This window comes from Microbacterium sp. SORGH_AS_0454, assembly GCF_031453395.1.
Taxonomy (GTDB): Bacteria; Actinomycetota; Actinomycetes; order Actinomycetales; family Microbacteriaceae; genus Microbacterium.
Map to the genome: position 1 here is coordinate 682,903 of NZ_JAVIYS010000001.1, position 230,686 is coordinate 913,588.

A 230,686-nucleotide genomic window follows, 5' to 3' on the forward strand; every position below is an offset into this window, starting at 1 on the left:
CGTGGGCTCGCTCATCGAGGCATCGGTGCTCATCACCGCCAACCTCGTCGACCTCAAGGTGCCGCAGATCTGGGCCAAGGCCGTCTCGCAGTCGCACGGCAAGATCCTCGCCCGCGTCGGTGCCAACCACGTCATCTACCCCGAGGCCGAGGCCGGCGAGCGCGTGGCCCATCTGGTCAGCGGTCGCATGCTCGATTTCATCCGCTTCGACGACGATTTCGTGCTCGCCAAGATGTACCCGCCCAAGCTCGTGCGCGGCGTGGGCCTCAACGAGTCCGGCGTGCGGTCGAAGTACAACGTCACCGTGGTGGGGGTGAAGAGCCCCGGCCGGCCGTTCCGCTACGCCGAGGCCAACACGGTCGTCACCAACCACGACCTCATCATCGTGTCGGGGACCAACTCCGACATCGAGCGGTTCGCCTCGCTCGATCGCTGAGCCGCGGCGCCCGCCTCAGGCGTCGATGTCGAGCGCGACCTCGACCTCGTCGTCGACGGCGAGCCCCTCGGCATCCTGGAGCGCTTTCTTGACCGGCACGACGTAACCGCCGTCCTTCGGCCAGAGCGAGGTGGTCGCGGTGGTGCGGCCGATCGTCACGGATGCCGGGATCATCCCCCACCCGTAAGTCACGACGGGGGCGATCTCGGCGATCATCGCGGCCTCGGCTTCGGGCACCGAGACGAAGTGGAACGGCGCGGGGCCACGCCAGTACCAGATCGTCCCGGTGAACCGCAGGTGCACGGTCAGCTCCCGGCGGCCAGTTCTTTCGCGCGGGCGAGGGCGGCTTCGGCGGCGGTGGTGAAGGCGTCGTCGAGTCGGGCGTCCTGCAGGACGGCCACAGCGCGCTCGGTGGTGCCCTTCGGGCTGGTGACGCGGCGGCGCAGCTCGGCGGGATCGACATCGGCGGATGCCATGAGAGCTGCGGCCCCGATGAAGGTCTGCTCCGCGAGCAGGCGCGCCTGGTCGTCGTCGAAGCCCATCCGCACGGCGGCCCGGGTGAAGTCCTCGACGAGGAGGAAGACGTAGGCGGGACCGGAGCCCGAGATGGTCGAGAGGGCATCGATCTGCGACTCGGGGACCTCCAGGACCGAGCCCACGGTCTCGAAGAGCGCCCGGACGACGGCGATGTCGGCGGCGGAGGCCGCGGGTCCGGCGGCGAGGCCGGTGACTCCCTTGCCGACCAGCGAGGGAGTGTTCGGCATCGAGCGCAGGGTGGCGACGCCCTCGCCGAGACGAGCGGCGAACGTGTCGAGGGTGACGCCCGCGGCGAGGCTCACCACGATCGCGCCGGGGCGCAGATGCGGGGCGATCTCGTCGAGCAGGTCGGACACCATCGCGGGCTTGACTCCCACCAGCACGATGTCGGCGGCGGCGACGGCGTCGGTGTTTCCCGCCGGATTCGCCTCGAGGGCGACGCTGGTCACCCCGTCGAGGTCGGCGAGCTCGGCGGCCTTCGCGATCGAACGGTTGGTCGCCGTCACCCCTCCCCCGGTGAGTCCGGCCGCGACGAGGCCGCGGAGGATCGCGCCTCCCATGGAACCGGCTCCGAGGATCGCGATCGGGGGCAGCGAGGTCGTGGCATCCGTCATGCGAGCCAGTCTACGAACCGGACTCTCGCGGCGGGGCAAGTCTGAGTGCGACCGAGAGGGGCGCGCGTTAGAGTCGGGAAACGGTGTGCCGGAGCACCGGCGAGCGATACGGAGGACTAGCGATGACTCTCTTCGACGGCATCACCGCGCGCCTGGTCGAGACCGACCGGCTGGGGGTGAACGTGCTCGAGCGCGTCGGCGACGACCCCGCCACCGCCCCCGAGCACACGGTCGTCTTCGTGCACGGCAACGTCGCCTCCTCGCTGCTCTGGCAGGAGATCATGCAGGACCTGCCGAGCGAGCTGCGCGTCGTCGCCGTCGACCTGCGCGGCTTCGGTCGCACCGAGCACAGCCCCATTGACGCCACCCGCGGCGTCCGCGACTTCAGCGACGATCTCCACGCGACGCTCGAAGCCCTCGGCATCGCCTCCGCTCATCTCGTCGGCTGGTCGATGGGCGGGGCCGTCGTGCTGCAGTACGCGCTCGATCACCCCGTTCTCTCTCTCACGCTGCAGTCGCCCATCTCCCCCTACGGCTTCGGCGGCACGCGGCGTGACGGATCTCGTCTGAACGATGAGGACGCCGGCGCCGGTGCGGGGGCGGCGAACCCCGACTTCGTCCAGCGACTCATCGACCACGACACCACCGACGAGGCCCCGACCTCGCCGCGCGCGGTGTTCCGCTCCGGCTACGTCGCCGCGGGCTACCGGAGCGAGCACGAGGACGTGTGGGTGGAGGCGATGCTGTCGACCTCCACGGCCACCGGCAACTACCCGGGCGACTCGGTCGTCACCTCGACCTGGCCGGGCTTCGCCCCCGGCACGACCGGCGTGCTCAACGCGCTGGCGCCGAAGTACTTCGACGTCTCGGGCATCGTCGACCTCGAAGACAAGCCCGCGATCCTGTGGATCTACGGCACCGCCGACGCGATCGTCTCGGACGCCTCGTTCTCGGACGTCAATCACCTGGGCGCGCTCGGAGTGGTCCCCGACTGGCCCGGCGCCGATGTCGCCCCCGCACAGCCGATGGTCTCCCAGACGCGCGACGTCCTCTCCGCTTATGCGGACAAGGGCGGCGAGGTCACCGAGGTCCCCGTCGAGGGGGCCGGACACTCCGTCCACCTCGAGCGCCCGGCGCAGTTCCGTCGAGCGCTGCTGACGCACATCGGCTACGTCGGTCGGCCCGCCGATCCGGCGCCGCCGACCGAGGCGATCATCCTGCGCTCGGCCGACTGACCCGTCCCCGACTCGCCCGTCCCCCGGAGGTCCCCGTGGAGTACTGCCTGTTCACCGAGCCCCAGCAGGGCTTCTCCTACGACGATCAACTCGCTTTCGCGCGCTCGGCGGAACAACACGGCCTCGACGGCTTCTTCCGCTCGGACCACTACCTGCGCATGGGCCCGGGCGATCCCCGACCGGGCCCCACCGACGCGTGGACGACCCTCGCCGGCCTCGCGCGCGAGACCTCGCGCATCCGCCTGGGCACGCTCGTGTCGTCGGTGACGTACCGCGTCCCCGCGATCCTCGCGATCCAGGTCGCACAGGTCGACGCCATGTCGGGCGGACGCGTCGAGCTGGGCCTCGGCACGGGCTGGTTCGAGCGCGAGCACGCGGCCTATGGCATCCCCTTCCCGGCGAAGCGCTTCGACCTGCTCGAAGAGCAGCTCCAGGTCGTCACGGGTCTGTGGTCGACTCCGGATGCCGACACCTTCTCGTTCCGCGGAGAGCACTACGCGCTCGACGAAGCGCCGGCGCTGCCGAAGCCGGTGCAGTCGCCGGTGCCGGTGATCGTGGGCGGCGGCGGCCCGAAGCGCACCCCCGCTCTCGCTGCGAAGTACGCCACGGAGTTCAACATCGGCTTCGTCGCGGAAGACGTCGTGGCCGAGAAGTTCGCCGTCGTCCGCGCCGCGTGCGAGACGATAGGCCGCGACCCGCAGACGCTGAAGCTCTCGGTCGCGCTGCCGACCATCGTCGGCTCGGACGAGGCCGCGATCGAGCGGCGCGCTCAGGCGATCGGCCGCACGCGCGCGGAGTTCGACGACGGTACGAACATCGTCGGCACACCCGAGCAGGTCGCCGAGAAGGTGGAAAGACTGCGGGCCCTCGGCGCGGAGCGGGTCTACTTCCAGCTCATGGACTTGCGCGACGTCGATCACGCCGATCAGATCGGCGCCGAGGTCCTGCCGCTCCTCCCGCGCTGAGCGCTCAGCGGCGGTTCTCGAAGAACGCTCGGAGCTGCGCGGCGGCCCGCTCCTCGTCGACCCCGCCGACCACCTCGACGCGGTGGGGAAGACGCCGATCGCGCAGGACGTCGTACATGGATCCCGCGGCTCCCGCCTTGGCATCCCACGACCCGAAGACGACGCGGTCGACGCGCGCCTGCAGGATCGCCCCCGCGCACATCACGCACGGCTCGAGAGTGACCACCAGCGTGCACTCCGCCAGGTGCCACGAACCCCGATTACGGGCGGCCTCGCGCAGCGCCACGACCTCGGCGTGCGCGGTGGGGTCGCCCGTGGCCTCGCGGAGGTTGCGACCCTCGCCGATGATCCGGCCGGTGGAGTCGACGACGACGGCTCCCACCGGGACGTCGCCGTCGACTTCGGCGGCGTCGGCGAGCTCGAAGGCCCGCCGTATCGCGGCGAGGTCTGCGGCGGTGGGCGTCACGGGAGCTCCGAGAATCGACGGCGGTGGGGCGCGGGGGAAACGGTTAGCCTTGAGCCTATGCGTGTCCACGTCGCCGACCACCCGCTCATCACCCACAAGCTCACGGTGCTGCGTGACGTGCAGACGTCGTCGCCGGTGTTCCGCCAGCTCACCGAGGAACTCGTGACGCTCCTCGCGTATGAGGCGACCCGCAACGTGCGCGTCGACCCGATCGAGATCCAGACCCCGGTCACCACGACGATGGGTGTGAGAATCAGTGAGCCCCGGCCGATCGTGGTGCCCATCCTGCGCGCCGGCCTCGGCATGCTCGAGGGCATGGTGAAGCTCCTGCCCACCGCCGAGGTCGGATTCCTCGGCATGGTCCGCGACGAAGAGACCTTCGAGCCGACGACCTACGCCGAGCGCCTGCCCGACGACCTCAGCGACCGCCAGTGCTTCGTGCTCGACCCGATGCTCGCCACCGGCGGCTCGCTCGGCGCGGCCATCAAGTTCCTGTTCGCGCGTGGCGCGCAGGACGTCACCGCGATCTGCCTGCTGGGCGCGCCCGAGGGCGTCGCGGCGATCGAGAAGCAGGTCGAGGGCCACGACGTCACTCTCGTGCTCGGCGCCGTCGACGAGCGCCTCAACGAGAAGGGCTACATCGTGCCCGGTCTCGGTGACGCCGGCGACCGCCTCTACGGCACGGCCTGAGCGCCCACCAATCGAGCGAACCCGCTGAGCCGCGCGACCCCTTCGGGGGTCCGCGGGAGATCGTCGAGCAGAGCGGGCGAGTACACCACATAGGCGGCCTGCATCGCGCGCGAGATCGCGACGTTGATGCGATTGCGCAGCAGCAGGAACTCCAAGCCGCGCGGAGCCTCCCGACCCGACGACGCGGCGAGGGTCAGGATCGCGACGACCGCTTCTTTGCCCTGGAAACGGTCGACCGTCCCGACCGGGACGTCGGCGAATCCCGCGGCGGCCAGGGCCTCTTCGACGGCGACCTGTTGCGCGTTGTAGGGGGTGATGACGATGATGTCGTCGGCCCGCAGCGAGCGGGGAGCGTGCACGACGGCGGAGTCCCCCGCTCCCCCCTCGGCGCCCGTCCACTCGCGCCCCACGAGTTCGGACACCAGGCGCGCGACCTCAGCGGCCTCTTCGTTCGAGAACGTCGAGTTGCCGCGGTGCCGCACGGGGCGAGGGTGGACGCCGGGGTCGACGCCGTCGAGACGGCGCAGAGCGGTGGAGGGGTGCGCGGCGAGACGCCCCTCGTACGACAGCCGTGAGACCGGCTCGGCGACGGCGGGGTGCATACGGCGCGTGCGCGCGAGGAAGTAGCCGAACTCGTCCGGCACCACCTCGGCACCGTCGATGATCCACCCCAGGGCCGAGGTGTCGACGGGTTCGGGGTGCGTGCCCTGGCTGACCTGCGGCAGCTGCTGCGGGTCGCCCAGCAGCAGGAGACGCTGCGCCGCGAGCGACACCGCGATGGTGGAGGCGAGCGAGAACTGCCCGGCCTCGTCGATCACGAGCAGGTCGAGGCTCCCGCGCGGGATACGAGCCTCGTGGCTGAAATCCCAGGCGGTTCCCCCGACGACGAAGCCGGTGGAGGCGTTCTCGGCGGTGAACGACGCCACGCCGTTCTTGGGCAGCACCGTGAAAGCGTGCGGGGCGCTCGGATCTTTCGGCGCCTTCCCGACCCGGGATGCCGGCACCCCGGCCGCGATGACCTGATCGAGCATGTGCTCGATGGTCGCGTGGGATTGCGCCACGACCCCGATGCGGTAGCCGCGCTCGGCGACGAGGCGCGCGATGATGTGCGAGCCCACGTAGGTCTTGCCCGTGCCGGGAGGGCCTTGAACGGGGCGAGATAGCTGTGGTCGAGGTCGGCGACGCTGCGCGCGATGGCGGTGACCTCGTCGTCACCGGTCACACCGTCGACGCTCGTGACCGGGGAGAGAGACCCCGACAGCGTGCGCGGCGGGACGCGACGCAGGATGTCGGCGGCCGCGCCGTCGGGGATCCCGGGGGCGGCGGCGAGGACTCCGTCGGCCCACGCGTCGATCGCTTTCTGCTGATTCCCGGCGCGCGGGGGTGCGGGCGGGGTGAGTGCGAGCGGCAGGTCGCGCCAGGTCGCGCCGTCGACGGCGGTCTCTTCGACGATCGCTCCGTCGTCGAGCACTTCGCGCACCGTCACTCGGCGCGCACCGTGGATCCATCGGGGGCGCGTCTCGAGCGGGAAGGGCGCGGGAAGGTCGTAGACCGCGAAGGGCTCGCCGTCCACGCTCACGCGCGTGCCGGGTGCGACCTCGCCGCGGAGCTCGACGAGACGGCGCTCCGATCCGCGGCCCGACTCGGGGAAGTGCCAATCGGCGACGACGCGCGAGCGTGCCGCGTCGACCACGACGACGTCACGGGTCTCTTCCCAAACCGAGAGCGGCTCGCGCAGACGCAGGAAGTGCGTGGCCCAGTAGGTCTTCTCTTCGCGCGGGTAGTAGTCGATCGCGGCCGCGGCGAGACGGAGCGCGGTCGCGTCGGGTTCTGCCGCATCGCCCGCCCAGCGCTGCAGGGCCGTCGCGCGGGGCGACGGCTCGTAGGCCTGCTCGTCGGGCTCGGCTCCGCGCGCGGGGACGGCGCCCGACTCGCGCGCGCGATCGACGAGCCAGTCGCGCAGGCGCCGCGTCGAGACGCAGTCGTAGCGGTTGTAGTCGGCCAGGTCGTCGAGCACGCGCTGCGCCGCGACCGCATCGCCGTCGGCAGCGAGCGCGCGGGCCTCGACGTACTTCACGATCGAGTCGTCGCCGCGCTGCACGTCGCTCGTGCGCACGTCGTCGCCCATGTACAGGGGCTCGAGCTTCTTGATCGAGTACGAGCGCGACCCCACCCGCAGCGCTCGACGCACGACCGGGTAGAGGTCGACGAAGACGCCGTCGCGCAGGAGCCGATCCACGTCGGCCTCGCGGACGCCGTAGCGGGCGGCCATCGTGAGCAGGTGTGTCGGCTCGTAGGGGGCGTAGTGGTAGATGTGCATGCCCGGGTGCCGCTGGCGTCGGAGCGCCACCATGTCGAGGAAACGCTCGAGGGCGGCTCGCTCTTCGTCGAAGGTGTGCGCCCAGAGCGCTCCGTAGACCTCGCGGGTGTCGACCCACCCGAAGAGGTAATCGATGCCCCAGTGCTCGCCGACGCCCTCGGTATACAGCGGGTCGCCCTCGAAATCGAAGAAGAGGTCGCCGTGGTCGGGCCGCGGGAGCACGCCCAGCGACTTGGGCGCGACGATCTCGAACGTGGGCACCGCGTGGGCGGGCTGGTCGGCGCTCGGGATACCGGCCGGGCTCTCGAGCTGCAGGCGCGCCTGCGTGCGCAACGAGACGAAGGTGTCAACGCTCATGGCCGCGGGCGGCGCGGGCGCGACCGCCAACTGATCGATCGTCTCGATGCCGGCCGCCCGCAACCGGTCGCGCTGGACGGGCCGCATGCCCGCGACGAGCAGAAGGTCGCGGTGGGCGACGACCTCGAGCTCGCACGTGGCGCATCGGCCGCACGCGATGACCCCGAGATCGCCGCGCGGGTCGCCCCAGGCGATCACGGGTCCGGCGGTACCGAGATCGACACGGCGGTCGGCGATCAGGGCGCGCAGGCGCTCGCGGCGGAGGCCGAAGACCGGGAGCAGATCGTCGACGCGATGCGTGCTCGTCGACCCGTCGCCGAGCAGCAACTGCACCTCGTCGGAGCGCGGCACGCCGAGACGATCGAGCTGATCGACATAGGCGGCGAGCTGCATGAGCGCCGTCACGCGCGCGCGGCGCGCCAGCTTGGTGTCTTGCACGATCCATCGGCGTGTTCCATCGGACGACGCCTCGGGCTCGCGCACGAGGAAGTCGGCGAACCCGACGAATTCCTCGGTGGCGAACGCGGCCTGATAGACCACCTCGACGGACGGGTCGGCGAGGGCCTCGTCGGTCAGGCGCACGGCTTCGGCGAGCGCCTCGGCGTCGGATGAGCGCGCCGCGGGGATCTCGCGCACCGCCGAGCCGAAGCGGGCGCGGTCGTCGTCGAGCATGCGCAGCTCGTGTGCCGTACCCAGCCTCGCCGCGCGCTCGAGGGTGGCGTCTTCGGGGTCGTCGACGGGGGCGGTGCGTCCGATCTTGGCGTCGATCGCGCGCAGCCACGCGAACTCGCACTCGGCCGCCGCCTTGAGGTCGCTGGCGCTCCAGACGATCCGCCCGTCTTGCTCGATGTACCGCATGGTGTTCACGCTAACCGGGGCCGCCGACATCGGCCGCCGCCCGTCCACGGGGAGGTCGCTCTCGCAACCGGACTGCCCACTGTCGGAGGGTGCTGACAGACTGAGGGGGTGATCACCGATCTGCCGTTCGAGAACGTGTACCGGCACGGGTTCGCGCGCGTCGCCGCGTGCACGATCCCCGTCGCGGTCGCCGACCCCGCCACGAACGCCGACGCCGTGCTCCAATCGGCGCGCGCCTGCGACGCCGAGGGGGTCGCCGTCGCGGTCTTCCCCGAGCTGTGCCTGACCGGCTATGCGATCGACGACCTCGTCATGCAGGATCCCCTGCTCGACGCCGTCGAGACCGCCCTCGAGCGCCTGGTCCTGGCATCCGCAGACCTCCTTCCGGTGCTGCTGGTCGGCGCGCCGCTGCGCCAGGGCAACCGCCTGTTCAATTGCGCGGTCGTGATCCACCGGGGCCGGGTGCTCGGCGTCGCCCCGAAGGCGTACCTGCCCACGTACCGCGAGTTCTACGAGCACCGCTGGTACGCCCGCGGCGACGACCAGGCGGGGCAGCACATCCGCGTCGCGGGCCAGACGGTGCCGTTCGGGCCCGACCTTCTGTTCGATGCGGTCGACGTGCCCGGTCTGACCCTGCACGCCGAGGTGTGCGAAGACGTCTGGGTTCCGATCCCGCCGTCATCGGGGGCGGCACTGGCCGGGGCCACGGTGCTCGCGAACCTCTCGGGCAGCCCCATCACGATCGGGCGCGCCGACGATCGCAACCTGCTCTCGCAATCGCAGTCGATGCGGTGCCTCGCCGTCTACGCCTACGCGGCCGCGGGCCAGGGCGAGTCGACCAACGACGTCTCTTGGGACGGCCAGACCATGATCTACGAGAGCGGCCAGCTGCTCGACACGACCGAGCGCTTCCCCGACGGGCCGCGGCGCAGCGTCGCCGACGTCGATCTCGACCGGCTCCGTCAGGATCGCCTGCGCCAGGGCACGTTCGACGACAACCGCCGCACCACGGCCCCCGCATTCCGCACGGTGCCGTTCGAGCTCGCTCCACCGGCGACCGATCTCGGTCTGCGCCGTGCCGTCGACCGCTTCCCGTTCGTCCCCGACGACCCCGCTCGCCTCGCGCAGGACTGCTACGAGGCCTTCAACATCCAGGTGTCGGGGCTCGTCCAGCGCCTGCAGGCCATCGGCAACCCGCGGCCGGTGCTCGGGGTGAGCGGCGGACTCGACTCCACGCACGCCCTTCTCGTCATCGCGCGCGCCATGGACCGGATGGGGCGTCCGCGTAGCGACATCCTCACCTACACGCTCCCCGGCTTCGCGACGAGCGAGAAGACCAAGCGCAACGCGATCGCCCTGGCGGAGGCCGTCGGCGCCTCGATCGAAGAGATCGACATCCGCCCCGCGGCGACCGAGATGCTCTCGCGCATGGGACACCCCTTCGCCGCGGGACGACCCGTGCACGACGTCACCTTCGAGAACGTGCAGGCGGGGCTGCGCACCGACTACCTCTTCCGTCTCGCGAACCAGAACGACGGGATCGTCGTCGGCACCGGCGACCTGTCCGAGATCGCGCTCGGGTGGTCCACCTACGGCGTGGGCGATCAGATGAGCCACTACTCGGTGAACCCCGGGGTGCCGAAGACCCTCATCCAGCACCTCATCCGCTGGGTGATCTCCTCGGGAGAGCTCAGCGACGACACCGTCCAGGTGCTGCAGGCCGTGCTCGACACCGAGATCAGTCCCGAGCTGGTGCCCGCGGGGCAGGACGGCCGCATGCAGTCCACCGAGGACCGCATCGGCCCCTACAACCTGCACGATTTCACGCTGTACCACGTCCTGCGCTTCGGGTTCCGGCCGTCGAAGATCGCCTTCCTCGCGGCGCACGCCTGGAATGATCCGGATGCCGGCGCCTGGCCGCCCGGCTACCCCGAGGAAGAACGCCCGGCGTACGACCTCGTCACCGTGGCGAGATGGCTCGAGGTGTTCCTGAAGCGCTTCTTCGGGTTCGCGCAGTTCAAGCGCACCGCGATCCCGAACGGGCCGAAGGTGTCGCCCGCCGGTTCGCTCTCTCCGCGCGGCGACTGGCGCGCCCCCTCCGACGGCAACGCTCGCGCGTGGCTCGCCGACCTGCACGCGGTGGTGCCGCAGGCCTTCCGCGGCGACTGAGCCACGGCATCCACTCGGGGCACGCCCCGGCCCTGGCGACGCGGGCTACCAGCCCATCGAACCGGGGACGCCCTTGAACGGCCCCGCGAGGTCGCTCGTGACCCAACCGCCGTAGAACCCGCCGGGCTGCGGTTGCACCGTCTCGCCACCGAGGACGACGCGGTCCATGGGGCCCGCGTAGACGGCCACGCGGTCCTCGAGCAGCTCGTACCCCGGCATGGGGTGCGGGTAGTTCCAGGCGGCGCGCGGTGCAACCGCTCCCCCTCCCCCGTGCACGTCGAAGTACCGGGCGCCGCCTTTGAACTCGCAGAACGAGGCGCCTTCTCCGAGGGTGAGGGCATCGCCGAACGCGGCGATCGGCACGTAGTACACGGGCGGATGACTGGTCTCGAGCACCCGGACGACGTCGTCGGTGTCGGCGATGCGCACGCCGCCGAAGTCGATCTGCACGCGCTTGCGGACGCGCTCCACCCGCGGGGGCCGAGGGTAGCCCCACACGGATTCCTGACCGGGGCGGACGGGGTCGGGTACGGGGCGCGGCATGCGCCCACGCTACGCCGCGATCTGGACACTCGGGCGATTCCCCGGATACCGGCTCAGGAAGCGCACAGGTTTTCGGTAGCCTGGACGTCGAGGGGGAACAGTGAGCGAACACAGGACGACGCCGGTCGGACGGCGCTATCGCGTCTATCAGATCGTCGGCATCGTACTGGCCGTGCTCTTCCTCGCCTTGGGCGTCGCCGCCTACCTCGCCGGCGGAGGGCCCGTCATCGCCGCCATCGCCGTCATCGGAGGTCTCGCCGTGCTCATCGTCTCGATCATCACGATGGTGCGCTCGTGAGCGCTCCCGAGACCCCGGGCGGCCCCGACGGGAAGAAGAAGTACCCCGCGGGCACCGTCGTCATCTGGATCGCCGGCGCCGGCATCGGCCTGTGGCTCCTCGTCAGCGGGCTGATCGGCATCCTTTCCGGAGGCAGCTGAACCCGCGCGTCGTGGGAATGCCCTCCGACGACGATCGTTGACTTTGACTGTCACCGATTTCGACAGGAAGGGCATCATGACGCGTATCGGACGCAGCGACCTCGACATCCTCCCCCTCTCACTGGGCGGCAACGTCTTCGGCTGGACCGCCGACCGAGACACCTCGTTCGCGGTGCTCGACTCCTTCCACGCCGGGGGTGGAGATTTCATCGACACCGCCGACGCCTACAGCGCCTGGGTGCCCGGCAACTCGGGCGGCGAGAGTGAGACCCTCATCGGCGAGTGGCTGGCCTCTCGCAAGCCCGAGAACGTCGTGGTGGCCACCAAGGTCAGCCAGCACCCCGAGTTTCGCGGACTGGGCGCGAAGAACATCCGCGCTGCGGCGGAAGCCTCGCTGAAGCGCCTCGGCGTCGACACCATCGACCTCTACTACGCCCACTTCGACGACGCCGAGACGCCCCTCGAAGAGACCGTCGCCGGCTTCGCCGACCTCGTCAGCGACGGGCTCGTGCGCTACGTGGCGGTGTCGAACTACACCGCGGCGCGCATCGGCGAGTGGATCTCGCTCGCCGAGGCCTCCGGAGCAGATCTCCCGGTCGCCGTCCAGCCGCACTACAACCTCGTGCACCGCACCGATGTCGAGAGCGAGATCGTGCCCGTGGCCGAGCGGTACGGCATGTCGCTCGTTCCGTACTACGCGCTCGCGAGCGGATTCCTCACCGGCAAGTACCGTTCGTCGGATGCCACCGGCGCCTCGCCCCGCGCGGAAGGCGCCGCGAAGCTGGCCACTCCGGCCGGACTCGCGCTGATCGACGCGCTCGAAGAGGTCGGCGATGCGCACGGCGCCTCCATCGCCACCACCGCCCTGGCCTGGCTGCGGGCCCAGCCGAGCGTCGCCGCTCCCATCGCGAGCGCCTCGAAGGTGGAGCAGGTCGCCGACCTCCTCGCCAGCGCCTCTCTCGAGCTGACGGCCGACGAGATCGCGCACCTCTCGGCCGTGTCCGAGCCCGCCCAGGACTGAGCAGGGCGGGATGCGCGGGCACAGCCCACGCCTTCGCCCCTCGGCCGAGGAACGCCCGCCGTACCGGGATCCGCGCACAGCGTGTCCCCCCCTACGGCGGGCGTTCCTCGCGGTGGGACTCGCTGCGTCGACACCCGCCGTGGGCGAGAATGAGGACGTGAAGCTCCTCGTCGCCGCCCATGCGTCCGAACTCACCGCCTTCGAGGCGGAGATCCCCGGTTTCGATCGTCTGCTCACCGGGGTGGGCAAGATTCCCGCGGCCTACGCGCTGACGCGTGCGCTCTGCGAGGGCGACTACGACGAGATCGTCGTCGTCGGCACGGCGGGAGCGATCGATGACGACGTCGAGGGCGGCATCTACGACATCGCGGCTGCGATCCAGCACGACGTGAAGGGCCTGGACGGCACCTTCGGTGAGCATGTGTCGCTGCCCTCCCGTGTCGAGACCGGGTCCGAGGGCGTCGTCATCGCGACCGGCGACCACTTCGTCGACGATGCGGAGGCCGTGCGCCTCATTCGCGGTCTCGGTGCCCGCCTGGTCGACATGGAGTCGTACGCGCTCATCTGGGTCGCCCGCCAGTTCGGCGTGCCCATCCGCATCCTGCGCGCCGTGTCGGATCGCGCGCAGGACGGCGCCACCGAGCTCTGGGACGACGTCGTGGAGCGGTGCAGTCACGAGCTGCGCGCGGAGGTCCGCGCCCGCTACGGCGTCTGATTCCGCCCCGGGGATCGCACGCGCCTAGGGCGTCTGCGACCCCGACCGCGCCCGCCCCGCGAGATCGGTGACGCCGACGACGAGCGCGAGCGCGAGGAAGATGCCCACCGTGATCATCCCCGACGCGTAGGCGTCGTGGTACAGCACCGCCGCGTCATCGACGCTGCCCTGCTCGCGGTAGACCGTCGCGTAGAACAGGGCGAGCGCGATCGCCGTGCCGACGGCCGTGCCGATGCGCTGGCCCAGTTGACCCACGGATCCCGCGACGCCGCCGCTCTTGACCGGGATGTCGGCGAGGGTGAGCGTCTGGTTGGGCGAGATGACGAGACCGCCGGCGAAGCCACCGAAGGTCATCACCGCCGCCATCGCCCAGGGTGTCCATCCGGGCGGCGTGAAGAGCGCGACGAGCACGAGCCCGCCCGCCGTGGCCACCATGCCCACGATTCCCCAGACCACGAGCGGACGCCCCAGGCGAGTGACGAGGTTGCCGCCGATCCACGAACTCCACGCGGATGCCACGGCGAAACCGATCGTGACCATACCGGCGAACACGGGCTCCAGGCCCAGACCTCCCTGGAGGAAGAGCGTTCCCAAGAGGAACATGGCGGGGATCGCGGAGAAGTAGGCGGTCGAGATGAGCACACCGTTGCGGTACGACGAGAGCGAGAAGATCGCGAAGGGTATGAGCGGCATCCGTCCCCGCTCCCCGTATCGACGTTCCCAGAACACGAACCCCGCGGCGAAGATCACGGACGCCACCAGGAACCACCAGCGGTGCGGGTTGTCGTCCGGGCTCCCGGTGGTGAACAGGAACGGCCACATCAACGACAGGATCGTCAACGCGAAGAGCACGACGCCGACCGGATCGAGATCGAGCTTGCGGTGGGACCTGGTTCGGGTGTCGGGCAGCAGCCACGCCGCCAGCGCGATGACGATCGCCACGAGCGGGACGTTGATCCAGAAGATGAGCCGCCAGCCGTCGGTGTCGCCGCCCAGGGCGATGAGCAGACCGCCCAGGGTGGGGCCGAAGGCCGTCGCGATGCCGATCGTCGCACCGAACAGGCCGAAGGCGCGGCCGCGCTCCTTGCCCTGGAACAGCTGCTGCACGAGACCGAGAACCTGAGGCATCTGGATGCCGGCCGCAACGCCCTGCAGCAAGCGGGCGACGAGGAGCACGGTCGTGTTCGGCGCGAGGGCGCACGCGAGGCTCGTGACAAGGAACAGCGAGAGGCCGACGAGGAAGAGCATGCGCCGCGACCGGAGGTCTCCCAGGCGCCCGGCCGGGACCAGCACCAGACCGAAGGTGAGGATGTAGCCCGACACCACGAGCTGCAGCTCGGTGGGTCCGGCGTTCAGCGCCGCTTCGATGGACGGGAGCGCGACGTTGACCTTCGTGAGGTCGAGGATCGTGAGCGCGGCGACAGCGACCGCCACCCAGTAGGCACGCCACCGGTGCTTCTGCGACAGCACGATGTCACGTGTGGGGGGATGGGCGGAATCCGTGGACGTGGAGGGAGGAGTCATCGCTGCCGACGGTACTCCGGGTCTCGGACACCGCCTCCGGGCTTGCGCCGCGGGGCGCCGCGGCTCCCGCGACCGAACGCGTCAGTCGACGTCTCTGCGGGCGAAGACCGCCCGCAGCACGAGGAACACGATAAATGCGACGACCGCGACGGCGATCAAGCGGAAGACGAACGCGATGAGCGAGAACAGGATGTTCACGAGCACCCACGCGATGATCACGGCGACGACGACGCCGAGGATGGTCCACAGGGTGCTCTTGCGCATGAGCCCAGCCTAGAGCGGGAGCCTGTTGAACCGCCCGGCGGGGCGCCGCGCCCCGCGATCCCGCACCATCCGAGCGGACGCGGGTTCGAGTCCCGATCTCGGCGTCAGCCGATCAGCGCCGGGGCGTCCTGCCGGATCACGCTCGGCCCACGCGGCGTGGCCGCGACGTGGAGCTGCGCGGGGAGCTGGTCTTTCATCGCCGCAACATGGCTGATCACCCCGACGGTCCTGCCGCCCTGCCGCAACTCGTCGAGGGTGCGCATGGCGAGATCGAGAGTGTCGTCGTCGAGCGAGCCGAAGCCTTCGTCGATGAAGAGCGTGTCGAGTCGGATGCCGCCCGCTCGCGCCGTCACGACCTCGGCGAGGCCGAGGGCCAGGGCCAAGGAGGTGAGGAACGTCTCGCCGCCCGACAGCGATTGCGGGGGTCGGCTCTGGCCCGTGAATGCGTCGACCACCTCGAGTCCCAGCCCGCTCGCCGCACCGCGGGCTGCCAGCGCGTCGCTGTGCTGCAGACGGTACCGACCGGATGACATGTGATCGAGGCGGAGATTCGCAGCGGCGACGATCTCTTCGAGCTCGGCGGCGAGCACGAAGGTCTCGAGGGTCATGCGACGTGTGTTCGGCGCACGCCCGGCGACGGTATCGGCAAGTCGAGCGATCACGGCGTGCTCGTCGGAAAGCGCCGCCACAGCCGCGTGCGCGTCGTCGGCGCGCTGGGCGAGCCCTCTCAGCCGCTCCGCAAGAGCTCGAGCGGACGCGTGCGCAGCGGTGGTGCGCTGGACGACCTCACGGGCCCGGGCGACGGCCTCGGCGTACGGAGCGGGGTCGACGGGCTCATCGGGGGCATCGACCAGAAGGAGCTCGAGCTCGAGCAGCCGCTGGCGAATCGAGGCACTCGCCGCATCGTGTTCGGCGATGGCGGTGTCGAGGCGACGGCGATCGGCTGCCGGCCGGAGCGCCCGGATCACGGCGTCGACGTCGGCGAAGGAGCTCTCGCCCACCCGCGACGCGACGGCGTCCGCCGCCTCGAGCTCGTGTGCGGTCGCCGCGTCGACCGCGTCTCTTGCCGCGACCAATTCGCGCACCGCATCTCGCCGGGAACGCAGGTCGCGCTGGCGCGCGGTCACGCTGTCGAAGTCTCCCCGCGCGGCGGCCACCTCGCTACGAAGACCCGTCACCCTCTGCTCGGCCAGAGCGAGATCCTGTTGCGTGCTCGCGAGCCTGCTCGCGAGAGCGTCGATACGCGAGGCGACCGCCGCATCGAGGTCGGCCACGCGCACCCGTTCCGCCTGGAGGCTCTCGCGCTCGGCGACCTCGGCCGAGGCCGCCGCGAGCGCCTCATCGGTCTGAGCGAACCTCTCCTCGAGGGCTTCGACGCTTTCTCCGCCCGCGAGGGCTGCGGCGAGAGCGTGAGCGTCACGCGCGACGCGAGCCGCGTCGGAGGCGAGTCGGTCCTGCTCGACCGCCGCGTTCTTGCGGTCCTCTGCGGCGGTGATCTCGTCATCGGTCACGGGCTCTTCGTCGCCGCGAGCGGGAGCGGGATGTTCCCGTGCACCGCACACGGCGCACGGCTCTCCGTCGACGAGGTCATGGGCCAGCTCGACGGCCGCGCCTTGGAGTCGGCGACGCAGGAGGCTGGTCCACGAGTCGACGGCGCGCTGTACCTCGTCGGCGCGCACCAGAGATGCGAGATCGGCCTGATCGCGTTCGTCTTGCAGCTGCGCCGCACGGCGCGCGGCCTGCACGCGGCGAACCAGGTCGTCACGCGCGCTCGTCGCGGTGGTCTTGCGGGTCTCGGCGCCGGCGAGCTGCTCGAGGCGCTCGTCGAGAGCACGCAGGGTCTCGGGAACCTCCGCTCGGCCCTCGACGAGGGCATCGTGATCGGCGGCGGTCCGGGCGACCAGGGTCGTGAGCCGATCGACCTCCGCCTCGAGGACGCCGAGTTCGGCTTCGGCGCTCAGAGCGGACTGTCCCCGCGCGAGCAGCGCGGTGAGCTCGTCGTCGCGGGCGACGAGTACGGCCCGATCGAGGGCGGCTCCGCCGGAAGGGACGGGGCCTGCCGTCGTGTCCGTCGAGGGTTCGACGGCGGCGTCCGCGCTGCGCGGTTCCGCGAGCCGACCCGCCTTCTCTTTCGCCGTGTCGGCGGCGTCCACGGCGGAGGCGAGCGCCTTCCGTGCGATCTCGGCCGCATCGATCGCGGCCCGCATCGTCTCGGCTTCGGCCGCGCAGCGCGACTCCTCGCGCGCAGCGGTGATGCGCGGCTCGTCCGCCTCGAGAACCGCCAGACGGTCCCGCAGTCGCGATCGGTCCTGCTGGCGTTCGTGGAGCGTGGCCGCTTCCCGCTGAGCGGCCAAGGCTCGATCGAGTCGCGCATCGCTGTCGTCGCGCTCTCGCGCGGCGGTCTCGACGCGATAGTCGGCGCGTTCCACGGCTCGAACGACGCGGGCGAGCCGTTCGCTCACGCTGACGGGTGCACCTGCCGGGGTCTCGACGATCTCGGCGGCGCCGAGGTCGTCTTCGGGCTCGAGTTCGCCGGCAAGACGCTCCGCCTCGTCAAGGAGCGTCGCCACCTCGACGCCCTCGGCAGCGAGACGTTGCGCCGCGCTCTTGCGACGCTCTTCGAGGTCCGCCGCGTACTGCTCGAAGGAGCGCGTACCGAAGAGCGTTCGCAGCAGGCTCAGGCGCTCGTCGTTCTTGGCGAGCAGGAATCGGGCGAACCGGTTCTGCGCCAGCAGGATGACCTGCAGGAACTGCTGCTGGGTCAGGCCCAGGATCTCGTCGAGGCGCGCGGCGACGTCGACGGGCCGTGCGGCCACTCCGGTCCAGCCCTCGGGGGCGAGGATCTCGAGGAGGGCGCGGTGCGGTTCTTTCGTCGTCCCCCCACCGCGCCGTTTCGGACGTTCGAACTCGGGCGAGCGGGTGATGCGCCACCGCTCCCCCTCCGCGCTGAACTCGAGCGTGACGCGCGTGGGGTCGTCGGGTTCGCAATGGTCGCTGCGCAACCGGCGGTCGGCGCCGTCGTATCGCGGCACGCCTCCGTAGAGGGCGTAGCAGACACCGTCGAGCACGCTCGATTTGCCGGCGCCCGTGCGCCCCGTGATGAGGAAGATGCCGTCTGGCGTGAACGCGTCGAAGTCGACCGTCTGCGCCTCGAGGAACGGACCGAACCCTTCGAGGACGAGGCTGTGGAGCTTCACGCGTTCGCCTCCGCGACGGACCGCGCGTCGAGCACGTCGCGGATGAGCGCACGTTCGGCTTCGGACGCCCCCTCTCCTTCACGGACGTGAGCGAGGAACGTCTCGACGATCTCCGCGTCGTCGCGTGCGGCGCGCACACGTCGCGCGTACCCGACGCCGTCGTCGGCTTGCGTCTCGGCGGGCAGATGGACCACCGTCGCGCACCACGGGAAGCGCGACTGCAGTCGCCGCATCGGATCGGGCTGAGGCGTGGAATCGGTGTACTCGGCGCGCACCCAGTGCTCGTCGTGGCCGGCGAAGCGCTCGTCGGTGAGCAGCTCGTCGAGGCGGGCGCGAAGCGTCACGAGCGGACGGGGCACCGGCAGATCGAGCCAGGTCACGTCGGCCAGCCCCTCGGCGTCGAGGTCGACGAGCCACGAACCACGGGGTTTTCCTGCCTCGCCGAAGCTGTAGTGCACCGGGGCACCAGCGTAACGGACGCGATCGGACAACTGCTGACGACCGTGGATGTGGCCGAGGGCGACGTAGTCGGGCCCGTCGAACGCGGGGAGCGGGACGACGTCGAGGCCGCCCTGTCGGATCTCTCGTTCGACTCCCGGGGTGGCATCGACCCCCGCGGCGAAGCAGTGCGCCGCGACCACCGAACGCCCGCCGCGTTCGCCGAGGTCGGCGCGGACGAGGTCGAGTGCGTGCTGCATCGTCTGCGCCTGGCTGCGTAGCTCGACGCCGTCCCAGAGGTGGCGCACGATGGCGGGCTCGAGGTACGGGATGCCGTAGATGTGCACGGGACCGTGCTCGTCGTCGACGGTCACCGGGGTGCCGACGGAACGGGGATCGGTGACGACCGTGATCTCCTTCCGAAGGAGAGCGGACTGGAAACCGAGGCGGGCGGCGGAATCGTGGTTGCCGCTCGTGACGACGACCCGTGCGCCGGCATCGGCGAGCGCCGCCAAGGTGGACGAGAGGACCGGGTAGCAGGCCGCGGAGGGGGCGGCGGAGTCGAAGACATCGCCCGCGACGATCACCACGTCGACCGCGTGCTCGCGGACCTGCGTGACGAGGGCTTCGAGGACGCTGCCCAGTGCGTCGAGCGTCGAGTGCCCGTGGAAGGAGCGCCCGATGTGCCAGTCGGAGGTGTGCAGGATCCGCATGCAGACACGGTACGTCGCCCCTCCGACATCGGCTCGCAGCAAACGCCCGGCCACTCTCCCCGCAGACGCGAAAACGCCTCACCGCCGGGTGTTCCCGGGGCGAGGCGCTACCGCTGGATCAGGAGCCGGCGACCTCGGCGGCCAGGGCCCGGATACGGTCGTCGCCCAGGTCGAGACCGATGTCGAGGAAGCGCTGGCGCAGCACGTCGGCGATCCGCTCCTCGCTCTTGTCTCCGACGTCGGCACGCGTCTGCACGACGACGCCCTGGATACGGGCGGTGTCGTCGGTCGCATGCATGTCCATCGCCGGTTCCGACTGCTCGTCGGGGTGCGAGAGCTTGCGGTCCTGGTGGACAGCGCCGCCCACCGAGTCCGCCGCGTCGGCGCCGCCGTCGGGGCCGCTGCTGGGCTGGGGCGCCTGGGTGTCATCCGACATGTCAGTCCTCCGTGCTCAGATCGGGGTCGATGCCCTGGCTGGCGGCATCCCCCTCGATGGGGTCCGAGGGCTCCGCGTCGTTCAGTCGCGGCGAGCCCTTCGCGTGCTCGTTCTGTTCTGCGGTCTCGCCGTCTGCGACGGCGCCGCTCTCCCAGCCACCGGCGGGGTCGGCGTCGATGACGCCCTCGGGTAGGTCGCGGTCGTCTGTCATGACTTCCCCTTTCTCCGGATACAGCTTCGTCTCACCGGCATCCGACCGGGCAGGGGTTGACGACCGCGCACGGGCTGCGTAGGCGCCGGATTCAGCCCGCGGGGCGCTGGTGCAGCAGGCCCGCGCGCTCGGGGTGCGACTCGAACCACTCCCCCACGTACCAGCAGACGGGCAGGATCTCACGGTCGCCCGCCGTCTCGATCGCATCGACCGCCCGCTCCGTGATCACGGCCGCGTACCCGTGGCCGCGGAAGGTGGGGATGGTGAACGCGCGCGTGAGAGCGACGGTGCGTCCGTCGTCGCGGTAGTCGAGCACGGAGACGAGGTCGTCCCCGTTGTGCAGGGTGTAGCGGGACGCGGTCTTATCGTCGGCGAAAAGCAGATCGGCCATGGTCGAGAGGCTACGCCGATGACGACCCGCTGGCTCCGTTAGCGCAGATTGCACGGTCCGAGGCCTCTGGAAGCCATCCGATCTGAGCAGGATGCTCCATACTCGAGCACCTCGTGCGATTTGACGAAGTCCGACGTCCTGCGTCATAATCCCCCCATGACTCTCAACGCGCGTTCTCTGTCCGCCCGGGAGGCGAACAGGACTGCCGGCATGATGATGCCCGGCCGCGTTGCGATGTGTTGTCGAATGTGCCGCTAACAGCGACCCTCGCCCGGATCACCTCGGTTTCTGAACACCGACGTCATCCCCCGGTCTCCTGACGTCCGCGTCGATCACGCGCACTCCGGTCACCGCGCTCCGGCCCCTCGGCCTCTACCTCCCGTCGAACCCCGCTGTGTCTGACGCCCGGGTTCACACTCTCAAGGACTTTCTCCTCATGTCGATCTCCGCTGTTCTCGACCGCCCCGCCGCCATCCGCCCCCTCGCCGCCCGCGCCGCAACCCCGGCCGCGGCCAGCCCGGCAGCACCCGCCCCGCGCCCCGCCGCTCCCGCGACGACCGCCCCGCGCGGATTCGCTCTGTACGTCGGCATCGACGAGGCGAAGGCCGCCGCCGCGGGTGTCAGCCTCGGAACCCTCGTCGAGGCCCTGCGTCGCACTCTCGGCGAGCTGGCCCCCGCCGCCGAGACCTACGCCACGGTCGCCCTCGCCCCCGTCGGCTCGGGCGGCCGCGATGTCGACGTCGTGCGCCTCGCGCTGCACGAGCCGTCCGCTGTCGCCCGTACGAAGGACGAGCCCGCCGAGGAGGATCGCGCGCCCGGCGGCGTCGTGGTCGACATCTCGCGCAAGCGCGTGCTCATCGACGGCGAGTCTGCCGCCTTCACGTTCAAGGAGTTCGAGCTGCTGCAGTACCTCGTGCTCCGCGAGGGCCGCACGATCGAGCGCACCGAGCTCGTGGCCTCGCTGTGGGAGGGCTCGACCGACGACGACGCCCCGGGCGAGCGCACCATCGACGTGCACGTGCGGCGTCTGCGCGCCAAGCTCGGCGTGTACGAGGACATCGTGCGCACCGTGCGCGGCGTCGGGTACCGCTTCGACCGTCACGCCGACGTGTCGATCCGCTACGGCCACGGAACGCCTTCGCCCGACCGCTTCTGAGCGACGGCCCGACCGGTCGCCCGGATGCCGCGATGTCGGTGGGGCGACGTAGGGTGACGGCATGAGATCGACCGGGGTGCGCACGCGGCACGCGTCGCGCGAGCTCGGCGGCCCGGTCGAGAAGCCGATCGAGTCGGAGTACCGGCCGGCAGTACCCACGGATGTGGGTCGTGCCGTCCTCGCACAGCGTCACGGACGAAACGACCCCACTTTCGCCGCATCGCTTCCCCTCTCGGCAGGAGGCATCGTCTGGAGGGCCAGCCGCACCCCGATGGGAGTCGCGACCGTCGCCCTGCGACAGACGGCGAACGGCACCGTTCGCGCCGCCGCGTGGGGAGCGGGATCCGAGTGGGCTCTCGACCAGCTGCCCGCCCTGTGCGGCCGCGACGACGATCCCGACGGGTTCGACGCGTCGCGGCATCCGTCCGTCTCCGAGTGGCATCGCCGGCACCCCGATCTGCGCATCGGCCGGACCGATCTCGTCTTCGACGCGCTCGTCAGCGCGATCATGGAGCAGAAGGTCACGAGCCTGCAGGCCTTCTCCGCCTGGCGGAGCATCGTCACCTGGTACGGCGAGCGCGCCCCCGGGCCGACCCCGCGCCCCATGTTCGCCCCGCCCGACATCGACGGCTGGCGACTCGTCCCCTCGTGGGCGTGGCATCGCGCCGGTCTCGAGCCGCCGCAGTCCCGCACCATCGTCGAGACGTCGCGTCGAGGCGCCTCGATCGTGCGCGCGGCGAGCGCGGCCTCCGACGGCGAGGCCCGCGACCGCGTCTTCATCAGCCTGCGCGGGGTGGGCATCTGGACGAGTGCCGAGACGCGCATCCGCGCTTTCGGTGATCCGGATGCCGTGAGCGTCGGCGACTACCATCTCGCGCACCAGGTGGGTTTCGCCCTCACGGGGCATCGCACCGACGACGACGGAATGCTCGAGTTGCTCGAACCCTTCGCGGGGCACCGTCAGCGCGTCATCCGTCTCATCTACGCCGGATCGGCGCTCGAGCCGCGCCGCGGCCCGCGCCTTCATCCCGAAGACCACCGCGACCGTTGAGGTCGCCGTCCACCGCGCCGGTGACTCTGGTCGATCGCTTCGGGATCGCCTGGATGGTCGCCGTCGGAGAGGGTGACGAAGCCCTCCCCTAGGCTGGGGCGCATGATGCAGACAGGAACGGGCTGGCCGCGCGGACGCACCTATTGGGTGCTCGGGAGTCTGCTGCTTCTCGGTCTGGGCGTACTGTTCGGCCTGGTCTGGCAGAACGTCTGGCTCGGCATCGTCATCGCCGCCGCGGTGTCGGTCGGGTGGCTGATCGCCTACGAATCGAGTCGCGGCCGCAATGTCGGCGTGAACGACGAAGACAACGGCATCCAGCTCTGAGGTCTCACCGGTAGGACACCGCCGGCGGATACGGTCCTCGACGGGGAGTCCCGAAGACGTCGTCGAGCGTCGGCGAGGTCCTCGGGCCGCTCGAGACCTGCTTCTCGACCGGCGGGAGGACGACCCTACACGCGCCCGTCCGAGACGTAGAGCTTGCACGTCGCGTCGTAGTAGTCCCGCGTCACGCCCTCGGCGCCCATACCGATGCGCTCGGCCACGCCGCCGGAGGCGATGTTCGCCGGGTTGGTCACCGCGATGACCCGATCGATCCCGTGCCGATGAGCCAGGGAGAGCACCGCTCCTGCCGACTCGGTCGCGTACCCGTGTCGCCACGCATCGGGATGGAGGTGCCAGCCGATCTCGATCTCCTCCTCGCGACCGCCCGCGACGGTCTTCGACCACGGAATGCGCTTCAGCAGCACCGAGCCGACCCGCTCACCGCCGGCGGTCTCGACGGCCCGCACGCCGAGGATCCCCTCGCCGAGCCCTTGCCAGCGGTCGAGCAGGCCGTCGACTTCGACCGGATCCGCCATGACCCGACCGTTGCCGAGGTACTGCCGCACCTCGGGCCGGCGGTACATGTCGAAGAGGAAGGCTCGATCGTCGTCGGAGCGCGTCCACTCCCGCAGGACCAGGCGCTCGGTGGCGAGGTGCGTGCGCCGCATGGGCACGTGCGGGATCCCGTCCTCGGCGAAGGGCGCTCCCGAGACGACGAAACCGAACCTCCCGTACCAGGATGCGAGGTGGGCCTGGGCATCGAGCAGGATCGGGATGCCGGGGGCCTCGGCATCCAGGAGTTCGATCGCCGCGCGCATGAGGTCGGCGGCGATGCCGCGGCCTCGAGCTTCGGGAGCGGTGGCGACGCGTCCGATGCGTGTATTGCCGGGCTCGCGGAGCACGCGGAGCGTGGCGAGGACGTCGTCGCCGTCCGCCGCCCAGAACAGCTCCGCACCGGGCTCGATGTCGCGCCCGTCGATCTCGGGGTACGCGGCCTCCTGCTCGACGACGAAGACAGCCACACGCATCCACAGGATGCGGTAGAGCGTCAGCGGGGCCATGTCGGCGACGGGCGAACGGTGCACGGTGACGGGCATCCCTCGACCGTACAACGCCGGCGCGGCGCTCGATCCCGGCCCGCGCCTAGTCCCCTGGCGCCCCGAAGCGTCGCGAGGCCGCGATCTGCTCGGCCGCGCGCCGCAGGGCGAGGATGAGTGGCTCGACGAGCGCCGTTCCCAGCACGACATAACGCACGGCATCCTCGAGCGAGGTGTCGGGAGTTGCGGCCAATTCGGCCTCGGCGAGGGCAGACAGGTGCTCGAGGTAGGCATCCATGACGGACGGCGGCACCGTGAAGCCCGCTCGCTCGAGAGCGGAGAGCGCGTGGGCGACGGCCGCGACCTGGTCGGGGAAACACGCTTGCGGCGATCCCCCCATCCGCGTCAGCAGCGCGTTCGCCTCGCGGAGATCCATGCCCTCCGGAAAGGCCGGCGTGACTGCGGCGTTGGCAGCGCCGAGCAGGTCGGAGGGGTTCTCGGGCGGGTCTTCGAGTACGGCGACGACCCTGCGCACCCCCGCGATGCCGACTCCTGCATCGACCAGGGCGCGGATGACCCCGAGACGCCGGAGGTGCGCCTCGCCGTACGACGCCTGCGTCGGCGACGACCGTTCCCCCTCGGGCAGGACCTTCTCGCGGAGGTAGTACTTGATCGTGGCGACGGGCACTCCGCTGCGTTCCGCCAGTTCCGAGATCCGCATGCACCCCCCTCTTGACTAGATAGTCACTTTATCTAACACTGGATAGTGACACTATCGATTGAGGACAAGCCATGCCAGCTATTCATCCCGGCCGAATGACCCATCAGTGGGACGACGAGCTCGTCGTCTTCCACATCGGCATGACCATCAACAAGTGGTGGAGACCGGACCAGTGGATGCCGCTGATGAGCGACATGCCCAAGATGCTGACCGAGCTGGCCACCGACCCCGAGTCGGGGCTGCTCGGGTTCACGATGCTGCTCGGCTCTCGCGGGCCCTACCTCGTGCAGTACTGGTCGTCGCTCGACAAGCTCTATGCCTACGCGTCGGCGCCGTCGCACGAGCACCGGCCGGCGTGGACGCGCTTCAACAAGCGTGCCCGCTCGGCGCCCGGCGCCGTCGGCATCTGGCACGAGACGCACGTCGTCGAACGCGCCGAGACCATCTACGTCGCCACCCCGCCCATGGGCCTTCCGAAGGCGACGACGATCGTCCCCGTGGCCTCGCGTCACGACCGGGCGCAGGCCCGAGTCGCCGACGGACGAACCCGGAGCGGCGCCACGGACGGCGAGACGGCAGACTGAACGCATGGCCGCGATCCTCACCACCGCCGAAGAGTTGCACGACGCCCTGGCCACCGGCCGCTACGACGACGGTGGACCCGTCCGCCTGCTCGACGTGCGGTGGCGCCTCGACCGCCCCGATGGCCGCCCGGACTACCGCTCGGGCCACATACCCGGGGCGCAGTACGTCGCCCTCAATCACGACCTGGCCGACCATGACGCTCCCGTCACCGAGGGGCGGCATCCGCTCCCCTCCATCGACGACCTGCAGGCGACGGCCCGCCGCTGGGGAATCGATCCCGGCGACACCGTCGTGGTCTACGACGACGCGAAGAACATGGCGAGCGCCCGGGCCTGGTGGCTCCTGCGCTACGCCGGGTTCGCCGACGTGCGTCTGCTCGACGGCGCCCTGCGCGCGTGGACCGATGCGGGCCATCGGTTGGAGGAAGGGGATGCCGAAGCCCCCGCGCCCGGATCCATCGAGCTCTCCTACGGGGCTCTGCCGTCGCTCTCACTCGAGGACGTCGCCGGATTCGCGGTCGACGGACTCCTTCTCGACGCGCGAGCCGGCGAGCGGTACCGCGGGGAGACCGAGCCGATCGATCCTCGGGCAGGACACGTCCCGGGAGCGGTGAGCGCGCCGACCACCGAGAACGTGAGCGACGACGGACGGTTCCGCTCGCCCGATGACCTGCGGTCGCGATTCCGCATGCTCGGTGCCCGGGAGGGCGCGAGCGTCGGCGTTTACTGCGGCTCGGGGGTGACGGCGGCGCACCAGGCCGTCGCGCTCAGCCTCGCGGGCTTCGAACCGCGGCTGTTCCCGGGCTCGTGGAGCCAGTGGTCGAACCATCCCGAGCTCCCGGTCGCGACGGGACCCGACCCGCGCTGACGGCCTCGGCCCAGAGGTCGCTGACGGGGATCTCGGCACCGAGCACGTTCTGCGCCGCCCGGTGCCCCGAGCGCAGCGCGCCGGGGACCGTCGCGGGGTCGTCGCCCCAGGTCGCCTCCCCGGCGAGGTGCAGGACGCCGTCGATGGGCTCGGCGAGATCGTCGTGGTCGGCTCCGACGGAACCGGGGAGCATGAACGCGTACGACCCGCGTGAGAAGGGATCGTCCTGCCAGCGCGTGACGACCGCGCTCTCGGGCTCGGGAACGGCATCGCCGTAGAGCCGGCGCAACTGGACCATCGTCGAGGCGACGATCTCGTCATCGGTCCAGGCGCGCGTGGCGACCGCGGCGGGACCGGCCGCGAAGGTCAGCAGAGCGGGCTCGTCGTGGAGTCGACCGAGGTCGTACCAGGAGTGCCACCACTCCCCCTCGTCGCCGAGCTGACGGATGCCGTAGACCCCGGCGTCCCAGAACCGCTCGGCGAAACGCAGCACGACCTTCTCGAACGCGTTCATGCGCAGCAGCCCGAGGGCTCGCCGATGCGCCCCGGGGAGAGGGGGCTCGATCGACAGATCGCCCGCGTGCAGGACCCCGACCGGGACCGTCACGACCACCTCGCGCGCCGAGAAGGCCCCGCGATCCGTCTCGACCACGACGCCGGCGCTCGAACGCTGGACGCGCGACACGACGTGCTCGAGGCGCACGTCGAGGCCCGCGGCGAGATGGGTCGCGAGTTCGTCGTAGCCGCGCGGAAAGACCACTTCGTCGCCGTTGACGGTGTCGTCGTCGAGGCCGTGCGCACCGAGCTCGCTCATGCCGACCGCCGTACTGCTCCTGGGCCCGGCGGTCGTTGTACTCGCGCACGCGTTCTTTGCGTTCGTCCGCCCAGTCCTGCGCGGCGAGAGCCCGCTCGACCGCCTCGGCGTAGGTCGCCTCGGGCTCCGCCCGGCCGATGACCTCGATCAGCGTCGCGTTGAGCGCGCGGATGTCGGCGGCGTACTGCCGCACCGCCTCGGAGCCAAGTCGCTTTCCGCGGGCGTCGAAGTAGGCGAGGGGCCGGGAATCGGGCTGGTACCCGCCGACGGTGAACTCGACCATCGGCATGCCGAAGGCTCGGGCGGCCTCGGCGACCGGGCTGTCGACGATGCCGTGGATCCACGAGGCGCCGCGGTCGGTGACGTGCCCGCCGGAGCGGTCGGTGAAGACGCGTCCGCCCACGCGGTCGCGGGCCTCGAGCACGACGACCCGGCGTCCACCCCGCGCGATCAGGCGAGCGGCGGCGAGCCCCGACACCCCCGCCCCGACCACGACGGTATCGACGGTTTCCATGGGCCCTCCCGCGTGCTCGGTGTTGCGGCGACGCTACTGCGGGCGGCGGGGTCCCGGCATCCGCCATTCCGGCGCTCGGGAGCGGGCGGACTAGACGCCGCGTACAGCCCGTCTCGACTCAGGCGAGGGGCGCCTCTTCGTCGCGGCGCGTGGGGGTGAGGCCCTTGCGTCCGTACCGCAGCCAGAAGAACAGGTAGCACAGGCCCACGAACGGGATGCCGAAGTACAGCGCCGCGACCTGGTTCGGGTCGAACGCGATCGCCACGATCGACGCGGTGAGCAGCACGAACGCGAGGATCGGCACCAGCGGGTACATCGGCGTGCGGTAGGCGAGGGTCGACAGGTCGCCGCCCTCGCGCAGGAACTGGCGCCGGTGGAAGAACTGCGCGGCGACGATCGCCATCCACACCGCCACCGCCGCGAAGCCGGCGATCGAGACGAGCACGATGTACACCGTCTCGGCGGCGACGACGCTCGTCACGAGCGACACCAGTCCGATCGCGAGGCTGACCAGCAGCGCCACCATCGGGATGCCACGGCGCGTGAGCTTCGTGAAGGCGCGCGGCGCGTACCCCTCCTCGGCGAGGGAGAACAGCATGCGCGCGCAGGAATACAGCCCGCTGTTGCCGACCGAGAGCAGGGCGGTGATGACGACGAAGTTCATGATGTCGGCGGCGTAGGGCACGCCCACGATGTCGAAGACCTCGACGAACGGGCTCTCGCTCACTCCCGCCTTGTCGTACGGAAGGAGCGCGGCGATGACGACGATCGAGCCGACGAACAGCACGAGCAAGCGCAGCACGGTCGAACGCAGGGCCCGGGGGATGTTGCGGGCCGGATCCTTGGTCTCCCCCGCCGCGACTCCGACGATCTCGGCGCCGCTGAAGGCGTAGAACACCGCGAGCGAGGTGATGAGCACCCCGCCGAGACCGGCGGGCAGCAGCCCCTCGGGCGTGACGAAGTTGCTCAGCAGCACCGCCTCGTGCGGCTCGGACGACAGCGGGGTGAAGCCGAAGATCGCCATGCCGCCGAGGACGATGAGCGCCACGATCGCGAGCACCTTGACGAGGGCGAACCAGAACTCCGTCTCGCCGAACACGCGGGCCGAGATCGCGTTGAGGGTGAACAGGATGGCGGCGAAGACGACGCACCACACCCACACGTCGATGTTCGGGAACCATCTCTGCATGAGGATCCCGGATGCCGTGAACTCCGAGCCGAGAGCGACCACCCAGCACAGCCAGTACAGCCATGCCGTGGCGAAGCCGGTCGCGGGTCCCATGGTGCGGGCCGCGTAGATATGGATCGAGCCCGAGACGGGATAGGTCACCGCGAGCTCACCCAGGCACACCATGACCAGCCACACGACGAACGCGCCGAGCAGGTACGCGAGCACGGCGCCCAGCGGACCCGCCTGCGCGATCGTGTATCCCGAGCTGAGGAACAGCCCCGACCCGATGACACCGCCGAGCGCGATCATGACGAGGTGCCGAGCGCTCATCGCCCGGCGGAGCTGCCGCGGCTCGGACGATCCGGCGGTCTCGACGGAGGGACCCGAGGGTCGATTCATGGGGCTTCTCGCATTCGTCGTCGAGCCCGCGTGTTTCGGGCGACCGCAGGTCAGAGTAGTTCATGACCGCTGGCGACGCTCATCGGGCACCTCCGCCCGCCGGTGGAGCTCGAAGACCCCGCCGAGACCCTCCCCGACCTCGCGACGGCGCGGAAGGCGCCGGGTGCCCGAGCGCTCAGGCGTCGGGGAAAAGCTCGTCGATCGTGGTGAGCACGCCGTGGTCGAGGTTCGAGGGAGCGCGGTAGCGGGCGCGGGCGACGACCTCGGGGTGGGCCTCGCGCATCGCGTACGACCAGTCCGCGGCATCCAGCATCTCGAGGTCGTTCAGGTAGTCGCCGAACGCGGCCGTCTGTGCCGGCGTCACGTCGAGCGCGTGCTGCAGGCGGCGCAGGGCCGCACCCTTGTCGACGTCGAGGTTCATGATGTCGACCCAGTGGCGCCCCGACACCACGACCCGGTGCGTGCGGGCGACCTCTTCGAGGGCGGGCGCGACGCTGTGCTCGGCGACGGCGAAATCGTAGATCGCGATCTTCAGAACGTCGTCGTCGACCGCGAGCACGTCATCGACGGCTTCGAGAGCCGCGTAGTACGTGTCGGCCTCGGCACGGAAGGCATCGTCTCTGCGCTCGATGTACGCCGAACGCTTTCCGCACAGCACGACGCCCAGGTCGAACCCCCGCTGAACGAGGTCGCGAAGGTGCCGGATGACGCGCTCGACGATCTCGCGATCGATGGTGTCGGATGACACCTCGACGCCCTTGCTCACGACGTAGGCACCGTTCTCGGCGATGAACGTCATCTCGCCGGCCGCGTCGCCGAACGAGCGCTGCAGTGTGGCGAGCTGCCGCCCCGAGGCGGGAACGAAGGCGACGCCGCGCTCCGCCAGCCGCGGCAGGAGCTCCCACAGGGGCGCGGGGACGTTCCCCTCGCCATCGAGCAGGGTGCCGTCCATGTCGACGGCGATGAGGCGGATGTCGTGGGTCACGGTCCCATCCTCCCAGGCGGGCGGCGCGCGGTTCGCGCTCGGCGGGAGGGCTGATTGACTCGGAGAATGAGCCTCGAACGGTGCCGACCGGATGACGTCGGAGCGTTGACGCACTTCCTCGGGGGCGTCGATCTCACCCTGAGCGGTCTCGATGCGGCGAGCGTCCGCCTGTGGGTCGAGCGCGACCCCGCCGGCGCCGTGGTCGGCAGCACCGGGTACGAGCTGAGCGGCGACGGCCGTCACGCCCTCATCCGCAGCGTGGCGGTCATCCCGGAAGGACGTTCTCGGGGGCGCGGCACCGACCTGGCACGCTTCGCTCTCGCGCGGGCCGCCGAGGAGGGCGCTTCGCGCGCATGGTTGTTCAGCCGTCGTTCGGGGCCCTTCTGGCAGAGCGTGGGATTTCACCCCGCCGATCGTGACGACCTGGCCGCGGTGCTGGCTGACACCCATCAGGTGCGCTTGTTTCGGAGCACGGGCCAGCTCGAGCGCGAGATGGCCTGGTCGCGCCCGCTGGCCCTGGGCGAGCTCGACGGCACTTCTCAAAACGGAGCCGGCTCGTCGTCGGGCGGCGAGGGATCGTCGGGCAGGAATCGCACGGCGGGCGCGTACGGCAGCGGTTCGTCCGCGTAGACACGACCGGACGGAGAGGTCCATTCCAGGATGCCGCCCGCTCTCTGCGTCACCTTCCAGCGGGTAAATTGCTTCTGAGAGTGATGCCGTTGGCAGAGGTGGGCGAGGTTGTCGACGCGAGTGGTTCCCCCCGACGCCCAATCGATGGTGTGATCGACCTCGCACCGCACGGCGGGAACGGCGCAACCGGGCCACCGGCAGCGCCGGTCGCGGGCGCGGAGGTGGCGGTCGATTGCCGAAGACCGCTGGTACGTGTCGGTGAAGAGCACGCATCCCGAGATCGGGTGGGTGATGACACGGTCCCACGGAACGGTCGTGGATGCGGCGAGGCTGCGGGCGGTCTCGGCATCGATGGGACCGTGACCGACGAGTTCCGCGGGGTCGAGGTTTTCCTCTTCGGGCCGCAGCATCGACAGGGCCGGCACGACGACCTGCACGCGGGCGCGGATCGCGCCGAGTACACCGGGGCCGTCCCCGGAGCGCGTGGGGTCGGCAACCGGAGCGGCGGCGAGGAGCAGATCGGCCAGGATGTCAGCGCGCAGCTGATCGGTCGTGCGTTCGTCGAGAGCGGATGCCGCGGCGGCGGGCCCGGAGGACGGCACGGCGGTCGCATCTGCGGCCGACCCGGCGGGCAGCCCGGCCGCCGCCGCGCAGCTCATACCCCGCAGCCCGCCGCTTTCTCGCGCGTCGATCATCGCGCGACTCTGCAGCGTCAGCCGGTCGTAGATCCCCACCGCGAGCACGGTAGGAAGGGTCGCGATGAGGTCGGACATGCCGTCCACGCCCGGCACCACGCGGACGCACCTTGTCTCGCGGCCCCGCTGGTGCCGCTCGGTCAGCGTCGTCGGGTTGAGCTTCTCGGCGAGCGCGGCCAACCGCGAGCGCAACCGCCCGGGGCTGAGCTCGGCGGCGAGCCTCGCGGCGAGCGCGTCGAACTCCGGCACACGATCTTCGGGGAGGGCGGCTCCGGCATCCGTCACGATCCGCACATGGGCTCGGGTGAGCGCACCCGCCTCCCAGGCGTCGACGACCGTCGGGTAGTCGTCGACGAGCTGCAGCGCTCGACCGATGTGCGTCTGCACCGTCCGGTCGGAGAGGTGCTTCATCGCGGCCACCTCCGACGCGATCTCTCTCATCGCCATGTCGGACGCCCGCACCGACGCCCTCTGCTCGGCGGCGCGCGTCAGACCGTATTGGCCGAGAGCGGCATATGCCCGCGTGCGCCGAGCCTCGGCCGCGGCGAGGGCGGCATCGGCGGCGAGGGCCTCGGCCACGAGTGCCTCGCGCACGCCCGAACCCGCGGATTCGGCGGGATCGGGCGTCGGCGAGTGCATGTGTGCATGCTAGCGAGCACCTCCGACATCCTCTGAGCCGGAAGGGGCTTTGTGGGGAGGGATCGCGAGACGCCGCAGCTGGGGAGGAAGGAGCCGCCACGAGCGCGACCTATGAAAGAGAAATGAACGCCGACGAACCCCTTCCACCCCGTTACCTCACCGTTATAGAGTGCTCGCACGGTAGTTGTTTTGCTGTGGCGACCACCGACATGTGATTGCAGGACACTCTGGTGCAGGAAAGGGCCGGTCGGGAATCTCCCGACCGGCCCTTCGTCCGTTCCGCGCCCGCGGATGCCCCGTGCGGACGCCCACGAGGCAGGATGAAGAGGTGAAGGACGACGATCTGACCGAACCCGACGGGCGCCTCGTGCTCGTCCGCCACGGCGAGACCGAGTGGAGCCGCACCGGCAAGCACACCGGCCTCACCGACATCCCCCTCACCGAGACGGGCGCCTACAAGGCCGAGCTCGCGGGCACCCTCCTGGCGACCCGCCGTTATGACCTCGTGCTCACGAGCCCCCTGCAGCGCGCCGTCGAGACCGCCCGTCGTGCGGGCTATCCCGACGCCCAGCCCGAGCCACGCCTCGTCGAGTGGGATTACGGCGCGTTCGAGGGACTGACCACGCCGGAGATCGTCGAGCAGCTGGGCCGCCCGTGGACGATCTGGCAGGCGGGCGCCCCCGCCGGCGCCACCCCGGGCGAGACGGTGGAACAGGTCACGGCTCGCGCCGAATCCCTCCTCGACGAACTGCGACCGCGCGTGCGCGCGGGAGAACAGGTGCTGGTGTTCTCGCACGCGCACTTCCTCCGCGCCCTCGCCGGCACGTGGCTGGGACTGACGGCCGCGGGCGGCCGGTACTTCGTGCTGGGAACCTCCGCCGTCAGCGAGCTCGGGTTCGAGCACGGCTCCGAGGTCATCACGCAGTGGAATCACGTGCGCGGCCGCTGAGTTCGGACCGCTCGAAAGTGATCACGAAAATATAACGACAGCCTCTTCCCCTCCGTTACCTCACCGTTATAGAGTGCATGCACGGTAGTTGTTTTGCTGTGGCAGCTACCGACATGTGATTGCAGGATACTCTTGGTGCAGGGACAAGGGCCGGTCGGAAGCCTCTCCGACCGGCCCTTACTCTTGCTCGGCACGCGCGGCGAAGGGGTCGCCGACGGCCCTACGCTGAACGTATGACCGATCGCCGTCTCGCCGTGCAGGCCTGGGAGAGCCTCTTTCGCGCTCAGCACGAAGTCTTCGAAGACATCCGGTCGGATTTCGACAGCACCGAACTGACCCAGGCCGAGTACGACGTGCTCCTCACCGTCACGCGGGCGCCCCGCATGACGGCGCGTTTGCGCGACGTGACCGGCAACATGCTCATCAGCCAGCCCAGCGTCTCGCGACTGGTCGAGCGCATGGTGTCACGGGGTCTGCTGACCAAGTGCGCCGACCCCGAGGACGGCCGCGGATCCCTGGTCACCGCCACCGAGGACGGGGCCGTCGCCTTCCGCCGCCTCGCCGCGGCGCACGGTCGCTCGATCGCCGAGCGCATGGCTCGCCTCGACAACGACGAGCTCGCTCAGCTGCACACCCTCACCGCGAAGCTGCGCGGGCGAGACTGACCCCGAGCCGGCGCCTCAGCACTCGATGACGTTCACCGCCAGGCCGCCCTCGCTGGTCTCCTTGTACTTCGTCGACATGTCGATGCCGGTCTGACGCATCGTCTCCACGACGGCGTCCAACGACACGTAATGCGACCCGTCGCCGCGCAGAGCGAGCCGCGCCGCCGTCACCGCCGTGGACGCCGCGATCGCGTTGCGCTCGATGCAGGGGATCTGCACGAGGCCGCCCACCGGATCGCACGTGAGCCCAAGGTGATGCTCCATCGCGATCTCGGCGGCGTTCTCGATCTGCCGGTTCGTCCCGCCCATCACCGCGGTGAGGCCCCCCGCGGCCATCGCGCAGGCTGAGCCGACCTCGGCCTGACACCCGCCCTCGGCGCCCGAGATCGAGGCGTTCGCCTTGAAAAGCGAACCCAGCGCCGTCGCGGTGAGCAGGAACCGACGGATGCCGCGCCGACGATTGGCCTCCGCCACGTCGCCGTCGTCCCACTCCGCCACCTCCCCGCGCGTCACCGCGTGCCCGTCGTAGCCGAGCAGCGCACTGCCCACGAGCTCGCCGTAGGGCGTGACCGCGTTGCCGGCACCGAGACCCGAGTCGGCCAAGAACCGCCACCAGTACATCGCCACCGCGGGCAGAATCCCCGCGGCACCGTTAGTGGGGGCCGTGACGACGCGCCCACCGGCCGCGTTCTCCTCGTTGACCGCGAGCGCGAAAGCGCCCAGCCACTCCCCCGGAAGCTCTCGGTGCCCCTCGGCCTCGATGGCATCAAGCTGGCCCCGGATGACCGCGGCTCGCCTCTTCACCTTCAGGATGCCGGGCAGCACACCATCGTTCTCGAGCCCGGCGTTCACGCACGCCGCCATGGCATCCCAGATGCGATCCAACCCGGCCGCGATCTCCTCGTCGGAGCGGAGCGCGGCTTCGTTCAGGCGTGCCGCCTCGGCGATCGTGATGCCGCGCTCGTCGCACAGTTCGATGAGGGTCGCCGCGTCGTCGAAGTCGAGCGGCACCGGTGTCGCGGCCACGCGCACGGGCTCGCCCTCGCGACGGATGAAGCCGCCGCCGATCGAGTAGAACGTGTCCTCCGAAACGACGGCGCCGTCCCCGTCGCGCGCGACGAGCGTCATCGCGTTCGGGTGGCCGGGCAGTCGGGTGCGCGGCTCGAGGGCGATGTCGGTCTTGCCGAACGGGATCTCGTGCCGGCCCGCGAGCGCCAGGCTCTGCCCCTCGGGCCAGTCCGACCACGCCCGCCGGACGGCATCCGGATCGACGGTCTCGGGATCCAGCCCCTGCAGGCCCGCGACGACCGCGTCGGGGGTGCCGTGGCCGATGCCGGTCGCTCCGAGCGAGCCGTACAGCGCGCACGAGACGGATGCCACCCGCTCGAGGACGCCGGCATCCTCGAGTCTCGCGACGAAATAGAGGGCGGCCTTCATGGGGCCGACGGTGTGGGAGCTCGAGGGTCCGATCCCGATGGAGAACAGCTCGAACGCGGAGGTGTATGCGCTCATGCGGCCAGCGTACGTCGCGCCCCGTCGCGACACCTGCTCGTCACCACTGCGCCACGCCCGGGATGCATGCCGTTCCGGGCCGATTAGACGTCTCCGATGGGTCCGGCTATGCTGGACCACGGCCTGCGCGCCGTTTCGCGCGGAGGCCCTGCGCCCGTAGCTCAATGGATAGAGCATCTGACTACGGATCAGAAGGTTAGGGGTTCGAGTCCCTTCGGGCGCACACTGTGTTGAGACAGTAAGAGAAGCCCCGGCGTGAAGAAATTCCGCCGGGGCTTTTTCTCTGCCCGGATGCCGACGACCCGGCCGGTCCGCAGGACCTCAGGCCGAGGCCGCCTCCTCCGCGTGAGCCGCATCCATCGCGGTCGAGTGCAGCTGAAGGATCGCGACGGCCTCGTGGAGGGAACCGAGCGGCGTCTCGATCTCGTCGTAGTGGTGCACGAAGCCGTTCGCGTCGCGTGCACTCACCGCGACCAGGGCGTACCCCGGCCGAGCGACGCGCTTCGCGCGTCCCGATCGTCGTCGTGCCATGGCATCCGCCTTCCGTTGGCGCCGAGGCTACCCCGGGCGCGCGCGGAACCGGGGTCAGCGCGCGGCGGACTTCTTCTTCTTGCCGCCCTTGTGCGTCTCGGGCTCGGGTGAATCTTTCGTCGCCCCCGCCTCGTCGGCAGCAGCCCGGTCCTTCGCTCGACGTTTCGCCTGCGAGGCGAGACGCGCGAGGTCGACCATGCGGAGCGCGTCCATGCGCGCCTTGCGCATTCGGGCGTAATCCGGATCGGCGTCCGCGGTCATGCCCTCGACGTCGAGACGCTGGCTGAGGTTCGCCTCGACGTCGCCCCACGCCGCGATACGGGCGTCGGCGACGAGGACTTTGACCCGCTCGGGATCGTCGGCGAGGGCGCGCAACTCCTTGGCGACACCGCGGGACTGCTTGGCACGACGACGCAGGTTGCGCGTGTCACGGTCGCGGTAATCGTGGGTGCCCGACGAATCCGAGAACCGGCCCCACGCGCGCTTGCGCTGATGGGTGACCCGCTCCGCCGCCTGGTCCTGCTCGTCGGCGAGGGAGCGCAGCGTCTCGCGGGCCAGCTCGGCGAAGACCTCGCCGTCGAAGTGGCCCCCGCGGGCGATGGTGTCGACGAGGATCCGGTTGCGCACGGCGAGCCGCGCCGCGGCTGTCGCGATCGACAGCCCCTCGGCGATGGCCTCCTTCGTGCGCCCCACGTGACCTCCCCGTCCAGGCTATCGTCCGGGGCGCGTCGATCGCTCAGGTGAGCTTCGCCACCACGGCTGCGATGCGACGGGCGCGGGTGTCGGCGGCCTTCGCTGCATCGACGCTCGTCACGTGCGCTTTGCGCGCGCTCGGCGAGAGGGCGTCGAATTTCGCGCGCATTCCCGCGTCGGAAAGGGCCGCAGCCAGGTCGTCGGGAATTTCCACCGTGCGGGGCGCGGTGTCGAGGGCGAGATCGACGGAGATGGCATCCCCTCCCGACAATCCCGTGGCGGCGCGCTTGTCCGCGGAGAACGGGATGAGGGATTTCCCGCCCATCGCACCGATCGTGCTGGAGAAGGTGAACCCGTTCACGTCCACGATGACCGCGGCGCGCCTTCCACCGCCCAGAGCGTCGACCACCTCGGGCGGCACCTCGATCCCCGTGTTGTTGCCCATTTGCCGAAGGGTCGTATCGAAACGCATGGCCGGAGTGTGTCAGACAGTCGACTAAGTGAACAACGGCCTAAATGCAATCCCCTCCATCGGCGCGGCGGGACTGCCTATGGTCGGTTTCGTTGCGGAGGGCCTCGGAGAGTACTCGGGGGCCTTCTGTCATTTCCGGATGCATACAGGAAACACCCAGGTGTGCGCAAAGCCCAATCCGAATCGAGCGTTGTCTCCGAAGATGTGATGAGGCGGCCGGACGGTCGCTGCCAACACTCTGGGAGGTTCATCATGAGCTCATCACCCAACCGTCTCGTGGCCACCGTCTTCGGCGCTGTCTACCTGCTCGTCGGTCTGCTCGGCTTCGCCGTCACCGGCGGGGTCGGTTTCATCGCCACACAGGGCGGACTGCTCCTCGGCATCTTCGAGGTCAACCCGCTCCACAACATCGCCCACCTCCTGATCGGTGCCGCACTGCTGGTCGCCGGTCTCGCCAACGCTCGCGCAGCGAAGGGCGTCAACACGACCGTCGGCGCCGTCTACCTGCTCCTCGGCATCGTGGGCTTCTTCCTCGTGGGCACCGCCGCGAACATCCTCGCGCTGAACGTGCCCGACCACTTCCTCCACCTCGCCAGCGCCGTCGTGCTGCTGGGTGTCGGCCTCGGCACCGAGCGCAACGTCCCGCGTACCGCGGCGGTCTGAGCATGACTGCTGCGACCTTCGTGAGGTCGTGGCCCTCCGTATCCGCGTGGGGGGCCGGTCTCATCACCGCCGCCCTCGGCGCGGGTGCCATCATCCGTCCCGATTCCGGGGCCGTCGCAAGCGGCCTCGGGATCGGGATGGTGGTCCTCGGCCTGGCCTGCCTCGCGTGGGGAGCGGCCACACTGTCGACGGGCCGTCTCGTCGTCCCCCGCATCGCGTTGGCGGGAGCGCTCGTCGCCCTCGCCCTCACGGCGGGCCTGATGTTCGCAGCTCCCGCGCACACGAGCATCCTCGGCGTCGCGGCTGCGTGCGCCCTGCTCGTCGTCGTGGGTGCCACCGCGGCCGTTCATCTTCGCCGAGTGAGCCGCGGTCCGAATCCGACGCGCACCGCCCAGCCGATGAGCGTCGTCGGACTGCTCGTCGCCGCCGCGGTCATCGCCGTGGTCGTCACCCCCGCTCTCGGGGCCACGCAGAACGCCGTCCTCTTGCGCGACGACGGCACCGTTCCCGTCATCTCGCACGAGGGACACTGATCCCTCTCACGGAGCCCACCCGCTCAGACGGTGGCACGCTGGAAGGGTGACGATCGACGCCTCCTCTTCCGTTCCCGGCTGGATCCAGTCGCTGCGCGGCAAGATCCTCGTCGCTCTCGCGGGAGATCCCACCGGCATGGCCCCCTACGTCCGCGCCATCGCCGACGGAGACGACACCGGCTACTTCGTCGAGAACGGCCCCGCGTGGACGGTGCACGCCGGGATGGGCACGCTCGTGGCCGGCATCCGGGCCCTTCTTCTCCAGGCCCTGCATCCGGGAGCGCTCGCCGGCGTGCACGACTGGTCGCGCTATCGCGAGGACCCGATCGGTCGTCTCACCGGCACCGTGCGCTGGGTCATCACGCTGACGTACGGATCGAGGACGCAAGCGGATGCCGAGACCGCACGCGTCGGAAGGTTTCACCGCCGCGTGAAGGGCGAGTACGTCGGCGGCGACGGAAGCGAACGCGCGTACACCGCCGAGGCGGGAGACCTCGTCCGATGGGTGCACCTCGCCTTCACCGACGCGTTCCTCGCCGGGCACGAGGTGTCGCGCACGCCCATTCCCGGCGGACCCGACGCGTACGTCTCCGATTGGGCCACCGCCGGTCGACTCATGCGGGTCGTCGACCCGCCCCTGACCAGACGAGATCTCCGCGCCGAGATCGACGGCTTCGCCGACCGTGGCGAGCTGCGCGGCGACGAACGCGTGGCCGACGTGGTGAGGTTCCTGCGCAAGCCGCCGTTCCCCGGGCTCATGGGTCTGTCCTACCGCGTGCTGTTCGCCGCAGCGGTGGCAACCATCCCCCGTCGTTACCGGAAGATGCTCGGGGTGCGGCGTTGGCCTCTTCCCGTGTTGACGCTGACTCGCGTGATCCTGCGTGTCACGGAGCGCGCGCTGGGCTCGGGCCCCCGCGCCCAGGACATGGCGCGTCTGCGACTGGCCCGGCTGGAGCGTGAGGGACGGGAGGCCGCGTGAGCGACGACGCCCGCCAGGCCGCGGAACGCTACCGGCTCGACCGGCAGCTGCGCGAGGCCGGTCTCGCGCCCGAATCCGCCGAACCCGAGGGACCCTCGCGGGGCTCGACCGCTGCCGAGCGCGCCGCCTTCGTCGAGACCTCGATCCAACAGGCGATCCGCCGCGGTGAGTTCGACAACCTCCCCGGCGCCGGCAAGCCTCTCCCCGACCTCGGCACCTCGCACGACCCCGACTGGTGGATCCGTCGCAAGATCGAGACCGAACAGCTCACCGGTCTCGGCCCTCCGGCGTTGACCCTGCGCGTCGAGCACGCCGAGTTGGCGGAGCGACTGGATGCCATCGCCCGCGAACCCGAGGTGCGCGAGGCGGTCGAAGACTTCAACCGCCGCGTGATCGAGGCTCGTCGGCAGCTCCAGGGCGGCCCGCCCGTGGTGACGCCGACGGTGGACGTCGAGGCCGAGGTGGCGGCCTGGGTCGAACGACGTCGCGCACGCGTGGAGGCGGCGGCACGGGCGGCGCCGGAACGACGGCGGCGCTGGTTCCGGCGATCCTGACCGGCGTCGCTTTCGCCCCGGCTGACGTCCGGATCACACGGTAGGCGCCTGCGCACCCGCTTCGGCATGCGCACGCCGCGTCGTCTCGGAGGACCCTGCGATGTCGCGGGGCGGTCGGGGGGGGGGGGAGAGCCGCGGACCCGCCGCGCCGTCAGAGCGCTGCCAGCGCCTCCGCGCGCTCGAGCAGCGCCCGGGCCCGAGCGAGTGCCGGCGCGTACGAGCCGTCGACGGGGCCATCGGGGGTCGTCGACAGCAGCGACCGGGCCGCTTCCACGTCGGCGGGTGCGGGTGTGAAGCCGGCGTGGGCGCCGGGGATGGCGGCATCCCTCAGCGCGAGCGTGCCGGTGAAGCCCATCGAGACGGCGTGGAGCGCGGCATCCCGAGCCTGCTCGACCGGGCCGCACGGGCCGTCGATGGGTCCCGCGATACCCGCCGCGGCCGAGGCGACAACGAGCTGGGCGCGCGGCCACGACAGCGCGATGCGGTCGGCGGTCATCCCGGTGTCGCGACGGAAGTCACCCGTGCCGAAAGCGAGGCGACGGGTCGCGGGGTGGGCGGCGATGGCCGGTGCCGCCAGCAGCGCCGCGGCCGACTCGACCATCGCGACGATCGGCGTGCCGGACGGAAGGGATGCCGCGACGTGAGCCACGTCGTCGGGACCGGCGCACATGGCCAGGACGACCCCGGCCAGGCGATCGTCGAGGTCACGGCCCAGCGCGAGATCGGCTTCTCCGTCGCGCGTTCCGGCGGCGCTGATGCGCAACCACACCGGGGCGTCGACAGCGGCCCGCCGAGCGCGGTCCCGACCCTCGGCCTTGCGCCCCGCGGGGAGACCGTCTTCGAGGTCGATCACGAGCACGTCGGCCGCGGTCTCGAGACCGCCCGCCAGCGGCGAGCGGAGCATCCAGGTGCGCGCGAGGTCGACACGCGCCGGGGCGGGGGCGGCCGAAGCCGTCCCCGCCGAGGTGTCGTGCGTCAGGGTCACGAGCGACCCCGTGCCGCCGTCTCCGCCTCCGCCTGAGCGCGGAAGGCGTCGAGCGACTGCGTGTCGACGGTGGCCGCGGGACCCGTGCCGGCCTCCGCCGACGCCTGCTCCTTGGCATCCGCCGCGGGGGTCGCCGAGTGGTCGTGGCCGGTCATCAGACTCTCGTCGAAGGGGATGTTGCCGGCGAGGACCTCGCGGACACGCTGGCCGTCGTACTCCTTGGTCCAGACACCGATGAGCATGGTGGCCACGGCGTTGCCGGTGAAGTTGGTCACGGCGCGGGCCTCGGACATGAAGCGGTCGATGCCGACGATGACGCCGACGCCGTCGACCAGGTCGGGGCGGTAGGCCGACAGACCACCGGCGAGGGTGGCGAGACCGGCGCCGGTGACGCCGGCCGCGCCCTTCGAGGCGATGATCATGAAGATCATGAGACCGATCTGCTCACCGATCGACATGGGCGAGCCCATCGCGGTGGCGATGAACAGCGAGGCCATCGTGAGGTAGATCGCCGTGCCGTCGAGGTTGAAGGAGTACCCGGTCGGGACGGTGATGCCCACGACGGGCTTCGAGACACCGAGGTGCTCCATCTTGGCGATGAGGCGGGGAAGAGCGGCCTCGGACGACGAGGTGCCGACGATGAGCAGGTACTCGCGGCCCAGGTACTTCATCAGCGTGAAGATGTTGACGCGGGTCACGACGTACAGCAGCGTGCCGAGCACCACGGCGATGAAGAGGAAGCACGTGATGTAGAACGCGCCCATCAGGATGCCGAGGCTGATCACGGCCTGGAACCCGGTCTTGCCGACGACGGCGGCGATGGCACCGAAGGCACCGATGGGGGCGAGCCACAGGATCATGCCGAGGATGCGGAAGACGAGCACCTGGAAGTTACGGATGCCCTCGACCATGCGCGCGCCGCGCTCGCCCATGCCCTGCAGGGCGAAGCCGACGAGAAGGGCGATGAACAGCACCTGGAGGATGCTGCCGCCGGTGAAGGCGGAGAAGAACGTGGTGGGGATGATACCCAGGATGAACTCCTGGGTGGAGGTCGCCTCGGCGGCGGGGGCGTCGTACTGGGCGCCCGCGATGTTCAGTCCCTCGCCCGGGTGGATGATGTTGCCGACGACGAGGCCGATGATCAGGGCGAACGACGACATGACGAGGAAGTAGACCATCGCCAGGCCGCCGATCTTGCCGACCGTGGAGGCCTTGGCGATCGAGCCGATTCCCACGACGATCGTGCAGAAGATGACCGGGGCGATCATCATCTTGATGAGGCTGACGAAGCCCTTGCCGATGGGCTCGAGGGCCGTGGCGAACTGCGGGGCGACCAGGCCCACGATGACACCGGCCACGACCGCGACGATGACGGAGATGTAGAGCCAGTGGTTGCGGTCGATCTTCTTACGCGGCCTGCCGTCGCGTGTGGTGCGGAGTGAGAGTGCCATGAGCGACTTCCCCTTTTCTAACGCCTTTGTTGAGTCCGGCGGGGGCGCCGGTCGATGTGACGACTTTGATCGACGCCGGACGCGTCGGCGATTTGTGGTCGTATTGTTCACGGCAAGCGCGAGAAGGGCGTGGTGATGAGACTGAGCGTGGGTGGACGCCTGGCATTGGTGTCCCTGGGCGTCGTCGTGCTCGTCGCCGGCGTGCTGGCGGCGCTGCTGTCGGTGCAGTTGAGCGACTCCGGTCAGCGCGAGGCCGAGAAGGTCACCCGCTCCGTCGCCGAGACCCTCGCGCACGAGCCCGACGTCGCCGCTCTGGTCGTGCGGCGCGACTCCGGCGCCCTGCAGCCGATGGTCGAGCAGATCCTCCCCGACGCCGACCTGTCGTTCGTCACGATCATGACGCCCGACGGCATCCGTCTCACCCACCGCAACAGGTCCGAGATCGGCGAGCAGTACCTCGGTTCGCGATCGGAGGCGCTTGCCGGCCAGACGCACACCGAGGTCTACGACGGAACCCTCGGGCCCTCGGTGCGCACCATCGTCCCGATCCGCGACGGGGGCGATGAGAGCGGCGACATCGTGGGCCTGGTCGCCGTCGGCGTCACCCTCGGCGCCGTGCAGCAGGACCTCGCCGCTCGCGCACCGCTGATCGTCCTGGCATCCGCCGCCATCGTCGGCATGGGGATACTGGGAGCCCTCTACGTCCGACAGAGCGCACGACGCGTGACCGGCTCGTACACGCCCGCCGAGTTGTCGCGTCTCGTCGAGAGCTACGAGACGGTGCTGCACTCACTGCGCGAGGGGCTCGTGGTCACCGACCGCGCCGGGCGCATCGTGCTCTACAACGACGAGGCCGCCGACCTGCTGGGCCTGCCCCCGGCCCGCTCGGGGCAGGTATCGCTCGACCCCCGCGAGATCGAGATGGACGCCGGTCTCGCCGAGGCCATCGCGAGCGGTCGACGCATGGTCGAAGAGACCGTCGTCAACGGGGAGCGGGTGCTGCTGGTCAACCAGGAGGAGGCGCGCGATCTGGCGGGCCGGCGCGCTCCGGAACGCGGTCGGGTCATGACCTTGCGCGACCGGTCGGAGCTGCAGGCGCTGCTCGGCGAGCTCGAGGGAGTCCGCACGCTCAGCGACACCCTGCGCTCGCAGACCCACGAACACGGCAACCGCCTGCACGCGCTGCTGGCCCTGCTCGAGCTCGGGCGCATCGACGAAGCCCGCCGTCTGATCGTGGCCTCGACCGGCGAACGCCAGGAGCTCGCCGACCGCCTGGTCTCGGACGACGAGGACGCCGTGGTGGTCGCCCTGCTGCTGGGCAAACTCGACGAGGCCGCCGAGCGCGGCGTGCACCTCGACCTCGACGTCGCCGAGCCGACGCCCGCGCTGCCGCTCCCCGCGGCCGAGGCGGTGACGGTGGTGGGAAACCTCGTCGATAACGCTCTGGATGCCGCGGCGGCCGGCGCCGAACCCCGCTGGGTGCACGCGGCGCTTCGCGCAGGCGGGGGCGACGTGGTGCTCGAGGTGTCCGACAGCGGCACCGGGTTCGACCCCGCGCTCGCCGATCCCTTCGCGTTCGGCGCGTCCACCAAGCCGGCGCACTCCCCCGGAGGCCGCGGTGTCGGTCTCGCCCTCGTGCGCGACATCGTCGCGGCGCACGGCGGCACGCTGCAGGTGGTGGAGGACCCCACGACCGTGCGCGTTTTCCTTCCCGCCGGCGCCGAGGAGGTGGCGCCGTGATCAGGGTGCTGGTCGTCGACGACGACGCGCTGGCGTTGGAGCTGCATTCCGCCTACGTCGCTCGAGTGCCCGGTTTCGAGGTCGCCGGTCATGCCGCGGGAGCCCGCGCGGCGCTCACCGCCCTGAGCGATCCCGAGCGCCGTATCGACCTCGTCCTTCTCGACATGACGATGCCTGACGGCACCGGTCTCGACGTCGCCCGACGCGTGCGCGCGATGGGGTCTCGCGTCGACATCATCGCCGTCACCGCGGTCCGAGATGCCGCGACCGTGCGCGCGGCGGTCTCGATCGGCGTCGTGCAGTACCTCATCAAGCCCTTCGCGTTCGCCGCGTTCCGCGAGCGTCTCGAGGCGTACCGGTCCTACGTCGAGGGCCTGGATCGCGCGGCGGGAGAGGCGACGCAGTCCGAGGTCGACGCGCTGCTGGGCACGCTTCGGACCATCGCCGCGCCGACCCTGCCGAAGGGCCTGAGCGACGAGACGCTGCAGGCCGTGGCGGAGCGCGTGCGCACGGCCTCCGGAGCGGTGTCGTCGACCGAGGTCGGCGAGAGCGAGGGCATGTCGCGCGTCACCGCCCGGCGCTACCTCGAGCACCTCGCCGACGTCGGTCGCGTCCGCCGCGAACCCCGCTACGGCGGCCAGGGCCGCCCCGAGATCACCTACGCCTGGCTCCGCGGCTAGCGGCGGCCCACCCTCGTCGAGTAACCACGACACGCCGCACGCCGGTGCGGGCCATCGGCGTGTCGTGGACACTCAACCGCGGGGACGCGGGTCAGAGGTCGAACGCCGCGCGTACGCCCTCGTTCACCACGACGCCGGCGCGCACGTTCAGGCCCTTGGCGAGGGCGGGATCGGCGGATGCCGCGGCCTCCCACCCCCGGTCGGCGATGCGCGTGATGTAGGGCAGGGTGGCGTTCGACAGGGCCCGGGTCGAGGTGTGCGGCACCGCGCCGGGCATGTTCGCGACGCAGTAGTACAGCGAATCGTGGACGCGAAAGGTCGGCTCGTCGTGCGTCGTGGGACGCGAGCCCTCGAAGCAGCCGCCCTGGTCGATCGCGATGTCGACGAGGACCGAGCCGGGCTTCATCGCCGCCACCATGTCGTCGGTGACGAGCTTGGGCGCGGCGGCCCCGGGGATGAGGACCGAGCCGATGACGAGGTCGGCGTCGGCCAGCTGCTCGGCGATCTCGAGGCGGGTCGAGGCGCGGGTCTCGATCGCGCCGCCGAAGCGCTCCTCGAGCTGACGCAGCTTGGGCAGCGAGATGTCGACGACCGTCACACGGGCACCGAGACCGAGAGCGTTCGCCGCGGCGTGCTCGCCGGCGACGCCGCCGCCGATGACGACCACCTTGGCCCGCGGGGTGCCGGGCACACCGCCGGGGAGCAGACCCCGACCACCCGAGGCGCGCAGCAGGTTGTGGGCGCCCTCGATGATCGACAGACGTCCGGCGACCTCGCTCATCGGCGCCAGCAACGGCAGGGCGCGATCGGCGGTCTGCACGGTCTCGTAGGCGACGGCCGTGGTCCCCGCGGCCATGAGCGCGTCGGTCAGCGGCCGGTCGGCGGCGAGGTGCAGGTAGGTGAAGAGGGTGAGATCAGCGCGCAGAAACCGGTATTCGGGGGCGATCGGCTCCTTGACCTTGACCAGGAGTTCGGCGCGTGCCCAGGTCTCGTCGGCGGTGGCGACGATCTCGGCGCCCGCGGCGCGGTACTGCTCGTCGGCGAAGCCGCTGCCCTCGCCCGCGCCCGCCTGGACGAGCACCTCGTGGCCGCGGTGGACGAGCGCATCGACTCCCGCGGGTGTCATCGCGACGCGGTTTTCGTTGTTCTTGATCTCGGTGGGCACGCAGACGCGCATGGGTTCCTCCTCGAGCGGATGAGCGTTGCGGAGAGAATCGCAGAAAAGCGTGTTTCCGTGGTGTTTCCCCGAAGAAGATTCGGTATCTACGGCGAGGACGGCGATATCATCGGATGCCGAGGGCTTCTTCGGTCCTCTGAAACGAAGGATCTGCGATGGCCGGGGACGATCTGCACCCGCTCGACGCCCTGATGATAGAGCTGCTGTCCGCCGACGCCCGCATGACGAACGCCGCGCTCGCCGAGGCGCTCGGGGTCGCGGCATCCACCGCTCATACCCGTCTGCGGGGGCTCATCGACCGCGGTCTGCTCACCGGCTTCCACGCCGCCGTCGACCAGAGCCGTCTCGGCCGGGGCCTGCAGGCGATCGTGGGCGTGACGCTACGACCGGGGCAGCGCCAGGAGAGCATTCGCGCGTTCGCGCACGAGATCCGCCGCCATCCGGACGTGATCCAGCTGTTCTTCCTGGGCGGGGCGGACGACTTCCTCGTGCACATCGCGGTCGACGATTCCTCGGCCGTGCGCCGCTTCGTCGTCGACCACCTCTCGGCCCGGCACAGCGTGGCCTCCACCCGCACGAGCATCATCTTCGAGTACCACCGCAACGCGCTGGCGGCGGATTTCGACTGACCCCGCCCGGGTCGATAGTCCCCGGCACGGTCGCCGTCAAGACGGCCGGCGTACCAGACGGCGCCGCCATGATGAGACCCGGGGGGGGGGTTTCATGGTGCTGTCGATCGGCGTAGCCGTCATGTGCGTGGTGTTGGCGATCGGCGTGGTCTGCGTGATCCTCCCGCGCATCGGCAGCGCGGGCGCTCTCGGTGTGTTCCTGAGGGTCGGAGCCCTCTCGGGAGCGGTCTCGGTCGGTGCGGCCGTGCTGGACATCATGGCGTCGAACGGAGCCGGAGACCTGACCCGGGTCGCCGCCGACACCACGATGATCCTCGCCCCCGCGCTGCTGTGCGCCGCCCTCGTCGTGACGCCCGATCGCCCCCTCACCCGATCCCTGCCGATCGCGGTGGCCGTCGCCGCCGTGGCCGCCCTGAGCTTCACCCTCGCGCCCGCCGCGGTCACGACGATCAAGGCGTTCACCCTCGCCCTCGCCTGCGGCCTCTGCGCCGTCCTGGCGTTCCGGGCGAGCGCGCTGCCCCGCCGATCCCGCTTCGTGCTCACCACCGCGATGGGCGCATACGCGCTGTACTCCACGGCTCGTGGCGTCCTCTCGCTCGAAAGCGACTCGTTCGACCCCGTGTTCTCGCCCACCGGTGTCATCGTGGCCGGCATCTCGGTGATGCTGTTGACCGGGGTCTCGATCGTCATCATCGGTCTGCCCTCCGCGGGCGCTGTCGCCGGGGGCCGCCGCCGGGGGGCCTCGATCTCGATCGGCGACTGGAATCTCGCCACCGCCGCCTTCGGCCGCGAACGCGTCCGCGTTCTGCTGCTCGATCTGCGCCGGGCCGCGCGAGACCTCGACCCCGCGACCGTCGACTCGCCGCACGGCGTGGAGACCTCTGTGCCGTCGGCGATATCCGCGCTGCGGGAGCGCTTGGCCGCCGACTACGGCTGGCGCCCCGAGGAGGTCGAGTTGCTCACCGACGCGACACCCCGGCGGCGGCCGCGGATCACCGTCTGAGCGCTCGCACCCGCACGCGCGTTGCCTCGGCAGCGTCATCGAGCGGTGCCGTCGCGCGGCTGCTCCGCAGCAGGTCTGAGAGCAACCGCGAGCCCCGAACCGTCGGGCTGCGCACCCGATCGCGGCCTCAGCGCACCGCGGCCGCGATCGCCGCGATGTCGGCGGGCGTCGAACGGCAGCACCCGCCCACCAGACGCGCGCCGGCGGCGACCCACGAAGGTGCCGCGTCGGCCAGGGGCGCCGTACCGCCATGCCAGGTGCGTGTGGCGGCGTCCCACCTCTCACCGGTGTTCGGATACGCCAGGAGCGGGATGCCGCCAGCCTCGGCGAGCGCGGGAAGCACCGTCTCGGGCGCGCAGCAGTTGACGCCCACGGCGAGCACGCTCGAGACAGATGCCGCGGTGCGCAGGGCCTCGGCGCGGGCGCCTCGGTGCGCGTAACCGGTGCTGTCGGCGGAGACGCTGACGAAGGCGGGGACACCGAGACCATCGAGTTCGAGGGCGAGCGCCTCCACCTCGAGAACGGAGGGGATGGTCTCGACGGCGAGGAGGTCGGCACCCGATTCGGCGAGAACGTGCAGGCGGCGGCGATGGGCGCTGCGCAGCTCGTCGAGACTCAGCCCGTAGGAGCCGGTGTACTCACTGCCGTCGGCGCGCAGGGCACCCACCGGACCGACGGAGGCCGCGACCGCCACATCGCCGGCCTCTCGCGCGAGAGACACCGAGCGGCGCAGGAGCGCCTCGACCTCGGCATCCGGGATCTCTCCCCCGAAACCCAGCTGGTACGAGGCGGTGATGACGACCTCGGCTCCCGCGGCGACGAACTCGGCGTGGGCCGCGCGCACCTCGTCGGGCTCGTCTCGCAGCACGCGGGCCGACCACAGCGCGGAGGTGACGTCGTTACCGCGCGCCTCGAGCAGGGTGCCCAGGCCGCCGTCGAGGACGACGGGGCGTCGGGTCACGGTGGTGATGAGGTCGATCACGCCTCGTGCGTCTCGCCCGCCGCGAGCACGCGCAGAGCACTCGCGAGCAGGGCCTGGTCGTGTCGGCTGACATCGCGGAGCGCGTCGGCTTCGAGGCGGACGAGCTCGGTCATCGCCGCGTCCACGCGCTCGATGCCCTCGGCGGTGATCGCGACGAGGATCGCTCGGCCGTCGGAGGGATTGGGGCGGCGATTGACGAGTCCGCGCTCGGCGAGCTTGTCGAGGCGGTTCGTCATGGCGGCGCTGCCGATCATGGTCGCTGTGATCAGGCGCGTTGCGCTGAGCTCGGTGCCGGCGCGGCGGAGCACGGCGAGAACGTCGAACTCCCAGACGGCGATGTCGGCGCTGGCGAAGGCTTTGGCGCGGAGCTTCGACAGGTGGAAGGCCGCGCGGCGCAGGCGCGACATCACGTCGAGGGGCGTCAGGTCGACGTCGGGCAGCAACTGCGACCAGGCGTCGATGAGGAGGTCGACCTCGTCGTCTTTACTGCTGGCAGTGGGCACACCTCGACGGTACCCGAGCCGCGGGGTGGTGCGGCGCGCGACGGGCGGAGCGGGCGTTTCGCGCGCCCCGGGAAGGAACTCGTCGAGTGTCCAGAACACGTCGCGTCGGCACGGTCCCGCGCGGCGTGTTCTGGGCACTCGACGCGGGCGGGCACCGGATGCCGGGGCCACGCGCGGCTCAGCGCGAGCGCGGCGGCGCGGTCGTCGCCCGCGCGACGAGGCGCGTCGGGAGCTCGATGTGCGTCTCGGGCAGGGTCTCCCCGGCCAGCAGCGCGAGCACCATCCGCACGGCCTCGGCGCCGAGGCGCTTCATCGGCTGGCGGACCGTGGTCAGGGCGGGTTGCGCGCGGGCGGCCTCGGGCACGTCGTCGAAACCGACCACCGACAGATCGCCGGGCACGCTCAACCCCCGCGCGGCGGCGACCTCGATGATCGACAGCGCCGAGAGATCGTTGGCGGCGAACACCGCCGTGGGCGGGTCGTCGAGCGAGAGCATGGCCTCGGCGGCTTCGCGCGCGACGTCCTGCTCGTAGCGTCCGACGCCGACCAGCGCGGAGTCGAACGGGATCCCCGCGGCGGCGAGCCCCGCGCGGTACCCCGAGGCGCGGGCGACCGCGGAGCGCAGATCGGGCCGCCCCGCGATGAAGCCGATGCGCCGGTGACCGAGCTGCACGAGATAGTGCACGGCCTGCTGCGCGCCGGTGTAGCTGTCGGACTCGACGGTCGGCAGGTCTCCCCGGCCCGTGTGCGGGTCGATGGCCACGATGGGCACCTCTCCCGAGACGTTGACGACCGTGGGCGTGACGATGATCGCCGCATCGATGAGCGTGCCGCTCAGCCGGCTCAGCGAGCGGCGCTCCCAGCCCTCGCCGTCGCGACGCGCGCCCGTGTAGGCCAAGAGGTCGTACCCGGTGTCGGACAGGGCTCCCCCGACGCCCTTGAGGATCTCGGCGGAGAACGGCTCGATGTCGGCCACGAGCACGCCGATCACCCCCGTCCGACGCGAGCGCATGCTGCTGGCGACGAGGCTCGACTCGTACCCGAGGGTCTTCACGGCGTCCAGGACCCGCCCCACGGTCTCGGGCGACACCCCGTAGCGCCCGTTCACCGCCTTCGACACCGTGGCCACCGAGACCCCGGCCGCCGCGGCGACGTCGTGGATGGTCGCGCGCCTCGTCATGGCATCCGACCATAGCGTGGAAAACATTTTCGAAAACGTTTGACGTTCGCGCGAGCCCCGGGCGACACTGCTCACACCTCGGCGGGCAGCAGACCCCGAGAAGCGCACGAACGGCGAAGCAGCCGAACACCGACGCGTCCCACGGCGCACCTCGACGAAGAGAAACGGGAATCACATGAACACGCGCAAAATCCTCGCCGGAGCGGCCCTCGCCGTCGCCGGAACACTCGCCCTCGGTGGCTGCGCCGCGGGCGGCGGCGGCCAGAACGCCGACGGTTCGGTCACGCTGACGCTGTGGCACAACTCCACCACGGGTGACGGCAAGAAGTACTGGGAGGACACGGCCGCGGCGTTCGAGGCGGCGAATCCCGGCGTCACGATCGAGATCCAGGCCCTGCAGAACGAAGAGATGGACGGCAAGCTCCAGACCGCCCTCAACTCGGGCGACGCCCCCGACCTGTTCATGGCGCGCGGCGGCGGCAAGCTCGCCGACATCGTCGCGGCCGGCCAGGCGATGGACCTCACCGACAAGATCACGCCCGAGGTCAAGACCGCTCTCGGCAACTCGCTCGGCGCCTTCGAGGTCGACGGCAAGAACTACGGCATGCCCGTCGCCGTGCTCCCCTCGGGCATCTTCACCTCGCAGGATCTCCTGTCCGCGGCGGGCGTCTCCGCCGCCCCCGAGACGATCGACGAGTTGCAGGCCGCCGACGCGAAGATCCGCGCCACGGGCGTCGCCCCGATCGCCGTGGGCGCGAAGGACGCCTGGCCCGCGGCCCACTGGTACTACAACTTCGCGCTGCGCGCCTGCTCGAAGGACGTCCTGGACACCGCGGCGCAGAGCCGCAGCTTCGACGACCCGTGCTGGCTGCAGGCGGGTGAGAACCTCGAGTCGTTCCTGAAGACCCAGCCCTTCAACGACGGCTTCCTCACCACGGCGGCCCAGCAGGGTGCCGGTTCGTCGGCGGGCCTGCTCGCCAACCACCAGGCCGCCATGGAGCTCATGGGTGCCTGGAACCCCGGCGTGATCGCCTCGCTCACGCCCGATGAGAAGCCCCTCGCCGACCTCGGTTGGTTCCCCTTCCCCGAGGTTCCCGGCGGCAAGGGCGAAGAGGGCGCGATCATGGGCGGCGTCGACGGCTACTCGTGCTGGGTCAACGCCCCGGCGCAGTGCACCGACTTCCTGAACTTCCTCGTCAACAAGGAGAACCAGGAGAAGTACGCCGCGGCCTTCCAGACCATCCCCGCCTCGAGCGAGGCGACGGATGCCGTCACCACCCCCGCCCTGCAGTCCGCGCTGAAGGCGTACACCGACGCCCCCTACGTCTCGGTCTGGCTCGACACCCTGTACGGACAGAACGTCGGCAACGCCCTGAACGTCGCCGTCGTCGACCTGTTCGCCGGCAAGGGCAGCCCGCAGGGCATCGTCGACGCCGTCAACGCCGCCGCTTCCCGCTGAGGACGCCGACCATGACCACCCAGCTCGCCACCTCGGCGACCGACGCCGGGTCAGGCCGCCCGGCCGGGGAGGGCGCCACACGCGCCCCCTCGGCCGGGCGGCCGACCGCGCGGCGGCGGCTCGAGAACTGGCGCATCCGCGGCGAACTCGCGATCCTCCTGGGCCCCGCCCTGGTGGTGTTCGTGTCGTTCGTCATCCTGCCCGTCGCCCTCGCCGCCTACTACGGCTTCTACAAGTGGTCGGGCTTCGGCGCTCCCGTCGACTTCGTGGGGCTGCGAAACTACATCACCATCCTCACCGACCCGGCCTTCCACGAGGCCCTCGGCCACAACGCGTTCATCGTCGTCGGATCCCTCGTGCTGCAGGGACCTCTCGCGCTGGGCCTCGCGCTGCTGCTGAATCGCAAGATGCGCGCGCAGTCGCTCATCCGCGTGCTGATCTTCGTGCCCTACGTCATCTCCGAGGTCGTCGTGGGTCTCGGTTGGGGCCTCATGCTGCAGTCGGGCGGCGCGCTCAACGGGGCTCTGGAGAAGATCGGGCTCGGCTCGCTCCGCGCGGACTGGATCTCCGATCCGGCGCTGGCGATCTGGACGCTGCTCATCATCATCACGTGGAAGTACATCGGCTTCGCCGTGATCCTCTTCCTCGCCGGTCTCCAGGGCATTCCCGAAGAGCTGAGCGAGGCCGCCGCGATCGACGGTGCCTCGTACTGGCAGATCCAGCGCCACATCGTCCTGCCCCTCATGGGACCGACGATCCGCATCTGGGCGTTCCTGTCGATCATCGGCTCCCTCCAGCTGTTCGACCTCGTCTGGATCGTCTGGGGTCAGTACGTCGCCTCCACGGCGGGGACCTCCACGATGGCCACCTACATGGTCGCCAACGGTCGCAATGCCGGCAGCTTCGGCTACGGCAGCGCCGTGGCCGTGGTGATGTTCCTCATCTCGCTCGCCGTCGCCCTCGTCTATCAGCGCTTCGTGCTGCGGCGCGACACGGCCGGCGCTCTCACGGGAGGTTCGAAATGACCGCCACCGCCACCCTCGTCACCCCTCGCGGCGGGAGGACCCCGCGCCGACGCCCCGCCGGAGCGAACCGCGGCAGCTCGGTGCTCGTCGGCTTCGTCGCCCTGCTGCTGATCGGGATGATGCTCGCCCCGGTGGTCTACATCATCCTCGGCGGCTTCCGCTCGAACGCCGAGATCACCGTGGATCCCTCGGGCTTTCCCACCACCTGGAACTGGCAGAACTACGCCGACGTGCTCGCGAGCCCCGCGTTCTGGGGCCAGGTCGGCAACTCCGCGATCGCCGCGATCGCGACGACGGCGTTCGTCGTCGCGCTGGGCATGATGGCGGCCTACGGTCTGGCCCGGTATCGCTTCCGCGGGCGCGGAGCCGTGTACGCCCTGTTCACCGCGGGCCTGATGTTCCCGATGACCGTCGCGATCACGCCCCTGTACATCCTGGTGCGCAATCTCGGCCTGACGAACTCGCTCGCGGGCGTCATCGTGCCGCAGATCGCCTTCGCCCTGCCCCTGACGATCATCATCCTGTCGCCGTTCCTCGCCGCCATTCCGAGCGAGCTGCAGGAGGCCGCCTCGATCGACGGGCTCGGCCGCCTCGGCTTCTTCTGGCGCATGGTGCTGCCTCTCGCGGTGCCCGCGGTGGTGACGGTCGGCATCCTGGCCTTCGTCAACAGCTGGAACTCGTACATGCTGCCTCTGTTCATCCTCAACAACGAGGCCGCCTACACGCTGCCGCTGGGCACCCAGGCGTTCGCCTCGCAGTACTCGGTCGACACCGCCCGAGTACTCGCTTTCACCTCTCTGTCGATGATCCCCGCTCTGCTGTTCTTCAGCGTGTTCGAGCGACGGATCGTGGGCGGACTCACCGGTGCCGTGAAGGGCTGATCCCACGATGACCATTCAGAACACCGACGTCGGCGCTGCCCGCACACGGGGGATCACCCCTCGGGTGAAGGCCCTCGTGGCCGACATGACCCTCGACGAGAAGCTCGCCCAGCTCGTCGGGTACTGGGTCGACCAGGGCGACGAGGTCGTCGCCCCGCTCTCGGGCGAGAAGGTCACCTCCACCGCCTACGTGGATGCCACCGCTCACGGGCTCGGCCACCTCACGCGCGTCTACGGCACGCGGCCCGTCGACCCCGTCGAGCGCGCCGCCTGGCTGTGGGGCGAACAGCGCCGCCTGCAGGACGAGACGCGCCTGGGCATCCCGGCGCTCGTCCACGAGGAGTGCCTGACCGGGTTCGCGGCGTGGAAGGCCGCGACCTTCCCCACCCCCCTCGCCTGGGGAGCCTCTTTCGATCCGGATGCCGTGGAACTCATGGCATCCGCGATCGGTCGCTCGATGCGCGAGGTGGGGGTTCACCAGGGCCTGGCGCCGGTGCTCGACGTCGTACGCGACGCCCGATGGGGCCGGGTCGACGAGTGCATCGCCGAGGACCCCTACGTCGTCGGGACCATCGGAACGGCCTACGTGCGCGGGCTGCAGGCGGCGGGCGTGCACGCGACGCTCAAGCACTTCGTGGGCTACTCCGCCTCACGCGCCGGCCGCAACCACGCACCCGTGTCGGCCGGCCGGCGCGAGCTGCAGGATGTCTTCCTCCCCCCGTTCGAGATGGCCGTGCGCGACGGCGGGGTGCGCAGCGTCATGAACTCGTACACCGAGATCGACGGCGTACCGGTGGCCTCGAACCCCGAGCTGTTGACGGATCTGCTGCGCCGACGCTGGGGCTTCGACGGCACGGTCGTCTCCGACTACTTCGCCGTCGAGTTCCTCCGATCGATGCACGGGATCGCGGCCGACCGCGGCGAGGCCGCGCAACTCGCCCTCGAGGCGGGGATCGACGTCGAACTCCCGGGGCCCGACGCGTATCCGCACCTGGCCGAGCGGGTGGCATCCGGAGCCCTCCCCGAAGCCGTGGTCGACCGTGCCGTCCTGCGCGTGCTGGCCGAGAAGGAGGATCTCGGGCTGCTGGATGCCGACTTCTCCTCGGCCCCGACCGCTGTCGACCTCGACGACGCCGAGCACCGCGCGCTCGCGCGCCGTCTGGCCGAGGAGTCCGTCGTACTCTTGCGCAACGAGGGCGTGCTGCCGCTCGCCTCAGCCGGACGGATCGCGCTGATCGGCCCGAACGCCGACAGTACCGACGCGCTGATGGGCTGCTACTCGTTCGCGAACCACGTGCTCGCTCACCACCCGAGCTTCCCGCTCGGCTTCTCACTGCCGACCGTGCGCGAGGCTCTCGTCGAGCGCTTCGGCGAGATCGCGTACGCCGAGGGGTGCACGGTCGAGGGGACCGATCTCTCGGGTCTGGATACGGCGGCCGCCCTCGCCCGCGACGCCGAGGTGGCGATCGTCGTCGTCGGCGACCGCGCCGGGCTCTTCGGGCGCGGAACCGTCGGCGAGGGCAACGACGCCGACTCCCTCGACCTGCCGGGCGTGCAACGCCAGCTCGTCGAGGCGGTCGTGGCGACGGGAACCCCTGTCGTACTCGTCCTGCTGACGGGCCGTCCGTACGCCCTGGACTGGGCGCTCGACACCGCGGGCGGTCCCGCCGCGGTGCTGCAGGCGTTCTTCCCCGGTGAGGAGGGCGCGCCGGCGCTGGCAGCGCTGTTGGCGGGGGATGCCACTCCCTCGGGCCGTCTGCCCGTCTCGCTCCCCCGTTCGGCAGGCGCGCAGCCGTACTCGTACCTGCACCCGCTGCTCGGCGGACCCTCGGGGGTGACCAGCACCGACCCGACTCCGGTGCGGCCGTTCGGGTTCGGGCTGTCTTACACGTCGTTCGCGCGCGGGGAGCTGCGGGCGGACGGGGTCGCGTCCGCCGGAGCGGTACCCGCCGAGGGCGTCGGCCTGAGCGTCGAGCGGGGCGCCGGTGTGCCGGCATCCGGAGCTTCTGCCGAGGTGCGCGCCGGTGACGCGTTCACCGTGTCGGCGCGCGTGACGAACACCGGAGACCGGCACGGGGCGGACGTCGTGCAGGTGTACGCGCACCGCGCGGTGGCCAGCGTCACACGCCCGGTGGCGCAGCTCGTGGCGTACGCGCGGGTCGAGCTCGCGCCCGGCGAAAGCGCCGAGGTGCGCTTCACCGTGCCCGCCTCGCGGCTGGCCTACAGCGACCGTTCGATGCGGCGCGTCGTCGAGGCGGGCGAGGTGGAGCTGCGGCTCGGGTCCTCGTGCGCCGACGTCGACGAGGCGGTGGCGCTGCGGATCGTCGGGCCGACGTACGAGCTGGGCGTCGAGGACGCGCGGATCGTCGAGGTCGAGGTGCGGCGGGGCTGACGGCGCGGGCGGGGTGCGAGACAGACCACCGCATCGGCTCTCGCACCGGTTTTTACACCTGCTCGGAACCGCGCGGCGAGCAGTGGCGGCCGGTGACGTACGCAGCCCCGCGCTTCAGCTGGTGCTGTCGAGGATGAGTCGTGTCGCTTCGTGGGGAACGTCCCACTGCGGAAAGTGGCCGCATCGTTCGAACCAGTGCAGCGAAGCGTCGGGGAACAGGTGGGTGGCGCGATCGGCCTGTTTGGGCACGGTCACCAGATCGCGCCGACCCCACCCGATCGTGACCCGGCCGGGTACCGTGCCCGCGGGGGCGCCCTGTTGCAGGGGGCCCTTGGTGAGGGCATTCATGGCGGCTCCGACCGAGGGGGAATCGGCCAGTCCGCGCACGTCCGGCAGCACCGTTTCCCGCGAAAGGACCCACGGTCGCGCTGACAATTGCGCCAGAAGAACCGTCCGTCCGACGGGGTTACTGAGCAAGGCGGGCAGAACGCCGCGCAATGCGCGAACCAGCACGATCGACGGCCGCAGCGTGGCGGCGAAGACCGCGCGCTCGCGGGGACTCCAGAACCCGCCAGGGTCCAAAGCGACGCTGTCCCCGCCTACTCCGCGCCGAGCAAGCTCGAGCACGATTCGGCCGCCCATCGATTGCCCGACGGTTGAGACCCCCTCCAGTCCCTGCTCGCGGATGAAGTCCGCGACGGAGTCGGCCAGCGTGGCAATCGAGACGTCACCGGGCAGCGGCGGTGTCTCACCGAATCCCGGCAGGTCGACGGCGATGACCTCACGGTGCCGGGCCAGCTCATCGAGGATCGGAGTCCAGGATCGCCAGCCTGCGCCCAGGCCGTGCACCAGCAGCAGTGGGCTGCCAGTCCCGCGTCGAACATGATTCAGCGTCATGTTCGCAACGCTAACCCGGGTACTTTTCGAGCGCTCGGCGACTCGGACGATTGCGTCGGGCAGCATCGAGGCGTATAAGAGGGAGCTGCGTTTTCTCAGCGAGCGCCACGGTCACTACGGTGCCGCCCGGCGTGGGCGCCGGGTTCGGGTTTTCACGGCCGGCGGGATGCCAGGAAGTCAGCCGTCGCGTTCAGGAGCCGGTCGGCGTCGTCCCGCGTGTTGTATGGCGCAAGCCCGACACGGAGAGCACCACCATCGCCGAGTCCGAGTCGTCGTGAGGCCTCGATGGCGTAGAAGTGACTGACCGGGGCATTGATGTCGCGGCTCGCGAGAAAACGGGCGAGTTCCTGATCGCGACCGCCGGCGACCGAGACGAACAGGGTCGGAGACCGACGCGCGGCACGCGAGTGCACGGTGAGGTCGCCGAAGGCGGCGAAGCCGGTCTCGATGACTTCTCGCAGGTCGGTCTCATGCTCGTCGATCGCCTCGACCGCTCGGACGAGGCGTTCGCGGCGGGTTCCCTCGGGGCCGCCGATCGCGGCGATGAAATCGACCGCGGCAGTCGTGCCGGCCATCAGCTCATAGGGCAGGGTGCCGAGCTCGTATCGTTCGGGATCGGTGTTCGGCGAGGTCGCCAGCTTGTCGGGCTGCAGCTGGCCGAGAAGATCCGATCGCATCGTGACGGCCGCACAGTGCGGGCCGAGGAACTTGTACGGCGAGCAGACGAAGAAGTCCGCACCGAGCGCGGGGACATCCACCAACGCGTGTGCGGCGTAATGCACGCCGTCGACGTACAACAGCGCTCCGACGCCATGGACCGCCTCGGCGATCCGGGGGATGTCCGGCATGGTGCCGAGGACGTTGGATGCGGCGGTGACCGCCACCAGCCTGGTGCGCTCCGAGAGCTGCTCGCGAACGGCATCCGTCGACAGCTCTCCGGTCGCCGGGTCGAAGTCCACCCATCGGACGGTCACTCCGGTGCGTTCGGCCGCGATCAGCCAGGGCTGCGCATTGGAGTTGTGGTCCAGCCGGGTGACGACCACCTCGTCACCGGCCTTCCACGTCCGCGAGATGGCACGAGAGAGATCGAACGTGAGCGCCGTCGCGCTTCGACCGAAGACGACCGTCTGGCTCGGGACGTTCAAGAAATCTCCGAGTGCGGACCGGCACGCCTCGACGATGCTCGTGGCGTTGCGCTCGGCTTGAGTGACGAGACCCCGGTTGGCGAGCGGCGCGAGAAGCGCCTCGCCGATGGCGGCAGCGACGCTGGTCGGAGTCTGCGTCCCGCCGGGGCTGTCGAAGAAGGCGGTGCCGCCACGAAGCGCGGGGAAGTGCGAACGGATGTCGTCGACATCCAGCGTCGAGGGGACCGTGGAGGGCTTCATGACTCTTCTTTCGCGGGTTGCGTGACCGGTGTGTCGAGGTGCGGGCTCTGTCCCCCGCCTGGGGCAACGAATGACGCTGTCGTCCATCGTGGCCGCTCGCCCCGTTCGCGTAAACTGATGCTTTCTAAAGGGAGAGTTCACTCTTTATGAATGACTCGATGAACCTCCGGTGGTTGCGCAGCTTCACGGCCGTCGTGGAACACGGTTCCATGGCGGCCGCAGCCGCGGAACTGGGATACGTGCCGTCGGCGATCACCCAGCACATCGCCGGACTCGAACGGGCGTTGGGGGTGGAACTGCTCGTCCGCCGACCCGGGAGTCGGATCGCCATCACGGCCGCCGGCCGCGCCCTCTTGGCGGCCACCGGTCCGCTGCTGATCGCCAACTCCGAATTCTCCGACAGCCTGCGTTCGATAAGCCGCTCCGAGGCCCCCGATCTCACGCTGGGAACGCACGGAACGGCACTGCAGTACTTGCTTCCGCGCGTCTTCTCGTCCCTGCAGAAGGACCCTTCCTGGCCGCGTGTGAACGTTCGCGAAATGGAGACGCCGGATGCCATCCCCCTTGTGCGATCCGGGGCGCTCGATCTGCTCGTCGGCTACCGGTACCTGCCCGCAGACTCGCCGCTGGCCGACGATCCGCTGACGGTGACGCTGGTGCACAGGGAGCCCATGCTGCTGGTGGCCGCGCCGGAGGCGGGTCTGACATTCGAGGAACTGGTCGACAAGGATTGGGCCCTCGGGCATCGCTCTCTGGGAGATCGACGTCTTCTGGGCTCCTGGTCGGAGCGCTTGCGCTTTCGTTTCCACGTGGCCTTCGAGAGCTCGGACCCGAATTGCCTGCTGACTCTTGCGAGCGAGGGCCTCGCGGTCAGTGTGGTGCCCGCCACCGTCGTCGCCGCGGGACTCGAGCGGGGCCTTCGCGTACAGATCGTGCCCCCTCCTGCCGGGATCGAGCCCTGGCATCGGGAGATCCTGGTGGTCACGCGCCCGTCGTTCCAGCCTCCCTTCCTTCCGGGGTTCATCGAGGGCCTGCGGGCCGGCCTGGATGCCGCGGAGAGGACGATCGAGACCTCCCGCCAGGGGTGACTCTCTGCGATTCGGCCCGCCGCGGGACTCCGCCTTCCACAACCCGACCGCAGCCCCCTGCCGAGCTGAAGGCCACCCCGCAAGAGACCGACGGGGTGCCGCGGGAGCGGCGACCGTCTCTCTCGCCCCACGCAGGAGAGCCCTCGCCGCCAGAACCACCGCCGTCAACGGGGAACGACACGGCCGAGACGGCGCGTTAGCGTGGATCCACGTCGTCGACGCCGCGAGAGGACCGCTTTGCTCCACAACGAGACCACTCCCCCGGCATTCGCCGCGCGCCCGGAGCACGTTAACGTCGACCAAGGCGCCGTCGTCGGCAACCCGGCATCCCGCGTGCATCCCGACCACGACGACGCTCGCGCCGACCCGTGGTCGATCGATCTGGAGCGCATTCAGTTCTCGCCGTACTTCTCTCGCCTGTCGGCCGTCACGCAGGTCGTGTCGCCGTCGATCGGCGGGGCACCCGTGCACAATCGACTGACCCACACGCTCAAGGTCAGCGCGATCGCACGCGTCGTCGCCCTGCAGCTCAACACGCGCTCGCGGCAGGCCGGCGAGGGCGACGTCTGCAACGCCACGGTCGTCGAGGCCGCGGCCTACGCCCACGACCTCGGGCACCCGCCCTTCGGCCACCTCGGCGAGACCACCCTCGACCGCCTCGCGCGCGAGGAACTGGGCCTGCCCGACGGCTTCGAGGGCAACGCGCAGACCTACCGCATCCTGACCGCTCTCGACGTCGTCGAGAACGCCCCCCGCGGACTCAACCTCACCGCGGCCGTGCGTACCGCCTCGGCGAAGTACCCGTGGGCGCCGTCGGTCGACGCGGCCGACGTCGAGCGGATCGGCCCGCCCCGCGGCATCCGTCGCTCTCCCGACGGCGCGTACCGGGTGCACAAGTACTCGGCGTACGACCTCGACCTCGAGGACCTCGTCGAGGCCCGGCACGGGGTCGATGCCGAGCCCTGCTGCGCCAGAGCATCGAGGGCGCCGTGATGGATCTCGCCGACGACATCGCGTACTCGGTGCACGACGTCGACGACTTCTACCGAGCGGGGATCCTCGACCACGCGCCCATCGCGGCGGAGTTCCGCGGCTGGCTCGACGACGTGCTCGAGTGGCGCGACCGCGACGACACCGAGGTGCGCGCCGAGCTCATGCCCGGGGCCGGTCTCGAGCGCCTGCGTCGGAAGATGCGCCGCGACGACCCGTGGATCGCCGACGACGAGGCCTTCCTCGCCGCCGTCAGCGACGTGGATGCCGAGATGGTCACCGACCTGCTCGCCCGCCCCTTCGACGGCTCTCTGACGGCCGAGCGCCGGCTCGCGGCCTTCACCGATCGGTGGATCCGCCGGTTCCAGGAGTCGGCGCGTCTGCGCCCCCTCGACACCCCGCGGGCCGGGCCCGTCGTGCTCTCGCCGTGGGCCTGGCACCACGTCGAGGTGCTGAAGTTCGTGCACAAGCGCTTCGTGCTGAGCCGCCCCGACCTGGCGATCCAGCAGCGCGGGATGAGTCGCATCCTCGCCCGCTCGGTGCGGGCGCTGGGCGAATGGCTCGACGACGACCTCGATCGCGCGCGCACCCCGCGGCGTCTGCGCGAACTCATCGCCCTGGCCCGCGAGCAGTACGCGACCCTGCCCGCGGAACGTCGCCCTTCGGATGCCGACGCCGAACGCCTCGCGCGCTCCCGCGGGATCGTCGACTACGTGGCATCGCTCACCGACTCTCAGGCCTTCGCGCTGTCGGAGGCGATCTCGGGGCGTGCCGACCGCCTGTGGGCGCTGGGGCAGCGACTGTAGGGCCGAGCGCCGGCGGATGCCAGGGCGTCTGCGACCTCAGGGGATCAGGCGGGCCGCACGATACCGCTCGAACAAGCGCGTGAACGAGTCGCGCGTGCGGTGATGCTCGGTGAAGCCCGCCAGGCGGCTCTTCGACATGTCGGTCATCACCTCGATGTCGCGTCCGAGATCGGCATCCGTGTGCCACCACGATGCGACGCGCTCCAGGTCGGGCTCGACGAGACCGTGCTGCGCGACGATCTCGGCCCACACCGGTGCCGCGTCGGCCATCTGCTGCGCGAACGGTCGGGGGGAGGTGTCGAAGCCCTCGGCCTCCACGCCGAGGTCTGCGGCGATGCGCGGCCACATCCAGCGCCAGCGGAACACGTCGCCGTTGGCCGTGTTGAACGCCTCGTCGGCACCCTCGGGATGAGTCGCCGCCCACACCATCTGATTCGCCAACAGATCGGCATCGGTCACATCGGTGAGGCCGTTCCACTGCGTCTCGCTGCCGGGGAAGACGAGCGGGCGACCCGTGTGACGGCTGATCGCCGCGGCCACGGCGATCGTGAGGCCCATGTTCATCGCGTTGCCGACCGCGTGCCCGAGCACGGTGTGCGAGCGGTGCACCGACCAGGTGAAGCCCTGGCGCTGTGCTGCGGCAAACAGCTCATCCTCTTGCGCGTAGTAGAAGTTGTCGACGTCGAGCCGCGGCTCGTCCTCGTGGAACGGCGTGTCGGGCATTTCGCCCTGGCCGTAGGCCGCGAAGGGCCCGAGGTAGTGCTTCAGTCCAGTCATCAGCGCGACGTGACGCACCGGCGCGTCGGCGAGCGCCGCGAGCAGATCGCGCACCATTCCGCCGTTGACGGCGATGTTCTCGGCCTCGGTGTCCTGCCGCGACCACGCGGTGAAGAAGACGTGCGTGAGAGGGACACCCCGCAGCGCCGACGTCAGCGCCTCGAGCGAGCGCAGATCCGCCGACCGCCAGGTCACTCCCGGTCGCGCCGCCCCGGCCCGTCGCGACAGCGCCGTCACCTCCCAGCCATCGTCGATCAGTCGATCCAGCAGGGCGCCGCCGGCGATACCGGTCGCGCCCACCACGAGGGCATGTGAGGAGTCAGTCAAAACGAGGGTTCCCATCGGTCGAGGTGAACGAGGGGCAACCGTGGTTGCTCGGCGGGTATTCCTCGCCTGCTCGTCGCTCCCCAGATCCGTGCCGCTTCGGCCGCCCACCGCGCGGCGCCGGCGTCCTACGCGCCGACGGCGTCGCCCCGCTCGGTCGGCTTACGCCGCGACCCCGGATGCCACGGCATCCATGTCCCGAAAAAGGCGGCTCGAGCACCCTGAAGGCCGCACGATCCGGGACACGACCCCACCGAGACCGGGACGGGGCGCTCACGCGCGGAGCGCGCACCCCGCGAACGAGATGTGCCCCGGATCCCGGGCAGCCCACCGCCACCAGGGATCCGGGGCACGGTCCGCTCGCCGAGGCGGTAAGGGGCACCTCGGCGAGCGGGGCGCGTTCCGAGCGAACGGAACGGGCACGTGCCGCACCGCCCCGGGGCTCGCGCTCCCGGGGCGGCGGGGATCAGAGGCCCTGGGCCAGGCGGTAGTACGCCTGGTTCCAGCGCAGCTCGCTCTGGAAGCCGCGGACCGTGGTGTCGTCGTCGATCACGACGAGCTCGGTCTTCGCGATCTCGGCGAAGTCGCGGAACACCTCGATGCCCACGGCCGTCGTCATGACGGTGTGGTGAGCGGCACCGGCGGCGAGCCAGCAGCCGGCCGAGGTCGCGAAGTCGGGGGCGGGCTTCCAGACCGCGCGGCCCACGGGCAGCTTCGGCAGGTCGGGCGCGTCGACGTTCTCGACGACGTTGGCCACCAGGCGGAAGCGGTCGCGCATGTCGCTCATCGCGACGACGAGCGCGGGACCCGCGTCGGCGGTGAAGACCAGGCGCACCGGGTCGTCCTTGCCGCCGATGCCGAGCTCGTGGATCTCGAGGCGAGGCTTCTTCGACGTCAGCGAGGGCGAGACCTCGAGCATGTGCGCGCCGAGGATGCGCTCCTGCCCGGGGACGAGGTCGTAGGTGTAGTCCTCCATGAGCGAGGCACCGCCGGGAAGGCCCGCGCCCATCACGTTCGCGACGCGCACGAGGATCGCCGTCTTCCAGTCGCCCTCGGCGCCGAAACCGTACCCCTCGGCCATGAGGCGCTGCACCGCGAGACCCGGCAGTTGCTTGAGCGCGCCGAGGTCTTCGAACGAGGTGGTGAAAGCGCCGAAGCCACCTTCCTCGAGGAACGAGCGCAGGCCCAGCTCGATCGCCGCACCGTCGCGCAGCGACTGGTGGCGCGCGCCCCCGGGGAGGAGCTCGTCGACGACGTCGTAGCTGTCGACGTACTCCTGCACGAGCGCGTCGACATCGGCATCCGACGCCGCCTCGACGGCCTCGACGAGCTCATTGACGCCCCACGTGTTGACCTGCACGCCGAAACGCAGCTCGGCCTCGGTCTTGTCGCCCTCGGTGACGGCGACGAAGCGCATGTTGTCGCCGAAGCGCGCGAGCTTGAGGGTGCGGGCGGCGGTCCAGCCGGCGGCGGCGCGCTCCCAGTCCTCGATCTGCTGGCGCACGGCCGGGTTGGAGACGTGACCGACGACGGTCTTGCGCGCGACTCCCAGACGCGTCTGGATGTACCCGAACTCGCGGTCGCCGTGGGCGGCCTGGTTGAGGTTCATGAAATCGAAGTCGATGTCGTTCCACGGCAGCTCGACGTTGGCCTGCGTGTGCAGGTGCAGCAGCGGCTTCTGGAGGGCGTCGAGCCCCGAGATCCACATCTTCGCGGGGCTGAAGGTGTGCATCCAGGCGATCACGCCGATGACGTCGTCGCGGCCGTTGATCTCCAGCGCCATGCGTCGGATGCTGTCGGAGTCCTTCAGCACGGGCTTCCAGACGACCTTCACGGGCAGGCCGTTCAGGCCCTCGACGACGGCCTGCGACTGCTCGGCGACCTGCTTCAGCGTCTCTTCGCCGTAGAGGTTCTGGCTGCCGGTGACGAACCAGACCTCGTAGCCGCCGAGGTCGTTCTTGAGGGGAGTGCGGGTCATGTCTTTTCCTTCGTGAGGGGTCTTCAAAGGGATGCCACGGCGGCGGCCTCGACGGCGAGCCCGGCGCGATAGCGGTCGAGGTAGGACGAGAAGCCGGCGACATCGGCGGGTTCGGGCTCGGCGGTGACGATCGGGGCGGTGGCGAACACCGTCTCGCGCAGCCACGTGTCGAGGTCGCGACCCGACTCGTCGGCGACATAGGCCGCGAGCACGGCCATGCCCCACGCGCCGCCCTCGGAGGCCGTCTCGGCGACGGCGACGGGTGCGTCGAGAGCCGCCGCGAGGAAGCGCTGGGCCACTCCCGCGGTGCGGAACATGCCGCCGTGCGCGTACATCTTGTCGAGCTGCACGCCTTCGCCGTGGAGCACGTCCATGCCGAGCGCGAGCGTGCCGAAGACGCCGTACAGCTGCGCGCGCATGAAGTTCGGCAAGGTCAGGCGGCTGTCGGGCGTGCGCACCACGAGCGGGCGCCCCTCGTCGAGGCCCGCGATGGGCTCTCCGGCGAGGTGGTTGTAGGCGAGGAGCCCGCCGGCGTCGGCCTCGCCGTTCAGCGCCGCCTCGAAGAGCGCCGTGTACGTGGCATCCGGCGTCACCGGGGTGCCGGCCGCGGCGGCGAACGCGGTGAACATGTCCGCCCAGGCGGCGAGCTCGCTCGCGCCGTTGTTGCAGTGGACCATGGCGACCGCATCGCCCGACGGCGTCGTGACGAGGTCGAGCTCGTGGTGCACCCGGCTCAACGGGCGTTCGAGCACGACCATCGCGAAGATGCTCGTGCCGGCACTGACGTTGCCCGTGCGGGGAGCGACGGCGCAGGTTGCGACCATGCCGGTGCCCGCGTCGCCCTCGGGAGGAGCGAACGGGATGCCGGGACGCAGGGTTCCGGTCGGGTCGAGGAGCTGGGCTCCCTCCGGCGTGAGGGCGCCCGCGGCCGTACCCGCGACGAGCACCTTCGGCAGCAGGGCTTCGAGGGCGGGGATCCGCCCGGCGGCGAGCGCGTCGTAGCGGGCGACGAGCTCGGCGTCGTAGTCGCGGGTCGCGGAGTCGATGGGGAACATGCCCGAGGCATCCCCCACGCCCAGCACCTTCTCGCCGGTGAGCTTCCCGTGCACGTAGCCGGCGAGGGTGGTGAGGAAGCGGATCTCGGGCACGTGGGGCTCGGCATCGACGACGGCCTGGTGCAGGTGCGCGATCGACCACCGCAGCGGGATGTTCACGCCCAGTAGCTCGGTGAGCTCGGCGGCCGCGACACCGGTGTTGGTGTTGCGCCACGTGCGGAAGGGGGCGAGCAGCTCGCCCTCGGCGTCGAACGCGAGGTAGCCGTGCATCATCGCCGACACACCCATCGCGGCGTAGCGCTCGGGAGTGACGCCGAAGCGCTGCTGCACGTCGGCGACCAGTGCGGCGTACGCGGCCTGCAGGCCCGACCACACGGCATCCAGCGAGTAGGTCCAGAGCTTGTCGGCGTAGACGTTCTCCCACTCGTGGGATCCGGTCGCCAGCACCTCGGCATCGGGGCCGATCAGGCACGCCTTGATGCGGGTGGAGCCGAGCTCGATGCCGAGGCTGGCCCGGCCGTCAGTGATGTGCGCGTTCATCGGCGGTCGTCCGTGCTCTGTCCGTAGACGTTCTGGTAGCGGTTGTAGAGGGCGTCGATCTTGTCCTGCGGGATCGGGATGAGCGGGCCCGCCTCGCGCGCGATGTGCACGGTACGGGCGACGTCTTCGAGCATGACGGCGGCCTTCACGGCATCCTTCGCGTTCGTGCCGATCGTGAAGGGGCCGTGGTTCTGCATGATGACGCCGCGCGAGCGGTGGCCGCGCAGGGTCTCGACGATGCCGCGACCGATCGAGTCGTCGCCGATGATCGCGAAGGGGCCGACCGGGATGGGACCGCCGAACTCGTCGGCCATCGCCGTGATGACGCAGGGGATCTCTTCGCCGCGGGCCGCCCACGCGACGCCGTAGGTCGAGTGCGTGTGCACGACGCCGCCGACCTCGGGCATGTGGCGGTACACGTAGGCGTGGGCCGCGGTGTCGCTCGAGGGGCTGCGCTCGGAACCGGGGGTGCCGGGGCTGGCGTTGCCGTCGAGGTCGCAGAGGATCATGTTCTCGGGAGCGAGGTCGTCGTACGAGACGCCGGACGGCTTGATCACGAAGAGGTCGGCACCGGGCACGCGACCCGAGACGTTGCCGCCGGTCCAGACGATGAGGTTGTAGCGCACGAGCTCGGCGTGCAGCTTGGCGACGTCGGCGCGCACGGCGTCGATCGCCTGCTGCACCTCGGGCGTGAACGGGGCGGCGTCGGACACGCGGTCTCCTTCGACGGTGGTTCGGGTGGCGGGGCGCGGCGCCCTCGCGTCGCAATGTTACCGGTAACATCGCCGCGGCGCGAGAGCTTCATGAGCCGAACTCCTGAGCGATCGACGAGCCCGCCCGCCCCACCCGACGATTTCGAGGCTTCCCCGCAGCCTCGACCCCGAAACTCAGGAGTTTCGCTCGGTCACCGACCCGTGTCGCGAGCGGAGACCACCCGCAGGGGCCGTGGAATCCCGCACCACCAACTCCGGCTCCGCCGGGAGCTCCGCCGCATGCCCGAGCACAGCGGCCACCGCGTACTCGGCCTCGCCCTCGACGTCGAGGCGCACCGTGGTGAGCGCGGGCGTGTAGAAAGCGGCATCCGGGTTGTCGTCGAACCCGGTCATCGAGACGTCCATGGGAACGCGCACCCCTCGCGCAGCGAGACCGGCGACGAGCCCCAACGCCATCTGGTCGTTGGCGACCGCCACAGCCGTGGCCCCCGCGGCGACCCGCGCGGCGACCTCAGCCGCAAGCGCCGAGCCCGAGGCCGCGCTCCAATCCCCCTCGACACGGCCGACGAGCGACAGCCCCCGACGGGTCACGGCGTCGGCGACCCCCGCGGTGCGGGCGAGGGCTTCGCGCCAGTCGGAGGGCCCGGCGAGCTCGACGATCGAGCGATGTCCGAGGTCGGCGAGATGATCCACGACGAGGGCAGCCGCATCGCGTTGGCGGGTGCCCGAGGCGCCGTACAGCGGCACGATCGGCACGTCGTACCCCTCGAGAGGAGTCACCCCGTGCGCTGCGACCAGCACGACCCCGTCGACTCCCTGGGCGAGCAGGTGCCGCACCGCGGCGTCGATGTCGGCGGGGTCGTCGGAGTCGGTGTACGCGGTCGAGATCCACCGCCCGCGCGCCCGCGCCGCCCGTTCGAGAGCGGCGATGCCCGCCGAGGGCCCGTGCAGGACGGCATCGGATGCCACGACCCCCACCGTGCGCGTCAGACTCGTGCCGAGCGCTCGCGCGGCATTGTTCACGCGGTAATCGAGGTCGGCCACCGCGGCGAGAACGCGCTCGCGCGTGCTGTCACGGATGCCGGCGTAGCCGTTGAGCACACGCGAGACGGTCTGCGTCGAGACCCCCGCGGCGGCCGCGACCTCGCGCACGCCGATGCGCTTGCCCCCGACCTCGCCGCTCATGGTCCCTCACAGTAGCGGCGCGCACCCCCCTCGGCTCACCGGCGCCGCTCGCTGTGCGATGGCGCGATGCCACCGCGCACCGGCATCCGCCATCGCGGGCGCAGGCAGACGAAGGCGGGTCATGGCGCGACGGTAGAAGCAGGACGACTCCGACAGGCGATCGAGAACGTCCACGCCACCCTCGATGAGACCGCTCCCGTAGACGGGGCGAACCCGCCGACGCCCCCCTTACAAGACGCCGACGGGCCCGCGTCTACTCTCGCGCACGAAGGGCGGCGATTGACTCGTAGTTGCGGCGGATCAGCTCGCGGTGGTTTGATTCGACCGCGCGTGTCGTCGCGACCGTCCATTCGATCGGACCACCCGCGAGAACGCCCGCGGCCTGTCTCGCCGCGCCGAGGGCGACATACTCCCCCGCGGCCGGCACGACGATGTCGGCGTCGAACACCTCGGCGGCGATCCGCGCGACACCCGCATTGGCTGCCGCCCCGCCGACGAGCAGGATCCGCCGCACCTCGACGCCCTGCGCCTGGATCGCCTCGAGTCCGGCCGCCAGCCCGCTGAGCATGCCCTCGATCGCGGCGCGAGCCAGGTTCGGTCGGTTCGTGGATGCCAGGGTCAGCCCGTTCAGGGAGGCTTTGGCGTTCGGGAGATTGGGCGTGCGTTCCCCTTCGAACCAGGGAACGAGCACGACACCGCCGGCGCCCGGCTCGGCCTGCAGAGCGAGGGCGCCGAGCTCCTCGTGGGTCACGCCGAGGAGACCCGCGATCGCGTCGAGCACGCGCGCCGCGTTCAGCGTCGCGACGAGCGGCAGGAAACGGCCGGTCGCATCTGCGAAACCGGCGACGGCGCCCGTCGTGTCACGCGTGGGGGCCTCGGCGACGGCGAACACCGTGCCCGACGTCCCCAGCGACACCACGACATCGCCCGGACCCGCCCCCAATCCCAGAGCGGCGCCGGCGTTGTCGCCCGCACCGGGACCGACCAGTGCGCCACCCGTCAACGTGCCGGCGCTGTCCCAGGGCCCCAACACGCGCGGCAGCAGCGCATCGTGGCCGAGAGCGCGACGGAAGAGGTCGAGGTCGTAGCCGTCGGCGCCCCAGTAGGCGGTGCCCGACGCATCGGAGCGGTCGGTGACCAGCTCCTCGAGAACGGCGTTCCCCGGGCCGAAGCCGCGCAGACGCCAGGTCAACCAGTCATGCGGGAGCGCGACGGCGGCGACGCGCGCGGCGTTGTCGGGCTCGGCGTCGCGCAACCAGCGCAGTTTGGTGCCGGTGAACGAGGCGACCGGCACGGCTCCCGTGCGCTCGGCGAACGCCTCCGCGCCCACCTCGTCGATGAGGTCGCGAGCGGCCTGCGCAGACCGGGTGTCGTTCCACAGCAGCGCGTCGCGGATCACCGCGCCCTCCGCATCCAGGACGACCATGCCGTGCTGCTGACCCGCGATCGACACGGCCGCGACGTCGTCGAGACCGCCGGCCTGGGCGATGGCATCCTGGAGCGCCCTCCACCAGGCCTCGGGGTCGACCGAGGTCCCGGCGGGGTGCGAGGCGCGCCCCTCGCGCACGAGCTTCCCGGTCTCGGCGTCGACGACGACGACCTTGCACGACTGCGTCGACGAGTCGACTCCCATGACGAGCGCCATGCTCTGCCCTTCTGTCCGCCACGCCTTCGTCGGCGCGGCTCGTGTGGTTTTGTCTCTGGGCCGCAGCCCGTAACGCGCCGGGCCGGGGCCGGGGCCCTGCCCGAGCCCCAACCCCTCCGTTGAGTGTCCAAAACACCCGGAGTGATTTCGAAATCGTCCGGGTGTTCTGGACACTCAACGCGGGTGCGCGGCGCCGGAACGGGCGTGATGCCCGCGCCGACGGCGAGCCGGGACGGGCCTGGATGCCGCGGCATCCAGGCCCGAGAGGCTCAGCGCGCGCCGAGCAGGTGCTCGGTGGCGAGCTGCTGCAGGCGGACGAAGCCGAAGCCCTTGCCGCCGAGGTAGGCGTCGGTGTCGAAGTCCTCGTAGGCCGAGCGATCGGCGAGGAAGTCGTCGTAGGTCTCGCCCTCGTTGAGCGTCGGCTGGGCGAGTTCGGCGACCTTGGCGGCCTCGAGCGCCTCCTGCACCTCGGGGTCCGCGCGGAAGGCCGCGGCGCGCTCCTTGAGCAGCAGGTAGGTGTTCATGTTGGCCGAGACGGAGTCCCAGACACCCGTCTCGTCCTCGGTACGCGAGGGCTTGTAGTCGAAGTGACGGGGGCCGTCGTAGGAGGGCACGCCACCGGGGCCGCCGTTCTCGAGCAGGTCGACCAGGGCGAAGGCGTTGTGCAGGTCGCCGTGGCCGAACACGAGGTCCTGGTCGTACTTGATGCCGCGCTGGCCGTTGAGGTCGATGTGGAAGAGCTTGCCGTGATACAGCGCCTGGGCGATGCCGGCGGCGAAGTTCAGGCCCGCCATCTGCTCGTGACCGACCTCGGGGTTCAGGCCCACCAGCTCGGGACGCTCGAGCGAGTCGATGAAGGCGATCGCGTGACCGAGCGTGGGCAGCAGGATGTCGCCGCGGGGCTCGTTCGGCTTGGGCTCGATCGCGAAGCGGATGTCGTAGCCCTTGTCGGTGACGTAGTCGCCGAGCAGGTTGACGGCCTCGCGGTAGCGCTCGAGCGCCTGGCGGATGTCCTTCGCCGAGTCGTACTCGGCGCCCTCGCGGCCACCCCACATGACGAACGTCTTGGCGCCCAGCTCGGCGGCGAGGTCGAGGTTGCGCAGCACCTTGCGCAGAGCGAAGCGGCGCACCTGGCGGTCGTTGGAGGTGAAGCCGCCGTCCTTGAAGACGGGGGCGGAGAAGAGGTTGGTGGTGACCATCGGCGTGATGATGCCGGTGTCCTTCATCGCGCCCTTGAGCCGGTCGATCTGCTTCTGGCGCTCGGCGTCGGTGGAGCCGAAGGCGAAGAGGTCATCGTCGTGGAAGGTCAGGCCGTAGGCGCCAAGTTCGGCGAGCTTCTCGACGACATGCACGACGTCGAGGGGCTCACGCGTGGGGCCGCCGAAGGGGTCGGTGCCGTTGTAGCCGACGGTCCAGAGTCCGAACGAGAACTTGTCATCGCGGGTGGGGGTGGGCATTCCTGCTCCTTCGCATGGACGCACGGGCACGCGGTGACGCACCTCGGGTTTGTTGGTGCTCACAACATATACCCCGGATGCCGTGGCGTCCAGCGCTCGGCTCAGATTCCCAGGGCCGAGTCCACGACGGCGAACACCGCGGGATCCCAGGTGAGGGCGCGCTCCCAGGGCAGCCCGAATCCGTCGGCGAAGAAGATGCTGTGAACGTGGTCGGGGAACGAGTGCCGGTCGATGACGGGCGCCACCTCGAGGGGGACGTCGTCGGCCCGGCCGCTTCGCAGCGAGACCAGCCCGTCGTGCGGCCAGAGCTGCGCGGGCTCGGTCGCGGCCGCGAAGTGACCCGCGCCGATCGCGGTGGCGGGGATGCCGTCGAGCACACCCGCCTGCGTCTGATTCCACCCCCGCAGGAAACGGCGCGACACCTGCTCGGCCGCCCCTTGCGAGTTGGCCGCCGCGTACGCGAGCGCCTGCTCGAGGATCGCCGTCGTCGCGGGGTCGCCGTGGGCATCGGCCGGGGTGAGGTCTCCCGCCACGGCGTCGCCGAGGACGGCACCGTCCCACGGCGTTCCCAGCGTCACGAGCCGATCGATGCGCGGTCCGTCGGTTCGGAGCTCGCGGATCGCCGCCCGAGAGAACAGTCCGCCCATCGAGTGGCCGACGAGATCGACGCTCCCGAGCCCGTGCTCGTCGCGGAGCCAGCGGACGAACGCGGCGAGCGCGACACCCGCGTCGTCGACGGCCCCGACCGCGTTGACCGTCACCTCGGCCGGCAGGACGAGGGGCACGTCGTCGAAGCCCTGCCACCCGGCATCCCGCTCGACCGTCCCCACGCCCATCCGGGCGGGAGCGGTGAAGACCGCGACGCCGGCGGAGACGAAGTGATCGCGCAGAGCGGTGAGCGTGTTGCCCGCGGCCAGGCCCGTCGCCGCGGCGCGTTCCGGGTCGGTGTATGGCGTGACGGCGGCGCCGCCGGAGACGAGGACGACGGCATCTGCCACGGAGACTCCTTCGCGGTTCGGATCCCGCTCAGCGCGGGAGCGCGTCTTCGATCGCGGCGACGACCTCGGGGGCGTCGGGCTGCGTACGCGGGCTGAAGCGGGTCACTCGCCCGTCGGGGGCGACGACGAACTTCTCGAAGTTCCACGAGATGCGGCCGGTCTTGCCCTCGGCATCCGGGGTCGAGGTCAGCTCTTTGTAGAGCGGATGGGCGTTGCGCCCGTTGATCTTCACCTTCTCTGACATCGGGAACGTCACGCCCCACGTCGCGGAGCAGTACTCGGCGATCTTGTCGTCGTCGCTGAGCTCCTGCAGGAACTGGTTGCTGGGGAAGCCGATGACCGTGAAGCCGCGGTCACCGTACTGCTTGTGCAGCGCCTCGAGGGTTTCGTACTGACCCGCGAGACCACAGCGCGAAGCGACGTTCACCACCAGGGCGGCCTTGCCGTCGGTCAACGCGCCGAAGGTCGTCTGCTCGCCGCGGATGGTCGTGATCGGGATGCCGGAGAGGTCCATGCTCCGATCCTGGCACCGTCCGCTTTGCCCGGGGTGGAAATCCCGGCGCCCGGCGCGCCGATCCGGGGCGGCGCCCCGCACCAGGCCGCGCCCCGCGCCGGGCCCGCGCCCCGCGCCAGGCAGCGCCCCGCGCCAGGCGGTGCCCCGCACCAGGCCGCGCCCCACCCAGGCCGCGCCCCACCCAGGCCGCGCCCAGCACCAGGCCGCGCCCCGCCCCGTGCAGCGCCCCGCGCATAAACGCGATCCGCGCGCGGAAACACGTGGACACCGCGTTTTTGCGGGCGGATCGCGTTTCTGCCGAATCAGCGCGGAGCCGAGGCTCGGCCGGAGCGGCGCGCAGCCGCGCCGCGGCGTTCGCCCGTGGCACAGTGGTCCCATGGTGATCGCGGGCAGCCGGGGCGACGGCATGCGCCGCGCCAACCTCGCGCTCGTGCTGCGCACGGTGCATCGCGAGGGCCCCCGCTCCCGCGCCGCCCTCACCGAGGCGACGGGACTCAACCGCTCGACCATCGCCGACCTCGTGGGCGAATTGCAGCGCGCGGGACTCGTCGTCGAGCGCGCGTCCGACGCCCAGGGCCGGGTCGGCCGACCGTCGCCCATCGTGGCGCCGGACCCCCGTGTCGTCGCCCTCGCGGTCAACCCCGAGGTCGACGCGCTCGACGTCGGCGCGATCAGCCTGGACGGCACCGTCGTCGTGCGGGAACGCATCGAGCAGACTGCCCTGCTGACCCCGAGGCGCGTCGCCGAACTCGTCGCCGATCGTCTGTCGGCGTGGCACCGCGGACCGCTCGCGGACACCCGGATCGTCGGGGTGGGCGCCGCCGTCCCCGGGCCGGTCCGCGCGTCGGACGGCGTCGTCCGCGAGGCGCCCCACCTCGGCTGGATCGAGGCGCGGATCGGCGTCATGCTCGCCGACGCCACCGGCTTCCGCGCCCACGTCGGCAACGACGCGGCCCTCGGCGCCCTCGCCGAGTACCTCTTCGGGGCCGCGCGTGGCGCGCACGACGTCGTCTACCTCAACGGCGGAGCGAGCGGCATCGGCGGCGCGGTGATCGTCGGCGGCGTCCCGCTCGGCGGCGAGGGCGGGTACGCCGGGGAGTTCGGCCAGAACCGGCCCGGCATCGCCGACACGGCCGACCGGCGCGCACCCGACGGCGTGCTCGAAGACGAGGTCAGCCGCGCCTTCCTGCTCGCGGCCGTGGGCCTCGAGGGCGGTGACGATGCGGCCCTCGCTGCCGCCCTGGCATCCACCACCGACCCCGCCGCTCATGCTGAAGTCGCCCGGCAGCGGCGCATCCTCGCGACGGCGCTCGCGAACGCCGCCAACGTGTTGAACCCGGCGGTGATCGTGCTGGGCGGGTTCCTCGCGGTCCTGGCCGCTCGCGACCTCGACGCCCTCGACGCCGCCGTGCGCGCCCAGACCGTCCCGGCCTGCGCCGAGGGTCTGCGCCTCGCCGTCGCCGAGCTGGGTGAGGACCGCCTGCTCGTGGGCGCGGCCGAGGCGGTGTTCGAGGCGCAGCTCTTCCCGGGACGCTGAGCGCCGCGGCGAACACGTCGGCGTACCGGCCCCGATGTCGGCGGCGCGGTGCAAGATGGAGGCGTGACCCAACGACGTGACGCCGGCACCACCTGGTCGGGCAACCACCGCTACCGCGCGACCGAAGTGCTGCTGCCCGGCGACGTCGACGAGCTCGCCGAGGTGGTGGCATCCGCCCCCACTCTGCGCGTCCAGGCCACGCGGCACACCTTCAACGACGTGGCCGACTCCGACGCGTCCCTGGTGTCGCTCGAACGCCTCCCGGCGCGGGTCGAGATGGTGGGCGACCGCGTGCGCGTCGAGGGACTCGTCACTTTCGCGCAACTCGCGCCTGTCATCGAGGCCGAGGGGCGGGCGCTGCACAACCTCGGCTCGCTCCCCCACATCTCGATCGTGGGGGCCACCGCCACCGGTACCCACGGCTCGGGCGTGCGCAACGGAAACCTCTCCAGCGCCCTCCGCGCCGTCGAGATCATGGATGCCGACGGCCGCACGCACCGTATCGATCACACGCACGAGTGGTTCGGCGCCGCCGCCCTCAGCCTCGGCGCCCTCGGCGTCGTCACCGCCGTCGAGCTGCGGACCGAACCCACGTACGAGGTCACGCAGCAGGCCTACACCGGCGTCGCCTGGGAAGACATCGTCGGAGACATCGAGGGGGTGTTCGGCGGCTCGCGCAGCGTGAGCGTCTTCACGACCTGGGGCAATCCCGAGCACGACCTCGTGTGGGCGAAGAGCGACGATGGCGCACCGTCGTGGGTCGAGGAGATCGGCGGCCGAGCAGTCGGCGACGACATCCACCTCGGCCGCATCCGCACGGTCGACAACACCACCCCGCGCGGCACGCCCGGCCCGTGGCACACGCGCCTTCCGCACTTCCGTGCCGACGCCCTGCCGAGCGATGGCGACGAGATCCAGAGCGAGTACTTCGTGCCCCTCGCCTCCGCGCGCGAGGCCCTGGCAGCCGTGCGAACCCTCGCCTCGGCGTTCGACGATCAGCTGCTCGTGACCGAGCTGCGCACGGTCGCGGCCGACGAACTGTGGCTGAGCCCGGCGTACCAGCGCAATGTCATGGTCATCCACTTCACGTGGCGCAACGACACCGACGGCGTCCTGGCGGTGCTCCCCGCGATCGAGCAGGCGCTCGCACCCTTCGACGCCCGCCCGCACTGGGGCAAGGCGTTCACGATGCCCGGCGAGCGGATCCTGTCGACCCTCCCCCGCTCGGACGACTTCCTCGCCGTGGCGCGAGAGATCGACCCGCGCGGTGTCTTCCGCAACGACTACCTGCGACGGACCCTGGGCTTGTAGCCCGGGACGGGCCCGCGCAAGCTCAGCAATCCGCACAAAATCAGCCCCAAGGCCCGAACCCGACTGAGCTTGCGCAAATCCCAGAGGATGCGCAACGCCCGCACTCGGTGCCCGCGCACACTCAGCAATCCGCACAAAGTCAGCCGCAAGGCCCGAACCCGGAGTGAGCTCGCGCAAATCCCAGAGGATGCGCGACGCCTACACTCGGCGCCCGCACACACTCAGCAACCCACACAAAATCAGCCCCAAGGCCCGAAACCCGACTGAGTTTGCGCAAATCCCGGAGGATCCGCGACGCCCACACTCGGCGCCCGCACACACTCAGCAATCCGCACAAAGTCAGCCGCAAGGCCCGAATCCGGAGTGAGCTTGCGCAAATCCCGCAGGATGCGTGACGCGCCCGCCCAGAACCGCGAAGGCGACGCCGCCCACCGCGGCGCCGCCTGCGTGGCATCCGGGATCAGCGGCTGGAGTAGCCGCCGTCGATGGGGAGCGAGACGCCCGAGATCATGCCGGCACCGTCGCCGAGCAAGAAGACGATGGGGGCGGCGATGTCGTCCTCGGTGGCCCACTTGTGCAGCGGCATGGCCTCGAGGAAGGGGCCCTCGATGTCGGGGCGCCCCCAGTACCAGGCCGACATCGGCGTCATCACGACCGTCGGGTTCACGCTGTTCACACGGATGCCGTAGCCGCCGAGCTCGAGTGCCGAGACGCGCGTGATGTTGTCGAGCGCCGCCTTCGACGACCCGTACGAGATGTGGCCGGTCAGGGCGACTAGGCTCGCCTGGCTCGAGACGTTGACGATCGCACCCCCCTTGCCGACGCGGATCATCTCGCGCGAGGCGTACTTGGTGACCAGCAGCGAGCCGCGCGCGTTGATGCTCATGACCTTGTCGAAGACATCGATGTCGGTCTCCATCGGTGTGGCGATCTCGCCTCCCCAGCCTCCGCAGTTGACGACGCCGTACAGGTCTCGTCCCTCGATCGCGGTGCGGATCTGCTCCTCCGACTCGAGGTCGAAGACGACGGGCTCGGCTCCGGTCTCGGCGGAGATCGCGGCGACGCTGTCGGCGTCGCGACCGGCGGCGAGCACCGTCGCTCCGGCGGCGACGAGATGGCGGACGGTCGCTCCGCCGATGCCGCCGCCGGCTCCGGTGACGAGGATGGTGCGATCGGTGAATTCGGTCATGGAGGGCTCTTTCGAAGGTCCTGGAGGCGAGGACGACGGCGATGTCGTCGCGGCCCATGATAACCACAGAATCACGCGGATGACTTCGGTGTCATGACGAATTGATCACGGGTGTTGACACCGGTGTCACGGTGGGCTTAGCGTAACCGGAGTTCGACCGGCGATCGCTCGCCGGAACCGCTTCATGGACGCAGCACACTCGACGTGCGGCGTCCCCGGAAGGACCACACCGCCGTGACCCCCACCTCGGAGAACGCCGCGCCGATCACGGCCGCAGCCGCGCACCTCGACGACCTCGTCGAGCGTGCACGGCAGCTGGTGGCCACCGGCGAGCGTCGCGTGCTGGGTCTGTGCGGAACGCCCGGCGCGGGCAAGTCCACCGTGAGCGACGCCCTCCTCGCCGCTCTCGGCGACGACGCTGTCCTGGTCGGCATGGACGGCTTTCACCTCGCCAACGAGGAACTCCTCCGGCTCGGCCGACGCGACCGCAAGGGTGCGCCCGACACCTTCGACGTCGACGGCTACGTCGCCCTGCTCGATCGCATCCGCGCCGGTCACGCCGTGTACGCCCCGCGCTTCGACCGCCGACTCGAGGAGTCCATCGGCTCGGCGGTCCTCGTGCCCGCCGACGTGCCGCTCGTCATCACCGAGGGCAACTACCTCCTGCACGACGAGTTCGGGTGGGATGCCGTGGCTCCCCGCCTCGACGAGGTGTGGTTCCTCGACATCGAGGCGCACGCCCGCCGCGAACGACTCATCGCACGCCGCCTCTCCCACGACCATCCCCACGACGAGGCCGTCGCCTGGGTCCGCGAGGTCGACGAGCGCAACGCGCTCGTCGTCGAACGCGGCCGCCACCGCGCCGATCTCGTCGTCACCGTCTCCGATGCCCCCGTCGGTCCCCACGAAGGAGCTTCCTCATGAGCACCACCACGACCGTGCCCGTGCTGCAGGCGCGCGGCCTGTCGCGTCAGTTCGGATCCGTCCGCGCCCTCAACGACGTGGACTTCGAGGTCTACCCCGGTGAGGTCACCGCGTTGATCGGCGACAACGGCGCCGGCAAATCGACCCTGGTGAAGGCCCTCTCGGGCAACCTCGCGGTCGATGAGGGCGAGATCCTCTTCGACGGCAAGCCGATCGACATGTCGAACCCTCAGATCGCATCGTCGCTCGGGATCGAGACGGTCTACCAAGACCTCGCTCTCGCGCCCCACCTCGACCCGGTGCAGAACATGTACCTCGGCCGCGAGATCCGTCGCCCCGGTGTAGCGGGGGCCCTGGGCTTCATGAAGACCAAGGACATGGCGAAGGCCTCCCGCGCGGCGTTCGACGAGCTCGGCGCCACGGTGCGTTCCCTCACCTCGCCCGTCGGCGAGATGTCGGGCGGTCAGCGTCAGGCGATCGCGATCGCCCGCGCCGTGCACTGGGCGTCTCGCGTGGTGTTCCTCGACGAGCCGACCGCGGCCCTCGGCGTCCGCCAGACCAAGAACGTCCTCGAGACCATCCGGCGCGTCCGCGACAAGGGCATCGCCGTCGTCTTCATCTCGCACTCGATGCCGCACGTCATTGACGTGTCGGACCGCATCCAGGTGCTGCGCCTAGGCACCCGAGTCGCGAACGTCGACGCCAAGAACACCTCCATGGAAGAACTCGTCGGGCTCATGACCGGCGCCGTCACGAAGGACGACCAGAAGTGAGCCTCAAGACTCCCCCCACCGAGACCGTCGCGATCGGCACGTTCGACGACAACAAGAAGACGAACCCCGTCGTCGCGGCCCTGCGCACCCAGGCGTTCCAGATCCTCCTGGTGCTGCTGGCGATCATCATCGTCTTCAGCATCATCGCCCCCGACTCGTTCGCGCAGTGGTCGAACTTCCGCCTCATCATCCAGAACGCCTCGATCCTCGCCGTGCTCGCGGTGGGCATGACCTACGTGATCATCACCGCGGGCATCGACCTCTCGGTGGGGTCGGTGCTGGTGTTCTCCGGCGTCGTCTCGGCACTCGCCATGAGGGCGATGGGCGGAGAGGGCTGGGGCGTCGCGACCGTCGGAATCATCGTCGCCGTCCTCAGCGGCGTGTGCTGGGGCCTGTTCAACGGCTTCCTCATCGCCAAGGCCAAGATCCCGCCGCTCATCGTGACCCTCGGCTCGCTCGGCATGGCGCTCGGTCTCGCCCAGATCCTCACCGGCGGCGTCGACATCCGCGACGTCCCCACGGTCCTCACCGTCTCGATCGGCTACGGCAACGTGTTCGGGTCCGTCCCGATCATCAGCGTCATCGCGCTGGTCGTCGTTCTGATCGGCGCGGTCGTGCTGCACTTCACGCGCTTCGGTCTCTACACGCTGGCCGTGGGCTCGAGCGAGATCGCCGCCCGCCGGGTCGGCGTGAAGGTCGACGCGCAGTTGATCAAGATCTACACGATCTCCGGCGCCCTGGCCGGGCTCGGCGGCATCCTGTCGCTCTCACAGTTCTCGACCACCGCGATCGCGGGTCAGTCGCAGACCAACCTGAACGTGATCGCCGCCGTCGTCATCGGCGGAACCTCGCTCTTCGGCGGCGTCGGCACGATCATGGGCACCGTCGTCGGCCTGTTCATTCCCGCGGTGCTGCAGAACGGCTTCGTCATCACCGGCGTGCAGCCCTTCTGGCAGCAGGTCGCGGTGGGCGCCGTGCTGATCGCGGCGGTCTACGTCGACCAGGTCCGCCGGACGGCCGCGACCCGCGGTAATTCGCAAGGCCTCTGGCGCAAGTTCCTCAGCGGAGGCCGGCGCGGCTGAACCGCTGCGGCATCCCTTCCCTCTCAACCCCTTACCAACCCGAACAAAGAACGGTGAACACAATGAAGTGGAACAGCAAGGCGACCGCCCTGACGGTCTTCGGTGTGGCGGCGACCCTGACCCTCGCGGGCTGCTCAGGCGGCTCGGCTTCGGGCGGTGCGTCCGGCCGGTGCCGATGGCTACAAGATCGCGTTCGTGCAGGGCGTCGCCGGAGATGAGTTCTACATCTCCATGCAGTGCGGCATCCAGTCCGAAGCCGCCAAAGAAGGCGCCACCGTCACCACCCAGGGCCCCGAGAAGTTCGACCCCACCCTGCAGAAGCCGATCGTCGACGCCGTCGTCGCCTCCAAGCCCGACGCCCTCCTCATCGCCCCCACCGACGTCTCCGCCATGCAGGCGCCGATCGCCGCGGCCGAGGCCGCGGGCATCAAGGTCGTCCTCGTCGACACCACCCTCGAGGACCCCTCGGGAGCCGTGTCGCAGATCTCCTCCGACAACCAGGGCGGCGGAGCCGCGGCCTTCGAGGCCATCCAGAAGGCGAACCCCAACGGCGGCAAGGTGCTCGTCGTCTCCACCGACCCGGGTGTCTCCACCACCGACGCGCGCGCCCAGGGCTTCGAGGACGCGGTGAAGAAGGACTCGAAGTTCGAGTCGGTCGGGGTGCAGTACTCGCACAACGAGCCCTCCACAGCGGCCGAGATCGTCACGGCGGCGCTGCAGAAGGACCCCGACATCGTGGGCATCTTCGCCGCCAACCTGTTCGCCGCCGAGGGCTCCGCCACCGGCGTCCAGCAGGCCGGCAAGCAGGGCCAGGTCACCATCGTCGGCTTCGACGCCGGCCCCGCCCAGGTCAAGGCCCTCGAAGCCGGCACCGTCCAAGCCCTCGTCGCGCAAGAGCCCGCCACCATCGGCGAAGACGGCGTCAAGCAGGCCATCGCCGCCCTCAAGGGCGAAACCACCGAAGCCAAGATCCAGACCGGCTTCACCATCCTCACCAAAGACAACATCACCACCGACGGCAAGGACGCGGTCTACAAGTCCAGCTGCTGACGTCTGATCCCGGATGCCGGGACCCGGAGCGACTGCCCGGGTCCCGGCATCCACACTTCTCATCTCGGCCTGGGGCGGGTTCCGCACCAGACCCGCTCGCCCCTCCTCGACACACGGAGCCCCGCATGACCGACCTCACCGCCGCCGCCCTCCCCTCCCTCGCGGCGAACGTCTCCGTTCCGACGTACGACAGGTCGACCGTGCGCTCGCGCATCGTCCATTTCGGTGTGGGCGGCTTCCACCGGGCGCACGAGGCCATGTACCTCGACCGACTGCTCGAGGCCGGCCACACCGAGTGGGGTCTGTGCGGAGTCGGGGTCCTGTCGTTCGACGCGGCCATGCGCGACGCGCTGGCGACGCAAGACGACCTCTACACACTCGTCACCACCGCGCCCGACGGCACGTCTGCCGCGCGCGTGGTCGGCTCGATCATCGAATACCTCTTCGTCCCCGACGACCCCGAGGCCGTCGTCGCCAAACTCGCCGATCCCGACACCGCGATCGTCTCGCTCACCATCACCGAGGGCGGGTACGGCGTCGACGATGCGACGGGCGAGTACGCGCCGCGCGACGAGGCGACCCTCGCCGATCTCGACGGCGCCGTCCCTCCCCGCAGCGTCATGGGACTGCTCACCGAGGGTCTTCGTCGGCGCCGGGATGCCGGCATCCCGGCCTTCACCGTGATGTCGTGCGACAACATCCAGGGCAACGGACACGTGGCCCGTGCCGCCCTCCGCGGCTTCGCCGAGCGTCTCGACCCCGAGCTGGGTCGCTGGATCTCCAAGAACGTGTCATTCCCGAACTCGATGGTCGATCGCATCACCCCGGTCACCACCGACGAGACGCGCGCCGCGGTCGCCGAGGAGTTCGGCATCCGGGACCGCTGGCCCGTGAGAAGCGAGTCGTTCGAGCAGTGGGTGCTCGAAGACGACTTTCCCGCCGGCCGACCGCCGTTCGACGAGGTCGGTGTGCAACTCGTCGACGACGTCGAGCCCTACGAGCTGATGAAGCTGCGGCTGCTCAACGCCTCGCACCAGGCGATGAGCTATCTCGGGATCCTGTCGGGGGCGCGCTACGTGCACGAGGTGTGCACCGACCCGCTGTTCGTCGACTTCCTGCGGGGGTACATGCACGAGGAAGCGATCCCGACGCTCCGACCCGTGCCGGGCATCGACCTCGACGCGTATTGCGACCAGCTCCTCGCCCGCTTCGGCAGCGAGGCGATCCGCGACACCCTCGCGCGTCAGGTCGTGGACGGCTCCGACCGCCTGCCCAAGTTCCTGCTGCCCGTCGTCCGCGAACAGCTCGCCTCGGGCGGGAGCATCGATCACTGCGCCCTCGTGCTCGCGGGGTGGAGCGTGTTCCTCGAGGGCCGCACCGAGACGGGCGAGGAGACTCCCGCCGTCGACAGCCGCCTCGACGAGCTCCGCGCGATCGTCACCGATGATCCCGCTGCGCTCCTCGACTACGCCCCGGTGTTCGGTGACCTCGGTCGCGACGCCCGTCTGCGCGGGGCCTACCTGTCGGCCCGCGCATCGCTCGCCGAGCGCGGCGCCCGCGGCGCGATCGCCGCACTGACGGCCTGATCACCGCGCACGAGTCGCCGGGTCCCGCCCCTCAGTCGCGGGTGAGGCCCCGCAGGAATCCGGCGATCGCGTCGTGGAAGCGCGCGGGGTCCTGATTCGCCTCGTTGCAGTGACCGGTCGCGTCGAACGCGACGAGCTCGGCACCCGGATGCCGTTTCACGTAGGCGAGCGACCCGCTCACCGGCACCACCGGGTCGCGGAGGCTGTGCAGGATCAGCGTGGGCACCCGGGGTGCCGGACGCGGCCCGTCGACCCAGTTGAGCGCCGGAGCGTCCACCGCTTCGATCAGTCCCAGCGCCTTCGCGCCGAGGCTGCTGCCGAGGATGCGCATCGACGCGCCGGCGACCGAGCGCGGGAGGCGAGCACCCGCGACGGCGTTCTCGACGACGCGCGTCCAGTCGAGGGCGGGGGCGACGAGCACGAGGGCCGTGACCCGGTCGCGGTGCGCCGACTGCTCGAGCGCGAGCATCGCGATCGTCCCGCCCATCGACCACGCGACCAGCACGATCTCCCGCGCTCCCTGCTCGATCGCGTAAGAGATCGCATCGTCGACATCGCGCCACTCGCGCGTGCCGAGCGTCGAGGGGAGGGAGTCCGCGGGGGCGCACTCCTCGTCGCCGGCGTACGACACGACGAGCGACATCCAGCCCGCCTCCACGGCCGCCGGGGCGGAGCGCAGAGCGCCGTTGCGGCTCGAGCGCAGGCCGTGCACATGGATCGTCCATCGGCCGTCCGTGCTCTCGCGGTCGCCGATCTCCCAGGCCTCCGCGACACCGCCGCGGCGCAGGGGCACCGAGACATGGCGGGTGGGGCCGACCTCTTCGGGGGCGCCGATGCTCTGCGAGGTCCAGGTGGCGACGGCATCCCCGTCTTCGAGACCGTCCGGCCGCGACGCGAGCGCACGCATGACACGGTCCCTCTCGATGCGGAGCGGCTCGCCCACGACGACGTGCCGGCCGTCGTCGAGCCACAGACCGTAGGTTCCCGGCTCGCGGCTCTCCGGCGTGGCGGGCACGGTGACGGTGTCGCCCGCGAGCGTGATCGGGGCGTAGACCTTCGGCGCCTTGGGCGCGATGAGGCGGCGGGCGACGTAGCCGGCGAGGGCCGTGTGGGCGACGGCGACGGTCGCGGCGGCGACGCCGGTTCCGACGGCGAGGGAACGGATCATGAACGGGCTCCGGTGGTTCGGCGGGTTAGGTGGGCGTCGATGTCGTCGAGCAGGGCGCGCTGCGCGGGGGCGAGCGGCGTCGAGGTGGCGATCGCGTCGTCCTCGACGGCGACACGCAGGGCGTGCAGGCGCGTGTCGGTGACGGCGTCCGCGGGGAGCCCCGGGAACGAGTGCACACCGCGTTCGCGCGCGATCGGCTCGAGCCGCGCGAGCAGGTCCTCGCCCCGTCGACGGATCTTCGTCGTCGTGCGGGATGCCACGAAGATACCCACCACGAACGACACGACGCCGAGGTAGAACAGGGGGTCGAACAGTGCGCTGACCACGGCGTCGGGCTCGAAGAAACGCGTCAGCGTGAGATCGAGGATCTCGCTCAGACACCCGAGCACGATCCCGACGGCCCCGACGCGGAAGAACACGCGCGTTCTCGGCAGCGACCCGCGGGCCGAGCGCAACAGCAGCAGGCCGACGAGGGCGATGCCCGCCATGTGCAGCACCCCGTACGCCCAGGCCCCGGTGGAGGTCTCCGCCAAGTCCTCGAGGAAGCGGAACGAGGACGTCCCGCGCTCGGGCATCGCGACGAAGAAGACGACGGCGAAGAGGGCGGCGAGCAACCCGGGGAACCCCCACCGCAGCGTGCGGATGCGCGCCGTCACCGGAGCGGTTCCGGCCTGGATGCCGAGCCACAGCGCCATCATCGTGAGCACGTTCTGCACGAGCTTGAGGACGTTCGTGCCACCGAGCAGGCCGTCGAGAAGGCCGAGCGGGATGATCGTGCCCTGGGTGAGCAGGGCGATCGAGCCGACGAGTGCGGCAAGCCAGGCGATGCGCGCTCGGGGCTGACGCCAGGCGACCCGCGCCCGCAGCACGACCACGAGCAGCAGGCCTGCGAGCGCCGCGTCGATGAGCATCACGGTCACCACGACGACTCGGCCACCCTCGGCGAGGCGTACAGCAGACGGGCAATGCGGTGCGCGACGTGCTCGGCGACCAGCTCCGCCTCGTACTCGGGCGTGGTCAGTCGCGGGTTGTCGTGAGGCGAGACCGACGAGCGCTCGTGCAGGGCTCCCGAGCAGTGCGCGTCGTCGAGCAGGTGCCCCAGTTCGTGGGAGGCGGCGAACTGGCTGTAGATCACGGCATCCGAGGCTCGAACGTGGATGCTGCCCTCGCGCCGGTCGGCGAAATAGGTGAGGAAGCCGGTCAGCGTCCCCCACCCCGTGGTGTCGACCTCTCGCACGACGCGCAGGCGGATCTCCAGTGCCCGCTCCACCGCGTGGACGACCTCGTCGAAGGTCATTCCGGGGGTCAGGCCGGCGCGCTGAAGCGCGTGCTCCACGCGCGCGTGCACGCGATCGAGCGTCTTGTCCGTCTCCGTCATCTCCGTCCCCCCCTTACGGCCGATCATGTCGCGGGCGGCCTCCCGCGCAGGGAGTGGGCGATCGCGCGGAGGGCGTCGGGCGACATCTCGCCCAGGGCGCGGAACTGGATGCTGCTGGCTCCGGCTTCGCGCATGGCGTCGCGCAGCTCGAGCTCGGCATCGGTACGGTCGGTGACGGCGTCGTCGGTGTAGTCGGTGAGGTACTCGGTGGGGACGTCGGCCCACTGCGTGATGAGGCGAAGCACCTCCTCGTCGAGCACGACCGTGTTGGTGGCCGCGGCCAGCAGGGCACGGGCGCTCTCGGCCGACGCGGGATCGATCTCGTCGAGGTGATCGACGAGATCGCTCTCGCGGGCCGCCTGGCTGGCGACGAGCCGGCGGACTCGCGCGGCGAGCGGGCCCGCAGGAACCCGCATCTCGACCCGCGGAGCCGACTCGGGGTTCGCGACCTCTTCGGGGGACACTCCGAGGGCGGCGGCGAGCGCTTCGATGTCGTTGGTGTTGTAGGGCAGCGAGAAGCCGGCGCGCGACTGGTAGTAGCTCTTCGTCATTCCGGCGCGACTGATCAACTCACCCACCGTCAGGCCTTTCGCCCGACGCAGGCGGTCCACATTCGCCACCACTCGGCGGGAGTACCGCGAGGGTGGTCCGACGGCGCCGCGACCCACGTTTCGATCGTAGACGCCCTCGACCGCCACCGGATGATCGTATTTACGGCCCGGGTCCGGGTGCTATTTACGAAGCCCTGTGCTTGTATGGATGAGGACCGCACGCGAGGCGTCCGTGGGGGAAACCCTCGCGTGCGAGAGGTCGGAAGAGGCTTTCCGATCCGTCGGCGACGGGCGCGGCACCATTGGGGGGTGCCGCGCCCGTTCGCTCCCCGGTTCGGGGCAGAGCGTCGTCCGGCCGGGCGAGGCCCCGCGAGAGTCGCCGAGAGGTGTCGTCTCCGAGACCGTCCGGGTGGCGGTCACCGCACCTCTGAGTCGCGGGAGCGCCTCACAGCGCGCAGGACTCTCGTTCGATGAGCGACACGTCGATCACCGTCAGCTCATCGAGGCCGAGACCGGCGTCGGGCTGGAGGCGCGCGAAGACGCGCTCGGCCGCCAGCGCACCGATACGGCGCGGATCCTGGTCCACCACCGTGACCGAGGGGGTCAGGGTGTCGGCCATCGGGAAATCGCCGAAGCCGACGAACGGCATCGCCTGCCCGCGCAGCACGTGCACGAGGGCCATCGACGAGCGGGCGTTCGCGGAGAAGACGGCGGTGGGCGGGTCCGAGAGCGCGCGCAGGCGTTCGAGGGCGGATGCCGCGGACTCGCGGTCCGACACCTGCGAGGCGATGAGCTGCTCATCGACGTCGACCCCGGCTTCGCGCAGCGCTCGACGCCAGCCCTCGACGCGCTTGGTCTCGGTCGAGAGGTGCACCATGTCGCCGACGTAGGCGATGCGGCGGTGACCGTGCGAGAGCAGATGGGCCGTGGCCACGTGTGCGCCGGCTTCGTCGTTCTCGGTGAAGGTGTCGGTGTGAAGGCCCACCGGGGCGCGGTCGACGAACACGATCGGGGTGTGGCCGCGCCAGCGCTCGAGCCAGGAGTGGTCGGTGCCGACCGGCGCGATGACGAGGCCCGTGAGCTGACGGCCGAGGAGGGACTCGAGCGCGGGCCGCTCGTCGGCCGGGTCTTCGCCGAGGCTGGTCACGAGGGTCGAAAGCCCCCGGCGTCGCGCGGTGTCCTCGACGGAGCGCGCGATCGCGGCGAAGAACGGGTCGACGACATCGGGAACGGCCACCCCGATGACCGAGGCGCGCCCCGCGCGGAAGGTCGTCGCGAGGGCGTTGGGCACATAGTTGAGCTCGCGCATCGCGGCCTCGACGAGGGCGCGGGTGTCGGGCAGCACGTGGGGGTCGTCATTGAAGACGCGCGACACGGTCTTGGTGCTCACCCCGGCGCGCAGGGCGACATCGCGCATGGTGGTCACGAGGCACCTCCGGGATAGGGGTTCGGACGGGGGGCTGCTCCGACAGGCCACCCTATCCGGCGGCGGGTCGAACCCGCCCGCCCGGGCCCGCGACGACGCTCCCCCGCGTGCACCCGCGGGCAGCTCGCCGCGTCCCGGGCGGGCGTGGTCACGTCAGCGGCCGTCGACCGCGTCGGCGAGCTCGCGCAGGCGCGGCAGGGCACGACCGGTGAGCAGCTCCTCGCGACGGTCGGCGTCGATCGAGAGGCTGTCCTTCCACAGCGACCGGCCGGCCATCGCACCCGAGGCGCCGTTCGCGACGGCGGTGCGCACCTGCTCGATGAAGGTCTCGTGATCGACGCCGGCCGACAGCACCGCCCACGGCACCCCCTGGGCGACCTCGGTCACGCGGGCACTGGCTTCGGCCGAGCCGGGGTACTGCAGCTTGAGGATCTTCGCGCCGCAGGCGACGGCGAGCGCGGCGCCGTCGACGACGAGGTCGGCGAACTTCGCGCGGTACTCCTCGTCGCTCTCGCCCTCGAGCTGGTAGGTCAGCAGCTCGACGATGAGCAGCAGCCCCTCGGCCTCGCACGCGGCGACCAGGTCGCGGATCTCCTGCGCGACGCGGGAGTCGGCATCCTGCTTGTCGGGGCGCGTGTAGTAGAGCATCTTCGCCACGGTGCCGCCCATGTCACGGACGGTGCGGGGCGTCACACCCGGCACGAAGCGCGTGTACTTCAGCGCGTCCACGGTCTCGAATCCCGAGGCGTCGAGGCCGACGACGAGGCCGGTCTCGCGGTCGAGAACGCCGTCGTCGACGATCTGGGGCAGGGCGACCTCGGGGTCGAGCAGGATCGCGGGGGCGTGGTTGGCGAGGTGGCGTACGAGGTCGGCCTTCACCTCGGCGAGCTCCTCGCGCGTGATCGCTTCGGAGCCGTTCGGGGCGTCCTTGATGGCGGCCTTCATGCCGTTGCGCTGGTCGGCGGCGACGATGAGCATGTGACCGTCGGCGGTGCTGATCGACTGGAGCGCACGGCGCTCGAGCGTGGTGAGTTCGTTCATGATCTCTCTTCTCTGGGGTCTTCGCGCGCGGGTCCGCGCGGGGGTCTGTTCAGGAGGGGACGGATGCCGAGACGAGGCGCCGCGCCATGTCGGCGGCTCCCCACGCGACGTCCTGCTCGCGGGTGGACAGGGACGGTTTCGGCAGCACCTCGGCGCGGGCGCGGCGGACCGAAGCCATCCCCGCCCAACCGCCGGTCAGGGTGGAGTGGGTGGCAGGAGCGACTTCGCGGTCCATCGCGGCGATGAGCTGGGCGACCTCGTCGTTGCTGTGACGCAGCGCCGCCTGGAAGATCTCGGCGGGTGATGCCTCGGCGTGGAGGGTCAGGCGCAGCACGCCGTCGTCGTTTCGGGCGCCGGTGACCTCGACGGCCCCCGCGGGCAGCTCCCCCTCGAGGGGCAATGCCATGACCGCGGCGTCGAGGGCATCCCGGCCGGCGCGGTCGCTGATGCCGGCGGCGTGCAGGACCCGCCGCAGCAGCAGTCCGGTCTTCACCCCCGCGACGAGCACGTGCTGACCGGGCACGACGTGGCGCACCTCGTTGATGAGTGCGTCCGCCAGGCGCTGACGCGCCGCGAAGCCCAGGGGCGCGTCGAGCACCCGCAGCAGCACCTCGGCGGTGCCGAGCGAGACGTGGTAGCCGTCGGCATCCAGGGTCCCGTTGGCTTGCGCGGCGACGAGGTGGTCGTGGCCGGCGACCGTGAGGGCGGCCCCGGCGACACGGGAGCCGTAGGCACCGGATGCCGTGCCCCAGGGCAGTCCGCCCCCGCGCAGCGGCGGCAGGAGGTCGGCGGTGACGCCCAGCGCGTCGAGCATCGCGGGCCAGGCGGCGCCGGAGTCCTGGTCGATGAGGCCGGTGCGCGAGGCGAGCGAGAGCTCGAGGGCGGTGTCGCCCCCGAGTGCCGCGACGACGAACTCCGGAAGGTCGAGCCACCGCAGGCCCGTGAGGTCGGTGCCCTGATCGCGCACCCACGCGAGCTTGGCGACGCTCACCTGGGCACCGAGCGGCAGACCCGTCCGCCCCGCGAACTCCTCGCGCACCACGGAGGGGAATGCGGCGATCTGCGCGAGCCCGCGCGGGTCGAACCACGCGAAGCCGGGTGCGACGGCCCGGCCTTCGGCGTCGATGAGGATGCCGGTCTCGCCCATGCCCGCGACGGCGAGCGAGGCGAGCGGGGCGGAGGCGAGCGGAGCGAGTTGCGCATCGATCAGACCGATCAGCGTCCGGATCGCGCCGAGCAGGTCGTCCGCGACGATGTCGGTGGTCCCGCCCTCGCCGACGCGCCACGGCGTGGGCACCTGGGCGCCGGCGATCTCACTGCCGTCGTCGGCGATGACGAGCATCTTGATCGCGGTGCTGCCGAGGTCGAGTCCGCCGTGCAGGCGCGCCGACCTCGAAACCATGTCACCGGTGTCTCGCATGAGCGGCCGTCCTTTCCGGAACTTCTCCGAGTCCCGGAATTTCAAGCATGACACCGGTGACTTGCTACGTCTATGGTGGGGGTATGCCGTCGCCGTGTCAAATACCCGATCCGCTCGCCGTCGTCGTCGCCGGAACCGCCGGCAGCGGCAAGAGCACGCTCGGGCGGGCGATCGCCGAGACCCTGCGCGCGCCGCTCGTCGACCTCGACAGCGTGACCACGCCGCTGCTCGACGCGCTGCCCGAAGAGGTGCTGGGCGCGCACTGGCTCACCTCGCCGCACGCCCCCGCGATCCGCGCCGGGCGCTACGCCGCCCTCCGGGCCACCGCCGCCGACGCCCTGGCCACGGCCGGCCGCGTGGTGGTCGTCGCCCCCTTCACCGCGGAGCTTTCGGGCGGCACCGAGTGGGACGCGCTGGTCGCCGCCCTCGCCCCCGCCGATCCCCACGTCGTGCACGTCGACGGAGACCCCGCCGTGCTGGCATCCCGTCGCTCCTCGCGCGGGGCCTCTCGCGACGCGCACCGCCCCGACACCGCCCCCGTGGCCCCCTCGATCCCGGTCACCGCCGTCGATGCCGAGCTGTCGACGGCGCAGCAGCTGGCCCGCATCCTGCCGTCGCTGGGGATCCGGCGGCAGATCGATGCGGGCGCCGAGATCTTCACGCGCGAGTTCGACGCCGTGCTCTTCGACCTCGACGGCACGCTGGTGGACTCCACGGCATCCGTGGTGCGGTCATGGCGCCGTTTCGCCGAACACTTCGGTGTGTCCATGAAGGCCCTGCACGCCAATCACGGCCAGCCCGCGCGCACGCTCGTCGGCCTGTTGCTGCCCGCCGACCGCCACACCGAGGCGCTCGCCCACGTCACCGAGCTGGAGGTGACGGATGCCGTGGGCCTGGCGCCCGTCCGCGGCGCCGCCGTGTTCTTCGCGTCGGTGCCCGCCGAGCGCCGGGCGATCGTGACGTCGGGGTCGGTGCCGATCGCCACCGCCCGACTGGAAGCCGCCGGTTACGAGCGGCCCGCGGTGTTCGTCACGGTCGACGACGTCGAGAACGGCAAGCCTCACCCCGAGCCGTTCCTCACGGCCGCGACGCGCCTGGGTGTCGCCCCGGGGCGCTGCCTCGTCGTCGAGGACGCGCCCGCCGGCATCGCCGCCGCCCGCGCGGCAGGGTGCGCCGTCCTCGCCCTGACCGGCACGACGACCGAGGAGGAGCTGAGTGCCGACCTCGTGGTGGACGGACTGGATGCCGTGCGCCTCGAGGTCGCGGCATCCGGGGCGCTGCGACTGGCGCCGGCCTGAGCCGGTGCGAAGAGGCCGCCGTTACGACAGCGACGAGGGCCGGCGGATGACTCCGCCGACCCTCGGATAAGCCGCTGTCAGGAGGCGGCGACGATGATGTCGAACGTGGTGCGCTGTCCGTCGGCGCCGGCGATCCACCCCTTGGTGGTGCCGACCTTCTCGCCGGAGAACGCGGCGTTGAACGAGGCGTCGTCGTCGGTGGCGCCGGTGGTGGCCGCGTCGAACGTGGCCACGGCGTTGTCTTCGGTGCCGCCGGTGCCGGTGAACCTGCCGCCGTTCTCGCTGTCGAGCACGACGATCAGCGACTGACCCGGCGCCAGCGTCACGGGGCCCTTGGCGAGGTCGGCGGGGGCGAGGAACAGCGGGGCGGGCTGACCGTCGAGCACGATGCCCTGTTCGTTGTCGGGGGTCACGTCTTCATCCTGGCTCGGGGTGGGGACACCGTCGATGAAGGTGTCGTCCTGCGGGGCGGGGACGCCGTCGATGAAGGTGCTCTGATCGGAGGCGGGGGTTGCCTGGGCGGCGGCGTAGGCGGCGGCACCGGTGCTGATCAGGCCCACGGCGAGGATCGACGCGGTCACGGCGGTGAGGGTTCGAATGCGCATGAGCTGCACCTTTCGGTCGGTATGCCGCGCCCCGCCCCTGGTGGACGAGTGATGATCGCGGCCTGTACCGAGGGAATGGCCGTGACCGCGATCCGTCTTTCACGATCCGCGAGAAAACTTCCTGGAGGTTTCCTGGGAACGGTCGGCGAGAGCCGAGGGCGCCTGCGGGTGCGCTTCGTCCGCCGTGAAAGAAACCGCCGCGGCCGGACATGATGAAGGTGTGCAGCCTTTCTCTCCGGACCGCTCTCGTGCGTACGAGTCGCTCGTACGCACGCACGGCGACGCCGTTCTGCGATTTCTGCGACGACGCACCGAGCCGCAGACCGCCGAAGACGTCTTCTCCGAGACCATGCTCGTCCTCTGGCGGCGCTTCGACGATGTGCCCGATGAGCCCCTGCCCTGGCTGTACGTCACCGCGCGCAATTGTCTGCGCACCGCCGAACGGTCGACACGGCGGCAGTGGCGCGTCGTCGAGAAGATCACGACCATCGACCCACCCGCCGACGCCGTCGATGCCGGGCCCGAAGAAGATCCCCGAGCGGACTGCCTGCGAAACGCCCTGGCCCGACTCTCCACGACCGACGCGGAAGTGCTGCGCCTGTGGGCATGGGAAGAGCTCGCACCCCCCGAGATCGCGACGGTCCTCGACATCTCCGTCAACGCCGCCACCATCCGCCTGCATCGAGCCAAGAAGAAGCTCAGACAGGAAATGGACCGATCCCACCGACCCACCACCACGAAAGGAGGAGACCGATGAACGACGACGACCTGAGAGCACTGCTCCGCGACGCAGACCCCGGCCGCGGGCAGCAGCCCCTCGATGATGCACGTATCCGGCGCATCGTCGCCGCCGCGGAGCGCGACGGTCTCGGCGGCACCGGCGAACCGGCCCCCCGGCGTCGGCGTCGCCTGTTCGCCGGAGCCTCCATCGGAGCCGCCGCGACCGCTGCCGCCGGCCTGCTCATCGCCGGCCTCGTCGCCACGCCCGCCGTGCAAGCCCCCGGACCCTCCGAGACCTCTGCGTCCTGCGCGCCCACGAGCGTCGAGAGCCTGCGCGACTCCGACACCGCCTACGAGGCCACCGCGATCACCGTCGTCGGCGACGACGTCACCCTCGAGGTGACCCGGGTGTTCGCCGGATCCCCCGGACGCACGCTGACCGTTCCCCAGCAGCACGATCCCGCCAATCCCGACGGCGCAGGTCTGTTCGTGGCCGGAGAGTCGTACCTCATCGCCTCCGCCGATGAGTACATCTCCGACTGCGACAGCGGCCCGGCGACAGACGCGCTCCGCCAGATCTACGCCCGGGCATTCCCCTCGCCGACGACGAGGTGACCCGTGTCGCGTCGCGGCATGCCCTCTCACGTCCGTCGGGGGGCCCGGCCGGCCGCAATGCTACCGGTATCCGTCGTAAACACCAGGGGCCGTTTCTCGTCAGGGGCTTTTCCTACCGTGTGGGGACGCACTCGCCCCGACCTGAGGAAAATCATGTCCCGCAACATCGGCTACGCCACCCCTGACAAGAACACCCCCCTGGCGCCCTTCACCTTCGACCGCCGCGAGGTGGGCCCCGAAGACGTGCGCATCGACATCGCCTACTGCGGCGTCTGCCACTCCGACGTGCACCAGGCGCGCGACGAGTTCGGCGGCGCCCTCGCGACGCTCTGGCCCTGCCTCCCGGGGCACGAGATCGCCGGAACCGTCGCCGAGGTGGGCTCCGCGGTGACCCGTTACGCCGTCGGCGACCGCGTGGGCGTCGGCTGCCTCGTCTATTGGGGCGACGAGTCCCAGCGCGGCGTGGACGAGGAGCAGTACCAGAACCCGCCCGCGATCTTCACGTACAACGGCCAGGATCCCGACACCGGGAACGTCACCCTCGGCGGCTACTCCGACGAGATCGTCGTCAACGAGCACTTCGTGCTGCGCATCCCCGATGCCATCCCGCTCGAGCAGGCGGCTCCGCTGCTGTGCGCGGGGGTCACGACGTGGTCGCCGCTGGCGCACTGGAACATCGGTCCCGGCAGCGTCGTCGCCGTCGCCGGCCTCGGCGGGCTCGGCCACCTCGCCGTGCAGCTGGCGAAGGCGCGCGGCGCCGACCGCGTGATCGCGCTGACCACCAGCCCCGACAAGGCCGACGCCGTGCGGGCCCTCGGCGCCGACGACGTGATCGACATGACCGACGAGGATGCCGTCGAGGCCCACGCCTCGAGCATCGACTTCGTCCTGTCGACCATCCCGACGCCGTTCGACATGAAGCCCTACCTGTCGCTCATCCGCCACGACGGTGCGCTGGTGACGGTCGGCATGCTCGAGCCCATCCACGAGGAGGGCATCGACTTCGGCTTCGTCTCGATGAACCGCATCACGATCGCCGGCTCGCTGATCGGCAGCATCGCCGAGACGCAGGAAGTGCTCGACTTCGCCGCCGAGCACGGCATCGCCGCCGAGGTGAAGGTCATCCCCGTGCAGCAGGTGAACGAGGCCTTCGACGAGATGGTCGCCAACGACATCCGCTTCCGCTTCGTGATCGACAGCAGCACCCTGGATGCCGACCGCGACAGCGCCGCGGAGTTGCCCGCCTCGCAGTGAGCGACGAGAGGGGACGCGCCCGTTCGAGCGCGTCCCCTCACCGCGTCGCCTTCTCCAGCAGCTCCAGCACGTGCACGTACGACTCCCCTGTCGCCTTGGTCATGCCCAGCTCGCAGGTGCGGTTGCACGACGCGAAGGCGTCCGCGCCCCACGCGGCGACCTCCGACGCCTCGGGGGCGGTCGCGGCCTCCGTCAACTCGGGGTGCAGCATGCCGCGGTCCCCCGCGTAGGCACAGCAGCCCCACGCATCGGGCACACGCACCTCGGATGCCACCACCTCGCCGATCGCGCGGAGGGCGGGGTCGATGCCGAGTTGCTTCGAGGAGCACGTCGGGTGCAGCGCCAGGAGCTCCGCCACCGGGGTCGGCGACAGCACGGGCAGCAGCTCGGCGGCGGCGAAGGCCACGGCATCCACCACTCGGATGCCGTCCTCGCGCAGCGTCGCCGCGAACCCCTCGGTGCAGCTCGACGCGTCGCACACGACCGGCAGTGCACCGTCGCGGGTGGCCTCGCGGACGGCGGCACGCACGCGGGCCGACATGGTGGCGTGGCCCTTCGCATAGCCCTTGGACGACCACGGCGTCCCGCAGCACAACGCGTCGATGCCGTCGGGCACGACCGCCGCGACCCCGGCGCGCTCCAGAAGCCGGACGAAGGCCGCCGTCGCGCCGATGCCCTCGGCCGGACCGAACATGCTGCCCACGCACGCGGGGAGGAACACCGCCGCGGGCTCCACACCCACCGCGCCGACCCGCGCGCCCAGAGACCGCCGAGACGACCCGCCGGCGGGCAGCTCCGCCGCGTATCGCGGCACCGTGTCGGTGCCGAGCACCGCGCGGGCGGCATCCGTCGCCGTCCGGACGAGCGGGAGCGGCACCTTGTCGGCGACCGTGAGGGCGACAGACCCCGCCCGCGTCACCGCCCCCCATCCCGCCGCCGCGGCCGACCATCCGGCGGCGAGCACGGGATTGGCATCCTCCCGCCGGAAGCGCTTCATAAGCGTCCCGGTGTTGATGAGCACCGGGCACGCCGTCTGGCACATCCCGTCGACGGCGCAGGTCTGCACGCCGTCGTAGTCGTAGTCGTTCTCCAGCTCCGCGACGAGGGCGCCGTCACCGCGCTCGCGGGCCGCGGTCGAGGCGCGTCGCACCACGATGCGCTGGCGCGGCGTGAGGGTGAGCGATCGGCTCGGGCACACCGGCTCGCAGTACCCGCACTCCACGCACCGGTCGGCCTCGGGCTCGATCGACACCGGCGCCTTCAAGTGGCGCATGTGCGCGCCGGGGTCGTCGTCGACGATCACGCCCGGATTCAGGATGCCGCGCGGATCGAGCAGACGCTTCAGCCCCACGATCACCTCGTACAGCTCGTCGCCGTACTGCCGGCGCACATAGGGGGCCATCGCCCGACCCGTGCCGTGCTCGGCCTTGAGGTTGCCCCCCGCCTCCAGCACGAGGTCGACCATCGCGTCGGTGAAGCCCTCGAAACGGCCGAGAGCCTTGGCGCCCTCGAACCGGTCGGTGAGCATGAAGTGGATGTTGCCGTCCTTGGCGTGGCCGAAGATGACGCTGTCGGCATAGCCGAAACGCGCGAACAGCTCCTGCAGCAGCTCGCAGGTGTCGGCGAGACGTTCGACCGGCACGACCACGTCTTCGAGCAGAGCCGTCGTGCCGCTCGGCCGGGCACCGGCGACCGAGGCGTACAGGCCCTTGCGGAAGGTCCAGGCGGCGGCGCGTTGCACGGGGTCGCTCGAGAACACGGCCGCGTCGAGCAGGGGCTCCTCGGCGAGCACGCGCGCGCCCGCGCCGGCGAGCTCCCTCAGCGCGAGAGCATCGTCGGCGTGGTACTCCACCAGCAGGGCCGCCTGCGTGGTCGCCTCGAATCCGTGAATGGCGGCGGGCGTCCCGGCCAGGCGCTGTCCGACGCGGAGCGAAGTGGCATCCATCAGCTCCAACGTCGCCGCGCCCGTCGCCACCAGCGCCGGCAGGGACCGGGTCGCCGCGTCGAGAGTCGGGAACACCGCGAGGGTGGTGGCGATCGCGGGACGGATCGGCACGGTGCGGAAGGTCGCCTCGGCGACGAACGCGAGCGTCCCCTCCGACCCCACGACCAGATGCGCGAGCAGCGCCGCGGGCGTATCGAAGTCGAGGAAGGCGTTGAGGGCGTAGCCCATGGTGTTCTTCATCGCGAACTGCCGCTCGATGAGGGCGACGCTCGCCGGGTTGCTCACGACCCGCTCCCGCAGACGCATCAAGCCCTCGACGAGAGCCGGCTCACGCTCGCGCAGCAGGGCGTCGGCGTCGGGCTCGGCGGTGTCGACGACGGTCCCCGAGGCCAGCACGAGCACGAGCCCCTCGAGCGTGCGGTACGAGTTCTCGACGGTTCCGCACGCCATGCCGCTGGAGTTGTTCGCGACGACTCCGCCGATGGTGCACGCGGCCTCGCTCGCCGGGTCGGGACCGAGACGGTGGCCGTGCCGCAGCAGCCGCGCGTTGACCTGACGCACGGTCGCCCCGGGCTGCGAGCGCACGCGCCGGCCGCCGTCGAGCACGTCGATGCGCCCGAAGCCCTGGCGCACGTCGACGAGGAGCCCGGAACCCGACGACTGCCCCGACAGGCTCGTGCCGCCGGAGCGGAAGGTCACGGGGGTTCCCGACTCCGTGGCTGCGCGCAGCACCCTGGCGACCTCCGCCGCGTCGGCGGCGACGACGACGGCATCCGGGGTCAGCAGATAGTGCGAGGCGTCGTTGGCGTAGGCGACGCGGTCGATCGCGCGCGTGCGGATGCGCGAGACGTCGGCGACGGCCGCGGCGATCTCGGGAGCGATCTCGGGGGTGGCGAGGGTCATGCGTCGTCCTTCGAACGGTGCGACAGGGACATCACTCCTCGCCCTCCGGAGTGAGGACCCGCGTCAGGTCCGGATCGGTTTCGACGAGAGCCCGGATGCCGTGCGGCGGTCCCGCGACCAGGGTCGAGGCGTGCGCGACGGCGTGCGCTCCCCACTCGGCCGCCGACGCGGCGGCGACGGCGAGGGGGTCGTCTCCCGCGGCGGTGGCGGTGGCTTCGCGCGTCAGCCCGAGGAGGAAGCCGGCGAGGGCGGCATCGCCCGCTCCCGCGGTGTTGGCGACGAAGGGGGCATCGGCCCGCGCGAACACGGCGCGGTCGGCGGTCACGGCGACGAGGCCGTCGGCGCCGAGGCTCGCGAGCACCGTGGTGACACCGCGCTCGACGATCTCCCGGGCGGCGGCGATGACCTCGCCGAGTGTGGCGAGGGGGCGCCCCACCGCGGCGGACAGCTCTTCGGCGTTCGGGGTGAGCAGGTCGATGCCCGCGGGCTCGGCGAGGAGCGCGTCGAGCGCCGGCCCGCTCGTGTCGACCGCGACCCGCGCACCGTGTTCCTCAGCGGCCGCGCGGACGGCTGCCAGCTCGACCAGCTCTTCGGATCCCGAGAGCTTCGGCAGGCTCCCCGAGATCACGAGCCACGTGGCGGTGTGGAGGGCCAGCTCTTCGCGCAGCGCCGCGAGTGTGGCCGCCCAGGCCCCCGACGACAGCGGCGGAGTGGGCGCGTTGACCTTGGTGGTCGCGCCCTCGGCGTCGATGATCGAGGTGTTCACGCGGGTGGCGCCGGGCACTTCCACGATGCGCAGCAGCGGGGCGGTGAGTCCGCACCGGGCGAAGCGCACGTCGTCGGCACCGAGCACGACCACGGCGGCGGTGCGGGCTCCTCCCGCGGCGAGGGCGGCCGAAACGTTGACGCCCTTGCCGCTCACCTCACGGGTGTAGCTGTCGGCGCGGGTGAAAGCGCCGCGGCGCAGGGTGCCGACGCGGTAGGTGGCATCGATCGCCCCCGCGGCGGTCAGCGTGACGATGCCGCTCACGCGCGGATCCCCGCGGCGTCGAGACCGGTACCGTCGACGCCGGTCACGACGCGCCCGGTGATGACGTCGAGCAGGCGCCGCACCTCCGCGGCGACCGCCGCGCGCCCCGGGGCGAGCCAGCGGCGGGGGTCGATGGCATCCGGATCCCGCTCGAGCTCGTCGCGCACGGCCGCGGTCAGCACGGTGTTCAGGTGCGTGCCGATGTTGATCTTGCGCATGCCCGCGCGCACGGCGCCGTCAATCCCGGCGTCGGCGACCCCGCTGGAGCCGTGCAGGACGAGAGGCACGGGCAGGGCCGCGGCGAGTTCCGCGATGAGGGTCTCATCGAGCAGGGCGCTGCGTTCGCGCATCGCGTGCTCGCTGCCGACGGCCACGGCCAGGGCGTCGACCCCGGTGGCCTCGACGAATCGCGCGGCCTCGGCGACGTCGGTCCGTACGCCCGGGGCGTGGGCGCCCTTGCCGCCGATCTCGCCGAGCTCGGCCTCGACCCAGGCTCCCGCGGCGTGCGCACGGGCGGCGACGGCGGCGGTGCGCTCGAGGTTCTCGGCATCCGTCAGATGGGCGGCGTCGAACATCACCGACCGGATCCCGACCGCCAACGCCTCGTCGACGAGCGGCTCGTCGGTGGCGTGGTCGAGGTGCACGACGACCGGCACGGACGCGGCGTCTGCCAGTCGCAGAGCGGCGGCTCCCGCGGGAGCGATGCCGCCGTGGAACGCGATGGCGTTCTGCGAGAGCTGGAGGATCACGCCCGACCCGGCGGCCTCGGCCCCGGCGACGATGGCCTCGGCGACCTCGAGGGTGATGAAGTTGAAGGCTCCGACCGCGCGGTGCGCGGCGAGCAGTTCGGGCATGGCGGCCAGCGGCACGGCGGTCTCTCTCTCGGGTCGCCCCTCCGCGTGAGGGGTCGTTCTCTGTCGCCTGGTACATCCCGCGGCGACAGTTCTTGGCCCCTCACGACAGGACGAGGGGCCCGAACGTGAGTGTCTGGACAGCGAGGAGTCCTGACCCCCTGAGGCGTCTGACGGGGGGGTGGATGCCGGGACCCCCGCGTCGGCGTGAGGGCCCGGCATCCGGGTGGATCAGCAGCTGGACTTGTAGACCGCGTCCTTGCCGTCGGTGGTGATGTTGTCCTTCGTGAGGATGGTGAAGCCGGTCTGGATCTTGGCTTCGGTGGTTTCGCCCTTGAGGGCGGCGATGGCCTGCTTGACGCCGTCTTCGCCGATGGTGGCGGGCTCCTGGGCGACGAGGGCCTGGACGGTGCCGGCTTCGAGGGCCTTGACCTGGGCGGGACCGGCGTCGAAGCCGACGATGGTGACCGCACCCTGCTTGCCGGCCTGCTGGACGCCGGTGGCGGAGCCCTCGGCGGCGAACAGGTTGGCGGCGAAGATACCGACGATGTCGGGGTCCTTCTGCAGCGCCGCCGTCACGATCTCGGCGGCCGTCGACGGCTCGTTGTGCGAGTACTGCACACCCACCGACTCGAACTTGCTGTCCTTTGCGACGGCGTCTTCGAAGCCCTTCGCTCGGGCGTCCGTGGTCGAGATGCCGGGGTCGACCGACACGACGAGCACCTTGCCCCCGTTGGGGTTGGCATCCTGGATCGCCTTGAACGCGGCAGCCCCGCCGCCCTCGTTGTCGCTCGAGATCTGCGAGACCGCACCGGACGGGTCTTCCAGCGTCGTGTCGACGAGGACGACCTTGATCCCGGCGGCCTCGGCCGCAGCGATCGGCGCCTGCATGGCCGACACATCCGTGGGGGCGATCAGCAGCGCATCGGGCTTCGATGCGACCACGGCGTCGACGATCGGCTTCTGCAGGGTGGGGTCGAACTTCTCGGGGCCCTGGGTGGTGACGGTGGCGCCTTCCTTGGCGGCCTCGTCCTGAATGCCGCACTGCATCGAGATGTAGAACTCATCTCCGGCGACGCCCTGCACGAACGCGATCTTGTACCCGCCGTCTCCGCCCGAGGCGGAGCCCGACGAGGAGCCGCCGGAACACCCGGCGAGTACGAGGGTGGCTGCGGCGCCGAGGGTGGCGAACGCGAGAACCTTGTTGTTCCACTGCATTGTGATGACCGTTCTCTCTTGGTGGGATTCGGATGCCGGGCCTCAGCCGCGGCGTCCTCCGCTGACGAACTTGCGCCAGAGGCTCTGGGTGTTGCCGCGGGTCGCGGCGGTGCGGCGCACCTGGTCGACGTAGACGGCGGTGATGAGCACCGCGCCCACCGCGACCTGCTGCCAGAAGGGCTGCACGCCGGTGATGACGAAGCCGTTCTGCAGGACGGCGGGGATGAAGAGGCCGACCACGGTGCCGAAGATCGTGCCGACGCCGCCGAACAGCGAGGTGCCACCGATCACGACGGCCGCGATCACGTTGAGGTTGGTCTGCGACTGACCGGCGATGGCGGTCGTCGAGAACTGCGACAGCGCCAGGATGCCGGCGAGACCCGCGAGAGCGCCCGACAGCGTGTAGACCGAGATCAGGTGGCGGTCGACCTTCACGCCCACGCGGCGGGCGGCCAGTTCGCTCGAGCCGACGGCGTAGGTGTAGAGCCCGAACTTCGTGAAGTGCAGCACGACGGCGCCGATCACCACGACCACGAGCGCGATGACGCTGATGATCGGGAGCGACCCGAAGACATTGCCGTATCCGATCGAGACCGTCAGCACGGTCGGCACGTCGCGGATGTCGACGCCGCCGGTGAGGATCTGCGCGAGACCGAGCGCCATACCGAGCGAACCCAGCGTGACGATGAGCGGCGGGATCTTGGCCTTGGCGATGAGGAAGCCGTTCAACAGGCCCCAGCACACGCCGCTGAGGATCGAGACCAGGATGCCGATGGTCGCCACGCCCCAGCCCTCACCGCCGAGTGCGCGCATCGTCAGGGCCGAGACGACGCCCGAGAACACCAGCACCGAGCCGATGGAGAGATCGATGCCCGAGGTGATGATGATGTACGTCATCCCGACGCCCAGGACCGCGAGGATCGAGGCGTTCTGGATGATGAGGCGGAAGTTCGACCACTGCGCGAACGAGTCCGGCGCCAGGGCGCTGAAGATCAGCACGATGACGATGAGGATGATCAGGATCTGGAAGGCCTGCGCCTTGAGCAGTCCCGTGAAGAAGCGGGGCTTGTTCTCCTCGAACGTGCCGATGGCCACGGTCTCGGTAGGGGGTGTCCGAGTACTCATTTGGAGTCGTCCTTCGTGACGGCGCCGGTCATGAGCCCGACGAGTTCTTCCATGGAGGTGTTCTTCGCGTCGACGTTCGCGACGCGGGTGCCCAGGCGCAGCACCTGGATGCGATCGCAGACCTCCATCACGTGCGGCATGGAGTGCGAGATCAGGACCACCGCGATGCCCTTGTCGCGCACGCGCCGGATGGTCTCGAGGACGTTCTTGGTCTGACGCACACCGAGGGCCGCGGTCGGTTCGTCGAGGAAGACGAGGCGTCCGGCCCAGTGCACGGCGCGGGCGATCGCGATCGCCTGACGCTGACCGCCCGACATCTCCCCCACCGGCGAAGAGAGCGAGCGGACGGTGGCGCCGAGCTCGTCGAACGCGGCCCGCGAGGCCACGGCCATGTCCTTCGTCTTCATGAACCCGAGGGCTCCGGCGAGGCCGGGGCGGCGGATCTCGCGGCCGAGGTACATGTTCTGCACGGGGTCGAGGTGGGGAGCGAGAGCGAGGTCCTGATAGACCGTCTCGATTCCCAGTGACGATGCGATCTGCGGGTTGCTCATCTCGATCGGCTTGCCGTCGAAGAGGATCTCGCCCTCGTCGACCGCGAGGTTGCCCGAGAGGGCCTTCACGAGGGTGGATTTGCCGGCGCCGTTGTCGCCGATCAACGCGGTGACCTCACCGGGGTAGACCTCGAAGTCCACGTTGTTGAGGGCTCGGACGTGACCGAACTGACGCGAGAGACCGCGTGCTTGCAGCACCGGGACGGCCGTTGTGACTGACGACATCGTCAGCTCCTTTCGTTGGTGAGGATGAGGGACGAAGACAGGAAGGTCGAGGCGACCGTGTCGAACGATTCCGTCGAGGCGGCGAAGGCGGCGAACAGCGCCGCCCCGTAGGCCGTGCCCTCGTCGTGGGTCGAGACGGTGACCTCGGGCAGCAGCGCCGAACGCGAGCGGACGACGGATGCCATGGTCGACCAGCCCCCGGTCAGCACACCGTCGAGGTCGGCGGGGCCACCTCGCGGTCCATCGCCGCCATGCACTCGGCGAGCATGTCGTTGCCGTGGCGCAGGCTCGCCGCGAACAGTTCGGCGGGGCTGAGCCCGTCGCTCTGGGCGACGATCTTGAGAACACCGTCGTCGTTGCGAGCACCCGCAACCTCGAGGCCCCCATCGGCGAGCGTTCCGTCGACGGGAAGGGCGAGGGCGGCCTCATCGACGACCGCGCGGCCCGTGGCATCCGTGATCCCGAGCAGCTGGAGCACGCGACGCATGAGCAGGCCCGACTTCGTCCCCGCGAGCAGCACGTACTTGCCCGGGATGACGTGGCGCACGCAGTTGATGCCGGCGTGGGCGAGGCGCTCGCGCGCGGCGAAGGGGAGGGTGTCGTCGAGCACGCGCACGAGGGCCTCGGCCGTACCCATGGAGTCGTAGAGCTGGCCGGTGTGCGTGGCTCCGACGGCGACGGCGGACACCAGGTGGTCGTGGCCGGCGATGGTGAGGACCGCGCCTCGGAAGCCCGCCGGCATCGTGTCGTCGGTCAGCACGCCGACGGCCTCTCCGGCGCTCACGCGGGCACCGAGGATCGACTCGTCGACGCCCAGCACGTCGAGGGCGGCCTGCCACGGGGTGCTGTCGTCCTGGTCGATGAGACCGGTGCGCGAGACGAGCGAGTACTCGGCCACCCGCGGGCCGCCGAGGGCGTGCACGACGAACTCGGGGACGTTGAGGAACGTCGTCCCCGCGAGCTCGATCCCGCTGTCGCGCAGGTGCAGGAGTTTGGCGATGGAGGCCAGCGGCCCCACCGGCAAGCCGGTACGACCGGGAAACTCGGCGCGGAACTCCTCGGGCGTCGCGACGATCTGGGCGGCACCCCGAGGGTCGAACCAGGCCATGATCGGCGCGAGCGCGGTGCCTGCGGCATCCAGCAGCACCCCCGCCTCGGCCATGCCCGAGACGCCGAGCGCGAGGACGCGGTAGCCCTCGCCGAGACGGGCGTCGGCCTCGGCGGCGAGCTCGCGAACGAGGGCGATCGCGCGGTGGGCGGGCATCTCGGCCCGACCGTGGTCGAGGTTGGTCCAGGGCGAGGGGCGGCTCACCACGAGCACCTGGCGCCCCTCGGGGGTGGCGACGAGCAGCTTCGTGCTGGTGCTGCCCATGTCGACGCCGACGACGTAGTCGCTCATCGCACCTCACCTCCGCGGAGGGTGCCGGGCCAGCCGGCGCCGGGAGCGGCGATGAGGACCTCCGCCTCGCCGGACAGGCGCCAGGCGCCGAAGGCGTACGGCACGGCGTAGACCTGACCGCGCTCGATGTCAATCGATCCGGCGTCCGACACCAGCGCGCCGGATCCCTCGCGCACCAGCACCACCGCGAAACCGGCGTCGCGCACCGCGGTCTCCCCCGCCGCGTCGAAGAGGCGGAAGTAGGGGTCGGCGACCGCGGGCAGCAGCGAGCGGAAGTCCGCCCCCGCCGGCGTCGTGCCCGTCGTGCTGATCAGGGCATCGAGGGTCTCGGCATCCAGCTTCTCGGTCGAGACCGAGGGCATGACGGCGTCGAAGCCGAGGTCGAGGTGCGACTCCTCGCGCGTCGAGGTCGTGACCGACCACTCCAGCAGGATCGAGAAGTCGGTCGGCTCCTGCACCTCGGCGACGAAGATGCCTCCGTCGATCGCATGCACGGTGCCGGCGGGAACGAGCACGCCCATGCCGGGGCGCACGACCACGCGATTCATGCGCGAGAGCATCCACTCGCTGTCCTGCGCGTCGCGGCGACGGTCCAGTTCGTCGCGGTCGACGGCCTGGTTCCAGCCGACGTGCACGGCGCAGTCGTCCTCGGTCTCGAGCACGTACCAGGCCTCGGTCTTGCCGTACGGGCAGTCCAGGTGCGCGGTGGCGAACTCCCGACCCGGATGCACGTGGACGGGAAGCCGCTGCCGCGCGTCGAGGAGCTTGACCAGGATGCCGAGGTCGGCGGCATCCCGCCCCCCGCGCGCTCCCACCCACGAGGCGCGATCGGCGGTGACGAGGTCGCGCAGGAAGTCGCCGCCGTCGGTGACGGCGAGACCGACCGTGTCGGAGCCGAAGCGCGACACGGTCGATCCGAGCCACTCCTCGGGCTGCCGGTCGGTCTCGGGGACGATGCCCCGCAGCGCCGCGATGCGGTCGCCGCCGAGGTAGAAGTGCTGCACGGGGTTGGGGGGCAGCAGGACGGGCTTCATGAGGGGGCTCCCAGGGTGGCTGCGGCCGGGACGGCGACAGCGCCGGACGGCTCGGGGTGGACGAGGGCGGCCGCCGCGGGGGACGTGCACTCCGCGGCCACGGAATCGGACGGATGCAGCAGGAGCGGAGCGGATGCCGAGACGGATCCGATTCCGCTGCGCTCATCCGACTCGGCGAAGGGCACCTCGCCCGAGCCCCGGGGCACGAGGCGCGTGGGCACGACCGTGCGGGTCGGGGCGTCGTGGGCGTGCAGGGCCAGGTGACGCAGGCGCCGGAAGGCCGCCGCGCCGAGCAGGCGGGGGTCGTGGTCGACGTAGGTGATGCCGGGTTCGAGCACCTCGGCGAGGGTGAAGTCGCCGAACGAGATGAGCGCCGGCATCCGGAGTCCGCGCGCACGGATCGCCCGAACGGTCGCGATCGCGGCGAGGCTCGTCGCGCACAGCAGTGCGGTGGGAGCGTCGAGGCGCCCGAGCAGGAGCGAGGCTTCGGCGGCCTCTCCCGCACGGAATCGCTCGTCGGTGACGACGAGCGAGGGATCGAACGCCACGCCCGCCGCCTCGAGCGCCGAACGATACCCGGCGAGGCGGTCGCTGACCGTGGGGTACGGCACGTCCTCGCCCATGAAGGCGACGCGACGGTGGCCGTGCGAGAGCAGGGCGGCGGTGGCCTCGGCCGCGGCCCCGAAGTCGTCGATGACGATGGAGTCGATCCCGGAGCGCACGCGGTCGACGGTCACCACGGGGCAGCGGTGGCGCAGTCCCGCGAGGACCGCGGCGGGGACCGCGACCGGCGCCACGATGAGGCCGGCGAGACGGTGGCCGGTCAAGCGGTCGAGCTGGGCCGTCTCACGCGCCGCGTCGTAGCCGGTGCTGGCGAAGATCACGCTCAGGCCCTCGGCGATCGCGAGCTCTTCGACCACGCTCACGAAGGCGGCGAAGAACGGATCGCTGATCGCATCGATCAGGATGCCGATCGTGTCGGCCTCGCGACGCTTGAGCTCGCGGGCGCTGCGGTCGGGGACGAAGCCCAGATCGCGCACCATCTGCAGCACGCGGTCGCGGGTTCCGGGCAGGACTCCGGCTTCGTCGTTGATGACGCGCGACACGGTCTTGGGGCTCACGCCCGCTGCCGTCGCGACGTCGATGAGCCGAGCGCGCGGGCGGGCCGTCGCGGCCTCGGCGACCGCGGTCACGGTCCGTCGCTCATCGTGCGTCATCGCATCTCCGACATCGTTGTCATTCGGGAGGGAACCCTGGGGCGGGCCTCGATGGAGACAGCATGAGCCCGACGGGACAACGTTGTCAAGTCACGGATGGATCTCGATGACATCGATGTCGAGACCGAGCTCCCACGATGCGCCCGGCGCGAGCGGACGCAGCAGCCCGCGCGCTCGCGCATCACCTCGACCCAGGATCGTCGGCGCCGTGGCCGGCTCCACCCCGAGCACCACCCCGCCCTCCTGGGCGACCCGCCACTGGAACATCCCCGGCAACCGGGCGGTGTCGAACGAGATCCGGATGCCGAACCCCGACGCCGCGACCACCTCGGCGCTCACGCGGCGATCGGTCGGCAGTTCGTGCGCGAACACCTGCTCGGGATAGCGCGCCGACGGTTCGGGGAACTCCGCCCACGACGACAACCCCGCCTCCGCGGCGACGTCGCGCGCGCGCACGCTCTCCGCCGGCGAGCGCAGGACCGTGCCCGCGTCCACCAGCGGCCAGCCGAGGTTCACGTGGTACAGCACCATGGGTTCGACCTCGCGCGAGCCGCGGTTCACGATCTCGTCGCGCAGTTCGATGCGCCCCTCGCCGAGCGGCAGCCGCACGCTCCGCCGCAGCTCGAGGTGCGCGCCGAGAACGGTCGCCTCGACCACCACGGCCTCGACGACCACGGCGTCATGCCCCGCCTCGGCCCGGACGACGGATGCCGAGAGCCCGCTGTAACGACCGTGCTGCGGATGCTCCCCCTCGACGTCGACCGACGGCGGGCCGAACGAGAGCAGCCCGCAGGTGGTCACGAGACCGCCGCCGAACGCCGCGCCGAAACCGCTCGCCCCCGGGCGCGGCCAACCGGTGGGCGAGACCCACGCCAGAGGCACGCCGCGGTGTCGCACCTGGCCGAGATCGAGCCCGCGGTCGGGAAGCAGCTCGACGTCCAGATCGCCGGCGATGAGCCGCAGGCGCCGGGTTCCGGCATCCGGCCCATCCGTGCGCACCGACGCCTCCACGGCCGCCAGGGCCGTGGCAGAACCCACGCGCCGTCGCGCGCCTTCGATCGACCGCCCGTACAGCTCGCCCATGAGCCCCGCCTTCCTTGCCGTGACGCGGCTCACGCTAGCAGTGATTGACAACGTTGTCTTGCGCCCCGCATACTGACCGTCGAGCGCAGAGCCGCGCCCCGACACGACACTTCGGAGACCCACACCCCATGTCGAAACCCCGCCTCAACCGCCTCTTCAACGCGCGCTCCGGCCGCGCCCTCGACGTCGCCGTCGACCACGGCGCCTTCCACGAACACTCGTTCCTCACCGGCATCGAAGACATGGCGAAGACCGTCGCGACCCTCGTCGACGCCGGTCCCGACGCCGTGCAGCTCACGCTCGGCCAGGCGCCGCTGCTGCAGTCGGTCCCCGGCAAGCAGAAGCCCGGACTCGTGCTGCGCACCGACATCGCCAACGTCTACGGCGACCCGCTCGAGACGCCGCTGCACAGCATCCACGTCCCGGATGCCATCGAGGTCGCCGTCCGCCTCGACGCCGTCGCCGTGTGCGTGAACCTGCTCGATCTGCCCGGCGAACCGCAGGTGCGCGAGCAGTGCATCCGCTCGATCCTCGCCCTGCGCAGCGACGCCGAGAAGTACGGGATGCCGCTCATGATCGAGCCTCTCGTCATGCAGACCAAGCCCGGCACCGGCGGCTACGGCGTCGACGGCGACACCGCCAAGGTCGTCACCCTCGTCCGCCAGGCGCGCGAGCTCGGTGCCGACCTCATCAAGGCCGACCCCACCGACGACATCACCGAGTACCACCGGGTCATCCAGGCCGCCGGCGACACCCCCCTGCTGGTGCGCGGCGGGGGTCGGGTCGACGACCGCACGCTTCTCGAGCGCACGAAGGCGGTGCTCGAGCAGGGTGCTCGCGGCATCGTCTACGGTCGCAACGTCATCCAGCACCGCGACCCGGCCGGCATCACCGCGGCCCTCATGGCCGTGGTGCACGACGACGCCTCGGTCGACGAGGCCCTCGCCCTCATCGGCGGCACCGACGAAGGAGACCGCGCATGACCGGCAGGAAGATCGGCGTCGGCATCATCGGCGGCGGCCTCATGGGGCGCGAGATCGCCGCGGCGCTTCGCCGCTGGCCCGCTCTCATCGACCACCCCGCCGAGCCCGAGCTCGTCGCGGTCTGCGACATCAACCCGGCGGCGCTGTCGTTCTTCGAGCGCATCGACACGGTGCAGCTCACCACGACCGACCACCACGAGCTCCTCGCCGACCCGCGCGTCGACGTCGTGTACATCGCCGTGCGACACGATCTGCACGAGCGGCTCTACGTCGACACCGTCCGCGCGGGCAAGGCCCTGCTGGCCGAGAAGCCCTTTGGGATCGACCGCGCGGCCGCCGACGCGGTGGTCGCGGCGATCGACGAGACGCCCGGGTCGTTCGTCCGCGTCTCGAGCGAGATGCCGTTCTTCCCCGGCGCGCAGTGGGCGGTCGATTACGTCCGCTCGGGCGCGCTGGGCCGCATCGTCGAGGCGAAATGCACGTTCCTGCACTCGAGCGATATCGACGTGAACAAGCCCCTCAACTGGAAGCGGCAGAAGCAGTTCTGCGGCGACGCCGGTGTGCTCAACGACCTCGGCATGCACACGTGGCACGTGCCGCTGCGCCTGGGATGGACGCCCGAGAAGGTCGTCGGCATCCTGCAGGACATCGTCACCGAGCGCCCCGGCCCCGACGGCACGCTCCAGCCCTGCGACACCTGGGACAACGCGGTCATCCACTCGTGGGCGCGCCACGACGGCGCCCCGTTCCCCCTCACCACCGAGACCAAGCGCATCGCGCCCGGGCAGAAGAACACGTGGGAGTTCGAAGCCATCGGCATGTCGGGCGGCGTGCGCTTCAGCACCAAGAACCCCAAGCGCGTCGAGGTGTTCGCCTTCGTCGACGTTCCCGGGATCGGCCGCGAGCAGAGTTGGCAGAGCATCGACGCGGGCAGCCAGTCGGTGTGGCCGACGGTGACGGGCCCGAACTTCGAGTCGGGGTTCTCGGATGCCATCCTGCAGATGTGGGCGGCCTTCCTCGCCGAGTTCGTCGGTGAGCTCGACGACGGGTTCGGCTGCGTCCGCCCCGAAGAGGCCGCGTTGACCCACCGCCTCTTCGCCGCGGCGATCGCCTCGCACGAGACGGGTGCGCAGGTCACGCCCGAGGCGTGACGACGGAAAGAGGGGGTGCCCGCCGCGTGCGGACACCCCCTCTTCCGCGTTCTCCGGCGCCACCGGCGGTATCCGTATGCTCGAAGGGTGCCGACCCCGCGCGGCACCACCCGAGGAGACGCATGCGCAAGACCGGCCGGCCCACCATGATCGACGTCGCCGCCGACGCCGGGGTGAGCCTGAAGACCGTCTCGCGCGTGGTCAACGGGGAGCCGAACGTCGACCCCGCCATGATCGAGCGAGTGCTCGCATCGGTCGGCCGGCTCGGCTACCACCGCAACTCCCTCGCCGCCAGCCTGCGATCGGGCAACCGCGACACGATCGGTTTCGTCGCCGCCGACCTCTCGAACACGTTCTACATGGCGATCGCCGCCGCCGTCTCCGCGATCGCCACGCGCGAGCGCATGCACCTGGTCATGGCATCCAGCGAAGAAGACGCCGATCTCGAACGCACCCTCGCCCTCGATCTGTGCCAGCGCCAGATCGGCGGCCTCATCGTCGTCCCGACCGCGGCCGACCACTCCTACCTCTCCCGCGAGGTGGAGCTGGGAACGCCGGTGGTCTTCCTCGACCGTCCCGGCAGCGGCGTCCCCGCCGACGCGATCCTGCTCGACAACCGCGGCGGGTCTCGCTCAGCCGTCGCCGAGCTGCTCGAGAGCGGGCACCGCCGTGTCGCCGTCCTGCTCGACTCCGCCGAGATCTACACGATGGTCGAGCGCCTCGCCGGAGCACGCGAGGCCTTCGCCGCCGCGGGTCTCACGCTCGACCCCGCCCTGGTCGTCGACGGGTTGCACACCCCCGCCGTCACCCGTGACGCAGTGCACCGGCTCCTCGACTCCGCCGACCCGCCCACGGCGGTCTTCTGCGCGAACAACCGCGTCACGATCGGAGCCCTCGAGGCGATCCTGCCCCGCGGCGCCGAGGTCGCCATCGCCGGCTTCGACGACTTCGAGCTCTCCCGCCTGCTCCCCCGCCGCATCCGCATCGTCGACTACGACGTGACGGAGCTCGGCACGCGCGCCGCCGAGACGCTGCTGGCGCGGGGAGCCGACCCCGCGACGGGCTCTCACACGCACCTCGTGCCGACGCGTCTCGTCGACCGGGGCGGAGTGAGCTGAGCCTGGACGGCATCCACTCTCCCGTCAAGGCCGCGCACCGCGGAGCCCGTCCTGCATAGCGTCGACGCATGAGTTCCGATCGCGATCAGTTCACCTTCGACAATCCCGTCACTCGTTACGCGCGCGTCGAGCCGCCCGTGCAGCACCAGCCCGAGCCCGGCGTCCAAGCGGATATGACACCGGTGCCCGACCTGGGCGAGAAGACCTACCGCGGACTCGGCCGCCTGGTCGGCCGCAAGGCCCTCATCACCGGCGGCGACTCCGGCATCGGCGGCGCCGTGGCGATCGCGTTCGCCCGCGAGGGAGCCGACGTGGCGATCGTGCACCTGCCCGACGAGCAGCGCGACGCCGACCACATCCTCGAGCAGATCCGGGATGCCGGCCGCACCGGCGTCTCGATCGCGACCGACATCACCGATCCCGCCGCGTGCCGCGAGCTCGTCGCCCGCACCGCCGAGGCGCTCGGCGGCCTCGACATCGTCGTGAACAACGCGGGCAAGCAGGTGATGGTCGAGAAGGTCGACGACCTCTCCGACGAGCAGTTCGAGCAGACCTTCCGTACGAACGTCTTCGCTCCGTTCTGGATCACCAAGGCGGCGCTCGCCCACCTTCCCGAGGGCGGCACGATCATCAACACCGCCTCGCTCGAGGCCTACGTGCCCGCGCCCGACCGCCTCGACTACGCCGCGACGAAGGCCGCGATCAACAACCTGTCGAAGGGACTCGCGCAGCAGCTCGCCTCGCGCGGCATCCGGGTCAACGTCGTCGCACCCGGGCCCACCTGGTCGGCCCTGCAGGTGAGCCAGGGTGTCTCCGACGATCAGATGGAGCACTTCGACGACGAGAGCACCTACCAGCGCGCCGGTCAGCCCGCTGAGATCGCGCCGGCGTTCGTCTTCCTCGCCTCTGCGGAGTCGAGCTACGTCTCGGGCGAGACCCTGAACGTCAACGGCGGCATGGTCACGCCGTAACCCGCGCGCCCCGATCGCCCCGGCCCGCCGCGTGCGGACGGGGCGATCGTCGTGTGCGAATCTCCTGAGGTCCGCGCGGCCCGACCTCGCATACCGGGTGGCGGCCCCGCACCACGCGGCGAGGGCTGCCGCTTCTCAGGAGTTCGGTACGCGGTCCCCGCACCGCCGATCGTCCCGTCGCGGTGCTTGCGCAAATCGTGCCGTTGCGCAAGCGACCCTCCGCGGCCCCTCTCGTAAGCGAGCGTGAGTGCATGCCCACCGAATCCGCTCCCGCCACAGACGGGGCACCCCTCACCCTGTACCTGCTGCACGCGCTGGGGGCCAGCTCCGGATCCTTCGACCGTCTCGCCGACGAGCTCGCGGGCGACGTGCGCGTGCAGGGCATCGACCTGCCCGGTTTCGGCTCCGCCGCGAGCGCCCCTGACGCCACGCTCGACGAGACCGTCGACCACGTCATCCGGCACCTTTCCGAGCACGCGAACGGTCCGTGGATGCTCGGCGGCCATAGCATGGGCGGCAAGATCGCCGCTCTGGTCGCAGCCCGCGTGCTCCGCGGCGAGGCCCCTCTCTTCGGGCTGCGCGGCATGGTGCTGATGGCGCCCTCCCCGCCACGCCCCGAACCCATGGACGAGGAGCGTCGTGAGCGGATGCTCTCGTGGGTCGACGAAGGAGCCATCTCCGAGCACGACGCCGAGACCTTCATCGACCAGAACACGGCCGAACCCCTCGATGCCGGGGCGCACTCGCTCGCCTCTCGCAGACCTCCGCCGCACCTCGCCCACCGCGTGGCGCGCGTGGCTCGAGACGGGGAGCCGCGTCGACGCGACCGTCGAGGTGCAAACGCTCGACCTGCCCGTGCTCGTGCTCGCCGGCACCGACGACGCCGATCTCGGCGCGTCCGCCCAGCCCGAGCTGCTCGCCTCCGTCTACCCCCGCGCGCGGTTCACGGCCCTCCCCGACACGGGGCACATGATCCCGCTGGAGCGCCCGGCCGAGGCGGCCGAGGCGATCTCCCGCTTCATCGCCGACGAGGTGCGGGTCGGACCCGTGGTGCCGGAGGACTGGGCCCGTCTGATCGCGGGCGATCGCGTCGACGACCGGGTCCGCGGCATCCTGGCCCGCCGTGGCATGCCCGACGACCGCGGTTACGCTCCCGCGGCGCTGAACCTGGCGCAGCTGACCCTGCTGCGCGAGATCGCCGACCTCGTCGTTCCGCAGGACGGGCCGGCGATCGACATCGCCGGACGCGTCGACGCTCAGCTCGCCCGCGGCGAAGGGGACGGCTGGCGCAACGCCGACCTGCCCGTCGACGTCGAGGCGTACCGCACCGGGCTCGACCAGCTGGCCGCCACCTGGCCCACCGATCCCGCCGAGCGGGCCGAGACCTTCCGCGCCGCCGTCGAGGGCGAGTCGGATGCCGAGGGCACCTTCGACGCCGCCCAGCTCAAGGCCTGGCTCGAAGACGTGCGCAACGACCTCGTCCGACAGTGGCTCGCCCACCCGGCGAGCATGGCGCGCGTCGGGTACGACGGCTTCGCCACCGGCGGCAGACCCATCCGCGGATACGTGGAGCTGCGTCTCGGACGCCGCGAAGACTGGGAGCCGGCGAACGTCGGCGGCACGATCGCGACGGGAGACGCGGCATGAACCTCGAAGCGATGCGCACCTACACCGACGACGAGATCGTCGATGTCGTGGTGGTCGGAACCGGTGCCGGCGGCGCCCCCCTCACCGCCGAGCTGGCGCGCAAGGGACTCACCGTCGTGGCTCTGGAGGCGGGGCGGCACTTCTCGCTCGACGACCTCACCCCCGACGAGACCGAGGCCGTCGAGATCAACTGGATGTCGGAGCGACTCAGCGGCGGCGACGACCCCACGGCCTTCGGCCCGAACAACAGCGGACGCGGCGTCGGCGGCTCGATGCTGCACTGGGGCGCGTTCACCCCGCGCCCGGATCGCCGCGACCTCGCGCTGCGCACCGAGTCGGGTGTGGGCCGTGACTGGCCGGTCGACCCCGACGAACTGCTCTCCTACGTCGAGCGCGTCGAGGGGGACATCGGTGTGTCCGGACCGACCCCGTACCCCTGGGATCCGTCGCGCCGATACGCCTACGCCCCGGCGAAGCGCAACGCCCCGGCGAATCTCGTCGCGAAGGGCTGCGAGGCCCTCGGCGTCCGCTGGGCCGACGCGCCCGCGGCGGTGCTGACGCGGGCACGGCTGCAAGACCACCACGGCGAGCGCAGCGCCTGCGTGAACTGCGGCGAATGCCACCAGGGATGCCGGGTGGATGCCAAGGCCTCCACCGCGAACACGTATCTGCCCGCGGCGGTCGCGGCCGGTGCCGAGATCCGCAGCGAGTCGATGGTGCACGGGATCGAGCTCGACGCCCGCGGCCGTGTCGAGGCGGTCGTGTACCGCAAGGGCGGCGTCGATCGTCGCCAGCGCTGCCGCGCACTCGTCCTGGCCGGTGGGGGCGTCGAGACGCCGCGCCTGCTGCTGCACACGGGCCTGGCGAACGACAACGGCCAGGTCGGCCGCAACTTCCTCGCCCACGGCGCCACCCAGGTGTGGGGGCGGTTCGACGAGCCGGTGCGCGGGCACCGCGGATACCCCTCGTCGCTCATCAGCGAGGACATGATGCGTCCCGCCGATGCGGATTTCGCCGGCGGCTACCTCGTGCAGAGCCTCGGCGTCATGCCCCTGACCTTCTCGACCACGCTCGTGCGCGGCGGCGGCCTCTGGGGTCCCGAGCTCATGCAGCGGCTGGATCAGTCACGGTTCATGGCCGGTATCGGCATCAACGCCGATTGCCTGCCGTCGGACGACAACAGGCTCGAGCTGGTCGACGAGACCGACGAGTTCGGCATCCCCCGCGCTCGGGTGAGCTTCACCGCCGGTGAGAACGAGAAGGCGATCGACAAGCACGCCACCGCGTTCATGCTGCGGGTGATGGAGGCCGCCGGGGCTCGCGAGACCATGGTCCTCGCCCGCACCGCGCACACGATCGGCACGTGCCGCATGTCGAACGACCCGTCCGACGGAGTGGTGGACGCCGACGGGCGCTCGCACGAGATCCCGAACCTCTGGATCTGCGACAACTCGGTCTTCCCCTCCGCCATCGCGGCCAACCCCGCGCTGACGATCATGGCCCTGTCGCTGCGCACCGCCGACCGCTTCCTCGCCGCGGCCGCCGCCTGACCCGCGGCTCCGTCGTCCCCTCCCGTCGAGTGTCCAGGACACGCCGCCTCCGCCCCGCGCGAGGTGGCGTGTCCTGGACACTCAACGCCGCACCTCGCAACACGGGAGAATGGATGCCATGAAGCTCGAGCACCTCGTCCGGTTCGCCGCCCTCGCAGAGGAGCTGCACTTCCCGCGCGCGGCCGACAAGCTGCGTATCCCCCTCGCCTCGCTTTACACCACCGTCGACAAGCTCGAGGAGGAGGTCGGCCAACCCCTCGTGCAGCGCACGGCGCCCACGCGGCTGCTGCCGGCCGGTGAGCTGCTGCTCGAGGAGGCCCACCGTCGCATCGCCGATGCTCCTCCCGCGGCGCCCCGGCAGAAGGCTCCCGGCGGCGGCAAAGCGAAGGCGAACAAGGGCAAGGGCCGCGCCCCGATCGTGAAGGGCGAGCCCAAGCCCTACAAGAAGCGCCAAGGCCGCTGACTCGGCCCACTCCCCACGCATAAACGCGATCTCCGCCCAGAAACACGTGCTGCACGCGTTTCTGGGCGCGGAAAGCGTTTCCGCGCAAGTTCCGGGCGGGCTCGGCGGCGTCCCACCCGCGCCTCGGATCGTAGGCCGGGGCCGCTGCCCCAAGGCACGGTCGGCCCCGCCGGCCAAGCGCACCGGGGCCGGCGGCCGGCGCACGCTCGACGAGGCCGAACAGCGCACCGGGGCCGGGTGGCCCTGACCGCTCTACAGCTCCGTGACCTGCCCGGCCTCGACGCGCCAGCGACGGTCGGTCTGCACCGCCGAAAGCATGCGTCGGTCGTGCGTGACCAGCAGCAGCGTCCCCGTGTACGACTCCAACGCCTGCTCGAGCTGCTCGATCGCCGGCAGGTCGAGGTGGTTCGTCGGCTCGTCGAGCACGAGCACGTTCACCCCGCGCGCCTGCAGCAGAGCGAGCCCCGCGCGCGTGCGCTCTCCCGGCGACAGCCCGTCGACCGGACGCGTGACGTGATCGGCCTTGAGACCGAACTTGGCCAACAGCGTTCGCACCTCGCCGGCGTTCATCTCGGGCACGAACCCCTCGAACGTCTCCGCGAGCGCTCGCTCTCCCACGAACAGCGACCGGGCCTGGTCGATCTCGCCGATCTCGACGCTCGCGCCCAGGCTCGCCGACCCTTCGTCCGGCGTCTGACGGCCCAGGATGCCACGCAGCAGCGTCGACTTTCCGGCACCGTTCGGCCCCGTGATACCGATGCGCTCCCCCGCATTCACCTGCAGCGAGACGGGGCCGAGGGCGAAGTCGCCCTGGCGGAAGACCGCGCCCGACAGGGTCGAGACGACCGAGCTGGACCGCGGTGCCGAACCGATCGTGAACTCGAGCTGCCACTCCTTGCGCGGTTCCTCGACCTCGTCGAGACGGGCGATCCGGCTCTCCATCTGGCGCACCTTCTGCGCCTGCTTCTCGCTCGATTCCGTGGCGGCCTTGCGGCGGATCTTGTCGTTGTCGGGCGACTTCTTCATCGCGTTGCGGACGCCCTGACTGGACCACTCCCGCTGCGTGCGGGCGCGCGCGACCAGGTCGGCCTTGGTGTCGGCGTACTCCTCGTACTTCTCGCGCGCCTGACGCCGCAGCGTGGCGCGCTCCTCGAGGTACGCGTCGTACCCGCCGCCGTAGAACCGGTGGGAGTTCTGCGCGAGGTCGAGCTCCAGCACGCGCGTCACCGAACGGGCGAGGAACTCGCGGTCGTGGCTCACGAGCACGACGCCGCCGCGGAGCCCGCGCACGAACGTCTCGAGACGCTCCAGCCCGTCGAGGTCCAGGTCGTTGGTCGGCTCATCGAGCAGGGCGATGTCGAAACGCGACAGCAGCAGAGCTGCCAGACCCACGCGCGCGGCCTGGCCTCCGGACAGACCCGTCATCTCGGCATCCGCACCGACTTCCAGCCCCAGGTCGGCGAGCACCACCGGCATCCGCTCGTCGAGGTCGGCGGCGCCGCTCGCGAGCCATCGTTCGAGGGCTGTCGCGTAGGCATCGTCGGCTCCGACAGCCGCAGGATCGCCGAGCGCTGGCGCCGTGGCATCCATCTCGCGGGTCGCCTCGGCGGCGCCCGTCCGTCGGGCGATGTACTGCGCGACCGTCTCCCCGGCCACGCGCTCGTGTTCCTGCGGCAGCCAGCCGACGAACGCGTCGGCGGGAGCGAGGCTGACCGTTCCCGCCTGCGGCTCGTCGACGCCGGCGAGCAGGCGCAGCAGAGTCGACTTACCGGCCCCGTTCGCCCCGACTACACCGACGACGTCTCCCGGTGCGACCGTCAGGTCGACGCCGTCGAAGAGCGTGCGGTGTCCGTGGCCCCCGGCGAGGCCCTGTGCGACGAGGGTGGCGGTCATCCCTCTAGTGTCTCAGGGCGCCGTCGGGCCCCGTACCCGCACCGCCCCGGTCCCCTCACCCGCCGAAGGCCCTGGATGCCGTCCCTACCTTGCCCGAGGGTGAGACGTCGCGTACACGTCGCGGAGCGCGTCGACCGACACATGCGTGTAGATCTGCGTCGTCGACACCGAGGCATGACCGAGCAGTTCTTGCACGACCCGCACGTCGGCGCCGCCCTGCAACAAGTGGGTGGCGAAGGAGTGGCGCAGCGTGTGCGGCGACACGTGTGCCGTCAGTCCCGCGCGCTCCGCCGCGGCCTGGATGATGAGCCAGGCGCTCTGGCGCGACAGCGGGGCACCGCGCACGCCCAGGAACAGCCGAGGCGTCGCACGCGCCTTCGCCGCCCAGGCCGGGCGTACCCGGGTGAGGTAGGCCTCGATCGCGGCTTGCGCGTACGACCCCACCGGCACCACGCGCTCCTTGTCGCCTTTTCCGCGCACGCGCAGAAGGTCTCCGTGGGCGGTGTCGTCGACGTCGAGCTGGACGATCTCCGAGACCCGCGCCCCGGTCGCGTACAACAGCTCGAGCAGGGCCCGGTCGCGGACCGCCGACGGCTCCGCCGCGGACGCGTCCGCCGATCCCGGCGCGGGCCCCGCGGCATCCAGGAGCTCGTCTATCTGCGTGACGGTCAGCGCCTTCGGGAGCCGCCGCGGGGTTTTCGGGGGTCGAAGTCTGCCGCTCGGGTCCGCGTCGACCCGACCTTCCCGCACGAGGAACCGGTGCAATCCGCGCACCGACGACTGCAGACGAGCGAGCGACGACGACGCGGGCGGCGGTTCCGTCGAGGCCCGCTCCCCCGCGAAGTCCGCGACGAGGGCGGGAGTCACCTCTTCGACGGTGCCGAGGCCGCGCGCGCGGAGCCACTCGACGTACACCGCGAGGTCGCGGCGGTAGGCCGACACCGTGTGGTCGGAAAGACCGCGCTCGAGCGCGACGTGCCGGAGGTAGGCCTCGACCGCCCGCTCGAGTTCCACGTCAGCGGGTGGACGCCTCGCGGCGCAGCACTTCTGCGGCGGCAAAAGCGCCCGTGGCCAGGATGCCGTTACGCAGGCGTCCCGCGAGCACTCCGTCGATCACGTCCGCGAGAGGCACGCGTTCGACGCGCATGTCGGACTCCTCGTGCTCGCGCTCGTAGTCGGTCTCGACGCTGCGCAGGCCGCGGGCGAGGAAGAGGTGCACGACTTCGTCGTTTCCCCCGGGCGTGGTGTGCATCGACACGAGATGCTGCCAGCGGTCGGCCTCGAGGTCGACCTCCTCGGCCAGCTCGCGCTTCGCCGTCTCGAGAGGAGGCTCGCCGGCCACGTCGAGGAGACCGGCCGGGATCTCCCAGTCGCGTTCCTTGATGGGGTGGCGGTACTGCTGGATGAGCACGACGTTCTCGTCGTCGTCGAGCGCGACGACCGCGGCCGCACCCGGGTGCTCGACGTACTGGCGGGTCATCTCGCCGTCGCCGTACCGCACGGTGTCGGACCGCACGTCCCAGACGGCGCCTTCGTAGACGAGCTCCGTCGAGACCAGCTCGAGGTCGACCTTCTCGTCGCGCAGCTCCTCCACGTCAGTCCTCCTCGACGTCGAACAGCTCGCTCGAGCGGTGACGATCCAACGCCGCCGCGACGAGACCGCGGAAGAGCGGGTGCGGCTCGGTCGGCCGCGAGCGCAGTTCAGGGTGGGCCTGGGTGGCGATGTAGTACGGGTGCACGTCACGCGGCAGCTCGACGAACTCGACGAGGTCGAGATCGGGGTTCACGCCCGAGAACACCAGGCCCGCGTCGCTCAGCTGCTGGCGGTAGGCATTGTTGACCTCGTAGCGGTGGCGGTGGCGCTCCGAGATGGTGCTCGATCCGTAGACCTCCGCGGCGAGGGATCCCTCCGAGAGGGCTGCCGGGTAGAGCCCGAGGCGCATCGTGCCGCCCAGGTCGCCGCTCTGCAGGATGTCGACCTGCTCGGCCATCGTCGCCACGACCGGGTGCGCGGTGTCGGGATCGAACTCGCTCGACGACGCCCCGTCGAGACCGGCGACCGTGCGCGCGTACTCGATGACCATGCACTGCAGGCCCAGGCAGATGCCGAGCGTCGGGATGCCCTGCTCTCGCGCGAAGCGCAGGGCTCCGAGCTTGCCCTCGATGCCGCGGATGCCGAAGCCGCCCGGAACGATGATGCCGTCGACCGCGCCCAGTGCCTTGGCGGCGCCCTCGGGCGTCTCGCACTGGTCGGAGGGGATCCACGTGATCTTCACGTGGGTCTCCTGGCCGAAACCACCGGCCTTGATGGCCTCGGTGACCGAGAGGTAGGCGTCGGGCAGGTCGATGTACTTGCCGACGAGACCGATCGTGACCTCGTGCTTGGGATTGTGCACCGCCTGCAGGACGCGCTGCCAGCGCGACCAGTCGACGTCGCTCGCCTTGTCGAGGTCGAGGGCGTCGACGATGTGCCCGTCGAGGCCCTGGTCGTTCAGCATCGAGGGGATGTCGTAGATGCTCGGGACGTCGATCGCGTTGACCACGGCATCTTCGTCGACGTCGCACATGAGCGCGATCTTGCGCTTGTTCGACTCGGTGACCGGCCGGTCGCTGCGCAGTACGAGCGCGTCGGGCTGGATACCGATAGAACGAAGGGTGGCGACGGAGTGCTGGGTGGGCTTGGTCTTCTGCTCTCCCGAGGCTCCCATGAAGGGGACCAGCGAGACGTGCACGAAGAAGACGTTCTTTCGTCCGAGCTCGTGGCGGATCTGACGAGCCGACTCGATGAAGGGCTGCGACTCGATGTCGCCGACCGTGCCGCCGATCTCGGTGATGATGACATCGGGCTGCGGCTGCTCGCTCGCCTGAAGGCGCATGCGGCGTTTGATCTCGTCGGTGATGTGCGGGATGACCTGCACGGTGTCGCCCAGGTACTCGCCCCGACGCTCGCGCGCGATGACCTGCGAGTAGATCTGGCCGGTGGTGACGTTGGCCGCCTGGCTCAGCTCGATGTCGAGGAAGCGCTCGTAGTGGCCGATGTCGAGATCGGTCTCGGCGCCGTCATCGGTGACGAAGACCTCGCCGTGCTGGAACGGGTTCATCGTTCCGGGATCGACGTTCAGATACGGGTCGAGCTTCTGCATGACCACGCGGAGACCGCGAGCCGTGAGGAGGTTGCCGAGGCTTGCCGCCGTCAGGCCCTTTCCCAGGGAGGAGACGACACCTCCGGTGACGAAGATGTGCTTCGTCGTGAAAGTCGTGCCGTCTGATTGTCCCGCGTCCGAAGTCTGCATCACGGGCTTCGATCCTATCAGTCGCGTGTGGGGGTTCGACTCCGAGTGTCGCACCCCCCTCCGACATCCACGTCACGTTCGCGTGACGATGCCGCGTCGGCGTGTGCCGACCACAGCGGTGGAGACGAGCGCACAGTGGGCGAAAGCATCTGCTCGACGTCGCCGCCGAAGAGAACGGATCGGCGGCGAATGTCAGATCAGACCCGTCCGTCGACGACGAGGGCCACCGGCTGCCCGGCTCGTCCTCGTCGGTCGCCTCATCGGGATCGCCCGGTCTCCAGCAGCTCGCGGGCGTGGGTCAGAGCGGCATCCGAATCGCTGAGCCCCGACAACAGGCGGGCCATCTCGGCTTCGCGTTCCGCGCCGTCCAAGCGTCGGACACTGGATGCCGTGACCGCTCCGTCATTCCCCTTGACGACCGTCAGGTGGTTCCCGGCGAAGGCCGCGACCTGGGCGAGGTGCGTGACCGCGATCACCTGCGAAGACTCGGCGAGCCGGGCGAGACGACGGCCGACCTCGATCGCCGCTGCACCGCCGATACCGGCGTCGACCTCGTCGAAGACGAAGGTCGGAACGGGGTCGACACCCGCGATGACGACCTCGATCGCGAGCATGACACGGCTCAGCTCTCCACCCGACGCTCCCCGCGAGACGGGCCGAGGGTCGGCGCCCGGGTGCGGAGCGAGCAGGATCGCGACCTCGTCGCGGCCATGACCGGCCGGGGTCGCGGGCGCCACGTCGACGCTCAGACGGGCGTCGGGAAGAGCGAGCGCGTGCAGCTCCTCGGTGACGGCAGCGCTCAGCCGTTCGGCGGCCTCGCGTCGCGCGGCGGTCAACGCCTCCGCTGCGGCGTCGAGTTCGGCGGCGGCCGCGTCGCGCTGCGTCTCGAGCCGCTGCAGACGGTCGCCGTCGTCGTCGAGCTCGACCAGGCGGGCCGAGCCCGTCTCGAGCAACGAGATCGCCGCGTCCACGGAACCGTGCGCGCGGACGAGCCCCGCGATCACGCCACGCCGCTCGTCCACCACGGCCAGCTCGTGCGGGCCGGACTCATCGAGATCGGCGAGATAGCCCGACAGGGCGACGGAGGCATCGGTTGCGCGGTACCCGAGATCGGTGACGAGCGCGCCGATCTCCGCGAGCGCCTCATCGCTGCCCGAGATCCGCTCGAGGGCCCGGCGGGCCTCCGCCAGAAGCGTCACGACATCGGGTGAGCCGTCCTCGCTCGACAGAGCGGCGTGCGCCGTCACGGCGGCGACGCGCAGGTCCTCGGCGTTGGCGAGGCGCTCGGCTCGGCGAGCCAGCTCCTCCTCCTCGCCGGCGACGGGAGCCACGGCCTCGATCTCGGCGATGGCCGCGCGCAGTCGCTCCGCCTCGCGCGCCCGCTCATCGCGGTCCGCGGTGAGGTACAGGGTGGTCAGTTCGGCATCCAGCCTGCGCCAGACGTCCCAGGCGGCGCGGTACGCCGTCCGGGCGGCGCCGACGGGCTCACCGCCGAAGCGGTCGAGGGCGTCGCGCTGGGCCGACGAGGACTTCAGACGCAGTTGGTCGGACTGCCCGTGCACGACCACGAGGTCGTCGGCCAGGTCGGCGAGAACTCCCGCGGGGGCCGTACGGCCGCCGACGGTGGCACGGCCACGCCCCTCGCTCGAGACGGTGCGTCCGAGATAGAGCTCGGCGGACCCGCCGCCGACGGGCTCGACGTCGCCGCCGGCCTCGCGCACGCGCGCGGCGACCACCCCTTCTTCGGGGACGAGCCACACGCCTTCGACGGCAGCCTGAGCCGCCCCCTTGCGCACCGCGCCGGAATCCGCACGCTGGCCGAGCAGCAGTCCCAGGCCGGTCACCACCATCGTCTTTCCCGCGCCGGTCTCACCGGTGATGGCGGTGAAGCCCCGCCCGATCGGAAGCGTCGCGTCGGCGATGACCCCGAGGTCGCGCAGCCGCATCTCCTCGATCACGCCGCACCCCCCGGCATCCCACGCCACCCCGTGACCGGGAGTCGGAACTTGCGGACGAGGCGGTCGGTGAAGGCCGCGGGGTGAAGGCGCGCGAGGCGGACGGGGCGCGACGAACGGCGCACCATCACGCGGGCGCCCGGGGGCAGCTCGTGCGAGCGACGGCCGTCGCACCACAGGATGCCGCTGCCGCTGGTGCGCTCGAGCACCTCGACGGCCACCATGGCGTCGGGGCTGACCACCAGCGGGCGGGCGAACAGAGCATGCGCCGAGAGGGGGACGACGGCGATGGCCTCGACCGTCGGCCAGATGACGGGCCCCCCGGCCGAGAAGTTGTAGGCGGTCGAACCGGTCGGGGACGCCACGACGATGCCGTCGCACCCGAACGACGACAGCGGTCGTCCGTCGACCTCCATGACGACCTCGAGCATCCGCTCCCGGCTGGCCTTCTCGACCGTGGCCTCGTTCAGAGCCCAGGTCTCGAAGATGACCTCGTCGTCGGCGTCGAGGACACGCACGGCGAGAGCGAGACGTTCTTCCACGACATAGTCGCGATCGATCACCCGGCGCACGGCGTCGTCCATGTCGTCGCGTTCGATCTCGGCGAGGAAGCCGACGTGGCCCATGTTGATCCCGAGGATGGGGACCGTTCCGCCGCGGACGACCTCGGCCGCCCGCAGAATCGTGCCGTCGCCGCCCAGGACGATCGCCAGCTCGATCTCATCGATACCCACGTCGACGCCGAGGGTCTGCACGCCGTCGAGCGAAAGCCGCTCCGCCAGTTCGGGCCGGTCCTCCGCGGACACCACCGGTGTGGCACCGGCCGACCGCACGGCGGTCAGGATGCGCTCGGCAGCATGGACGGTGTCGTCACGGCGCGCGTGGACGACGAGGAGGATTCGGCGATCGCTGGGGGTCATCGGCTTCCGGTCAGTCGGGTCACGGTGCTCTCCCATTCTGAGGGGTCGCTGCCCCGAGTGGCCGAGAACCACGCGACGTACTCCTGGTTGCCATGCGTGCCGACGACGGGGGACGCGATCAGACCCGCGGTCTTCAGCCCCGCATCCCATGCCGCCCAGAGGACGCCGTGCACGGCATCCGACCGCAGTGCCGGGTCGGTCACGAGCCCGCCCTTCACCGACGTACGCCCCACTTCGAATTGCGGCTTCACAAGCAGCACGATGTCAGCGTCGGGCGCTGCCGTGGCGACCACGGCGGGCAGCACGTGCTCCAGCGAGATGAAAGAGAGATCCCCCGTCACCACGGTGGCGCGCTCGGCGACGCCGGTGGCGTGGGCGAGAGAGTCGGCGGTCATGAACCGCACGTTATACCCCTCGACCGACACCACGTCGGGGTCCGCCTCGATGACGGTGGATAACTGTCCGTGCCCGACATCCACGGCCATCACCGGTCGCGCCCCACGTTCGCGGAGGACCTGCGTGAAGCCGCCCGTCGATGCCCCCATGTCGAGGGCGACGCGATCCCGCACCTCCAGGCCGAAGGCATCGAGAGCCGCGAGCAGCTTGTGAGCGCCGCGGCTGACGTAGTGGTCTGCGCCGGCGACCTCGATGACGCTCTCGGCCTCGACCTGAGCCGCCGCTTTGACCACCGGGCGTCCGTTCACGGTCACGAGGCCGTCCGAGATCAGCTGCGCCGCGTGCGAGCGCGAGCGCGCGAGTCCCCGCGCGGCGAGTTCGGCATCGAGGCGCGAGGTCACGACGGCGAGGACGGATCGGCGGGTGCGGACTCGAGGCGTCGAGCCAGTTCCTCGTGCACGGCGGCGTAGGCGGCCGCGCGGGTGTCGAGGGGCTGCTCCTCAATGAGGCGCAGCCGATCGACGAGCCCGGCGGCATCCGGGGCGGAGCTGTCGGACATGGATGCCATGCTACCGACGTCAGCGCACGCGGAACGGGTCCGCGTAGAGCTGTTCAGGAACCCGGAAGCCGAAGATCGCCCGTCCGCTGTTCCAGATGGCTGCGGCCCCCGCGCGCAGGAGGTCGATCTGGCGACCTCCGTCGTTCACGATCCGCAGATCGACGCCGTCGATCTCGACGATCGCATCGCCCACGCGGGTACGTTCGCCCTTGACGACCGTGACGGGGTACGGCTCGAACAACTGCCGGAGGTCTTCGACGATGTAGTCCGGGCGCTGCGAGGGCGGTGCCGCGAGGATCTGCTTGGGACGGTCGATCCCCGTCAGCACCAGCAGGGACCGCATCTCCGCGGTGCGCGCACCCTGGATGTCGGTGTCGAGACGGTCACCGATGAACAGCGGCGTCTGCGCGCCCGTACGGGCGACGGCGACGTCGAAGATGGGTCGCTCGGGCTTGCCGGCGATCGTCGCCAGTCGGCCGACGGCCGTGTGCACGGCGGACACGAGCGTGCCGTTGCCCGGCGCGATGCCACGCGCCTGCGGAATGGTCCAGTCGGAGTTGGTCGCCACCCAGGGGATGCCCCCCTGTTCGACCGGTGTGGCCAGAGCGTAGGCCGCCTCCGCCAGATGGACCCACCCGACGTCCGGCGCGAACCCCTGGACGACGGCGGCCGGATCGTCGTCCGCACTGCGCGTCACGACGAATCCCGCCTTCTCGACCTCGACGACGAGGCCCTCTCCGCCGACGACCAGCAGGGTCGAACCCGCGGGAACCAGATCGCGCATGAGACGCATCGCCGCCTGGGGGCTGGTCGTGACGTCATCCGGAGCGACACGCAACCCGAGCGAGGTGAGGTGCTCCGCCACCGACGCATCGGTACGCGAAGCATTGTTGGTGATGTACCCGAGCCGGCGCCCCTCCTGCTGGGCGCGGTTCAGGCTGTCGACCGCGTGCGGGAGAGCACCAGGCCCGGCATACACGACACCGTCCAGGTCGGCCAGCACGACGTCGATGCCGTCGAGGGGCGTCGGCGGAGGGGTGCTGCGCCCGAAGATCATCGCGCGTCTTCCTCGTCACTCGACACGTCGTCGCCTCCGTCGGCATTCGCGTCGACGGAGGTGTTTTCTCCGTCGACGTCGACGACGTGCTCGTCGCCTCCGGACTCGACCGAGTCCTGGCGGTCCTCCTCGAGGGGGATGACTCCGGATGCCACATCCACACCGCCTTCGTCATCGATGAGCTCGATCTCCTCGACGACGATCACCTCGCGGTCGGCGACACCGGCAGCCGCGTCGAGCGCGTCGGCCGCGATCGACGCCCGACGTTCCCACTCTTCGGCTTCGTCCGCGCGTCCGAGCTCTTCGAGCACCGCAGCGCGAGCGGAGAAGAGCGCGGGGCTCCATTCGAACGCGCGGTCAGGGTCGGCCTCGGGGATCTCGAGCTCTTGCAGAGCGCGATCGGCCTGGCCGAGGTCGAGTCGCGCGCCGGACATGGCGATCGCCAGCTGCACGCGCACCGGGACCGACAGCGTCGACCGGTCGACCGCGCGGCCCTCCTCGAGCGCACGATCCGGGCGACCGACACCGCGCTCGCTATCGACGATGAGCGGGAGCTGGTCGTCGGAGCCCGTGATGCGGCGGTGCGTGCGCAGCTCGCGAAGCGCCAGGGCGAAGTCCCCCACCGCATAAGCGGTGATGGCGACCGTCTCCCGGACCACGCCAACGCGTCCCGCGCTTCGGGATGCCGCCAGCGCGTGCTGGTGGGCGAGCTCCGGGTCTTCGTCGATCACGCGAGCCGCCATCGCGAGGTGGCGGGCGACGTTGTCGGCGTTGTCCTTGCTGAGGGTCTTCAACTCGTTGCGCGCCGCGCCCGGCAGATCGTAGGCGGTGATCTCCTCGGGGATCTCGGGGCCGCGCTCGCGACGGTCCTGAGGCGGCCGCGTGGCCCGCGAGTCCTCGCGATCGAACCTGCGGGGCGCCCCGGCACCCGGACGACGGTCGCCCGTCGGACGACGGTCCGTGCCGGAGAAGCCGCGGGAATCCCCGTCACGACGGACGGGACGATCCCCGTCGCGACGCACCGGGCGGTCGCCGTCACGACGAACGGGCCGCTCGCCATCACGTCGGAACGGACGATCCCCGTCCCGACGCACGGGCCGGTCACCGTCACGACGAACCGGACGGTCGCCATCGCGACGGAACGGACGATCCCCGTCGCGACGAACCGGACGATCCCCGTCGCGACGAACCGGACGATCCCCGTCACCACGGAAGGGACGATCCCCATCCCGACGCACGGGCCGCTCGCCGTCGCGACGGAACGGACGATCACCGTCCCGACGAACAGGTCGGTCACCGTCCCGACGAACAGGCCGGTCACCGTCCCGACGAACAGGCCGGTCACCGTCCCGACGAACAGGCCGGTCGCCGTCGCGACGGAACGGACGATCCCCATCCCGACGAACCGGACGATCCCCGTCACCACGGAACGGACGATCCCCATCCCGACGAACGGGCCGATCTCCATCGCGACGAACCGGACGATCACCGTCACGCGCGGGGCGACCCGTGCCGCCACCGTCGCGACCGGAAGGGCGCGCGCCACCATCGTGTTCACGGCGGAACGGACGCAAGTCACCCTCACGACGCGCACGACCCGAACCTTCGCCGTCGCGACGGAACGGGCGGTCGCTCCGCGACGAAGAATCGTTGCCACGGGAGGACTGTCCACGCCCGGACGCGCGGTCGCCCGAGCGCCCTTCGTTGCTCCTGCGATCGTTCGCGTCGTCCGTAGACATGACTGTCCTTCCCGGGAAAAAGTGCCCGTAAATGCGAAATGGCCACCCAACGTTGGGTGGCCATTTCGACTGAAAAGAAGTCCGGCGGTGTCCTACTCTCCCACAGGGTCCCCCCTGCAGTACCATCGGCGCTGAGAGGCTTAGCTTCCGGGTTCGGAATGTAACCGGGCGTTTCCCTCTCGCTATGGCCGCCGAAACACTATTGATGTTTCACAAACCAACAACGACATGATCATTGTTGAGTTCCCGACCGTACATCGAGAACCACTCAGTGGACGCAAGCACCAAAAACAGGTGTGTTATCAAGTCATCGGCTTATTAGTACCGGTCAGCTTCACGTATTACTACGCTTCCACATCCGGCCTATCAACCCAGTAGTCTGGCTGGGAGCCTCTCACCATAAAGGTATGGAAGTCTCATCTTGAGGCCGGCTTCCCGCTTAGATGCTTTCAGCGGTTATCCATCCCGAACGTAGCTAATCAGCGGTGCTCCTGGCGGAACAACTGACACACCAGAGGTTCGTCCAACCCGGTCCTCTCGTACTAGGGTCAGATCCTCTCAAACTTCCTACGCGCGCAGCGGATAGGGACCGAACTGTCTCACGACGTTCTAAACCCAGCTCGCGTACCGCTTTAATGGGCGAACAGCCCAACCCTTGGGACCTACTCCAGCCCCAGGATGCGACGAGCCGACATCGAGGTGCCAAACCATGCCGTCGATATGGACTCTTGGGCAAGATCAGCCTGTTATCCCCGAGGTACCTTTTATCCGTTGAGCGACAGCGCTTCCACAAGCCACTGCCGGATCACTAGTCCCGACTTTCGTCCCTGCTCGACCTGTCAGTCTCACAGTCAAGCTCCCTTGTGCACTTACACTCGCCACCTGATTGCCAACCAGGTTGAGGGAACCTTTGGGCGCCTCCGTTACATTTTGGGAGGCAACCGCCCCAGTTAAACTACCCACCAGGCACTGTCCCTGAACCGGATCACGGTCCTAAGTTAGATATCCAGAGTGACCAGAGTGGTATTTCAACAATGACTCCACACTCACTGGCGTGAATGCTTCACCGTCTCCCACCTATCCTACACAAGCCACACCGAACACCAATACCAAGCTGTAGTAAAGGTCACGGGGTCTTTCCGTCCTGCTGCGCGTAACGAGCATCTTTACTCGTAATGCAATTTCGCCGAGTTCGCGGTTGAGACAGTTGGGAAGTCGTTACGCCATTCGTGCAGGTCGGAACTTACCCGACAAGGAATTTCGCTACCTTAGGATGGTTATAGTTACCACCGCCGTTTACTGGGGCTTAAATTCTCAGCTTCGCCTTACGGCTAACCGGTCCTCTTAACCTTCCAGCACCGGGCAGGCGTCAGTCCGTATACATCGTCTTGCGACTTGGCACGGACCTGTGTTTTTAGTAAACAGTCGCTACCCACTAGTCTCTGCGGCCACCACACCCTTTCGGAGCAAGTCCTAATAAGTGGATGGCCCCCCTTCTCCCGAAGTTACGGGGGCATTTTGCCGAGTTCCTTAACCACGATTCTCTCGATCTCCTTGGTATTCTCTACCTGACCACCTGAGTCGGTTTGGGGTACGGGCGGCTAGAACCTCGCGTCGATGCTTTTCTTGGCAGCATAGGATCACCCACTTTTTATCCGCATCGTGTCTCAGCCTCATGACTCCCGGATTTGCCTAAGAGTCGGCCTACGCACTTGCACCAGGACTACCATCGCCTGGCTTGGGCTACCTTCCTGCGTCACACCTGTTAATACGCTAGCCGCACCAGCATGGGGTCGAGCGTTCACACACACCCGCCTCACCCCGAAGGGATCCGCTAAAGCGTGAGCTAGGACTCTTAGCACCACTGGATTGACTGGGGCGGTTCTTCGCCGGTACGGGAATATCAACCCGTTGTCCATCGACTACGCCTGTCGGCCTCGCCTTAGGTCCCGACTTACCCAGGGAAGATTAGCTTGACCCTGGAACCCTTGGTCTTTCGGAGGACGTGTTTCTCACACGTCTTTCGCTACTCATGCCTGCATTCTCACTCGTGTAGCGTCCACGGCTGGGTCACCCCGCCGCTTCACTCGCCACACGACGCTCTCCTACCCATCAACACGGCTGGACCACGAAGGCCTACCAAAAATGTCAATGCCACAACTTCGGTGGCGTGCTTGAGCCCCGTTACATTGTCGGCGCGGAATCACTTGACCAGTGAGCTATTACGCACTCTTTCAAGGGTGGCTGCTTCTAAGCCAACCTCCTGGTTGTCAAAGCAACTCCACATCCTTTCCCACTTAGCACGCGCTTAGGGACCTTAGTTGGTGGTCTGGGTTGTTTCCCTCTCGACTATGAAGCTTATCCCCCACAGTCTCACTGCTGCGCTCTCACTTACCGGCATTCGGAGTTTGGCTGACGTCAGTAACCTTGTAGGGCCCATCGGCCATCCAGTAGCTCTACCTCCGGCAAGAAACACGCAACGCTGCACCTAAATGCATTTCGGAGAGAACCAGCTATCACGAAGTTTGATTGGCCTTTCACCCCTATCCACAGCTCATCCCCTCAGTTTTCAACCTAAGTGGGTTCGGTCCTCCACGACGTCTTACCGTCGCTTCAACCTGGCCATGGATAGATCACTTCGCTTCGGGTCTAGGACACGCGACTGAATCGCCCTATTCAGACTCGCTTTCGCTACGGCTACCCCACTCGGGTTAACCTCGCCACGTATCGCTAACTCGCAGGCTCATTCTTCAAAAGGCACGCTGTCACCCCTACTAAGGAGGCTCCAACGGTTTGTAAGCAAACGGTTTCAGGTACTATTTCACTCCCCTCCCGGGGTACTTTTCACCTTTCCCTCACGGTACTTGTCCGCTATCGGTCATCTGGGAGTATTTAGGCTTATCAGGTGGTCCTGACAGATTCACACGGGATTTCTCGGGCCCCGTGCTACTTGGGATACTTCTCACGCCAAGAACAGGCATTTCGACTACGGGGTTCGCACCCTCTATGACCGGCCATTCAAAACCGTTCGTCTATACCCTCTTGTCACGTCGATCATTCGGCAGAACAATCAGAAAAGTCCCGCAACCCCCAACATGCAACGCCTGCCGGCTATCACACACGCTAGGTTTAGCCTCTTCCGGTTTCGCTCGCCACTACTTACGGAATCGCTTTTGCTTTCTCTTCCTGTGGGTACTGAGATGTTTCACTTCCCCACGTTCCCTCTACCCGCCCTATATATTCAGGCGGGAGTCACCAGGTACGCACGCGCCCTGGCGGGGTTTCCCCATTCGGACATCCTCGGATCAAAACTCGCTTATCAGTTCCCCGAGGCTTATCGCAGATTGCTACGTCCTTCTTCGGCTCCAGATGCCAAGGCATCCACCGTTTGCTCTTAAAGACTTGAAATCACATGAGTTGAATCGTCAAAAAATTGACTAATGATCTTTAAGATCATCTTCACGACACAACCAAAAAGTCATGTCGAAGATGCTCGCGTCCACTGTGTAGTTCTCAAAGTACGGGCGGTACCCACCCCACACGCCACAACCGTGACAGCAGGGAAGGCCCACGAGGAACAGCCACCAACCACACCAGCCTTCCGACTAGCGCAACCAGCGCCCGGCCCCTCAGGACCCAACAGCGTGCATGTACCCACCCCACCAACCCGAACCGTTCCCACAGCAAGCTGCGTACTAGACCCGAACCATCGGCATGAGCACCCCATCAAATGTTCCACCCATGAGCTACCAGCAACACACATTCGGTGTTGAACTGGCGCCTGGACACTCGAACCGAAACCCGAGTGCCAGATGCTCCTTAGAAAGGAGGTGATCCAGCCGCACCTTCCGGTACGGCTACCTTGTTACGACTTAGTCCTAATTACCGATCCCACCTTCGACGGCTCCCTCCACAAGGGTTAGGCCACCGGCTTCAGGTGTTACCGACTTTCATGACTTGACGGGCGGTGTGTACAAGACCCGGGAACGTATTCACCGCAGCGTTGCTGATCTGCGATTACTAGCGACTCCGACTTCATGAGGTCGAGTTGCAGACCTCAATCCGAACTGGGACCGGCTTTTTGGGATTCGCTCCACCTCACGGTATTGCAGCCCTTTGTACCGGCCATTGTAGCATGCGTGAAGCCCAAGACATAAGGGGCATGATGATTTGACGTCATCCCCACCTTCCTCCGAGTTGACCCCGGCAGTATCCCATGAGTTCCCACCATTACGTGCTGGCAACATAGAACGAGGGTTGCGCTCGTTGCGGGACTTAACCCAACATCTCACGACACGAGCTGACGACAACCATGCACCACCTGTTTACGAGTGTCCAAAGAGTTGACCATTTCTGGCCCGTTCTCGTATATGTCAAGCCTTGGTAAGGTTCTTCGCGTTGCATCGAATTAATCCGCATGCTCCGCCGCTTGTGCGGGTCCCCGTCAATTCCTTTGAGTTTTAGCCTTGCGGCCGTACTCCCCAGGCGGGGAACTTAATGCGTTAGCTGCGTCACGGAAACCGTGGAATGGTCCCCACAACTAGTTCCCAACGTTTACGGGGTGGACTACCAGGGTATCTAAGCCTGTTTGCTCCCCACCCTTTCGCTCCTCAGCGTCAGTTACGGCCCAGAGATCTGCCTTCGCCATCGGTGTTCCTCCTGATATCTGCGCATTCCACCGCTACACCAGGAATTCCAATCTCCCCTACCGCACTCTAGTCTGCCCGTACCCACTGCAGGCCCGAGGTTGAGCCTCGGGATTTCACAGCAGACGCGACAAACCGCCTACGAGCTCTTTACGCCCAATAATTCCGGATAACGCTTGCGCCCTACGTATTACCGCGGCTGCTGGCACGTAGTTAGCCGGCGCTTTTTCTGCAGGTACCGTCACTTTCGCTTCTTCCCTGCTAAAAGAGGTTTACAACCCGAAGGCCGTCATCCCTCACGCGGCGTTGCTGCATCAGGCTTCCGCCCATTGTGCAATATTCCCCACTGCTGCCTCCCGTAGGAGTCTGGGCCGTGTCTCAGTCCCAGTGTGGCCGGTCACCCTCTCAGGCCGGCTACCCGTCGACGCCTTGGTGAGCCATTACCTCACCAACAAGCTGATAGGCCGCGAGCCCATCCCAGACCGAAAAATCTTTCCAAACACGACCATGCGATCACGTCTCATATCCAGTATTAGACGCCGTTTCCAGCGCTTATCCCAGAGTCCAGGGCAGGTTGCTCACGTGTTACTCACCCGTTCGCCACTGATCCACCAAGCAAGCTTGGCTTCACCGTTCGACTTGCATGTGTTAAGCACGCCGCCAGCGTTCATCCTGAGCCAGGATCAAACTCTCCGTAAAAAAGAAATGCATACAACCACCGGGAAAACGACAGTCATAGCGAGTTTGAAACTGACCAAAGAGAAAACATCAAAACTGACGAATTCATATGCCAACCCCCGGAAGGGCTGGTCTTTGATCCAAAAGAATTTCTCGCAATCCAACAAAAGTCAGACCGACGAGGAATAAATTGGCATTTGACAAGTGCACGCTGTTGAGTTCTCAAGGAACGGACGCACCCACAGAAACGATCTCTCGACCTACCCGTGAGGCGGTTCACTTCATTTGACCTGCGGACTCGACAACCAAACCAGCGCAATTGAGCTTCGCTAAGAAGCAGTCAGACTGAGTTTGTGTGCCGAGTGGCAGGATCCCAACTGTAGACCAAAGAGTCGAAACTCTCAAGTGTTGGTGTTGGGGGTGGTTCGCCGCTTGAGAGGACGCGGGGCCTTTCGGCCGCTCCGCTCTCCCCTGTGGGGCGAACATGTAAGAGCTTACGTGCGACCCCGGGTTCGGTCGAACTCATACGCTTCCCGGGCGTGTCGCGAAGCTCATTCCGCGAAATTCCGCGGAAGTCGGTGGGCTCAGAGGAACCGAGGCGCTCCGCCCCACCCGCCGAGCCACGCTTCGACCGACGGTTCCGCCCGCAGGACGTGCATGCCCTCGATGACGCGAGTGGTCTCTGCGTGCCCCGACCTCGTGCTCCACCGTCTGCTCCTGGCGCGGGCCCGGCGGCTCGTCGCCGACCCGAGCGGCACCCCCTCCGCAGACCGCAGATGCACTCGTCCCACGTCACCTTCGCCGAGGACGGCGAGGGCATCGCTCAGCGCATCGGGACGCAACACGACCACCGGGTGCTCCAGCTCCACCCTCACGCGCGGGTCCTCGGTGACGGTGGAGCGAACGCGGGGGTCAGCGCGCAGCGCGGCCGCCTCCGGAACGGGCGCCATCACGACAGCGGCTCGAGGCAGCGCCGCAAGGAGCGAGTCGGCGCACACGAACGCGGCCGCGGTCGTCGTCACCGGCACGCGTACCTCGACGTCGGGCGTCGCGGGAAGGAGACCTCGTGCCGCTGACCCATCGACGGGGATCTTCGTCACCAGCTGAATCGACTGTCGATTGCCCTCGGCCTCACGCTCGGAGTACCCCCGGCCCGCCCAGTCCGGGCCGTCGTGCCAGGCGACGGCATCCGGAACATGCGCGAGAACCGCGCCGGCTTGCCAGCACCGGTGCGCCCATTCCCAATCCTCTCCTCCGTACGACGAGAAGGTCTCGTCGAAACCGCCCACCTCGTCGAAGAATGATCGGGAGCAGGCGACGACGGCGCTGATGACATACCGATAGGACCGGTCGTCGGCGAGCAGGAGGTTCTGGCTGCGCTGGTACGCGTCTCGGAGCCAGGCCGGTTCGGCGAGTTCCCGTGCGGGACCGCATTCCTCGACCGGGATCTGGGCCGGGACGCCCGCGAAGTCCGCGTGTCGACGGCGCCCCACCGTCACCGCCTCGGACAGGAGTGCGGGAAGACGCGAGATCCGTCGCACGTACTCGGGTTCCGGGCTGGTGTCGGCATCCAGGAAGCAGAGAACGTCGCCCGACGCGGCCGCCGCTCCCAGGTTTCGAGCTGCGGCCGCGCGGAAACCGCGGTCCTCCTGACGCACCAGCAGGATGCCCTCGGGGACCGACGGCGCCTCGGGAGAGCCGTCGTCGGCGACGATGATCTCGAGACGGTTGCGCGGGTGATCCTGTCGGCGGAGAGCCTCGAGGGTGCGGGCGAGTTCCGCCGGCTGAGCGTAATGGGTGACGATGACGCTCACGCGCGGCGGTTGGGGCTCGAGGTGTGCGACCAGGTCCCAGCGGTTGCCCGGCACCCATGGCATCCGGTCGTTCCAGGGGGTGTCCCCCGTCATGACGTGACCTCGCTCCACCAGCGGAGGTACGCGCGGGCGGCGTCAGCGCGTCCGAAAGGCACAGGGTGCTGGCCGTGCCACGTGGAGGGTTCGTCGTCACGGGCGGCGGAGATCGCCGCCGCGAGGGCGTCCGGGTCGACGAGGGTCACGGTGCCGGGCCGGAGCGCGGCCATCTCGTCGTTGTAGCGGTTGCGGACGGCGAGAGGACGGCGTCCCCAGCCGATCCACGAGGCCAGAGATCCCGACGCCGAGACATGCCGGTGCGCGATCACCGGGACGGCGATGCGACGCACCCGGTCGGCCATCTCGGCGTCGTCGAGCCACCCGGTCACTTCCACCGAAACTCCCCGCGCGCCGGCGCGTCGCGCGAAGGCGTCGAGATCGCCCGCGTGGCCGTCGGAGGCGCGTCCGAGCACGGTCAGTCGCGTCAGCCCCGCGGTGGCAGCGGCTTCGAGCGCCTCGTCATGACCCTTGCCGGGGTAGAAGTATCCGAGGACGCCGACGGAGTCGTCGACCTCCGGCGTTGCGAGCGGCACGGCCACGGAATCGACCGGGAGAGGCACGACGGCGACCGGGCCGTCGAAGACGCCCTCTTCACGCAGCAGTTCGCGCTCATGGGCGCTGTTGACGACGACCCCGCGCGACGCCTCGGTCACGGCGCGATAGAAGGCTCGGCGCCGCGGGCGGTTGCGTTCGCCGTCGGATTCCTGCGGCACGTCGTGCAGCGTCACGGTGAGCGGATGCCGGGCGGCGAGGCCCGTGAGCGCGCGCGTCGCCTCCTCGGGCGATGCTCCCCACAGGCGGTCGGTGACGTGAGCGTGCACCGGCGTCCCCTCGGGGAGGGCGGCGAGAGCATCGACGGTCGTGATCCGCGCGTGCGGCTCCGCCGCCACGACTTCGGCCGCGATCTGCCGGGCGTAGACCGCGACGCCGTGCGGGCCGGGATGGACGAGGAGCACCGGGAGGGTGGCATCCGGGATCGAGGTCTTCGAACTCATGCGGCGGCGCTCCAGGTGCGCAGCAGCGGGGCCATACGGTCGACGACGGCTGCGAGGAGGGCGGGACGTTTCGCGTAATAGGCGAGGTGGGCGCGGCGCACGGCGTCGGCCGAGACGGTCTCGCCGGCCACGATCCATTCGGGGCGAGGTGCGGCGTCGAGGTTCCACGCGTCGACGACCCACGACTCGAGGGGCGCGCGCACCGAGGCGAGGATCGGCCGCCCCGGGTCGACGACGCGTCCGGGCGAGCCCAGTGCCTCGACGATGCGCTCCCCCAGGGGCAGGAAGAGGGCGTTGCCGGGGTGATTGACCGTGCGCGCGAGGTCCTCGACGACGGGAGAGAAGAGGTCGGATGCCGCGACGTCGAGGCCGAGGGCCTCGCGGCGACGCAGTTCCGCAACGGAGGCGTCGGCCAGAGCGCGAACCGCCGAGGCGGGAAGGTGCGCGGGCACGCTCAGCCCGGCCGCTTCGGCGACCGTGCGGACGTCGTGATAGGCCACCAGGGGCGGGTCCTCGGGGAACCCGGGGAGTCGGAGTACCGCTTGAAACGGGTGCAGACCCGCGAAGCGAACAGCGGGAACGAGCACCACGCGGGCGCCGAAAGGAAGCGAAGCACGCAACTGCGCGGTGCCGAGCGGGAGGCCGCGGTAGTCGTCGCGGATGGGCTGCGACACGAGGAAGGACGCCCCCGCGAGCAGAGCGTGCAGACGGGAAGCGTCGGCGGCGTCGAGCTCGTGCACGGCGGGGATCCGCACGGCCGGCAGCTGTTCGGAGGCGATGACGAGCCGCAGGGACTCGGCCTGGCAGTTGCCGACGACGACGCCGTAGCCGTCGGGGGCGGGTGCGTCGCCGAAGAACTCGGCGTAGTGGACACGACGCGCTATCACCGCGTCGCCGTGGTCCGCAAGGCTTGTCGCGCCTGCCCTCTCCGCACCCATGATGTGAACGTATCCGTCGGTGTCGTCGTCGTCCCAACCGCCCCGTTGCATTGCGATGTGCCTGGCGATGCGGTACGCGCACCGTCACGCACGCAATCACGAGGAGGAGAGAAGATCGTCGTCACCGTCGTCCCCCCGTTTCGGGTCGCCGCCGTTCCCTCAGCGCACCCCTATGTCACCGCCATCGCGGATCCCGAGGGCGTCCGGCTACTCGCCGACCCGCCTCCGCCGGGCGCTCCGGCCGGGCAGTGGTGGCCGCCGCAGGTGCTGCTGCCGGCGTGGCTCGAGGCGAATGCGGCGGACTTCGATCTGGTCCACGTGCATTTCGGGATCGAGTCGTACAGCCCGGCGGAACTCGAGGACACGGTCGCGATGCTCCGACGCCTGCGTCGGCCGCTGGTCTACACGGTCCACGACCTGGAGAACCCGCAGCTGAGCACGCAGGACGATCACCGCGCATCGCTCGCCGTGCTCGCGGCGGCCGCGGACGAACTGATCACCCTCACCGCCACGGCCGACGCCGAGGTGCGAGAGATGACCCACCGCGCCACGACCGTGATCGCCCACCCCACCCTGCTCGGCGACGACCCGCGTCCCACGGGATCGGCCCACGACGTCACCCTCGTCGGCGTCCACCTTCGCGATCTGCGGCCCAACATCGACGGGGTCGGCACCACCGCCACGCTCGTCCGCGCCGTCGCCGACCTGCGCGCCCAGGGCGCGCGCGTCGAGGCCGTCGTGCGGATGAACGACCGGGTCCGCGACGAGGAGGCCGCGGCATCCATCGATCTGCTCGCCTCGAGCACCGACGGAGTGCGCGTCGAGCGCGGAGCCCGACTCGACGACGACGAACTCGCCCGGTGGCTCGCGGACCTCGACGCGTGCGTCCTCCCGTACCGCCACGGCACCCAGTCGGGGTGGGCGGAGCTCTGCTACGACCTGGCCGTGCCGGTGATCGCCACGCGCATCGGGCACATCGCCGCGCAGCATCCCGGCGACTTCCACGCCTTCGACGTGGGCGAACCGGTGTCGCTCGCGCGGGCGATCGTGGATGCCACGGACGAGTCGTGGTCGCGGCCCGGTTCGCCCCGTCGTGAGGCCGAGGTCGAGCGCCGCCGGGCAGAGCGTACGGAGCAGCTCGCACAGGTCCGCGACGCGCACCTCGAGGTGTATCGCCGCGTCATCACCGCCGAGGTCGCCGCGTGATCCGCGGACAGCGACCGCTGCGGGTGCTCGTGGTCGCACCGTCGCGCTACCCGCTTCGACAGCCGCACGCGGGGGGCCTGGAGGCGACCGTCTGGGACCGCGTGCGCTGGCTGCGCGCCCGGGGGCACGACGTCACGCTGTGCGCGGCCGAGGGCTCCGACTTCCTCGACGAGGTGCCCGAGTTCCAGCTGCCGACGCCGGAGTGGACGCGCCCGGAGCACACCTCCGATACCGAGTACCCGCTGGGTTACGCGGCCGCCGTCGACGGCGCCTTCGACGCCGCCCGCGACCGATTGATCGCCGACCGCCACCTCTACGACGTCGTCGACAACCACAGCCTGCATCCGGCTCCCATCCGCTGGAGCCTCGAGGCGGACATCCCCGTCATCACGACTCTGCACACCCCGCCGCTCGAGCCCCTGCTCGAGGCGGCCGCCGACGTGGCCGAAGCCTCTCACCGCTTCCTCGCCGTGAGCCAGGCGACCGCGCGTGCCTGGTCGGTCGAGGGCGTGGACGCTTTCGTCTTCCCGAACGGCATCGACACCGATCAATGGACGCGCGGTGGCGGTGGCCCCTCGTGGGTCTGGTCCGGCCGGGTCGTTCCCGAGAAGGCGCCCCACCTCGCCATCGAGGCGGCGCGCGAGGCCGGGGCGCACATCGTCCTCGCCGGGCGCATCGGCGACGTCGATTACTTCGAGCAGGAGATCGTCCCCCGCCTGGGCGTGCACGCCCGCTACGTCGGGCCGCTGCGCCAGCCCGACCTCTGCCGCCTGGTCGGATCCTCGGCCGTCGCTCTGGTGACGCCGATGTGGGAGGAGCCCTTCGGGCTCGTCATCGCCGAGGCACTGGCCACGGGCACGCCGGTGGCGGCCTTCGACATCGGCGGGGTCTCCGAGGTACTGGCCGGCATGCCGGGTTCTGCCGTGGTCACGCCGGGAGACATCGTCGCCCTCGCGCGGGCCGCCTCGAGCCTCGCCGCCGACAGCACCCGCGACCCGCTCTCGCGCGCGCGGACGCGACAGGCGGCCGTGGACCAGCACTCCCTCGCCCAGCGCTACCGCGAGGTCGAACGCGTGCTCGCGCACGTCGCGCAGCCTGCGATCGCCCGGCGGGTGCCGGCGGTGTCGTGGTGATCGGCTGGTACGTCCACCATCACGGCTACGGCCACGTCGCACGGTTCCTCGCCGTGACCCCGCATCTGCGCACACCCGTCGTCGCCTTCTCGTCGATGCCGCGCCCGGCCGGGCTCGCCGCCGACGTGGACTGGATCCGACTCCCCCCGGATGCCGACGACTACACGCGACCGGACGGCTCCCCCGCCGATCCCCGCGACGCGGACCCCACCGTGCGCGGACACCTGCACTGGGCGCCGCTCGACCACCCGGGGCACCGCGCCCGGCTGGCATCCATCGCCTCGACCGCCGCGGAGCGCTCGCTGACCGCTTTCGTCGTCGACGTCAGCGTCGAGGTGGTCGTGTTCGCACGACTGCTGGGGCTTCGGACCCTCGCGATGACGCAGCCCGGGGCGCGCACCGACGCGCCGCACGCCCTGGCGTACGACCTCGCCGACGGCATCCTGGCCCCCTGGGCACGCGGCGCCGTCTCGGCCGAGGCCCTCGGAGCGCGCGCCGACCGCGTGGTCTGGACCGGCGGGATCTCCCGCTTCGACGGCCGGGAGCGCGTCGGGGCGCGGGACGAGCGCTCGGTGCTGCTGCTGGGGCGCGTCCTCGACGACGACGTCCGCGAGGACCTCGTGCGTCGCCTGCGGGCCCGCGGATGGGCTGTCACCTCGGCCGGACACGACGCGGCCTCTCGCATCGACGACCCGTGGCCGCTGCTGACCCGCAGCACGGTCGTGGTGAGCGCTGCCGGGCAGAACAGCGTCGCGGACCTCGCAGCCGCCGACGCCCGCGCCGTGGTCCTCGCCCAGGATCGACCGTTCGGCGAGCAGCACGACACGGCGGAGGCGCTCGAGCGTTGGGGGCTCGCCCGTCGCGCCGACAGCCGCACCGACGCCGCCACCCTGGTCGATCTCGTCGAGCGCGCCGCCCAGGACGCCCCCGAGTGGTCACGGTGGCAGACCGCAGGGGCGGCCGGTCGCATGGCCGCGGCCATCGACGCGGTGCACCCGTGAAGACCGCGGTCCTGACCGTCGCCTCGCGCGCCCGACGCGAGCATCTCGAACGCCAGCGACGGGTGCTCGCGGAGGTGGCCGACGACATCGTGCGCGTCGAGGTCTGGCTCGACGAGACGCCGCCGACGCCGACTCCGGATGCCGGCACCCTCGCGATGCACGTGCCGCCCGGGCCCCACGGACTCCGGGTCGGCGAAGGCCGCAACCGCGCTGCCGCTGCGGCGATCGACGCCGGTGCCGAACTGCTCGTCTTCCTCGACGTGGACTGCCTCCCCGGAGCCGACCTGCTCCGCGCCTATCGTGCGGCGGCCGCGCGCCATCCCGACGCCGTGCTCTCCGGGCCGGTCACCTACTTGAGCAGCGTGCAGCGACCGGAAACGGCATCCGATCTGCCCTTCCTCACCCGCCCCCACCGCGCCCGCCCGGCCCTGAAGCCCGGGACGACCCGCAGAGCCGCCCCGGGCGAGTTCGATCTCTTCTGGTCGCTGTCGTTCGCCGTCACGCCCGCGAGCTGGGGACGCATCGGGGGGTTCCACCCCGGCTACGAGGGCTACGGCGCAGAGGACACCGATCTCGCCTGGACCGCGCGCGCGAACGGCGTCGACATGTTCTGGGTGGGCGGCGCGGATGCCTACCACCAGTGGCATCCGGTGTCTTCTCCGCCGTGGCAGCACCTCGACGACATCCTCCGCAACGGGGCCACGTTCCACGATCGGTGGGGCGTCTGGCCGATGGGCGGGTGGCTCGAGGCGTTCGCGGCGGCGGGGGCGATCGAGCGCCGCGGACCCGACTGGGTCCGGGTGCGCTGACGGCGATATCGGGCGCGCACACGACGCCCGCAACCCCCCGGAGACCGACCACCCCCTCCGGATAGCGTCGGAGGGCCCGGTGCCGACCCGCCGGGCCGAGGAGAACCCATGCCCGCGTGGACCGAGCACGTCTTGTGGTGGCACCTCTACCCGCTGGGGTTCGTCGGCGCACCGATCCGCGACGGCGCGGATGTCGATGCCGCCCCGGTGCACCGCCTGGAGCGTCTCGAGCCGTGGCTCGACCACGTCATCGAGCTCGGCCTGAACGGTCTGCTGCTCGGACCCGTGTTCGCGTCGGAGACGCACGGCTACGACACCGTCGATCACTTCCGCATCGACCCGCGGCTCGGCGACGACGGCGACTTCGACCGACTCGTCTCGGCGGCACGGGAGCGCGGCATCCGGATCCTGCTCGACGGGGTCTTCCATCACGTCGGGCGCACGCACCCGGCGTTCCGCGACCAGACGCAGGACGGTGCGGGCCTGTTCCGTGGACGGTGGGTCGACGGCCGCTTCGAGGCCGAGGTCTTCGAGGGGCACGACGCGCTCGTGGCGCTCGATCACACCTCGCCCGCCGCGGCCGATCTCGTGGTCGAGGTCATGAACCATTGGCTCGAGCGCGGGATCGACGGGTGGAGGTTGGATGCCGCCTACGCGGTGCCGTCGTCGTTCTGGGCCCGAGTCCTGCCCCGCGTACGCGAACGGTTCCCCCAGGCGTGGTTCGTCGGCGAGGTCATCCACGGCGACGGGCCGGACATCGTCCGCGAGTCGAGCATGGATTCGCTCACGCAATACGAGCTGTGGCAGGGCATCTGGCACGGGATCTCGGACGGCAACCTCTTCGAGCTCAGCCATGCCATCGAGCGTCACGACGAGCTGCTGGCCACCTACGCGCCGCAGACCTTCGTCGGCAACCACGACGTCACGCGTATCGCCTCGGCGGTCGGCGCGGAGCTCGTGCCGCACGCTCTCGCGGTGCTCTTCACGGTCGCGGGCACGCCCTCGGTGTACGCCGGAGACGAGTTCGGGTGGACCGGGGTGAAGGAGCAGCGGCTCGGCGGCGACGACGCGGTGCGCCCGGAGTTCCCCGCTCGGCCCGCGGACGTGCAGCCCGACGAGCGCATCCTGCAGGCGCATCGGGCGCTGATCGCGCTGCGACGACGCAAGCCCTGGATGTGGCGCGCACACACCGACGTCATCGAGGTCTCCAACACCGCGCTCGCTCTGCGGACGGCGGTGGGCGATGACGCCGTGGTCGTCGCGCTGAACATCGGCGATGACGCCGTGACTCTGCCGATCGCGGACGGGCGGAGCGTGGTCGCCGGCGAGGGATCGCCGTCGGATGGGCGGATCGAGCTCGGGCCGCGCGGGTGGGCGGTGCTGGAGGCCTGAGCGCGTCGGCATCCGTTCGAACCGCGTCCCGATTCCGACGGGGCGTGTCCCGAAAAGGGTCGCTCGGGCGGCGCCCAGGCAGCCAGAAGTGGGACATGGTCGGGGGACGCGCGGTGACGCCTATCCCCCGGCCCGGAACCGGTGCTCGGGGCGGCCGGTCGAGCCGTAGCGCAGACTCACCTGCACCAGCCCCCGCTCGGCGAGGGCGGTGAGGTGACGTTGCGCCGTCGCGCGCGAGACGCCGATGCGCTCGGCCACCTCGGTCGCCGAGGCCTCGTCGGCCCCGAGGGCGGCGAGGACCGTCTGCTCGGTCGCCGACCGGGCGAGCGAGGCGCCCTCCCGCTCCCCGCGAAGGACGGATGCCGCGCGATCGATGTCGTCCTGCGTGAGGGGCCGGGAGCTCGAGAGCAGGTTGCGGTAGCGCGCGTACCGGTCGAGGCGCTCCGCGAGCACGCGCGTGTCGAAGGGCTTCACGAGGAAGGCGAGCGCACCCGCGGTGAATGCTCGGCGCACGGTCGTGGCATCCGTCGCCGCCGAGAGGACGAAGGCGTCGACGCCGGCCGACCGCACGAGCTCGATCCCGTCGCCGTCGGGAAGGTAGACGTCGGCGAGCAGGAGGTCGGGGGGATGCGCGGCCAGCGCGGCTCGAGCCTCGCCCACGGTGCGTGCGGGCTCGAGGGCCACGAAGCCCGGGCGCGCGGCGACGGCGTCACGGTGAAGTCCCGCGACGCGGAAGTCGTCGTCGACGACGAGGACGCGGATGTCGGTCATGCAGGGTCCTCTCGGATCACACCGGGCAGACGGGCGGCCACGACCGCACCACGGCCGTCGCCGCCCGGGTCGACGACCCACACCTCGCCGCCGCGGCGGCGGGCGAATTCGCGCGACAGGGGCAGTCCGATGCCGAGGCCGTGGACGGCGGCGGGGTCGTCGCCCCTGTCCCGCGGGAGAAAGACCGCCTCGGGGTCGGCGATCCCCGACCCCGTGTCGCTCACCGTCAAGACGACCGCGTCACCGTCGCCGAGCACCGCCACCTCGACCTCTCGCGGCGCGGGCGCGGCCGCCGCCGCCGTCACGGCGTTGTCGATCAGGTTGCCGAGCACGGCGACCACGTCTTCGACCTCGTCGATCGGATCCGCCAGGAACGAATCATCTGCGACGCGCAATGCGACCCCGCGCTCGCGGGCGGAGAGCGCCTTGGCACCGACGAACGACTGCAGCATCGCATCGGCCACGAGGTCGATCCCCGGCACCGCCCAGTCGACCGAGCCCCGGTCGACGAGATCGGCGAGGAAGGAGCGCGCCTCGTGGGTGCGCCCCGCGTCGAGCAGGCCCACCGCCGCGTGCAGCCGGTTGGCGTTCTCGTGCCGCTGCACGCGCAGGGCATCGCTCATCGCGCGGACGCTGTCGAGCCGCCCCGACAGGGCCATGACGTCGGTGCGATCGCGCAGCGTCGCCACGCGGCCGAAGGAGCGGGCCCCGCGCCGCACCGGTCGCACGTCGATGAACACGACGCGGTCGCCCAGGGGGAGCCCGGTCGAGGCCCCGGTGCCCGACAGCGCGGCGGCGACCGCCGGGGGCAGTCCGAGATCGCGCACCGGCCGACCCACGGCATCCCTCACTCCGAGAAGCCGTTCGGCGGCGGCCGTGCACACGCGCACGACGCCGGCGTCATCGAGGGCGACGACCCCCTCATCGGCGCTTTCGAGAACGGCGGTCTGGGTCTGGACGAGCGAGACGAGTTCTTCGGGCTGCACGCCGAGAGTGAGCCGCTCGAGGCGGCGACGCATGAACAGGGCGACCACGGCGCCGATCGCCACGGCGAGCGCCACGGCGACGGCGATCCCGCCGATCAGGGCCGGGAGGTCGTCGAAGACGCTCGCCCGCTCGAAGCCCACGCTCACCTCCCCCACCGGGGGTCCCCCGCCGGGCGCGTAGATCGGCACCTTCGCGCGGGCGGACTCGCCGAGCGTTCCCGTCTCCCACGTGACCACCTCTCGCCCCGCGAGCGCGTCCGCGAAGCTCGTGCTCACCACCTCGCCGAGGCGGTCGGGATCGGGGTGGGCGAGACGGATGCCGTGATCGTCGGTGATCACGACGAACAGGCCCTCCGTGCGGGTGGTGACGTCGGTGGCGTACCGCTGCAGCAGGCCGTCACGCAAGGCCGCGGCATCCGGGGTCCCGGGATCGGCGGAGTAGGTCTCGACGAGGTCGCGCACCTCGGGGGCTTCGGCGACGGACCGGGCGATGTTCAGCGCCGAGGAATCGGCCTCGGCCTTCAGCTGCTGCACGCCGAGCCAGGCGAAGACGGCGGTGCACACGGCGACGACGGCCACCTGCGTGGCGACCTGCACGACCAGCATGCGCGTGGCGAATCGCATCCGCACCTCCCGCCTCGACTCTCGTGCGCGAAATGCGCAGAACACACGGTACGCGCATAACCGTCCGCAATGCGAGCAAGCACGCGCCGGGAGGCTCGGCGTGCGTAACCTCGCCGGATCGAGTGCGAGAGCCGCGCCCGTCACGACGAAGGAGTCGCGATGACCCCCCTGATCCTTGCGGCCGACGCCGCCGAGTACCCGGTGGCCTACACGCCCGCCGACGGGGTGCTCGTGGCCCTGGGCTTCCTTATGGTCCTGTCGTTCATGGCCCTGATCATGACCCGACGCCTGACCCCGATGGTCGCTCTCATCGTCGTCCCCACCGTCTTCGGTCTCATCGCCGGGGCGGGTCTCGGCCTCGGCGACATGGTGATCGACGCGATCAGCAAGATGGCGCCCACCGCGGCACTGCTGATGTTCGCGATCATGTACTTCGGCATCATGATCGACGTCGGCCTGTTCGACCCGCTGATCCGCGTGATCACGCGCGTGCTGGGCAACGACCCGGCCAAGATCGTGCTGGGCACGGCCATCCTCGCCGGGGCGGTCTCGCTCGACGGCGACGGCTCGACGACCTTCATCATCACGACCTCGGCGATGCTGCCCCTGTACCTGCGTCTGGGTATGAGCCCCGTCGTGCTCACCTGCGTCGCGGGCCTGATGAACGGCACGATGAACATCGTCCCGTGGGGTGGGCCGACAGTCCGCGCCGCGACCGCCCTGGGCCTGCAGCCCACCGACGTCTTCGTGCCGATGATCCCCTCACTGCTGGCCGGCCTGGTCGTCTCGCTCGCTTTCGCCTGGTTCCTCGGGCTGTCCGAGCGCAAGCGTCTCGCCGGTACCGTCGACACCACCAGGATCGACGAGCCCGGCGGCTTCGGCCGACTCGGCGCCCCGAAGATCTTCCGCGGTGCCGAATCCAAGCCCGGCGCGGTCGCCTCTCTGCGCACCGGCAACATCGTCACCGTCCGCGGCGGTCGCGACGCCGTCGCCGCAGCGCAACTGGTCGACACCGCCGACACCGCGATGGCCGACACCATGCTCGACCCGAACCGCGCGACGCTGCGCCCGAAGCTCATCTGGTTCAACCTGGCCCTGACGGCCGCGGTCATGGTGCTGCTGGTCATGGACCTGTTCCCGCTGGCCTTCGTCTTCATGGTCGGCGCCGCGATCGCCCTCATCGTCAACTTCCCCAAGCTCCGCTCGCAGGCCGACGAGATCGTCGCTCACGCGCCCTCGATCGTCGGCGTCGTGTCGATGGTGCTGGCGGCCGGCGTCCTGGTCGGCGTCCTCAACGGCACCGGCATGGTCACGGCGATGGCGTCGTGGATCACCGAGGTCATCCCCTCGTCGATGGGCCCGTTCCTCGCCGTCATCACCGGAGTGCTGTCGATCCCGTTCACGTTCTTCATGTCGAACGATGCGTTCTACTTCGGCATCCTGCCCGTGCTCGCCGAGAGTGCGGCGAACTACGGCATCGCCCCGGTCGAGATGGCCCGCGCCTCGATCACCGGGCAGCCGGTGCACCTGCAGAGCCCGCTGGTGCCCGCGATCCTGCTGCTCGTCTCGCTCGCCGGCGTCAACCTCGGCGACCACCACAAGAAGGTGCTGTGGCGCGCCACGATCGTCTCACTGGTGATGCTCGCCGTGGGCGTTCTCGTGGGCGCGGTGCCGCTGCTGCGCTGACGCGACCTCGAACGACATGACCCCGGATGCCATGGCATCCGGGGTCATGTCGTTCACCGCCCCGACGACGGAAGCAGAGCGCGACGCACGGCCTCGAAGATCTCGGGGTGCGCTGCATCGCGGACGAACAGCGGGACGCGGTCGGCAGGAGCCTCGACCTCGACCTCTCCCCCGCCGAGGTGCACGGCGCCGGTCCACAGGTCGGTCCAGCCTGCCCCCTCGGGCAGCAGGACGCGGCGGGTGCGCGCGCCGGCCTCGAGAACGGGGGCCACGAGCAGGTCGGAGCCGAGGAGGTACTGGTCCTTCACGGTCCACGAGCGCTCGTCGGCGGGGAACTCGTGGAACAGCCCGCGCAGCACGGGCTGCCCGTCGCGGTGCGCGTCGTGCATCACCTCTCGCAGGTAGGGCCGCAACGCCTCCCGCGCGAACAGGTACCGCTCCAGGATCGGCGTGACCTGGTCGCCGAAGCTCCAGACCTCGTTCGGTCCGCCGCTCGGGGACCGCCGCGAGCCGTCGGCGGCGTGCACCGGGGTCGTCGGCAGGCGGTCGCCGTGCAGGCGCATCACCGGGCTGAACGCGCCGAACTGGAACCAGCGCACCAGGAGCTCGCGGAACCCCTCGTCGTCGGGGTCGCCGTGGTGGAAGCCGCCGATGTCGGTGGTGAACCACGGGATACCCGCCACCCCCATGTGGATCCCGGCGGTGATCTGCGCCCGCAACGCAGCGAAGGTCGAGGCGATGTCGCCCGACCAGACCAGGGCGCCGTAGCGCTGAGACCCCGCCCAGGCGGCGCGCAGGAGATTCACGACCTCGGTCTCGCCGTCGCCCCACTGCCCCTCGGCGAACGCGCGAGCGTAGTGCTGGGGGTAGAGATTTCCCACCTGCGGCACCGGACCGGCGTGATACCGGTAGTTGTCGTAGTCGTAGAGACCGAACTCGGGCTCCGCTTCGTCGAGCCAGAAGGTGCGGATGCCGTGGCGCGCATAGTTGTCGCGGCATTTCTGCCAGACGAAGTCGCGGGCGCGGGGGTTGGTGGCGTCGAGGAACGCACTCGGCCCCTCGAACGACATCTGCACGTCGAGCCCGCGCTCGGCGCGCACGAGCAGGTTCTCCTTCTTCATGAGCGCGTAGTTCTCGCTCTCGAGCGACACCTGCGGCCACACCGAGACCATGAGCTCGACGCCGAGCTCGCCGAGCTCGCGCACCATCGCCGCCGGATCCGGCCAGAACTCCTGCTCGAAGCGGAAGTCCCCCATCCTCGGCCAGTGGAAGAAGTCCGCGACGATGACGTCGAGGGGAAGACCGCGGCGCGTGTGCTCGCGCGCCACCGACAGCAGCTCCTCCTGCGAGGAGTACCGGAGCTTGCACTGCCAGAACCCCAGCCCGCGCTCCGGCATCATCGGCGCGTGCCCCGTGGCATCCGCGTAGGCCCGGGCGATCTCGCGCGGGGTCTGGCCGGCGGTCACCCAGTAGTCGAGCTGCTCGGTCGACTCGGCCTCCCACCGGGTGCCGTTGGTCGCGAACGTCGCGCGCCCGATCGCGGGGTTGTGCCACAGGAAGCCGTAGCCACGACTCGACATGACGAACGGCACGCTCGACTGCGAGTTGCGGTGGGCGAGCTCGAGGGAGCTGCCCTTCAGATCCAGCACGTCCTGCTGGTACTGCCCCATGCCGTACAGGTGCTCGTCCGCGGCGGTGTCGAAGGACGCCGTGAGCCTGACGTCGCCTCCCGCGATGGGGCGGTGCTCGCGCGCGACGAGCGCCAGCGAGCCTCCGGCATCCCTCTCGGCGAAGAGCAGGCGCCCCGAGGCGTCGAAGAAGGCGAGGTGGCAGAAGTTGCGGTAGTATCCGGTCTGCAGTTGGATGCCGCTGCGCGAGGTCGCGACCACGCGCAGCCGCCCGTTGCTCAGCGTCGCCCGTTCCCCCTCGATCTCGATCGTCGCGGATACGGGATCGGCGGCCAGGAGCGCCCAGTCGTGATCGAGCACGTCGTGCATGAGACGCGCGCGCACGCGCACGCTGTCTCGCCCCCACGGCTCGACCACCACGGTCTCGCCATCGCCCCGCCACACGAGGCGGTCGCCATCGATGGAGAAGTGCTCGGTGACGGTGCTCACGCCCGCGCCTCGATACCCTCGGCCTCCTCGGCTCGGCGCCGCTCCACGTGATCGTGGGCGAAGACGAGGTACACGCTCGCGGTCCAGGTGTAGGCCCGATCGCGCAGCCCCTCACCGGTGAGGGCGTCGAAGTTCTCGGCGAACCCGGACCGCTCGCACAGGGCCCGGAACCTCTCGCTGATCGTGTCGGCGAGGCCGATCCGGCCCCCGCGGCGGAGCCCCTCCTCGATCAGCATCGTCGAGGGGGCCCAGATGGGGCCCCTCCAGTAGCCGTCGCTCTCGTACTCCGCGGTGTCGACGAGCTGGGTCGCCGGCCCCCATTCGGTGAGATGCGCCTCGATTCCGGAGGCCAGGGCGTCGACGACGTCGCCCGGAAGACGCGGGGAGGCGAGCACGGGCAGCAAGGTGAGCAGGCTGGTGCGCTTGCTGCGGGTGCGGCTCAGGGAGCCGACGGCGAAGAAGCCGTCCTCGTCGCGCAGCTCGGCCAGCAGCGCCCGCTCGACCCGGTCGCGCTCGTCGCGCCAGTGGGCGCCCTCGTCGAGCCCGAGCTCGTCGGCGAGATCTGCCACGACGTCGAGCTGGACCGCGAGAAAAGCGGCGAGGTCGGGCGCCTCGACGACACGGTCGTGGTCGAAGGCGGTGGAGTTGTCCCAGCCGCTGTCGTTGCCGTGCTGGTAGTAGGGCAGCGAGCGACCCGGCGCCGTCCGGGAGTCCAGCCAGAACCGCGACCAGCGCGCGAGCCGCGCGTACACCGCTTCGAGCTCCGCCCGGTCGAGGGGACGGGGCAGCCGCTCACGGAGCCGCGTCAGCGCCCACCCGTGGATCGGGGGCTTGACGAAGTTGTAGAGCACCTCGGAGTGGGTGATCGAATCGGGCAGGGCACCCGCGGCATCCTGGTGGTCGAACGGGGCGTGGAACTGGTCGAGGGCGAGCTCCGGCGCACCGGGCGCGAGGGCCAGCGCGTTGAAGGTGTGGTCCCAGCTCCAGACCTTGTCCATCCAGTGCTTCGACATGAGCACCGACTCGCGCGTGACGAAGCCGGCGGGGACGACGGTCGCCGACCACAGCACGTAGGCGGCGAGCGCCGCGGCCGGTGTGTCCTCGCTCCGCCAGCCCGCCACTGCCTCGAGATACTCCTCGAACTCCTCGGCGACCCGCCGCTGCACCTCGGCGAAGGTCTCGAGAGAGGTGAACACCGGGGCCGCGCTCTCGATCTGCTCGATCGCGACCTCCCAACCGGCCACGCCGCCCACGGTGATCGAGCGGGCGTTCTGCCCGAGGGCTTCCTCCCCCTCTGCCGCCGCGGTCCCCGACAGCACGGTCACCCGGTAGCGCCTTCCCGTCTCGTACGAGGTGAAGACCCACGATCGGTCGCGGGGCTCTCGGAAGAAGTACGAGCCGCTGAAGGGGGTGAGCTCCTCTGCCGCGTCCGCCAGGACGAGGTCGACCCCGGTACCCGCCAGCCGCACCACGTCGTTCGACTCGAACACCGCCGAGGCCACGACCTCGCCCTCGACCAGCCACGACAGAGCCGAGGGGTCTGCCACGGTCTCGGCATCCACGAAGGAACCGTCCCGGCTCAGCGTCAGACGCAGCACCGCGTGCATGCCGGTGAGGTGGGAGACCAGATGGATGTCGCGCACGCGGCGGTGCAGCCCGATCACGGGAGACAGGTTCATCCACGAACCGCGACGGCTGAAGGGGATTTCGCGCACGTCGAACGACGGCAGAGAAGAGAGGGACACGAGGGGCCTTTCAGGGGTCAGTCTTTGACCGCGCCGGCGGTCACACCGGCCGCCACGTAGCGCTGGGCGAGGATCAGCAGGACGGCGGCGGGAATGGATGCCACGACGGCGGTCGCCATGATGGCGTTCCACTCCTGGTTGTTGTTGCCGATGTACCGGTAGATGCCGATCGTGATCGGCTGGAGCTTGCCGCCGCTGTTCAGTGTCGAGGCGAAGATGAAGTCGGACCACGACCACAGGAACGCGAACAGCGAGACCGTGACGATCGAGTTACGGCTGACCGGGAGGACGATCGACCGGAACGTGCGCCACGTGCCCGCCCCGTCGATGCGGGCGGCGGCGAGGAGCTCATCGGGGATACCGCGCATGAAGGCGGTGAAGATCAGCACCCCGAAGGGCACCGCCAGGGTGGAGTCGGCGAGGATCAGCCCGGGCACCGTGTTGAGGATCCCGGCATTGAGGTAGATGCCGTAGAACCCCATCGCCATGATGATCCCGGGGATCATCTGCGCGATGAGCAACGCGAAGCTGAGCACGTTGCCTCCCCGGGGACGGAGCTTGGCCAGGGCGTAGGCCGCCGGCGCCGACAGCACCAGCGTCAGCACCACGGTGCCGACACCGATCACGAAGCTGGTGCCGAGGTAGGGCAACTGGTCGGAGAGCACCCTCTGGTATCCCTCGAAGGTAGGGGCGAGGGGGAACAGATCCGGCGGCGACTTGCGCATATCGCCCTGGGGGGTGAGCGAGACGTTGATCATCCAGTAGATCGGGAACAGCATGATCCCGGTCAGGATCACACCCACGAGGGTGATCCACCACGGTCGACGCTTCATCAGACCTCCAGACGGCGCTGGGCGCGGATGTAGATCAGCCCGAAGACCAGGGCGATCACGATGAGAAGGTTGCCGACGGCCGCCGCGGGGCTGAGGTCGGGCAGGGCCGACCCGAAGCCGAGCCGGTACGACCAGATCGCGAAGGTGGTGGAGCTGGAGCCCGGGCCCCCTCGCGTCATGATCCAGATGATGTCGAACACCTTGAGCGTGTAGACCAGCCCCAGCAGGATCGTGATCGCCGAGACGGGGCGCAGCAGCGGGAAGGTGATGCGCCAGAACTTCTGCCACGCGTTCGCCCCGTCGATGGATGCCGCTTCGTAGATGTCGGTCGAGATGTTCTGCAGGCCGCTGTAGAGGATGACGAGGTTGAATGGCACCCCGATCCAGATGTTCGCGATCAGCACGGACACCAGTGCCCACTGCGGGGAGGTGAGCCAGTTCACCGGATCGATGCCCACCGCGCCGAGCGCGGCGTTGACCACTCCGGAGTCCGAGTTGAGCATCCACGACCACGCGGAGGCCGAGACCAGCAGCGGCAGCAGCCACGGCACGAGGAACAGCGCGCGCAGCGTGGCCGACAGCGGGAAACGTTGGAAGAAGAACACGGCCAGCGCCATGCCGATCGTGTACTGGAACGCGATGGAGACGAGCGTGAAGGTGGCCGTGTTCGCCAGCGCGGGCCAGAACGTGGCGTCTTGGAAGACGGCGACGTAGTTGGCGAACCAGACGAAGGGGGCGTTGCCGTCGATGAACGAGCGGACGGTGTAGTCGCGCAGGCTCAGGTCGAGGTTGCGATAGAGCGGATAGGCGTAGAAGACGACCAGATAGATGACGACGGGGGCGAGGAACGCCCACGCCGTCCACTGGCCCCGGCGCCGCGGGCGGCCGCCGGGGGTGGGGAGGACGGCGGACCGCGCCGCCGCCCTCCCGGCGTCGCCGGTGCCCGTCGAGGCAGTGATCTGCGTCGCGGTCATGTCGGCGTACCCCTTTCGATGGATGGGATTACTTGGACGAGGCGGCCTGCTGGGCGGCCTTCAAGGCGTCCTGCGGCGACTGCGCGCCGGTGAGGGAGTTCTGCACCGCGGTCCAGAGCTGCTCGGAGATGATCGGGTACTTCACACCGAGGTTGTCTCCGGTGCGGGCCTTGGCCGCGCCGACGGCTTCGACCCAGGGCTCGAGCGAGGGGTCCTTCGCCAGCTGCTCCTTCTGCGCCTCGGGCGTGGCCGCGATGTAGTTGAGCGTGTTATCGGTGCCGACCACGTTCGCCGTGCTGGTGAGGCACTCGACGATCTTGGCCGAGGTGGCGTAACGGGCCGAGTCCTTCTGGACCGGCAGGGTGAGGAACTCACCGCCGGTGGGAGCGGGGGCTGCGCCGCCCTTGGCCGACGGGATCGGGATGACCTGGTAACCGGCCTTCACCGCTCCCGCCTTCTGCCAGGTGCCGTTCTCGGCGAAGCCGAAGTCACCGGTCTCGAATTCCTGCCAGCTGGTGGTCTGGGTGTTGTTGATGACCGAGTTCGGCGCCCAGCCCTTCTTGACCCAGTCGGTCCACAGCTGCACGGCGGAGACCGCTTGCGAGGAGTCGAGCTGCGTCAGGTCCGCACCCGCACCCCAGAACCACGGCAGGAACTGGAAACTGCCCTCTTCCGTGCCGATACCCGAGAAGGTGATGCCCTTCTTGCCGGATGCCACGACCTTCTCGATCGCGCTGTTGAGGCTCGACCAATCCTTGATGGAGGAGGGATCGACGCCGGCGGCGCTGAGGACGGTGGGGTTGTAGTACAGGGCGAGGGTGTTCGCCCCGATCGGGACGCCGTACGTCTTCCCGTCGATGACCGACGCACCGAGGATGTTCTCGGCGACGTCGCCGACCTGCAGTCCGTTCTCGTCGGTTGCGGTGACGATGCCCGCCTCGACCAGCGTCGAGACCGCAGGGTTGTCGATGAGGAGGATGTCCGGAGAGTCGCCCTGCTGGCCGGCGAGAAGCGCCTTGCTGGTCAGATCGCTCGTGTCGAAGCCGGTGCGCTCGACGGTGACTCCGGCGTCGGCCGCGCACTTGTCGATGACCTTGGCCCAGTCCGAGGTGGCGTCGTACTGCGGGTACGGGTCCCAGAAGGTGTAGCTGCCGCCGGAGTCTCCGGATCCGCCGGAGCCTCCGCCGGAGCAACCGGCCAGGACACCGACGGCGACGGCGCCGATGGCGAGCGCTCCGAGAGCGCGGGTACGGGTGATTGTCGTGCTCACTTGCGATTTCCTCTCTGAAATGTGACTACGTTGTCGTTCAAGCGACGCGTTGAACCGGTTCGACGAGGGACCGACGGAACGGGGCGCGTCTTCCGCCCCGTCAGGCGGTGCTCCCCCGGTCGGTCAGCTCGGGCTCGATGAACCCGACGACGGGGGGCCCGTAGTCGGGGTCGGCGATGCGCCGGACCAGGTGCTGGACCGCCTTGCGTCCCAGACCGTCGGGGGAGGTCTCGACTGCCGTGTACGGCAGCAGGAAGGTGCGCCCGAAGTCTCTCGAGTAGAGGCTGACGACGGACAGGTCTCGGGGAACCACGGTGCCGCGCTCGCGCAGCACCCCGGGGAGCGCGGCGATCGAGGCATCGTTGTGCACGATGAGCGCCGTGGCATCGGTTCGGGTGTCGAGGATCGCGTTGAGACTGCGCTCGATCGCGGGCTGCTGCGACTCGCCGTAGTGGGCATGGATACGGATCCCGTAGCGCGCGGCCCGCTCGAGGGCGGCATCGCGGAACCGCCATGCGTAGGCGCCACCGCGCTCGAAGACGTGCCGTGGGGGCGAGACGAGCACGATGTCGTGATGGCCGAGCCCGTAGAGGTGATCGACGGTGAGGCGCGCGGCCTCGCCGAAGTCGAGGTCGAAGACGTCGAGCCCCTCCGTGTCGCGCGGCAGACCGACGAGCGCGCCGGGCTGGCGCGCCTGGCGGAGCGCGTCGAGGCGAGGATCGTCGTGCGTGACGTCCAGGAGCACGACGCCGTCGACCATGTTCGACGACGTGATGCGACGGATCGCCCCCGGACCGTCGCCATCGGTGACCATGAGGATGTCGTATCCGAGCTCGCGCGCCGCATCGGACACCGCCAGGATGTACTGCAGCATGGCCGGCGGGAACTCGTCCTCGTGGAATTGGAGCAGCAGCCCGAGGACCATGGTCTGCGAGGTGGCGAGAGCTCGCGCCCCCGCGTTCACGGTGAAGCCGAGCTCGGAGATGGCGGCATCGATGCGCTCCCGCGTCTCGCGCGAGATGGGACGATTGCCCGAGAGCGCGTACGAGACCGTGCTGCGTGAGACGCCCGCAGCTTTGGCCACGTCACCGATGGTGGTCATCTCTGCACCCCCTTCATCATCGAACCGGTTCGACTAGTGTAGCGCCGTAATCGGACCACAGCAAACAGTTTTGCAGTCGAACGCGGGGTATTTCACCCGCCTTCAGGTCACCGCTGCGGGCGCCCGCGCACGACGCGAGGACGCCCCGGGGCTCGGGTCCCCGGGGCGTCCTGCGATCGAGCCGTCAGCTGCTCGCACGTTCCCTTCGGCGGGCGATGAGCGCGGCACCCGCGGCGAGAGCCGCAGCCCCGACGAGCAGACCGCCGAAGCCGGCGAAGGTGGAGCCCGTCATGGCGAGCGATCCGGAGGCCGAGACGCCGGCGCCCGAGGGCGCCGCTCCCACCGACGACGCCCCGCCACCGGTCCCACCGGAGCCGGTACCACCCGTTCCGCCCCCACCCGAGCCGCCGGCGCTCGCGGCGGTCACCGCGAGAGACGTGGTCGCCGAGCGCTGCGAGATCGCCCCCCGTCGCGATGAGCCGGTGATCGCCGACGGGCGCCGATACGGGCACCGTCAAGGTCGCCGACACGGCACCCGCGGCATCCGCCGACGCCTCACCGAGCACGATCGGGTCGGAGTGCAGGACGAACTCGACCTTCTCTCCCGGGGTGAAGCCCGTGCCCGACGCGGTCACCGTCCCTCCCTGAGCGACCGAGGAAACCCCCGCCGAGAGGGTCGGGGCCGAAGCCGTATCGGGGTGGAGGGCCGTGAACGTCATCCGATCGAGGTTCGGCGCCCACTGGGAGCGCAGCCCCAGGGTCGGGTACCGCTCGGAGATGTAGGTGACGCCGTTGAAGTCCGGCTGCTCCTCCGATGCGAAGCGGATCGAGTTCTCCCCGGCCTGCAACTGCACCTCGACCGTCAGATCCCAGAACTGGTTGGCGTTGTAGCTCTGCGGGAACAGCACCTTCTGTACCGGGCCGCCGTTGACGGTGATGTCGGCGCGACGGGCCACGGGATCGGGGTTGTAGTGCGAGGACGGCGACTGCTCCTCGTTCGAGTAGCGCAGGGTCATCGCGTAGGTCCCCGCCTGGGCGACCGTCACCTTCTGGGTGAGGGTGTTGCCGTTGCCGGGGGCGCCGCCGATGCCGACGACCGCCTTGCCACCGCTGGCGAGCGAGAGGTCCTGAACCTTCGCCGAGCCCGCGAGAGTTCCGGCCTCCGCCTCGATGCTCTGCGAGGCCAGCTCGTTCTTCGAGGCCTGCACCGCCACGCGGTCCAGGGCGAGGGTCCCGGACGACCCGACGACCTCCACCTTGTTGATACCGCCGACGAGGAAGGCCGGGATCACCGCGGTGTCGGACACCGTACCGAGGTCCACACCGTTGACGCGCAGGGTCGCGGCGCCGCCTCCGAGGGTCTTCACCTCGAGGGACTTCTCGGAGTCGTCGGCGTTGTAGACCCAGAACGTGACCGATTCGCCGCTCGCGACGGGCACGTATCCCGATCCCGAGACGCCCGCCTTGTCGTACGCGGCCGCGGCGCCGTGCAGGACGGCGTTCTCGGCCTCGTAGATGGGCGTGTACCCGGGGTTGGGCTGGGTCAGGTCGATCTTGTCGATGATCGCCGTACCGACGGTCTGCTTGGTCCCGTCGAGACTCTTCGCCGCGATGGTGATGGTGTTCTTGCCTGCCTGCAGGTCGACCGTCGTGTCACTGTGATTCCAGACGACCCACTTGTATCCGAGCTCCGCGTAGATCTCCTGTTCGGCGCCGCCGTTCACGGTCACGAACATGTTCACCGGCCCCTGCGCGAGGTTGAGCTGGTCCTTGTTGTACGCGCTGGCGAGAACACTGAGGTCGTAGGAGCCGGCGGCGGGCACGTCGACGTCGAAGGAGATCTGCAGGTTCGATCCGCCGCGGATCCCCCCGACGTCCTTCGTCCCCGAGGTGTAGAAGCCGCCCACGTTGCTCGGCGTGCCTTCGGGACCGTTGATCTCGGGGGTTGCTCCGCTGAAGCGGGCGTCTCCTCCGCCTCGTAGACGCCGCGCCACGACACCGGCGACTGCGCCGGGCTCGAGGCGTTCTGGCCCGGGGTGACGATGATCTCGTACGCCGAGTCGGTGCCCAGCTGCGGGAGGCCGCCCTGACCGAACCGGAGGCCGAGCGAGCCGTTCGTCACCGGGGCGTCGAACTCGGCGACCGTCTGCGGCTCGCCCGAGTCGCCGATCTGACCGGTCCAGCGGATGTCGCGCACCTGGACGTGAGCGGTCCCCGACAGGTAGTCGGGCAGACGGTCGAAGTAGACGTTCTGATCGCCGGAGCTGCCGCCGAGGAGGGCATGCACCTTCTTGTCGGCGTCGTCCACGGTGGCCACCCCCTGCAGCGTGTAGCTCTCTCCGGGACGCGGCGGGTGCACGGTGACCGTGTCGCCGGTCATGTTGCCGTAGGCGTTGAGCAACCACCACTGGCCGTTGCCGCGGTTGGACTGGACGGCCGAGTCGCTGAGGTTGCCGTCGATGTTCCAATAGGCGATGTCCGCGTCGATCTTGGAGTCCTCGATCGCGGAGATCCACTGGATCATCTGCGCGGGAACCGACGTGTGGTAGTTGAACGCGTACTCGTTGACGTTGATCGGCAGGTGCTGACCGGCCCACTTCGTGCCGGCGAACAGCTCGTCTTCCCATCCGCGGTACTTCGCGACGGAGTCGCGGATCGTGGCGGGGTTGCTCAGCTCGTGCCAGGTGAACGCCTGCGGAACCGTGTCGTTGGCGATCGCGTGCTGCAGGAACCCGTAGTCCTGGTCGAACAGCACACTCGTGTTCGGCCCACCGATGCGCGCGTCGGGCATCTTGCTCTTGATGAGCCGATAGGCGCGATCCCACGCGCTGAAGAAGCGGTCGGGGTTGTCGAGCCAGCTCTGGCCCCAGAACGACTGAGCGCCGTTGCCGTACATATTGCCCTCGGGCTCGTTGAAGGGCACGAAGACGATGCGCTTGCGGTACTGCTCGGGCAGTTGCAGCACCTGGTCGACCTGCGCGCCGATCGAATCGAGGTACCAGGCCTCCTTCGCTGCGCCGTCGTCGCCGGGCACCTCGTACGGGAAGCCGCGGTTGATGTCGGTCATGTAGATGTAGACGTCACCGTTGGAGGAGTCGGCGAGCGGCTTGACCACCTCGAGCGCGTCGGCGCCGGGGTGCTGGGGGCCGTCCTGGGCCTTGGTGGAGACGGTGCGCAGCTGGATGCCGTCGATGAGGTTGTTCGAGGGCAGACCGGGACCGTACAGGCCGTAGAGCGTTCCCGACGCGCCTCCCATGAATGCGCCGGTGCGATCCCCGACGTCGATCGAGAACTCGTCGGGCGTCGTGACCCGGACGGTGGCCGTCACCGCGGTGTCGGTCCCGTCCACCGTGCCGGTGACGACGAAGACGCCGCGCTGAGCGTAGGAGGATGCCGGGACCTGGGCCCAGGTGACGGGAGCGAGTCGCTGCTGACCGTCGTCGAACTCGGCCTTCACCCCGGGAAGGTCGGGGGCTTTACCCACGTCGGTCTGCACGTCGACGCTCGTCTGCAGCACCTTGGTGGGCTTCGGTGCCGCGGTGCTGGCGAGCGCGCGTACCTGGGCCGCCGAGAGAGCGGTGTCGTAGACCTGGAAGTCGTCGATCGCCCCGGCGAAGAAGGGGTGGACCCCGGTCCAGAAGGGCTGACCGATGAAGCCCGAGTCGGGCGAAGACGCGTCGAAGAGAGCGGTCGACACATCGGCTCCGACCCGGGTGCGGCTGACCTCGAGGCCGTCGAGGTAGTACACGAGTGCCTCGGAGTCGATGGTCGTGGTCACCAGGTGCCACTCGCCGGACGGCAGAGCCGTCGATCCGGAAGCTCCCACCTCTCCCTGAGCAGTGGGTTTGATGCTCGAGCGCGCCTTGTCGTCGCCCTGGAAGCGAGGGGTGTAGAAGGCGGCGTTGTCCTTGTCTTTGCCGAGCGTGTACAGCCACTGGAAGGCGTCACCGCCATCCCACTTGAGCCACGTCGAGATGGTGGTCGAGCTGAGCCCCTGGAAGAGTCCCGAGGGAACCGTGATGAACGGCGCCGTGCTCGATCCGGCTGCGCCGCCGGAGAGATGCAAAGCCTTGCCTCCCGCCGGACCGTCGACCAGCTGCGCCGAGCCCGGGTTGGTCAGCACGCCGTCGCGTCCCTTGCCCGATTCGTCCTTCACGGTCGAGGAGACGGCTGTCTCTGCGTCGAAGTCGTAGTCGAGGATGACATGGCTGCCGGAATCGGCGGCGGGTGCCGCCTGAGCGACCTGGGGGTGGGCGGGGGAACCGATGGCAAGGGCGGCGACGGCCAGCCCTGCCGTGACGGTCGCGATGGGCGCGCGTACGGCACGCCGTCGAGTCGGCCTCATGGAAACTCTTCTCTCGTCGTTGAGGGGATCACCGCTTCATCTGTCGAACCGGTTCGACACACACGGTAGATCGGTATCGCCACACGGTCAAGAGGGGATTCGCCGCTGTCGTAGCCGTCGCCCGCGACGGGTGCTCTCGGACCGCACTCCCGCACGCGCCGCCCGGCGTCAGCGAAACACGAGAAGGGGCCCGGATGCCGCGGCATCCGGACCCCTTCTCGTCGTCCCTCTCGGGCGCTTACGACACCGTGCGCCGCGGTCGACGCATCGCCCAGACCGACGCTCCCCCGACCAGGAGGAAGACCGCGAGCAGCGATGCGCCCAACGGACCCTGCGCGCCGGTCGCGGCGAGCTGACCCCGCGGGACGACCGTGATCGGCACTCGCTGGATCACCGAGCCGTCCGCCGCGAACACCACGATCGAGTGCGCGCCCGCCTCGAGGTCCGCGGGGATGCGAACGTCGAAGCTGACCCGGCCCGCCGCATCGGCGACGGGGATCCCGGCGATGCGGATCGGCGTGCTGCGCAGCTCGGCGGTGATCTGCTCACCGGCTCCGAGGCCCGTGACCGTGACCCGTACCGTGCCACCGCGCTCGACCGTCGACGCCGATACCGAGACCGAGGGGGCCGCCGGAGCCGTCGAGGGCGGTGTCGTCGGCGAGGTGGTCGGCTGGGCCGTGGGCGTACCGGTCGGAGGCGGCGTGGGAGACGGGCTCGCCGTGGGCGGGCCGCTCGGCGACGGGCTCGGCTCGGGGCTCGGCTCGGTGGGGACCTCGCGCGCAGCGACGCTGGTCAGCGTCGGCTTCACGGTCTGGAACAGCCCATCGGCACCGATCGGGACCCGGTCGATCGTCGTCTCGCGGTTGGTTCCGCCTCCTCCGGGGATCGCGAAGCGGTGGTACGCGATGTACCACTCGTCGGTTCCCGGCACGTTGATGATCGAGCTGTGCGCAGGTCCGAGGATCCCCTGCGAGGGATCCTTCTGCAGCAGGATGCCGCGGTAGGTCCACGGTCCGTCGATGCTCGTCGACGTGGCGTAGCCGACGCGGTAGTCGGGCGACCCGGTGTCGTCGATCGAGTACGTCAGGTGGTAGGTGCCGTCCCGGAAGTTCATGAAGAGCCCCTCGCGGAAGTCGGGCAGGCCGCTGATCGGCTTGATCGTTCCCGCCTTGATGCTCTTCATGTCGTCGGACAGCTCTCCGTAGACCGGCCGGCCGTTGCCCCAGAACAGGTAGAACTTGCCCGTCTGGGGGTCCTTGAACGCCGCGGGGTCGATCGCCTGACCGCTATTGACGCTCTCGGCGTTGGTGATCATCGGCCGCGACTCCGCGGTGAACGGCCCCTCGGGGCTGTCCGCCACGGCGACGCCGATCTCCTTGCGGTTGTCGGTGGGCTCGTGACCGCTGAAGTAGAAGTAGTACTTCCCGCCCTTCTCGATGATCGTCGGAGCCCACGCGTTGCCGGTGGCCCACGGGACATTGCCCGCGGCGCCGTCGAGGGTCAGGAACGGCTTGTCCGACCGCGTCCAGTCCACGAGGTTCTTGGACTTCCAGACGTAGAAGGTGTTGCCGCCCCAGCCAGGGGTACCGTCGGTCGTCGCGTAGATGTAGTACGTGTCACCGAACACCGCGATGTTCGGATCGGCGTACAGCCCCGGCAGGACCGGGCTCTTCATCTCGACGGCCGTCAGCGTCCACGCCGTGTCGGCCTGGCCGGACGTCTTGAGCGTGACCGTCACCGGCGAGCTGAGGTTGCGCAGCGTCCCCGACGCCGGGGTCGCGGTCGTTCCCGTCGCGGTGGCGAAGGTCGGGCGCAGCGTGGTCAGGTCGGTGCCGGGCTTGACCGGGAACGTCACCGTCCGGGTGTCGGCGTCGACCATCGGCGCGACCTTCAGCACGCTGGGGTCCTGAAGGCTCACCGCCCCGAGGATCGATCCGTTGCCCGACTGCGCGACGATCTCGTCGGCCGACAGCGCGCGGTTGTAGAGCGCGAACTCGCGCACCTGGCCGCGGAGCAGGTTGTCGGCGTTGTAGACCGACTTCCCGATGTAGTTGGCGAGGGTACGACCGCCGCCGATGTCGCCGGGGCGCACCGTGACGTTGGTGTTCTCGGCGACCTGCTGGCCGTCGAGGTAGAGACGTGCCGTCGTGCCGCTGAGCGTGTAGGTCACGTTCACCCACCGGTCGCGCGGCAGAGCCGACGCCGATTGCGCGTTCTGCTCCCCCGACCAGTTGCCCGTCGTGAGCGCTCCGCGGAGCTGGTTGTCGCCCGTCGCGAACAGATAGCCGTTGCCGGTGCCGTCCTGAGCGGTGTTTCCGAACGCGTACAGGAAGTACGGGTTCTTCTGCGCCGCGTCGACCCGCATCTCCGCCTGGACCGTGATGTCGGTCGTCCCCGCCAGCACGTCGTCGGGGAGATCGACGTAGTCGTCGGTCCCGTCGAAGGTGAGGGCGGCGTCACCCCAGACGGCATTGCCCTTGATCTGCGCATCGCGCCCCGCACCGGAGCGGTCGTGCAGGGTGGAGCCGGAGCCGTCGGTGAAGTCGTAGCGCAGGAGCTCGCCCTTCTCGTTGGCCGCGAGCGGCTGCGGAAGGTTCGCACGGAGCGCCGAGAGCTCGGCCTGGGTGACGGGCATGACCGTTCCGTGACGGGGGCTGCCGGGCAGACGGTACGACGCCGGGACCTGCCAGTCCGGGTTGGCGATGTCGGTGGTCGCGAGCGGGATGTAGCCGCGTCCGCCGTACTCGTCGACGAACAGGTAGTACTTGTCGCCGTTGACGTCGCCGGGGTTCGACTTGAAGATGCTCGGCCCCTCGACGGCGCCGGTACCCGCGTTCTTGCCGATGCACGAGGTGACGGGCGTCCACTGGTCGAGCGGTGCCGTCAGCACCGACGAGCTCTCCTGGATGATGTCGCTGCAGCCGGTGGTGCCGGCGCCCTCATCCTTCGTGAAGCGCTGGTAGACCCCGTCGGCCTTGATGACGGTGGAGTCGATCCGCGACATACCGCCCTGCCAGACCTTGGTGTCGCTGAAGGTGACGAAGTCGCGGGTGGTGGCGTACAGCATGCTGTTGGCGACGTTCGAGGTGTGGTTCGGGTCGCTCTCGGGGTAGAGCTTCGACGCCCAGAAGACGACGTACTCACCCAGCGATTCATCCCAGTACGCCTCGGGCGCCCACGTGTTCCCCGCCGTGTCCGGCGAGACCTTGACGTGGCGCTGGGGGCTCCAGGTGACGAGGTCGTGCGACTCCCACACCTCGAGGTACTTCGACCCCGTGCGCTGCGCGCGATCCCAGTTTCCGTCGCGGCCGATCGAGAGGTCGGTGGCGATCAGGTAGAACGTGTCGCCCTCCGGAGAGCGGATGAGGAACGGATCGCGCAGGCCCTTCTCGCCGAACGTCGAGGTGAGCGTCGGCTGCCCGTTGTTGAGCTCGGTCCAGGACAGGGCGTTGTTTCCGTTGCTGGCGGCGAAGTAGATGTTCTCGCCCGCGACGGAGTTGCCCGTGAAGTACGCGAACGTGTACCCCTCGAACGGCCCGATCTGCGCCGCCTTACGGACGGTCGCGGAGAAGTCGCGCGTCTGGGTGACGGCGTTCTTCGTGACGGATGCCGTGAGCGTCACGGTCGCGTCGTCCGCGGGGCGCGTGACGACGCCGTCGGCGGTGACGATCTTCGCGTCCGAGGTCGTCCAGGTGACCGGGAGCCCCTGCGACGACCCGGGGAGGTTGAGGTTGCCGCGGACGTCGTCGACGTTCGTCACCGTCAGCGCGCTGAGCGCAGACTGTACCGCCGTGCTGTCCTCGGGCGTCTTCACGAGGGCTTTGACCTCGGCGGCGGAGAGGGCGCGGTCGTAGATACGGAAGTCGCGGAGGCTTCCGGCCAGGCGCTTGTCGGGGGTGTAGGTGGAGCGACCGAGGTAGTTCGCGGTCGTGGCACCGCCGCCGATCATGCTCGGGAGCGTGGTGGTGTTGGTGTTCTCGGCGATCTGCACGCCGTCGATGTACATACGCGACGTCTTCGACCCCGCATCGAGCGTGTACGTCAGCGTCTTCCAGACGCCGCGCTCGAGGGCAGCGCTGCTCTCGGACTTCTGCTCGGTCTCCCAGTTGCCCAGGGCGATTCCCGTGCGCGCCGGGTTGCCCGTGGCGAAGAGGTAGCCGTTGCCGTACCACTCCTTGGTATTGCCGAGGCCCCAGATGAAGTAGTTGCCGCTCTGCTCGGGGCGCACGATGACGTCGGTGCTGACAGTGATCGAATCGAGCCCCTCGAGGATGCCATCGGGCAGCTTGATGTCATCGTCGTCGCCGTCGAGACGGACGCCGTCGGCGCCCGTGAGCGTCGGCCCGCCCTCGAAGGCGGCGTCGCGTCCGTTGCCGGATGCGTCGTGGGCGACGGTGCCGGTGGTCTCGTCGAGGGGGTATGCCACCACGAGGCTCGCGTCGGCGGCGACCGCGCCGGCCATGGCGGGGACGGTGAGGGGTGCCGCGACCAGGGCGGCGATGACCGGGACGGCGAGCGTCCAACGGGAACGGCGGCGCGGGGTCGCCAATCGATCGTGAGGGGTCACGGGGGGTCCTCTCGGGGTGCGTCATTGCAGGAACCGTCGTCTTCGACGGTCCTTCGCATGTTAGCGCTCACACCACGCAATGACCAGCATGGTTACGTCAACAGCCCCACCCGCCGGCCGTGGGAGCGATGTCACGGCCTCGCGTTTCGCGGCCGAGACCTCCCTCTCGCCCATCGATCGCTCGAGCATCCGCGCCCGCGGGACGCGTCGGCGCGATCAGCGCGAGCGATGCGAGCCGGTGGGACGCACGGTCGGCGCCGAGTCGCGCACGATGAGTCGCGTGGGAAGGGGGGTGCTCTCGCTCACGGTGTCGGGGTCTTCGACGGCCAGCAGCACCTTCTGCATGAGGATCTCTCCGAGGGCCGCGAAGTCCTGCCGCACCGTCGTCAGGGACGGGTAGAGGAACGCCGCCTCCGGGACATCGTCGATGCCGACGACACCGACGTCCTCCGGCACGCGCAGCCCACGCTCGCGCAGAGCCGAGAGCACGCCGATCGCCATGTGGTCGTTGGCGACGAAGATGCCCTCGCCCGGGGCGATGTCGGCCTCGCCGGCGATGCGGTATCCGCTCTCGGCCGACCAGTCCCCGTGCACGAGGTCCATCGACTCGCTGCGCGAGGACGCGAGCTCTTCGCGCCACCCGCGGATGCGCTCGACGGCGTCGGGGTTTCGAGCGGGGCCGGCGATGTGGCGGATCGGGCCGTAGCCCGCCTCGCGCAGGTGTCGTACCGCGCTCCGGGCCGCTCGGTACTGGTCGATGGCGACCAGGCGCGGGTGCGGCCGACTCGTCGTCGCCGACGCCACGACCGGGATGTCGAGGTCGAGGGCCTGCACGGATGCCAGCACCTCGGTGTCCACGACGATGAGCACGATGGCATCCACTCGCTGTTTCAAGAGCCCGTCGATGGCCGCTCTCACCGCCACGGCGTCGCCCTGCGGGGAGCTGATCGCGTCGACGTTGTACCGCGCGGCGCGGGCCGCGAAGTTGAAGTTCATCGCGATCGACGAGGGGCCGTAGTCGACACTGCCCGGGGTGACGAGGCCGATGGTGCGGGTCCGGCGCGTGACGAGGGCCCGGGCGGCCGGCGACGGGCTGTACCGCAGCTGCGCGATGGCCTGCTCGACTCGCGCGCGCGTGGCCGGGCGCACGTTCGGCATGTTGTTCAGGACGCGCGAGACCGTCTGATGCGAGACGCCCGCCAGGCGGGCCACATCGAAGATGTTCGCCGTACGCGCCGCTTTGTCGTCAGCCATGGACCGCCTCACCGGGACTCTCGTGCCCCGCCACGAGAGCCAGGAGGGCATCGGGGGTGAGATCGACGGCGGGGACGATCTGCGCGAGGACTCCGTCTCGCATGACCGCCACCAGGTGCGCCACACGCAGCACCTCGTCGAGCTCGGCCGAGATGTAGATGATCGAGAGCCCGTTGTCGGACAGCTCACCGACGAGCCGCTGGATCTCCGCCTTGGCGCCCACGTCGATGCCCCGCGTGGGCTCGTCCAGGACGATCACGCGGGGTGAGAGAGCGAGCAGGCGCGCGAGAAGCACTTTCTGCTGGTTGCCGCCCGACAGCGTCGAGACCGGGCGATCGATGTCGGCGGGGCGGATGTGCAGAGCCTCGACCCAGCTGGTGGCCAGTTCGCGGCGCCGCGCCGTGCTCATCCTCCGCAGCACTCCTCGCTGAGCCTGCAGCGCGAGGCTGATGTTGTCGAGGACGCTCAGGTCGCCGATGACGCCCTCGGTGCGACGGTTCTCGGACGAATAGGCGATACGGCGGCTCATGGCCTCACGCGGCGAACGGAATCGCGCCGACACACCATCCACGAGCACCTCCCCCGATCCCGGCTGGTCCACGCCGGTCAGCGCCCGGGCCAGCTCGCTTCGGCCGGAACCGAGAAGACCCGCGACCCCGATCACCTCCCCCTCGGCGAGATCGAGATCGGCCTCGCGCAGTCGGGAGCCGGCACTCAGGCCGCGCGCGCTGACGACAGCGGGACCCTCGCTGTCATCGACGGTGCGCTGGCCCAGGGGCGCGAGAACGTCCGCGGCGGCACCGAGCATCTTCTCCACGAGATCGATGCGCAACAGCTCCCTCGTGGCGTACTCACCGACGAGGTGGCCCCCACGCAGGACCGTGACGCGGTCGCAGATCTCGTAGACCTGGTCGAGGAAGTGCGAGACGAACACGACCGCGATGCCGGTGTCCTTCAGCTCGCGGATGACCCGGAAGAGCTCGGCGACCTCGTCGGCGTCGAGGCTCGAGGTCGGCTCGTCGAGGACGAGCACCTTGACGTCGACCGAGACCGCGCGAGCGATGGCGACGAGTTGCTGGATCGCCAGCGGATGCGACGACAGGATCGAGGCCGGATCCACCTCGACACCCAGAGACGCCAGGGCGGATGTGGCCCGACGACGCATAGCGGCGTGGTCGATCATGCCCCACTTTCGGGGCTCGCGGCCGAGGGAGATGTTCTCGGCCACCGTGAGATTGGGGAGGAGATCGATCTCCTGGTAGACCGTCGAGATGCCGGCCGCCTGGGCCTCGGCGGGGGACGACAGTCGCACGGGCGCGCCCTCGATGAGGATCTGGCCGCTGTCGAGGCGGAGGGCTCCGGTGATCGCCTTGATCAGCGTCGACTTGCCGGCACCGTTCTCGCCCATGAGCGAGTGGACCTCGCCGGCCTGCAGCCGGAAGTCGACGCCCGAGAGCGCCGACTCGACGCCGAAACGCACCGACGCCCCGCGCACCTCAAGAAGGGGCGGGGCGACGGCGGCGGGCATGGGGTCAATCATGCCCGCGTCGGGGCGAGAGCGCTAACACCGAGGCGGAGCGTGTTTCGCGCCGCCCCGGCCGGAAGTCAACGGCTCAGGGCGGAGCGCGACACGATCACGCGCTGCACGACCACGAACAGCAGCAGCAGGGCGCCCACGGTGATGCGCGTCCAGGACTGTTCTGCTCCCGAGAAGGAGATGATCGTGCGGATCAGCCCGTAGACGAAGACGCCGATCATCGAGCCGAGGACGAACCCGCTGCCTCCGGTCAGCAGAGTGCCGCCGATGACCACCGCGGCGATGGTGTCCAGCTCGGTGCCCACGCCGTTCAGGGGGTAGCCGGCGCCCGAGTACGCGGTCAGGACGATACCGGCCAGGCCCGCGCACACACCGCTGATGACGTAGACCGACAGCTTGGCACGGACGACGGGAAGGCCCATCAGGCGAGCCGACTGCTCGTTGCCGCCCACCGCGTAGACCGCGCGCCCGAATCGCGTGTAGCGCAGGACGAACGCGGCGAGCGCGACGGTCAGCAGCGCGATGATGCCGGTCGGGGTGATGTACCAGCCCGCGAACGAGAAGCGCGTCGACTGCAGCCACAGCAGTCCTTCGTTGTCGACCTTGATCGATTCGAGGCTGACGACGAAGGCCAGGCCGCGAGCGAGGAACATCCCGATCAGCGACGCGATGAAGGGCTGCACGTCGAAGAACTGCACCAGTACGCCGATCAGCAGGCCGATCGCCGCGCCGATGAGCACCATCGCGGGGATGGCGACCGCGACCGGGACGCCGTCGCCGAGCATCTTCGCGCACAGGATGCCGGTGAACGCCATCACGGCTCCCACCGACAGATCGATGCCGCCGGTGAGGATGACGAAGGTCATGCCCACCGCGAGCACGAGCAGGTAGGCGTTGTCGAGCAGGATCGACGACATGATGCGGTTCAGCTGGAAGTTCGGGAAGTACCACATGGCCCCCGCGATCATCACGACGAGGATGATGACCGCGGCGAAGACGGGCACCCACGAGATGTGACGGCTGAGGAAGCGACGGTACGAGACCGCGGGCGACGACGTCGAGCGTCGTTCTTCGGTGAGAGTGGCCATCAGGACAGCACCTTTGCGTCAGGACGTCGGGTGATCGGACGGAGCGCGCTGCGCCCGGCCGTGTGGAAGTAGGCACGGAAGCGCTTCGACTGCAGCAGCACCACGATGAGCACCGCCGCGGCCATGAACACGGGGCTGACCGCGGGCGGAACACCGAGGAAGGTGATGGTGCTCTTCAGCGTCTGGATGGTGAAGACGCCCACGACGGTGCCGGCGAGGCTGAACTTTCCCCCCGCGAGCGAGGTACCGCCCAGAACGACCGCGAGGATGGCATCCAGTTCGATGTAGAGACCGGCGGCGTTGGCGTCGGCGGCCATGATGTTCGAGCTGTAGAGGATGCCCGCGATACCCGCGAGGGCGCCGCTGGCGATGTAGGCCCCCCAGATGATGCCGCGCGAGCGGACACCCGCCAGGCGGCTGGCCTCGGGGTTGATACCGACCGCCTCGGTCAGCATGCCGAGGGCCGTTCGCCGTTCGAGGATGCCGACGACGATCACCGCGAAGATCGCGACGAAGAACGCGAAGGGGAGGCCCAGAACGTACCCGCCGGCGATGAACTTGTAGGGATCACTGTTGATCGTGGTGATGAAGCCGCCCGTGATGAGCAGGGCGACCCCGCGTCCGGCGAGCATGAGCACCAGCGTCGCGATGATCGGCTGGATGCCGAGCACCGAGACGAGGAAGCCGTTCCAGACACCGAGGATCAGGGCGACGCCGACCGCCGCGGCGATCGCGGTGAAGACCACCCCGAGGTTGCCGGGGTCGGGCGAGGCCTCGATGACGGTGAGGGCGACGGCCCCCGAGACGGCCATGATCGCGCCGACCGAGAGGTCGATGCCGCGAGTGGCGATGACCAGGGTCATGCCGAGGGCGACGAGCATGAGGGGCGCGCTGTTGCGCAGGATGTCGATCAGCGACCCGTAGAACTGACCGTTCTGCACCGTGATGCTCAGGAAGGACGGCCGCGAGATCGTGTTGATGGCGATGAGCGCGAGCAGAGCCGCGATCGGCCACACGAGGCGGTGGGTGAGGAATTTCTTCATGCGATCTTCTCCCGATCGGACGACGGTGTCTCGGGTGCGGCGTGCGGCGTTTCGGCGGTCGCCGACTCGGATTGCCCCTCGGCGATGTAGGCCACGAGGGCGTCGAGGTCGACGTCGCGGGTGGCCAGTTCGCCGATCTTACGACGGTCGCGCAACACGGCCACGCGCTGCGCGAGGCGCAGGACCTCTTCTAGTTCGGACGAGATGAAGATGACCGCGAGGCCCTTCTCGGCGAGCTCGGCCACCTTGCGTTGGATATCGGCCTTCGCACCGACGTCGATGCCGCGGGTGGGTTCGTCGAGGATGAGCAATTCGGGGGCGGTGGCGAGCCATCGTGCCAGGAGCACCTTCTGCTGGTTGCCGCCCGAGAGGTTTCGGATGAGGGCGTTGGGATCGGCCGGGCGCACGCCGAGGGCGGTGATGTACTCCTCGACGACCGCCTGCTTCTCGGCCGCGCTGATCTTGCGCAGCGCTCCCCGGCGGGCCTGGATGCCGAGCACGATGTTCTCGGCGACGGTCAGGTCGCCGACGATGCCCTCGGCACGGCGGTCCTCGGACGAGAACGCGATGCCGCGGTCGAGAGCGTGACGGGGCGACCCGGTGCGCGCGCCCGAGCCGGACACCTGCACGGTGCCGTCGTCGGGCCGATCGGCGCCGGCGATGAGGCGGGCGAGTTCGGTGCGGCCGGAGCCCAGGAGCCCGGCCAGCCCCACGACCTCGCCCGGGTAGACGTCGAGGTCGACCGGCTCGAGGGCGTTCTTGCGCCCGAGCGACAGAGTGCGCAGCACCGGGGTTCCGGTGCGGTCGATCGGTCTCTCAGCACTGGCGGAGATCGCATCGAGCTCGCCGAGCTCACGGCCGATCATCTTCGCGACGAGCTGCTCGCGGCCGAGTTCGGCGACGGGGTACTCCCCCACCAGGGTGCCGTTGCGCAGCACCGTGAGACGGTCGGAGATCTCGTAGATCTGGTCGAGGAAGTGCGAGACGAAGAGGATGGCCACGCCGCGGTCGCGCAGATCCCGGATGACGCCGAACAGCTGCTCGACCTCACCGCGGTCGAGGCTCGAGGTGGGCTCGTCGAGTACGAGGACCTTGGTATCGACGACCATGGCGCGGCTGATCGCGACCAGCTGCTGCACGGCGATCGAGTGGCTGGCCAGGATCGATCGGGTATCGATGTGCACGCCCAGCTCGGCGAGGTAGGTGGCGGCCGCGGCGTGCGTGGCCTTCCAGTCGACCATGCCGGCGCGACGGATCTCGTTGCCGAGCATGACGTTCTCACCGACGGTGAGGTTCTGGCAGAGGTTGACCTCTTGATAGACGGTGGCGATGCCCGCGGCCTGGGCGTCGGCGGTGGCGCGGAACTGACGCTCGGTCCCGCCGACGCGGATGACGCCTTCGTCGATCCCGTACACGCCGGTCAGGGCCTTGATGAGGGTGGACTTTCCGGCGCCGTTCTCTCCCATGAGGGAGTGCACTTCGCCGGCGTAGAGGGTGAAGTCCACGCCGTCGAGCGCCTTCACCCCGGGGAACTGGATGCTGATGCCGCGCATCGCGACCACGGCTGCCCGTTCGGCTGTCTGCACGGCGACCCGTTCGAATGTCATTGTCGATCGCTTTCTCGGATCGGGAGCGTGCGGGGCCGGTGGATACCGACCCCGCACGCCGGGGAGGATGTTCCGTCGATGCCGGGGTGTCGTCGAGGGGAGTCGACGACGGATCCCTGCGGATCAGTAGGGGCGGCTGTCCAGGACCTTCTTGGCCTGCTCCTGGTCGAACGCCTGGTCCTCGACGATGTAGCTCTTGTCGACGGACTCGCCGGCCACGACCTTCTTCACGACCTCGGCGGTCTTCTCGCCGAGGAGCGGGTTGCACTCGACGATGTAGTTGAACTCGCCGTTGGACAGGGCGGTCATACCGTCCTTCACCGCGTCGATGGTGACGATCTTGATGTCGGTGCCGGGCTTGAGACCGGCCGCCTTGATCGCCTCGAGGGCGCCGAGGCCCATGTCGTCGTTGTGGGCGAAGAGCAGGTTGATCTGCGAGCCGTACTTCTGCAGGAAGCCCTCCATGACGGTCTTGCCGTCGGCGCGGGTGAAGTTACCGGTCTGCGAATCGAGGACCTTGATGTCGGTGCCCTTGATCGCGTCGTTGAAGCCGGTGGCGCGGTCGGTCGCGGCGGACGAACCCGTGGTGCCCTCGAGAACGACGAGGTTGGTGGGCGTCTTGCCGAAGTTGTCGGCGACCCACTTGCCCGCGGTCTCGCCCTCCTGCTTGAAGTCGAGGCCGATCCAGCTCGCGTAGAGGTCGTCGGATGCCGAGACCGTACGGTCTTCGAGGATGACGGGGATGTTGGCATCCTTCGCCTCTTTGAGGACGTCGTCCCAGCCGTCGCTCACGATGGGGGCGAGCACGATGGCGTCGACACCCTGGTTGATGAAGCTGCGGACGGCGGCGATCTGCGCCTCGGGCTTGTTGTCGGCGGCGTTGAAGACGAGGTTGAAGCCGTTGGCCTCGCTGAACGCCTCCTTCATCGACTCGGTGTTGGCGCTGCGCCATCCGCTCTCGGAACCGGTCTGGGCGAAGCCGACCGTGATCTTGTCGCCGGTGCCGCCACCGGCGTTTCCGCCACCGCCCGCACCGGCGCAGCCGGTGGCCGTGAACGCGATCGCGCCGACGAGCGCGATGCCCGCGATGATCTTGTTCGCCTTCATGATGAAACCTCCTCGTTTCGCCGGCTCCGATGCCGGTCATGTGATGCAGCCCCTCGGGTGGGCCGTGTGTGAATGTTAGCGCTCACAGAACGAGATGTGTCAAGCAATTACGTCGCACCAAAGGTCACGGATTGATAAATGTGAAGCCTCACACCGTGACGCGATCCCTCCGCGTGATCGCTGATAGCGTTTCGCCGTGTTGCGTCCGAAGGACCGGCCCCCGGCAGAAGCGCTTACCGTCGTAGACATGACTTCGCTTCCGCACGGCGCCCCCGAGGGCACCCCCGCCATCGGCACCTCGGTCTCGGCGGACGACTTCAAGAGGGCCTTCCGCGGTCACCCCGGCGGCATCGCCGTCATCACCGCTTACGGCGAGAACGGCCCCGTCGCCCTCACCGCCTCGTCGGTGTCGTCGGTGAGCGCTGACCCGCCCCTGCTCATCTTCTCGGTGTCGGCCCTGTCGTCGGCGACGCCGACGATCATCGCCGCCGACACGATCGTCGTGCACTTGCTCGACGCCGAGGACATCTCGCTCGCCCGCGCGGGAGCCACCAGCGGCCTCGACCGCTTCGCCGACACCTCCACCTGGTCGCGCCTGGCCACCGGCGAACCCGTGTATCACGGCGTGCGCGCCTGGCTGCGATGCAAGATCGTCAGCCGGATGGATGCCGGCGGCTCCACGGTCATCGCCGCTCAAGCCCTGCAGGTCGACGTCGAGCGCGACCTCGAACCGGGCGAGCCGGGGGCGGCGCTGGTCTACCACAACCGTGCGTGGCACCGCCTCGGCGAGCACTCGCGACTCGACGACTGACCGCGCCGGGCGGCGCGTACGGCGCCGGGAATGGAACTGTGCGGGGGCTGCTCGGCCGCCCGCGGGTGATCTTCAGTGCGCGGCTGCGCCGCGTCGCGTCAGTCGCGCGATGCCGGTCACGACGCCCACGATGACGAGCCCCAGGATCAGCCCGAAGACAGCCGACATCGCGGTCTCGACGATCCACACCACCACGGGCCCGGCGGCCTCGATCGCGTGCGTGACGAGATGGACCACGTCGTAGGGCCCCGACCACAGCGTCTCGGCGAGGTTCTGCAGCACGAGGTGGCCCCCGACCCACAGCATCGCGACGGTGCCGATGACGCTGATCACGCGGAAGACCGCGGGCATGGATGCCACGACCCGGGCGCCGAAGCGACGGACCCCGCGCGACGGGCTCTTCATGAACCGCAGACCGATGTCGTCGATCTTGACCAGCAGCGCGACCGCACCGTAGACGACCACCGTCATGGCCAGGCCGATGACGAGCAGCGCCCCCAGCGTCATCCAGATGCCGAAGTCGGGGTCGAGACTCGACAGGGCGATGAGCATGATCTCGGTGCTGAGGATGAGGTCGGTGCGGACGGCGCCGAGGACGAGCTTCTTCTCGTCGCGCGGTTCGTCGGCGCCGTGCTCGCCGTGGCTCACGCCGAACCACTCGAGCACCTTCTCGGCACCCTCGAAGCAGAGGAACCCACCGCCGATGATGAGCAGATACGGCAGCACCCACGGCGCGAAAGCCGTGAGCAGCAGCGCGATCGGGATGATGATCACGTACTTGTTGATGATGCTGCCGAGCGCGATCTTCCAGACCACGGGCAGCTCACGCGCGGGGGTGAGCCCCTGCACGTACTGCGGGGTCACGGCGGCGTCGTCGATCACGACGCCGGCCGTCTTCGCGCTCGCGCGCATGGCGGCGCTGAGGATGTCATCCACAACGGCGAGCAGACCGACCGACATGCGCTTCTCCCGGGGGTGCGAGGGCTACGGCGCACGCGCACCGCAGGCACGACCCTATCGGGCGGGGGCACCGCCTCGACCGGGGTGGCGCGCGGGGTCGCTTCGCGCGGGGGGATCGTGCGGGGGAGGACATTCCGCGGCGTCAGGTCCCCCGCTCGCCGATTCTCCTCCTGTCCAGGCGCTGTGTTCCGCGCACGCCCGTGGTTAGGGTGAGGCCAACACGAGCAGCAGGGGGTCGTATGTCGTTCATCACGCGAGGGTTCTCGGGCCGGCGACGGGAGCGCGATCCGCGGCTTCCGCCCGGGCAGACGCTCGTCGGCGACTGGCCCGTGCTCTCGGCCGGCCCGACCCCCGTCGTCACCGACGAGACGTGGGAGTTCGCGATCGGTACGGAGAACGGTGTGCACCGCTGGACCCGCGCCGAGCTCGAGGCGCTCGGGATGGAGGACATCACCGTCGACATCCACTGCGTCACGCATTGGACCAAACTCGACATGCCCTGGCGGGGCGTCTCCCTCGACCGCCTCTTCGCCGAGGTCGAGACCTCGCACCGCTACGCGATGGTGCACTCCTTCGGCGGCTACACGACGAACATCGCGCTCGACGACCTGCTCGGCGGCAAGAGCTGGATCGCCTTCGAAGCCGACGGGGCACCCCTCACCCCCGAGCACGGGGGACCCGCACGGTTGCTCGTGCCCCACCTGTACTTCTGGAAGAGCGCGAAGTGGGTGCAGGGGCTCATCACGATGCCCGCCGACAAGCCCGGGTTCTGGGAGCAGAACGGCTATCACCTGCACGGCGACCCGTGGCGGGAAGAGCGGTACGGGTGACCCGCCGCTCCCCCGCCTGGCACGTCGCGACCGTCATCGACTCGCGCCCCGAGACGCCGACGGCGCGCCGCATCGAGCTCGACGTGCCCACCTGGCCCGGCAACGACGCGGGCGCTCACATCGACGTCCGCCTCACCGCCCCCGACGGCTACCAGGCGTCGCGGTCGTACTCGCTCGCCTCGTCGGGCGCGGGCACGCGGCTCGTCCTCGCCGTTGACGAGGTACCCGACGGCGAGGTCTCGCCGTTCCTCGTCCACGATCTGCGCCCCGGAGACCAGATCGAGGTGCACGGCCCGCTGGGGGCGTTCTTCGTGTGGCATCCCTCCGACGACCCCGCGCCCGTGCAACTGATCGCGGGCGGCTCGGGGGTCGTCCCCCTCTTCGCGATGGCTTCGGCGCACGCGATGAGCAACGACCCCGCACCGTTCCGCCTGTTGTACTCGGTGCGTTCTCCCGCAGACGTGTTCTTCGCGGACGAGCTGACCGCCCTCACCGACGACCGCTTCCGTCGGGACATGGTCTACACCCGTCGCGCGCCGACCGGGTCGTCGGTACCGCCCGGCCGAGTGACACCCGAAAGCCTGCGCAGCGCCGCGTTTTCCCCACACGAGCGGCCGCGCATCTACGTCTGCGGCCCGACCCCCTTCGTCGAGGCCGTCGCGAGGTGGCTCATCGACGCCGGACATGATCCCGCCCACGTGCGAACGGAGAGGTTCGGAGGCGCCTGAACGACTCCGCTCGACGGTGATGACCCGGGGCGGTCTGACCGTCACGCTTCTCGAGGTGGGATGCCACGGCATCCGTCGTCCGCCGAGCCCATTGCGGAAAGCGGGGAGAGGTGGCCTCGGCCGTCGTGCACGCGAGCGCGATGGAACTCGTCGCCGCTGCCCCGGCTGAGCCCGTACCTGCATTCGACCGACGCGCCCTTTGGCAGACAGGGCGGACGACAGGAACGAGAAAAGCCCCGGCGCGCCGGGGCTTTTTCTGCGGAGACGGAGGGATTTGAACCCTCGGTCCCCTTACGGGGACTCCACCTTAGCAGGGTGGTGCACTAGGCCTGACTATGCGACGTCTCCAAGTGATCGACGCCTGACGGCGCGAGCACACCGGTCCATACTAACCGGATGCCGCCCGGCATTCGAACCACGTTCGAGATGCCGGGCGGCGAGACTCAGCCGCGGACGTTTCCGTTCGAGCAGGTGGACTGCGCGGCGGTCTGTCCGGCGATGCCGCTCGGCAGCTGGATCGCGTCCGACGTGGGCGCGGGCGAGGCCTGAGAGGTCGCGGTCGGCGTCGGGCTGGCGGTCTCGACCGGGGCGGGCGTCTGGGTGGGAGCCGGCGTCGCATTCTTGTCCACGACCACGCCGTTGCCGTCGCTGAGATTGCCCGACAGCTCGAGGGGCTGATTCGCCGAGAGAGCCGCCCACAGCGTGTCGGCGTCGGTGCGGTCGGGCACGACGCGGTTGGGGTTGGAGGGGTCGGTGTACGTCGGGTACTGGATGAACACGATCTCGTTGAACGGCACGTCCTTGACCGCGGAGGCGATCTGCACGAGCGTCAGCGGGTTCGTCAGCGAGGTCGAGGGGTCGACGTTGCGCAGCGCGGTCGAGGCGAGCTTGTAGAGCGTCGCGGGGTTCGACAGCACGTCCTGGCTCTTGAGCTTGTTCGCCAGACGCGACATGTACTGCTGCTGGTTCGAGATGCGGCCCAGGTCGCCGCCGTCGCCGACACCGTGCCGGGTACGGAGGAACTGCAGAGCGTCGAGGCCCTGCACCGTGCGCATGCCGGCGGGCCAGTCGATGCCGGTGTAGCGGTCCTTGATGCCGTTGGCGATGCAGACGTCGACGCCGCCGATCGCATCGGTGATGTTGATGACGCCGCCGAAGCTCACCTTCGCGGCGAAGGGGATCTCGAGACCGCTCAGCTCAGAGACGGTCTGCACGACGCACGAGAGTCCGCCGTACGAGAACGCGGAGTTGATCTGCTGCTTGCTCATCGCGGAGGTCTCGTTGCCGTCCTTGTCGGTGCACGAGGGGATCGGCACCATGAGGTCGCGAGGGAACGAGATGACCGTGACGCGGCGAGGCGCGTCAGAGATGTGCACGAGCATGTTGACGTCGTTGAGGCTGCCCTCGGAGTCGGCGCCGGTGCAACGGTCGCCGAAGAGCTGGGCGAAGCTCGGCTCGCATTCGTCGGTACCGACGAGGAGCATGTTCACGCCGCCCTTGAGCTCTCCGAGGTCCGGCGGAACGGCCGGCTGGCCCTTCAGCTCGACCGCGTCGGCGGTGAAGCTCTGGGTGAGGTCGACCGCGGCGTAAGCGAGGACGGCGCCGCCCGAGACCAAGAGGACGGCGAGGGCGATCGCCACACCGCGGAACAGCTGAGACAGAGGGCCCGGCGACGTGAGTCGCCCGTGACGCGCGACGGTTCGCTGACCGCGCGGGGTGGAGGTCTTGCTCACTCGGGTCCTTTCGAGACGGATGCCACCGGCCCGGCAGCACGTCGACCTCGACGAATCGGCGAGAGGTCGGGGTAATACTAGGGACCGCGATCTGTGAATGCCGTGAGGATCGGGCGTTTCGCCCGGGTGAGGTGGGCCGCGGGGCGATCTCGCGCGAACGTGCGCACGGCCCAGCAGGCGTCGGCGTCGCATGTCCCCCAAAGTTCCGACAGAGAAGCCTGACAGCGCGTCGATAGGTTCGTGACTGCAGCTGCGATCTCCCGCCATCCGCCCACGGGGTCATGTCCGTGGAAAGAGGGCTACTCGTCGATAAAAGAGGATGACGCATGGGCCAGACAATTCGAAGAAGGGCCGCGACTCTCGCGGCAGCGATGATGTTCGCAGCGGTCGGAGTGGTGACGCAGATCGCCAGCGCACCGCCGGCACATGCCGAGTTCGGGGCGATGATCTATCCCGTATCGGGAACCGTCACCGGGCTCGTCGAAGATCGGTGCGAAGGACGGCCATCGGATCACCAGGGCGTCGACATCGCGGGCAACGGCGGAACTCCCATCGTTGCCGCATTCGACGGCACCGTGACGCTGAGAGTCGTCAACTACGGCAGCACCAGCTATGGCAATTACGTCGTCATCACTCATACGAGCGGCTACACCACGCTCTATGCCCACATGAGGGACGCACCACCCGTCGCTCAGGGGCAGACGGTCTCTCGGGGTCAGCAGATCGGAATCGTCGGCAACACCGGAAACTCCTTCGGCGCCCACCTGCACTTCGAGCTCAAACGGAACGGCGCGAACGTCACCAACAATGCCTTCTCGTGCGGCAGAAACGTCTCACGGGGATCCGCCATGAGCATGGACTTCCCTGGGCTGGGAAGCAGCTCCACCCCGACGACACCGCCCCCGCCGGATCGCGACGGCGATGGCGTTCCAGACAGCTTCGATGTCTGCCCCGACTACCCCGGCTTCGCGCTATACGCGGGCTGTGGCCTGCCGAGATCCGCAAATTCGACGGACTTCGACGGCAACGGAAAAGCAGATGTCTTCTACGGCAACCCCAACGGCCAGTGGTGGGCATCCGACGGCGGCTCCGCCCCATGGCGAATCCTGAACACCGCGAACATCGATACGAAGCTGTTCCAGTTCGCCGACTTCAACGGCGACGGCAAAGACGATGTCTTCGCTCCGCAACCGAACGGCAACTGGCTCGTCTCGTATGGCGGCACCAGCGGCTGGACAGTCATGAACAGCGCTCCGAGCCTCGGCGGCCAGGAGTTGCAGTTGGGCGACTTCAACGGGGATGGAAAAGCTGACGTGTTCTACGCCAACCCCACCAACTCCGAATGGTGGGTCTCCTATAGCGGAAACACCGGATGGCAGATTCTGAACACGGGTGTTCCGGCAACGGATGTGCGAATCGCAGACTTCAACGGAGATGGCAAGAGCGACGTGTTCTACGCGCACCCGAACGGCGACTGGTGGGTCTCGTACGGCGGGAACACCGGGTGGCAGATCCTCAACTCTGCCAATGTGCCGGGGGCGGAACTGAAGTTCGGCGACCTCAATGGCGATGGGAAGGACGACGTCTTCTGGCCCAACGGACGCGACGGACGGTGGTGGGTCTCTTACGGCGGGAACACCGCATGGACCATCACGAACACCGCGAACGTACCGCTGCAAGACCTGCAGCTCGCAGACGTGACCGGAAACGGCACGGCAGACGTGTTCTTCCCGAACACGGGGGCGGGAGCGTGGTGGATCAGCGAGTCGGGCACGAGCGCATGGACATCCATCAGCGGCACGAGCGTCGACCCCCGATTGCTCGTCGTGAGCTGACCGGCGCATCTCTCGGCCGGGCCGACAGGTGCGGCCGAGAGATGCGTTCCGGGCGGCGCAGAACATGACGATCCCGATGCGAGAGCCTCGGGCGTGGACGGTCTCGTGCCGCTCAGCCAGGTGAAAAAACGAAGGCGGGCCCCCGCGGGCCTGCCTTCGTCGTCGCGGAGGGTGTGGGATTCTCCCCATCGCCCCTCCACCGTCCGCTTTGCGCCCGGCGGAGCCTCCGGCGGCGTGGGCCCAACTGTGTTCTCATCCCGCTCAGCCGGTCAGAACGCAAGAAGCGGACCCCACGGGGCCCGCTTCTCGCGTGGCGGAGGGTGTGGGATTCGAACCCACGGGACATTGCTGCCCACTGGTTTTCAAGACCAGGTCCATCGGCCGCTCGGACAACCCTCCTGAACGCACCGAGTCTACCGAGCCGCGAACGCGGCGCGACACGACGGGACGTGAGCGCGGCGGCCCCGGGCGAACGTGCACCCGGGGCCGCCGACCGAGCTCAGCCGAGCGGGCCGTACAGAGCCGGCGTCGTCCGGGCGTGGGTCGCCTGCTCGAAGCCGTAGGCGAAGCCGAGCAGCGGTCCCTCGGAGAAGTCGCGACCGAGGAACTCCAGGTTCACTCCACCGGCGGTTCCGCCACTTGTCAGGGCCTGTCCCATCGGCACCGTCACCGCCGGCAAGCCCGTATTAGGGCTGAAGCGCATGTTGGCGGTCGAGACGACGGTGTAGGCGTTCGCGCTGGGATAGATGATGGCATCCAGCTTCTGCTCGTTCATGAAATCGGTCATGATCTGCTTGCCCTTGGCGAGCTGCAGGGTGTGCGACCCCTGCGGACCCGCCCAGGCCTGGTAGGTCGACTCCGTCACGGCTGCGCGTTGACCGTAGGGGTTGCTCGCGCGAGTCGGAACGATGTTCGGTGACTGCGAGATCGCGAGCAGGCTCCGCGCGCTCACCGAGGGGTTGAGGTACGCGTTGATGTAGTTCTGCAGGTCGTGGTTGAACTCCGGACCACTGCCGCTGCCCCTCACCCACGATGGCATCGAACCCGGTGGGTGGAGTCAGCTCGACGACGGTCGCCCCCTTTGCTTCCAGCGCGTCTACCGCCTTCTCGAACGCCGCAACGGTCGATGTGTTCGTGCCCACCAGTCGGGGGAAGTACCCGAACTTCTTGCCATTCAGCGACCCGCTGTCGAGGTACGACGTGTAGGTCTCCGGCACCTTGCCGGCCTGCCGCGCGGTGACGGGGTCACCCGCGTCTTCGCCGACGACCGCGTCGAGGGCGATCGCGGCATCCTGGACCGAACGGGCGATCGGACCACCGGTGTCCTGCGAGAGCGCGAGGGGCACGATGCCGTCGCGGCTGGCGAGGCCGACGGTCGGACGCACGCCCACGAGCTGGTTGTACGTCGAGGGGATGCGGATCGACCCACCCGTGTCGGTGCCGAAGCCGATGCCGGCGAGGTTGGCCGCGATGGCCGCTCCCGTTCCTCCGCTCGAGCCGCCCGAGGTCTGCGTGGTGTCGTAGGGGCTCGAGACGGTCAGCGCCGTTCCGTTGGGCTGGAAGGCCGACCACTGCGACGACAGGTTGATGGCGAACTCGTCCATCGAGGCCTTGGCGACGATGACCGCCCCGTCGGCGCGGAGGCCCTTGACCATCGTGGCGTCGGTCGAGGTCTGGTTGCCGTTCCAGCAGCCGCAGCCGGCGGTGGTGGGCATGTCGACGGTGTTGTAGTTGTCCTTCAGGGCGACGGGGATGCCGAGGAGCATTCCGGTCATGCCCTTCTCGGCCCGGATCGCGTCGGCGGCCGCGGCAGCCTTCAGCGCGACCTCGCTCGTCGTGATGATCGAGTTGAGCGGGCGCACACCGGCGGGACGAACGGCCTTGTCGTACGCCGCGATGCGGTCGAGGTACTGCTGGGTGAGCGACACCGACGTGATGACACCGGCGTTCATCGCCGCCTGCATCGCCACCGCGTCGGCCTCGACGATCTCGAACGGGCCGTCGTCGTAGATGATGCGCTCCGAGAGAAGAGCGAGGTCGGATGCCGTCACGGCACCGTCGTCGTCGAGGTCGAAGCGCGCGGCATCCGTCCATCCGGCACCGCCCGAGGTCGCCCCCAGGTGCGGGGCGAGGGCCTCGAGGTCGGCCGTGGTCACCTGCTCATCGCCGGTGACGTCGAGCTCGGTGTAATACGGCGCCTGGAAGGGAGCCTCGACGGGAGCGGGAGCGGGAGCGGCGAGGGCAGCGGCCGGAGCGACGACGGCCCCGGCGACGACGACGCCGAGCGAGGCGGACACGGCCAGAACACGGCGGGCCAGGGGGGTCATGACGGATCCTTCACGAGAGGGGACGGACGAGCGGAACGCGGTCATTCGCGCACCGCCTGACGACGGCGGAGCACGATCAGCGCGCCTCCGGCGACGAGGGCGACACCGAGGGCGCCGGAGATCAACCACGGGGTCGCATCGATTCCTGTCGTCGCGAGGTCACCCGGGCCCTGGGCCGCGGGCGCCGGGGTGGCCGTGGCCGATGCGGAGGCCGAGGGAGACGACGGCTGCGACACCGAGGGCTGCGGCACGGGAGCGGGCACTGCCGCGATGACGACGGTTCCGGATGCCACGGCGGTCGCCGTCACCACCTCTCCGGTCGACGACACCAGACGCACCGACGACAGCTGGACGAGGGCGGACCCCGCCGCGAGAGAACGGAGAGGGACGGATGCCAGGACCACATCGCTCGCCCCCGAGAGTCCCGGAGAGGACCCGAGGCGCGTGTGCGAGACGGTGAGGGTGCCGGGTCCGGTGACTTGCGAGGTGAATCCGCCGGCGGGACCGGTGGGCGCGTCGGCGCCGGGCTCGACGAGCGCGGGGTCGTAGGTGAGCTACAGGTCGTACGAGTACAGGTCGCTCACCGCCGCCCCCGTGATGGTGGCCACGAACGACTCGCCCTCGGTGACGCTCGTCGGGCTCAGCGCGAGCGAGAGCGTCGCGGCGGGAGGCGCGGCGTGAGCCGCGGGCGCGGCAGCCAGAGGCCCGAAGAGGGCCAGGGCCGCCACGAGGACGACGCCGAGACGGCGTGACGCTCTCGGGCGTGGGACGGGGCTGTGTGAAGACATGGGGGGCAGGCTCCTCGGGTGATGGAACGAGCACGATCGCGGGCCGCGCGGGCCTGTCGGCATCCGGAGATCGTGAGGGGTGCCCCGACTCTGACAGGGCAGCATGTCGGACAAGTTGCCGCATATTTCCATCGCATATCCATAGGCGCATCAAACGGCGTTCTCAGGTGCGTAAAGGGTCTCGTCCAGCCCCCGCGTTCGAGAGGACGCGCCGGATAGCGTCGTCGTCATGGCGATGACGACCCGCGGCCCGCTGGCATCCTTCTTCCTCCGACTCGGAAGGCAGGTGTGGGTGCGCGCGGCGCTCTTCACGGTCATCGGCGTCGTCGTGGCCCTGGCCGCGGGTCTTCTCGGACCGCTCCTGCCGTTCCAGTTCGGTCTGGAGCTGGGCCAGGATGCCGTGGGCTCGCTGCTGCAGATCATCGCCACGGCGATGCTCACGGTGAGCACCTTCTCGGTGACGGCGATGGTCACGGCGTTCTCTTCGGCGACGACGACGGCGACCCCGCGCTCGACGCCCCTGCTGATCGCCGATACGACGTCGCAGAACGCCGTGTCGACCTTCGTCGGCGCCTTCACGTTCTCGCTCGTCGGGATCGTCGCCCTGTCGACGGGCTACTACCACCCGCAAGGGCGGGCGATCCTCTTCGTCAGCACACTGGTCGTCATCGGGATCGTCGTCTTCACCCTGCTGAGATGGATCTCGCACCTGTCGACCTTCGGGCGGATGGCCGACGTCATCGACCGCGTGGAGAAAGCCGCCACGGCCTCCCTCGAGTGGCACGTGGAACGGCCGACGCTGGGGGCTCGCACCTCGATCGCGCCGCCCTCGGGAGCCGTCGCCGTGCATGCCACTGAGGTGGGCTACGTCACTCATGTCGACGTCGCAGGACTCGACCGCGTCGCCCGCCAGCACGATCTCGAAGTGCACGTGCACGCCACACCCGGACGCATCGCCGACGCCCGCGTGCCCGTCGCCCTCGTCGCCGGCCGAGTCGACGACGCCGTCGAAGCGGCGGTGCGCCGGGCGTTCCGCATCGAGCACCACCGGACGTACGAACAGGACCCGCGGTTCGGGGTCATCGCCCTCACCGAGATCGGCAGCCGCGCGCTCTCGGCCGCGACCAATGATCCCGGAACGGCGATCGAGGTGATCGCCGCCCTGCAGCGAGTGTTCTCGCGAGCGTTCGCCGTCGAGATCGATCCGTCCGTCGCGTTCGAGCGGGTGTTCGTCCCCGCGCCACACCTCACGGACCTCGTCGACGACGCCTTCCGCCCTCTGGCGCGCGATGGAGCGGCCGACGTCGAGGTACAGGTGCGCCTGCAGAAGTGTCTCGCCTCGCTCGCGGCATCCGCTCCGGACCGGGCCGAGGTCTTCCGGGATGCCGCCCGCGCGGCCCTCGCGCGCAGTCGGAGGGCGTTGGACCGCTCCGACGCGCGCACCCTCCGTGCCGCCGCGCGAGAGGCGTGGGGCTCGCGCGGCGTCTGAGTGTCGCATACGCCGCAGTTATGGACTTGCTGCGCACGCGCGCGCAGAGATTGAACCCTCCCCGCGACCGGCGTAGACCGGGAACATCACCCCACGACCCGCCGGGCCGTTCGAGTTGAGGAGGTCATCATGGTCGTCACCACACTGTCCGCGCAGATCGTTCTCGCCGTCTTCGCGCTGGTCTACGCGGCATCCATCCTTGCCGCGATCGTCGTCATCCGTGACCCGCAGGCGTCCGTCGGCCTCAGAGCCGCCTGGGCGACCGCGCTGCTGCTGCTGCCCCCGATCGGTCTCGTCGCGTGGGAGGCGGCTCGCGTCGTCGACCACCGGGCGGCGAGCCGCCCCGCGACCGTCGTGGACCGCACCGCGTACCTCGCCGACCGCGCCGCGCACGTCGCGAGCGGCTCCGCGCGGGTCTGACCCCGCGGGGGGCCGGTCGGCGCACCGCCGGGCGTCGACCGATCAGAGAGCGCGCAGGATCGCGGCGACGCCGCCCTCGGTGACCGAGAGGCCCACCTCGCCGGCTGCGGCGTGCACCTCGGGCGGACCCTGGTGCATCGCGACCGCGCGGCCGCCGTTGCGGATCGCCCACTGCATCATCTCGATGTCGTTGCGGCCATCGCCCATCACCAGCACGCTTTCGGGCGCGATGCCGAGCCAGCCGCGCACGAGTTCGAGGGCGGTCGACTTGTCCACGCCCTGCGGGGCGATGTCGAGCCACGCGGTCCACCCGATCGCGTACGACACCTGGCTGAGGCCGATGCGCTCGACGAGCTCGAGAAAATCCTGGTCGGTCTGCTCGGGCGCCACCACGACCACTCGGCAGACCGGCTGAAGCGAGAGCTCGTCGAACGACACCTTGTTCGCGCCCTGGAGGTTCCAGTCGTCGAGGTAGTCGGTGAACAGTCGCGAGCCGTCGGGCAGTTCGACGAGGAAGTGCGCATCGGGCAGGTGCTCGCCGAGAAGTGTCAGCACCTCTGTGGGGTCGAACGTCTCGACGTGAGCACGCTCGTACACGGCGGCGTCGGCGTCTCCGACCCGGCGCATCACGATCGCACCGTTCGAGCAGACCGCATACTCGGGACGGATGCCGAGGCGATCCATGATGGGGCGGGTGCTGTCCCAGCTGCGACCGGTGGCGAGCATGACCTCGTGGCCGGCAGCCTGAGCTCCGGCCGCCGCCTCGACGACCCCGGGGCTCAGGGTGTCGTCTTCGAGCAGGACCGTGCCGTCGATGTCGAGGGCGATCAGCATGCGCCCCGCGGGCGCCTCGTCGGCCAGATCGGCGACCAGGTCGGCCGCCTCCTGCTTCGGCGCGCTCTCGACGACACCGGTATCGGGCAGGGCGGCCTCGTCGGTCACGCGATCGGCTCCATGACCTCGAGACCGCCGAGGTACGGTCGCAGCACCTCGGGCACCGTCACCGACCCGTCGGCGCGCTGGTGCGTCTCGAGCAGGGCCACGATCCAGCGGGTCGTGGCCAGGGTGCCGTTCAGGGTGGCGACCGGCTGCGTCTTGCCGCCGTCCGGGCGGAAACGCGTGTCGAGGCGACGGGCCTGATAAGTCGTGCAGTTCGAGGTGCTGGTGAGCTCGCGGTAGGCGCCCTGCGTGGGCACCCACGCCTCGATGTCGAATTTGCGCGCGGCGCTCGAGCCGAGGTCGCCGGCGGCGACGTCGATCAGCCGGTAGGCGAGACCGAGGTCCTGCAGCATCGCCTCTTGCAGGGCGACGAGGCGCTCGTGCTCGGTCTCGGCGTCGGCCGGGTCGGTGTAGACGAACATCTCGAGCTTGTTGAACTGGTGCACGCGGATGATGCCGCGGGTGTCCTTGCCGTACGAGCCCGCCTCGCTGCGGTAGCAGGTGGACCACCCGGCGTAGCGTTTGGCGCCGCGCTCCAGATCGAGGATCTCGTCCATGTGGTACCCGGCGAGGGGAACCTCGCTCGTTCCCACGAGGTAAAGGTCCTCTTTGTCGAGGTGGTACACCTCGTCGGCGTGCTGGCCGAGGAACCCGGTGCCGCGCATGACCTCGGGACGCACGAGCGTCGGAGGGATCATCGGGGTGAAACCGGCCTGCAACGCCCGGTCGAGAGCGAGGGTCATGAGCGCGAGCTCGAGACGCGCGCCGATCCCCGTAAGGAAGTAGAAGCGGCTGCCCGAGACCTTCGTGCCGCGCTCCATGTCGATCGCGCCGAGCTTCTCGCCGAGGGCGAGGTGGTCGAGCGGCTCGAAGTCGAAGGCGGGGATCTCGCCGTGGGTGCGGAGCGTGACGAAGTTCTCTTCGCCTCCGGAGGGCACTCCCTCGAGAACGATGTTCTCGATCTTGCCGAGGGCGTCGTCGGCGGCGGCCTCGGCCTCGCCGACGGCGTGCTGGGCGGCCTTGACGCGCTCGCTGAGCTCCTTCGCCTCGGCCACGAGCGCGGCCTTCTCGTCTTTGGGCGCTTGGGCGACGCGTTTGCCGTGCGCGTTCTGCGCGGCACGCAGCTCTTCGAACGCGGTGATGGCGGCGCGGCGGTCGCGGTCGGCGGCGAGGGCCTCGTCCACCGAATCCGGCGACTCCCCGCGGGCGATCTGGGAGCGCTTCACGAGCTCGGGATCTTCACGCAGCAGAGTCAGGTCGATCACGCGTCCATCCTATGGTCGCCGCCGGGGCGGATCCTGCGTCGTCCCGACCACGTGCTGCGGGTGCCGCAGCGCGTGACGACAGGCTCATCTCTGCGGCACATGGGTCTTCGGCATCCCTCCGTCAAGCCCGCCCGGCCGGGGGTGGCGGGACCGAGCACGCACCTATGGTGGATGCCATGGCCGCCCCTGACGAGCCGCGTGACGACGCGGACGCTCCCGAAACAGTCTCCGCCGATGCCCCCGCCGAGGTGAAGGCGGATGCCGCCGCGGCCGAGGGCTCCGACGACCACTTCCACGCCGCGCGCCTGGGCGACGACGTCGGCGACCGTCCACGCAAAGACGCCCCCCACCCGAAGGACGCGGCCGAACCGGACGACGTCATCCGCCAGCCCGAGGACGTCGCCCCCGACACCTCGGAAGAGACGCCGGGCAAGACCCAGCGCGTCGACGCCGAGGGCGACGAGGCACCCATGGATGCCGAGCCGACCCAGAAGAAGCGCGCCGCCCTCGTCTACAACCCCACCAAGGTCGAGCCCGAGACGCTGCGCGCGCGCGTCGCCGAGCTCGCGGTCGCCGCCGACTGGGCCGAGCCCCTGTTCTACGAGACGACGGTCGACGACCTCGGCGACGACGCGACCCGTGCTGCTCTCGACGAGAAGGTGGACGCCGTGCTCGTGGCCGGCGGCGACGGCACGGTGCGCGCGGTGGCCGAGGCTCTGACCTCGACGGGCGTCCCGCTCACGATCATCCCGAGCGGCACGGGGAACCTGCTCGCCCGCAACCTCAACCTCCCACTGACCGACACCGACGCGATGATCCGTGCGACGTTCGAGGGCGACATCCTCTCCATCGACACCGGCATCGCCCGCATCCGACGCGTCGACGGCGAGGTCGAAGAGCACGGGTTCTCGGTCATGGCCGGCATCGGCCTGGACGCCGCGATGATCCAGAACACGCGTGACGATCTGAAGAAGCAGGTCGGCTGGGTCGCTTATGTCGACGGAGCGGCGCGCTCGCTCGTCTCGGCGAAGCCCTTCCGCGTCATGTACCAGCTGGACGGACACCGCTTGCACTCGGCGAAAGTGCAGAGCGTGCTCTTCGCGAACTGCGGGGCCCTGCAGGGTGGCGTGGCGCTCATCCCCGATGCCTCCGTCGCAGACGGCCGACTCGACGTGGCGGTCCTCCAGCCGAGCGGTGTGCTGGGCTGGCTGGGCGTGTGGCGCAGCATCGTGTGGGACAACTCGGTGCTGCGCAAATTCCGCGCCGGCCGCCGCGTGCTCGAGCGTCGCAAGGACACCTCGGTGCGCTACCTCCGTGGCACCGGCATCGAACTGGCCACGGCCCCCGCGCAGCCGATCGAGCTGGACGGCGACGAGTTCGGTGAGGCGACGCGCATCTACACCCGCATCATCGCGGGCGGGCTCGTGGTCGCGCTGCCGAAGGGCCACGCCACCTCGACGCTCTGACCGGGCGGGGTTCGCGCCAGATCACGTGATCTGGCCGAACGCACGCGCCACGGCGCGTGGCGTCGGCGAGGTCACGTGATTTGGCCGGTTCAGCCGCGCGTCGGGGCGCGAGATCACGTGATCTCGTTGGTCCAGCCGAGCGGCGGGCGGCGCGATCGCACGGCGGGTGTCAAGCCCGAAGAGCCGGATGCCGCGATCGATAGCGTCGGGGAATGGCTTCGCCCTCGATCGTATGGTTCCGTGACGACCTGCGCCTGACCGACAACCCGGCGCTCCGCGCGGCCCTCGACCGCGACGAACCGATCATCGCGCTCTACGTGCTGGACGAGGAGTCCGATGGCGTTCGCGCTATCGGCGGGGCGGCGCGGTGGTGGTTGCACGGGTCGCTGACGTCGCTCGGCGAGCGCCTCGCGGAACGCGGGAGCATCCTCGTGCTTCGCCGGGGCAAGGCATCCGAGGTCCTCCCGGCCGTGGTCGAAGAGGTCGGAGCCGGCGCGGTGTTCTGGAACCGGCGCTATGGCGGGGTCGAGCGCGAGATCGATGCGGGCATCAAAGAGAGGCTCCGCGACGGCGGGGTCACCGTCGCCTCGTTCGCCGCCAACCTGCTGTACGAACCGTGGACGGTGCGTACGCAGTCGGACAAGCCCTATGGCGTCTACAGCCCGTTCGCCCGGGCGGTACAGAAGCTCGCGGCCCCGCGTCCGCCGATGCCCGAGGCACGCAAGGTGCCCGGGGTGTCGGCATCCGTCGACTCCGACGAGCTGTCGTCATGGGGCCTGCTGCCGTCGAAGCCCGACTGGGCCGGAGGTCTGCGCGAGACCTGGGAGCCCGGGGAACCGGCGGCGAAGGCGCGTCTCAAGGAGTTCCTCGACGACGACCTCGGCGACTACTCGAAGTATCGCGACGAGTTCGCGGGCGGCGCTACCTCGAACCTGTCCCCGCGCCTGCGCTGGGGCGAGCTCAGCCCGTACCAGGTGTGGCACGAGACCCTCGAGCACAAGGGATCGGGTGAGCATGCGAAAAGCGCGGGCGGCTTCCTGTCCGAGCTGGTGTGGCGGGAGTTCGCCTGGCACGTCACGTTCCACTCGCCCGACATCGCGACGGCGAACTGGCGTCGCAACTTCGATGCCTTCCCCTGGCCGAAGCTGAACCGCTCCCACCTCGAGACCTGGCAGCAGGGCAAGACGGGGGTGGCCGTGGTCGATGCCGGGATGCGCCAGCTCTGGCACACCGGCGTCATGCACAATCGCGTGCGCATGGTCACGGCATCCTTCCTCATCAAGAACCTGCTGATCGACTGGCGTCACGGCGAGCAGTGGTTCTGGGACTGCCTGGTCGACGCGGATGCCGCGAGCAACCCCTTCAACTGGCAGTGGGTCGCGGGAAGCGGAGCGGATGCCGCCCCGTACTTCCGCGTGTTCAACCCCGAGACGCAGCGCAAGAAGTTCGACGCGCACGATCAGTACGTGCGCGAGTGGGCACCCGAATACCTGGACGAGAACCCGCCGGAGCCGATGGTCGACCTCGGCGAAACGCGCAAACGCGCGCTCGACGCGTACGCCCAGGTGCGGCACGGGAGCTGACGCCCGGAGTCTCGTCTGGCCGGGCGCCGTTCCACGCGGCTCGCCACCGATGAGTGCCCGTGCGCCGACCGAGATCGAGTCGATCCGTGCCAGGTGAACCCCCCGCTCACCAGCCGAGGCAGACGCGGCACCGGTTTTCACGGATTGCCAGGGAACCGGCATCCGGGGACGCGAAAGGGGCGCCGCCTCTCGGCGACACCCCTTTCGGAACGACTGTCAGTTGACGCGCTGCTCGTCGGCCTGGTCCTCGTCGTCGTCGCCCGGGATGAAGACGTCGACCACGGTCACGTTGATCTCGGCGACCTTCATACCCACGAGCTCGGTGATGGCCTGGTGGACGGCCGCGCGCACGTCCGATGCCACGCGCTGCAGCTGCTCGGGGTAGTCGACCTGGATCGAAATGTCGGCGGCGACCTCGGTCTCGCCGACCTCGACGCTCACGCCCTGGGCGTGGTCTTTGGCGCCGACCGCCTGGCGGATGTTGCCGATGACGCGAGCGGCACCGCCGCCGAGGGCGTGGACGCCGGGAACCTGGGCCGCGGCGATGCCGGCGACCTTGGCGACGACGGCATCGACGATGACGGTCGAGCCGCCGTCCTTGTGGGCGGGGGTAGTCGTGGCGGTGGTGGTGTTCTCGGCCATGTTCGCTTCCTTCCGTCGTTCCGGGACCGTGTGTCCCGCGATGTCATAGATGAGACGCGGCGGGCCGCGCATTCGTCACGCCTTTTTTCTGGGAGACAGCTGAAGATGGATGCCCTCCCCCGGCCTTCATGACACGGCGCCTCTGCGCGGCTCGGCACTGACAGGGAGGAATATCGGATGCCGTCGCCGCGTTGCCGTGAAGGTGAACGACGCGATCCCCTCCCTCTCCGTTCTCGACCTCGTACCCGTGCGGCACGGGCAGACCAGTGCCCAAGCGGTGAGTGCGGCCCTCGACCTCGTCGAGCGCGCCGACCGTCTCGGCTACCGCCGGTACTGGTTCGCCGAGCACCACAACATGCCCTCCGTGGCATCGACCACTCCCCCGGTGCTGATCGCCGCGGCAGCCGCGCGCACCTCGCGCATCCGCGTCGGCTCGGGCGGCGTGATGCTGCCCAACCACTCGCCCCTCATCGTCGCGGAGCAGTTCGCCGCCCTCGAGGCCCTGGCCCCGGGCCGCATCGATCTCGGCATCGGCCGCGCCCCCGGCAGCGACCCCGTCATCACTCAGCTGCTGAACCGCTCGGGTACCACGAGCGACGTCTCGCGCTTCCCCGACCACGTCACCGACATCATGGCGCTCACCTCCCCCGAGGGCGCCACCGTTCGTTTCACCTCGGGCACCGAGTATCAGGTGAAGGCCACGCCCGCGGCATCCGGAATGCCCCAGGTCTGGCTGCTCGGGTCGAGCGACTACTCCGCGCAGCTCGCGGCGAGCTTCGGTCTGCCGTACGTGTTCGCCAACCACTTCGCGGGCGAGGGCCTCGAACACGCTCTGCGGCTCTACCGCGACCAGTTCGTGCCGAACGAGTCGGGTGAGGGCCCCCGCACCTTCGTCACCGCGAACGTCGTCGCCGCTCCCACCTCGGAGGAGGCCGAGGAGCGCGCGATCCCGCAGCTGCGCATGATGGCACGCCTGCGCACCAATCGCCCCCTCACGCCGCTCGAGACGATCGAGGCCGCCAAGGCCGACCCGTTCGACGCGATGACCGAGTCGATCATGGCCTCGACCCGGCAGAAGTGGTTCGTCGGCACGGGTGACGACGTGCGCTCGCAGCTCAGCGCCTTCGCCGCACAGCACGGGGTCGACGAGATCATGGTGTCGCCCGTGGCGGGCGCGTACGAGGGCGAGACGTCCGAGGGCCGCGCGCAGACGCTCGAGCTGATCGCGGCTCCCGCGACCGTCGCGGCCTGACCCGCGGCGGGACGAGCCGTCCGGCGGAGGTCGTTGACGACACCCCGAGTCACGGCATCCGGAAACGGCATGTCGAGAACGACATCCGCACGACGGCCCGGGGCGGCGGCCCGGCGGCGGCGTCCCGGCGGCGACTGCAGAACCGGCGTGGGCCCCGGCGGGACGAGCCGTCCGGCGGAAATCATCGACGACACCCCGAGTCACGGCATCCGGCAACGGCATGTCGAGAACGACATCCGCACGACGGCCCGCGGGCGACGGCCCGGCGGCGGCCGCAGAACCGGCGCGGGCGTCGGCGGGACGGGCCGTCCGGCGGAAATCATCGACGACACCCCGAGTCACGGCATCCGGCAACGGAGTGTCCAACAACAAGTCCGCACGACGGCCCGCGGGCGACGGCCCGGGGCGGCGTCCCGGCGGCGGCGTCAAAACCGGCGCGGGCCCCGGCGGGACGGGCCGTCCAGCGGAGGTCGCCGACGACACCCCGAGTCACGGCATCCGGAAACGGCATGTCGAACACGACATCCGCACGACCGCCCGCCGGCGGCGCCCGAACCGGCGGTCAGGCCTCGGGCTCGCCGCTCAGCAGGCCGCGCAGCCAGTCGCGCGCCTCGACGAACACGTCGTCGCTGTAGCGCTGCGGGTAGCGGACGATCGCCCGGTCGGCGCGGGCGTACGACCCGAGGAAGATCACCTTGGGGCTGAAACGGCGAAGACCCAGCAGCGCATCGGCCATGCGCTCGTCGAGCACGTGTCCATCGGCGTCGATCACGAAGCGGTAGCGGCCGAGGGCGTCGCCGATGGGGCGGGATGCCAACAGGCTCAGGTTGATCCCGCGCGTGGCGAACTGCTCGAGCAGTTCGAGCAGGGCACCCGGGTGGTCCTCGGGCAGCTCGACGATCAGCGACGTCTTGTCGGCGCCCGTGGGAGGCGCGGGGGCGACGGTGCGGCTCACGAGCACGAAGCGCGTCACCGCGTTCGGGTTGTCGCCGATGCTCTCGGCGAGCACCGTCACGTCGTGGTGGGCGACGATTCCGGGAGCGGCGATGGCCGCGTCGGCGGCGCTCGTGCCGTCGAGGACGCCGAGGGCGCTCGCGACGTTGCTCTCGGCCGGCAGGTGCGCGTGCGCGGGCACGTTCTCGCTCAGCCACTTGAGGCACTGCGCGTAGGCCACGGGATGCGCGGCGATCAGCGATACGTCGTCGAGAGTCGTTCCGGGGCGTGCGACGAGCACGAAGTTCACCGGCACGAGGTACTCGCCCACGATGCGCAGTCCGGGCACGGTGGCCAGGGCATCTTGCGCGGTGGAGACGCCGCCGTCGACGGAGTTCTCGATCGCGATCATCGCGGCATCCGAACGGCCCTCGACCACATCGGCGAGCGCTTCGCCGACGTTACGGACGGGCCGCCAGATCTGGTCGCGAGCCTCGGGAACCTGGGCGAGGGCGGCCTCGGTGAAGGTCCCGGCCGGCCCCAGGTAGCTGTAGGTACGTCGGGCGGGCGCGGAGTCTGTGTCGGGCAGCACCGGCTCAGCCTAGCCGCGTCACGCAGGCCACTCACCGACGGATTCGCTCGGAATGCGTCACGACGTGTGCGCATGTCGGATGCAGCGGGCAGACTGGACGTATGAGCAGTCGCGCAGGGCAGCCCGCAGAGGCATCCGATCTCATCGACATCGACGAACTGATCGCGGCGTACTACGACCGCAAGCCGGATGCCGCGGTGCCCGAGCAGCGAGTCGCCTTCGGCACCAGCGGTCACCGCGGGTCGTCGCTGAGCACGAGCTTCAACGAAGACCACATCCTCGCCACGACCCAGGCGATCGTCGACTACCGCGCCGCACAGGGCATCACCGGCCCGCTCTTCCTCGGCCGCGACACCCACGGGCTGTCGCTGCCCGCCGAACGCAGCGCCATCGAGGTGCTGGTCGCCAACGGCGTCGACGTGCGCGTCGACTCGCGCGATGCCTGGGTGCCGACGCCGGCTCTCAGCCACGCGATCCTCACGTACAACCGTGACCTGGCCGCCGACGACCCGGGCCGTTCCGACGGCATCGTCGTCACGCCCTCGCACAACCCGCCCCGCGACGGCGGCTTCAAGTACAACCCGCCGCACGGCGGCCCCGCCGACACCGACGCCACCGGCTGGATCGCCGACCGCGCGAACGAGCTCATCGCCGCGGGCCTCGAGGGCGTGAAGCGCACGCGTCACGCCGACATCGATCTCGACGGCTTGGGCCAGTACGACTTCCGGGACGCGTATGTGCGCGATCTGGCATCCATCATCGACGTCGATGCCATCAAGAACGCCGGGGTCCGTATCGGCGCCGACCCGCTGGGCGGCGCGTCAGTGGAGTACTGGGCACTCATCGCCGAGGTGTACGGACTCGACCTGACCGTGGTGAACCCCGAGGTCGACCCGACCTGGAAGTTCATGACCCTCGACTGGGACGAGAAGATCCGCATGGATCCCTCGTCTCCCTCGGCCATGGCGTCGCTGGTCGCCGCGCGCGACGAGTACGACATCCTCACGGGCAACGATGCCGATGCCGACCGCCACGGAATCGTCACCCCCGACGCGGGGCTCATGAACCCCAACCACTACCTCGCCGTCGCGATCGACTACCTGTTCTCGCACCGCCCGAACTGGCCGGCCGACGCCGCCGTGGGCAAGACGCTCGTGTCGTCGATGATCATCGACCGCGTCGCCGCCTCACTCGGCAAGACGCTGCTCGAGGTCCCGGTGGGCTTCAAGTGGTTCGTGCCCGGTCTGCTCGACGGTTCCGTCGCGTTCGGCGGCGAGGAATCGGCCGGAGCGTCGTTCCTGCGCAAGGACGGAACCGTCTGGACCACCGATAAGGACGGCATCCTGCTCTGCCTGCTGGCCGCCGAGATCCTCGCCGTCACCGGCAAGACTCCCTCGCAGCGCTACGCGGAGCTCGAGAGCGAGTTCGGCGCCTCGGCGTACCAGCGCGTCGACGCCCCCGCCTCGCCCGCGCAGAAGTCGGCTCTGTCGAAGCTGTCTCCGGATGCCGTGACCGCCACCGAGCTCGCGGGTGAGCCGATCACCGCGAAGCTCTCGCACGCGCCCGGCAACGGCGCGGCGATCGGCGGGCTCAAGGTGCAGACCGAATCGGCGTGGTTCGCCGCCCGCCCCTCGGGCACCGAAGACGTCTACAAGCTGTACGCCGAGTCGCTCCGCGGCGAGGAGCACCTGCGCGCGGTGCAGGAAGAGGCGCGGGCCGTCGTCTCGGCGGCACTCGGCCAGGCCTGAGTCGTTCGCAGCCGGAAGCGGCGTCGCCCCGACGGGTGGCGCCGCTTTCGCGTGTGGCGGGCCGCCGGGCGGGCCGCCGGGCGGAGTCGGTGGCGCCGTCGGGCGGAGCCGGTGGGGCCGTCGGGCGGAGTCGGTAGGTACCGTCGGGCGGAGCCGGTGGTGCCGTCGGGCGGAGTCGGCGGGGAAACGCCGGGATGCCGAGGCGCGTAGCCGGCGTGTCCGGCACGCACTCCGCACGACGGCACGTGCGGTGCCCGCCAGCGAACTGCGCCGTCGGGCGGAGCCGGAGTGAAAACGCCGGGATGCCGAAGCACGTAGCCGGCGTGTCCCACACGCACTCCGCACCACGGTACGCGCGGTGCCCGCCACCGGACTGCGCCGTCGGGCGGAGTCAGCCGGTACCGTCGGGCGGAGCCGGAGGGAAAACGCCGGGATGCCGAAGCTCGTAGCCGGCGTGTCCCACACGCACTCCGCACGACGGTACGCGCGGTGCCCGCCAGCGAACTGCGCCGTCCGGCCGAGCCGGTAGGTACCGTCGGGCGGATTCGGTAGGTACCGTCGGGCGGAGCCGGTCGGTACCTTCGGGCGGAGCCGGAGGGAAAACGCCGGGATGGCGGAGCACGTAGCCGGCGTGTCCGGCACGCACTCCGCACGACGGTACGCGCGCGCGGGCCGAACCGGGGCGACGAGACGACGAGCCGACGAGCCCAGGCGGAACGCCGGGAACGCCGCGGCCCCGACGCTCTCGAGAACGTCGGGGCCGTGGCATCTGGGGCCGAAGCCGGGGTCAGGCGGGCGCGAAGGTCTTCGCGTCGATGACGAAGCGGTAGCGCACGTCGCTGTTCAGCACGCGCTCGTAGGCCTCGTTGATCTGGTCGGCCGAGATGAGCTCGGTCTCGGGCGCGATGCCGTTCTCGGCGCAGAAGTCGAGCATCTCCTGGGTCTCGCGGATGCCGCCGATCGACGAACCGGCGAACGAACGGCGGTTGGTGAACAGGGTGAAGACCTGGATGGGCAGCGGCTCGGGCGGGGCGCCGACGTTGACCATCGTGCCGTTGAGGGCGAGAAGGCCCAGGTACTGCTTGAGGTCGAGCGGGGCGCTGACGGTGTTGATGATGAGGTCGAAGTTCTTCTTGAGCTTGTCGAAGGTCTCTTCGTCCTTCGTCGCGTAGTAGTGGTCGGCGCCCATCTTCAGGCCGTCGTCCTTCTTGCTGAGCGTCTGCGAGAGCACGGTGACCTCGGCGCCCATGGCGTGGGCGATCTTGACGGCCATGTGACCGAGACCGCCGAGACCGACGACGGCGACCTTCTTGCCGGGGCCCGCGTTCCAGTGGTTCAGGGGCGAGTAGGTCGTGATGCCGGCGCACAGCAGCGGGGCGGCCTTGTCGTAGGGGATCGACTCGGGAACGCGCAACACGAAGTGCTCGTCGACGACGATCTTCTCGCTGTAGCCGCCCTGGGTGATCGTGCCGTCGACGTCCTTGGCCCCGTAGGTGCCGATGTTGCCCTTCTCGCAGTACTGCTCCTCGCCCGCGAGGCAGTTCTCGCATTCGCGGCACGAGTTGACCATGCAGCCGACGCCGACGCGGTCGCCGACCTTGTGGCTGGTGACCTCGGAACCGACCTCGGCGACCGTGCCGACGATCTCGTGGCCCACGGTCAGCGGGTAGGGGACGTCGCCCCACTCGCCGCGGATGGTGTGGATGTCGGAGTGGCAGATGCCGGCGTAGGCGATGTCGATCAGGACGTCCTTCGGGCCGACGTCACGGCGCTCGATGGTCGTGGGCTCGAGGGGCGAGGTCGCGGACGACGCCGCGTAGGCATTGACGTGCATGGTTCTCCTCAGGAGGGTCGATGCGGATGCATCCATCCTCCCCCGGGTCGGGGCCGCACGGCTCGGGGTTGCACGGATGTGCGCGAAGGGGAAGGGATGCCGGCACCCCGGCCCCTCGGCGACGCCGAAGGCCGTGCCGGTCGCGGGGAGGCGACCGACACGGCCTTCGGTTTCAGAGAGTCACACGCGAGAGCGGCGACGCCTCAGCACGACCGCCCCGGCTCCGAGCAGGAGCAGGACGAGCGCGCCGATGCCCAGGACGAGCACGCCCTCGGTGTTCTGGCCGGTGGTGGCCAGGTCGCGCCCGTTCGCCGCAGAGCCCGCTCCGGTGTTCGCGGAGCCCGCCGGCGAGCCGTTGCCGGCTCCGGCACCCGGTCCGGTGGAGCCGGTACCGGCGCCCGGGGTTCCCGATCCGCCGTCCGTTCCGCCGCCCGTCCCCGGGTCGGACACCGCCGCTGTGGGGACGACCGCCGCCGATCGAGCGGTGCCGACCGCGAAGCCGGCCGCCGTCGCGGTCGCCTCGACGGTGATCTGACGCCCCTCGTCGGCCGCCGTCAGCGCGTAGCTGTCGCCGGTGGCGCCGTCGATGGCGACGCCGTCGCGCATCCACGAGTACGCCGCGGCCGCCTCGGCCGGATCGGTCACGACCGTCGCCCGCAGGGTGGAGCCCACGCGGGGCTCGCCCGTCACCGTGACGCTGGTGACGCCGACGGTCCGGTTCACGGTGACCGAGTAGGTGCGCGAGGTGCCGTCGGGGGCCGTGACCTGCACGGTTCCGACGCCGCCGGTCGCGGCGAGCGCCGCCACCCGTGCCGTGTCGGCCGACTCGGACGCGCCGGGCTGGGTGACGACGACGCTCGCGTCCTCGTCGACGGCCAGGGCGTGCAGGGTCGGCCATGCCGCCCCCGTGGACGAGACGGTGTAGTCGAGCACGTCAGGGGCGAACCCCTCGACCGCCGTGTCACCGACGGTGAGGCGGGCGAGATCGGCGATGCCCGCGGGAGCCGGGGCCGCCGCGAAGATCTCGACCTCGGAGACGATCATGTGCGTCTGCGAACGGGCGTTCATGACCACGCGGACCTCGTCGGCAGCGCCGGCGACCGGCACATCGACCTTCGGCGCACCGCTCGAGGGGGTGGGCACGGTCATCAGCTCGCCCTGGATCCAGTCCCCGCCGCTCACGCGACGGTCGACGCGCATGGTCGCCGGCCAGCTCATCGTGTTGCCGTCGCGGTAGAACTGCACGGCGACGTGCGTGAGGGTTTCGCGCTGCTTCAGCGCGTAGCTCAGCGTGTCCTGCTCGTTCTTCGTGCCCGAGCGCCAGTTCGACCAGCCCTTGTCGGTCGAACTGCCGTTGATGGTGTTCGCAACGCCGTACTGAGAGCTCTCGGTGAAGGTCGCCGACGGCTGGCTCTGCGGGGCGACGTTGCGCTCCGACGCCGCGGTGACGATCACCGTCAGGCGCGCGTCGAGCTTCTCGCCGCTGGGCCCGGTGGCGACACCCGTCACCCCGACGACCCCCGTCTGAGCGAAGGAGGCGTCGGTGAGTCCGTCCCAGCTCCACTGGACCGGCACCCAGAAGCCCGAGCCCGAGGGGCTCAGCTCCGCCTGCACGCTGCCGTCGGCCTGGCTCCGCACCACATCGAGCGCACTGCCGGCGGGAACGGTGACGGATGCCGGCCGGGTGGCGGTGTAGGGGCCCACCTCGACCGTGGCCGTGGCCTCGAAGGCGTTACCGAACAGGTCGGTGCCGGTCCCTCGCACCTGGACCGTTCCGACGCGCGAGAAGTCCACCCCATCGAGCTGCCAGCTCACCGCGGCGCTGCGAAGGGTCCGACCGGCGTAACGGAGGTCGACGGTGCTCGGGAGCGTCGGGCTCACGCCCACGGCGGTCGCCACCGTCACCGGCTCCGCCCCGACGACCGAGGTCCCGGCGATGCGCCACTGCTGGTTGCCGCCGCCGTTCGAGGTCCACAGTCCGACGGACGCGCCGGGGGTGGTGCTCGCTCCGTTGACGTCGAGGACGCGCTCGGCTGCGACGTTCAGTATCGAGTAGTACGTGCCGTCGGTCGTCGACGCCATCCACTGCAGAGTGGGGTTCGATGCGGCCGTGGCCGGATCGGCATCCACCAGGGCGGTACTGGTGCCGCTCGAGGCGAGGAACTTCCCCGTCCCGTTCTGCAGGGTGAACCGGTGTCGGTTGGTGCCCTCGCCGTCGATCGTGCGAACCGTCCACGACTGGGCGCGGGCGGCGTCGGTCGTGGTGGCGGGGGTCCGTACGGCGAGCGTAGAGCCGCCGTCGAGGGCGAGTCCGCTCTGCAGGCCCGAGAGCTGCACCGTCTGGCCGTCTCGGAACGCGGCGGCGTCGGGAGAGACCCCCGAGACGCCGTCGATCTCGAACGTCACGACCGACTTGGCGGGGATGGTGAGGGTCGCGGTCCGAGTCGCCGCGTCGACGGCGACCGGCTGACCCTTCTTCAGCGCGTTGACCGACGGCGCGTCGGCCGTCGACTGCGTCGTGACGATCGGGGTCACGGTCGCACCGGGGGCGACGGTGCCGAAGTCACGCAGGTCGATCTGCACGGTGCGCTCGGTCGCCTCGGCGTTGACGTGGACGATCGACGCGCCCTGACCGTCGGCGTCGATCGCGGCGGTCGACTGCGCGTTGTCGGTGGCCATGAGGTGGTCGCCGGGGGCGATGTAGTGCGTGAAGTTGCGCACGGTGTTGAACTTCTCGTTCGTCAGCACCTTGCAGGAGGGGTCGGCGTCGCCGTCCTTGAGGCGACGCTCGGACTGCCCCTGCGCGTTGCAGTCGAAGTCGATGAAGACGCTGCCCCAGTTGAGCTTCTCGACCTTCTCCATGTTGTAGAGGTCTTCGACGGGCTGCCAGAACACCCAGGCGTCGGGCTCGAGCTCGCGCAGGTCGCCCACGATGTGCTGGGCCATGCCGAGACCGTTCTCGATGTCGTCGGTGACGAAGCCCTTGTCCTGGGCGGTCCAGTTGCCCTCGACCTCGCTCATCCACAGCGGCTTGTCCGCGGCCTTGGCGATGTCGCGCACGACCTGTCGACCGTCGGTGCCGTAGGTGTGCACGTTCAGCTGGTCGACCTGGCTCTTGGACTGCGCCGACCAGGTGTTCCAGTTGGTCGCGAAGATCCCGGGGTTGGTCTCGTCCATCGCCGAGATGACGGCGTCGGTGGTGGTGCCCGACTGCCCGAGGCGGGCCGCGAGGGCCTTGACCATGGCATCCTGCGCCTGAGGCCCGATGTGGGCGCCCTCCTGGCGCCCACCGGTCGGCCAGGTCGCGCCGTCGGGGATCTGGGTCTGCCAGTAGTTCGTGTTCGGCTCGTTGAACGGGTCGATCGTGTCGAACGTGATGCCGTGGGCCTTTTCGAGCTCGTCCACGACGTTCACGAGGTAGCCGGCGAACTTGTCCATGTCGGCGGTGGCGAGCTGCTCGCTCGTGGCGTTGTTGATGCCGCCCGAGGCGTATCCGCTCTGCGTGAGGAAGTACGGCGGGGAGTTGCTGAAGGCCTCCCAGTGGGTGATCTTGCCTTTGAGGGCGTCGAGCCACCACCGCTGGGCGGAGTCCTTGGTGAAGTCGTAGGCGGCGGGGTCGTCGGGGTTCCAGGCCGCCTTGTAGCGCTCGCGATCGGCGTAGTTCGACGTGATCGCCCCCTCGGCATCGGTCGCCTTCAGGTCGGGGTTCCAGAAACCGGGAACCGCGCCGCCGGGGCGGAGGTACGACGGAACGTCGGAGGCGTTGCCGCCGCCGATGTTGTAGCGCGCGATGTTGAGGTTCAGCCCGTCGTCACCGAAGACGGCGTCGAAGAGCTTCTGGCGGACGTCGGCCGGGTAGTTGCCGGTGGCGTTGGCGAACCACACCAGGCTCGTGCCCCATCCTTCGAACGGCTTCTCGGAGGCCGTGGCGGGGTTGGGGGTGATGCGCACGGGGGTGGCGGCGGCCGCCTCTGCGGGCGGGGGCGCCGCGGCGGCCGTGGCTGTGATCGCGCCGGCGGCCAGTGCCACCGCACAGGTCATCGACAGCAGTCGAGCTGACTTCATCGTCATTCCGATCCGGCCGCAGCGGTGCGACCTCAGGTGGGGATGTTGACGTCAACATGTTGACGTCAACACCGAGCCTAAGGGAGCGCTATGGATCACCGCAACGGGTGCGCGGAATGTGTCGCCCGGCGCGGTCGCACCCGATCGCGCGAGTCAGGGGCGCGGGCCGGAACTGGCGCGAACCACCAGCGACGTGGGCACGAGGGTGCGGGTGTGCTCGCCCGCGTCGCCCTCGATATCGGCGATGAGGGCGCTCATCGCCTCTTCGCCGACGCGTTCGAAACGCTGGCGCACGGTCGTCAGGGGCGGCCAGAAGTTCGCCGATTCCGGCATGTCGTCGAAGCCGACCACGCTGACCTCGCGCGGCACGTCGCGTCCCGCTTCGTGCAGCGCGCGGATGACGCCGAGCGCCATCTGATCGTTCGCGGCGAAGACGGCGGTGACGGCCGGATCCTCCGCGAGCTCCCGCCCGATCCGATGCCCCGACTCGGCCGTCCAGTCGCCGATCTGCACCTCGGGCACCCGGCATCCGCGGTCCTCGAGGGCCGAGCGCCACGCGTCGCGGCGGCGTTCCGCGGCGAACGACTCGGGCGGTCCCGACACGTGCCACACGCTCTCATGCCCCAGATCGAGCAGGTGCTCGGTGGCCAGGCGCGCGCCCTGGGCCTGATCGTTGTCGACGACGGCGTAGGGGTAGTCGGCGCTCGAATCCACGACGACGACCGGCAGCCCCGTCGGCAACGAGAGCTCGTTCTCGCCGAGCCGATGGGTCTCGATCAAGATCACGATTCCGTCGACCGCGTGCTCGTGCAGACGCAGGAACGCCCCCGACACATCGGACTGGGACGCCGACTGCACGGTGATGAGGGTGATGGAGTATCCGGATGCCGCGGCCATCGACGCCAACGCGTCGAGGGTGCGCGTGTTGCCGTACGAGCTCAGCGAGAACATGATCACGCCGATGCTGCGGAAGCGCCCCGAACGCAGCGCGCGGGCGGCGCTGTTCGGGCGGTACCCCAGGGTCGACATCGCATCGAGCACGCGCTGGCGCGTCTCGGGGTCGACGTTGGTGCGACCATTGGCGACGCGCGAGACGGTCTGACCCGAGACCCCCGCGGCTGCCGCCACGTCGGCCATCGACACCTCGCGCCGCCGCTCGCGTGTCGGGATCGCGGTCGACGTCGTCGTCGTCTCGCTCATGCACGCTCCCTCGGAATGTTGACGTTGACACACTAGCGGTGCCGAGTTATGTTTACGTCAACATCTCGGCCACCCGACCGAAATGCGCACCAACGAAGAGGCACTGGACGATGACGACCACCGCGGCACCCCCGCCCGCCCTGCGCACCCCCCGGCGCAAGCGGCGCACCCGAATCGATGACCGCGGCTGGCTGTTCGTCCTCCCGTTCGCCCTGGTCTTCGCGCTCGTCTTTCTCGCGCCGCTGGCGTACTCGGTGTACCTCAGCCTGTTCCGCGATCAGCTGATCGGCGGCAACGCCTTCGTCGGCCTCGACAACTACGTCGCCGCGTTCGGCGACGCGAAGTTCTGGGACGGCTTCGGACGCGTCCTGCTCTTCCTCGTGGTGCAGGTGCCGATCATGCTGCTGCTCGCGCTCGGTGCGGCCCTCGCCATCGACAGCGCGCGCCTCCACGCCGCCGGCTTCTACCGCATGGTGATCTTCCTGCCCTACGCGGTGCCCGCCGTCGTGGCCGTGCTCATGTGGGGCTACATCTACGGCGACCAGTTCGGTCTGACCCGCAACCTGAACGACCTCCTCGGCGGACAGGTCGTGCAGCCGTTCCTGCCGGAGTGGATGCTGCTGTCGATCGGCAACATCGTCACCTGGCAGTTCGTCGGCTACAACATGCTCATCTTCTACTCCTCGTTGAAGACCATTCCGAACGAGCTGTACGAAGCGGCATCCATCGACGGAGCGGGTGCGTGGCGCACGATCTTCTCGATCAAGATCCCCGCCGTCCGCGGCGCCGTGGTGATCGCGACGATCTTCTCGATCATCGGCAGCTTCCAGCTCTTCAACGAGCCGAACATCCTCAAGCCCCTGGCACCCAACGTGATCTCGACGTTCTTCACGCCGAACATGTACGCCTACAACCTCTCGTTCGCCGGCCAGCAGTACAACTACGCGGCCACGATCGCCATCATCATGGGCGTCATCACCGCCGTCATCGCTTACGTCGTGCAGCTGCGCGGCTCCCGTCAGGAGGCGCGATGACCACCGCGACCGCACCCCGTACCGACACCGTGGCCGTGACCACTTCCCGCCAGGGCACGCGCCGCCGCTTCGCGCGCAGCTCCCCCACGCACAGCAAGAAGTCCGTGGTCCTCAGCATCGTCATGGCGCTGTACCTGCTGTACACGCTCGTGCCCCTGGCGTGGCTGCTCATCAACTCCACCAAGACCCAGCCCGAGCTCTTCTCGACGTTCGGCCTGTGGTTCGGCAGCGACTTCGCCCTCGGCGACAACATCGTGCAGACCCTGACCTACCGCGACGGCATCTTCCTGCGCTGGCTCGGCAACACGCTGCTCTACGTCGTCGTCGGCGCAGGTGGCGCGACCCTGCTCGCCACCCTCGCGGGCTACGGCCTGGCGAAGTACAACTTCCGCGGCCGCAAGGCGGTCTTCGCCGTCGTCCTGGGGGCGATCGCCGTTCCGGGTACCGCTCTGGCGGTGCCGACGTTCCTGCTGTTCAGCCAGCTGGGCATCACGAACACCCCGTGGGCCATCATCATCCCCTCGCTCATCAGCCCCTTCGGTCTCTACCTGATCTGGGTCTATGCGACGGATGCCATCCCCACCGAGCTGCTCGAAGCCGCCCGCATGGACGGGGCGGGCGAGTTCCGCACCTTCTTCACCATCTCGATCCGCCTGCTCACCCCGGGAATCGTCACGGTGCTGCTGTTCGCGGTCGTGGCGACGTGGAACAACTACTTCCTCCCGCTGATCATGCTGAGCGACCCCGCCTGGTACCCCCTCACGGTCGGCCTCAACCAGTGGAACGCGCAGGCGACCGGCGTCGCCGCGCAGCCCATCTACAACCTCGTGATCACCGGATCGCTGCTCTCGATCATCCCGATCGTCGCGGCCTTCCTGCTGCTCCAGCGCTTCTGGCAGTCGGGCCTGACCGCCGGCAGCGTCAAGGAGTGATCACCCCCAGCTCCCCCTAACCGGGGTATCCCCCCGGATGACCCGCAACACCACACCACCGGAGCGTCCTGCCCCGGAACACACAACACCCCCGGGGCCTCGGCCCCGAATCCACAACAACGAAGTGAAGGAACCGATGACATTCATGCGCAAGAGCACCGCCGCTCGGCGGGCCGTCTTCGCCGTCGCCGCCACCGCCCTGACGGTCGGCGCGCTGACCGCGTGCTCGGGCGGTAACGCCGGCGGTGCTGCCGGCGGATCGGCCGACGACATCGAGAAGGCCCTCGAGGCCGGCGGCGAGATCACGTACTGGTCCTGGACCCCCTCGGCAGAGGCGCAGGTCAAGGCCTTCGAGGCGAAGTACCCCAAGGTCAAGGTCAACTACGTCAACGCCGGCACGAACACCGAGGAGTACACCAAGCTCCAGAACGCCATCAAGGCGGGCTCCGGCGCTCCCGACGTCGTGCAGATCGAGTACTACGCCTTCCCGCAGTTCGCGCTCTCGGACTCGCTGGTCGACCTGTCGTCGTACGGCTTCGCCGACCTCAAGGACGACTACGCGACCGGCCCGTGGGGCTCGGTCAACTTCGACGGCAAGCTGTACGGCCTGCCGCAGGACTCGGGCCCCATGGCCCTCTTCTACAACAAGTCGGTCTTCGACCAGTACGGCATCGCCGTCCCCACCACGTGGGACGAGTACGTCGCCGCGGGCGAGAAGCTGCACGCCGCCGACCCGACGAAGTACATCACCGCCGACAACGGCGACTCGGGCTTCACGACCAGCATGATCTGGCAGGCCGGCGGCACCCCGTTCAAGACCTCGGGCACCGACGTCACCATCGATCTGCAGGACGAGGGCTCGAAGAAGTTCGCCGACAACTGGAACCGTCTCATCGAGGGCGGCCTGATCTCCAACACCCCCAGCTGGAGCGACGAGTGGTTCAAGGGCCTCGGTGACGGTTCGATCGCCTCTCTCGTGATCGGCGCCTGGATGCCCGGCGTCCTGGAGTCCTCGGTCAAGGACGGCTCGGGCAAGTGGGCCGTGGCCCCCATCCCCACCTACGACGGCAAGGCCGTGACGGCGGAGAACGGCGGCGGCGGCCAGGCCGTGACCAAGCAGAGCAAGAACCCCGCCCTGGCGGCCGGCTTCCTCAAGTGGCTCAACAACGACGACGAGAGCCTGAAGATCTTCGCCGAGTCGGGTGGCTTCCCCTCGACCACCGCGCAGCTGAGCGACCCCGCCTTCGTCGACAAGAAGTCGGACTACTTCGGCGGCCAGCAGATCAACCAGGTGCTGACGCAGGCCTCGAGCGAGGTCCGCGAGGGCTGGAGCTACCTGCCCTTCCAGGTGTACGCCAACAGCATCTACGGCGACACCGTGGGCCAGGCCTACTCGAAGAAGAGCGACCTGAACGCGGGCCTCACCGCGTGGCAGGACCAGCTCGTCCAGTACGGCAACGACCAGGGCTTCTCGGTCAACAAGTAAGCAGTTCCCCGGGGGCGGGTCCGCGTGCACGCATGCGGCCCGCCCCTTCCCTTCCCTCGCCAGGAGAGACCCGAATGACCTCCCCCACCCGTATCGTCGTGGACCGCACCGCCGTCGGAGCCGACGTCCCCCGCCGCCTGTTCGGCTCGTTCGTCGAGCACATGGGCCGTTGCGTGTACGACGGCATCCACTCCCCCGGGCACGACACCGCCGACGGCCAGGGCTTCCGCGCCGACGTGCTCGAGCTCGTGCGCGAGCTGGGCGCCACCGTCGCGCGCTACCCCGGCGGCAACTTCGTGTCGGGCTACCGCTGGGAGGACGGTGTGGGCCCGCGCGAGGAGCGTCCGGTTCGGCTGGATGCCGCGTGGCACAGCACCGAGACCAATCAGGTGGGCCTGCACGAGTTCGCCGAGTGGGCGGATGCCGCGGGCCTGGAGGTCATGGAGGCGGTCAACCTCGGCACGCGCGGCGTGGCCGAGGCCGCCGACCTGCTCGAGTACGCCAACCACCCCGCCGGCACCGCGCTGAGCGACCGCCGCCGCGACAACGGCCGCGAAGACCCGTTCGGCATCCGCCTGTGGTGCCTGGGCAACGAGATGGACGGCCCCTGGCAGATCGGCCACAAGACCGCCGACGAGTACGGCCGCCTGTCCGCCGAGACCGCACGCATGATGCGCTTCATCGACCCGACGGTCGAGCTCGTGGCCGCGGGCAGCTCGAACCACGAGATGCCGACGTTCGGCGAATGGGAGCGCACCGTGCTCCGCCACACCGCGGGACTGATCGATCACATCTCGGTCCACGCGTACTACGAAGAAGACCCCGCCGACCCCGCCAGCTTCCTCGCCAGCGGAGTCGCCCTGGACCGCTACATCGGCGAGGTCGCCGACATCATCGACGAGGTCGGGGCGACGACCCCCGACGGCCGCCCGATCGGCATCAGCGTCGACGAGTGGAACGTCTGGAACCAGACCCGCTGGAACGAGGTCGACAAGCCGCGCGTGTTCACGGGCGACTGGCCGATCGCGCCGCGCCTGATCGAAGACGACTACACCGTGACCGACGCCGTCGTCGTGGGCTCGCTCCTGATCACGCTCATCCGCCGCTCCGACCGCGTGTCGATGGCGAACCTCGCGCAGCTCGTGAACGTCATCGCCCCCATCCGCACCGAGCCCGACGGCGGCGCAGCCTGGCGGCAGACCACCTTCCACCCCTTCGCCCTCACGGCCAAGGCGGCATCCGGTCGCGTCGTCGTCCCGCGTGTCGACGGCGCCACCATCGACACCCCGCGACTCGGCCCGGTCGACGCCGTCGACACGGTCGCGACCGTAGACGACGACACCGTGTCGGTATTCCTCGTGCACCGCGACCTCGAGGCCCCGACCCCGGTCGAGCTCGACCTCGGCCGGGTCGACGCCGTCGAAGCCGTGGTCGTCACGATCCCCGAGGGCGGGGACCGCCACACCACCAATTCCGCCGACGGCGAGCCCGTCGCCCCCGTCGGACTCGACGTCGAGGTGGGCGACGACGGCATTCTGCGCTTCACCCTCCCCGCTCTGTCATGGGTGCGCCTGCGCGCGCGCCTCGTCGACTGATCCCCTGAGAACCCGAAAGACATCGTGACGACTTTCTCCATCGGCGAGACCGACTTCCTGCTCGACGGGAAGCCCCACCAGGTCATCTCCGGAACGCTGCATTACTTCCGCATCCACCCCGACCATTGGGCCGACCGCATCCGCACCGCCAAGGCCATGGGGCTCAACACCATCGAGACCTACGTGGCGTGGAACGCCCACGAGCCCGTTCGCGGGGAGTGGGATGCCACGGGGTGGAACGACCTCGGCCGCTTCCTCGACCTGATCGCCGAGGAAGGCCTGCACGCGATCGTGCGCCCGGGCCCGTACATCTGCGCGGAATGGCACAACGGCGGACTGCCGGTGTGGCTGACCTCGACGGCGGGCATCGGCATCCGTCGCTCGGAACCGCAGTTCATCGATGCGGTGTCGGAGTACCTGCGTCGGGTCTACGAGATCGTGGCACCCCGCCAGATCGATCGCGGCGGCAATGTGGTGCTCGTACAGATCGAAAACGAGTACGGCGCCTACGGGTCCGACAAGACGTACCTGCGCGAGCTGGTGCGCGTGACCGAGGACGCCGGCATCACGGTGCCGTTGACGACGGTCGACCAGCCGATGCCGTGGATGCTCGAGGCCGGGAGCCTGCCGGGCCTCCACCTGACCGGGTCGTTCGGCTCGCGGTCGGAGGAGCGCCTCGCGACCCTCCGCGAGCACCAGCCCACCGGCCCGCTCATGTGCAGCGAGTTCTGGGACGGCTGGTTCGACTGGTGGGGCAGCATCCACCACACGACCGACCCCGCGGCATCCGCCCACGACCTCGACGTGCTGCTCGCCGCCGGCGCCTCGGTGAACATCTACATGGTGCACGGCGGCACGAACTTCGGCACCACGAACGGCGCGAACGACAAGGGCCGCTTCGACCCCATCGTCACCTCGTACGACTACGACGCCCCCATCGACGAGTCGGGCCACCCGACGGCGAAGTTCCACGCGTTCCGCGAGGTCATCGCCAAGTACGCCCCCGTTCCCGATGCCGTGCCCGCACCCCGCCCAGAGGCCCCCGCCTTCGAGGTGGTCCTGTCGGGAGAGGGCGATTGGATGCCGGCCCTCAACCCCGCCGCGATCGCCGACGATCCGCCGAGCTTCGAGCAGATCGCCCACCTCGGCCCGCTCGTGCGGTACGACGTGGAGCTGCCCGCGTTCTCGGGACCGGCGGCGCTCGTGTTCGGCGAGGTGCGGGATCTGGCATGGGTGCACGTGGACGACACTCCCGTGGGTCGACTCTCGCGGACGCTGCACGAGCGCGCCCTCACGATCCCCGCGGGTGCTCGGCTCACGGTCCTCGTCGAGGACCAGGGCCGCGTGAACTACGCCGATCGCCTCGGCGAGGCCAAGGGGCTCATCGGCTCGGTCACTCTGAACGGCGAGCCGCTGACGGGCTGGACGGCGACGCCCGTCGCCCTGGAAGCCGCGGAAGGAACGGGAGCCGGTTCCGTGGGCCGCGCCCTGCTGCGCGGTTCGTTCGACCTGGACGCGCCCGCCGATCTGTTCCTCGACACCACCTCGTGGGGCAAGGGCTACGCCTTCGTCAACGGCTTCTTCCTCGGGCGGTACTGGAACAACGTGCCGCAGAACACGCTCTACATCCCGGGTCCCGCGACCCGTGCGGGTGCCAACGAGATCGTCGTCCTCGAGCTGGAGCACGCGATCGAGACCGTCGCCCGCTTCGTCGCCGAACCGTCGCTGGGGCAGCTCGAGGAGTAGTCCGTCACGAGAACAGGCGCGTGCGCCGAGAACAGGCCGATCCCGCGCGGATCGGCCTGTTCTCGTGGCATCCCCTGTTCTCGTCGCGCCTTTCGTGCCTGCTCGTGCGTGAGGCGCCGCCTTTGTCGCGTCCGCAGCGCCGGAAGCGCCGATTCTTGGAGCCTCACGCGGGGGAGGCGCGTGCCCGGGAGGAGCAGGATGGGGGCATGACGATGGCTGCGTGGCTCCGGTCGATCCCCTCCCTTACCGGGACTCCCCCCGGGCAGGATGCCGAGGCCCTCCCCGTCGCACCGGAGGCCCTGTTCGAGCGATGGATCCGGCAGGCCGTGGACGCCGGCGTCGCCGAGGCGCACGGCGCCACCCTCGCGACGGTCGATGCCGACGGCATCCCGGACGCCCGCACACTGATCCTCAAGGACCTGGGGCCGCAGGGGTGGGCCTTCGCCGGTCCGCGCGCCTCCGCCAAGGGTGCGCAACTCGCCACCCAGCCCGCTGCGGCGCTGAACTTCTGGTGGCCGGCGGTGCTGCGGGCCGTGCGCGTGCGCGGGCGGGTGGTCGAGGCCTCCGCCGAGGACAGCGCGGCCGACCTCGCCGCGCGATCCGCCGCCGCCCGCGACGGCATCGAGCCGGGAGGGTGGGTGCTCTGGCGACTCATCCCCGACCGGGTCGAGTTCTGGCAGGGCTCCTCCGACCGCCGGCACCTGCGCACGATCTACCGGCGCACCGCCGAGGGCTGGCAGCTGACCGAACCCGCGAACGAGAGCGAGAACCGATGAGCGACTACGAGGTCACCGAGATCGGCGGGCTGGACGACTGGCGCGACCACTTCGGGGGGTTCGCCCCGGCGCGCTCCCGCGACGGGCGGCGCGTCATCGACCAGGAGCTGACCATGCAGTTCATCGGGATGACGGCGAACGCTCTGCTGCCCGGAGAAGAGGCCGGCTACTGGCACACGCACACCCGGGTCGAGGAACTGTACGTCTTCCTCGAGGGGCGCGGCCAGATGGGCCTCGACGACGACGTGGTCGACGTCGGTCCCGGCAGCGTCGTGCGGGTCGGGCAGAACGTCTGGCGCACCTGGCGCGCGACCCCGGGCGGCGACAGCGAGCTGCGGTGGCTGTGCATCCGCGCGGGTGGCGAGGCGCTTCCGCCCCTGCCCGACGACAGCTCTCGCGATCCCGAACGACCGATGCCGTGGGGCGCCGAGGCCTGACGGCGGTCTCGCCTCAGACGCGCGATCTCGCGAGACGTCGGGGATGCCGTCGCGCTCCTCGTCCGGCTCAGGACATCGGAGACGGCAGGACAGGGCTGTTCGAGGTAAGACGCGCCAGTACCCGGTGCGCCAGCTTCATGAACTCGGTCGTCGCGGGTGACACCGCCCCGCCTCGACGCGTGACGAAGGCGTAGTGCTCGTTCACCGCGGGTGTCAGCGTCGTCCAGTGCAGTCCGCGCTCGGTGATGACCGAGCGCCCCACGTGGTACGACACGAGCGAGTCGCCGACCCCCTGGGCGGCGAGTTCGAGCGCGTGCGTCTGGAACTCGACCTCGATGATCGGGTGCAGGGTCAGGCCCGCCGCCTGCGCGCGCTGCAGGATCGAGACACGCAAAGGGTCATCCTGTGACCAACGCGCCTCCGAAAGGATGAGGGGGCGGGCTGCCAGGGTCTCGATCGTGACGGGCTGAGCGGTGTGCGCCGGAGTGCGTGAGACGTAGACGACCTGATCGGAGAAGACGCTCTGCGAGACGACGAGGTCGCGGTCGTCTACCGGGAGCTGCACGAGACCCGCCTCGAGCTCGCCGGCGCGCACGGCGTCGGCGACTTCCGCCGAGTTCAGACCCGTGACACGGATCCGCACGCCGGGGTGCTGCTCGTGGAACTCGCGAATGAGGTCGGTCAACAGGTACAGGTGTGCACTGTTGAAGGTGCCGAACGAGACGGTGCCCTCCTCGATACCCTTCACGCGACGGCCGAAGTCGGCCAGGGCCACCACGTCGTTGACGGCGCGCTCGGCCAGGGGAAGAAGCTGCCGCCCCGCGTCGGTGAGGGTCAGGCGCCGCGACGTGCGGCTGAACAGCCGCAGCCCCAGGTTCTGCTCGAGGACGGCGATCTGCTCCGACAGACTCGGCTGGGCGATGTGATGCTCGGCCGAGGCCGCGGCGAACGTGCCGACCCGCGCGGCCGTGACGAAGTACTCGAGCTGTCGGACGGTGGGAAGCGGCATCCATGGACTCCAAGGTTTTACCTGTGGTCACCATAGCAAAACAAGTCTGGCTCTGATCCCGCCCCGCTGATGCACTGGAACCAGTCATCAGCGAGTCGGACGGAGACACACATGCACGGAACGGCGGGGGTCGCCCTCATTACGGGCGCCGCGAGCGGAATGGGCGCCAGCGCCGTCGCTCTCTTCCTCGAGCGGGGCTACCGCGTGCTGGGAGTCGACATCGCCGCCACCTCCGCACCCCGGGGCTTCGAGGCGACATATGTCTCCGTCGTCGCCGACGTGCGATCCCGAGCCGCTCTCGAGGGCGCGATCGATGACGCTCTCGAGCTGGAGGATGCCATCGACGTGGTCGCCAACATCGCCGGTGTCTACCCGCCGACGACGCTCGACACCTACGACGACGACATCTTTCGCCGCGTCTTCGACATCAATGTCCTCGGCATCCTGAATGTCATCGCCGCCGCCCGCCCGCGCCTGGCGCGGGGCGCCTCGGTCGTCAACTTCGCCTCGGTCGACGCGTTCCAGGTCTCACCCGGCCAGCTGTTGTACGGCGCCTCGAAGGCAGCGGTGGTCATGCTCACCAAGTCGCTCGCGCTCGAGCTCGCCCCGCACGGCATCCGCGTCAACGGCATCGCCCCGGGGTGGGTCGCCACCCCCGGGAACGCCGCGACGGGACGAATGGATGCCGCCGCGGCATCCATTCCCCTGGGGCGCGTCGCGCAGCCCGAGGAGATCGCCGCCTGGGTGTGGCTCGTCTCGCAGCCCGACTACGGGGCGTTCCTCACGGGCGAGACCGTCGTCCTCTCCGGCGGGGATGTGATGCGGTGAGGGCTTGCGTCGTCGTCACGGGCGCCGCCCGCGGTCAGGGAGCGGCCCATGCGGAGCTCCTCGCCGAGCGCGGGTACGTCGTCATCGTCGCCGACATGCGCGATGACGACGGCGAGCGTACGGCGCAGCGCCTGCGTGATCGGGGAGCGGACGCGAGCTACCGCCACCTCGACGTCTCGTCCGAGGCCGAGTGGTCGACCCTCGCCGACGAGCTGCGCTCCGCGGACGCGCCCCTCTGGGCGCTGGTCAACAACGCCGGCATCCTGCGGCACCGGGCCCTCGTCGACACGCCACTCGCCGAGTGGGAGGGCCAGTTCGCGGTGAACGCGCGAAGCGCATTCCTCGGCATCCGGGCACTCGCTCCCGTGATGGTCGACGGCGGATCCATCGTCAATGTGTCGTCGACGGCGGCCCTCGTCGGCGCGGCCGGCTACTCCGCGTACTCCGCGTCGAAGGCGGCCCTGCTCGGTCTGACCCGCGCGGCCGCCGTCGAACTCGCGCCTCGCCTGCGCGTCAACGCCATCTGCCCCGGGGGTGTCGACACCGCGATGAACGACGACGAGCCCGCCGGCGGATCGAGCGCCGCTGCGCCCCTCGGTCGCCGCGCCCGGGTGCACGAGATCTCCCCGCTCGTGGCGTACCTCGTCGGTGAGGACGCCTCCTTCGTGACCGGTTCCGTCCTGACCATCGACGGCGGCTTGACCGCCGCGTGAGACCTGCACCACCCACCCGCACCCCACCCGAAGGAACAGCACCATGACCCCCATCACGCTCCGCCGATCCGCTCGCGTCCTCGCCCTGCTCACCGCCTCCGGCCTCGCCCTCGCCGGCTGCGCGAGTGCGGCCCCGGCCTCCTCCGTCGCGTCGGACTGCGCGCCGGCCGACGAGGGGCTGACGACGTTCACGCCCGGCACGCTGACCGTCGGCGTACCAGAGAACCCGCCGTACACCCAGACCGACGGCTCCGGCGGAGCCTCGGGCATCGAGATCGACGTCATCGAGAAGCTCGCCGCCGCCGAGTGCCTCGCTCTCAGCTACGTGCCGATCACCTATGCCAACGGCATCCCGATGATCACGGAGCAGAAGAAGACCGACATCATCACCGGCGGCTGGTACGTCACGCCCACGCGTGCCGAACAGGTCGGCTTCACCACCCCGACGATGTACGACACCATGGGCGTCGTCTCGAAGGACGGCATCGACACCGTCGACGCGCTCGAGAGCGTCGGCACCGTGGGCACCGGCACCGGCTTCTCGTGGAACGAAGAGCTCGCGCCCCTGCTCGGCAGCAAGCTTCAGCAGTACCCCGGCACGGTCGAGATGAAGCAGGACCTCGTCGCCGGTCGCATCCAGGCGGCGCTCGACGGCTACGCCGTCGCGGTGGCGGCCTACGCCGACACCGACTACAAGGTCGAGCCCATCCAGGCCGATCCCCGCGTCTCGATCACCCAGACGAAGCCCCTGATCGCCTTCCCCGTCTCGAAGGACAACACCGCGCTGTCCGACGCCCTCAGCGCCCTCATCGACCAGTACCGCACCGACGGAACGCTCGCCGACCTGCTGAAGCAGTACGACCTGCCCTCCGATCTGCTGGTGCCCGCCGACGTCGCGGCCACCTCCATTCGATGACCGACCGGGGCGCCCGCCCTGCGCGGGCGCCCCGATTCCTCCGAGAGGCCCCCATGCCCCAGCTGATCACCGAGGCCAACGAGCTCGCCACCGCGGGCGTCACGATCTCGCACCTGTCCAAGAGCTTCGGCACGAATCTCGTGCTCGATGACATCTCCATGACCGTCGCCGCCGGCAGCGTCACCGCGCTCATCGGACCGTCGGGCTCGGGCAAGAGCACGCTGCTGCGATGCGTCAACCTGCTCGAACAGCCCGATCGCGGCACCGTCACGGTGGGGACGACCACGATCGAGGCCGGGACGAGAGTCTCGGACCGCTCGCTCCTCGCGCTCCGCCGGCAGGTCGGGATGGTGTTCCAATCGTTCAACCTGTTCCCGCACATGACCGTCCTGCGCAACGTCGCCTACCCGCAGGAGAAGATCCTCGGCCGCTCCCGCGCCGAGGCGGAAGAGCGCGCTCTGACGCTCCTCGAGCGCGTGGGACTGCGCGACAAGGCGCAGCAGCACCCCGGCCGGTGCTCGGGCGGCCAACAGCAGCGCATCGCGATCGTGCGCGCGCTCGCGCTGAACCCCCGCGCGATGCTGTTCGACGAGCCCACCAGCGCCCTCGACCCGGAGGTGGGGGTGGAAGTGCTCGCCGTGATGCGGGAGCTGGCCGAGAGCGGCATGACGATGATCGTCGTCACCCACGAGATGCAGTTCGCGCGCGACGTGTCCGACCACCTCGTCGTGATGGCCGACGGTCGCATCATCGAGGAGGGCGACCCGCGCGCCATCATGGCCGCGCCGACCGAGGAGCGCACCCGCCGGTTCCTCTCGGCCGTCCTGGAGCGCTGACGTGGAGGCCGTCGTCGCCGTCCTGCTCGGACTGCCCATGACCCTCCTCGTGGCCGCCGCCGCGTTCGCGATCGGCCTCGTGGGTGGCATCCCGCTGCTGCTGGGGCTGCGGTCCCGGCATCGTGCCGTGCGGGTCATCGTGCGCTTCGTCATCGACCTCATCCGCGCCGTCCCGCCCATCGTGTGGCTCTTCGTGCTGTTCTTCGGGGTCTCGTTCGGCGCGCTACGCTTCAACGCCCTCGCCGCGGCGATCATCGGGCTCGGGGTCATCTCGGCGGCCTACCTGGCCGAGATCTACCGCGGAGGCTTCGCAACGCTCCCCGCCGGGCAGACGGAAGCCGCGCGGGCACTCGGCCTCGGTCGGCGGTCGACCTTCGTGCGGGTGCTGGCGCCGCAGGCGGTACGCACCGCGTTGCCCTCGATCGCCACGTTCCTGCTCGCGCTGGTGAAGGACTCGTCGATCGCCTCCACGATCGGGGTCACCGACATGGTGTTCGCGGCGAACACGTTCGTCCGACAGAACCCCATGACGGCGGGCCTCACGCCGTTCTTCGTCGCCGCCGCCGTGTACGTCGTGATCAGCATCCCGCTGGCGATCGTGGCGCGCCGGCTCGATGCGCGCCTGAGAAGGAGTGCCTGATGGATCTCTCGATGTACCTCCCGCGCCTCCTCGACGGACTCGGGGTCAGTCTGCAGCTCACAGCGCTCTCGATCGTCTTCGGCTACGCGATCGGACTCGTCTTCGCCCTCGGCGTGTCGTCCGTGCACCGGGGCCTGCGCTGGCCCGCCCTCGTCGTGGTCGAGATCGGCCGCGGTATCCCCGCTCTCGTCGTGCTGTACATCGTGTACTACGGACTGCCGGCGGTCGGAGTGCTCTTCAGCAACTTCTGGTCGGCGGCCGCCGGCCTGACGTTCACGGTCGCGGCGTACTCGTCGGAGATGATCCGCGCCGGCATCCAATCCGTTCCGCGCGGGCAGGGCGAAGCGGCGGCCGCTCTCGGCCTGTCGCGCCTGCCGACGTTCGCGCGGGTGATCCTGCCGCAGGGACTGCGGTCGTCCATCCCCGCCCTGATGGGGCTGGCGATCCAGTCGTTCCAGGGCACGTCGCTGGCGTACTCCATCTCGGTCAACGAGCTGATGAGTCAGGCGTACCAGGTCAGCTCGCTCACCTTCGCGTATCTCACCGTGTACGCCATCACCGGTCTCATCTACGCCGCGATCGCCGTGCCGGCCACCTGGGTGTCGGTCTGGGTGGAGCATCGTCTCGCGCGGGGGCACTCATGATGCGCCTCACGTGGATCGAGGCGACGGTGGGAGACCCCGCCCACGCCCCGTTGTGGGAACTCCTGCGCACGCACGTGAGACAGCTCGCGGCCGGGCGAGCCGAGGTGCGGGTGCGTCACGTCGACACCGACGCCGGTGGCATCCGGACCCCCGCCAACCGGCTGTTGAGCGATGCCGCCGTGCTGTCGACCGCCATCGACGCACACCCCGCGAGCGACGCGATCGTCGTGGGCTGCTGGGGCGCCCCGACGGTGGCCGTGCGCGACGCCGTGCCGGTGCCCGTGTCCACCCTGACGGATGCCGTGGCCCGAGCGACGGGCTCGCTCGCCCGACGCGCGGCCGTGGTCACCGTCGCGCCCGCTCTCGAGTCGCTGTTCGCCGACGACCTCCGCGCCCACGGCGCGAGCGGGTTCCTCCCGGGGCGGCCGGTGCGGGCGTACGCGCCCGAGTCGACCCTCGCCGATGTCGCCCGGGCGGTCACCGAACCCGACGACCTCCTCTCGCGCTTCGACGCCGCCGCGCGCGAGGCCGTCGAGGAGGGCGCGGATGCCGTGATCGTCGGATGCGGGTACCTCGGCGCTCTCTTCGCCTCCCACGGCTACACCTCGGTGGGCGGTGCCCCCGACGTACCGGTGTGGGATCCGAACCTGCTCGCGATGGAGCAGGTGCTCTCGCTGGTCCGTCTCGCCGACGCCGGCATCCGGCCGACCGACCGCGGCTACCCCCGACCCCACGGCGAACGGGCCATCGCGCTCGCCGCCGCCGCCCGACGCCTCTCCGACGGAGCTCCGTCACCCGAAAGGACACCCGCATGACCCGTTACTGCGTGATCGGAGCCGGCGCCGCCGGTATCTCGGCCCTCCAGCGCTTGCGCGCGGCCGGTTACGACGCCGACTGCTTCGAGAAGACCGACCGCGTCGGCGGCCACTGGCACACCGACTACGACGCGCTGCATCTCATCACCTCGCGCGACATGACCGGCTTCGAGGGCTTCCCGATGCCCGCGGACTACCCCCACTTCCCCCGGCGCGACCAGGTGCGCTCGTACCTCGAGTCGTACGCGCGCGAGCACGGCCTCTACGACGTGATCCGCTTCGAGACCGCGGTGGTCTCGGTCGTGCCGCGGGCGGGCGACGGACCCACGGGATCCGCCGGCTGGACGGTCACCCTCGACACCGGCGAGAGCATCGACTACGACGGCGTCTTCGTCGCGAACGGTCACTTGTGGGACCAGAAGCGTCCCGCCATCGCGGCGGATTTCACCGGGAAGCAGGTGCACTCCGGCTCGTACCGGAACACCGGCGACATCGAGGGAACGCGCGTGCTCGTCGTGGGGGCCGGGAACTCCGGATGCGACCTGGCCGCCGACGCCGCGCAGCACCGGCTCGACGTCGACATCGTCATCCGCGAGGGCATGTACTTCCAGCCGAAGAGCTACTTCGGCGTCCCCCGTCAGGAGATCCCGTGGATGGGGCAGTTCGCCCCGGACGAGCAGGACCTCATCGCTCGCTTGCTCGCCCGCGTCTCCATCGGCGAGGCGAAGGACTATCCCGGACTGCCCCAGCCGACGTATCGCACGCTCGCCGAGGGGCGGACGGTCGTCAACGAGCTGCTGCTGTACTGGCTTCAGCACGGCCGCATCGCCGTGCGGCCCGCGATCGAGCGCATCGAGGAGCGCACCGTGCACTTCGCCGACGGCGAGGCGCGCGAGTACGACACGATTCTGTGGGCGACCGGCTTCCACGCCACGCTGCCGTTCCTCGACGATGCCCTCGTGCCGCGGCGGAACGGCGTGCCCCTCCGCCTCGCGGCCGGCATCGTGCCCGTCGGGCTCGACAAGCTGTACTACATCGGGCTGTCGGCGCCGCGCGGACCGCAGATCCCTGTCTACGGCGTGCAGACCGCGCTGGCGCTGCGCATGCTGGCACTGCACGAGTCGGCCCGCACAGGGCATGTGCCCCTGGCGTCGTACCTCGCCGGTCTTCAAGATGCCGACGACCGCATCGACATCGTGCGCGCGGTGTGGACCGACCAGCTCGCCGACACCGAACGCCTTCTGGACGCGTTCGCGCTCGCCCAGGCCGAGCCGGTGTCCGGCGTCGCGTGACACGCGGACGCGCGTCGACGCAGGCAGACCACCGCCGCGCCCGTAGGCGCCGGCGCGGTCTCCCGCGCGGGCGCCTCGCTCTCGGGCGTGGTGGCTTTCGTCCTCCGGGTCGCGGCTGCGCCGTTCCGCATGCCCTGGGGGGCCGAGGCCTGACGGCGGTTTCCCTCAGGCGCGCGATCTCGCGTGGTGGCGCTTGACGCGGTTGCGGTTGCCGCAGCCGGCGGCGGTGCACCAGATGCGGTTGTGCCGGGGGGAGGTGTCGAGGTACACCCAGCCGCACGCGTCGTCGCCGCACTGGCGCGCCGCGCGTAGATCGGAGGTCAGCAGGTCGTGGGCGAGGAGGGCGATCGCCGCGCGCGGACCGGTCACATCGGCGGGCGGATGCCACTGCCACCGGTCGTCGCCGCGCTCCAGGCTTGAACGGCGCAGAGCGTCGACGTGCTCACGGGCGATGAGGGCCACGGCATCCGGAGAGTCCTCGAAGACGGCCTCGTAGACGGCTTCGCGCAGCGCGATGATCGCGGCGTGCTCCGCCGCAGCCGTTCGGGGTGTCGCGCGGACGATGCCCGGATCGGCGATCAGCCCGATCTCGGTGCACCATTCGAGCACCGCCCCGAAGTCCGGCAGCGTGTCGATCGCGCGGGCGTCGTCGAGTCGCCAGTGCACCGTGTCGACCAGGTCGAAGGCCGGGTGGCCCCCGACCCGCGGAAACGTCGTCGCGCCCATACCCGACAGCCTAATGTGCGAAAAGCTGTTGACGCGTTACTTCGCGACCGACATTGTTAACGGGTGATGACGGAAACACGCGTTAGTAAACGTCTGGGTCGCGACTTCGACCGCTTCTGGTTGGCGCAGACGACCTCGGCCGTGGGCAGCCAGATCGGCGACCTCGCCGTTCCCCTGCTGGCCGTGGTGGTGCTGCACGCGACGGCGGCGGAGGCCGGACTGGTGGGGGTCGCCCGGTGGCTGCCGTTCCTTCTGCTCGCGCTCCCCCTCGGTGTCATCGTCGATCGCCGGCGGCGGCGACCCGTCCTCATCGCCGCCGATGCCGCTCGAGCATCCCTCATCATCGTGCTCGTCGCCGTTGCCGTGAGCGGCTCTCTGACCCTTCCCGTGCTGCTCGGGCTCATCTTCGTGATCGGGGCCTTCACCGTCGCCTTCGAGGTGGCCTACCAATCGTTCCTGCCCACGGTCGCCGCCCGCGACCGACTCGAGGCGGCGAACGGCCGGTTACAGGCGACGGCCTCGGCCGCACAGGTCGGCGGGCCGGGTCTGGGCGGGTGGCTCGTGCAGACCCTCACCGCCCCGTGGGCCCTCCTCTCGCAGGCCGTCACCTACGCCGTCTCGGCCGTCGCGCTCATCGGCATCCGCGCCGGGGAGCCCGACCCCCTCCGCGAGCGGCGCAGCGCCCTCGCGGAACTGCGAGAGGGACTGAGCTTCGTGCGACGCGACCGCTACCTGGTCTCGCTCGTGGGCTTCTCGGCGATCTACAACCTGTTCGCCCAGTGGATCACCGTGCTGCTCCTCGTGCACGCCGTTCGCGAGCTCGGCCTGACGGCGGGGCATCTCGGCCTCGTCTTCAGCCTCGGCGCGGTGGGAGCCGTGGTGGGCGCTGCGGCCGCCCCCGCGAGCGTGCGGCGCTTCGGCGTCGGACCGGTGCTCATCGCCTGCGCGGGGGCGGAGAGCCTCGTGCTCGGCGCCCTACCGTTCGTGGATGCCGCGTGGTCGACGCCCGTGATCGTCTGCGTGCTCGTGGGCGTGTTCGCGGTCAACGGCGCGGGCACCTCGCTCTCGAGCGTGGTGGCCCTCACCCTGCGGCAGCTGCGAACGCCCGACCTCCTGCTCGGGCGGGTCAACGCGACCGTACGGTGGATCTCGTACGGCGTCGTCGCGATCGGTGCGGGCCTCGGCGGCCTCGTCGGCGAAGCGCTGGGCACCCGAGCCGGGATCGCCGCGGGCTGCGTCGGGGTGGCCCTCACCGTCGTGTGGGTGGCGGCCTCGCCGCTTCGCACCGTCCGCACCACCGCGAGCATCGCTCTGGGTTGACCGACGGCAGCGCCTCACGGCGTCGCGATCACGGGCTCCGCGGCATCCGGGAGTGCGTCCTCGCCCCGCAACGGACAGAGGGCCAGGCGCGCCGAGCAAGACGAGGGTCTCCGCGACGGTCAGCGGATGCAGGAGGAAGGGCCCCGCCTGTCGGGCGAAGAGAGCCTTCGCCCGGTCGTGGTGGGCATCGTCGGGGCTGAACAGGGCGATGACGACTCCGGCATCGAGAACGATCACTCGGGCCAGTCCCCGCGGAGCTCGTGGAGATACCCGTCGGGATAGATCCCCGCCAGCCGCTGGACCGCCGCGTCCACCGCGGCGCGACGATCGATCGCACGCTGCGACTGCTCATCCTGGATCGCCTGCCCACCCCGCACGACCAGGTGCATGAGCAGAGCGCTGGGCGACTCGTCGGGCCATCGAGAGCGCGCAATCTCCAAAGCCTGTTCGACCGCTCGCGTGTGCGTCACTGGCGTGCGCGGTCGGGTGGTCGGCATGCGGTCAGTGTGCCACCGAGGGAATGAGGTGTACCACTTCTGGCTCGTCACCTGCCCCCGCTGCTCGCACGCACCACGAGGGCCGCGGGCACCGTCTCGACGACGGGGGCTCCCCCCTCGATCGCTGCGACGAGAGCGGCTACGGCGCGGCGTCCGAGGGCGTCGAAGTCCTGGCGCACCGTGCTCAGCGGGGGACGGAACTCTGCGGCATCCACGATGTCGTCGAAGCCCACCACGGCGACGTCGGAGGGGATGCCCCGACCCCCGTCGGCGAAAGCCCGCAGAACGCCGAGCGCCATCTGGTCGTTGGCGACGAAGACGGCGGTGGCGGCGTCGAGCCCCGCGGCCGCACGATGACCGGATGCCGAGGTCCAGTCGCCCCGAACGGGTTCGACGATCGCGGCGCCGGCGCCGGCGAGGGCGTCGCGCCAGCCGCGCTCGCGCTCGGCCGCGGCGAAGGAGCGGGCGGGGCCGGCGACGTGATGAACGGTCGCGTGGCCGAGCGAGAGCAGGTGCGCGGTGGCGGCGCGGGCTCCCCCGGCGTGGTCGGTCTGCACGATCGAGAAGCGTTCGTCGGGCGGAGAGTCCACGACGACGAGGTGCAGGTCGGCGGGGGGTTCGGCGTCGCGCGCGAGCTCGGTCGCTTCGTTCAGCACGACGGCACCGTCGACGCCCTGAGAGCGGAGTCGGGCGAAAGCCTCGTGGATGCCTCGTTCTCCGACCGTGACCACGGCCAGGGCGTAGTCGCGAGCGGCGGCGGCCTCGGAGATGGCCTGCAGCATGCGGGAGTTTCCGACCGAGGCGAGGGTCGACACGACGAGTCCGATGGTGGAGGTCTGCCCCGTGCGCAGAGCACGCGCAGCCCGGTGCATGCGGTAGCCGAGGTCGGCCATGGCCCTCTCGACCCGGGCTCGGGTGGCGGGATCGACGCGGGGACTGCCGTTGGCCACGCGCGACACCGTCTGCGCCGAGACTCCGGCCTCAGCGGCCACGTCGGCCATGGATACGCGCATCACGCCCCCTCATGTTGACGATATCACGGCCCAGTTGTAGCGTGTTATCGTGAACACGGACAGCCCCTCCGCGCAGCCCCTGGGCGCCGGCGTCGTCAAGCGCTCGACCCGCCTCGCCGACGGCCGCGAGCTGATGTACTTCGACGACCCGGGCACGACGCTCGGCGCCGAGCGCTCGGTCGACGCCCGCACCCTCGACCCGCGCCCCACCACCGCCACCATGCGGCAGGACGTGCTGACCGGTGACTGGATCACCGTGGCATCCAATCGGCAGAACCGCGCGTTCCTCCCGCCCGCCCACCTCGACCCGCTCTCGCCACAGACGCCGACGAACCCGTCCGAGATTCCCTCGCTCTACGACGTCGCCGTCTTCGAGAACAAGTCGCCCTCGTTCGGGCCCGCCCTCGACACCGCGATCGGCGACGCCCCCGCGGCCGTCGATCCGCCCCGAAGCGACGACGACCTCGAGCACCTCGGTCTCGGCCGCACCCGCACCTCGGTGGGCCGGTGCGAGGTCGTGTGCTTCAGTCCGCAGCACGAGGGGTCGTTCGGCTCGCTCTCGCGGACGCGCGCCCGCACCGTCATCGAAGCGTGGGCCGACCGGACCGCGGCACTGTCGGCTCTGCCCGGCATCCGCCAGGTGTTCCCCTTCGAGAACCGCGGACAGGAGATCGGGGTCACCCTCCCCCACCCGCACGGGCAGATCTACGCCTACCCGTACGTGACCCCGCGCACCCAACGCCTGCTCGACACGATCTCGCGCACCTCCGACGACCTGTTCGCCCGCATCCTCGCCTTCGAGCAGGGCGGCGAGCGCGTCGTGCTGCGCGGAGAGCACTGGACGGCGTACGTGCCCTTCGCCGCCCGCTGGCCCATCGAGGTGCACGTGCTGCCGCACCGCCACGTGGCCGATCTGGCCGAGACGACCGACGACGAGCGCGACGAGCTCGCCCCCTTCTACCTGCGGCTGCTGCGCGGCATCGACGCGCTGTACGACACCCCCACGCCCTACATTGCGGCCTGGCACCAGGCGCCGGTCGGACGCGGCCGCGAGGCCGTGCGCCTCAACCTGCAGATCACCTCGCCCCGCCGCGCCGCCGACAAGCTGAAGTACCTCGCCGGAAGCGAGGCCGCCATGGGCGCCTGGATCGGCGACGTGACCCCCGAGTCGCAGGCCGAACGCCTGCGCGCCGCCATCGACACCGTTCCGGAGGTGACGGCATGACCGCCGTCGACGACGCCCGCGCCCTGCTCACCTCGCTGACGGATGCCCCGATCGTGGGGGTGTGGTCGGCCCCCGGTCGCGCCAACCTCATCGGCGAGCACACCGACTACAACGAAGGCTTCGTCTTCCCCTTCGCGATCGCCCAGCGCACCGCGGCCGCCGTCGCCCTGCGCGACGACGACGTGATCCGTGTGCGCTCGACCTTCTCCCCCGACGCCGTGGAGGTCTCGCTCGCCGGGCTCGACGCGGCGATCGCCGCCGGCGGCCTCGACTGGGCGGGCTACCCCCTGGGTGTCGCGTGGGCGTTGCGTCAGGCGGCTCCGGATGCCGAGACCCGGGGCGTCGACATCGCTCTGGCCTCGGATGTGCCGGTGGGCGCGGGACTGTCGTCGTCGGCCGCGATCGAGGGGGCCGTGGCATCCGCCCTCAACGACGTGTGGAACGCCGGTCTCGACAAGGTCGCCCTCGCCCGCGTCGGCCGCGTCGCCGAGAACGACGCCGTGGGCGCCCCGACCGGGATCATGGACCAGATGGCCTCGATGCTGGGCGTCGCGGATGCGGCCACCTTCCTCGACTGCCGATCGCTCGACACGCGTGCGGTGCCCCTCGGCTTCGCGGACGCCGGCCTGTCGATCCTCGTCACCGACACGCTCGTCGAGCACGCGCACTCCACCGGTGGGTACCGCGAGCGCCGCGAGGCCTGCGAGCGCGGAGCCGCAGCGTTCGGCGTCTCCTCTCTGCGCGATCTCACCGTCGACGACCTCCCGCGCGCCGAGCAGATCCTCGACGAGGTCACGTTCCGCCGCGTGCGCCACGTGATCACCGAGAACCAGCGCGTGCTCGACACGGTCGCAGCCCTCGACGCCGACGGCCCCACGGCGATCGGCGACCTGCTCGTCGCCTCGCACGTCTCGATGCGCGACGACTTCGAGATCTCTGTCCCCGAGCTCGACCTGGCCGTCGAGACGACACTCGCCTCGGGGGCGCTGGGGGCGCGCATGACCGGCGGCGGCTTCGGCGGAGCGGCGATCGCACTGATCCCCACCGAACTCGTTCCGGCGGCGACGGCCGCGCTGCGCGCCGCGTTCGCGGCATCCGACTTCCGTGCTCCGAACATCTTCACGGTGACGGCCTCCGAGGGCGCGCGCCGCGACGCCTGACCCTCCGGCGGTTCAGCCATGACGCCGGCTACTGCGCACGCGACGGGCCCACACCACCCGGGCCCCTCACGCAAAAACGCGATTCACACGCAAAAACGCGCTCTGCTCGCGTTTCTGCGCGCGGATCGCGTTTCTGCGTGGGTCGAAAGGTTTGCCAGGCACCAGCACCACCCGGTCGGGGACGGAACGGATTTCGACGGATGGCCCCCACCGGCGAACGGTCGCACTGGCGCGCTGCGCGGGTGGAGCACCACCGCTGCGCGAGGGCAGGATGAAGACATGGATGCCGCTGCGCTCGTTCACACCTCGAAGGGCGCCGTCCGCGGCTTCCGGCGCGGCACCACCGCCGTGTTCCTCGGCATCCCGTTCGCTCAGGCTCCCGTCGGAGCGCTGCGCTTCGCCGCTCCTGTGCCGATCGACGCGTGGGAGGGCGAGCGCGACGCCACCGTCTTCGGACCGACCGCTCAGCGGGGCGACACGGGCATCACGCTGATCCCCGAGCCGAGCGTCCCGGGAGAGGCGACACTGAACGTCAACGTGTTCGCTCCGGCGGACCGGGACCGGGATGCCGCCCTCCCGGTGCTCGTGTGGATCCACGGCGGTGGCTTCACCTCGGGCTCCCCCGCGAGCCGCTGGTACGACGGCGACGCCTTCGCGCGCGACGGGGTGATCACGGTGGTGATCTCGTACCGCATCGGCTTCGACGGGTTCGGGCTCATCGACGGCGCCCCCACCAACCGGGGCCTGCGCGACCAGATCGCCGCCCTCGAGTGGGTGCGCGACGAGATCCGCAGCTTCGGCGGCGACCCGGCCCGGGTCACGGTGGCGGGTCAGTCGGCCGGCGGCGGGTCGGTGCTGGCGCTGATGACCAGCCCCGCGGCAACCGGTCTCTTCTCGGGGGCGATGGCGATCTCACCCGCGATCGGCGCGGTGACGCTCGCCTCGGCGGAGCGCTTCGCCGCTCGTGTCGCCGACAGAGCGGGGGTCCGCCCCGACCGCCGGGGCTTCGCCTCCGTGCCCGAAGAGCGCGTCCTCGCGGCGCAGAGGAGCGTCCTCGCCCCGCACCTCGCCCGGGCAATCACGTCGCTGGCGACCCTGCTCGACGACGGTCTGCCGCTCGGGCCGGTCATCGACGGCGACGTGCTGCCCCGGCATCCGCTCGACGCTCTCTCCGACGGCGCCTGCGCCGACATACCGCTGGTGATCGGGTCGACCGACGACGAGTTCACGGCGCTCACCGCGCGCTACGCCGGCGCGCTCCGGGTGGTCCCGGTTCCGCTCGCCCTGGCCGTGCTCGGCCTGCGGCGCACGCGACGACGGGCCTACCTCGAGCGCACCCGGAGGCGCGGAACCGCGGCGGTACTCGGCGGTTTCTTCACCGACCGCGTCATCCGCTCGACCGTGCTCGGGACGGCTCGGGCGCGCGGTACGGCCCCGACCTGGCTGTATTGCTTCGCGTGGGCGTCGCCCGTGCCGACCATCGGCGTCGCGTGCCACTGCCTCGACGTCCCGTTCTGGTTCGACCACCTCGACGCCGACGGGGTCGCCACGATCGCGGGTACCCCTCCGGCCGACCTGGCCACGCTCATGCACGGGGCGGCGGTCTCGTTCGCGCGGGACCGCGACCCGGGGTGGCCGGCCTGGGATGCCGAGACCCGGCGGGCGCGGGTGTTCGGGGCCCCGGCATCCGCCCCCGCCGTCGAACCCGACGCCTACGCCGAGGTCGCCCCGCTGGTCTGAGCGCTCACCGGGGGTGGGCGCGCCGCAGAATCACCGACTCCACGAGCGAGCCGCGAGCGAGCCGCGAGCGACCACCGGCCACCACGCGCACCCCGTAGCGTGCGCCCCTCATCTCCGCGATACGCACAACCTCAGCCCCACGACAGCCACCACAACTGAAACTGCGCGAATCACCGACTCCATGAGCGAGCCGCGAGCGACCACCGGCCACCACGCGCACCACGGCGCGGGCGCCCCAACCTCCGCGATACGCACAACCTCAGCCCCACGACAGCCACCACAACTGAAACTGCGCGAATCAACGACTCCACGAGCGAGCCGCGAGCGACCACCGGCCACCACGCGCACCACGGCGCGGGCGCCCCAACCTCCGCGATACGCACAACCTCACCCCCACGACAGCCACCACAACTGAAACTGCGCGAATCACCGACTCCACGAGCGAGCCGCGAGCAACCACCGGCCACCACACGCACCACGGCGCGGGCGCGCCTCACCTCCGCGATACGCACAACCTCAGCCCCACGACAGCCACCGCGACTGAAGCTGCGCGAATCACCGACCCCACGAGCGAGCCGCGGGCGACGGGGCCTCAGCTCGCGTACGGCTCCAGGCGCTTGTGCATCACGGCCACCGCGTCGGCGTTGTCGTCGATCAGCACCGAGTGACGCCCGAGCGGCGCGGCGACGGCGCCGAGCGTGCCGCTGCCGGCGAACATGTCGAGCACCCTGTCGCCGGGGCGCGACGACGCCTGCACCATCCGGCGCAGGACACCCTCGGGTTTCTGCGTCGGGTACCCGGTCTTCTCGCGACCCGTGGTCGGCACGATCGTGTGCCACCACACGTCGGTGGGCATCTTGCCGCGCGCGGCCTTCTCGGCGGTGACGAGACCCGGGGCCATGTACGGCTCTCGGTCCACGGCATCCGAGTCGAAGAAATACTTCGCCGGGTTCTTCACGTAGACCAGGATCGTCTCGTGCTTGGTGGGCCAACGACGCTTGGTCTTCGCGCCGTAGTCATACGCCCAGATCAGCTCGTTGAGGAACTTGTCGCGCCCGAACAGCGCGTCGCACATGACCTTGGCGTAGTGCACCTCGCGGTAGTCGAGGTGCAGGTACAGGGTGCCGTCGTCGGCGAGCAACCGCCACGCCTCGACGAGCCGCGGTTCGAGGAAGCCCCAGTAGTCGTCGAAGCGGTCGTCGTAGGTGCGCAGGTCGCCGCGCAGGCGCGCGTACTCGCGGCCGTGGAAGCCGCGCTGCACGACCGGGGGCGGCGGCTCTTCCTCGGCGGGGAATTCGAGCATGTTGGGATCGGATGCCACGGGCTCGAGCCGCTCGGCATCCGGGGCCTCTTCGACCGGGGCCTTACGCGTCGCCGACTCGACCGCCTTCGAGCGCGTGCGCCCCGTGTTGAACGGCGGGTCGAGGTACACGAGCGCGAAAGAGCCGTCGGCATAGGCCGGGGTGACGCTGAGGTTGTCGGCGTGATGGATCTCGACGCCGCCCGGAGCGGGCGCGCCGGCGGGGATCTCGGCGCTCACGGGACGCGCTGCAGCCACGCGTCGGTGGCGAACTTCGAGTCGACGAGCGCCTGGGCCTCGGCGTACTCCTCGTCGCTGATGTGCCCCGGGGTCGCCCCGTACAGCGTGGTGAAGGTCTGGATGAAGCGCTCGATGACCTCGGCCCGGGGAAGACCGGTCTGGCTGCGCAGCGGGTCGACGCGCTTGGCGGCTGAGACGGTGCCCTTGTCGCTGAGCTTCTCGCGTCCGATGCGCAGCACCTCGGTGAGCACCTGGCCGTCCATGTCGTAGCTGAGGGTCGCGTGGTGCAGGACTCCGCCATTGGCGAGGCGCTTCTGCGCGGCCCCGCCGATCTTGCCGTGGGGGCCGGCGATGTCGTTGAGCGGCTGGTACACCGCGTCGATGCCGAGCGAGCGCAGCGCCTGGAGCACCCAGTCGTCGAGGAACGCGTATGAGTCGGCGAAGGTCATGCCCGCGACGAGGGATGCCGGCACGTACAGCGAGTACGTCACGATCGAGTTCGCCGCCATCATCATGGCGCCGCCGCCCGAGATGCGGCGCACGACGTCGAAGCCGTGCTTCTCGGCGCCCGCCGGGTCGACCTCGTTGCGCAGCGACTGGAACGAGCCGATGACGACGGCGCTCTCATCCCACTCCCACAGGCGCAGCGTGGGCTTTCGCAGCCCCGCGCCCACGCGGGTGGTGAGCACCTCGTCGAGGGCGAGGTTCATGCGCGGCGAGACGGGCTCGTCGTGCACGACCTCCCACTCGAAGTCCGCCCAGCCGGGAGCGGTCACCAGCGCGCGGCGGATCGCGGTCGCCACCGATTCGGGGGTGAAGCCCAGGAGCTGCGCCCCCTCGGGGAGAGCCGCGCGGATGGCCGCGGCGATGGTGGGGACGTCGGATTCCACCGGAAGACCGTTGACGGCCGCGTCGATGTCGTCGAGAGCGTCGTCGGGCTCGAGGAAGAAGTCGCCCGCGAGGTGGAAGCCGTGGATCCGCCCCTCGCGCTCTTCGAGGTCGACGACGACCAGCTTCCCGCCGGGGACCTTGTACTCGCCGTGCATGACTCCAGCCTACGGCGGTGCGACCGCACGCGCGGCGGACCGGGACCGCGGGGAACGCGAGACGGCATCCCGCCGACGAGACGGTGTCGACTCGACGCCGACATGTCAGCGGGATGCGGTCTCGAGGGTCGGAAGCGGCGCGGGCGGGGCGGGGACGGCCGGTCGCGTACCCGGCCACCAGTTGGCGCGCCCGAGGAGCGTCATCACGGCGGGCAGCAACAGCCCGCGCACGACGGTGACGTCGAGGACGACGGCCACGATCATCCCGACCCCGATCTCTTTCATCGCGACCAGCTCGCCGAACGCGAAGCCGAGGAAGACGAGGCAGATCGCCGCGGCGGCCAGCGTCACCACCGGACCCGTGCGCGTGATGCCATGGCGAACGGCCTCGGCGTTCGCGGAGCGCGGGTCGACGAGAAGATCGCGCGAACGCCAGCGCTCGGTGATGCGGGCCAGCAGGAACACCTCGTAGTCCATGGTCAACCCGAAGGCCAGGAGCCCGATGAGCAGGGGCGTGGTCACATCGAGCGCGCCCGTCGGCTCGAACCCGAGCAGGGGCGCGCCCCACCCCCACCCGAAGATCGCGGTGAGCACTCCCAGGGTCGAGGCCACGGTGAGGCCCGCCAGCACGAGGGACTTCACCGGAACGACGACCGAGCGGGTGAGGGCGAACAGCAGCGCGAAGCTCGCGGCGGCGACGATCGCGAGCGCCCACGGCAGGCGCGAGGCCAGGTGATCACGTGTGTCGATGAGGGAGGCGGCGGGCCCCGTGACCTCGAGGGGGACCGGGGAGTCGAGCTCGCGCACCGCTTCGACGAGGCTCTGCGCCGCCGGCCCCGTCGCGCTGTCGCCCGTCGGGGTGAAGGCGACCGCGGTGACCTCGGGCGGCAGCTGCTGCACCACGTCGGCGTCGGCGACCTCGGGCAGGGCGGCGATCCGATCGAGGACGCCGGTGACGGCGGCATCCTGGATCGATCCGTCGAGCACGACCGTGACGGGCTCGATCCCGATCCCGGTGAAGCCGGTCGTCGTCGCCTCGTACGCCCGTCGCTCCTCGGCGTCCGCGGGAAGGGACCGGATGTCGGAGTCGTCGAGGGCGAGGGATGCCACGGGGGCGGCGAGCAGCATCAGCAGGGCCGCGGCGGCGACGGCGACGAGGCCCGGGCGCCGCTGCGCGAGGCGCGTGGAACGGGCGAGCACCCCCTCGCGCGCGGTGCGACCGGCCCAGGGGCGTGCCCAGGTGCGCGCTCCGGCGGAAGGGAGGGCGCGGTGCAGGAGCGAGAGCACCGCGGGGACGAGGGTGAGACCCGCGAGGGTCGCCACGACCACGACCACGGCCCCGCCCAGCGCCATGCCCGACAGCAACGGGTCGCCGAGCACCAGGATGCCCAGAAGGGCCACCGTCACGGCGAGACCCGATACGAGCACCGCTCGACCGGCGCCCGAGACGGTACGGGCGATCAGGTCGTCGAGGGGGACGGCGGGGTCGGCCGCACGCTCCTCGCGCAGGCGCAGCACCACCAGCAGGCTGTAGTCGACCGCGAGGCCGAGCCCCAGGATCGTGACGACGTTGACCGCGAACTCGTTGACGTCGACGACGCGGGTGAGCAGGCCCAGGACCGCCAGCGTCGGGGCGATCGCCGCGAGGGCGGCGACCACGGGGATCATCGCGATGCGCAGCGACCCGAGCGCGAGGGTGAGCAGCACGACGAGGACGAGGATCGCGACGCTCTCGCCGAGGGCCGCGTCGGCGGTGGCGCGGTCGACGAAGGCCTCTTCGGCCAGGAGGGGGCCGCCGACGAGCACCTCGGGGGCGGCGATCCCCTTCAACAGGTCGGAGACAGCGGATGCCGTGGCGACGGCCTCGTCGCCGGTGAGGCCGCGCGCGAGTTCGACGACGACCAGCGACGAACGCCCGTCGTCGCCGATCGCCCCGCCGGCCGTGTAGGCATCGGTGACCTCGGCCACCCCGGGCACGGCGCGGATCGACGACATCACCGCGGTCGCGCTGTCGCGCAGCGTCGGGGAGAAGAAGTCCTCACCGCGGACGACGGCGGTGACGATCTCGCCCTCGGGATCGAGGGCGTCGAGGCGGTCGCTCGCGCGCAGCGACTCGCTGCCGGCGGGGGCGTCGGCGACCGAGACGGTGCGGTCGAAGACGTCACCCGCGAGGGCGCCGCCGACGATCACGAGCAGGGCCCACGCGAGAAGGACGATCAGGCGATGCCGGCTGATGCGGCGGCCGAGGGAGGAGAGCATGGGGACCTCTGGGACAGGGGGAGCGCCCTCGGCGACGGACGCGAGTCCGCCACCGAGGGCGCCGGGGGGATCAGCCGCAGCTCTTGGCCGCGTACGAGGCCGTGGCCTCGCCGGTGCGACCGTCGCCGGTCGCGGACACCGTCGCTTCACCGGCGGCGACCGACACGGCACGGGTGGTGAAGGTGTGGAACACCGTCTTCCCGGGCTGGACGGCGGGGATGACCCGCTCGCCCCACGCCGTCTCGAGGGTCACGTCGACGGGCACCGTGTCGGTGTTGGTCGCGCGCACCGTCAGCGTCGCCTTCTTCGCCATGCAACGGACCTCGGCCGAGGCCGTCACCGCGAGAGGTGCCGGCTCGTCGATCTCCATGACACGGACGTTGCGGTACGACACCGCTTCGCCGCCGCCGTGGTTCTGCAGGCCGATGAAGCCCTGCGACAGGTCGCGCGCGGGATCGGTGCTGGTGAAATCGTTCACCAGCGTGCCGTTGAGGAAGATCTTGATGCTCTGCCCCTTCACGACGATCTCGTACGCGTTCCACGACCCGACCGGCTTGAGCGAAGCCTCGACCGCCGCGGCATCCGCACCCTGGAAGGTGTAGATCGCACCGGTGGTGCGGTCGGCGGCGTCGGAGGCGTCGATCTGGATCTCGTAGCCCTGGTTGACCGCGATCCAGGGGTCGTTCTGCGGGTCGGGGAAGCCGACGAAGACGCCACCGTTGTGGTCGGCGATGAGCTTCCAGTCCAGCTTGAGGCTGTACTCGTTCAGCTCCTGCGCCTTGTGCCAGAGCAGCCCCATGCCACCCTCGCCGCGGATGCTGCAGTCGTTCTGACGACCGAAGCCCCCGGGGCCCGCCATGCGCCAGCCGGCGTTCAGGCTCTGGAGCGTGCCGTCGAACAGCGAGCGGTACCCGTCCTCGACCTGCGCCGGAGCGCAGATGTCGGCGGTGCCGATCGACAGGACGTCGACGTTGATGTTGCCCTTGTTGCCCGAGTCGTACTTCAGCGCGATCGTGTTCGTCCCGGCGACCAACGGCATGTCCCGCGTGATCGTGGCCCAGGTCTTCCAGTCACCCGTGGAGGGGAAGTCCCACCGGCCGAGATTCTGCCCGTTGACGTAGAGGTTCACGTCCTTGGAACCGGGGGCCGGGTTGGGGCCGTTGGAGTAGCGCACGTTGACCGGAACGGTGCCGGCGGCCTCGGCGTTCACCGTGAACTCGAACGCGGAACCGGCCTGCCACATGCCGCCGGCGAAACCGGCGCCCGAGTAGCCGCTGTGCTCGGCGTCGAACTTGGCGCCGCCGATCAGGCGGGCCTCCTCGGCCTCGTACCATCCCTGGTCAGCCGGCGAGACGTAGCCCGGCAGCGAGTTGAGTGTGTACCAGGCCTCGGTGCTCCACAGCTTGTCACCGCTGGCTGCGGCGAAGGGCTGCGGCGAGCGCAGGTGCACCACGCGCCCCTGCTTGAGGCCGTCGAACGCGACCGTGACCGTCTTGCGGTCGGCGGATGCCGTGGCGCTGGTCAGCGAGAGGATCTCCTCGTCGATCTTGGGACCGCCGTAGGTGGAGGTCGGCAGGTAGCGCCACTGCTCGGCGCGGTACGCCGAGGCGAGGTTCGCCACCGTCTCGTCGGACAGGGGCTGGGTGTACTCGATCTCGAACCCACCCTCGACGACCTTCATCGATTTCATGTCGAAGGTGTTCTGCGTGGAGTTCGGGACGAGCTTCTGCAGACCGTAGGTGAGCTTGCCCGCCTCACCCCAGTTGCCGCCCTCGCCCGTCCCGCCGATGTAGAGCGATTTGTCGGGACCCTCGATGACGCGGTTCACGCCGACCTCGAAGCCCGCGGAGTGGCGGAAGACCGCTCCCTGGAACTCGCCGTCGACCTTCTCGAGGAAGGCGCGCTGCAGGCCGCCGTAGGTGACGTCGCCGAACATCATCTGGCCGGCGAAGGGGCCGTCCTTCAGCATGATGGGCGTGCTCGGGGAGTTGCCGATCTCGTTCTGCGGGATCCACACCACCGGCGGGGTCACCGGGTTGGCGTCGAAGGGACCGGCGGGGTTCGTGTAGTGGTTGAAGAAGCGGTCCTGCTTGATGTTGACGAGCTTGTTCGCCGGCAGCCAGGCACCCTGGTTGTCCATCGCGAAGAGCTCGTTCTCGGGACCGAAGGCAACACCGTTGGGTGTGCGCAGACCCCCGGCCACGTAGCTGATCGCTCCGGTGGCGCGGTCGATCTTCACGGAGGTGCCGCGGTTCTTCGCGGGCTGCGGGTTGGTCGTGGCTCCGCCGTTGTCGATCGCGACGGAGAGGTTGACGTAGAAGTTGTCCTCGTCGTGGATCAGACCGAAGGCGAACTCGTGGAAGTTGTTGCCCGAGGGGTACTCCGCGACCTTGCGCTTCGTCTCGTACGAGCCGTCGCCGTTCGTGTCGCTGAGCTCCGTGAGCTGGTAGCGCTCCGAGACGTAGATCTTGTCGTCGATGACGTCGATGCCCATGGGGTTGAGCAGACCGCCGGCCGCCTCGACGACGGTGACGTCCTCGGGGCCGTCGGCCGCCTGGGCGCCCTTGAGCACGAAGACCTTTCCGGGGGTGGAGGTGTCCCAGCCACCGGAGTTGACCGAGCCGGTGGTCAGCACCGCGAGGTCGCCGTTGCCGAGGAAGGCCAGCCCCGAGACCTTGGGGTTGAAGCCCTCGGGGCGCAGGTTCACCAGCGTGTAGTCGGGATTCACGGCATCCAGGCGCAGACCGTCTCCGGCGGAGTCGGTGCTGCCCTCGCAGTACTTCGTCCCGGGGGCGGTGACGCGCACGACGCCCGCCTCGGTGCTGAGGACGTCGTTCGGGATGACGGTGAAGCTCGACGAGCCCGGGGTCTTCCACTCGACCGTGAGCTGCTGACCGTTGGTGGCCTCGAACATCTCGACGAAGAGGTCGTGGACGCCCACGTCGAGCGTGACGGTGCCCTCGACCGATTCCGCTCCGTGGAGGCCGTCGTTGTCGATCAGCTGCGTGCCGTCGAGAGTGAGGCGCGAACCGTCGTCGCTGGTCAGACGGAAGGCGTACGAGCCGGGAGTGCTGACGGTGAGGTTGGCCAGGGCGTGCGTGACGAAGTTGTCACCCGCACCGAACTGCTCGTCGGTACTCCAGTCGATCGTCGACATGAGCTTGTCGACGTTGGGGGTCTGTCCCGATTTGAGCGTGCAGAGCTCGGTGAGGGGCGGGGTGGAGTAGGTGCGAAGCGTCACCCCCGGTTCTTGCTTGGGCAGGTCCGCCGGGGTGTTGACGGCGGGGGCGACGGCGGCACCGGCGGGCAGGATCGCTCCTGTGGCCACGAGTGCTCCGCCCAGGAGACCGGCCACGAGGGTTCTCGCGACGCGGGTGCTGCGCCGGCGGGGGCCGGACAAGACAGCGGGTACGGGCATCATTGCTCCTTCGGATCAGCGGCGGGGGTGACGGCGTCCGCTCGGATCGCACAGGTCGCCCTCGACCTGGTCACTGTAGAAGTCTTTTGCTGGCGCGTCTACAAAACTTGACTAAATATCGTTAACAACTGCTGGAATTGACCCCCGCAGTCCCACTCACGGAAGGGCTCCTGCCCACCGCGGCCCTGATTTGCCCCGGAAAAGCGCATCTCTTAGAGCTTCCGAACGCCAGTCATCTTTTGCTTGACGCCGCACGTAAGCCGCACTACTGTCACAACGAACCCGCAGAACCGACCCGTGACAGCGCCGCCACGAGGCTCCCCGGAGTCCGCCGCGCCCGCCCGAAACGACGGCCCCCTCGTTCACCGACCGGCGGGACGCCGGTCGTCCCGACCACCCGTCGGCGCCCGCCGACGACTCCACCGCCTCGCGGTGGAAGAACGGAGCACCCATGTCCCCCACCTCGCGTCGCGGCCTGACGGCCCGCATCGGAGTCGCCGCTCTCGGCGTCGGCATCCTGGCAGCCGCGGGCGGCGGCAGCGCCTTCGCCGCCGATGAGGACACCGTCGACGTGCAGGTCGAGATCGCCCCCGCGGCCGAGCCCGGCGTCCTGGCCCTGACCGTCGCCGACGATGCCACCACCCTCACCGAGGGAGAGGCGTCGGGCACCGACCGCACCTTCACGGGCACGCTGCCGACGGTCACCGTCACCGACACCCGCCTTCCCGAGAATGTCGACCCGGAGGCGTACTGGTACGTCATGGGCGCCATCAGCGACTTCGCCGGCAACGCCGGCCAGCCCGCGATCTCGTCGGCCGACAGCTTCGGCTGGTACCCGACCATCGTCGCGGGCGACTCCGCGCTCGTCGCACCCGGCGACCCCGTCGACCCGGGCATCGGCGGCTTCGTCGACGCCGAACTG

Annotated in this window: 195 protein-coding genes, 3 tRNA genes, 3 rRNA genes and 3 pseudogenes (2 of these 204 running past the window's edge); 88 read left to right on the forward strand and 116 right to left on the reverse strand. The window is 70.1% G+C overall.

What is annotated here, in order from left to right; all coding sequences use genetic code 11:
• Positions 1-436 carry the 3' portion of a TrkA family potassium uptake protein gene (locus QE454_RS03200; RefSeq protein ID WP_056224009.1) on the forward strand. The gene continues 236 nt to the left of window position 1, outside the view, so the window shows 436 of its 672 coding nt (coding positions 237-672); the start codon falls outside the window, past its left edge; it ends in the stop codon at positions 434-436.
• A 15-nt stretch (positions 437-451) separates the two neighbouring features.
• Here the strand turns inward: QE454_RS03200 and QE454_RS03205 are convergent, their stop codons facing one another.
• The gene (locus QE454_RS03205) at positions 452-739 is read right to left on the reverse strand and encodes a DUF1905 domain-containing protein (protein WP_307458216.1); all 288 of its coding nucleotides are present in this window, start codon (positions 737-739) and stop codon (positions 452-454) included.
• A 2-nt stretch (positions 740-741) separates the two neighbouring features.
• Positions 742-1,587 carry a pyrroline-5-carboxylate reductase gene (gene proC, locus QE454_RS03210; protein WP_307458213.1) on the reverse strand — a complete coding sequence of 282 codons (846 nt, stop codon included), beginning with the start codon at positions 1,585-1,587 and terminating at the stop codon, positions 742-744.
• A 122-nt stretch (positions 1,588-1,709) separates the two neighbouring features.
• On the opposite strand from proC, the gene QE454_RS03215 reads away from it, so the two are divergent.
• Both QE454_RS03215 and QE454_RS03220 read left to right on the forward strand, forming a co-directional pair.
• Entirely contained in the window at positions 1,710-2,822 is a 1,113-nt protein-coding gene (locus QE454_RS03215) for an alpha/beta fold hydrolase (protein ID WP_210073090.1), read from the forward strand.
• Positions 2,823-2,857: 35 nt separating this feature from the next.
• Positions 2,858-3,787, forward strand: coding sequence for an LLM class F420-dependent oxidoreductase (locus QE454_RS03220; protein WP_210073087.1), 930 nt, complete (start codon positions 2,858-2,860; stop codon positions 3,785-3,787).
• Between the two features lie 4 nt (positions 3,788-3,791).
• On the opposite strand, the gene tadA is transcribed toward QE454_RS03220, so the two are convergent.
• The gene (tadA, locus tag QE454_RS03225; protein ID WP_373459399.1) at positions 3,792-4,253 is read right to left on the reverse strand and encodes a tRNA adenosine(34) deaminase TadA; all 462 of its coding nucleotides are present in this window, start codon (positions 4,251-4,253) and stop codon (positions 3,792-3,794) included.
• Positions 4,254-4,310: 57 nt separating this feature from the next.
• Between tadA and upp the strand changes: the two genes are divergently transcribed.
• Positions 4,311-4,943, forward strand: coding sequence for a uracil phosphoribosyltransferase (gene upp, locus QE454_RS03230; RefSeq protein ID WP_210073086.1), 633 nt, complete (start codon positions 4,311-4,313; stop codon positions 4,941-4,943).
• On the opposite strand, the pseudogene QE454_RS03235 reads toward upp, so the two are convergent.
• Positions 4,928-8,478, reverse strand: a pseudogene (locus tag QE454_RS03235) (TM0106 family RecB-like putative nuclease). The gene upp and the pseudogene QE454_RS03235 overlap by 16 nt on opposite strands.
• 108 nt (positions 8,479-8,586) lie before the next feature.
• Between QE454_RS03235 and QE454_RS03240 the strand changes: the two are divergent.
• A complete protein-coding gene (locus QE454_RS03240; protein ID WP_307458207.1) occupies positions 8,587-10,647 on the forward strand; it encodes an NAD(+) synthase in 2,061 nt (686 codons plus the stop codon).
• 45 nt (positions 10,648-10,692) lie between these two features.
• On the opposite strand, the gene QE454_RS03245 is transcribed toward QE454_RS03240, so the two are convergent.
• On the reverse strand, positions 10,693-11,190 hold the full coding sequence (locus QE454_RS03245) for a DUF427 domain-containing protein (protein ID WP_210073078.1): 498 nt from the start codon (positions 11,188-11,190) through the stop codon (positions 10,693-10,695).
• Positions 11,191-11,290: 100 nt separating this feature from the next.
• Here QE454_RS03245 and QE454_RS03250 point away from each other — a divergent pair, with 100 nt between their 5' ends.
• The 4 genes from QE454_RS03250 (at position 11,291) to QE454_RS03265 (ending at position 13,364) form a co-directional block, all read left to right on the forward strand.
• Entirely contained in the window at positions 11,291-11,488 is a 198-nt protein-coding gene (locus QE454_RS03250) for a hypothetical protein (protein ID WP_210073075.1), read from the forward strand.
• Positions 11,485-11,628 (forward strand): hypothetical protein, encoded by a 144-nt coding sequence (locus QE454_RS03255; RefSeq protein ID WP_210073073.1) that lies wholly within the window; start codon positions 11,485-11,487, stop codon positions 11,626-11,628. Before QE454_RS03250 ends, QE454_RS03255 begins: the two co-directional genes overlap by 4 nt.
• Before the next feature lie 76 nt (positions 11,629-11,704).
• A complete protein-coding gene (locus QE454_RS03260) occupies positions 11,705-12,649 on the forward strand; it encodes an aldo/keto reductase (RefSeq protein WP_307458203.1) in 945 nt (314 codons plus the stop codon).
• A 157-nt stretch (positions 12,650-12,806) separates the two neighbouring features.
• Positions 12,807-13,364 (forward strand): nucleosidase, encoded by a 558-nt coding sequence (locus QE454_RS03265; protein ID WP_307458198.1) that lies wholly within the window; start codon positions 12,807-12,809, stop codon positions 13,362-13,364.
• A 24-nt stretch (positions 13,365-13,388) separates the two neighbouring features.
• Here QE454_RS03265 and QE454_RS03270 read toward each other — a convergent pair whose 3' ends face one another.
• From QE454_RS03270 to QE454_RS03300, 7 genes are all read right to left on the reverse strand, one after another.
• A complete protein-coding gene (locus QE454_RS03270; protein WP_267788077.1) occupies positions 13,389-14,888 on the reverse strand; it encodes an MFS transporter in 1,500 nt (499 codons plus the stop codon).
• A gap of 81 nt (positions 14,889-14,969) precedes the next feature.
• Entirely contained in the window at positions 14,970-15,152 is a 183-nt protein-coding gene (locus tag QE454_RS03275) for a hypothetical protein (RefSeq protein ID WP_210073067.1), read from the reverse strand.
• A 104-nt stretch (positions 15,153-15,256) separates the two neighbouring features.
• Positions 15,257-18,349 (reverse strand): SMC family ATPase, encoded by a 3,093-nt coding sequence (locus QE454_RS03280; protein WP_307458190.1) that lies wholly within the window; start codon positions 18,347-18,349, stop codon positions 15,257-15,259.
• Positions 18,346-19,500: an exonuclease SbcCD subunit D gene (locus QE454_RS03285; protein ID WP_210073063.1), complete on the reverse strand. Its 1,155-nt coding sequence runs from the start codon at positions 19,498-19,500 to the stop codon at positions 18,346-18,348. The genes QE454_RS03280 and QE454_RS03285 overlap by 4 nt, the downstream gene beginning before the upstream one ends.
• 118 nt (positions 19,501-19,618) lie before the next feature.
• The gene (locus QE454_RS03290; protein WP_307458176.1) at positions 19,619-19,936 is read right to left on the reverse strand and encodes a hypothetical protein; all 318 of its coding nucleotides are present in this window, start codon (positions 19,934-19,936) and stop codon (positions 19,619-19,621) included.
• Position 19,937: 1 nt separating this feature from the next.
• On the reverse strand, positions 19,938-20,147 hold the full coding sequence (locus tag QE454_RS03295; protein WP_103205833.1) for a hypothetical protein: 210 nt from the start codon (positions 20,145-20,147) through the stop codon (positions 19,938-19,940).
• A 91-nt stretch (positions 20,148-20,238) separates the two neighbouring features.
• Positions 20,239-20,538: a GNAT family N-acetyltransferase gene (locus tag QE454_RS03300; RefSeq protein WP_307458172.1), complete on the reverse strand. Its 300-nt coding sequence runs from the start codon at positions 20,536-20,538 to the stop codon at positions 20,239-20,241.
• Between the two features lie 436 nt (positions 20,539-20,974).
• Between QE454_RS03300 and QE454_RS03305 the strand changes: the two genes are divergently transcribed.
• From QE454_RS03305 to QE454_RS03315, 3 genes are all read left to right on the forward strand, one after another.
• Positions 20,975-21,694, forward strand: a complete 720-nt coding sequence (locus QE454_RS03305) for a winged helix-turn-helix domain-containing protein (RefSeq protein ID WP_267788087.1) — start codon at positions 20,975-20,977, stop codon at positions 21,692-21,694.
• A 61-nt stretch (positions 21,695-21,755) separates the two neighbouring features.
• Complete coding sequence (locus QE454_RS03310; RefSeq protein WP_267788089.1) at positions 21,756-22,745, forward strand: DNA-3-methyladenine glycosylase; 990 nt, start codon at positions 21,756-21,758, stop codon at positions 22,743-22,745.
• Positions 22,746-22,847: 102 nt separating this feature from the next.
• On the forward strand, positions 22,848-23,069 hold the full coding sequence (locus tag QE454_RS03315) for a hypothetical protein (RefSeq protein WP_210073057.1): 222 nt from the start codon (positions 22,848-22,850) through the stop codon (positions 23,067-23,069).
• Positions 23,070-23,194: 125 nt separating this feature from the next.
• Here the strand turns inward: QE454_RS03315 and QE454_RS03320 are convergent, their stop codons facing one another.
• Both QE454_RS03320 and QE454_RS03325 read right to left on the reverse strand, forming a co-directional pair.
• Positions 23,195-24,163 carry a GNAT family N-acetyltransferase gene (locus tag QE454_RS03320; protein ID WP_307458169.1) on the reverse strand — a complete coding sequence of 323 codons (969 nt, stop codon included), beginning with the start codon at positions 24,161-24,163 and terminating at the stop codon, positions 23,195-23,197.
• A 46-nt stretch (positions 24,164-24,209) separates the two neighbouring features.
• Positions 24,210-24,824 (reverse strand): MerR family transcriptional regulator, encoded by a 615-nt coding sequence (locus QE454_RS03325; protein WP_307458166.1) that lies wholly within the window; start codon positions 24,822-24,824, stop codon positions 24,210-24,212.
• 95 nt (positions 24,825-24,919) lie between these two features.
• Between QE454_RS03325 and QE454_RS03330 the strand changes: the two genes are divergently transcribed.
• Entirely contained in the window at positions 24,920-25,408 is a 489-nt protein-coding gene (locus QE454_RS03330; protein WP_307458163.1) for a DUF4188 domain-containing protein, read from the forward strand.
• 4 nt (positions 25,409-25,412) lie between these two features.
• Positions 25,413-26,276 (forward strand): sulfurtransferase, encoded by an 864-nt coding sequence (locus QE454_RS03335; RefSeq protein ID WP_307458159.1) that lies wholly within the window; start codon positions 25,413-25,415, stop codon positions 26,274-26,276.
• Here the strand turns inward: QE454_RS03335 and QE454_RS03340 are convergent.
• The 4 genes and pseudogenes from QE454_RS03340 to QE454_RS03355 all read right to left on the reverse strand — a co-directional run bounded on the left by QE454_RS03340 (position 26,176) and on the right by QE454_RS03355 (position 30,159).
• Positions 26,176-27,090 carry an NAD(P)/FAD-dependent oxidoreductase gene (locus tag QE454_RS03340; protein ID WP_309668516.1) on the reverse strand — a complete coding sequence of 305 codons (915 nt, stop codon included), beginning with the start codon at positions 27,088-27,090 and terminating at the stop codon, positions 26,176-26,178. The two genes, QE454_RS03335 and QE454_RS03340, sit on opposite strands and share 101 nt — an antisense overlap.
• 46 nt (positions 27,091-27,136) lie before the next feature.
• Positions 27,137-27,604: pseudogene (locus QE454_RS03345) on the reverse strand (FAD-dependent oxidoreductase); the annotation flags it as partial.
• 118 nt (positions 27,605-27,722) lie between these two features.
• Positions 27,723-29,174, reverse strand: a complete 1,452-nt coding sequence (locus QE454_RS03350) for an amino acid permease (protein WP_210073044.1) — start codon at positions 29,172-29,174, stop codon at positions 27,723-27,725.
• A gap of 175 nt (positions 29,175-29,349) precedes the next feature.
• Positions 29,350-30,159, reverse strand: coding sequence for a Cof-type HAD-IIB family hydrolase (locus QE454_RS03355; RefSeq protein WP_307313144.1), 810 nt, complete (start codon positions 30,157-30,159; stop codon positions 29,350-29,352).
• A gap of 66 nt (positions 30,160-30,225) precedes the next feature.
• On the opposite strand from QE454_RS03355, the gene QE454_RS03360 reads away from it, so the two are divergent.
• Positions 30,226-30,789, forward strand: a complete 564-nt coding sequence (locus tag QE454_RS03360; protein WP_307458149.1) for a GNAT family N-acetyltransferase — start codon at positions 30,226-30,228, stop codon at positions 30,787-30,789.
• Here the strand turns inward: QE454_RS03360 and QE454_RS03365 are convergent.
• On the reverse strand, positions 30,699-32,123 hold the full coding sequence (locus QE454_RS03365; RefSeq protein ID WP_307458146.1) for an HNH endonuclease signature motif containing protein: 1,425 nt from the start codon (positions 32,121-32,123) through the stop codon (positions 30,699-30,701). The two genes, QE454_RS03360 and QE454_RS03365, sit on opposite strands and share 91 nt — an antisense overlap.
• A gap of 328 nt (positions 32,124-32,451) precedes the next feature.
• On the opposite strand from QE454_RS03365, the gene QE454_RS03370 reads away from it, so the two are divergent.
• Positions 32,452-33,072 carry a histidine phosphatase family protein gene (locus QE454_RS03370; protein ID WP_210073038.1) on the forward strand — a complete coding sequence of 207 codons (621 nt, stop codon included), beginning with the start codon at positions 32,452-32,454 and terminating at the stop codon, positions 33,070-33,072.
• Between the two features lie 233 nt (positions 33,073-33,305).
• Positions 33,306-33,737, forward strand: coding sequence for a MarR family winged helix-turn-helix transcriptional regulator (locus tag QE454_RS03375; protein ID WP_210073036.1), 432 nt, complete (start codon positions 33,306-33,308; stop codon positions 33,735-33,737).
• Between the two features lie 15 nt (positions 33,738-33,752).
• Here QE454_RS03375 and QE454_RS03380 read toward each other — a convergent pair whose 3' ends face one another.
• Positions 33,753-35,249, reverse strand: coding sequence for an L-serine ammonia-lyase, iron-sulfur-dependent, subunit alpha (locus QE454_RS03380; RefSeq protein ID WP_307458141.1), 1,497 nt, complete (start codon positions 35,247-35,249; stop codon positions 33,753-33,755).
• A 150-nt stretch (positions 35,250-35,399) separates the two neighbouring features.
• Here QE454_RS03380 and QE454_RS03385 point away from each other — a divergent pair.
• A tRNA-Arg gene (locus QE454_RS03385) sits at positions 35,400-35,472 on the forward strand.
• A gap of 98 nt (positions 35,473-35,570) precedes the next feature.
• Here QE454_RS03385 and QE454_RS03390 read toward each other — a convergent pair.
• Genes QE454_RS03390 through QE454_RS03400 form a run of 3 tightly spaced genes read right to left on the reverse strand, consistent with a single transcriptional unit; the run spans position 35,571 to position 36,945 of the window.
• Complete coding sequence (locus QE454_RS03390) at positions 35,571-35,780, reverse strand: hypothetical protein (RefSeq protein WP_307313154.1); 210 nt, start codon at positions 35,778-35,780, stop codon at positions 35,571-35,573.
• Positions 35,781-35,834: 54 nt separating this feature from the next.
• Positions 35,835-36,473, reverse strand: a complete 639-nt coding sequence (locus QE454_RS03395) for an asparagine synthase (protein WP_210072924.1) — start codon at positions 36,471-36,473, stop codon at positions 35,835-35,837.
• 43 nt (positions 36,474-36,516) lie between these two features.
• Positions 36,517-36,945, reverse strand: a complete 429-nt coding sequence (locus QE454_RS03400; protein WP_307458139.1) for a YdeI/OmpD-associated family protein — start codon at positions 36,943-36,945, stop codon at positions 36,517-36,519.
• Positions 36,946-37,197: 252 nt separating this feature from the next.
• Between QE454_RS03400 and QE454_RS03405 the strand changes: the two genes are divergently transcribed.
• From QE454_RS03405 to QE454_RS03420, 4 genes are all read left to right on the forward strand, one after another.
• A complete protein-coding gene (locus QE454_RS03405) occupies positions 37,198-37,608 on the forward strand; it encodes a DUF4383 domain-containing protein (RefSeq protein ID WP_103205818.1) in 411 nt (136 codons plus the stop codon).
• Between the two features lie 2 nt (positions 37,609-37,610).
• Positions 37,611-38,141, forward strand: coding sequence for a hypothetical protein (locus QE454_RS03410; RefSeq protein WP_307458136.1), 531 nt, complete (start codon positions 37,611-37,613; stop codon positions 38,139-38,141).
• 136 nt (positions 38,142-38,277) lie between these two features.
• The gene (locus tag QE454_RS03415) at positions 38,278-39,120 is read left to right on the forward strand and encodes an oxygenase MpaB family protein (protein WP_373459420.1); all 843 of its coding nucleotides are present in this window, start codon (positions 38,278-38,280) and stop codon (positions 39,118-39,120) included.
• Positions 39,117-39,674: a DUF1992 domain-containing protein gene (locus QE454_RS03420; protein WP_210072920.1), complete on the forward strand. Its 558-nt coding sequence runs from the start codon at positions 39,117-39,119 to the stop codon at positions 39,672-39,674. The genes QE454_RS03415 and QE454_RS03420 overlap by 4 nt, the downstream gene beginning before the upstream one ends.
• 151 nt (positions 39,675-39,825) lie before the next feature.
• Here QE454_RS03420 and QE454_RS03425 read toward each other — a convergent pair whose 3' ends face one another.
• Both QE454_RS03425 and QE454_RS03430 read right to left on the reverse strand, forming a co-directional pair.
• A complete protein-coding gene (locus QE454_RS03425) occupies positions 39,826-40,659 on the reverse strand; it encodes an aldolase/citrate lyase family protein (RefSeq protein WP_307458129.1) in 834 nt (277 codons plus the stop codon).
• Positions 40,656-42,110 carry a cation:dicarboxylate symporter family transporter gene (locus QE454_RS03430; RefSeq protein WP_210072916.1) on the reverse strand — a complete coding sequence of 485 codons (1,455 nt, stop codon included), beginning with the start codon at positions 42,108-42,110 and terminating at the stop codon, positions 40,656-40,658. The genes QE454_RS03425 and QE454_RS03430 overlap by 4 nt, the downstream gene beginning before the upstream one ends.
• A gap of 135 nt (positions 42,111-42,245) precedes the next feature.
• On the opposite strand from QE454_RS03430, the gene QE454_RS03435 reads away from it, so the two are divergent.
• Together QE454_RS03435 and QE454_RS03440 are read left to right on the forward strand one after the other, a co-directional pair.
• Positions 42,246-43,850, forward strand: coding sequence for an ATP-binding protein (locus QE454_RS03435; RefSeq protein ID WP_307461174.1), 1,605 nt, complete (start codon positions 42,246-42,248; stop codon positions 43,848-43,850).
• Positions 43,847-44,530: a response regulator gene (locus tag QE454_RS03440; RefSeq protein WP_210072912.1), complete on the forward strand. Its 684-nt coding sequence runs from the start codon at positions 43,847-43,849 to the stop codon at positions 44,528-44,530. The genes QE454_RS03435 and QE454_RS03440 overlap by 4 nt, the downstream gene beginning before the upstream one ends.
• Positions 44,531-44,621: 91 nt before the next feature.
• On the opposite strand, the gene ald is transcribed toward QE454_RS03440, so the two are convergent.
• A complete protein-coding gene (gene ald, locus QE454_RS03445) occupies positions 44,622-45,707 on the reverse strand; it encodes an alanine dehydrogenase (protein WP_307458124.1) in 1,086 nt (361 codons plus the stop codon).
• 155 nt (positions 45,708-45,862) lie between these two features.
• Between ald and QE454_RS03450 the strand changes: the two genes are divergently transcribed.
• Together QE454_RS03450 and QE454_RS03455 are read left to right on the forward strand one after the other, a co-directional pair.
• Positions 45,863-46,336 carry an Lrp/AsnC family transcriptional regulator gene (locus QE454_RS03450; protein WP_307458121.1) on the forward strand — a complete coding sequence of 158 codons (474 nt, stop codon included), beginning with the start codon at positions 45,863-45,865 and terminating at the stop codon, positions 46,334-46,336.
• A 94-nt stretch (positions 46,337-46,430) separates the two neighbouring features.
• On the forward strand, positions 46,431-47,339 hold the full coding sequence (locus tag QE454_RS03455) for a hypothetical protein (RefSeq protein ID WP_307458119.1): 909 nt from the start codon (positions 46,431-46,433) through the stop codon (positions 47,337-47,339).
• A 127-nt stretch (positions 47,340-47,466) separates the two neighbouring features.
• On the opposite strand, the gene mmuM is transcribed toward QE454_RS03455, so the two are convergent.
• The 3 genes from mmuM to QE454_RS03470 all read right to left on the reverse strand — a co-directional run bounded on the left by mmuM (position 47,467) and on the right by QE454_RS03470 (position 50,004).
• Entirely contained in the window at positions 47,467-48,321 is an 855-nt protein-coding gene (mmuM, locus tag QE454_RS03460; RefSeq protein WP_307458116.1) for a homocysteine S-methyltransferase, read from the reverse strand.
• On the reverse strand, positions 48,318-48,824 hold the full coding sequence (locus tag QE454_RS03465) for a MarR family winged helix-turn-helix transcriptional regulator (RefSeq protein WP_210072902.1): 507 nt from the start codon (positions 48,822-48,824) through the stop codon (positions 48,318-48,320). Before QE454_RS03465 ends, mmuM begins: the two co-directional genes overlap by 4 nt.
• Positions 48,825-49,002: 178 nt before the next feature.
• Positions 49,003-50,004, reverse strand: a complete 1,002-nt coding sequence (locus tag QE454_RS03470) for a LacI family DNA-binding transcriptional regulator (RefSeq protein WP_267788122.1) — start codon at positions 50,002-50,004, stop codon at positions 49,003-49,005.
• Positions 50,005-50,179: 175 nt separating this feature from the next.
• Between QE454_RS03470 and QE454_RS03475 the strand changes: the two genes are divergently transcribed.
• From QE454_RS03475 to QE454_RS03490, 4 genes are read left to right on the forward strand one after another with little or no spacing between them, the layout of a single operon-like run.
• The gene (locus QE454_RS03475; protein ID WP_210072900.1) at positions 50,180-51,463 is read left to right on the forward strand and encodes an extracellular solute-binding protein; all 1,284 of its coding nucleotides are present in this window, start codon (positions 50,180-50,182) and stop codon (positions 51,461-51,463) included.
• An 11-nt stretch (positions 51,464-51,474) separates the two neighbouring features.
• A complete protein-coding gene (locus QE454_RS03480; RefSeq protein WP_307313187.1) occupies positions 51,475-52,488 on the forward strand; it encodes a carbohydrate ABC transporter permease in 1,014 nt (337 codons plus the stop codon).
• Positions 52,485-53,369, forward strand: coding sequence for a carbohydrate ABC transporter permease (locus QE454_RS03485; protein ID WP_210072896.1), 885 nt, complete (start codon positions 52,485-52,487; stop codon positions 53,367-53,369). Before QE454_RS03480 ends, QE454_RS03485 begins: the two co-directional genes overlap by 4 nt.
• Before the next feature lie 7 nt (positions 53,370-53,376).
• The gene (locus QE454_RS03490) at positions 53,377-55,761 is read left to right on the forward strand and encodes a glycoside hydrolase family 3 N-terminal domain-containing protein (protein ID WP_307458112.1); all 2,385 of its coding nucleotides are present in this window, start codon (positions 53,377-53,379) and stop codon (positions 55,759-55,761) included.
• Between the two features lie 114 nt (positions 55,762-55,875).
• Here QE454_RS03490 and QE454_RS03495 read toward each other — a convergent pair whose 3' ends face one another.
• Complete coding sequence (locus QE454_RS03495; protein WP_307458109.1) at positions 55,876-56,658, reverse strand: alpha/beta fold hydrolase; 783 nt, start codon at positions 56,656-56,658, stop codon at positions 55,876-55,878.
• Positions 56,659-56,810: 152 nt separating this feature from the next.
• Positions 56,811-58,043, reverse strand: a complete 1,233-nt coding sequence (locus QE454_RS03500) for a cysteine desulfurase-like protein (protein WP_307458106.1) — start codon at positions 58,041-58,043, stop codon at positions 56,811-56,813.
• 146 nt (positions 58,044-58,189) lie between these two features.
• On the opposite strand from QE454_RS03500, the gene QE454_RS03505 reads away from it, so the two are divergent.
• The 3 genes from QE454_RS03505 to QE454_RS03515 all read left to right on the forward strand — a co-directional run bounded on the left by QE454_RS03505 (position 58,190) and on the right by QE454_RS03515 (position 60,927).
• Positions 58,190-59,131 carry a LysR family transcriptional regulator gene (locus tag QE454_RS03505; protein WP_307458103.1) on the forward strand — a complete coding sequence of 314 codons (942 nt, stop codon included), beginning with the start codon at positions 58,190-58,192 and terminating at the stop codon, positions 59,129-59,131.
• 237 nt (positions 59,132-59,368) lie between these two features.
• Entirely contained in the window at positions 59,369-60,124 is a 756-nt protein-coding gene (locus QE454_RS03510) for an HD domain-containing protein (RefSeq protein ID WP_309668517.1), read from the forward strand.
• Positions 60,124-60,927, forward strand: a complete 804-nt coding sequence (locus QE454_RS03515; protein WP_309668518.1) for a hypothetical protein — start codon at positions 60,124-60,126, stop codon at positions 60,925-60,927. Before QE454_RS03510 ends, QE454_RS03515 begins: the two co-directional genes overlap by 1 nt.
• A gap of 36 nt (positions 60,928-60,963) precedes the next feature.
• Here QE454_RS03515 and QE454_RS03520 read toward each other — a convergent pair whose 3' ends face one another.
• From QE454_RS03520 to QE454_RS03560, 9 genes are all read right to left on the reverse strand, one after another.
• On the reverse strand, positions 60,964-62,046 hold the full coding sequence (locus tag QE454_RS03520) for an SDR family oxidoreductase (protein WP_309668519.1): 1,083 nt from the start codon (positions 62,044-62,046) through the stop codon (positions 60,964-60,966).
• Positions 62,047-62,494: 448 nt separating this feature from the next.
• The gene (araA, locus tag QE454_RS03525) at positions 62,495-64,006 is read right to left on the reverse strand and encodes an L-arabinose isomerase (RefSeq protein ID WP_307458094.1); all 1,512 of its coding nucleotides are present in this window, start codon (positions 64,004-64,006) and stop codon (positions 62,495-62,497) included.
• Between the two features lie 23 nt (positions 64,007-64,029).
• Positions 64,030-65,601, reverse strand: a complete 1,572-nt coding sequence (locus QE454_RS03530) for a xylulokinase (protein ID WP_307313208.1) — start codon at positions 65,599-65,601, stop codon at positions 64,030-64,032.
• On the reverse strand, positions 65,598-66,314 hold the full coding sequence (locus tag QE454_RS03535) for an L-ribulose-5-phosphate 4-epimerase (protein ID WP_307458091.1): 717 nt from the start codon (positions 66,312-66,314) through the stop codon (positions 65,598-65,600). The genes QE454_RS03530 and QE454_RS03535 overlap by 4 nt, the downstream gene beginning before the upstream one ends.
• A 174-nt stretch (positions 66,315-66,488) precedes the next feature.
• Positions 66,489-67,499 (reverse strand): LacI family DNA-binding transcriptional regulator, encoded by a 1,011-nt coding sequence (locus QE454_RS03540; RefSeq protein ID WP_307458086.1) that lies wholly within the window; start codon positions 67,497-67,499, stop codon positions 66,489-66,491.
• Between the two features lie 253 nt (positions 67,500-67,752).
• The gene (xylB, locus tag QE454_RS03545; RefSeq protein WP_307458083.1) at positions 67,753-69,144 is read right to left on the reverse strand and encodes a xylulokinase; all 1,392 of its coding nucleotides are present in this window, start codon (positions 69,142-69,144) and stop codon (positions 67,753-67,755) included.
• A 269-nt stretch (positions 69,145-69,413) separates the two neighbouring features.
• Entirely contained in the window at positions 69,414-70,601 is a 1,188-nt protein-coding gene (xylA, locus tag QE454_RS03550; RefSeq protein WP_210072873.1) for a xylose isomerase, read from the reverse strand.
• Positions 70,602-70,702: 101 nt separating this feature from the next.
• A complete protein-coding gene (locus tag QE454_RS03555) occupies positions 70,703-71,599 on the reverse strand; it encodes an alpha/beta fold hydrolase (protein ID WP_307458080.1) in 897 nt (298 codons plus the stop codon).
• Between the two features lie 28 nt (positions 71,600-71,627).
• On the reverse strand, positions 71,628-72,113 hold the full coding sequence (locus QE454_RS03560) for a glutathione peroxidase (protein WP_210072869.1): 486 nt from the start codon (positions 72,111-72,113) through the stop codon (positions 71,628-71,630).
• 376 nt (positions 72,114-72,489) lie between these two features.
• Here QE454_RS03560 and QE454_RS03565 point away from each other — a divergent pair, with 376 nt between their 5' ends.
• Positions 72,490-73,650 carry an ROK family transcriptional regulator gene (locus QE454_RS03565; RefSeq protein ID WP_210072867.1) on the forward strand — a complete coding sequence of 387 codons (1,161 nt, stop codon included), beginning with the start codon at positions 72,490-72,492 and terminating at the stop codon, positions 73,648-73,650.
• 63 nt (positions 73,651-73,713) lie between these two features.
• Positions 73,714-74,961 carry a D-arabinono-1,4-lactone oxidase gene (locus tag QE454_RS03570; protein ID WP_307458076.1) on the forward strand — a complete coding sequence of 416 codons (1,248 nt, stop codon included), beginning with the start codon at positions 73,714-73,716 and terminating at the stop codon, positions 74,959-74,961.
• A gap of 460 nt (positions 74,962-75,421) precedes the next feature.
• Here the strand turns inward: QE454_RS03570 and QE454_RS03575 are convergent, their stop codons facing one another.
• Complete coding sequence (locus tag QE454_RS03575) at positions 75,422-76,150, reverse strand: SDR family oxidoreductase (RefSeq protein WP_307458072.1); 729 nt, start codon at positions 76,148-76,150, stop codon at positions 75,422-75,424.
• A gap of 234 nt (positions 76,151-76,384) precedes the next feature.
• Between QE454_RS03575 and QE454_RS03580 the strand changes: the two genes are divergently transcribed.
• The 5 genes from QE454_RS03580 (at position 76,385) to QE454_RS03600 (ending at position 81,565) form a co-directional block, all read left to right on the forward strand.
• On the forward strand, positions 76,385-77,074 hold the full coding sequence (locus tag QE454_RS03580) for a nucleoside/nucleotide kinase family protein (RefSeq protein ID WP_307458069.1): 690 nt from the start codon (positions 76,385-76,387) through the stop codon (positions 77,072-77,074).
• The gene (locus QE454_RS03585) at positions 77,071-77,847 is read left to right on the forward strand and encodes an ATP-binding cassette domain-containing protein (RefSeq protein ID WP_267788151.1); all 777 of its coding nucleotides are present in this window, start codon (positions 77,071-77,073) and stop codon (positions 77,845-77,847) included. The genes QE454_RS03580 and QE454_RS03585 overlap by 4 nt, the downstream gene beginning before the upstream one ends.
• Positions 77,844-78,929 (forward strand): ABC transporter permease, encoded by a 1,086-nt coding sequence (locus tag QE454_RS03590; RefSeq protein WP_210072861.1) that lies wholly within the window; start codon positions 77,844-77,846, stop codon positions 78,927-78,929. Before QE454_RS03585 ends, QE454_RS03590 begins: the two co-directional genes overlap by 4 nt.
• Positions 78,930-79,085: 156 nt before the next feature.
• Positions 79,086-79,979 carry an ABC transporter substrate-binding protein gene (locus QE454_RS03595; RefSeq protein ID WP_309668520.1) on the forward strand — a complete coding sequence of 298 codons (894 nt, stop codon included), beginning with the start codon at positions 79,086-79,088 and terminating at the stop codon, positions 79,977-79,979.
• A gap of 125 nt (positions 79,980-80,104) precedes the next feature.
• Complete coding sequence (locus QE454_RS03600; RefSeq protein ID WP_307458059.1) at positions 80,105-81,565, forward strand: mannitol dehydrogenase family protein; 1,461 nt, start codon at positions 80,105-80,107, stop codon at positions 81,563-81,565.
• A gap of 31 nt (positions 81,566-81,596) precedes the next feature.
• On the opposite strand, the gene QE454_RS03605 is transcribed toward QE454_RS03600, so the two are convergent.
• The 7 genes from QE454_RS03605 to QE454_RS03635 all read right to left on the reverse strand — a co-directional run bounded on the left by QE454_RS03605 (position 81,597) and on the right by QE454_RS03635 (position 88,531).
• Positions 81,597-82,733 carry an alpha/beta fold hydrolase gene (locus QE454_RS03605; RefSeq protein ID WP_210072855.1) on the reverse strand — a complete coding sequence of 379 codons (1,137 nt, stop codon included), beginning with the start codon at positions 82,731-82,733 and terminating at the stop codon, positions 81,597-81,599.
• Positions 82,730-83,653, reverse strand: a complete 924-nt coding sequence (locus tag QE454_RS03610; protein ID WP_309668521.1) for a hypothetical protein — start codon at positions 83,651-83,653, stop codon at positions 82,730-82,732. Before QE454_RS03610 ends, QE454_RS03605 begins: the two co-directional genes overlap by 4 nt.
• Complete coding sequence (locus QE454_RS03615) at positions 83,650-84,111, reverse strand: hypothetical protein (protein ID WP_307458051.1); 462 nt, start codon at positions 84,109-84,111, stop codon at positions 83,650-83,652. The genes QE454_RS03610 and QE454_RS03615 overlap by 4 nt, the downstream gene beginning before the upstream one ends.
• A 23-nt stretch (positions 84,112-84,134) precedes the next feature.
• The gene (locus QE454_RS03620) at positions 84,135-84,662 is read right to left on the reverse strand and encodes a hypothetical protein (protein ID WP_309668522.1); all 528 of its coding nucleotides are present in this window, start codon (positions 84,660-84,662) and stop codon (positions 84,135-84,137) included.
• A 445-nt stretch (positions 84,663-85,107) separates the two neighbouring features.
• The gene (locus QE454_RS03625) at positions 85,108-86,079 is read right to left on the reverse strand and encodes a LacI family DNA-binding transcriptional regulator (protein WP_307461171.1); all 972 of its coding nucleotides are present in this window, start codon (positions 86,077-86,079) and stop codon (positions 85,108-85,110) included.
• 162 nt (positions 86,080-86,241) lie between these two features.
• Positions 86,242-87,129, reverse strand: a complete 888-nt coding sequence (locus QE454_RS03630; protein WP_210072843.1) for a hypothetical protein — start codon at positions 87,127-87,129, stop codon at positions 86,242-86,244.
• Positions 87,130-87,178: 49 nt separating this feature from the next.
• Positions 87,179-88,531 (reverse strand): FGGY family carbohydrate kinase, encoded by a 1,353-nt coding sequence (locus QE454_RS03635; protein ID WP_210072841.1) that lies wholly within the window; start codon positions 88,529-88,531, stop codon positions 87,179-87,181.
• A gap of 101 nt (positions 88,532-88,632) precedes the next feature.
• Between QE454_RS03635 and QE454_RS03640 the strand changes: the two genes are divergently transcribed.
• The gene (locus QE454_RS03640; protein WP_210072839.1) at positions 88,633-89,847 is read left to right on the forward strand and encodes an HAD-IA family hydrolase; all 1,215 of its coding nucleotides are present in this window, start codon (positions 88,633-88,635) and stop codon (positions 89,845-89,847) included.
• 77 nt (positions 89,848-89,924) lie between these two features.
• Here the strand turns inward: QE454_RS03640 and QE454_RS03645 are convergent, their stop codons facing one another.
• Positions 89,925-90,452, reverse strand: coding sequence for a hypothetical protein (locus QE454_RS03645; protein WP_307458048.1), 528 nt, complete (start codon positions 90,450-90,452; stop codon positions 89,925-89,927).
• Positions 90,453-90,672: 220 nt separating this feature from the next.
• On the opposite strand from QE454_RS03645, the gene QE454_RS03650 reads away from it, so the two are divergent.
• From QE454_RS03650 to QE454_RS03660, 3 genes are all read left to right on the forward strand, one after another.
• Positions 90,673-91,209 carry an RNA polymerase sigma factor gene (locus QE454_RS03650; protein WP_210072836.1) on the forward strand — a complete coding sequence of 179 codons (537 nt, stop codon included), beginning with the start codon at positions 90,673-90,675 and terminating at the stop codon, positions 91,207-91,209.
• Complete coding sequence (locus QE454_RS03655) at positions 91,206-91,787, forward strand: hypothetical protein (protein ID WP_210072834.1); 582 nt, start codon at positions 91,206-91,208, stop codon at positions 91,785-91,787. Before QE454_RS03650 ends, QE454_RS03655 begins: the two co-directional genes overlap by 4 nt.
• Positions 91,788-91,940: 153 nt before the next feature.
• Positions 91,941-93,041: an NAD(P)-dependent alcohol dehydrogenase gene (locus QE454_RS03660; protein ID WP_210072832.1), complete on the forward strand. Its 1,101-nt coding sequence runs from the start codon at positions 91,941-91,943 to the stop codon at positions 93,039-93,041.
• 37 nt (positions 93,042-93,078) lie between these two features.
• Here the strand turns inward: QE454_RS03660 and QE454_RS03665 are convergent, their stop codons facing one another.
• The 11 genes from QE454_RS03665 to QE454_RS03715 form a co-directional block, all read right to left on the reverse strand.
• Complete coding sequence (locus QE454_RS03665; RefSeq protein WP_307458044.1) at positions 93,079-95,889, reverse strand: FAD-binding and (Fe-S)-binding domain-containing protein; 2,811 nt, start codon at positions 95,887-95,889, stop codon at positions 93,079-93,081.
• Between the two features lie 31 nt (positions 95,890-95,920).
• On the reverse strand, positions 95,921-96,919 hold the full coding sequence (locus tag QE454_RS03670) for a 1-phosphofructokinase family hexose kinase (RefSeq protein WP_307458042.1): 999 nt from the start codon (positions 96,917-96,919) through the stop codon (positions 95,921-95,923).
• Positions 96,916-97,788 (reverse strand): class II fructose-bisphosphate aldolase, encoded by an 873-nt coding sequence (locus tag QE454_RS03675; protein WP_307458039.1) that lies wholly within the window; start codon positions 97,786-97,788, stop codon positions 96,916-96,918. Before QE454_RS03675 ends, QE454_RS03670 begins: the two co-directional genes overlap by 4 nt.
• A 213-nt stretch (positions 97,789-98,001) precedes the next feature.
• Positions 98,002-98,988, reverse strand: coding sequence for an ABC transporter substrate-binding protein (locus tag QE454_RS03680; protein WP_307458035.1), 987 nt, complete (start codon positions 98,986-98,988; stop codon positions 98,002-98,004).
• Positions 98,989-99,030: 42 nt separating this feature from the next.
• Positions 99,031-100,113 (reverse strand): ABC transporter permease, encoded by a 1,083-nt coding sequence (locus QE454_RS03685; protein ID WP_267788172.1) that lies wholly within the window; start codon positions 100,111-100,113, stop codon positions 99,031-99,033.
• Positions 100,110-100,889 (reverse strand): ATP-binding cassette domain-containing protein, encoded by a 780-nt coding sequence (locus QE454_RS03690; RefSeq protein WP_210072821.1) that lies wholly within the window; start codon positions 100,887-100,889, stop codon positions 100,110-100,112. The genes QE454_RS03685 and QE454_RS03690 overlap by 4 nt, the downstream gene beginning before the upstream one ends.
• Positions 100,890-100,891: 2 nt before the next feature.
• Positions 100,892-101,074 carry a hypothetical protein gene (locus QE454_RS03695; RefSeq protein ID WP_309668523.1) on the reverse strand — a complete coding sequence of 61 codons (183 nt, stop codon included), beginning with the start codon at positions 101,072-101,074 and terminating at the stop codon, positions 100,892-100,894.
• A gap of 17 nt (positions 101,075-101,091) precedes the next feature.
• The gene (locus QE454_RS03700; protein ID WP_309668524.1) at positions 101,092-102,288 is read right to left on the reverse strand and encodes an FGGY family carbohydrate kinase; all 1,197 of its coding nucleotides are present in this window, start codon (positions 102,286-102,288) and stop codon (positions 101,092-101,094) included.
• On the reverse strand, positions 102,285-103,322 hold the full coding sequence (locus QE454_RS03705; protein WP_307458030.1) for a class I mannose-6-phosphate isomerase: 1,038 nt from the start codon (positions 103,320-103,322) through the stop codon (positions 102,285-102,287). The genes QE454_RS03700 and QE454_RS03705 overlap by 4 nt, the downstream gene beginning before the upstream one ends.
• Positions 103,319-104,539: a LacI family DNA-binding transcriptional regulator gene (locus QE454_RS03710; protein WP_307458027.1), complete on the reverse strand. Its 1,221-nt coding sequence runs from the start codon at positions 104,537-104,539 to the stop codon at positions 103,319-103,321. Before QE454_RS03710 ends, QE454_RS03705 begins: the two co-directional genes overlap by 4 nt.
• Positions 104,540-104,629: 90 nt before the next feature.
• Positions 104,630-105,655 (reverse strand): aldose 1-epimerase family protein, encoded by a 1,026-nt coding sequence (locus tag QE454_RS03715; protein WP_309668525.1) that lies wholly within the window; start codon positions 105,653-105,655, stop codon positions 104,630-104,632.
• A gap of 95 nt (positions 105,656-105,750) precedes the next feature.
• Here QE454_RS03715 and QE454_RS03720 point away from each other — a divergent pair, with 95 nt between their 5' ends.
• From QE454_RS03720 to QE454_RS03750, 8 genes and pseudogenes are all read left to right on the forward strand, one after another.
• Positions 105,751-106,605: a class I fructose-bisphosphate aldolase gene (locus QE454_RS03720; RefSeq protein WP_307458020.1), complete on the forward strand. Its 855-nt coding sequence runs from the start codon at positions 105,751-105,753 to the stop codon at positions 106,603-106,605.
• A complete protein-coding gene (locus QE454_RS03725; protein WP_307458017.1) occupies positions 106,602-107,756 on the forward strand; it encodes a Gfo/Idh/MocA family protein in 1,155 nt (384 codons plus the stop codon). Before QE454_RS03720 ends, QE454_RS03725 begins: the two co-directional genes overlap by 4 nt.
• A gap of 122 nt (positions 107,757-107,878) precedes the next feature.
• The gene (locus QE454_RS03730; RefSeq protein WP_307458013.1) at positions 107,879-108,874 is read left to right on the forward strand and encodes a LacI family DNA-binding transcriptional regulator; all 996 of its coding nucleotides are present in this window, start codon (positions 107,879-107,881) and stop codon (positions 108,872-108,874) included.
• Between the two features lie 68 nt (positions 108,875-108,942).
• A complete protein-coding gene (locus QE454_RS03735; RefSeq protein ID WP_307458008.1) occupies positions 108,943-109,845 on the forward strand; it encodes an SDR family oxidoreductase in 903 nt (300 codons plus the stop codon).
• Positions 109,846-110,096: 251 nt separating this feature from the next.
• Positions 110,097-110,489, forward strand: a pseudogene (locus tag QE454_RS17230) (alpha/beta fold hydrolase); the annotation flags it as partial.
• Between the two features lie 85 nt (positions 110,490-110,574).
• On the forward strand, positions 110,575-111,492 hold the full coding sequence (locus tag QE454_RS03740) for an alpha/beta hydrolase (RefSeq protein WP_309668526.1): 918 nt from the start codon (positions 110,575-110,577) through the stop codon (positions 111,490-111,492).
• The gene (locus QE454_RS03745; protein WP_307458003.1) at positions 111,489-113,042 is read left to right on the forward strand and encodes a GMC family oxidoreductase; all 1,554 of its coding nucleotides are present in this window, start codon (positions 111,489-111,491) and stop codon (positions 113,040-113,042) included. The genes QE454_RS03740 and QE454_RS03745 overlap by 4 nt, the downstream gene beginning before the upstream one ends.
• 118 nt (positions 113,043-113,160) lie before the next feature.
• The gene (locus QE454_RS03750) at positions 113,161-113,505 is read left to right on the forward strand and encodes a LysR family transcriptional regulator (protein WP_210072800.1); all 345 of its coding nucleotides are present in this window, start codon (positions 113,161-113,163) and stop codon (positions 113,503-113,505) included.
• Positions 113,506-113,757: 252 nt separating this feature from the next.
• Here the strand turns inward: QE454_RS03750 and QE454_RS03755 are convergent, their stop codons facing one another.
• The 16 genes from QE454_RS03755 to QE454_RS03830 form a co-directional block, all read right to left on the reverse strand.
• A complete protein-coding gene (locus tag QE454_RS03755; protein WP_309668527.1) occupies positions 113,758-115,398 on the reverse strand; it encodes an ABC-F family ATP-binding cassette domain-containing protein in 1,641 nt (546 codons plus the stop codon).
• An 84-nt stretch (positions 115,399-115,482) separates the two neighbouring features.
• Positions 115,483-116,412 (reverse strand): site-specific tyrosine recombinase XerD, encoded by a 930-nt coding sequence (gene xerD, locus QE454_RS03760; RefSeq protein ID WP_307458000.1) that lies wholly within the window; start codon positions 116,410-116,412, stop codon positions 115,483-115,485.
• 1 nt (position 116,413) lies between these two features.
• A complete protein-coding gene (locus QE454_RS03765; RefSeq protein ID WP_210072794.1) occupies positions 116,414-116,992 on the reverse strand; it encodes an NUDIX hydrolase in 579 nt (192 codons plus the stop codon).
• 1 nt (position 116,993) lies between these two features.
• Positions 116,994-118,691: a CTP synthase gene (locus tag QE454_RS03770; RefSeq protein ID WP_210074117.1), complete on the reverse strand. Its 1,698-nt coding sequence runs from the start codon at positions 118,689-118,691 to the stop codon at positions 116,994-116,996.
• A 257-nt stretch (positions 118,692-118,948) separates the two neighbouring features.
• Positions 118,949-120,649, reverse strand: coding sequence for a DNA repair protein RecN (gene recN, locus QE454_RS03775; protein ID WP_309668528.1), 1,701 nt, complete (start codon positions 120,647-120,649; stop codon positions 118,949-118,951).
• Positions 120,646-121,566, reverse strand: coding sequence for an NAD kinase (locus QE454_RS03780; RefSeq protein ID WP_210072790.1), 921 nt, complete (start codon positions 121,564-121,566; stop codon positions 120,646-120,648). The genes recN and QE454_RS03780 overlap by 4 nt, the downstream gene beginning before the upstream one ends.
• Positions 121,563-122,363 carry a TlyA family RNA methyltransferase gene (locus QE454_RS03785; protein ID WP_307457993.1) on the reverse strand — a complete coding sequence of 267 codons (801 nt, stop codon included), beginning with the start codon at positions 122,361-122,363 and terminating at the stop codon, positions 121,563-121,565. The genes QE454_RS03780 and QE454_RS03785 overlap by 4 nt, the downstream gene beginning before the upstream one ends.
• Positions 122,360-122,521 (reverse strand): hypothetical protein, encoded by a 162-nt coding sequence (locus QE454_RS03790; protein WP_307457991.1) that lies wholly within the window; start codon positions 122,519-122,521, stop codon positions 122,360-122,362. The genes QE454_RS03785 and QE454_RS03790 overlap by 4 nt, the downstream gene beginning before the upstream one ends.
• 19 nt (positions 122,522-122,540) lie before the next feature.
• Positions 122,541-123,578 carry an HAD-IIA family hydrolase gene (locus QE454_RS03795; RefSeq protein ID WP_307457987.1) on the reverse strand — a complete coding sequence of 346 codons (1,038 nt, stop codon included), beginning with the start codon at positions 123,576-123,578 and terminating at the stop codon, positions 122,541-122,543.
• Positions 123,575-124,600, reverse strand: a complete 1,026-nt coding sequence (locus QE454_RS03800) for a hypothetical protein (protein WP_307457985.1) — start codon at positions 124,598-124,600, stop codon at positions 123,575-123,577. Before QE454_RS03800 ends, QE454_RS03795 begins: the two co-directional genes overlap by 4 nt.
• A gap of 796 nt (positions 124,601-125,396) precedes the next feature.
• A 5S ribosomal RNA gene (gene rrf, locus QE454_RS03805) occupies positions 125,397-125,513 on the reverse strand.
• A gap of 102 nt (positions 125,514-125,615) precedes the next feature.
• A 23S ribosomal RNA gene (locus QE454_RS03810) occupies positions 125,616-128,725 on the reverse strand.
• A gap of 415 nt (positions 128,726-129,140) precedes the next feature.
• A 16S ribosomal RNA gene (locus QE454_RS03815) occupies positions 129,141-130,662 on the reverse strand.
• Together the 16S, 23S and 5S rRNA genes form the textbook arrangement of a ribosomal RNA operon.
• A gap of 563 nt (positions 130,663-131,225) precedes the next feature.
• The gene (locus QE454_RS03820) at positions 131,226-132,548 is read right to left on the reverse strand and encodes a glycosyltransferase (RefSeq protein WP_309668529.1); all 1,323 of its coding nucleotides are present in this window, start codon (positions 132,546-132,548) and stop codon (positions 131,226-131,228) included.
• The gene (locus QE454_RS03825) at positions 132,545-133,546 is read right to left on the reverse strand and encodes a glycosyltransferase (RefSeq protein ID WP_307457975.1); all 1,002 of its coding nucleotides are present in this window, start codon (positions 133,544-133,546) and stop codon (positions 132,545-132,547) included. The genes QE454_RS03820 and QE454_RS03825 overlap by 4 nt, the downstream gene beginning before the upstream one ends.
• Positions 133,543-134,433 carry a WcbI family polysaccharide biosynthesis putative acetyltransferase gene (locus QE454_RS03830; protein ID WP_309668530.1) on the reverse strand — a complete coding sequence of 297 codons (891 nt, stop codon included), beginning with the start codon at positions 134,431-134,433 and terminating at the stop codon, positions 133,543-133,545. The genes QE454_RS03825 and QE454_RS03830 overlap by 4 nt, the downstream gene beginning before the upstream one ends.
• A gap of 108 nt (positions 134,434-134,541) precedes the next feature.
• Here QE454_RS03830 and QE454_RS03835 point away from each other — a divergent pair, with 108 nt between their 5' ends.
• The 5 genes from QE454_RS03835 to QE454_RS03855 all read left to right on the forward strand — a co-directional run bounded on the left by QE454_RS03835 (position 134,542) and on the right by QE454_RS03855 (position 140,025).
• The gene (locus tag QE454_RS03835) at positions 134,542-135,690 is read left to right on the forward strand and encodes a glycosyltransferase (protein ID WP_307457969.1); all 1,149 of its coding nucleotides are present in this window, start codon (positions 134,542-134,544) and stop codon (positions 135,688-135,690) included.
• Positions 135,687-136,823, forward strand: coding sequence for a glycosyltransferase (locus QE454_RS03840; protein WP_307457966.1), 1,137 nt, complete (start codon positions 135,687-135,689; stop codon positions 136,821-136,823). The genes QE454_RS03835 and QE454_RS03840 overlap by 4 nt, the downstream gene beginning before the upstream one ends.
• Positions 136,820-137,824, forward strand: a complete 1,005-nt coding sequence (locus QE454_RS03845) for a hypothetical protein (protein ID WP_307457963.1) — start codon at positions 136,820-136,822, stop codon at positions 137,822-137,824. The genes QE454_RS03840 and QE454_RS03845 overlap by 4 nt, the downstream gene beginning before the upstream one ends.
• Positions 137,821-138,633: a glycosyltransferase family 2 protein gene (locus tag QE454_RS03850; protein WP_307457961.1), complete on the forward strand. Its 813-nt coding sequence runs from the start codon at positions 137,821-137,823 to the stop codon at positions 138,631-138,633. The genes QE454_RS03845 and QE454_RS03850 overlap by 4 nt, the downstream gene beginning before the upstream one ends.
• Before the next feature lie 108 nt (positions 138,634-138,741).
• Positions 138,742-140,025, forward strand: coding sequence for an alpha-amylase family glycosyl hydrolase (locus tag QE454_RS03855; RefSeq protein ID WP_309668531.1), 1,284 nt, complete (start codon positions 138,742-138,744; stop codon positions 140,023-140,025).
• Between the two features lie 120 nt (positions 140,026-140,145).
• Here the strand turns inward: QE454_RS03855 and QE454_RS03860 are convergent, their stop codons facing one another.
• Positions 140,146-140,796 (reverse strand): response regulator, encoded by a 651-nt coding sequence (locus QE454_RS03860; RefSeq protein ID WP_307457954.1) that lies wholly within the window; start codon positions 140,794-140,796, stop codon positions 140,146-140,148.
• Positions 140,793-142,406 (reverse strand): sensor histidine kinase, encoded by a 1,614-nt coding sequence (locus tag QE454_RS03865; RefSeq protein ID WP_309668532.1) that lies wholly within the window; start codon positions 142,404-142,406, stop codon positions 140,793-140,795. Before QE454_RS03865 ends, QE454_RS03860 begins: the two co-directional genes overlap by 4 nt.
• A gap of 159 nt (positions 142,407-142,565) precedes the next feature.
• Between QE454_RS03865 and QE454_RS03870 the strand changes: the two genes are divergently transcribed.
• Entirely contained in the window at positions 142,566-144,092 is a 1,527-nt protein-coding gene (locus QE454_RS03870) for a CitMHS family transporter (RefSeq protein ID WP_210076929.1), read from the forward strand.
• A 53-nt stretch (positions 144,093-144,145) separates the two neighbouring features.
• Here QE454_RS03870 and QE454_RS03875 read toward each other — a convergent pair whose 3' ends face one another.
• The 14 genes from QE454_RS03875 to QE454_RS03945 form a co-directional block, all read right to left on the reverse strand.
• Entirely contained in the window at positions 144,146-146,209 is a 2,064-nt protein-coding gene (locus tag QE454_RS03875) for a TIM-barrel domain-containing protein (RefSeq protein WP_307457944.1), read from the reverse strand.
• Positions 146,206-147,954, reverse strand: a complete 1,749-nt coding sequence (locus tag QE454_RS03880; protein WP_307457941.1) for an amylo-alpha-1,6-glucosidase — start codon at positions 147,952-147,954, stop codon at positions 146,206-146,208. Before QE454_RS03880 ends, QE454_RS03875 begins: the two co-directional genes overlap by 4 nt.
• Before the next feature lie 17 nt (positions 147,955-147,971).
• Positions 147,972-148,787 (reverse strand): carbohydrate ABC transporter permease, encoded by an 816-nt coding sequence (locus QE454_RS03885; protein WP_210076926.1) that lies wholly within the window; start codon positions 148,785-148,787, stop codon positions 147,972-147,974.
• On the reverse strand, positions 148,787-149,761 hold the full coding sequence (locus QE454_RS03890; RefSeq protein ID WP_210076925.1) for a carbohydrate ABC transporter permease: 975 nt from the start codon (positions 149,759-149,761) through the stop codon (positions 148,787-148,789). Before QE454_RS03890 ends, QE454_RS03885 begins: the two co-directional genes overlap by 1 nt.
• A 28-nt stretch (positions 149,762-149,789) precedes the next feature.
• A complete protein-coding gene (locus tag QE454_RS03895) occupies positions 149,790-151,031 on the reverse strand; it encodes an extracellular solute-binding protein (RefSeq protein WP_307457938.1) in 1,242 nt (413 codons plus the stop codon).
• Between the two features lie 100 nt (positions 151,032-151,131).
• Positions 151,132-152,133, reverse strand: coding sequence for a LacI family DNA-binding transcriptional regulator (locus QE454_RS03900; protein WP_210076923.1), 1,002 nt, complete (start codon positions 152,131-152,133; stop codon positions 151,132-151,134).
• A 1,738-nt stretch (positions 152,134-153,871) separates the two neighbouring features.
• Positions 153,872-156,478 (reverse strand): LamG-like jellyroll fold domain-containing protein, encoded by a 2,607-nt coding sequence (locus QE454_RS03910; RefSeq protein ID WP_309668533.1) that lies wholly within the window; start codon positions 156,476-156,478, stop codon positions 153,872-153,874.
• A gap of 238 nt (positions 156,479-156,716) precedes the next feature.
• Positions 156,717-161,045, reverse strand: a complete 4,329-nt coding sequence (locus QE454_RS03915; protein WP_307457931.1) for a family 43 glycosylhydrolase — start codon at positions 161,043-161,045, stop codon at positions 156,717-156,719.
• Positions 161,046-161,261: 216 nt separating this feature from the next.
• The gene (locus QE454_RS03920; protein ID WP_307457927.1) at positions 161,262-162,299 is read right to left on the reverse strand and encodes a LacI family DNA-binding transcriptional regulator; all 1,038 of its coding nucleotides are present in this window, start codon (positions 162,297-162,299) and stop codon (positions 161,262-161,264) included.
• Positions 162,292-163,827 carry a sugar ABC transporter ATP-binding protein gene (locus QE454_RS03925; RefSeq protein ID WP_267788249.1) on the reverse strand — a complete coding sequence of 512 codons (1,536 nt, stop codon included), beginning with the start codon at positions 163,825-163,827 and terminating at the stop codon, positions 162,292-162,294. Before QE454_RS03925 ends, QE454_RS03920 begins: the two co-directional genes overlap by 8 nt.
• A gap of 77 nt (positions 163,828-163,904) precedes the next feature.
• Positions 163,905-164,924, reverse strand: a complete 1,020-nt coding sequence (locus QE454_RS03930; protein ID WP_307457925.1) for an ABC transporter permease subunit — start codon at positions 164,922-164,924, stop codon at positions 163,905-163,907.
• Positions 164,924-165,967: an ABC transporter permease gene (locus QE454_RS03935; protein WP_210076918.1), complete on the reverse strand. Its 1,044-nt coding sequence runs from the start codon at positions 165,965-165,967 to the stop codon at positions 164,924-164,926. Before QE454_RS03935 ends, QE454_RS03930 begins: the two co-directional genes overlap by 1 nt.
• Positions 165,964-167,574: a sugar ABC transporter ATP-binding protein gene (locus tag QE454_RS03940; protein ID WP_210076917.1), complete on the reverse strand. Its 1,611-nt coding sequence runs from the start codon at positions 167,572-167,574 to the stop codon at positions 165,964-165,966. The genes QE454_RS03935 and QE454_RS03940 overlap by 4 nt, the downstream gene beginning before the upstream one ends.
• A gap of 123 nt (positions 167,575-167,697) precedes the next feature.
• Positions 167,698-168,681 (reverse strand): ABC transporter substrate-binding protein, encoded by a 984-nt coding sequence (locus QE454_RS03945; RefSeq protein WP_210076916.1) that lies wholly within the window; start codon positions 168,679-168,681, stop codon positions 167,698-167,700.
• Positions 168,682-168,928: 247 nt separating this feature from the next.
• Here QE454_RS03945 and QE454_RS03950 point away from each other — a divergent pair, with 247 nt between their 5' ends.
• Positions 168,929-169,492, forward strand: a complete 564-nt coding sequence (locus QE454_RS03950) for a flavin reductase family protein (RefSeq protein ID WP_210076915.1) — start codon at positions 168,929-168,931, stop codon at positions 169,490-169,492.
• Positions 169,493-169,564: 72 nt separating this feature from the next.
• Here the strand turns inward: QE454_RS03950 and QE454_RS03955 are convergent, their stop codons facing one another.
• Positions 169,565-170,452 (reverse strand): DUF808 domain-containing protein, encoded by an 888-nt coding sequence (locus tag QE454_RS03955; RefSeq protein WP_307457911.1) that lies wholly within the window; start codon positions 170,450-170,452, stop codon positions 169,565-169,567.
• A gap of 239 nt (positions 170,453-170,691) precedes the next feature.
• On the opposite strand from QE454_RS03955, the gene QE454_RS03960 reads away from it, so the two are divergent.
• The gene (locus QE454_RS03960) at positions 170,692-171,282 is read left to right on the forward strand and encodes a molybdopterin-dependent oxidoreductase (RefSeq protein ID WP_210076913.1); all 591 of its coding nucleotides are present in this window, start codon (positions 170,692-170,694) and stop codon (positions 171,280-171,282) included.
• Positions 171,279-172,010: an FAD-binding oxidoreductase gene (locus tag QE454_RS03965; RefSeq protein ID WP_307457907.1), complete on the forward strand. Its 732-nt coding sequence runs from the start codon at positions 171,279-171,281 to the stop codon at positions 172,008-172,010. Before QE454_RS03960 ends, QE454_RS03965 begins: the two co-directional genes overlap by 4 nt.
• 259 nt (positions 172,011-172,269) lie before the next feature.
• Here the strand turns inward: QE454_RS03965 and QE454_RS03970 are convergent.
• Together QE454_RS03970 and QE454_RS03975 are read right to left on the reverse strand one after the other, a co-directional pair.
• Positions 172,270-172,358 (reverse strand) — tRNA-Ser (locus QE454_RS03970).
• 95 nt (positions 172,359-172,453) lie between these two features.
• On the reverse strand, positions 172,454-173,743 hold the full coding sequence (locus tag QE454_RS03975) for an LCP family protein (protein ID WP_210076911.1): 1,290 nt from the start codon (positions 173,741-173,743) through the stop codon (positions 172,454-172,456).
• Positions 173,744-174,069: 326 nt separating this feature from the next.
• Here QE454_RS03975 and QE454_RS03980 point away from each other — a divergent pair, with 326 nt between their 5' ends.
• A complete protein-coding gene (locus tag QE454_RS03980; RefSeq protein WP_307457903.1) occupies positions 174,070-175,578 on the forward strand; it encodes a VCBS repeat domain-containing M23 family metallopeptidase in 1,509 nt (502 codons plus the stop codon).
• A gap of 311 nt (positions 175,579-175,889) precedes the next feature.
• On the opposite strand, the gene QE454_RS03985 is transcribed toward QE454_RS03980, so the two are convergent.
• From QE454_RS03985 to QE454_RS04005, 5 genes are all read right to left on the reverse strand, one after another.
• Positions 175,890-175,977 (reverse strand) — tRNA-Ser (locus tag QE454_RS03985).
• A gap of 100 nt (positions 175,978-176,077) precedes the next feature.
• Positions 176,078-176,353 (reverse strand): hypothetical protein, encoded by a 276-nt coding sequence (locus tag QE454_RS03990; protein ID WP_309668534.1) that lies wholly within the window; start codon positions 176,351-176,353, stop codon positions 176,078-176,080.
• Positions 176,265-177,905, reverse strand: a complete 1,641-nt coding sequence (locus QE454_RS03995; RefSeq protein ID WP_309668535.1) for an amidase family protein — start codon at positions 177,903-177,905, stop codon at positions 176,265-176,267. Before QE454_RS03995 ends, QE454_RS03990 begins: the two co-directional genes overlap by 89 nt.
• 41 nt (positions 177,906-177,946) lie before the next feature.
• Positions 177,947-178,309 (reverse strand): LPXTG cell wall anchor domain-containing protein, encoded by a 363-nt coding sequence (locus tag QE454_RS04000; protein WP_307457898.1) that lies wholly within the window; start codon positions 178,307-178,309, stop codon positions 177,947-177,949.
• A gap of 150 nt (positions 178,310-178,459) precedes the next feature.
• Positions 178,460-178,693, reverse strand: a complete 234-nt coding sequence (locus QE454_RS04005; protein WP_307457896.1) for a hypothetical protein — start codon at positions 178,691-178,693, stop codon at positions 178,460-178,462.
• 229 nt (positions 178,694-178,922) lie between these two features.
• Between QE454_RS04005 and QE454_RS04010 the strand changes: the two genes are divergently transcribed.
• Positions 178,923-180,182, forward strand: coding sequence for a DUF2254 domain-containing protein (locus tag QE454_RS04010; RefSeq protein ID WP_210076907.1), 1,260 nt, complete (start codon positions 178,923-178,925; stop codon positions 180,180-180,182).
• A gap of 129 nt (positions 180,183-180,311) precedes the next feature.
• Positions 180,312-180,602 carry a PLDc N-terminal domain-containing protein gene (locus QE454_RS04015; protein WP_210076906.1) on the forward strand — a complete coding sequence of 97 codons (291 nt, stop codon included), beginning with the start codon at positions 180,312-180,314 and terminating at the stop codon, positions 180,600-180,602.
• 42 nt (positions 180,603-180,644) lie between these two features.
• Here QE454_RS04015 and QE454_RS04020 read toward each other — a convergent pair whose 3' ends face one another.
• Both QE454_RS04020 and serS read right to left on the reverse strand, forming a co-directional pair.
• Positions 180,645-181,544 carry an HAD family hydrolase gene (locus QE454_RS04020; RefSeq protein WP_210076905.1) on the reverse strand — a complete coding sequence of 300 codons (900 nt, stop codon included), beginning with the start codon at positions 181,542-181,544 and terminating at the stop codon, positions 180,645-180,647.
• Complete coding sequence (gene serS, locus QE454_RS04025; protein WP_307457887.1) at positions 181,541-182,806, reverse strand: serine--tRNA ligase; 1,266 nt, start codon at positions 182,804-182,806, stop codon at positions 181,541-181,543. The genes QE454_RS04020 and serS overlap by 4 nt, the downstream gene beginning before the upstream one ends.
• Positions 182,807-182,982: 176 nt before the next feature.
• Here serS and QE454_RS04030 point away from each other — a divergent pair, with 176 nt between their 5' ends.
• Positions 182,983-184,272 carry a diacylglycerol kinase family protein gene (locus tag QE454_RS04030; protein ID WP_307457883.1) on the forward strand — a complete coding sequence of 430 codons (1,290 nt, stop codon included), beginning with the start codon at positions 182,983-182,985 and terminating at the stop codon, positions 184,270-184,272.
• A gap of 212 nt (positions 184,273-184,484) precedes the next feature.
• The gene (locus QE454_RS04035) at positions 184,485-185,855 is read left to right on the forward strand and encodes a deoxyribodipyrimidine photo-lyase (RefSeq protein WP_307457881.1); all 1,371 of its coding nucleotides are present in this window, start codon (positions 184,485-184,487) and stop codon (positions 185,853-185,855) included.
• Between the two features lie 216 nt (positions 185,856-186,071).
• Here QE454_RS04035 and QE454_RS04040 read toward each other — a convergent pair whose 3' ends face one another.
• Positions 186,072-186,497: an Asp23/Gls24 family envelope stress response protein gene (locus QE454_RS04040; protein WP_307313387.1), complete on the reverse strand. Its 426-nt coding sequence runs from the start codon at positions 186,495-186,497 to the stop codon at positions 186,072-186,074.
• Positions 186,498-186,699: 202 nt separating this feature from the next.
• On the opposite strand from QE454_RS04040, the gene QE454_RS04045 reads away from it, so the two are divergent.
• Positions 186,700-187,749: an LLM class flavin-dependent oxidoreductase gene (locus tag QE454_RS04045; RefSeq protein ID WP_307313388.1), complete on the forward strand. Its 1,050-nt coding sequence runs from the start codon at positions 186,700-186,702 to the stop codon at positions 187,747-187,749.
• Positions 187,750-188,311: 562 nt separating this feature from the next.
• Here the strand turns inward: QE454_RS04045 and pheA are convergent.
• The gene (gene pheA / locus QE454_RS04050; RefSeq protein ID WP_210076900.1) at positions 188,312-189,274 is read right to left on the reverse strand and encodes a prephenate dehydratase; all 963 of its coding nucleotides are present in this window, start codon (positions 189,272-189,274) and stop codon (positions 188,312-188,314) included.
• 101 nt (positions 189,275-189,375) lie between these two features.
• On the opposite strand from pheA, the gene pgm reads away from it, so the two are divergent.
• On the forward strand, positions 189,376-191,022 hold the full coding sequence (pgm, locus tag QE454_RS04055; protein WP_307457879.1) for a phosphoglucomutase (alpha-D-glucose-1,6-bisphosphate-dependent): 1,647 nt from the start codon (positions 189,376-189,378) through the stop codon (positions 191,020-191,022).
• A 787-nt stretch (positions 191,023-191,809) separates the two neighbouring features.
• On the opposite strand, the gene QE454_RS04060 is transcribed toward pgm, so the two are convergent.
• From QE454_RS04060 to QE454_RS04070, 3 genes are all read right to left on the reverse strand, one after another.
• On the reverse strand, positions 191,810-192,856 hold the full coding sequence (locus tag QE454_RS04060) for an NAD(P)-dependent alcohol dehydrogenase (RefSeq protein ID WP_307457877.1): 1,047 nt from the start codon (positions 192,854-192,856) through the stop codon (positions 191,810-191,812).
• Positions 192,857-193,036: 180 nt separating this feature from the next.
• The gene (locus QE454_RS04065; protein WP_307457875.1) at positions 193,037-196,927 is read right to left on the reverse strand and encodes an RICIN domain-containing protein; all 3,891 of its coding nucleotides are present in this window, start codon (positions 196,925-196,927) and stop codon (positions 193,037-193,039) included.
• A gap of 147 nt (positions 196,928-197,074) precedes the next feature.
• The gene (locus QE454_RS04070; protein ID WP_267788281.1) at positions 197,075-198,121 is read right to left on the reverse strand and encodes a LacI family DNA-binding transcriptional regulator; all 1,047 of its coding nucleotides are present in this window, start codon (positions 198,119-198,121) and stop codon (positions 197,075-197,077) included.
• Positions 198,122-198,231: 110 nt separating this feature from the next.
• Between QE454_RS04070 and QE454_RS04075 the strand changes: the two genes are divergently transcribed.
• The 7 genes from QE454_RS04075 to QE454_RS04105 all read left to right on the forward strand — a co-directional run bounded on the left by QE454_RS04075 (position 198,232) and on the right by QE454_RS04105 (position 206,127).
• Positions 198,232-199,155, forward strand: coding sequence for a carbohydrate ABC transporter permease (locus QE454_RS04075; RefSeq protein ID WP_115917144.1), 924 nt, complete (start codon positions 198,232-198,234; stop codon positions 199,153-199,155).
• The gene (locus QE454_RS04080) at positions 199,152-200,087 is read left to right on the forward strand and encodes a carbohydrate ABC transporter permease (protein ID WP_373458832.1); all 936 of its coding nucleotides are present in this window, start codon (positions 199,152-199,154) and stop codon (positions 200,085-200,087) included. Before QE454_RS04075 ends, QE454_RS04080 begins: the two co-directional genes overlap by 4 nt.
• A 145-nt stretch (positions 200,088-200,232) precedes the next feature.
• A complete protein-coding gene (locus tag QE454_RS04085; protein WP_210077022.1) occupies positions 200,233-201,573 on the forward strand; it encodes a sugar ABC transporter substrate-binding protein in 1,341 nt (446 codons plus the stop codon).
• A gap of 74 nt (positions 201,574-201,647) precedes the next feature.
• Positions 201,648-203,168 (forward strand): alpha-N-arabinofuranosidase, encoded by a 1,521-nt coding sequence (locus QE454_RS04090; protein WP_307457872.1) that lies wholly within the window; start codon positions 201,648-201,650, stop codon positions 203,166-203,168.
• Positions 203,169-203,192: 24 nt separating this feature from the next.
• The gene (locus QE454_RS04095) at positions 203,193-204,914 is read left to right on the forward strand and encodes a glycoside hydrolase family 35 protein (protein ID WP_307457868.1); all 1,722 of its coding nucleotides are present in this window, start codon (positions 203,193-203,195) and stop codon (positions 204,912-204,914) included.
• 206 nt (positions 204,915-205,120) lie between these two features.
• Positions 205,121-205,690, forward strand: coding sequence for a pyridoxamine 5'-phosphate oxidase family protein (locus tag QE454_RS04100; RefSeq protein WP_307457865.1), 570 nt, complete (start codon positions 205,121-205,123; stop codon positions 205,688-205,690).
• Positions 205,687-206,127: a cupin domain-containing protein gene (locus QE454_RS04105; protein ID WP_307457861.1), complete on the forward strand. Its 441-nt coding sequence runs from the start codon at positions 205,687-205,689 to the stop codon at positions 206,125-206,127. The genes QE454_RS04100 and QE454_RS04105 overlap by 4 nt, the downstream gene beginning before the upstream one ends.
• Positions 206,128-206,194: 67 nt before the next feature.
• Here the strand turns inward: QE454_RS04105 and QE454_RS04110 are convergent, their stop codons facing one another.
• The gene (locus tag QE454_RS04110; RefSeq protein WP_307457857.1) at positions 206,195-207,136 is read right to left on the reverse strand and encodes a LysR family transcriptional regulator; all 942 of its coding nucleotides are present in this window, start codon (positions 207,134-207,136) and stop codon (positions 206,195-206,197) included.
• 111 nt (positions 207,137-207,247) lie between these two features.
• On the opposite strand from QE454_RS04110, the gene QE454_RS04115 reads away from it, so the two are divergent.
• The 8 genes from QE454_RS04115 to QE454_RS04150 are packed head-to-tail and all read left to right on the forward strand — an operon-like array spanning position 207,248 to position 213,820.
• The gene (locus QE454_RS04115; protein ID WP_307457854.1) at positions 207,248-207,964 is read left to right on the forward strand and encodes an SDR family NAD(P)-dependent oxidoreductase; all 717 of its coding nucleotides are present in this window, start codon (positions 207,248-207,250) and stop codon (positions 207,962-207,964) included.
• The gene (locus QE454_RS04120) at positions 207,961-208,677 is read left to right on the forward strand and encodes an SDR family NAD(P)-dependent oxidoreductase (RefSeq protein WP_307457851.1); all 717 of its coding nucleotides are present in this window, start codon (positions 207,961-207,963) and stop codon (positions 208,675-208,677) included. The genes QE454_RS04115 and QE454_RS04120 overlap by 4 nt, the downstream gene beginning before the upstream one ends.
• A 43-nt stretch (positions 208,678-208,720) precedes the next feature.
• Positions 208,721-209,593: an ABC transporter substrate-binding protein gene (locus tag QE454_RS04125; RefSeq protein ID WP_307457849.1), complete on the forward strand. Its 873-nt coding sequence runs from the start codon at positions 208,721-208,723 to the stop codon at positions 209,591-209,593.
• Between the two features lie 53 nt (positions 209,594-209,646).
• Entirely contained in the window at positions 209,647-210,429 is a 783-nt protein-coding gene (locus QE454_RS04130) for an amino acid ABC transporter ATP-binding protein (RefSeq protein ID WP_307457847.1), read from the forward strand.
• 1 nt (position 210,430) lies between these two features.
• The gene (locus QE454_RS04135; RefSeq protein WP_307457845.1) at positions 210,431-211,069 is read left to right on the forward strand and encodes an amino acid ABC transporter permease; all 639 of its coding nucleotides are present in this window, start codon (positions 210,431-210,433) and stop codon (positions 211,067-211,069) included.
• Complete coding sequence (locus QE454_RS04140) at positions 211,069-211,713, forward strand: amino acid ABC transporter permease (RefSeq protein ID WP_307457843.1); 645 nt, start codon at positions 211,069-211,071, stop codon at positions 211,711-211,713. Before QE454_RS04135 ends, QE454_RS04140 begins: the two co-directional genes overlap by 1 nt.
• Positions 211,710-212,528: an aspartate/glutamate racemase family protein gene (locus QE454_RS04145; protein WP_307457841.1), complete on the forward strand. Its 819-nt coding sequence runs from the start codon at positions 211,710-211,712 to the stop codon at positions 212,526-212,528. Before QE454_RS04140 ends, QE454_RS04145 begins: the two co-directional genes overlap by 4 nt.
• Positions 212,525-213,820 (forward strand): NAD(P)/FAD-dependent oxidoreductase, encoded by a 1,296-nt coding sequence (locus tag QE454_RS04150; protein ID WP_307457839.1) that lies wholly within the window; start codon positions 212,525-212,527, stop codon positions 213,818-213,820. Before QE454_RS04145 ends, QE454_RS04150 begins: the two co-directional genes overlap by 4 nt.
• 165 nt (positions 213,821-213,985) lie before the next feature.
• Here the strand turns inward: QE454_RS04150 and QE454_RS04155 are convergent, their stop codons facing one another.
• Entirely contained in the window at positions 213,986-214,546 is a 561-nt protein-coding gene (locus QE454_RS04155) for a CGNR zinc finger domain-containing protein (protein WP_307313406.1), read from the reverse strand.
• A gap of 66 nt (positions 214,547-214,612) precedes the next feature.
• Here QE454_RS04155 and QE454_RS04160 point away from each other — a divergent pair, with 66 nt between their 5' ends.
• The gene (locus tag QE454_RS04160; RefSeq protein ID WP_307457837.1) at positions 214,613-215,866 is read left to right on the forward strand and encodes an MFS transporter; all 1,254 of its coding nucleotides are present in this window, start codon (positions 214,613-214,615) and stop codon (positions 215,864-215,866) included.
• Between the two features lie 233 nt (positions 215,867-216,099).
• On the opposite strand, the gene QE454_RS04165 is transcribed toward QE454_RS04160, so the two are convergent.
• Together QE454_RS04165 and QE454_RS04170 are read right to left on the reverse strand one after the other, a co-directional pair.
• Positions 216,100-216,363, reverse strand: coding sequence for a hypothetical protein (locus QE454_RS04165; RefSeq protein WP_307457835.1), 264 nt, complete (start codon positions 216,361-216,363; stop codon positions 216,100-216,102).
• A gap of 47 nt (positions 216,364-216,410) precedes the next feature.
• Positions 216,411-217,376, reverse strand: coding sequence for a LacI family DNA-binding transcriptional regulator (locus QE454_RS04170; RefSeq protein ID WP_307457832.1), 966 nt, complete (start codon positions 217,374-217,376; stop codon positions 216,411-216,413).
• Between the two features lie 49 nt (positions 217,377-217,425).
• Between QE454_RS04170 and galT the strand changes: the two genes are divergently transcribed.
• Both galT and galK read left to right on the forward strand, forming a co-directional pair.
• Positions 217,426-218,601 carry a galactose-1-phosphate uridylyltransferase gene (gene galT / locus QE454_RS04175; protein WP_373459398.1) on the forward strand — a complete coding sequence of 392 codons (1,176 nt, stop codon included), beginning with the start codon at positions 217,426-217,428 and terminating at the stop codon, positions 218,599-218,601.
• On the forward strand, positions 218,598-219,761 hold the full coding sequence (gene galK / locus QE454_RS04180; RefSeq protein ID WP_307457829.1) for a galactokinase: 1,164 nt from the start codon (positions 218,598-218,600) through the stop codon (positions 219,759-219,761). Before galT ends, galK begins: the two co-directional genes overlap by 4 nt.
• 66 nt (positions 219,762-219,827) lie before the next feature.
• Here galK and QE454_RS04185 read toward each other — a convergent pair whose 3' ends face one another.
• Positions 219,828-220,064: a hypothetical protein gene (locus QE454_RS04185; protein ID WP_307457826.1), complete on the reverse strand. Its 237-nt coding sequence runs from the start codon at positions 220,062-220,064 to the stop codon at positions 219,828-219,830.
• Here QE454_RS04185 and QE454_RS04190 point away from each other — a divergent pair.
• Entirely contained in the window at positions 220,041-221,501 is a 1,461-nt protein-coding gene (locus QE454_RS04190; RefSeq protein ID WP_307457821.1) for a carboxylesterase/lipase family protein, read from the forward strand. The genes QE454_RS04185 and QE454_RS04190 overlap by 24 nt on opposite strands.
• Before the next feature lie 592 nt (positions 221,502-222,093).
• Here QE454_RS04190 and QE454_RS04195 read toward each other — a convergent pair.
• From QE454_RS04195 to QE454_RS04210, 4 genes are all read right to left on the reverse strand, one after another.
• On the reverse strand, positions 222,094-223,059 hold the full coding sequence (locus QE454_RS04195) for a site-specific DNA-methyltransferase (protein ID WP_307457817.1): 966 nt from the start codon (positions 223,057-223,059) through the stop codon (positions 222,094-222,096).
• Complete coding sequence (locus QE454_RS04200; protein ID WP_307457814.1) at positions 223,038-224,087, reverse strand: biotin/lipoate A/B protein ligase family protein; 1,050 nt, start codon at positions 224,085-224,087, stop codon at positions 223,038-223,040. Before QE454_RS04200 ends, QE454_RS04195 begins: the two co-directional genes overlap by 22 nt.
• A gap of 105 nt (positions 224,088-224,192) precedes the next feature.
• Positions 224,193-226,346: an MMPL family transporter gene (locus QE454_RS04205; RefSeq protein WP_307457810.1), complete on the reverse strand. Its 2,154-nt coding sequence runs from the start codon at positions 226,344-226,346 to the stop codon at positions 224,193-224,195.
• 70 nt (positions 226,347-226,416) lie between these two features.
• Positions 226,417-229,764 (reverse strand): family 16 glycoside hydrolase, encoded by a 3,348-nt coding sequence (locus QE454_RS04210; RefSeq protein ID WP_307457808.1) that lies wholly within the window; start codon positions 229,762-229,764, stop codon positions 226,417-226,419.
• A gap of 451 nt (positions 229,765-230,215) precedes the next feature.
• Here QE454_RS04210 and QE454_RS04215 point away from each other — a divergent pair, with 451 nt between their 5' ends.
• Positions 230,216-230,686: the 5' portion of a hypothetical protein gene (locus QE454_RS04215; protein ID WP_307457805.1), read on the forward strand. It continues 138 nt past the right edge of the window; the window shows 471 of its 609 coding nt (coding positions 1-471); the start codon lies at positions 230,216-230,218; its stop codon lies off the right edge, out of view.

What these genes read in the sequence shown, in the direction of transcription:
- proC (WP_307458213.1), bottom strand. Translation starts at nt 1,587, where the DNA reads ATGACGGATGCCACGACCTCGCTGCCCCCGATCGCGATCCTCGGAGCC.
- QE454_RS03215 (WP_210073090.1), top strand. Translation starts at nt 1,710, where the DNA reads ATGACTCTCTTCGACGGCATCACCGCGCGCCTGGTCGAGACCGACCGG.
- upp (WP_210073086.1), top strand. Translation starts at nt 4,311, where the DNA reads ATGCGTGTCCACGTCGCCGACCACCCGCTCATCACCCACAAGCTCACG.
- QE454_RS03245 (WP_210073078.1), bottom strand. Translation starts at nt 11,190, where the DNA reads ATGCCGCGCCCCGTACCCGACCCCGTCCGCCCCGGTCAGGAATCCGTG.
- QE454_RS03260 (WP_307458203.1), top strand. Translation starts at nt 11,705, where the DNA reads ATGACGCGTATCGGACGCAGCGACCTCGACATCCTCCCCCTCTCACTG.
- QE454_RS03270 (WP_267788077.1), bottom strand. Translation starts at nt 14,888, where the DNA reads ATGACTCCTCCCTCCACGTCCACGGATTCCGCCCATCCCCCCACACGT.
- QE454_RS03275 (WP_210073067.1), bottom strand. Translation starts at nt 15,152, where the DNA reads ATGCGCAAGAGCACCCTGTGGACCATCCTCGGCGTCGTCGTCGCCGTG.
- QE454_RS03285 (WP_210073063.1), bottom strand. Translation starts at nt 19,500, where the DNA reads ATGCGGATCCTGCACACCTCCGACTGGCACATCGGGCGCTCCTTCCAC.
- QE454_RS03290 (WP_307458176.1), bottom strand. Translation starts at nt 19,936, where the DNA reads ATGTCGGATGACACCCAGGCGCCCCAGCCCAGCAGCGGCCCCGACGGC.
- QE454_RS03295 (WP_103205833.1), bottom strand. Translation starts at nt 20,147, where the DNA reads ATGACAGACGACCGCGACCTACCCGAGGGCGTCATCGACGCCGACCCC.
- QE454_RS03300 (WP_307458172.1), bottom strand. Translation starts at nt 20,538, where the DNA reads ATGGCCGATCTGCTTTTCGCCGACGATAAGACCGCGTCCCGCTACACC.
- QE454_RS03305 (WP_267788087.1), top strand. Translation starts at nt 20,975, where the DNA reads ATGTCGATCTCCGCTGTTCTCGACCGCCCCGCCGCCATCCGCCCCCTC.
- QE454_RS03310 (WP_267788089.1), top strand. Translation starts at nt 21,756, where the DNA reads ATGAGATCGACCGGGGTGCGCACGCGGCACGCGTCGCGCGAGCTCGGC.
- QE454_RS03315 (WP_210073057.1), top strand. Translation starts at nt 22,848, where the DNA reads ATGATGCAGACAGGAACGGGCTGGCCGCGCGGACGCACCTATTGGGTG.
- QE454_RS03320 (WP_307458169.1), bottom strand. Translation starts at nt 24,163, where the DNA reads ATGCCCGTCACCGTGCACCGTTCGCCCGTCGCCGACATGGCCCCGCTG.
- QE454_RS03325 (WP_307458166.1), bottom strand. Translation starts at nt 24,824, where the DNA reads ATGCGGATCTCGGAACTGGCGGAACGCAGCGGAGTGCCCGTCGCCACG.
- QE454_RS03330 (WP_307458163.1), top strand. Translation starts at nt 24,920, where the DNA reads ATGACCCATCAGTGGGACGACGAGCTCGTCGTCTTCCACATCGGCATG.
- QE454_RS03335 (WP_307458159.1), top strand. Translation starts at nt 25,413, where the DNA reads ATGGCCGCGATCCTCACCACCGCCGAAGAGTTGCACGACGCCCTGGCC.
- QE454_RS03340 (WP_309668516.1), bottom strand. Translation starts at nt 27,090, where the DNA reads ATGAGCGAGCTCGGTGCGCACGGCCTCGACGACGACACCGTCAACGGC.
- QE454_RS03350 (WP_210073044.1), bottom strand. Translation starts at nt 29,174, where the DNA reads ATGAATCGACCCTCGGGTCCCTCCGTCGAGACCGCCGGATCGTCCGAG.
- QE454_RS03360 (WP_307458149.1), top strand. Translation starts at nt 30,226, where the DNA reads ATGAGCCTCGAACGGTGCCGACCGGATGACGTCGGAGCGTTGACGCAC.
- QE454_RS03365 (WP_307458146.1), bottom strand. Translation starts at nt 32,123, where the DNA reads ATGCACTCGCCGACGCCCGATCCCGCCGAATCCGCGGGTTCGGGCGTG.
- QE454_RS03375 (WP_210073036.1), top strand. Translation starts at nt 33,306, where the DNA reads ATGACCGATCGCCGTCTCGCCGTGCAGGCCTGGGAGAGCCTCTTTCGC.
- QE454_RS03380 (WP_307458141.1), bottom strand. Translation starts at nt 35,249, where the DNA reads ATGAGCGCATACACCTCCGCGTTCGAGCTGTTCTCCATCGGGATCGGA.
- QE454_RS03390 (WP_307313154.1), bottom strand. Translation starts at nt 35,780, where the DNA reads ATGGCACGACGACGATCGGGACGCGCGAAGCGCGTCGCTCGGCCGGGG.
- QE454_RS03400 (WP_307458139.1), bottom strand. Translation starts at nt 36,945, where the DNA reads ATGCGTTTCGATACGACCCTTCGGCAAATGGGCAACAACACGGGGATC.
- QE454_RS03405 (WP_103205818.1), top strand. Translation starts at nt 37,198, where the DNA reads ATGAGCTCATCACCCAACCGTCTCGTGGCCACCGTCTTCGGCGCTGTC.
- QE454_RS03410 (WP_307458136.1), top strand. Translation starts at nt 37,611, where the DNA reads ATGACTGCTGCGACCTTCGTGAGGTCGTGGCCCTCCGTATCCGCGTGG.
- QE454_RS03415 (WP_373459420.1), top strand. Translation starts at nt 38,278, where the DNA reads ATGGCCCCCTACGTCCGCGCCATCGCCGACGGAGACGACACCGGCTAC.
- QE454_RS03430 (WP_210072916.1), bottom strand. Translation starts at nt 42,110, where the DNA reads ATGGCACTCTCACTCCGCACCACACGCGACGGCAGGCCGCGTAAGAAG.
- QE454_RS03435 (WP_307461174.1), top strand. Translation starts at nt 42,246, where the DNA reads ATGAGACTGAGCGTGGGTGGACGCCTGGCATTGGTGTCCCTGGGCGTC.
- ald (WP_307458124.1), bottom strand. Translation starts at nt 45,707, where the DNA reads ATGCGCGTCTGCGTGCCCACCGAGATCAAGAACAACGAAAACCGCGTC.
- QE454_RS03450 (WP_307458121.1), top strand. Translation starts at nt 45,863, where the DNA reads ATGGCCGGGGACGATCTGCACCCGCTCGACGCCCTGATGATAGAGCTG.
- QE454_RS03455 (WP_307458119.1), top strand. Translation starts at nt 46,431, where the DNA reads ATGGTGCTGTCGATCGGCGTAGCCGTCATGTGCGTGGTGTTGGCGATC.
- QE454_RS03470 (WP_267788122.1), bottom strand. Translation starts at nt 50,004, where the DNA reads ATGACGAGGCGCGCGACCATCCACGACGTCGCCGCGGCGGCCGGGGTC.
- QE454_RS03475 (WP_210072900.1), top strand. Translation starts at nt 50,180, where the DNA reads ATGAACACGCGCAAAATCCTCGCCGGAGCGGCCCTCGCCGTCGCCGGA.
- QE454_RS03480 (WP_307313187.1), top strand. Translation starts at nt 51,475, where the DNA reads ATGACCACCCAGCTCGCCACCTCGGCGACCGACGCCGGGTCAGGCCGC.
- QE454_RS03485 (WP_210072896.1), top strand. Translation starts at nt 52,485, where the DNA reads ATGACCGCCACCGCCACCCTCGTCACCCCTCGCGGCGGGAGGACCCCG.
- QE454_RS03490 (WP_307458112.1), top strand. Translation starts at nt 53,377, where the DNA reads ATGACCATTCAGAACACCGACGTCGGCGCTGCCCGCACACGGGGGATC.
- QE454_RS03495 (WP_307458109.1), bottom strand. Translation starts at nt 56,658, where the DNA reads ATGACGCTGAATCATGTTCGACGCGGGACTGGCAGCCCACTGCTGCTG.
- QE454_RS03500 (WP_307458106.1), bottom strand. Translation starts at nt 58,043, where the DNA reads ATGAAGCCCTCCACGGTCCCCTCGACGCTGGATGTCGACGACATCCGT.
- QE454_RS03505 (WP_307458103.1), top strand. Translation starts at nt 58,190, where the DNA reads ATGAATGACTCGATGAACCTCCGGTGGTTGCGCAGCTTCACGGCCGTC.
- QE454_RS03515 (WP_309668518.1), top strand. Translation starts at nt 60,124, where the DNA reads ATGGATCTCGCCGACGACATCGCGTACTCGGTGCACGACGTCGACGAC.
- QE454_RS03520 (WP_309668519.1), bottom strand. Translation starts at nt 62,046, where the DNA reads ATGGGAACCCTCGTTTTGACTGACTCCTCACATGCCCTCGTGGTGGGC.
- araA (WP_307458094.1), bottom strand. Translation starts at nt 64,006, where the DNA reads ATGACCCGCACTCCCCTCAAGAACGACCTCGGCGGCTACGAGGTCTGG.
- QE454_RS03530 (WP_307313208.1), bottom strand. Translation starts at nt 65,601, where the DNA reads ATGAACGCGCACATCACTGACGGCCGGGCCAGCCTCGGCATCGAGCTC.
- QE454_RS03540 (WP_307458086.1), bottom strand. Translation starts at nt 67,499, where the DNA reads ATGAGCGGCGAGGTCGGGGGCAAGCGCATCGGCGTGCGCGAGGTCGCG.
- xylB (WP_307458083.1), bottom strand. Translation starts at nt 69,144, where the DNA reads ATGGCGCTCGTCATGGGAGTCGACTCGTCGACGCAGTCGTGCAAGGTC.
- xylA (WP_210072873.1), bottom strand. Translation starts at nt 70,601, where the DNA reads ATGCCCACCCCCACCCGCGATGACAAGTTCTCGTTCGGACTCTGGACC.
- QE454_RS03560 (WP_210072869.1), bottom strand. Translation starts at nt 72,113, where the DNA reads ATGGACCTCTCCGGCATCCCGATCACGACCATCCGCGGCGAGCAGACG.
- QE454_RS03565 (WP_210072867.1), top strand. Translation starts at nt 72,490, where the DNA reads ATGGTGATCGCGGGCAGCCGGGGCGACGGCATGCGCCGCGCCAACCTC.
- QE454_RS03575 (WP_307458072.1), bottom strand. Translation starts at nt 76,150, where the DNA reads ATGACCGAATTCACCGATCGCACCATCCTCGTCACCGGAGCCGGCGGC.
- QE454_RS03585 (WP_267788151.1), top strand. Translation starts at nt 77,071, where the DNA reads ATGAGCACCACCACGACCGTGCCCGTGCTGCAGGCGCGCGGCCTGTCG.
- QE454_RS03600 (WP_307458059.1), top strand. Translation starts at nt 80,105, where the DNA reads ATGACCGACCTCACCGCCGCCGCCCTCCCCTCCCTCGCGGCGAACGTC.
- QE454_RS03605 (WP_210072855.1), bottom strand. Translation starts at nt 82,733, where the DNA reads ATGATCCGTTCCCTCGCCGTCGGAACCGGCGTCGCCGCCGCGACCGTC.
- QE454_RS03615 (WP_307458051.1), bottom strand. Translation starts at nt 84,111, where the DNA reads ATGACGGAGACGGACAAGACGCTCGATCGCGTGCACGCGCGCGTGGAG.
- QE454_RS03620 (WP_309668522.1), bottom strand. Translation starts at nt 84,662, where the DNA reads ATGACGAAGAGCTACTACCAGTCGCGCGCCGGCTTCTCGCTGCCCTAC.
- QE454_RS03625 (WP_307461171.1), bottom strand. Translation starts at nt 86,079, where the DNA reads ATGCGCGATGTCGCCCTGCGCGCCGGGGTGAGCACCAAGACCGTGTCG.
- QE454_RS03630 (WP_210072843.1), bottom strand. Translation starts at nt 87,129, where the DNA reads ATGAACGAACTCACCACGCTCGAGCGCCGTGCGCTCCAGTCGATCAGC.
- QE454_RS03635 (WP_210072841.1), bottom strand. Translation starts at nt 88,531, where the DNA reads ATGGTTTCGAGGTCGGCGCGCCTGCACGGCGGACTCGACCTCGGCAGC.
- QE454_RS03640 (WP_210072839.1), top strand. Translation starts at nt 88,633, where the DNA reads ATGCCGTCGCCGTGTCAAATACCCGATCCGCTCGCCGTCGTCGTCGCC.
- QE454_RS03645 (WP_307458048.1), bottom strand. Translation starts at nt 90,452, where the DNA reads ATGCGCATTCGAACCCTCACCGCCGTGACCGCGTCGATCCTCGCCGTG.
- QE454_RS03655 (WP_210072834.1), top strand. Translation starts at nt 91,206, where the DNA reads ATGAACGACGACGACCTGAGAGCACTGCTCCGCGACGCAGACCCCGGC.
- QE454_RS03660 (WP_210072832.1), top strand. Translation starts at nt 91,941, where the DNA reads ATGTCCCGCAACATCGGCTACGCCACCCCTGACAAGAACACCCCCCTG.
- QE454_RS03665 (WP_307458044.1), bottom strand. Translation starts at nt 95,889, where the DNA reads ATGACCCTCGCCACCCCCGAGATCGCTCCCGAGATCGCCGCGGCCGTC.
- QE454_RS03680 (WP_307458035.1), bottom strand. Translation starts at nt 98,988, where the DNA reads ATGCAGTGGAACAACAAGGTTCTCGCGTTCGCCACCCTCGGCGCCGCA.
- QE454_RS03685 (WP_267788172.1), bottom strand. Translation starts at nt 100,113, where the DNA reads ATGAGTACTCGGACACCCCCTACCGAGACCGTGGCCATCGGCACGTTC.
- QE454_RS03690 (WP_210072821.1), bottom strand. Translation starts at nt 100,889, where the DNA reads ATGTCGTCAGTCACAACGGCCGTCCCGGTGCTGCAAGCACGCGGTCTC.
- QE454_RS03695 (WP_309668523.1), bottom strand. Translation starts at nt 101,074, where the DNA reads ATGGCATCCGTCGTCCGCTCGCGTTCGGCGCTGCTGCCCGAGGTCACC.
- QE454_RS03700 (WP_309668524.1), bottom strand. Translation starts at nt 102,288, where the DNA reads ATGAGCGACTACGTCGTCGGCGTCGACATGGGCAGCACCAGCACGAAG.
- QE454_RS03705 (WP_307458030.1), bottom strand. Translation starts at nt 103,322, where the DNA reads ATGAAGCCCGTCCTGCTGCCCCCCAACCCCGTGCAGCACTTCTACCTC.
- QE454_RS03710 (WP_307458027.1), bottom strand. Translation starts at nt 104,539, where the DNA reads ATGACGCACGATGAGCGACGGACCGTGACCGCGGTCGCCGAGGCCGCG.
- QE454_RS03720 (WP_307458020.1), top strand. Translation starts at nt 105,751, where the DNA reads ATGTCGAAACCCCGCCTCAACCGCCTCTTCAACGCGCGCTCCGGCCGC.
- QE454_RS03725 (WP_307458017.1), top strand. Translation starts at nt 106,602, where the DNA reads ATGACCGGCAGGAAGATCGGCGTCGGCATCATCGGCGGCGGCCTCATG.
- QE454_RS03730 (WP_307458013.1), top strand. Translation starts at nt 107,879, where the DNA reads ATGCGCAAGACCGGCCGGCCCACCATGATCGACGTCGCCGCCGACGCC.
- QE454_RS03735 (WP_307458008.1), top strand. Translation starts at nt 108,943, where the DNA reads ATGAGTTCCGATCGCGATCAGTTCACCTTCGACAATCCCGTCACTCGT.
- QE454_RS03740 (WP_309668526.1), top strand. Translation starts at nt 110,575, where the DNA reads ATGCCGGGGCGCACTCGCTCGCCTCTCGCAGACCTCCGCCGCACCTCG.
- QE454_RS03745 (WP_307458003.1), top strand. Translation starts at nt 111,489, where the DNA reads ATGAACCTCGAAGCGATGCGCACCTACACCGACGACGAGATCGTCGAT.
- QE454_RS03750 (WP_210072800.1), top strand. Translation starts at nt 113,161, where the DNA reads ATGAAGCTCGAGCACCTCGTCCGGTTCGCCGCCCTCGCAGAGGAGCTG.
- QE454_RS03755 (WP_309668527.1), bottom strand. Translation starts at nt 115,398, where the DNA reads ATGACCGCCACCCTCGTCGCACAGGGCCTCGCCGGGGGCCACGGACAC.
- QE454_RS03770 (WP_210074117.1), bottom strand. Translation starts at nt 118,691, where the DNA reads ATGCAGACTTCGGACGCGGGACAATCAGACGGCACGACTTTCACGACG.
- QE454_RS03780 (WP_210072790.1), bottom strand. Translation starts at nt 121,566, where the DNA reads ATGACCCCCAGCGATCGCCGAATCCTCCTCGTCGTCCACGCGCGCCGT.
- QE454_RS03790 (WP_307457991.1), bottom strand. Translation starts at nt 122,521, where the DNA reads ATGTCCGACAGCTCCGCCCCGGATGCCGCCGGGCTCGTCGATCGGCTG.
- QE454_RS03795 (WP_307457987.1), bottom strand. Translation starts at nt 123,578, where the DNA reads ATGATCTTCGGGCGCAGCACCCCTCCGCCGACGCCCCTCGACGGCATC.
- QE454_RS03820 (WP_309668529.1), bottom strand. Translation starts at nt 132,548, where the DNA reads ATGACGGGGGACACCCCCTGGAACGACCGGATGCCATGGGTGCCGGGC.
- QE454_RS03825 (WP_307457975.1), bottom strand. Translation starts at nt 133,546, where the DNA reads ATGAGTTCGAAGACCTCGATCCCGGATGCCACCCTCCCGGTGCTCCTC.
- QE454_RS03855 (WP_309668531.1), top strand. Translation starts at nt 138,742, where the DNA reads ATGCCCGCGTGGACCGAGCACGTCTTGTGGTGGCACCTCTACCCGCTG.
- QE454_RS03860 (WP_307457954.1), bottom strand. Translation starts at nt 140,796, where the DNA reads ATGACCGACATCCGCGTCCTCGTCGTCGACGACGACTTCCGCGTCGCG.
- QE454_RS03865 (WP_309668532.1), bottom strand. Translation starts at nt 142,406, where the DNA reads ATGCGATTCGCCACGCGCATGCTGGTCGTGCAGGTCGCCACGCAGGTG.
- QE454_RS03870 (WP_210076929.1), top strand. Translation starts at nt 142,566, where the DNA reads ATGACCCCCCTGATCCTTGCGGCCGACGCCGCCGAGTACCCGGTGGCC.
- QE454_RS03885 (WP_210076926.1), bottom strand. Translation starts at nt 148,787, where the DNA reads ATGAAGCGTCGACCGTGGTGGATCACCCTCGTGGGTGTGATCCTGACC.
- QE454_RS03890 (WP_210076925.1), bottom strand. Translation starts at nt 149,761, where the DNA reads ATGACCGCGACGCAGATCACTGCCTCGACGGGCACCGGCGACGCCGGG.
- QE454_RS03900 (WP_210076923.1), bottom strand. Translation starts at nt 152,133, where the DNA reads ATGACCACCATCGGTGACGTGGCCAAAGCTGCGGGCGTCTCACGCAGC.
- QE454_RS03910 (WP_309668533.1), bottom strand. Translation starts at nt 156,478, where the DNA reads ATGAGGCCGACTCGACGGCGTGCCGTACGCGCGCCCATCGCGACCGTC.
- QE454_RS03920 (WP_307457927.1), bottom strand. Translation starts at nt 162,299, where the DNA reads ATGGCTGACGACAAAGCGGCGCGTACGGCGAACATCTTCGATGTGGCC.
- QE454_RS03925 (WP_267788249.1), bottom strand. Translation starts at nt 163,827, where the DNA reads ATGCCCGCCGCCGTCGCCCCGCCCCTTCTTGAGGTGCGCGGGGCGTCG.
- QE454_RS03930 (WP_307457925.1), bottom strand. Translation starts at nt 164,924, where the DNA reads ATGGCCACTCTCACCGAAGAACGACGCTCGACGTCGTCGCCCGCGGTC.
- QE454_RS03935 (WP_210076918.1), bottom strand. Translation starts at nt 165,967, where the DNA reads ATGAAGAAATTCCTCACCCACCGCCTCGTGTGGCCGATCGCGGCTCTG.
- QE454_RS03940 (WP_210076917.1), bottom strand. Translation starts at nt 167,574, where the DNA reads ATGACATTCGAACGGGTCGCCGTGCAGACAGCCGAACGGGCAGCCGTG.
- QE454_RS03945 (WP_210076916.1), bottom strand. Translation starts at nt 168,681, where the DNA reads ATGAAGGCGAACAAGATCATCGCGGGCATCGCGCTCGTCGGCGCGATC.
- QE454_RS03950 (WP_210076915.1), top strand. Translation starts at nt 168,929, where the DNA reads ATGACTTCGCTTCCGCACGGCGCCCCCGAGGGCACCCCCGCCATCGGC.
- QE454_RS03955 (WP_307457911.1), bottom strand. Translation starts at nt 170,452, where the DNA reads ATGTCGGTCGGTCTGCTCGCCGTTGTGGATGACATCCTCAGCGCCGCC.
- QE454_RS03960 (WP_210076913.1), top strand. Translation starts at nt 170,692, where the DNA reads ATGTCGTTCATCACGCGAGGGTTCTCGGGCCGGCGACGGGAGCGCGAT.
- QE454_RS03980 (WP_307457903.1), top strand. Translation starts at nt 174,070, where the DNA reads ATGGGCCAGACAATTCGAAGAAGGGCCGCGACTCTCGCGGCAGCGATG.
- QE454_RS03990 (WP_309668534.1), bottom strand. Translation starts at nt 176,353, where the DNA reads ATGAACGAGCAGAAGCTGGATGCCATCATCTATCCCAGCGCGAACGCC.
- QE454_RS03995 (WP_309668535.1), bottom strand. Translation starts at nt 177,905, where the DNA reads ATGACCCCCCTGGCCCGCCGTGTTCTGGCCGTGTCCGCCTCGCTCGGC.
- QE454_RS04005 (WP_307457896.1), bottom strand. Translation starts at nt 178,693, where the DNA reads ATGTCTTCACACAGCCCCGTCCCACGCCCGAGAGCGTCACGCCGTCTC.
- QE454_RS04010 (WP_210076907.1), top strand. Translation starts at nt 178,923, where the DNA reads ATGGCGATGACGACCCGCGGCCCGCTGGCATCCTTCTTCCTCCGACTC.
- QE454_RS04015 (WP_210076906.1), top strand. Translation starts at nt 180,312, where the DNA reads ATGGTCGTCACCACACTGTCCGCGCAGATCGTTCTCGCCGTCTTCGCG.
- QE454_RS04030 (WP_307457883.1), top strand. Translation starts at nt 182,983, where the DNA reads ATGGCCGCCCCTGACGAGCCGCGTGACGACGCGGACGCTCCCGAAACA.
- QE454_RS04035 (WP_307457881.1), top strand. Translation starts at nt 184,485, where the DNA reads ATGGCTTCGCCCTCGATCGTATGGTTCCGTGACGACCTGCGCCTGACC.
- QE454_RS04040 (WP_307313387.1), bottom strand. Translation starts at nt 186,497, where the DNA reads ATGGCCGAGAACACCACCACCGCCACGACTACCCCCGCCCACAAGGAC.
- pgm (WP_307457879.1), top strand. Translation starts at nt 189,376, where the DNA reads ATGAGCAGTCGCGCAGGGCAGCCCGCAGAGGCATCCGATCTCATCGAC.
- QE454_RS04060 (WP_307457877.1), bottom strand. Translation starts at nt 192,856, where the DNA reads ATGCACGTCAATGCCTACGCGGCGTCGTCCGCGACCTCGCCCCTCGAG.
- QE454_RS04065 (WP_307457875.1), bottom strand. Translation starts at nt 196,927, where the DNA reads ATGACGATGAAGTCAGCTCGACTGCTGTCGATGACCTGTGCGGTGGCA.
- QE454_RS04070 (WP_267788281.1), bottom strand. Translation starts at nt 198,121, where the DNA reads ATGAGCGAGACGACGACGACGTCGACCGCGATCCCGACACGCGAGCGG.
- QE454_RS04075 (WP_115917144.1), top strand. Translation starts at nt 198,232, where the DNA reads ATGACGACCACCGCGGCACCCCCGCCCGCCCTGCGCACCCCCCGGCGC.
- QE454_RS04080 (WP_373458832.1), top strand. Translation starts at nt 199,152, where the DNA reads ATGACCACCGCGACCGCACCCCGTACCGACACCGTGGCCGTGACCACT.
- QE454_RS04085 (WP_210077022.1), top strand. Translation starts at nt 200,233, where the DNA reads ATGCGCAAGAGCACCGCCGCTCGGCGGGCCGTCTTCGCCGTCGCCGCC.
- QE454_RS04090 (WP_307457872.1), top strand. Translation starts at nt 201,648, where the DNA reads ATGACCTCCCCCACCCGTATCGTCGTGGACCGCACCGCCGTCGGAGCC.
- QE454_RS04100 (WP_307457865.1), top strand. Translation starts at nt 205,121, where the DNA reads ATGACGATGGCTGCGTGGCTCCGGTCGATCCCCTCCCTTACCGGGACT.
- QE454_RS04105 (WP_307457861.1), top strand. Translation starts at nt 205,687, where the DNA reads ATGAGCGACTACGAGGTCACCGAGATCGGCGGGCTGGACGACTGGCGC.
- QE454_RS04110 (WP_307457857.1), bottom strand. Translation starts at nt 207,136, where the DNA reads ATGCCGCTTCCCACCGTCCGACAGCTCGAGTACTTCGTCACGGCCGCG.
- QE454_RS04115 (WP_307457854.1), top strand. Translation starts at nt 207,248, where the DNA reads ATGCACGGAACGGCGGGGGTCGCCCTCATTACGGGCGCCGCGAGCGGA.
- QE454_RS04125 (WP_307457849.1), top strand. Translation starts at nt 208,721, where the DNA reads ATGACCCCCATCACGCTCCGCCGATCCGCTCGCGTCCTCGCCCTGCTC.
- QE454_RS04130 (WP_307457847.1), top strand. Translation starts at nt 209,647, where the DNA reads ATGCCCCAGCTGATCACCGAGGCCAACGAGCTCGCCACCGCGGGCGTC.
- QE454_RS04140 (WP_307457843.1), top strand. Translation starts at nt 211,069, where the DNA reads ATGGATCTCTCGATGTACCTCCCGCGCCTCCTCGACGGACTCGGGGTC.
- QE454_RS04145 (WP_307457841.1), top strand. Translation starts at nt 211,710, where the DNA reads ATGATGCGCCTCACGTGGATCGAGGCGACGGTGGGAGACCCCGCCCAC.
- QE454_RS04150 (WP_307457839.1), top strand. Translation starts at nt 212,525, where the DNA reads ATGACCCGTTACTGCGTGATCGGAGCCGGCGCCGCCGGTATCTCGGCC.
- QE454_RS04155 (WP_307313406.1), bottom strand. Translation starts at nt 214,546, where the DNA reads ATGGGCGCGACGACGTTTCCGCGGGTCGGGGGCCACCCGGCCTTCGAC.
- QE454_RS04160 (WP_307457837.1), top strand. Translation starts at nt 214,613, where the DNA reads ATGACGGAAACACGCGTTAGTAAACGTCTGGGTCGCGACTTCGACCGC.
- QE454_RS04165 (WP_307457835.1), bottom strand. Translation starts at nt 216,363, where the DNA reads ATGCCGACCACCCGACCGCGCACGCCAGTGACGCACACGCGAGCGGTC.
- QE454_RS04170 (WP_307457832.1), bottom strand. Translation starts at nt 217,376, where the DNA reads ATGCGCGTATCCATGGCCGACGTGGCCGCTGAGGCCGGAGTCTCGGCG.
- galK (WP_307457829.1), top strand. Translation starts at nt 218,598, where the DNA reads ATGACCGCCGTCGACGACGCCCGCGCCCTGCTCACCTCGCTGACGGAT.
- QE454_RS04190 (WP_307457821.1), top strand. Translation starts at nt 220,041, where the DNA reads ATGGATGCCGCTGCGCTCGTTCACACCTCGAAGGGCGCCGTCCGCGGC.
- QE454_RS04200 (WP_307457814.1), bottom strand. Translation starts at nt 224,087, where the DNA reads ATGCACGGCGAGTACAAGGTCCCCGGCGGGAAGCTGGTCGTCGTCGAC.
- QE454_RS04205 (WP_307457810.1), bottom strand. Translation starts at nt 226,346, where the DNA reads ATGCTCTCCTCCCTCGGCCGCCGCATCAGCCGGCATCGCCTGATCGTC.
- QE454_RS04210 (WP_307457808.1), bottom strand. Translation starts at nt 229,764, where the DNA reads ATGCCCGTACCCGCTGTCTTGTCCGGCCCCCGCCGGCGCAGCACCCGC.